A 228870-nucleotide genomic window follows, 5' to 3' on the forward strand; every position below is an offset into this window, starting at 1 on the left:
TGTCGAAGATGGTGCTGTCGATCCAGCGCGCCAGCTGGAACCAGAAGTCCACGAAGATCATCGCGAACTGTATGACCGATACTGTGATGGCCGCCTTCAGGTCATAGCTGCCGATGACCAGCACCAGCGGAATGCAGATTATCAGCGCCATCTTCAGGGCCGCCATCACCATCGGCAGCGCCTGGCGCACAACATCCATCGCCGGAAGGTTCGCCAGGGACCCCATGGTCGTGCCCACTGCCCCGGTCACACGAATCGCGGCATCCGGTATTGAAGCCCCGACCCGCCCACCATAATCGGTGTAGACATTGCCCTGGGTCATGCGCTGGCTGCCGGGTGAAACGATCTGCCGAATGATCGAGTCATTCACTTCATCCTGGCTGGCAAAGCTGGCCCATTGTGTGAATCGCTCCAACAAGCTGCTGTCCACCTCGGCAAGCAGCCGCTTGCGCAGTCCCTTGTCGCCATCGTTCCACCACTGATTGCACGTCGGGTAGCCACCACCGTTACTCACCTGCGCCAGGCCCATATCCCGATTCGGATCATAGGGCCACTCGGCACGCGGGTTCTTGGAGTGATAGGTGTCGTAATACCCTGACTGCTCCAGGAAGTACCGGGAGCCGATCCAGTTGATGTCATTGGTCATCTCTTCGCCAAGGGTGGGGCGGTTCATGAACAGCTTCGCCCGGGCGTAGCCGTAGCAGTCATTGGTGAAGTCGGCGACCTCCTGGCCCAGCAGCGGATCGTTCAGTCGTGTGTTGTTCACCTGCATGCGCATTTGTCGCAGATCCGTCCCGCAAGGTATGGCAGCGACTGCCGCACCGCTCACCGCCTTGGACATCGAATGGACGAAGAACCACCAGACCGGCACCTTGGCGCTCTGGCCGTTCAGGGTGGTGAAGGAGCGTCCCCAGCCGGTGTCCTGAGGATCGGGCTGCAGGTACTGGCATTGCTCCGAACGGCTCTTGTCGAATTGCAGGGTGCTGAGGTCCAGCTGAATAAAGGGTATCCCGGCAAACAGGATCACCGCCGTGGCTAACCACAAGCGATGTTCGATGCTGGCACTGGCAGCCAGCGCCTTATCCCCGTCACCGCCTTCCTGACGAGCCTTGAACCACTCCTGGAGCATGATCACCACGAAGGGCAAGGCGAACAGGCCTGACTCCATCAACACGTCCCAGATCCCGTTACCGACCAGCCAGCCCACCAGGGTCAGGTAGTACTCCAGATAATCGTTGGTATAGAGCGTCATGTCAGGCTCCCCACCGGGCGTACGCCCGCAACATCTCCACTAATAGCACTGCCAGGGCAACGGCCTTTTCGGAGCGCTTCAACCCCTTGAGAAAGGCCGGCTGGGCACTGAGCAGCTTTGTGCGAAACCGTATCCAGCCCATTACGCCAAGGCTGTACAGCACGATGCGTGCAGCCAGGAAGTGCCAGTAGGCATCCATCTGCCAGCCTTGCCAGGCGGTGAGGTGCATCAGGGAAAGGCCGCCCACGTTCATGAGACTTGCGACGAGGAGGGTCAGCAAGGCAAACACCATCGGCCCGAAAAGAATCAATCCGAGCAATTGCAGGTATTGGCGTGTGCTCATGATTTCACCGCCGGCTTGCGCGCAATTGAGATATGGCAAAAGTCGACGACCAGAAGGCGCTGATCATCGATCTGAAATGGCGAGCCGAATGCAGCAGCAACGGTGTGTAGGAGGGCGGTGCAAAAGGACCTGATGACGCTGGCCGGTGACCAGTTCCGATTCAACGACGCAGCAGCAGAGATCAGGTATTGAAGGTAGGGTAAAGACATTGCGTGGCTCCTGAAAGAGAAGCCTTCAATCCTCCTCAATGTCTCACAAGACCACAGCCATAAAACTGATATGCGAGTGGAGCCTTTGCTTATAGCGATTACCTGAGCGTTGGTTCAGTTTCTGCACTGCCCCAGCATGCCGGCCGAGCGACGACCCTCACCGACGCTGTCCTCATCCTGCTGCTAGCCACCCGTATCCATGGTAAGGACGACGCCGTGCGGGCTTCTGCCAAGAGCTGCGTGAAGAAGCCGCCCCGGAGCAAGCGCGACCCGATCTACAACGTGATCAACAGCCGTAGCCCCATGGAACTGGTTGCCTTCCTGGCTGAAAACCTCCGGGACTGAAAGCGCTCGCTGTTTGACCCAGGGATATTTTTGAATGAGCAATAGCGGCAGTCCTGGGGCACGTCTCGGATGTCGACCCGGCGTGCCACCCGGTAGCTATCGACCGGCCCAGGCTAGTTGGCAAGGCAGGCCGTCACCGTATCTTCAAGCATCTCCACCAACTCCGGATCCATGTAGCGGTAATCATCCGCAATATCCAGACAGTGAACCTGCTTGTGCGCAAGCAGACGGGCGTACTCTGCCTGGAGACGCTGCAGATGCTTGCACTCCATCCGCACCACACGGGTGCGCTGCACCATGGGGGCGCGTAAACATCAGGAGCGACATTGAGTTTCGCTGTCGTGACTGTACTGCCGTCCAGTGCGCGATGACTCAGCGAATCAAAAAGTGAATCAGGTCAATCGAATTTGGGTGGCAGGCGACTGAGTACCTTCTGTCTGCCTAAAAACACGGGCTCTCAATGCTGGTTCATTTGATTCACTCGTTTTTTTTCTGGCACAGCTGTTGCAATTTCACCTGCATCTTCCGCACTCATTCGTGGTTATGCCGATGGACCGTGACTGTCTTTGTGCACAACTGAAACAGCAGTTCGACTCCTTCCCCCGGCAGGAACGCGCTGCAGCCAGTTTCATTCTGGACAACCCGCATGAGGTCGCCGTGATGTCCATGCGCGATCTGGCGCGCCTGGCCAATGTGCCGCCTTCGACCATGACGCGCCTCGCCAAGCGAGTGGGCATGGCCGGGTACGACGAGCTGCGCGAAGTGTTCATCGATTCATTGCGCGGGCATAACAGCGCCTATGGTTCCCGGGCCCACGATCTGGTGGAACTCAAGCAACGTGTCGGCGCGCACCGGGTGATTGAGGACATGGCCAACAACGCCATCGAACAGATCCAGTTGATGTGCAGCCAGGACAATCTCGAATCGATTTCCCGCGCGGTGGCTCTGCTGGCGGGTGCCCGCCAGGTCTATTGCCTGGGCATGCGCTCATCGTTCGGCGTGGCGTTTCAGTTCTCTCACGTGGCCTCGTATTTCGCGAAGAACGTGCGCCTGGTCGAAGGGGCCGGTGAAAGCGGCGTTATGTCGATCATCAACCAGACCAGCCCGAAGGATGTGGCGCTGGTGTGCAGTTTGCCGCGCTATTCACGGCGCCTGATCACCTTGACCAATTACCTGCACCAGCAGGGCGTGCGCGTCATCGCCATCACCGACAGCGTCACTTCGCCCACCGCCCGATTGGCGGCTGAAACCATCATCGTGAAAAACCAGACCCCGTCCTTCTACGACACCATCGTGCCGGCCATGTTGGTCAGTGAAATCCTGGTGGCGTTGATGTCGGCCAGCTCCAGTCAGAACACCGAAGCCTCGGTCACTCACACCGAAGAGCAACTGTTGAGCCTCGGCGAATGGTGGGACCTGGGGTGAGCGCTTGGTCACCTCAATCTGTACCTGTTTTCGAATCCTGAGCCGTTTAACCCTTGGAGTACCCGCATGAACGTGAACCCGTGCCAGCCTTTTAAAACAACCCTCATCGTGACAGCCCTCTGCGCAATGTTTTCCAGCACGTTCGCCCAGGCAGGCGATGCGCTGAGTCACATTCTGGAAAGCAAGGAACTGCGTGTCGCCGTGCCGGTGGACTACCCACCTTATGGTTACGTGGGGCCCGACATGGTGCCCCAGGGCCTGGATATCGACGTGGCGAACCTGATGGCGAACAAGCTGGGCGTGAAGCTTGAGTTGGTGCCTGTGACTGCACCTAACCGGGTTGCCTACATTCAGTCGGGCAAGGCCGATTTCACCATCTCTTCGTTGGGCAAGACACCCGAGCGCGAGAAAGTGATTGATTACAGCATCGCCTATTCGCCGTTCTTCGACGCGGTGTTTGGTGCTGCTGCGTTACCGGTCAAATCCCTGGCTGACATGACCGGAAAATCGGTGTCGGTTACCCGTGGATCGATGCAGGACCGCGAGTTGACCGACACCGCACCACAGGCGGTGGCCAAGCGTTTCGAGGACAACAACAGCACCATTTCCGCCTTCATGTCGGGACAGACTCAAATGGTCGCAATCGGCACCACGGTCGCGGCCTCCCTCAAGCAGAAAAATCCGGACCTGGACATCGCGCTTAAGGTCGTGCTGTCCAACTCGCCGAACTACATCGGGATGAACAAGGATCAGCCTGAACTGCGTGCCAAGGTGAACGAGATCATTAGGGCCGCCAAGGCTGACGGGACGCTGGACGCGATTTCGCAAAAATGGCTGGGAGCCCCGGCTGGTGAGCTTCCAGAGTAACCATGAACGACCTTATCCCAACCCTCGTTGCGCTATCGCGCTGGAGCTCGACCGTGCGCCTGGAACAGGTTCCGTCCGCGGTCCGGCACGCGGCTAAACGTTGCCTGATCGATACGCTCGGGGTCACGCTGGCCGGCAGTCACAGCGACGTCGCCACTCAGGCGCGAACGATCGGCCTCGCCGTCAGCGCCACCGGGCATGCAGAATTGCTGGGGCATGCCCAGCGACTCAGCGCACCGGCAGCGGCCTTCGTCAACGCGACGGCGGGACACGCGCTGGACTTCGACGATAACTGCTACCCAGGCGTCGTCCATGGCTCGGTGGTGATCATGCCAGCGGCCCTGGCCGTGGCGCAGATGCGTGACCTGGATGGTGCGGCGTTGCTGATGGCGTTTGTAGTGGGGGCCGAGTGTGAATACGCACTGGCCAAGGCGTTGACTCGCCAGCTCTATGAGCGCCGCTGGTGGACCACCGGGTTGTTGGGCGTCGTCGGGGCCTGCGCGGCGGCGTGCCACGCCCTTGGGCTGGATGCCGAACGTACCGCCTCGGCGCTGGGGATTGCACTGTCCGGCACGGCGGCCATGAAGGCCTGTTTTGGCACCGATGCCAAGGCCCTGATGGCCGGGCGCACCAGCGAGGCGGGCGTGATGGCCGCGCTGTTGGCCGAGCAGGGCAGCCGCGGGCCAGTGGACATCGTCGAACATGCCAATGGCCTGGCGGTAATGTTCAACGCGGGTGTGCTCAAGACGTTGCCATCTCTGGGGGAGTCCTGGAGCCTGCTTGACCCGGGCGTCGACATAAAGCGCATCCCGCTTTGCCTGTCATCCCATGCCGCCGTGGATGCGCTGAAGGACATGCTCGGGAGCGGTGGGGTAGCGGTCACGGATATCGCCGAAATTGTCTGCGACGTTCCCCCCATTGTGATCCAGAACCTGACCCATGACTTGCCCGTACAGCGCCAGCAAGCGCAATTCAGCATGCCCTTCGCCATGGCCGGCACCTGCCTGTTGGGCGACATCACCCTCGCGGCGCTGACGCCGGAAACGATCAACCGCCCGGATATGCAACGGCTGATGAAGCGGGTGCGCATGTACAGCAGCGAGCGCTGGAACACCGAGCGGCTGGATCAGGCGCCAGAAGGTGCATGGGTCAAGGTGGTACGCAATGACGGCGGCAGCGTCGAACGGTTTTGCGCAAGGCCGCTAGGGGCGGCGCTCAACCCTCTGTCCCGGGCGCAACTGCACGACAAGTTCATGGGCTGCGCCACACCGGGAATGCCCACCGCTCAAGCGCAAGCACTGTTTGAGCATCTGGAACAGTTGGAGCGTATCCCTCGGGTTCGCCGCCTCCTGCCTTATTCACATGCGGTGGAGCAGACCGACTCATGACATTGGATTTTTCTGTGGTACTGACGCAATGGCCACTGTTGCTGAAGGGGTTGCTGTTGACGGTGTTCCTCACGCTGTTCTCGGCGATTTTCGGCACGGCATTGGGTATCGCCTGCGGTCTGGTGCGCAGCAAAGGCCCTGGTTGGGCGCGTTGGACAGTGGGGCTGTACGTCGAGCTGATCCGCAATACACCGTTCATCATCCAGTTGTTCTTCATCTTCTTCGGGCTGCCGGCCCTGGGGCTGAAAATGACCGCACTGGCCGCTGCGATCCTGGCCAACGTGATCAACCTGGCAGCCTATGTCAGCGAGATTGCCCGTTCGGGGATCGAGGCGACACCTGATGGGCAAATCGAGGCGGCGCAAAGCCTGGCGCTGGACCGCTGGCAGATTTTCTCCAGGGTGATCCTGCCTCCGGCGCTCAAGCGGGTGTGGCCGGCGCTGGTTGGCCAGATGGTGATCATCATGCTCGGGTCGGCCGTGTGCAGCCAGATCTCCACCGAAGAACTGACCTACGCCGCCAATCAGATCGCCAGCAACTCGTTCCGTAATTTCGAAACCTACATCGTGGTAGCGGGCCTGTACCTGCTGCTGGCCATCGCCTTGCGCCGCCTGCTGAACTGGGTCGGTCCGCGTTTTATCTTCGGTCGCTGAGGGAAAACACCATGTTCGAATTCTCCGCCTGGGATATCGCCCGCAACCTGTTGCTGGCCATGCGCTGGACCATTGGCCTGTCGCTGATCGCGTTTATCGGCGGTGGCCTGGTGGGCGCGCTGTTGGTGGTCATGCGCCTGACCGGCAGCCGCCTGGTGCGCGGGCTGGTGATGTTGTACGTCCAGTTGTTCCAGGGCACGCCGCTGCTGTTGCAATTGTTTCTGGTGTATTTCGGCCTAGCCATGTTCGGTGTCAGAACGACCCCGTTGATGGCCGCGTCGGTGTGTCTGACCCTTTACGCCAGTGCCTACCTCACCGAGATCTGGCGGGGCAGCATCGAGTCTGTCGACCACGGCCAGTGGGAAGCTTCCGCCAGCCTGGCGCTGAGCTTCAGCGAACAGATGCGTTACGTGATTCTGCCCCAGGCGATGCGCGCCGGCATCGCGCCCACCGTTGGCTTCATGGTGCAGGTGGTCAAGGCTACGGCGCTGACCTCGGTCATCGGTTTCGTCGAAATGACCCGCGCCGGGCAGATCATCACCAATGCCACCTTCCAACCGTTCCTCATCTATGGCTCGGTCGCGCTGATGTACTTCGCGCTGTGCTTTCCGCTGTCGTGGTACAGCCGCGTACTTGAACAGAAACTTCGCCGATAGGGGCTTGCCGATATGAATCCCTCCCACACCCATGACCCCAGGGCTGACTTTGCCCTGGTCGATATTCGCGGCCTGCGCAAACGCTTTGGTAGCAACGAGGTCCTCAAGGGCATCAACCTGCAGATCGCCCGCAAGGAAGTGGTCTGCATCATCGGCAAGAGCGGTTCCGGCAAGAGCACGCTGCTGCGCTGCCTGAACGGGCTGGAAACCTTCCAGGAAGGCAGCGTTGTGGTCGATGGCCAATCGATCCGTCACGATGACCGCCAGGCCATGCGCGAGTTGCGGCAGAACGTCGGGATGATTTTCCAGGGCTTCAATCTGTTCCCGCACCTGAGCGCCGGGCAGAACGTGATGCTCGCTCCGCGCCTGGTGCAGAAAGCATCCCGTGCCGGCGCCGAACAACAGGCCCGCAAATTACTCGATCGTGTAGGGCTGGGTGAACGTTTTGATGCCTTCCCCGACCAGCTTTCCGGCGGCCAGCAGCAACGTGTTGCGATCGCCCGCTCCCTGGCGATGAACCCCCACGTATTGCTCTGCGACGAGATCACTTCAGCCCTGGACCCCGAACTGGTCGGCGAGGTGCTGAGCGTCGTCGAAGGGCTCGCCAAAGAGGGCATGACGCTGATCATGGTCACCCACGAAATGGCCTTTGCGCGCCGGGTCAGCGACCGGGTGATTTTCATGCATCAAGGCCTGGTTCATGAGGCCGGCGACCCCGAGACCCTGTTCACCACCCCGAAAACCGCTGAGTTGCGACGTTTCCTGTCCATGGAAAGTTGATCGCCCAGCCCGTGATTTCACGTATTCGCCCTGCCTTCCCACTGCCCGTTCAGGAGACACCCATGGATTTTCCATTGACCGTACCGCCGTCCAAAAAACACCAGAGCTTTCTGTGGTCGCCGATCTGCACCGACCTCGATCAGCTCGACGCTCACGTCGCGATTATCGGCATGCCTTTCGGCAAGGCCTACGTGGCAGAACACATCACCAATGATCAAAGCCGGGCACCGGACGCCATTCGTGCCATGAGCGACCGAATCTGCCGTGCGCTGCACCATTACGACTTCGACGTAGGAGGCCCGATCTACGACAACCGTGCGTTGAAAGTCGTCGACTGCGGCAACGTGCCCGCCGACCCGGGCGACCTGAGCAGCCATGGCGTGCGGGCCGAGCAGGCGGTACGCAAGATCCTCGAGGCGGGCGCCATGCCGATTGTACTGGGCGGTGATCATAGTATCCCGATCCCGATTCTGCGGGCCTATGAGGGCCGGGGGCCGATCACCCTCATTCACATCGACGCGCACCTCGATTGGCGTGATGAAATCAACGGCGTGCGCGACGGCCTGTCCAGTCCGATCCGCCGTGCCTCGGAGATGGAGCATATCGGCGAAATCTTCCAGATCGGCCTGCGTGCCCAAGGCAGCGGCCGGCAGACGGATTTCCAGGCGGCGGTGGACTATGGCGCACACCTGATCACCGCCTATGAGGTGCATGACAACGGTATGCAGTCGGTGCTGGATCGGATTCCCGACAACGGCAACTACTACCTGACCATTGATGCCGACGGCCTCGACCCGTCGATCATGCCCGGTGTCGCCGGTCCTGCGCTAGGAGGCGTCACCTACGTGCAAATGCGCAAGCTGATTCATGGCCTGGTCAACAAAGGTAAGGTCGTCGGCATGGACATCGTCGAAATCACGCCCACGACCGACGTCAACAACATCAGTTGCATCACCGCAGGCCGCCTGATCGTGAACCTGATCGGTGCCGCTGTTCGCGCGGATTATTTCGACGCGCCGACGCTGTAATTTCAAGCCGTTTCCGGATCCAGCCCACGGTCGGAAGCGGTGCTTCCCCATTACTTTTCTTGTCGATAAAGCCAGGTCCATCATGCCGACTCACACACGTATCCGAATGTTCAACACCAAGGACACCTACCCCAATCAGTCTCTGGACAATGACCTCTGCCAGGCCGTTCGCGCCGGTAACACGGTTTACGTCAGGGGCCAATTGGGCACCGACTTCGACGGCAATTTAATCGGCCTGGGTGATGCCGGGGCGCAGGCCGAGCAGGCCATGAAAAACGTCAAGCAACTGCTTGAAGAAGCCGGCAGTCAACTGCAGGATATTGTGAAAATCACCATTTACCTGATCGACCCACGCTACCGGGAAGAGGTTTACCTGATCGTCGGAAAATGGCTCAAGGGTGTGTTCCCTATCTCCACCGGGTTGGTGGTCTCTGCATTGGGCCAGCCGCAATGGTTGATGGAAATCGACGTGATTGCGGTGATCCCTGGCTGAGAAACTTCAGGTTCCCGCCCAGACACTGCCGGTGGGCATCGTGCGATGGGCGGGAGTCGATCTCTTCACCCGCATGATGGTTTGCCTGACTCGATAAGCACTCGCTAGCCCGGTGCATTTTTTCCATTGATGGGTTTGTCCAGACCCTCCGTCCGAGGGGCTGGCGGCATGAATAGAACCCTCAACGTTCAGCCTGGACCAGGGCGGTGCGCATAAAGTCGCGGTCCTTGAGCACAATACAGCTGATTGCGTTTGGCGGCTTCGCGGTGATCAGATGCGGATGAAATAATCATGTCAGTCATTCCTCGTGATTCAAGTGGACTCGGCGACCGCGTTATGTCGCTGAGGCAGGTTCACAACAGGGAAAACTCTGGCATGATAAAAACAACTTTTACGCCTTCAATTAAGTTGTAAATGGAATACATATGAACCTGAGAACGTTGCGAGCCTTTGTCGAAGTTGTGCGTCAAGGAGGGTTCTCTCAGGCGGCGGAAGTGGTGTCCTTGACTCAGTCAACTGTCAGTAAAGCGGTGAAAACGCTTGAGGATGAATTGGGCACTCCGCTGTTTAACCGCATCGGCCACAAGAGTGAATTGACGGCGGCCGGAGAGATTGCCTATCGCCGCGCCCTGGTGCTGCTGGCCGAGCGCAGAGACTTGATTGCCGAGATCAACGATTTGCGCGGCTTGAAGCGTGGGATGTTGCGCCTGGGTTTGCCGCCGGTGGGTTGCGGTGTGTTGTTTGCGGAAATGTTTGCCACCTATCGCAGCCGCTATCCGGATATCGACATCGAACTGGTCGAGCACGGCAGTAAAAAACTGCGCGAGTGCCTGGAGGCGGGAGAGGTGGACCTTGCCGCCCTGTTGATACCGGTGGACGAGGCGTTCGACTATCAGGAAGTACGTAGCGAACCGCTGGTGGTGGTGTTGCCCGTCGACCATCCGCTCGCACGATGCCAACATGTCGACTTCTCCGCACTGGCAGACTCACCGTTTATCTTGTTCGAGGCGGGATTTGCGTTGAACGCATTGATCATGGCTGCTTGTGAACGCAAGGGGGTGGTGCCGCGTGTTACAGCGCGTAGTGGGCAAATCGACTTTATCGTCGATCTGGTAGCGGCAGGCTTGGGTGTCGCGTTTTTACCGCGCATGCTTGCACACAAACATGAGCATGCAGGTATTGCCCTGGTCCCCCTGGATGAGCCGCAGACCGATTGGCATATTGCCTTGGCCTGGCGTGCCAGTGCGCATTTGCCACCGGCGGCCAGGGCTTGGCTGGACTTGGCGAAAGAGATGAATAGAGCGGTGCACCCTGGGTAAAGACTTATCCTGGGTGCAAGGTGCGGGCCTTAGTGAGTGCGCATGCCCGCAGCGTACATCAACAGATGCAACCCGGTGGCGATCGCCCCAGGACCAGCACGCTGCCGCCCCATGGCACTCAGATTTATATGCTCGATAAAACGACTTTTATAACTTCTTGCAAGTCATGATTGGAATGCTGCGGAAGGCTGAAGCAGCGCAACACCGTGGGTGAGTGTTTTTTTTCGGCTTGTGAAGCGTGAGCGGACCCAGTGAAGACGGTGTGAGGAGCCCGGAGAGGCGGCCGTTCTCGAAACGTGTAGCTAGCGTCTCGCATCGGCCTGATCTGTTCCGCCTGACGGGTCAAATTCGGTCACCAGGTATTCAATCACCTTGCTCACTCGCGCGGTGTGGCGCAGGTCTTTGTGGGTTACCAACCAGACATCGTAGGTATGTGATCGGGTTCGCTCCGGCCAGACCTGAAGCAGTCCGGCGCGCTCGCCCATATACAAGGGGATCTCCCCCAACCCAAGCCCTGCCGACAGTGCCGTACGCACCAGCAAACTGCTATTGGCGCTGGCAACCATGCGCGCACCTGGAACTGCTTCCTGCGCCAAGTTGTAGCGCTCACCAGTGTCCACATGGGCCTGAAACGCAACGATATCATGGCCGGCGAATCCGGTACCCGCTTTCGGCGTGCCGTTACGCTCCAGATATTGGCGTGAGGCGAATAGTCCGATCGGCCAACTGGCCAGACGACGTACCAGAAGATCGGGATTGTCAGGCTTGATTGTACGGATGGCGATGTCCGCTTCACGTTTGGCCAGATTAAGTGCCTCGACCCCGGATTTGATCTCCACCCGAACATCCGGGTATGCAGCATGGAGTCGGGCAATGGCAGGGATCACGAAGTCCACGGCAAGGGAGTCTGTTGAAGCAATACGCACCAGGCCCGTGGCGCGCTCGTCCAGCCCTTCGATACGGCGCTGTAGTTCGTTGCCAGCCTGCTCCATTTTCTCTGCGGCATCCAATGCGGCTTCCCCGGCGGGGGTCAGCGTGTACCCGTCTGAAGCTCGCAAAAACAGGGTGGCCTTCAACGCACGTTCCAGTGCAACGATTCGTCTTCCTACTGTCGCCTGATCGACATTCAATACGCGCGCGGCGCCTCGCAGTGTCGATACGCGTGCCAGCGTGAGGAAAAACCGTGCGTCATCCCAATTCATAGGGTTCTCCAGGTGCTGCATTTATGCATCGTTGGTGTGCTTAATGGCTGCATTATTTCACGTGTGAAAGACCGTATGCTGAATGCCTTCAACGGGTCGATGTCACAGCCTGTACATACTTTCTCAATGAGGTGTATCCATGAATTTGCCCAGTCGCATGAACTACGTCGAGATTACCCAACCCGGTGGGCCGCAAGTGCTGAAGTTGGCGCAGGCCGCCGTTCCAGAGCCCGCTGGGCATGAGTTGCTGATCAAGGTTCATGCCGCTGGCATCAACCGTCCCGATGTCATCCAGCGCGCTGGCAAGTACCCGATGAAACCAGGGATGAGTCCGGTGCCCGGGCTGGAAGTGGCAGGAGAGGTCGTTGGGGTCGGTTCCGCTGTTTCAGGCTTCAAGCTGGGCGACAAGGTATGTGCGTTGACCAACGGTGGCGGATACGCCGAGTATTGCATCGTATCTGCAACTCAGGCACTGCCGATTCCCGACGGTGTGGATATGATCCATGCGGCTGCTATCCCGGAAACATTCTTCACCGTGTGGGTCAATCTGTTCGAACTGGGCCAGGCTCGTGAAGGCGCAACCGTGCTGATCCACGGCGGGACCAGTGGCATCGGTACCACTGCGCTGATGTTGTGCAAGGCGCTGGGTATCAAGGCTTTTGCAACAGCGGGCAGTGAGGAAAAATGCGAGCAGATCCGTGCTCTGGGAGGGGAGGCGATCAACTATCGTGAGGCCGATTTTTCACAGGTCATCGCCAGGCAAACTGACGGCAGGGGCGTAGACGTCATTCTCGACATCATGGGCGGTAGTTATTTCGATGGCAATGTGGCGTCTCTCGCCCGCCGTGGGCGCCTGGTAATCATCGGCTTTATGGGGGGGAGTTCTGTGAAGGACTTCAGTCTGCCGGCGTTGATAGATAAGCAGGCCTCGGTGACGGGCTCGATGATGCGTTCACGCACTACCGAGGAAAAAGCCGAGATTGCCCGGGCGGTGAAAACCCATATCTGGCCGTTGCTCATTCAGGGACGGTGCCTGCCCATCATTGATCGCACTTTTTCGCTCAGTGAGGCCGCCCTCGCTCACCAACGAATGGAGGAGGGTGAGCACATTGGTAAGATTGTGCTGAAGGTGGTTTGAAGGTGGAACATGGTGTTGGCCGTTTCTACGCCGACGCTAGCTTGTTTCAAAGCGCCCGCGCAAGACGTGAATATGCTGCGCCAGATGATCCATGAACGCTTTTATCCGGCCTGAGCCTCGCAGATGCGGATGCGTCAGCAGCCACAGGCCGGGTGAGAGTGCCCGGGGCGGAAACTCGAGCAATTCCAGTTCCGTGCCGTGCGCCATGAAGCAGGGCAGTACGGTGGCTCCGGTTCCGATTTCGGCAAGCCGGCGCAGTGCCAAAAATGAATCGGCAGTGGCGGCAATGGTTGCGCCGCCGATGCGTTCGCGCAGCCATGGATTGATCGGTCCTTCCGCGAGTTGGCCGTCGGGCAGCAGCCAGGTTTGTACGGCAGGTCCATGACGGCCTGCTTTCAGGCAAGAAGGTCCGGCGTACACTCCCCAGTCCATTCGCGCCAAGGATTTGCCGACCCAGGCGGGGGGCGGTTCGTGCGTGGGGCGTAAGGCTACATCCGCCTCGCGCCGATCCAGGTCCAGCCGGGCATTTGTGATGCGCATTTCCACGGTGATTGCCGGGAACCGTTCGTGAAAGGTATGCAGGATGTTCGGCAGGATGCAGTCGGCAAGCGAATCCGTCGTGGTGAAACGTACCGGGCCTGCGAGGCCCTTGGCCTGACCTTCCATTTCGCGCCGGGCTCCAGTCAGGGCGCGTTCGAGTGCCTCGCCGATTTCAATAAGGCGCTGTCCCGCATCGGTGGGGATATAGCCGGTTTGCAGGCGGTCGAAGAGCGCCGTACCGACCTCTTGTTCGAGCGCTTGCAAGCGCCTCAGCACGGTGGCGTGCGAAACCCCCAGCGCGCGCGCGGCGCCCGCTGCCGATCCGCCACGCGCCATTGCTAGCAGGTAGCGCAAATCATTCCAATCGAGGTCTTTCATGGGAGAACCGTCGTGCCCGGTAGGATTTACCAAGTATCTGTTTATTTTTGCAGGGTTGATGTCTGTTTATAGCTATTTTCGAACAGGTGGGGCGCAGTTCATCATCAGGCACCAACTTTATCAAGGTGCTATCCATCATGTTCGACAACAAAACGGCCCCGTATGGGGTGTTATTGCTGCGTGCGCTGCTCGGCTTTTCTTTTCTGGCCCATGTCAGCGTGAAGCTGTTTGTCTATACGGTACCGGGGTTCGTTAGCTATTTTGGTTCATTGGGACTGCCGCCCGTCCTGGCCTATCTGACCATCATGCTTGAGTTGCTGGGCAGCCTGGCGTTGATCCTCGGCATCTACGCGCGCTGGGTGGCTGTGCCATTGGTTTTCGAACTGCTGGGTACGATTGCTGTGGTGCATAGCAAGCTTGGGTGGGAGTTCAACAACAGCGGGGGCGGTTGGGAATATCCTGCTTTCTGGGCGATTGCCCTGGTCGTGTTCATCTTGCTGGGCGATGGTCCCTACGCCCTGCTTCCGTCACGCCGGGTAGAGTGAACGCAAGGTACACCTGGCCCGCGTCGACCTGGGAGATTTCAATGGGGCGGACGCCAGATGTGAGTCTCGTTCTCTGCTCTCAATACACAAAAACGCCACTCTATTTGGGTGGCGTTTTTGTTGGTGTGTGTTCATGTCGCAACTATCGTACCTGCCGATCACAGGGCTCAGGGACGCGAAGGCACGTCTGACCTGTCAAGCAAGGCGTCTAGCACCGCTCGGACAGAATCGTGGAGTCAATCAGATCCGTCAGAAAACCCGCTTGTGCTCAAGCAGCCGGGCGTACCTTGCAGGCTGATAATGATGTCTATGTGCTATCATTTTCACGCCAATGAAGGCATGTCCACATTATCGTCGGTGTCAGCCTTTTCTTTCGATGTGGCGACCGTTGCCGAGTCAGGTCTGATGACCGGCTCAAGTCGCCTGCTTCGTTCATTGAGAAGAGCTAAAGGCTGCCCCTTAGTCAACAGTCAGGTTTGTGCATGATAAAAATATTCAAGTTTTCACTGATCGTTTCATGCGTAGTTATTTCGGCTTGCTCAGGGGTTCCCTATGCACCCAAAGGCTCGACAATGTACAAAGGTGGTTATAACGAAGTAAAAACAGGTGCCAATACCTACACGGTTACTTTTGAAGGCAATGCTTACAATAAAGAAGATCAAGTTGTAGGGTTTGTCAAAAGAAGGGCGGATGAACTATGTCACCCATTGAAGGCACAAGCAGAGGTTCGCCCTTTTCTTAAAGGGGCAACCAGTTATGCTGCCTTCAATGGACAGCTCTATGTATCAGAGCATAAATTCCCTAGTGCAGAAGCATCTGTTGTTTGTGTCGAGTAAGACATAAAAATGCTCGAAATCATTCGCTGAGCTACCTGGGGCGGGCAGGGCCCTGCTCCCTTATCAGGATTGCATGAGCGAAGCACTGGATTCTGACTGAGCGTTGCCAGACATCGGCCGCCTTGGCTCAATCCATCACGGTTAACGTGGAGCATGAGCCTACACACACACGGTTCCACGCCGTGCAACAGAGGCTCATATCAGATGAAACGGGTGCTTATGTTACTGGCCTGTCCCGTCCTGAGTAAGGTCAAGGTTCCCGCCGCGCTGGTGCACGCAGCGTTCATGGCCGGGCTGCAATTTGGTTACGCGAAAGTGGTGAGCACGGATGAGTATCTGGCATGACGATGAATTCAATCACCCCTACGCTTTGTGCAACGAAATGGAACCGGGAGCCGCTTCAGCCTGCTGCAAATGCGGCGGCGCCAACCGCAAGGTATTGCGGCCTGAACCCTTGGCCTCGTAAAGCGCCGCATCGGCCCTGGCGAGCAGGCTGGCGGTAGTATCGCCTTCATCAGGCACCACGCAGCAAACACCAATACTGATGCGCAGTGGGATGGTTGACTCACCATAGTGCGCCGGCGACTCGGCCAACGAGGCTCGCAGTTCATCAAGCACGGCCACGGCACCTTCGGGACCGGTGCTTGGCAGCAACAGCAGAAACTCTTCGCCACCATAACGACCAATACTGTCGGAATGACGGATTCGCTGGGTGATATGGTTGACGCAGTGACAAATCACTTCATCCCCCGCCAGGTGGCCATGCTTGTCATTGATCTGTTTGAAGTGATCGATATCGACCATGGCCACTGCCAGATAGGAGCCGTCCCGGCGCGAGCGCTCCAGCTCTATGGAAAACTGCTCAAGGATCGCTCGACGGTTGAGAATGCCGGTCAGCACATCACGCAGGGCCAGGTGTTGCAGCAAGGTCTCGCTGCGTTCTTTGGACAACAGCACCAGGCCCAGGGAAATCATCATCGCGGTGAACGTGCCAATGCTGACCGAGATGGTTTGCTTGAGGTTGCTGACGTCGTAACGCATTTCGGCAGCACTTCCGCCCAGCACGGCCACCACCCGCATCCCCAGCCCGATCAGGCTGATACTGGAACCGATGATCAACAGCATGCGCGCGCGACCCTGGGCGGGGATGTGGCGGCGAGTCCAGTAGATGATCAGTGCACACTGCACCATCAATACGAGCGTGGCGGCGAGCATCCTGGGTTCCAGGGTGTCGATCAGGCTGACCATCAATACCAGCATCAATGCCGCTGGTGCGAACACTCGCCACCAACTGACGGGTAGCTGAACGATCCGAAACACGCTGGCCCCATAAAAGGCCAGGGCCACCGCCAGCAATGTATTGGCGGCGCCGTAGGTCAACCACAACGGCGCATGGCCGTAAAAGGTGTAGCCAATGTAGGCCAAGGCGTGCGCCAACAGGCCAAAGCCTGTCGTGAGCAGTCCGTCACGCTGGTTGAACTGACCGACCAGGATCAGGCAGAACGCCATGATCGTCGCGACCAGAGCGACACAGGCGAAAAGCGTAGGAGTGTGAGCAATCATGACGTTTCATCTGGCGCTGGCAGTCGCAGCTCTGGGCGTCAGTCTAGTTGATATCAAAGGCTGGGATCACAAGGGGACTTACAACTATTAACGTCTTGAGCGGGACATTCGATATAGGCTTTGCGCTGCGAGGACTGGATCACCCGACCTCAAGTCTCCGATGAGCCCTCCACATGAACCGACACGCTATCGCCGCCACGTTTCTTGCGTTCATGACGCCGCTGCCATCCCTGGCGCAGGCCGGTACGCCGGTCACGCACGTGGCGATCTACCGTGGTCCGGCGGGTTGCGATGACTGTTCGGAAAGCGTGAAACAAGCCCTGCAACGTCTCGCCCCCGGTTACCAGATCGACTTTGTCGGCGCCGACGAACCGATCGACATCACGGCACAGACCCTTGCCCGCTACGACCTGTACGCTGATACGCAGTTTTGAAGAATAGGCCAGGGTCTTCCACCAGACTTCGAGCCAACGACATGAGAGTCTGTCACCGATGCCTTCTTTCGGTGATGGCTGGACGAGCCTTTTCATCGAATATTTCTTGAATAGGGATAGGGGGTATACCTATCATGGGGCTCATATAGGCAGGGGGGGTATCCCATGGGTCATGTCGCAGCCAACAAAGATAATCTTCTCAAGCGCGTCAAACGCATCGCCGGACAAATCCAGGCTGTTGAACGAGCGCTGGAATCAGATCTCGACTGCGCCAAAACACTGCACCTTGTCGCCGCTACCCGTGGAGCCATCAACGGCTTGATGGAGGAGATCATTGAGGACCACGCCCGGGAGCACGTTGCAAACCCGGCACTCAGCGAAGAAGAGCGCAACAAGGGCGTCGAAGAGCTGCTTGAAGCCATTCGCCGTTATTCCAGGTAAAGCGCGCAGGTACGGACTCATGAGCAACACTTCTCTCAACATCAACCACGTACACGACCACATGTTCCTGGGCTCCGCGCACGATGAAAATGCCAGGCGCACGCTTTGGGTCGTGGCGCTGACGTTAGTGATGATGGTTGGCGAGATCGCCGCCGGCTATATCACCGGCTCGATGGCGTTGCTTGCCGATGGCTTTCACATGGCGACCCATGCCGGGGCATTGGGCATCGCGGCGGCGGCTTACGGGTACGCAAAGCGCCACGCCTCCAGCCGGCGCTACAGCTTCGGTACCGGAAAGGTTGGAGACTTGGGCGGGTTCGCCTCGGCGCTGATTCTCGGCATGGTTTCCCTGGCGATTGGCGTTGAATCCGTCATGCGCCTCTTGCAGCCAACGGACGTCCAGTTCGGCACCGCGACGCTCATCGCGATTGCCGGTTTGATCGTCAATATCATCAGTGCCTTGCTGCTGGGCCACGGGCACAGTCATGATCATGCCCATGACGGGAACGACAACAACCTGAAATCGGCCTATGTCCATGTCATTGCCGACGCGCTGACTTCGGTGCTGGCCATTGCAGCTCTGCTCGCCGGTCGGTACCTCGGCTGGGTGTGGCTGGACCCGGTCATGGGCATTGTCGGTGCCCTCGTTATCGCACGTTGGGCATGGACCTTGATGAAGGTCACCGCCGCTACCTTGCTGGATCAGACGGATACCCATGTCGCCGAGGAAATTCGTGAACGGGTGGAGAAACCGGGGGATGCTACCATCACGGACTTGCACGTCTGGCGGGTTGGGCCACAGGCTCACGCGGCCATTGTCAGCGTTCTTGGTGAGGTCACCGCGAACGCCGACAGCATTCGTGAACGTCTCAAGCCGGTTCACGAAATCAGCCATCTGACAGTCGAGTTCCGCCCGACCTGATTCAGCGCCTCTCGCCCAGTTCCGAAGATGTCCGCGTGCCGCTTGTCCTACGCCAGTCCACCTGCCACTTGTGGAGGCAGATGCCTTCTTTCGGTTGATATGGAATACCGGACCCACGCCGCGGGAGGGTATCAGGATGGGAGAGTCACACCCGCGCTCCGGATCAAATGGAGAAAAAAACGGCTCCATGCTATGACTTATTCGTAATTTGAGGGCTTCCAGATGACCAAAACAGCTACTGTCAGTGTTGCTAGTCAAGTTCGCAGCCTTGCTGAAACCTACAAAGTCAGTGCAGAACGTGATGGCATGAGCCGTTTGGCGGTGACCTTTACCCATTTGTCTGGCGATGCCGTCGAGTTGGATAATATCGAGCAGTTGCTCGTCAACCTCAAGAAGAAAGGTATTCTGAGCAAGTCTGAGACTTTGGCGTTTCAGGGGCGCTACCTTGAGGAAAAGAGGTCCTCGAAGACGACTCAAGAGGCATCTGGATAGCTATCTCAAACCGTTTGTGATCGGTATATCCAGTCGTGACCAGTGGCCGGAGATCATCGGTGGCATTAAGGGCCTGGATGGTCTGGACAAGGAAGATATCACCTACGAGAGCCTGGACAACCCGGAAGTCCAGCAGATCTACAAGGCGTACCAGGTACAATTGCTTCGCGCTCCGGTACCTCCTGAATCTGACTCCTGAACCCCGGTCTTTGAAACGACGTTTTTTACCCGCGGTGCTTGCCTGGATGGCACCCGGCTAGAGGTGCTCGGCACGAACTCGATACCTGATACACCGATCAAACTCGTCCTTTGTCCTCTGTCGGTGCTGTGGAAGATCATGCGTTATCATCGGCGCGACCTTCAACGGTCCCCATGATATGCGCCGGGATGTGCGAATCACTCATCGCCGATAGGCCGCCGCCGGATGGTCGGCACGAACCCTTGACTGGCCAGGCTCGTAGAGTCGCTCGCGCAAGGTGTCGGAGTCATCGTAGTCCAGCCAGTAGCGTCCACGGCATTGCAGCTCGGGCACCACCAGGTCGACAAACTCTTCAAAGGTGCCCGGGGTCACCGCATAGGCCAGGTTGAAACCATCGATATCGGCCTCGTCCATCCAGCGCTCAAGCTCATCGGCGACGGTACTGGGTGAACCGACGATAACCGGTCCCATGGCACCGATACCGACATACCTGACCACTTCGTCAGGCGTCCAGGTACGCTCGGGGTCAGCCTTGGAAAAGATCTCCAGGGCAAAGCGGGCCGAGTCGGTGTCGACGTACTTGAGCGGTTCGTGAGGATCAAGCTGCGAGAGATCGATGCCGGTGATCCCGGCGTAGAAGGCCAGCCCGCTTTCCAGGTCGATCCATTTCAACAACTCTTCATAACGCGCCTGGGCTTCGCTGTCGGTCGGTGCAACGATGGTCGTTATCTCGGTGAAAATCTTCACGCTGCCCGGATCACGTCCGTGCTCGCCGGCGACTTTACGGATGTCGTCCACATAACCGCGCAAGGTCTTCGCGGTGGGGGCAACCGTGAACACGGCTTCGGCATGGCGGGCGGCAAATGCCCGGCCCTTGCCGGATGTGCCTGCCTGCCAGATAACCGGAGTCCGCTGGGGGGAGGGCTCGGACAGGTGCACGCCGGGTACGGAGAAAAAGCGGCCCTTGTGCGCAATGCCATGAACCTTGGCCGGGTCGGCGTAGACCTGGGTGGCCGTGTCGTTCAGCACCGCATCCGACTCCCAGGAGCCTTCCCAGAGCTTGTAGCAGACCTCCATGAACTCTTCTGCCCGGTCATAGCGCTCGTCGTGGGGCATCTGTTGCTCCAGGCCCAGGTTACGGGCGGCACCGTCCAGGTAGGAGGTCACGACATTCCAGGCGATCCGTCCCTTGGTGAAATGATCCAGGGTACTGAAACGGCGGGCCAGCGCGTAGGGTTGTTCGTAGGTAGAGGATACGGTGATCCCGAATCCCAGTTTGCTCGTCGCCGCGGCCATGGCCGAGACCTGCATCATCGGGTCGTGTACCGGAATCTGCATGGCTCGGCGGATCGAGGCGTCCGCCGACCCCTGGTAGGTGTCGTAGACCCCGAGTACGTCGGCGATGAACAGGCTGTCGAATTTTCCGCGCTCCAGCAGCTTTGCGAGCTCAACCCAGTAATCGAGTTCCTTGTAGCGTGTCGACTGATCCTCGGGATGCGCCCACAGTCCGGGGGACTGGTGGGTGATACACGACATATCGAAGGCGTTGATGCGAATACGTTTGCTCATGCTAATCCTGACTAGATCTAAGCGGGGAGTTCATGAGCACTAGGCAAACACCATGCCGGGGCGCCAGGGCAATGGCTACGCGGTTTTCAGCTCATCCCGCGGCCTGCTTCTGTCGATGGGAAAACACTCTGTTGATCCCCTGTCCGTGGAGTGACAGTTGCGCCCGGCAAGCCTGATGAAGCCGGTACCTCCCATCGAGGCGTTGTGACGGGCCAGGCACAGGATGCCCACCCGGTAGGGGCATCTCGTTGTCACGACGCATGGGGCACCCAGGAGGCTTGAGGCGGGAGGGGCAGCACCGCGGCGGTGTTTTTCCGGGGGCCCTGCACGGCTGTAATTCGGGCCACCTCAAGGCCGTAGCGAGTAATGATGACCTCCGAGCCGCAGATGACTTGCTCGAGGATGAACTCGAGGCTGGTCTGGGCGTCGGGCATGTCATATTTCACTGGGCACATGGCGTTTCCTCATGGGACGGCGGCCTTCTCGGCGGGGCTCTGGTGGATCGCACCGGCAGTCCCGCTGCGACCCGGTATAGTCGCGAAGGTATAGATAGATTCTGATCTGTTGATTGCGGAATGTGCTTCTGTAATTCCGGTACTTGGCGCTAGGATGAGAAAAATCCTTTCGCAGAACTGAGAAAATGCAGAAAAACAATCTTGATGATATGGATCGACGGATTCTCCGCGTGCTCAGCAAGGATGGCCGTGCGAGCTTGCAGGAGGTGGGAAAGCAGGTAGGGCTGTCGCCCAGTCCGTGCTGGCAGCGGATCAAGCGCATGGAGGAGTCGGGCGTCATCCAGGGCTACGAGGCCCGTATCGACCTCAATGAACTGGGCTACAACGACGGGCTGATCGTGATGCTCACCCTTGAGCACCATAGTGACGAAATCCTGGAGAAATTCGAGCAGGCCCTGGCCGGGATTCCCGAGGTGATCGAGGCGTACCTGGTGTCCGGCGAGTACGACTATTTCATCCGCATCGCCGTGAAGAACACGCGCGACTATGAGCGGCTACTGCGGGAAAAGCTCTACCATATCCCCGGATTGCGACACTCGGTCTCCAGCTTCGTCCTGCGCCAGCTCAAAGCGGCCAGTGTGCCGCTCTGAAAACTGTATATTGATTACCCGTTTCGCGGGCATGGCCCGCTTCTACAGGCATCCCCGATGCAACTGGAATGGCTCGAAGACTTTATCGAATTGGCGCGCACGCGCAGCCTGTCGCGGGCGGCGCAAAACCGTTGCGTGACTCACCCGGCATTCGGGCGCCGTATCCGGGCGCTGGAGGACTGGGTGGGTGCACCGCTGATCGAACGCAAGCAGCCTTTGTCATTGACGCCGGCGGGCGTGCTGTTCCTCGACGCCGCCACGCAGTCGATGGCGTTGCTGCTGGCAGCCCGCGCGCAGTTCCAGAACATCGGCATGAACCGCGACGAACCCTTGCGCATCGCCACCGGCCGCACGCTGGCGAGCATGTTCTTCCCCGACTGGTACCAATCGTTGCACGAGCGCTTCGGGGCGTTCCCGATTTCGCTGGTCACCGGTGGCGCGCAGGAGGCCATCATGAAACTGTCGGCGGGCGAGGTGGATCTGCAGTTGATCTTCTCCAGCCCCTTGACGCGGATTCTCATCGACAACGAGCGTTTCGACTCACTGGTGCTGGCCCAGGAGGTGTTGCTGCCGGTCAGTGCACCCGATGCCCAGGGGCGGCCGTTGTTTTCCATCGGTGTCGACAGTGATGCGTCGAGCATTGCGTGGCTGGGTTTTTCGCCGACCTTGTCGTTGCGTGGTGTGCTGGCTCAGCACTTGGCCAAGCTGCCGCACCGCTTGGCGCTGCGCATGATTTATCAGGCCGACTCCTATGAGGCGATCCTGGAAATGGCCAAGCGCGGCAGCGGGTTGGCCTGGTTGCCAAAAATGGTGATCAGGGACGCCCTGGCAGCGGGGCAGTTGGTGATTGCCGGCGGCCCGGACCTGCACATCAATTTTGATATCTCGCTGCATCGCCTGCGCTCCAATCGCAGCGAGCAGGTCATGCGGATCTGGCAGGGGCTGCACCCTTAACGGGCACACCGAAAAAAAACCACACCCTGGAGGTTGTTCAAACCCCCAGGGCAAAGGCCGCGTGCCGAACAGGCTCAAGCTTGTGCCCAAACAGCAATTGCCGGACACGGGTTGCTGATTCAACTTGGCGTCGGGCCGGGCAGTCACGAAGGCACGGAACCTCGATCACTGCCCGGTTGTTTTCACCCATAACAATGACGACCGTCGGGTCCGTCGGGCGGCCAATGCCCACGGGCAGATGGCCAACTGTGAAACAGACCCCGGAAGCCTTCTTCATGACCACCCATTCTTCAACCGTGAGCGCAGTATCGGCCAGCCCCCGGCGGGGACCGTGGCGAGAGATCGTCGCCGCCAGTTTCGGCAACGCGCTGGAGTTCTATGACCTGCTGATCTATGGCTATTTCGCCGTGGTCATCGGCAAGCTGTTTTTCCCTTCGGATAACGAAACCACATCGCTGCTGCTCGCGGTCGGTTCGTTCGGCATCTCGTTCCTGATGCGTCCGCTGGGCGCCATCGTGCTGGGCTCGTATGCCGACCGGGCAGGGCGCAAGGCCTCGCTGACGCTGTCGATCCTGATCATGCTGCTCGGCACCGCCTTGATCACCTTCACGCCGTCGTACCAGCAGATCGGCCTGGCAGCGCCCTTGCTGATCGTCGTCGCCCGCATGCTGCAGGGCTTCTCCACGGGAGGCGAGTTCGGCGCGGCCACGGCCTTCATGGTCGAGCATGCCGATGCCCGTCATCGGGGGTTCTTTGCCAGCTGGCAGTTGTCGACCCAGGGCCTGGCCACGGTACTGGCGGCCGGTGTCAGTGCCTTGCTGAGCTACCTGCTGAGCGACGTGCAACTCAACGACTGGGGCTGGCGCGTGGCGTTCGGCGTCGGCCTGTTGATCGGCCCGGTGGGCTTCTACATTCGCAGCCAGATCGACGAGACGCCGGACTTCCAGAAACTGGCGGCCAGGGTCGAGCAAAATACGCCATTGCGTGACGTACTGATCAAGGGCCATATCAGCCTGTTGCTCGCCATTGGCGTGGTGGCGGGGGCGACGGCGTTCAACTACGTACACAAGTTGTACATGCCGACTTACGCACTGAAACAGTTGCAGATTGCAGCCACGTCTTCATTTCTCGGCGCCCTGGCCACAGGCATCACCCTGACGATCATGGCGCCGGTGTTTGGCAGCCTGTCCGACCATTACGGTCGATTCCGCGTGCTGACCATCGCCTTGCTGGTCACCGGCCTGTCGTCCTACCCGATGTTCGCCTGGCTCAATCATTTCCCCAGCTTCACCACTCTACTGGTGGTCCAGGCGGTGGTGGGCGTTCTGATCGCGGCGTGCCTTGGCCCGATCCCGGCGATGCTGGCCGATATCTTTCCCACGCGTATTCGCGGGACCGGCCTTGCCCTGAGCTACAACTTTTCCGTTACCTTGTTCGGCGGTTTCGCCCCACTGATCGTGACCTGGATGATCGATGCCACCGGTAGCAAGCTGGCACCGAGTTTCTACGTAATGGCGACCTCATTGGTCAGCGTCATCGCCGTGATCATTCTGGGACGGCGCATGCGTCACAGCAAGCCGGCCTGATCCATTCCCGACTTTTCTATCAACTGTCCACGTAGTTTCGCCGCGCCCTGAACGACCGCGGCCAGCGTATGTCATTGTCTGTTGGAGACTGAAATGAAGACCCTTGAACAAGTTCGCGCCGCCCTGAAACCTTACCCGATCGAAGTCGAATTCCCTGATATCCGGTGCTGGAAGGAAGGCACCGACGGTGTGGAGTACGTGCACAGTTTCGACAGCGGCGTGGCTGGCCCGCACGTGATGATCATGGCGTTGACCCACGGCAATGAAGTCAGCGGCGCGATCACGGTGGATGCGTTTCTCAAGCGCGAGCTGCGCCCCCGGCGTGGACGCCTGACCCTGGCGTTCGGCAACGTCGAGGCGTATCGGTGCTTCGACCCACGGGACATCGATGCGACCCGCTATCTGGAAGAAGACATGAACCGGGTCTGGTCGCCAGACAAGCTGGCGGGCGCATCGGACTCCGTCGAGCTACGCCGTGCCCGTCAGTTACAGCCGGTGATCGACACCGTCGATCTGCTCCTGGATATCCATTCGATGCACGAAGAAGCACCACCGGTGATGATGTGCGGCGCCCGGCAAAAAGGCCTGGATTTTGCGGCGACGCTGGGCGTACCGCAGACGGTCGTGGTGGACGCCGGTCATCCCAATGGTCGGCGCCTGCGTGATTACGAAGGTTTCAATGATCCGGCGAGTACAAGAAATGCCTTGCTGATCGAAACCGGCCAGCACTTTTCAGCACGCAGTCGCGCCGTGGCGCTGGATACCGCTGCACGCTTTGTGGTGACGACCGGCACGGTGCTCAAGGAGGACGTCGCCGAGTTCATGCAGCCGGAAAATCCGCTGCCGCAGCGGTTCCTCGAAGTCACCTGCCCTGTGGTTGCCAGCAGTATGGATTTCACCTTTGCCGAGGAGTTCCGTGGGTTGGAGGTGATCGAAAAGGCCGGTACGCCAATTGCCCACGATGGCGACACTCCGATCGTGACGCCGCATGACAACTGCGTGCTGATCCAGCCTTCGTTGCGCCACCTCGGGATCGGGGTGACGGTAGTGCGCCTGGCGAGGATTCTGGATGTCGTGCCTGAGTGTCTCGCGTTCTGACAAGATGCGCGGCATCGGCTGACGGCGCCTATGTGAGTGCCAGACGAATCACAAGCAGGTGACGGTCGACGGGTCTGGTTTCCAGGGCAGGGGCTCTCATTGAGTCCCATTGCCGACAGAGCTGCCCTCAATCATTGTCGCGATGGACTCCCAGCGCAGCGAGCAATTGGCCGAGGTGCTGATTGAACGTCACGGTAGGGTCTTGCTGAAGCAGGGCAAAGGGCATCATGCCTTCGGCGGCACCAAAAATAATCGGTGCGGCAACGGTGCCCGTCAGGACTGAATCAATGCTCCCGTCCTGGCGACCCCGATCCCAGGTGTCGGCGATCCATTGGGTGTTCTGCCGGGCAAATATCCGCACTTGCTCCATGATCTCTGCCGACAGCGCATTGCGTTCCACGGCCAGCATCAAGCCCAGGCACAGGCGACTGTCGTTCTCCAGGGTGTGGATGAACAGCTGCACATAATCCTGAAGGCGGATATTGGCGGTGGCCCGGTGATCGAGCGCGGCCAGATTGTCGCGATTGTGCCGGTTGTAGAGCTGCATCGCTTGCAGGACCAGGGCATTTTTCGATTCGAAGTGGCTGTACAGGCTGGCAGCCTTGATACAGGCGGCTTCGGCCAGGTCGCGCAAGCCCAGGGCGGTAAAGCCGCGATCTTGCAGAAGGTCGACGGCCAGGCTGGTCAAGGCTTCCTTGCGGGAGCCGGGAGCTGGTTCGGGCTTTTTCATTATGGGGGGCTCGCGAGTGGGGCAGGGGGCATGGGTCAAGACTTCAGTTTACAGTTCCTGCGACGTGCGGGCCCACACGTCGCGGGGCACATGACATCACGCGACGATCGTGATGCCGCCGTGATGGGCGACGAAAAACTTCGCGTCACTCAGGGCCAGGGCATCGTGCTGGTCATTGGCGTCCAGCAGCAGGCTGTCGCCAGCGTTGAGCACCACCTCGCCAAAGCGAATCGTGCCTTCGAGCATCAGGATCTGTTCCCAGCCATCGTGCTCATGCAGCGGGAAGCACGTGCCTTTGTCGAATTTCAGGAAAAAGCTGCCGTCGCCGTGCTCACCGCCGATATTCCATACGGTTGAAATCTGCATGCCTTCGTAGCCGGCACTTTCCCATTGACGCGTTTCTTGTCTGTTCAGAATCATGATCTTGCCCTCGAGATTAGTGTTTGTCAGCATATGCTAACGAACGTTAGGTTGCCTTGTCGTGGATGGACCGTCAACAGGCTTCGAGAAATATTTTCAGCGGGCCAGTCCCTTGCTCTACTGGTGGGTTTGCCGTGAAGTGGGGCTCGCCCACGTGTCGCCGGCGCAATGATCAATTCTCGGGCAGGGCCGCAGAAATTGCTGTTTACACCGGCGTGATGACTGATATGTTTCGCGCTCGCCTGATCGCGGCCAAGCAATGTCGGCGCGCCGATTCCAGGTACTGATGACCCGTCCCGTTCAAGGAAGATAAAAACATTGAAAACAGCTCTCGGCGCGCTGCTCCTGATCTGCCTCGCTACTCACGTATTCGCTGACGATCACCCCATCGGTTTCCAGACTTCCACGTTGCCGGACGCACACAATGAGCGCCCGCTGGAGATGGCCGTCTGGTACCCCGGTGCAACCACTGCCACGCCGCAATTGGTCCGTGACGATGCAGTGTTTGTCGGTGCCCTGGCCGTACCCGACGCCCCTCCGGCTGCCGGCGAGCATCCTCTGGTGGTGCTCTCCCATGGTTTTGGGGGTAACTGGGGCAACCAGGTGTGGCTCGCCAGCGCACTGGCTCATCAGGGCTACATCGTGGCGGCGGTCAACCACCCCGGCACCACCAGCAAGGACCGCAGCGCCAAAGCCGCGGCACAGCTATGGCAGCGGCCTGCTGACCTCAGCCGTGCCATCGATGCGGTCCTTGCCAAGCCGGAACAGTTTGGTGTGGTAGCGAAGGGGCGAATTGCCGTGGTGGGGCATTCGCTCGGTGGCTGGACCGCCCTGGAAATTGCCGGTGCTCGTTTCGACCCCGAGCATTTTGCCCAGGACTGCCAGGTTCACTCGCAATTGGGCGGTTGCTCCGCTTACCTGAAGATGAACCCCGCGAGCACTCCGGCATCGAAGGCCCAACTGGCCGCCGATTTGCGCGATAAACGGGTCACCGCGGTTGTATCATTGGACCTGGGCCTGTCACGGGGGATGACCGATGCCAGCCTGGCGGCGCTGCCTGTGCCGGTGTTGGTGATTGCGGGGGGCGTGCCGTCTGAAGATATGTCCCCTCAGTTGGAGTCCGCCGACCTGGTCAAACGCCTGCCCCTGGCGACGACGCGCTACGTCGAGATCAGTGACGCCACTCACTTCAGCTTTATGTCGGTGTGCAAACCTGGCGCGATAGAGTTGATCGAAAAGGCCTCGCCGGGCGATGGCATTATTTGCCGGGATGGTGACGGCGCTCGCCCGCGTGAGGTGATCCAGCAGCAGACGGTGTCGCTGATCACAGGGTTTCTGGAGGGGTGAATTCGTAACTTGAAGAGGGCGATCTTATTGCCTGCTGGTACTTGGGGTCGCCACTGCTCAGGTCTGTTGCGTGCCGATTGAGGCGAACGAAGATAGTGGGCCTGGAGTGAGGCGGATAAGAGCCAGAGACCATAGCCTCAAGACTCCGATTCCTCATCATCCAGCCTTTCATCCAACTGCGTGCTGATCATACGCATTCCCTCCAGAAACTCTTTGCTGAAACCCACGTTGGGCACGAACCTGGGAACGACCACGTCCAGTTCCTTGAACTGGTCGTGCTGTTGGAGCAGGTGCAGGTAATGCCGAAGCCGTTCAGGGGCTGCCGTCGGGCGTGTCAGCTGTTTTTTCAGGCGCTCGGCAAACAGGTCGACGTCCTTTTTCGGCGGGCAATCGTCGTCGTAATCAAGTGCCCAGAGTTCGCCTGCCAGTGTTTTCTGAGACCAGCCCAGGCGTGCGATCAGAGCCTTGATTTCTTCTTGCAGCCGCTGTGTTTCTGTCCCCATTTGTCTCCGGGCTCCTTGCTAATGTTTGAGTCGTCCCACTGAGGACACATCACTTTAAAAGGGAATTCAGCATGACCCAGAAAATGACTCAAACCGACGCTTCGCGTATCGCAGCCGCTACTGCCAAGCAGACAGGAGGGCAGGTCCCCAAGGGCTCTTTTGCCGCCCGGGCGCAAGCGGCAGCCAGTGGTGAAGGTGCCGGTTGGCCGAGTAAAAACAACGACATGCCTTCGGGTGGTGGTCGTCAAAACAATCCGCCGGCGCCACGTCGTTAATACTTATCGCGTGTGAGCCAGCGACAGTCGAGAGTTCTGGCACTGCCTGGCCGCATTTTCGAATGCGGCCAGGTACTTGTTGGTTTCGGCATTGAAGTCCTTGACCTTGTATTTCTTTTGCACCTCCCTGAGCGCGCAGGTGCAATCGTCTTTCTTTCCGGCGTAGGCAGAGGTCGCCAGCGGACGCTGAGAGGTGTTTACGCACATGTCGATGATCGCGTACTCACTCTCGATGGAGTAGCGATCGTTCAGTCCCGCATAACCACCCAGTTTCGCGGTAGCGAAGGCTCCCACGCTCAGAGCGACCACCGCGGTACCCACCGACTTCTTGATTTTGCCGTACGTGAACCCGGAGAGCGTCGCTTTGCAGCTGCCGCAGTTGATGTTGTCCAAATTCAGGTCATTGGTTTTTGAGCAGCCGGGGCACTTGATATACATAGCATTCCTTGCACATTTGAATCCCCGCGCTCGTTTATCGGGAGGCGGGCAGGTAATGCATAGGATACTGGCATTTGGCCTTTGGGCGGTGAAAAGTCCTTCGGCAACAATGACGCGATCGTGATGCGCAATGCCGTGGACAATCTGATGCAAGTGGTGATTCCGGAGGAGGGCATTGGTTGATGGAGCAAGCACCGGCGCAAATCATCAAGGCGGTTCGGGATTTTATTTCGTTGTGAGGGGAGCGCAATTGAAAGCAGCCCCTGGAAGGGCTGCATTTTTTAACCCGCTGATCAGGTGAGAGGTGCCGATAGCGTCGGGTTTGAATTGAGCGGAGGCTGCGGGGCGAGCCCAAGTCAGGAGTCAACCGCGCCTCCTTGAGCGAGAGGCGCGTTGTGCTTTCAGCTCAACGCCTGCCGCTCCGGGTGCTCACATCCACCCATACGGCCAGCACCAGGATGCTGCCTTTGACAATCATCTGCCAGTAGCTGTCGACATCGAGCATGGACATGCCGTTGTCCAGGCTGGTGATGACCAGTGCGCCGAGGAGGGCGCCGTAAACGGTGCCGGAACCACCGCGCATGGAGGTGCCGCCGATGAAGCAGGCGGCGATGGCGTCGAGTTCGCCCATGTTGCCGGCAGAAGGCGAGCCCGCGGCCAGGCGTGCGGTGTTGACCACGCCGGCAAGGGCGCACATGACGCCCATGATGCCGAAGATCCACAGCTTCACCGCCTGCACGTTGATGCCGGACAGGCGTGTGGCTTCCATGTTGCTGCCCACGGAATAGATGCGTCGCCCGAACACGGTCTGGCTGGTCACATAGCTGAACACCCCCAGCAGAATCAGCAGGAGTAGCACCGGCACCGGGATACCGTCGTAGTTGTTCAGGGTCTGGACGAAACCGGCCAGCACCACGCCGATCAGCACCACCCGAGAGATGTCACGGCCCCATGAGTGGGCGGCCAGACCATGGAGGGCACGGTTGCGGCGCTGCCTCCAGGTCAGGAACAGGGTCAGGGCGAACAGCAGCACGCCGAGTCCGGTCCCGACCGCGTGCGACAGATAACCCTGGCCGATGTAGACCAGCGACGGCGAGACCGGGGCAATGGTGGTTCCGCCGGTAATCCCCAGCAGAATGCCACGGAACGCCAGCATACCCCCCAGGCCCACGATGAACGACGGGATGCGCAGGTAGGCGGTCATACAGCCGTTTGCCAGGCCGATCACCCATCCGCACAGGACTACCAGGCCCAGGTTCGCCCAGAGCGGTACGTGGAAGATCACGTCGAGAATCGCTGCCAGGCCTCCGAGCAGGCCCAGCAACGAACCCACCGACAGATCGATCTCGCCACTGATGATCACCAGGACCATGCCGCAGGCGAGAATCCCGGTGATGGACATCTGTCGCAGCAGGTTGGAGAGGTTGCGTGGGGTCAGGAACCCGCCGTCGGTCTGCCAGCTGAAGAATAACCAGATGATCGCCACGGCGATCACCAGCGCGAGCATCTTGTAGCGGGTGAAGAGTTGTTTGAGCTGATTCATCTACGCGGTTTTCCGATCATTATTGTTATGGTCATCGGGATGGCCGAGGGCGGCGGTGAGCACCTGTTCCTGGGTGAGGTCGTGATTGATGAAGTCGCCGCGCAACTGGCCTTCGCCGATCACCAGTACACGGTTGGAAACCCCCAGCACTTCGGCCAGTTCCGAAGAAACCATGATGATCGACACGCCTTCGGCCGCCAGCGCGCCCATCAATTTGTAGATCTCATACTTGGCACCGACATCGACCCCGCGGGTGGGCTCATCGAGAATCAGCACGCGCGGTTGGGTCAGCAGCATCTTCGCCAGCACGGCTTTTTGCTGGTTGCCGCCGGAGAGGCTGGTGATCGGCAGGAATGGACTCGCGGTCTTGAGGTGCATGCGCGAGATTTCCCGGTCGATGCTGCCCAGTTCGGCCTCGGCGTCGATGCGGGTCATCTTCGCGTAGTTGTCCAGGACGGCCAGGGTGATGTTGTGGCCGACACCCAGGTCCGGAATGATGCCCTGGCGCTTGCGGTCTTCAGGGACCATGCACAGGCCGGCGCGGATGGATTTGAGGGGCGTGCGGGTGTCTATCGGTTGGCCGTCCAGCCAGACTTCGCCTTCGTGACGGCCGGGGTAGGCGCCGAACAGTGCCGACACCAGTTCCGTGCGACCGGCGCCGACCAACCCGGCGATGCCGAGGATTTCCCCGCGCCTGAGGACAAACGAGACATCGTCGACGCGCTTGCGCCCGGGATTGTCGACGTCATGGCAGGTGATATGGCGCGCCTCGAAAATCACCTCGCCGATGTCATGGGGGACGGTGGGGTAGAGGGTGTTCATTTCCCGTCCGACCATCTGGGTGATGATCTTCGGGATGTCCATGTCGGCCATGGCGGTGGTGGCGATGTGTTTGCCATCGCGGATCACCGCGATGGTATCGCACACGGCCGCCACCTCATCCAGCTTGTGAGAGATGTAGACGCACGCGACGCCCTTGCGCTTGAGGTCGCGGATGATGTCCAGCAGCACCTCGATTTCCGATCGGGTCAGCGCCGACGAGGGCTCATCGAGGATCAGCAGGCGCGCCTGCTTGTTCAGCGCCTTGGCGATTTCCACCAGTTGCTGGTGACCGCCGCCATATTGCGAAACCGGCAGCGAGACGTTCATGTCAGGCACCTTGAGCTCACGCATCAGCGCTTCGGCACGATGGATCATCGCCGGGTAGTTCATGCGCCCGCCACGCAGCGTCAGCTCGTGCCCCATGAAGATGTTTTCGGCCACCGACAGGTCGGGGACCAGGGTCAGTTCCTGGTGAATGATGACGATCCCGGCGGCTTCGGTCTCGCGGATGGAGTGGGCCTTGAGCGGCTGTCCGTCCCAGAGGATCTCACCCTCCCAGGTATCATGGGGATAGACCGCCGAGAGGACTTTCATCAACGTCGACTTGCCGGCACCGTTCTCGCCGCACAGGCCGACGCATTCCCCCGGCCTGACCTTGAGGTCGATGCCGTTCAGGGCTTTGACACCGCCAAAGGTCTTGACGATGCCATTCATTTGCAGCAGGTAGTCGGACATGGCGCGATACTCACACTGGACAGCTGGATGGGTCACTGTCCGGCAATCTGCGCCTTGGTGTAGAAGCCGTCCTTTTCCAGCAGGTCAATGTTGTCCCTGGTCAACGGGGTCGGGGTGAGCAGGATGGTATCGACCTTCTTGCTGCCGTTGTCGTATTGCGAGCTGTAGGTGGGTTTCTCGTTGCGCGCCAGTTGCACCGAGAGCTTGGCGGCCTCGGAGGCGATCAGCTTCAGCGGCTTGTAGACGGTCATGGTCTGGGTGCCATCGATCACCCGCTTGATCGCTGCCAGGTCGGCGTCCTGGCCGGAGATTGGCACCTTGCCGGCCAGTTTCTGCGCGGCCAGGGCCTGGATCGCGCCGCCGGCGGTGGCATCGTTGGAGGCAACGATGGCATCGATCTTGTTGTCGTTGCGGGTCAGGGCATTCTCGACAATGCTCAGGGCTTCGGTGGGGTTCCATTCCTTGACCCACTGTTGGCCGACAACCTTGATATCACCCTTGTCGATGGCCGGTTGCAGGACTTTCATCTGGCCTTCACGCAGGACCTTGGCGTTGTTGTCCGTGGGGGCGCCACCGAGCAGGAAGTAGTTGCCCTTGGGTGCGGCTTGCAGCACGCCCTTGGCCTGCATCTCGCCGACCTTTTCGTTGTCGAAGGAAATATAGGCGTCGATATCGGCGTTGAGGATCAGCCGGTCATAGGACACCACCTTGATCCCGGCCTTCTTGGCTTCGGCGACGGCGTTGGTCAGCACGGTGGCGTTGAACGGCACGATGACGATCACATCGACGCCACGGGAGATCAGGTTTTCGATCTGTGAAATCTGCTTCTGCTCGTTGGCATCGGCCGACTGCACGAAGACTTTGGCGTCCATTTTCTCCGCCGCCGCGACGAAGTAATCGCGATCTCGCGACCAGCGTTCCAGGCGCAGGTCATCGATGGAGAAACCGATCTTCGGGTGGGCGGCATCGGCCATGACCGGCAGCGAGAGCAGGGCGAGGGCGCTGGCGAGCAGCGTGCGTTTCAGGGTGTTCATGATGGTGCGTCCTTTTATTGTTGTTGGAAAGACACTGCCTGACGATGAATCAATCGCCGGTGGAACTGTAGAGGGTTGCCGGGCGCGGCGGGCATGGATTTGTCGTGAGAATGTCACCGCGACGCCAGGACTGGCCTGCCGTCAGGGGTAGATAAACCGGTTCACCACACCTTCGAGCATTTCCTGCCGGCCGCTGACGGCCTGCGGGTTCAGTTCATGGGCGAAGGCATGTTCGGCCAGCGCTGCGAGGCTGAAGTCACCCGCCAGCACGGCCTGCCCGAACGGCTGTCGCCAGCCGGCGTAGCGTTGTTCCTTGAAGTGCTCGAGCGGATCGTTCTGCAGCATGGCCGCCGCGCGCTCCAGGGACAGGGCGAGCACATCCATGGCGGCGACGTGGCCGTGGAACAGATCGACTTCGTCCAGACTCTGGCGCCGGACCTTGGAGTCGAAGTTGAACCCGCCATGGGTGAAGCCACCGGCCTTGAGAATTTCGTAGGTGGCGAGGGTCATCTCCTCGACGCTGTTGGGGAACTGATCGGTGTCCCAGCCGTTCTGCGGATCGCCGCGGTTGGCGTCGATGCTGCCGAAGATTCCCAGCGACACGGCCGTGGCGATCTCGTGATGGAAGCTGTGCCCGGCCAGGGTCGCGTGGTTGGCCTCGATATTGACCTTGATCTCGTTTTCCAGGCCGAACTGCTGCAGGAAGCCGAACACCGTGGCGCTGTCGTAATCGTATTGGTGCTTGGTCGGCTCCTGCGGCTTGGGTTCGATCAGCAGGTCGCCCTTGAAACCGATCTTGTGCTTGTGCTCGACCACCATGCGCATGAAGCGGCCCAGTTGTTCGCGCTCGCGTTTCAGGTCGGTATTGAGCAGCGTCTCGTAACCCTCGCGACCACCCCACAGGACGTAGTTGGCCCCTTTGAGACGCTGGGTGGCATTCATGGCGCTGAACACCTGGGCGGCGGCACAGGCGAATACTTCCGGGTCCGGGTTGCTGGCGGCGCCCGCGGCAAAGCGCGGGTTGCTGAAGCAGTTGGCGGTGCCCCACAGCAGCTTGATCCCGGTCTGTTCCTGGTGGCGTTCCAGGTGGTCGACCATCTGCGCGAAGTGGTTGCGGTATTCCTTCAGCGAGCCGCTTTCCGGGGCGACATCGGTGTCGTGGAAACTGTAGTAGTCGATACCCAGCTTGGAGAAGAACTCGAAGGCCGCTTGCGCCTTGCCGATGGCCAGTTCCATCGGATCCCCACTGCGCTGCCAGGGGCGCTGGAAGGTGCCGACACCGAACATATCGGCGCCAGGCCAGACGAAGGTGTGCCAGTAGCAGGCCGCCATGCGCAAGTGCTCACGCATGGGTTTGCCGAGGACCAGCCGGTCGGCCTCGTAGTGGCGGAATGCAAGGGGAGAGTCGCTGGCGGGGCCTTCGTAGCGAATCTTGTCGACAGTCGGGAAGTACGGCATTAGCGATTTCCTTGTTGTTCTTGGCGTGTCTCGATACTAGCAACGGCCCTGTGGTCGCTGATTATGAAAATCACCAACACGCGGTGCGATTTTGTATATTGAGATTCGTCGTTCCGGCGCCTAGTCTGTGTCGATCGCTTCTGCGTTTACCGGCTCGATAAAACAATGAAAACCGTCCCGCCCGTTCACCGCATCGCGCTGTTGTTCAACGGCAGCAAGATTTACGATCGCGGCATCATCAGTGGTATCGGCAACTACCTGAGCAGCACCCGCGCGTCCTGGGACCTGTTCCTGGAGGAGGACTTCCTCTGTCGCCTGAAAGGGATCGAACGCTGGCAGGGCGATGGGATCATTGCCGACTTCGACGATCCGCTGATCGGCGAGGCGTTGGCCGGGATCAAGCTGCCGGTCGTGGCGGTGGGCGGGTCCTATCAGGATAAGCGCGCCTATCCCAAGGGCATTCCCTATGTCGCCACAGATAATCATGCCTTGATGAAGCTGGCGTATGAGCACCTGATCGAAGCCGGGTTGACACGCTTTGCCTGCTTCAGCCTGCCGGAAGCACAAGCCAATCGCTGGGCGCAGGAACGGGAAAAAGCCTTCAGCCGGCTGCTGCGGCGCGATGGCTTGCAGGGCGAGGTCTTTCGCGGCATGGGCACCAGCGCGCCGCTCTGGGACAGCGCCGTCGAACAGCAGGTCGCCTGGTTGCAAAGCCTGCCCAAACCCATCGGCATCATCGCCGTCAGTGACGCGCGTGCCCGGCAGTTGCTGCAAGCCTGCCTGACCGCCGGGATCGCCGTGCCCGAGCAGGTGGCCTTGATCGGCATTGACAACGACCCGCTGACCCGCAGCCTGACCCGGGTGCCGTTGAGCTCGGTCATTCAAGGCACCGAAACCATGGGCCGGACCGCCGCGCATCTGTTGCACCAGATGCTGCATGGTGTGCCGTCCACGGGCACGCAGACGCTGATTGCCCCGGAAGCGATCAACGTGCAGGCTTCGAGCCTGCATCAACCGCTGGGCAATCCCTATGTCATGCAGGCACTGCTCTTTATCCGCCAGTACGCCTGCCAGGGCATCAAGACCGCGCAGGTGGCGGGGTATGTCGGGGTGTCGCGCTCATCGTTGGAATCGCACTTTCGCAAGGTGCGGGGCTGCAGCGTGCACGACGAGATACTGCGCTTCAAACTGGCGGCCGCGGCCAACGGACTGGAAAACACCGATTTGGCGATTGCCGACATCGCCCAGAGTTGTGGCTTCAAGTCGGCGCAATACCTGCACACGGTGTTCCGTCGCGAGTTCGGCTGTACACCCCGGCAGTATCAGCAGGGCGCCCAGGCCTCGGTCCATTGAGCGCCGCCCTGCATATTCAATCGACGGAGAACTTCAGCACGGTCTTCTGCGTGTAAGTCTGGCCCGGGTCCAGGCGCGTCGAAGCGAAGCCCGGCTGGTTGGGCGCATCGGGGAAGTGCTGGGTCTCCAGGGTAAACGCACCCCAATGGTGGTAGGTCTTGCCGGCCTTGCCCTTGACCGAGCCATCGAGGAGGTTGCTGGTGTAGAACTGCACACCGGGTTCGGTGGTGTAGAGCTGCAAGCGGCGTCCGGACTGCGGGTCGTGCACGTCGGCGGCCAGCTTGCTGATGTCACCCCGGGTATCCAGGGCCCAGTTGAAGTCAAAGCCACCCTGTTTCGGTTCGGCGAATCTGAGCTGGGCGTGATTATCCTTGATGTGCTCGCCGATGGCCGTGGGTTTCAGGAAATCCATGGGCGTGCCGGCCACGGGGGCCAGTTCGCCGGTGGGAATCAGGGTGCTGTTGACTGGCGTGTAGTGGCTGGCGTGCAAGGTGGCGAGCTGTTTGAGCACATCACCGTTTCCGGCACCGGCAAGGTTGAAGTAACTGTGGTTGGTGAGGTTCAGCACCGTGGGCTTGTCGGTGGTGGCCTTGTAATCGATGTGCAGTTCGTTCTTGTCGTTGAGGCTGTAGGTGACCTCGGTTGTCAGGTTGCCGGGAAAGCCCATTTCACCGTCTTTGGACAGGTAGCTCAGGGTGACACCGACCGAATCCTCGCCCTTGACCGGCCTGGCTTTCCATACGCGGTTGTCGAAGCCCTGGGCACCGCCGTGCAGCGCGTTCGGGTCATCGTTGAGCGGCACCTGGTAACGTTTGCCGTCCAGTTCGAAGGCGCCGCCGGCCAGGCGATTGCCAAAGCGGCCGATGGTGGCACCGAAGAACGCCGTACCGCCCTGATAGCCCTGGATGTCGTCAAAACCCAGTACCACGTCGTCCAGCTTGCCGTGTTTGTCAGGCACTTTCAGCGACTGCAACACCGCTCCGTAGGTGATGACCGTGGCTTGCACGCCATGGCTGTTGCGCAATATGTATTGCTCGACGGCGGTGCCGTCGCTGGTTTTGCCAAAGGGTTTGTGTTCGCTGGATAGGCCGTTCGCCTGGATGCAGGGGCAGGCCATCGCCAATGAGGGACCAACGTCGGAAAGCAGGTGCCGGGATTGCCGCATGACTGAGCTACCTTATTTATTGTTCTGATTAAATGGTTGGACTTTTCTTCATCGTTGATGGGGGCTGGGTCCAGGGAGTGGCCGACGCCTTGATGAAGTCGACGAAGGCTCGGAGCGGCGAGGGCAGGTAGCGGCGGCCGGGATAGTAGAGAAAGGGGCCGGAGAAGTCCTGCCACCAGGGTTCGAGTACCGGCTCCAATGCGCCGCTTTCCAGATGTGGACGCAGCCAGTCTTCAAACAGGTGAATGATTCCCAGGCCATCGATCGCCGCTTGCACCGCCAGGTCGACCGCCCCACCGATACGCACGACCAACGGCCCGGTGGGATCGAGGCTGATGGTTTCGCCGTTGCGTTCATAGTCCCACAAGGGCATCGCGCCGCTGGGGAACTTGCCGCGCAGGCAGGCATGTTGCAGCAGATCCCGCGGGTGTTCCGGGCGACCGCGGGCGTTGAGGTAGGCTGGTGACGCCGCGGTGGCGCAGCGTTGCCAGCGTGGTCCGATGGGGATAGCGATCATGTCCTGTTCCAGGCGCTCGTCGTAGCGAATGCCGGCATCGCAACCGGCCGCCAGCACATCAACGAAGCTTTCTTCGGCGATGACTTCGAGACGGATGTCAGGGTAGGTTTGCAGGAACGGGACGATGATCGATGGCAGCACCAGCCGTGCCGCGCTCAAGGGCACATTGAGTTTCAGCGTGCCGGAGGGGCGGTCCCGGTAATCGTTGACGACATCCAGTGCCGACTCCACTTCGCCCAGTGCCGGGACGATGCGCTCCATCAGCCGCGCGCCGGCCTCGGTGGGTTTTACACTGCGGGTGGTGCGGTTGAGCAGGCGCACCCCCAGCCCGGCCTCCATGCGCCGCACCGCGTCACTGAGGCTGGAGGCGGATTTCCCGCTCAGCCGCGCCCCTTCGCGAAACCCGCCGGCATTGACCACGGCGATAAAGGCCTGCACATCTTGAATGTCGGTTGGCATTGTTCGTATTCCCGTACAGCCCGTGCCGATTGCAACGCATTATCAGCGAAGTGGTCAACCCATATAGTGAATGTCACCCCCACTGTACAAGGTCGATGACATGAGCAACGCCAACCAGGCAGGAACCTTTTCACTCGGTGATCACACCGTCAACCGCATGGGCTATGGCGCCATGCAGCTCGCCGGCCCACAGGTATTCGGCCCACCCAGGGATCGCGCGGCGGCACTCTCGGTATTGCGTGCCGCTCGGGCGGCAGGGGTCAATCATATCGATACCTCGGATTTCTACGGTCCCCATGTCACCAACCAGTTGATACGCGAAGCCCTGTATCCCTATGACGAGGCCATGGTTATCGTCACCAAGGTCGGCGCCTCAAGGGGGGCAGACGCTTCCTGGAACCCGGCGCACAGTCCCGCCGAGCTGACCCGCGCGGTGCATGACAACTTGCGCAACCTGAATGTCGATGTCCTGGACGTAGTCAATTATCGCGCCTGGGGGACGATGCACGCCCCTGACGATGCCTCGATCGAAGAAGGTTTCAGCACGTTGGCCGAGTTGCAACGCCAAGGCCTGATTCGTCATCTCGGCCTGAGCAACGTGTCGGCCGCCCAGGTGAAGCAGGCACAGGACATAGCGCCGGTGGTGTGTGTGCAGAACCACTACAATCTAACCCACCGCGCCGACGAAGCCCTCATCGCCGAGCTGGCACGACAGGGCATCGCCTACGTGCCGTTCTTCCCCCTGGGTGGTTTCAACCCGTTGCAATCGGAGACCCTGTCCGGGGTGGCGCAACGCCTGGATGCCTCGCCTTTGCGTGTGGCACTGGCCTGGCTGCTGCAACGCTCGCCCAATATCCTGCTGATTCCGGGGACCTCGTCGGTGGCGCACCTGCAGGAAAACCTCAGCGCCAGTGAACTGCTGATTACGCCAGAACTGCTGGTGGAGTTGGATAGGCTGGCGTAGCGCTCGAGGAAGCACCGACGCGAACCATCAAGGTGGCTCGGGACTTCATTGGTGGCCGTTGAAGGCGAATCGCCGACAACCATGCTCGAATCACAACTGCTTACATTGATAGATCCAGGCGGAGAGGCCACGCCGCCGCCTGCTGTGAAGCAATGTTATTCGCCGTAACATATCTACTTTTGAAATAACTTTCGAAACGGCCTATTTCATCTCCTGGCACTATTGCCCGCTGCCGAGATAGATACGACGAATGAATGATTTTCCAATCAGAAATAAAACCCCTTGTTTGATATTGGTCGGCGCCTTATATGCCATCAGTGCCATGCCTTCCCTCGCCCATGCGAAAAACCAACCGGCTTATGGCACTGAACTTGAGGGGTTTACCTACACTTATCCGGTAAAGCACTACAGTTTCAGTTCGCAAGGTAAAAGCGTCCGGATGGCTTATGTCGATGTGCCTGCAGCCAAGGGCAGCACAGCAAAAAACCGCACCGTGGTGTTGATGCACGGAAAGTTGTTTTGTGCCGATACCTGGAGCGATACCATCAAGACCCTGAGCCGGGAGGGATTTCGTGTCATCGCCCCCGACCAGATAGGCTTCTGTAAATCAACCAAACCCGAGGGTTATCAATACAGCTTTCAACAATTGGCCAGTAACACCCACGCGTTACTGCAAAGCCTGGGCGTCACCCGCAGCACGGTAATCGGCCACTCCATGGGCGGGATGCTGGCTACTCGCTATGCGCTGATGTACCCCGACGCGACAGAACACCTGGCGCTGGTCAATCCACTGGGCCTTGAAGACTGGAAAGCCCTTGGCGTGCCTTACCTGGGCGTCGATGGTTACTACGCGGAGGAACTCGAAACCTCCGCCCAGGAGCTCAAGGCCTATCAGCAACGGGTACATTACAACGGGGAATGGCGGCCAGAGTTTGATCGGTGGGTCGAGATGCAGGCGGGGATGTTCAGCGGACCAGGTCTGCCTCTGATTGCGCATCACGCGGCGCTGACCTATGACATGATTTTCAATCAGCCAGTATTCTACGAATTCGAGAACTTGAAAGTTCCTGCAACACTGTTTATCGGCCTGACTGACAAGACCGCTATTACCCATGGTGCATCGCCGGTGGCCATTGCTCGATTGGCCAACTATGCCGAACTGGGCAAGTCCGTGGCAAAACGTATTCCCCAGTCGACACTGGTGGAGTTTGATGACCTTGGGCATTCACCGCACTTGCAAGCCCCTCAACGGTTCTACCCGGAATTGCTCAAGGTAATAAACAAGTAAGTCGAAATAATCTTCTTTTTTATCCATGGAGTTCAATATGAAAAAGCCACTGTGGTTGTTGCCTCTTTTCGCCTCGCTGATGGCCTTCGAAGCCGTTGCCCAATCGCAACAAAATGTCGAAATCCTCGATTTTGGCAACAATGGCAGTTACCCCTTCTCGGATGCCTCCCGCGTGGGCAACCTGCTGTTTCTTTCCGGTGCGCTTGGTATCGTTCCCGGCCAGCACGAGCTTGTTCCGGGCGGTATTCGCGCAGAAACCAGGCAGGTCATGGAAAACATCAAGGCAGACACCAAAGCCAGTGGCTACCAGATGAACAACATTATCAAATGCACGGTGTTCCTGGCCGATATGTCCGAGTGGGCAGCGTTCAATGAGGTCTACGCCACTTACTTCAGCAAACCTTACCCTGCCCGTAGTGCCGTAGCGGTGCGTGGGTTGGCCGCTGACGCGCGGGTAGAGGTTGAATGCATTGCCGCAAAATAACTCGTCAGACTGCCTGAGCCGTCAGTGCGCCTGGGGCGCAAACGCACACATCGCCTCTTCGACGAAGCAGCGGATTTTCGCCGTGCGCTGGCGGTCGGCGGAATAGATCAGGCTCATCGGCCTGGACGGTCCTTCATAGTCGGGCAGTACCCGCACCAGGTTGCCCGATTCGAGATCGGCCCGTACCAGGTCCTCGGTCGCGAGGAAAATGCCGAGTCCCTGCACGGCGGCCTTCAACTGTGCGTGGCCGTTGTTGGCCTGGAAGCGCCCATCCACCCTAACGGCAAAGACTTGCTCATCTCGGGTGAAGGTCCATTCGTTGAAGACCTTCTGGTTCCAGAACACAAAGCCGATGCACTGGTGCGTGCCCAGGTCTGTCGGGTGTTGCGGGGTGCCCGCCTGTGCCAGGTAGCCTGGCGAGGCGCAGGCGATCATCCGGTAACGACGCAGGGGCCGGACGATCAGGCTGGTGCTTTCGCCGACATTCGGTTCACCGATGCGAAAGGCCACTTCCACGCCATTATCCAGCAGGTTGACCAACTGGTCGGAAAGACGCAGGTCCATTTCGATCCGTGGATAACGGGCCATGAAACCGGTGGCGAAATCCATGAAGGACTGCGCCCCGAACTGGTTGGGCGCGCTGATCCGCAGTTGCCCATGGGGTTCGCTGGTGGCCTCGAAGGCCAGGGCATCGGCGATGGCGGTTTCTTTCAACACCACCACGCAACGTTCGTAGTATTGCCGGCCGAGTTCGGTGAGGTGCTGCCGGCGCGTGGTACGGTTGATCAGCGTGGCCTGCAGCCGCTGCTCCAGAGCCTGGACGTAACGCGCCACCATCTGCGCGGTCATGCCCAGTTGGGCGGAAGCCGCCGCGAACGAACCGGTGTCGGCGGCTGCCACGAACACTTCCATCGAACGAAAACGATCCAGCATTCGAAACTACCAGTACCTAAAGAAAGCAATAGTAGGTGATTTATCTGAGTCGGTGGTGAAACTAATCTGCGGGCATTCCTTGTTCCGGAGAAAAAAGATGTCAGAAGTCAGCGTTTTCGAGCACGTCGTGCGTACCCGCCGTGTCACCCGTCAGTTCCTGCCCGATCCCGTTGCCCTGGCCGATATCGAGGCGGTCCTGCGTGATGCCCGACAGGCGCCGTCGAACTGCAATACCCAGCCCTGGCTGGTGCATATCGTCAGCGGGCGCAAGCGTGAGGAATTGGCGGCAGCGTTGCTGGCGGCGGAAAGGCAGGAGCAGTTTTCCCCGGATTTCTTCTTCGACATGGCGGCCTTTCCCGGTGTTTATGCCGAACGTGCGCAAGCCAGCGGCAAGGCGCATTACGAGACCCGCCAGGTTGCCTGGGACGACAAGGCCGGTCGACGCGAGGCCTCCAGCAGGAACCTCGATTTTTTCGGCGCGCCCCATGTGGCGTTGCTGTTCATGCCGGTGATCGGCGACAGCGTGCGTACGGCCGGCGACCTCGGCATGTATGGCCAGACGTTCCTGCTGTCCCTGGCGGCTCGCGGATTGGCGGGCGTCCCGCAGACCTACGTGGCGATGTTCGCGCAGACCCTGCGTTCGGTGCTGAGGATTTCCGACGACTTCAAGCTGCTGTTCGGCATTTCCTTTGGGTATGGTGATCCGACTGCCGTGGTCAACGGGCTGGATGTGGGCCGGGCCGATCTGTCACAGAACGTGGTGTTCCATCAGTGAGTTACGCTGGAGATTCGGTAGCCTGTCCGGATGAAGGCCTGAGGTCCTGGCGCCTGTCGACCAAGGCTGGGGTAAGATATCGGCCATTCCAATCACCGCGTCCCCATCAGCAATCGACGGTAACAGCATGATCGAAGTAACCGAGGTTTCCATTGCGCAATTGCGCGCGGCGCTCGAGTCCGGCCAGACAACGGCGGTCGAGCTGGTCCAGGCCTATCTTGCCCGTATCGATGCCTATGACGGCGCCGATACGCCCACCGCCCTCAACGCCGTGGTGGTGCGCAATCCCGCCGCGCTCGAAGAGGCCCGGGCGTCCGATGCCCGTCGGGCCAGAGGCGAGACCCTGGGGCCGCTCGACGGCATTCCCTATACCGCCAAGGACAGTTACCTGGTCAAGGGCCTGACCGCCGCGTCCGGCAGCCCGGCCTTCGCCAATCTGGTCGCCTATCGCGATGCCTTCACCATCGAGCGGTTGCGCGCCGCCGGGGCGATCTGCCTGGGCAAGACCAATATGCCGCCCATGGCCAATGGCGGCATGCAGCGCGGGGTCTATGGCCGGGCGGAAAGCCCGTACAACGCCGACTACCTCACCGCACCCTTTGCCTCCGGTTCGTCGAACGGTGCCGGGACGGCGACCGCCGCCAGCTTCGCCGCCTTTGGCCTGGCCGAAGAAACCTGGTCGAGCGGTCGCGGGCCGGCCTCGAACAATGGACTGTGTGCCTACACCCCATCGCGTGGGGTGATTTCGGTACGCGGCAACTGGCCGCTGACGCCAACCATGGATGTGGTCGTGCCCTATGCCCGGACCATGGCCGACCTGCTCGAAGTTCTCGATGTGGTGGTGGCAGAAGACAGCGACACCCGTGGCGACCTGTGGCGCCTGCAACCCTGGGTGCCGATCCCGAGCGTGGCCTCGGTACGGCCCGAATCCTATGGCTCGCTCGCTGTCGGTGCCGAAGCCCTGGCCGGCAAACGCCTGGGCGTGCCGCGCATGTTTATCAACGCCGACCCCGAGGCGGGCACCAGCGAAGCTCCCGGTATCGGTGGCCCGACCGGGCAGCGGATCAACACCCGTGCCTCGGTGATCGATCTCTGGCAGGCGGCGCGCCAGGCACTCGAAGCGGCTGGTGCCGAAGTGATCGAAGTCGACTTTCCGCTGGTGTCCAATTGCGAGGGTGATCGCCCCGGCGCGCCGACCGTGTTCAACCGCGGCCTGGTGTCCAAGGAGTTCCTGCATCATGAATTGTGGGACCTGACCGCCTGGGCCTTCGACGATTTCCTCCAGGCCAACGGCGACCCCAAGCTGAACCGCCTGGTGGATGTCGACGGTCCGCTGATTTTCCCCCACGACCCTGGCACCCTGCCCAATCGCGAGGGGGACCTGGCCGCCGGCATGGACGAGTATGTACGGATGGCCGAGCGCGGCATCACGCCATGGAACGAGATCAGCACCGTGCCGGACGGCCTGCGCGGTCTGGAAGAGACGCGGCGCATCGACCTGGAAGAGTGGATGGAGCACCTGGGCCTCGATGCGGTGTTGTTCCCGACAGTGGCGGATGTCGGCCCGGCCAATGCCGATGTCGATCCGGTGTCGGCGGACATCGCCTGGAGCAACGGCATCTGGGTCGCCAACGGCAACCTGGCGATTCGGCACCTGGGTGTTCCGACCGTCACCGTGCCGATGGGCGTCATGGCGGATATCGGCATGCCGGTCGGCCTGACCTTCGCCGGCCGTGCCTATGACGATTCGACGCTGCTGCGCCTCGCGTCGGCGTTCGAGTCCACCGGCAACAAGCGCCTGATCCCGCCGCGTACTCCAGCACTGGCAACCGCCCGCTAGTCGCCATGACGGGACTGGAGTCGTTCAGGCTCCGGTCCCTGTGTCATCGCTTGTCCGTTGCCCCTTAAAGTTGGCTTTTGTCGACCGCTTTGCCTTGCGCCTTGTACTGCTTCACATCGCCCAGCTTCAGGTCCTCGGGGAGGTCGCTGCGACGTTTGCTGTGGCCGACGCGCTGGGCGTTGTAAATGCCGGTGTGCCCAGACACCAGGTAGCTGGCGATGCAGGCGATGGCGGCGAATGGTGCGATCTCGGGACCGAACAGTTCCATGGCCATCACGATGGTTGCCAGCGGGGTGTTGGCGGCACCGGCAAACACCGCGACGAAACCGACTCCGGCAAGCATGGCAAAGGGCAGGTGCAGCAGCGGTGCCAGGGCATTGCCCAGGGTCGCGCCGATATAGAACAGCGGGGTGACTTCGCCACCCTTGAACCCCGAACCCAGCGATGCCACGGTGAACACCAGCTTGCCGAACCAGTCCCAGGGCGCGACAGGCGCCTGGAATGACTGATCGATGCCGGCAGTGCCGAGGCCGATGTACTGATGGGCATCCAATACCCAGACGGCGATGGCAATCACGATGCCGCCCGCCAGGGGCCGCAGCGGCGGGTAGCCGATCAGCCGTTTCATCCAGGCACCGAGGCGGTGAGTGGCGGTAGCGAACAGCAGCCCGGCAAGGCCGAAGACGATCCCGGCGAGGACCATCGCCATGACGCTCCAGAATTGCACCGGGACCACTTCGCCAATCGCGTAATGACTGTGCGCTACGCCCCAGGCCAGGCCCACCTGGTCGGCGACAATGGCCGCGACCATGCAGGGGAACAGCGCGTCATAGCGCATCCGGCCGATGGCGAGCACTTCCAGGCCGAAGAGGGCGCCGGCCAGCGGTGTACCGAATACCGAGGCGAAGCCCGCGCTGATTCCGGCCATGAGGATGATGCGCCGGTCTTCGCGGCGCAGGCGCAGCAGGTGGGTCAGTTGGTCGGCCAATGCACCGCCCATTTGCACGGCGGTGCCTTCGCGGCCCACCGAGGCGCCGAACAGATGGGAAATCAGGGTGCCACCCAGGACCAGGGGCACCATGCGCAGGGGCACGGTTTTCTTCGGGTCGTGGATTTCATCGATCAGCAGGTTGTTGCCCGCATCCACCGGCTTGCCCAGCAGGTGATAGACCAGGCCGACGGTAAAGCCCGCCAGCGGCAGCAGCCAGATGATCCAGGGATGGGTTTCGCGCCAGTGGGTCGCCTGGTCCAGGGAAAACAGGAAAAACGCCGAAGCGGTGCCGGCCAGCAGCGCCACGATGCTGGACAACAGCAGCCATTTGCCGAGGTAGGGCACAAGATCGAGTTGTTCGGGTCGGGAGAGTCTTGACATAAGGTCGGCCGCGTGGAGCGAGTGGGCCTGACCAGGAGGGGGTCTGTACGCGAAGGTCTACAGACCCGAGCTGATCAGGTGTCTGCAGGCATCATCAGCTGCGCGAATGCAGCGGTTGATACGGAGGAATGCCATCTCCGGAGCGCCCATCATAGCCAGCGCCGGAGGCGCTGTAAAATCTTGTTACGAAAATCTTGGGTGCGCCACAGCCCTTATGAGAGCCGGCTGGCCGGCTCTCATAAGGTGTGTATTTCAGTCCCGAAAGGTCTGCGAACGGCTGGGTGGATTACCCGGCCACTCCCGTCGTCATGACATCACAGGGTGAACTTGCCCACCAGCATCTGCAGGTGGTTGCCCAGGCGGGCGAGTTCGATGCTCGACGAGGCGGTTTCTTCACTGGCCGCCGAGGTCTGTTCGGAGATGTCGCGGACGTTGATCACGCTGCGATTGATTTCCTCGGCCACCGCACTCTGCTGTTCGGCCGCCGTGGCGATCTGGTGGTTCATCGATTCGATCGCCAGGACCGACTGGGTGATGCCGTTCAGTGAGTTGCCGGCGCGACGGGTCAGCTCGACGCTGCTGTCGGTCAGCGTGCGGCTGCTTTCCAGGCTGATGGCGACCTTGTCGGTGCCGCCTTGCAGGCCAGTGATCAGTTGCTCGATTTCCTCGGTCGAGGTCTGGGTGCGTTGCGCCAGGCTGCGCACTTCATCGGCCACCACGGCGAAGCCGCGACCCGCTTCGCCGGCGCGCGCGGCCTCGATGGCGGCGTTGAGCGCCAGCAGGTTGGTCTGTTGCGCCACGGACTTGATCACGTCGAGGACGCTGCCGATCTTGTCGCTTTCCTGCTTGAGGTCGTTCATTGCCGCGGTGGAGTTGTTCACTTCGCCGGCGAGCTTTTCGATCTGCGCCATGGCCTGGGCCAGCACCTGGTCACCTTCACGCGCTTCGTGAGTGGCGTTGACCGCTGCACTGGAAGCCTGTTCGGCGTTGCGCGCGACTTCCTGGACGGTCGCGGCCATTTCGTTCATGGCGGTGGCGACCTGGTCGGTTTCCAGTTTCTGGCTGTTGACCCCGGCGCGGGTCTGCTCGGTGACCGCCGACAGTTCTTCGGCGGCACTGGCGATCTGCACCACGCCATCGCGCAGGCCACCGATCAGCTCGCGCAGGTTCAGGGTCATGCGCTGCATGCTCAGTTGCAGCATGCCCAGTTCGTCCCGGCGCGAGACCACGGCATCGTCCGTCAGGTTGCCGCCGGCCACGCGTTCGGCGCGGCGCAGGGTTTCCATCAGGGGGCCGACGATCAGCCGGGTGATGACCCAAGCGGCGATGATCCCCAGCAGCAGCGCGGCGAGGACGGCGCCGCCGAGCAGGTTGCGGGCACTCAGGACGTCGTCCAGGCGCTGGTCGATCTGGTCCTGCGACAGCTCCTGGGTCGTCGCGAGCAGGTTCTTGATATCGCCATTGAGCTGCACCTGGGCGCTGTCGGCCTTGGTCTGGGCATCACTGAACAGACCGACGGTGGCGCGATAGTCGACCATCGCCTGTTGCAGGCGCTGTACGCCGTCAGCTTCGGAGGCGGGCAGCAGGGTGCCGAGGGTCTTGATATAGGCGATGGCCTGGTCGATCGCGTCCTTGGCCGGTTGTTGCAACTCGGCCTTGAGGCTGTAGCTGTAGCCGCGCAACTGGAAACGCGCCTGCTGGACCACGGTCTGCGCTTTTACCAGGTCGTCGATCTGGGCCTGGTCGCCGATAGGCGAGGTAGCGATTTCCATGAGCTTTTTCAGTTCGGCCACGGCGTCGTCGGCGTGACCGCCAAATACCGAGCGCGTGGCATCGCGGGCCTGGACCGCCTGGGTGAAATCGCTGAAGTGGCTGCGGTAGGTCTTGACCGTGGTGATCGCCGTTTCCAGGTAGGGAATGCTCACCGGCGAAACGAATACCGAACGACTGTGGGCGAGGTGACTGTCGAGACTGTCCAGCAGCTTGACCACCGCCGCGGCGCGTTCGGCATCCGGATTGAGGCTGTAGTACAGATGTCCGTTGCGCATGTCCCGGGCCAGGTCGTTGAGCTTGGCGATATCGAGGATCCGGTCGCTGCGTTCACTCAGCGACTTGATACCCAACCAACCGGTTGTCGCAATCAACAGGGTCAGCACCATGACGATGCCAAAGCCCAGGGCGAGCTTGGCTCTGACGCTTATGTTCTCCAGCATCCTGTTAATGGGGGCAAGCATTGAACAATCTCCGCCGGTACGAACCGCTGATAGGAGGGCGCCTGGCCCTCGATTGATTAGGTCACAGCAGGGGTATCGGTCAGGGAAATTGAAACTTTATGTTTCAGGATGAGTGGTCGCGTGTTTGTTTGCATCGGGGCAACGGGGATCAACCTGCAGATCGTGACCATTCCTCCTGGCGCCAAGAACAATGGCGACGAACCCGCGGTGGCGTTGATTGCCCGCTCCGATCCCAGTGAGCAGGAAAGCGTGCTGCTGTTGCCGCATCTGGATGACGTGCACCGCGATTAAGCGGTGGGCGTGACACCGGCTGGACGGTGGTTCAGGAAGTGCCGCGCCACGATCTGTTGCGTTTTTTCCCGTCGCAGATCCAGGGCAGCCGGGTGCTGGGCCGTGCCCTCGACACTGAAGAACGTCACGTCGAGCAGGCCGACGGTTGCCAGTACGGCTTTCAGGTAGGGCCGCAGGAAGTCCGGCTGTTGGGCATGCTCGCCGGAGAAAAGTCCTCCCGAGGCAATGGCGACCAGCACCGGACGGTCGCGCAGGGTGCCGATCTTGCCGGTGGGGGTGATACGAAAGGTCCGGTCGACCTGGATCACATGGTCGAGCCAGGCCTTCAGCGCCGAGGGCACCGTCAGGTTATGCATGGGCGTGGCGATCACCACATAGTCGGCACTTTCCAGTTCGCGGATCAGTTGTTCGGATTGCAGCAGGGTGCCACTGGCGACAAGCGTACTGTCAGGCTCCCGGCGTTTGCTCGACGCCTGTGCATGTGCGCCATCGATATGCGCCAGTGCGCCTACACCCCGTTCGGTAATGACGATATCGTCACCGCGATGACGCTCGATCAGTTGACTGATCAGAGCCTGCGACAGTCGCTGGCTTTCCGAGGCACGGCCCTTGGGGCTGCAAGTCACGTGCAGTACTCTCATGGATGAATCCTTTGATGGCTGGCTGGCAGGATTTCCATGATGGCGGCTCCCGGACCGGTGAAGAAGGTCCAAGAACCGCCTGTTCGAGTAGGCCATGGCGCAAGGCTGGCGCTTGATCACTGCATCAGCGCGAGGATGCGTTTACCCAGTTGCTCCGCGTGCGCTTGTGAATCGATATTGGCGAATCCGAGCAGCAGGGCCGGCCCGGTTTGTACCTCGATGCTCCACTCGCTCAGGGCTTCGGCGTAGATGCCGGCCTGTTGCAGGCGGGCGACCAGCGCTTGGTCGGATTGCTCTGGCGGCAGCCGCAGGATCAGGTGCATGCCGCCCGGCTGGGTATCGATCCGGACCCGTGGGCCCAGGGCTTTGTTCAAGCCCCGGACGGTCGCTTCCCGGCGTTCGGCGTAGAGTTTGCGCATGCGCTGGATATGCCGGGCGAAATGGCCTTCGGTGAGAAACGTGGCGACAATGGCCTGGGTGAGTTCCGGGCAGTTGCCGAGAAACATCTGGCCGACCTGTTCGAAGCGTTCCACTTGTGCCTGTGGCACCACCAGATAGGCGATCCGGATGCCGGGGAACAGCACTTTGCTGAAGGTCCCGGCGTACAACACCCGACCCTCGCGATCCAGGCTCTTGAGTGCGGGCAGCGGGCGGCTGACATAGCGGTACTCGCCGTCGTAATCGTCTTCGACAATCCAGGCTTGCTCGCGGCTGGCCCACTCCAGCAGCTCCAGGCGCCGCGGCAGGGATAGCGATACGGACAACGGGCTCTGGTGGGCCGGCGTGACCACCGCCGCGCGGGCATCGGGCGAGCGTTCGATGCCGTCGCCGACCCGCATGCCGTCCTGGTCGACCGGGACCGCGACCGTTGCCATGCGCAGGCACTCCAGCAATTGCCGGGTGGGCACATAGCCCGGGTCTTCGACCAGCACGCGATCCCCCGGCTCCAGCAGGGCATGGGCGATCAGCGCCAGGGTATTGCGATAGCCCGAGGTGACGAACACCTGGGAGGGCAGGCAGGCGATGCCCCGCGCCACTTGCAGATAGCTGGCGATGGCCGTGCGCAGGGACTCCAGGCCGAGCACCGAGGGGTTGGCCATGTCGGCGATCTGCGTGGCACGCACGCAGCGTGCGCCCAACTGCGCCCAGATTTTCCGGGGAAAGGCGTCCAGGGCCGGCAGGGCCATCTGAAACGGCAGGACCGGTGCCTTGTGCCGGATCGACAGGCCTTCGACCGGGTTGGGTCCCTGGTCCGGATGGCGCTTGAGTACCGGGCTCCTGATGTCCGGTGATACCACCGTGCCGGCCTGGCCCCGGGACTGGATGTAGCCCTCGGCACTGAGCAGGGAATACGCGGTGTCGATGGTGCCACGGGCCAGGCCCAGCTCCTTGGCCAGCGCCCGCGCGGCGGGAATCCGTTCGCCGGGGCTGAGCAGGCCGTCACTGATCGCCCCGCGAAAACGCCAATAGAGCTGACGGTAGACGGGCTCCTTCGAATCGGGATCGAGGGGGGAGAAACGCGGAGTTGGTCGGGTCATGGTCGCTATGGTTCTGGAAGAGAATGGCTCATGGCCTATAACTAAAGGCTAATCATGGATCTTTTTCAATGGGCCAAGTCGTCGCAGGATAGAACCCTTCAAACAGCCAATACAAGGATTCATCATGACTCAACGTCTCGACTACGCTACCGCTTCGCCCGAAGGCTACAAGGCTTTTGGAGGCGTCTATGTGTACCTGCAGAAGTGTGGTTTTTCCGCCGAACTGATCGATCTGGTCTATCTGCGGGTGTCTCAGCTCAATGGTTGTGCCTACTGCATCGACATGCACACCCGTGACCTGCTCAAGCTCGGCGTGGCCGTCGAGAAACTGGTGCTGGTGCCGGTATGGCGCGATGCCGGGGCGCTGTTCAGCAACCGCGAGCAGGTGGCCCTGGCGTGGGCAGAAACCGTGACCCGGGTCGCCGAAAGCGGCGTGCCGGATGCCGACTATGCCGCGGCGGCGGCCGAGTTCAGCGACAAGGAACTCGCCGACCTGACCTATGCCATCGGGTTGATGAACGCCTTCAACCGCTTTGGCGTGACCTTCCGTTCGACTCCCGTGGCCGCCGGCAAGGCCTGATACCCACCCCGTGGCGCCCGGCCCCTGGCCTGGCGCCCACCACTTCGAAGGAATTGGCATTTATGGCATGGGCACTGTTGGGCATCGCCGGCATTCTTGAAATCGCTTTCGCCTTCTTCATGAAAGGCTCCGAAGGGTTTACCCGCTTCACCCCCGCACTGCTGACGGTCGCCTGCGGCCTGTCGAGCGTCGTCCTGCTCTCGCTGGCGCTGCGTACGCTGCCGGTGGGGACCGCCTACGCGGTGTGGACCGGCATCGGCGCGGCCGGCACCGCGATTCTTGGCATGGCGCTGCTGGGCGACTCGACAGCACCGCTGAGAATGCTCTGTATCGGGGTGATCCTGGCGGGGGTTATCGGACTCAAGCTGGTCTCGGCAAACTGAGACGAAGGCATGACGGGGTCCACGCCTTGAGCGATACTGGGAGGCTTTCGTCCCAGGGCGATATCGAAACCCGGACCGTGCCGGAGCGCAGGGGCCGCAAGGAGCTGGATCAGGATGTTGGCGGTACTCAGGCGTTACCCGACTTCGGTCAATCTGCTGTTGGCTTCTTCACTGATTCTGACCCTGGGGCGGGCCATCACGCTGCCCTACCTGGTGATCTTCCTCTCCTCGCAGTTTTCCCTGGGGATCAGCGAGATCGGCCTGGTGGTCGGTATTGCGCTGGTGGCGGGGTCGCTGCTCAGCGTGTATGGCGGCTACCTGACGGACAAGGGCTCCAGCTTCCGCCTGATCCTGTCATTCACCGCGTTGTTCGTGCTCGGTTTTATCGGCATGTGCATGACACAGCGGCTCTGGCTGTTCTTCGTGTTCCTGGTGTTGTTCAACTTCGCCTATTCGGTGATCGACGTGGTGGTCAAGGCCACCCTGGGCCGCGTGCTGCCGGAAGCCGAACAGGCCAGTGTGTTTTCGGTGCGCTACACGCTGATCAATATCGGCTATGCGGTCGGGCCGTTTATCGGCGCGGGCCTGGCGCACCTCGATATGCGCCTGCCCTTTGTCGTTTCCGCCTTGCTGGGCGTGGTGTCGTTCCTGACCTACTACAACTTCGGTGACCGGCAACTCAGTCCGGTTGATCGTGCCAGGGCCCCGGTGTCCTTTGTCGGCGTGGGGCGGATCCTGCTGCGGGACAAGCGCCTGGTCTGCTTCACCCTCGGTGGCCTGCTCAGCGCCGTGGTGTTCGGCCAGTTCACCGCTTACCTGTCGCAGTACCTGGTGACCACCGGTACGCCCGAGTTTGCCTACAGCATTATCAGTTCGGTGGTGGCGGTGAATGCGGTGGTGGTCATCTGTCTGCAGTTCATCGTGGGCAAGCGCATTACCAACCAGCACCTGAACCTGTGGCTGACGGCGGGCTTCAGCCTGTTCCTGCTCGGGGTGACGGGGTTTGCACTGTCGAGCACGGTATTGCACTGGTCGTTGGCCATGGCGGTGTTCACCCTGGGGGAAATCATCGTGTTTCCAGCCGAGTACATGTTTATCGACCGTATCGCTCCCCAGCACCTGCGCGGCATGTATTACGGTGCGCAGAACCTGTCGACCCTGGGCGGGGCGCTGGGCCCGGTGCTCTGCGGTTTTGCCCTGGCCTGGTGGGCACCGCATTTCATGTTCTACATGCTGGCGGGCTTCATCATTGCCGGCGGTTGCTTCTATCTGATCGGTGCCGCTTATGCGCGGCAGCAGGATGCCCGAGAGGCCAGTGGTTGCTGAGTCATCGGGCCATGCAGCGCGGATCTGTCATAGCCGACAAGGCTTCAACCGCCCTGGGTGGTGGTGGCACTGGCCATCTGCTGAGGCTTGCAGTTGAGGTAGGGCGAGGATTTCAGCCAGCGCCGGTCGGGGTACCAGGAGAACATGAACTGGCCGTCCTTGAGTTTGTCGACCACCTGTCGCGCCACTTGCGGGCGCACCGCGGGGCAGCCCTGGCTGCGGCCGATGCGGCCTTCACGCTGGCTCCACAGGGGGCTGACGTAGTCGGCGGCATGAATCACGATGTCACGGTCGCGGGCGCGGTCGTTGAAGCCCGGCTCCAGGCCGTCCATGCGCAGCGAGTAGCCATGTGTGCCTTCGTAGCTTTCCTGCGTACGGAACAGCCCCAGGCTGGATTGATAACTGCCCATCCGGTTGGAGAACTGGGTGGCGAAGTTCTCCCCGGATTTCTGCCCGTGGGCGACCAGGTCGCGCAGCACCAGGGTTTTCTTGCGCAGGTCGAAGATCCACAGGCGCCGTGCCGTCGAGGGCTGCGAGTAGTCGATCACGGCCAGGCGTTCGGATTGTCCATGGCCCTGATTGATCGCGCATTGCATGGCGTTCAGGGCGTTTTTCAGCACCAGGGGGTTGAGTTCCGGCGCGGCGTGGGCGAGGCTGCCATACAGCGTCGGTTTCGCCGCACTGGCGGCCAGGGCAGAACTGCCGGGCGCGGCCAGGGTCATAATGTACAAGCCCAGGATGCTCAGGCAGAGTCGGTAGCAGGATGTCAGCATGGTTGGGAGCGTCTCCGCCGTTGGTGCAGGCCTGCGCATCCCATCGGTCCTGGAACAGCACGATCACGCGCTGCCTTGAGGGTTTGTCGCCTCTGTCGTAACTATAGACCGTAACTACAGAAGACCGTAACTACAGACCGCCCGTGGGATGACCGTGGATTGGAGCCAAGCCTTTGTTCAAAAAACACGCATGTTACTTGAGCATTTGCCTGCTCGTTGCACCGCTGGTCGCGAGGGCGGAGGATCTGCCCGTCGAGCCGCCCACGCCCTTGCAGTCGGCACTGGCGCAGTTGCCCACCGACTGCCCCGCGCTGGCCGTGCAACTGGATGCGCCGGTACGCTTGCGCCTGCAGGCGTTCTACCTGCAACACGACAATGTTCCGCTGTGGTCCGGTAACGATCGGCTGCCGGCGTTGCAGGCGCAGTTGCCGCTGCTGGCCGATGACGGCCTGGACCCGGCGCGTTATCCGCTGCCCCGGGATGCCGATGCGGGTAACGCGCTGTGTACCGATATCGAGATCAGCCGGCAGTACCTGCAAGCCTTGCAGGACCTGCATTTCGGCCGCCTGTCCCAGGCCCGTTTCGAGCCAGTCTGGCACTCCCAGCCGGCCGCGCAAGACGCGGACGCCCGGTTGCTGATGCTGGCAGCGACCGGGTTGCAGGATATGGCCCGGGGGTTCGCTCAGGCGCGGCCGAATGCCGAGCTGTACCTCAGCCTGCGGCGCATCTACGCGCAACAACGCCTGCAGCCGCTGGGGCACTGGCCGACGGTGGCCGGCGGGCCCTTGCTGCGGCCGGGCATGGAGGACCCACGGGTGCCGGTATTGGCCGAGCGGCTGTTGGCCGAGGGCTATCTGGAGAGCCTGCCCGGCGGTCCGGAAAAGGCCTACGGCGGAGAACTGGCCGATGCGGTCAAGCACTTCCAGTCGCGGCATTCGCTGCAATCCGATGGGGTGATCGGGCCCGGTACCCTGACCGAGCTGAATGTCAGCCCGGCGCTGCGTCGCGAGCAGTTGCGCATCAACCTCGAACGCTTTCGCTGGCTGGCGCCGGACCTGGAGCCCGAGGGCGTGCTGGTGAATGTCGCGGCGGCGCAGTTGAGCGTCTACCACCAAGGCGCGCCCATCTGGCAGACACGCCTGCAGGTCGGTCGCGCCGAGCGACAGACGCCGCTGTTGAAGTCGCGGGTTACCCGCCTGACCTTGAATCCGACCTGGACCGTGCCGCCGACGATCCTGCGTGAGGACAAGCTGCCGGCCATCCGTCTGGACCCGGCGGCGTACCTGAGCCAGCAGAACCTGCAAGTGCTGGACAGCGAAGGCCATCCGCTGGCGGCGGACAGCATCGATTGGGAGCGTCCGGGCAATATCCTCCTGCGTCAGGAGGCCGGCCCGCGCAACCCGCTGGGCAAGATCGTCCTGCGTTTCCCCAATCCGTTCTCGGTGTACCTGCACGACACCCCCAGCCAGCCGCTGTTCGCCAAGGGGCCCCGGGCCTTCAGCTCGGGCTGCGTACGGGTCGAGCAACCTCTGCACCTGCGCGACCTGCTGCTGACCCCGGCCGAGCGGGCCAAGACCGATGAGCTGCTCGCCAGCGGCACCACCCATGAATTCCGCCTGACGGCACCGGTGCCGATCCTGCTCGGTTACTGGACGGTTCAGGTCGACAGCGACGGGGCCTTGCTCTATGCGCCGGATATCTACGCCCGCGATCCGCTGCTGTTGAAGGCGTTGGGAAGTTCGTCTTGAGGGCGTCTCCGGTCGTACCCATGCTCTGCGTGGGGATGCAGCCCTTGACGCTGCGCGTCACAAAGCGGACGCAGAGCGTCCAGTGAGGCATTCCCACGCTGGAGCGTGGGAACGATCATCACGTGGCTACTTCAACGCGGGATCGCCCGGATTGAGTAGCTTCCAGGCCTGGAGCAAGGCCTGGGCCTTGGGTTCGTGGCCGTTTTCCAAGTAGTACTGGATCAACGAGAGCCGCGCATTGCGCTGGGTCGGCTGGTGCTTGAGCAGTGTTTCCAGTTCGGCGCAGGCGGCTTCGACCTGGCCGCTGTCGTGCAGTGCCACCGCCAGCACGTAGCCATATTGAGGGTTCTGCGGTTCCAGGCGTGCCGCCTTGCGCAGGGCGACCATGGCCTGCGCGGTGTCGCCCGCGCGGATCAGCGTCAGGCCCCGGGCATGTTGCAGCAGCGCGGCATCGGGGTGTTCGTGCAGGGCCTGGTCCAACAGTTGCCCGGCCTCGCTGCCGCGTCCGTTGGCTTCCAGCCACTGCATCAGGGTGACCAGCGCGGGCAGGAAGTCCGGATCGCGCAGCCGCGCCGTCCTTAACAGTGCCTCGACCTGATTGCCGCGGCCGGTGGCCTGATACAGCATCGCCAGGTTGAGGTTGGCTTCGGCGCGTTCCCCGAGGTTCGACTGTACCTGCTCGTATTCGCCGATGGCCTTGTTCCAGGCCGGCTGGGCACTGCCCAGGCCGGCTGCCGAAGCGCCCAGCAGTTCGCGGGCGGCGCTGATGCGCACGGCCTTTACCGGGTCCGCGAGCAGCGGTGCCAGCAGGGCCGCGCGCTCGGCCGGCGGGACAAAGGCGCTGACGGCGCGCAGGGCACTTTCGCGCACCTGCGGTTCGCCATGGGTGAGGTCCCTGGCGGCGAGTTTCAGGGCCTGTTCGCTGGGGTAGGACGGCAACTCGGCCAGCAGGGTGGCGCGCTGGATCGCCGGCAGATTGCTGCGTTGCAACTGCTGGTAGAGGGCTTCGGCCGCGCCGGGCCGACCGCCACGGATCAGCAGCAGGCTTTCGCCGTAGCGCGGCGCTTGTGGGATAGAACGGTCGTTCCAGCGTTTGAACTGCGCGGTGATCTTGTCGCCGGCCGAACCCTGGTGGCAACTCAGGCAGGCGTCCGGCGTGCCGAGGGCCCTGGCCCGTTCGGGGTTGGGAATACTGAAACTATGGTCATGGCGAAAGTCATTGCCCATATAGAATTTGCCCGGCATATGACAATCGATGCATTGCGTTCCGGACTGGCCGGGTTGATGCCGATGGTGCTCGGGCGAGTCGTAGTCTTTTGCCTGCAGGCCACGGCCATCGACACCGGCGACGGCACTCTTGCCCGATGGGTTGTGGCATTGCAGGCAGACGCCATTGCCCGCCGCCTTGAGTTCGCCGCTGTGGGGGTTGTGGCAATCGCTGCAACGCACGCCCTTGCCGAACATCTTGCTCTGTAGGAACGAGCCGTGTTCGAACACCTCGTCCTTGATCGTGCCGTCCAGGGCATAGAGTTCGCGGGTCAGCACGCTGGGCAGGTAGTCGTCCATCAGTCGCTTGCCGACGGTGTAGCCATCGCCCAGCGGGGCACGCCGGGCATGGCAGCGGGCGCAGGTCTCGATCTCGACGGTGGTGTCCTTGCTGGCCAGGTCGACGGCGAAACCCTTGTGGATCAGGTCGGTCTTGCCGGCCGTCCATTGCAAGTGATTCGATGCCGGACCGTGGCAGGCCTGGCAGCCGACGCCGAGGCTGTTCCACTGGCTGGCGAACGTGTTGCTGGCGGTATCGAAGTTGCGCTGGTAGCCGGTGGTGTGGCACTCGACGCACATGAAGTTGGCGTTCTGGCTCGGTTTGCTCCAGTGCAGCGGATTCTTGAAGTCCACGCCCTGGCCGGGGTAGAGGTGGAACCAGCGCCGCTTTTCGGTATCCCAGGCGACGCCCAGGGCCTGCAGGCGACCGCCGGGAACTTCCAGCAGGTATTGCTGCAAGGGGGCGACGCCAAAGGTGTAGGCGACCTTGAAGTCGGCGGCGGCCCCGTCGGTGCCCTGGGTGTTGACCCAGAAGCCCTGGTCGCGGCGAAAGAAACGGGTCTTCTGCTGTTCGAGGTCCACGCTGACATCGGCGAAGTCACCCAGTACCGTCTCCGTCGTCGCGGCCTGCATCGCCAGTTGATGGTGGGAGCCTTGCCAGTCCTTGACCTGGGCGCTGTGGCAGCCCTGGCACTGTTGTTCATCGACCATCCGTGCGTCAGGGAGCGCGGTCGCTGGCGCCATGGGCGGCTGACTCGACGTGAGCGGGGCGGGTGTTGGTCGAACAGGCGGGCCGCCTTGCAGGGACAACCAGATGCCCACGGTGACCAGCAGCAGGAGCGCGGCGGTGACAGGTAGCAGGTAGCGGGACAGACGCGAGGGGGAAGCAGCGGGAACTGGTGCGTTTTTGTTTTTTTGCTTGGGCATTGAGACATCCGTTGTCCAACTGCATTGGGCGAGCATCGAAGCTGGCTCCAGCTTTGACGGCACAGCCGCTCCTGTCAAACAGGCTTTGAGAAATGGCCCACATTGCGTGCGCAATAATCAACATTTTCGAGCCGGCGCGGCGTTCCTTGGCTATACCTACCTTTCCTGTACCGGCGGCGGTACCGGCTAGCCAAAAGGAGTTTCGGCATGAAATCAGGTTTCATGATCAGTGCGCTGTGTATCGCCTCCCTTGCCGTGGTCGGCTGTTCGAGCCAGTCCACCCAACCCGATCACTACTCGGGATTTCTCAAGGACTACAGTCGGCTCAAGGAAGAGAAAACTCCGTCGGGTGTCGAGGTGATGCGCTGGATCGATCCCAAGCTCGACGTGCGCAAATACACCAGTGCCTATATCGAACCCACCCAGTTCTATCCCGCTCCGCAGCCCACCGTGAAAATCCCCCAGGCGACCCTGCACGGCATTACCCAGTACTACGACCAGGCACTCAAGCGTGAGCTGAGCAAATCCCTGCCCCTGGCCAACGGCCCGGGCCCTGGCGTGGTGGTGGTGCGGGCGGCGATCACGGCGGTGAGCAGCAAGACCGAGGGACTCAAGGCCTATGAACTGATTCCGGTGGCGCTGGTGGCGGCGGCGGTCAGCACCGCGTCGGGGATTCGTGACCAGGAAACCACCCTGGGCACCGAAGCCGCGTTCCTCGATGGCCAGACCCAGGCGGTGCTCGCCGAAGTGGTCCGTCAGGGCACCGGCAAGCCGCTGGAAAACGACAGCCAGGTGATGCAGCCTTCCGATGTGAAAAACGTGATCGACGGCTGGGCTTCGGATATGCACCAGTCGTATCTCAAGCTGAAGAGCCGGTAGGAACGAAAGGTCGGTGCAAGACCATCTGGCCTCATCGCTGGCAAGTCAGCTCTTGCACAGGTTGCGGCACGGTCCCCGGTAGGAGCCGGCTTGCCGGCGATGGCGCCCGTATGGGCAACGGATGATTACCGGGCCTGCCCTCCGAACCAGCGGTAGTACGGATTGCCCGGCTCGTCGCGCATCACTTCGCTCATCTCCCGGGCCCAGGCCTGGCGGTCACCCTCGTAGGCGTACAGGCTGGCGCGGTAGAAGCGCATCAGGTTCTGCTGGTAGCCCTGCAGGTAGTCGGTAAACAACTTGTCCGCGTTCAGCAGGGGAATCGGTTGTCGCAGGTCGAGCAGGGCCGGCAGCACCCGGCTGATTTCCCCGGCACGGACCCAGGGCGCGTACTCGATCGAAGGACGGTCGTCAGTCACCGCGGGCACGTTGCCGGCGAAGCGTTCCAGACCGTTGCGGTCGGTGATCCAGGTGGCCAGCAGCGCGCTGGCGGAACCGATGCCCACGTCCTGCAGGGCACTGCGCACCGAAGGGCGGTCGAAGCGTTCGGCGATCCGCGCCGCATCCAGCTCGATCGGTTCCTGGGAGCCCACCAGGAGCATTTCGTGGAACTCGCTGGTCCACAGCGTGGCATGGGGAAACACATCGAGGAAACTGCGTACCAGCGCCCGTGAGTCATCGATGTTCTGCGTCGGCAGCGGCAGCCACTGGGCCAGCAGGCCATTCTTTTCCAGGCGGCTGGCGGCCAGTTGGTAGAAATCCCGCGAGTAGAGGTTGACCACGCCGACGGCGGAAGGCGGTGGTGGCTCCAGGGTGATCAGGTCGTAGCGCTGCGGGTTGCGCAGCAGCTCCTGGCGGCCGTCGCGCAGGCGCATCTGCAGGTTCGGGTCGGTGGCGGCCTGGAAGTTGCCCTTGAACAGCGGGGCGGCGGCGACCACCGTCGGCAGCAGCTCGGCGACGACGCGCTGGTGCAGCGACGGGTACTGCAACAGGGCTCCGGCGGTGATCCCGGTGCCGAAACCGATGACCAGGGCCGAGTCGGGTTCGCCGCGATGGATCAGCAGCGGCAGCAGGGCCTGGATACGCATGTAGCGCAGCGACGGCATGGCATCACCGGTATTCGACACGCCCTGGATGTACAGGCGCTGGAACTGCCGTTGGCCGCTGCCCTGGGTGACCACGGCGACGGTGCCGCCACGGCCTTCCTGATAGAACGCCAGGTGACCGTTGCGCGCCCCCGGCAGCAGATCGGCCAGGCGATCCACGGGCGTCAGCCAGGCCACGGCCAGGGACAACAGGCCGAGGATCACCACACCCTGGCGGTTGCCTTGGCGCAGGGCCCGGCCCCGGCTGACCGCGAGGCCACCGACAGCGGCGGCGATCAGTGCCAGCACACCGAGGGTGCGCACCAGCCCCAACCAGGGAATCAGCACAAAGCCGCAAAGCATGACCCCGGCGATGCCGCCCAGGGTATTGAACGCCACCACCTTGCCGACATCGCGGCCGACCTGGCGTTGTTGCACGCTCAGGCGCAGGGCCAGGGGAAAGGCGGCGCCCAGCAGCAGGGTCGGGATGAACACAATGCTCAACGCGGCGACGGCGAAGCGACTGCTCATACCCACCAGGGGCGTGCCACCGAGGGCCAGCACCAGGGCTTCGACCTGGGTCTGCAGCAGCACCAGCCAGCGCCCGAGCACGGCGATTTCCAGCACGGCAATCAGGCCGGCGGCGCTGATCAACCAGCCGAACACACCCCAGGGATCGCGCAGGCGGTCGACCCGTCGGGCCATCAGGCTGCTGCCCAGCACCAGCCCGGCGAGGTAGGTCGCCAGCACCACGGCGAAGGCATAGGTGCGCGTGCTCATGAACTGCACGATGGACTGCGACCACACCACTTCATAACCCAGTGCCACGCCACCGGCGACGGCGTACAGCAGCATGGCCAGGCGTGCGGACGGCTGCTCGGCCCGGGCTTGTTCCGGCACCACGGGCAGCACCGGCCGCTTATCACGCAACAGCCACAACGCGCCGCCGGCGGCCAGCAGGTTGAGCAGGGCCGCGGCCATGGCGCTGCCGCGTACGCCGAGGCTGGCGACCAGCACAAAGGCGGTGAGCAGAGTGCCGACAATCGCCCCGGCGGTATTGGCCGCGTACAGGCGTGCACCGGCCTGGCCCAATTGTTGCGGATCGGCGGCCAGGGCGCGCATCAGCACCGGCAGCGTGCCACCCATCAGGAACGCCGGAATCCCCACCAGGCTGAAGGGCAACAACCAGGCGGCCAGCCCCAGTTGCTGTTCGAGCCAGGCGAACGGCGTGGCGGCCTGGGCCAGGCTGAGGGTGGCGCCGACGCCAAGCGCGGCGACCAGCAACTCCAGGGCGGCGTACAGCAGCAGCGGTTGCGCCATGCGGTCGGCCCAGCGCCCGAACAGCAGGCCGCCCAGGGCCAGCCCGGCGAAAAAGCCGCTGATGCCGGTGGTGATCGCATACACCTCGACCCCGACCACCAGCGACAGTTGCTTGATCCACAGCACCTGGTAGACCAGCGCCGCCGCGCCGGAAATGAACAGCAGCAGGGCGGGCAGGCGCCAGGTGGTCGCGACAGGGACGGACGTGGCCGATGACAGGGTGGCGCTGCGAGATGAGGACATAATGCGTTGGCCTTGTGCGGTAATCACAGGTTTCGGGGTCGCTACGCGCCCCAGCGTGGGCAAGCCCACTCGCCACGGGGGCGCCTGACCTTCAATCAGGGCCGCCCACCGGGGTGGTGGGCGGCGGTCTTGCCGTCACTCTTTAGGTTGGTTCTTCATCTTCTCGGCGATCTTGGCATCCACCGCCGCGCGGATCTGGTCGACGCTGAAGCTCGCCGGTTTCTGGCTGGGCGGGTACTCGACAAAGGTTTCGAGGAACTTCGCCGACTTGGTCACCGCGACAGCGACCAGATAGACGTTCTTGGTACTCCAATCGTAGTACTGGTCTGATACCACATCCGCTCGCTCATACGGGTCCATCCGCAGATTGAGGATCTTCGGTACCCGCAGGCACACGAACGGTTCGCTCCAGACCCGGAAGCCGCCCGGCTCGCGCTGTTCGCAGAACACCGCCTTCCAGTTGTCGAAACGCATCGATACCAGCACCCCGTCGTCGTTGAAGTAGTAGAACTCCTTGCGCTCGCCTTTGGGTTGCTGTCCGGTCAGGTAGGGCAGTTGGTTGTAGCCGTCCAGGTGTACCTTGAAGTTGGCCCCGCCGCTGACCGGTGCCCAGCCCTTGAGCAGCTTGTCCTTGACTCCGCTATCGCCGGCGGCGGCCAGCAACGTCGGGAACCAGTCCATGCCGGAGAACATTTCGTTGGAGACTTCGCCGCCCTTGATCTTGCCCGGCCAGCGGATCATCGCCGGCACCCGGTAGGCGCCTTCCCAGTTGGAGTTCTTCTCGTTGCGGAACGGCGTGGTCGCCGCGTCCGGCCAGGAGAACTGGTTCGGCCCGTTGTCGGTGGTGTAGACCACGATGGTGTTGTCGGCGATCTTCAGGTCGTCGAGGGTCTTCAGCAGTTTGCCGACATCGCCGTCATGCTCGAGCATGCCATCCGCATATTCGTTACCGGGCATGCCGCTCTGGCCCTTCATCGAGTCGCGCACATGGGTGAACACGTGCATGCGCGTGGTGTTCATCCAGACGAAGAACGGTTTGTCCGCCTTGGCCTGTTTTTCGATAAACGCCTGGGCGGCGGCGGTGGTTTCGTCGTCGATGGTTTCCATGCGCTTGGTGGTCAGGGCGCCGGTGTCTTCGATCTTGCCATCGGCGAAACTGTGGATCACCCCGCGCGGGGAGTTGGCCTTGACGAACTCCGCGTCATCCTTGGGCCAGTAGGGGCGTTCCGGTTCTTCTTCGGCGTTGAGGTGGTAGAGGTTGCCGAAGAACTCGTCGAAACCGTGATTGGTCGGCAGGTATTCATCGCGGTCGCCGAGGTGGTTCTTGCCGAACTGGCCGGTGGCATAGCCCTGCGACTTGAGGGCCTGGGCGATGGTGATGTCGCGCTTCTGCAGGCCCACGGTGGCACCGGGGGCGCCGACCTTGGACAGCCCGGTACGCAGCGGCGTCTGTCCGGTAATGAAGGACGAGCGTCCCGCCGTGCAGCTGTTCTCCGCGTAGTAGTCGGTGAACAGCATGCCTTCCTTGGCGATGCGGTCGATATTCGGCGTCTTGTAGCCGACCACGCCCATGGAGTAGGCGCTGATATTGGTCTGCCCGATGTCGTCGCCGAAGATCACCAGGATATTGGGTTTTTCGGCGGCCCCGGCGCCTGCCGAGAGCCCCATCACTGAAGCCGCCACCAGGGCGAGCTGGGGAAGCCATTTGCGTATGCCAGTCATATGACTTGCTCCTTTTGCGCTAGCTTGAGCCGTCCTGCGACGGCCAACGTTTCTTGCTGTCCTGCATCACGTTTTGTGCTTACTGCACTTGCTCGGTGGGGGCGGCCTCGAACGGGTAGACCTTGCGCCAGGCGCTCGCCATGTCGACGACGGTCCAGCCCCGTTTGTTGGCCTCATCCAGGGCCTTGTCCAGGCGCCCTATGTTCGATTGCCGGTCATAGGCCCATTCGCGTTTGGCATCGGTGTGATGCACCAGGCCCATGAAGCGCTTGCCGCCGCCGGCGGCGGTCCATTGCAGCATCTGCAAGTCGCCGTCGGAGTTGCCGAAGGCCAGCAGCGGGCGGCGGCCGATGATCGCGTCGATGCTTTCCGGCTTGCCGGGACCGTCGTCGTTATGGGCCAGCTTGGCGGTGCGCAGGATCGACGGCGTGCCGTTGTCCAATTGATAGCGGGTGACGAAACTGGAGCCGATGACCTGCTCCGGCGGAATGCCGTACACGGTCTCGGCGAAGGCGCGCATGAACGCCGTATCGCCGCCGGAAACGAGGTAGGTCTTGAAGTCTTCGCGGCGCAGGTAGTCGAGCATTTCCAGCATCGGCTGGTAGATCATCTCGGTGTAGGGCTTGCCGGTCTTCGGATGGCGAGCCTGGGCCAGCCAGGTCCGGGCATGGTCGATAAAGGCCTCGGTGGTGATGCCGGTGTGGGTGGCGCCGATGATCGTCAGCAGGCCGTCCATGCCGCTGGCGGCCAGGGCCTTCTGGTCGTTTTCCAGCACCGCCTTGAACGGTTGCCGGGTCTTCCATTCGGGATGCTGCGGGGCCAGGCGCCTGACTTCATCGAAGGCGAACAGCATCTGGAAATAGGCCGGTTGTTCGGTCCAGAGGGTGCCGTCGTTGTCGAATACGGCAATGCGTTCGGCGGGTTTGACGAAGTCTTTCGAGTCTTGTTCGGTGACGGCCTGGACAAAGTCGATGATGGCCGCCTTGGCCGGGCCTTCCTGCCATGACGGCAACGGGTCGGCGGCTTGTGCGGGCAAGGCGAGGACTGACAAGGTGAGGACCAGCAGCGACAGCCAGCCACGACGATAGAGCGGCGATGGACGGGTCATGGGAACTCCTTCTCCAGACGAGGGTTGAGCGGGCGCAGGCCCGTTGAGCGATGGGCCCGCCACCAGCGTTGCCAGGTCCGGACGCCGCGGCGGGCCACGGGCAGGATCAGGTGCGGAACCAGGCGCACCAGCAACCCCAGCGCCAGGACGGCCAGGCCCCAGGCCAGCCAGTGTCGGGACAGATGAATGCGACCCTGGTGGGCGAGGGCCTGGACGTCCTCGGTCACCGAAAACACCGGGCGATAGTGTGCATTGGCGACGGCATCGAAGCTCACCGCCGCTACTTCGAGGGTGCGAGCCTGTCGACTGCCGCTGTCCCACCACTTGAGCTGCACCACCGGTAACTGGAAGTGCCCCGGACGGTCGATGCGGTAGTTGGCCTGGTCGATCCGTTGCCCGCCGTCGAGGTTGCCGCGGCCATCGTCGAGGTTGCTGATCCGCGGCGTCTTCAGGTAGCGGCTCAGGCCCGGTACATCCTTCAGGACCGGCGCGGGCAAGGCCATGCCCGGTGTGCCGTCGGCTTGCAGGGTCAATTCGCGGGTGACGCTGTCACCGACCGTGGGCGGGTCGGATGAATAAGCGATTTTTTGCGACAGTCGCAGTCCGCTGGCCACCAGCACCGTTTCGCCCGGAGCGAACCCTGGCGGCAGGCGAGCGCTGAAATGCCGCGTCGGAATCTGCGCGCTGAGTTCGTGGCTGGCCTGGCCGGGTGTGGCATGTATCGTCAGTGTCGGGATGACGAATTCTCCAGCCTGCTGCGGGGTGATCCGGTAGCGGTAGCGCAGGCCGAAGAAGGGCTTTCCTTCCAGGGTCAGGTTCAGGTGCTCGGCTTCGCTGCCCGGCGGTTCGACCTGGGCGCCGTCGAGTGTCAGCGCGGGCAGGTTCGCCGCGCTGGTAAACCAGCTGTCGGTCAGCACATCGACCTGCAGGCTCAGGGTTTCACCGACCACCACCGTGGTATCGGGCAGCAGCCGGGCCTGCACCCGCAGTTGCGGTTCGTCGGCCAGCACGGGCCAGGCCAGCAGGCAGGACAGGGCGCAGATCGCCGGTCGCCGGGTCTTCATCGGGCGGCCTCCCGCTGGTCCTGCAGGCTGAATTTCTGGCGCAGGAAGCGCGCCGGCGAGGTGCTGAGGTTCCGCAGCCAGAGTTCGTCGCTGGCGGCCTGAGGGGTTTGCACCTGTTGGGTCTTGCCCTTGCCGGCCGGTTTGTCGAACTGCACTTGGTCGGGTTTGACCTCGGGGGCGTTCTGCGCGGCGCTGTCGGTGTCTTTTTGCAGGGCGATGGCCAGGGCCAGGTTGGCGCTGGCTTCGGGGAACCGTGGTTGCAGCTTCAGGGCCTGGGTATAGGCGGCGATGGCCTGGTCGAACTTGAAGCGTCGGGTGTAGATATTGCCCAGGTAGAAGTACGCCGGTGCGCTGTCCAGACGGGCAAAACTGGCCAGGGCCAGGTCGTAGTCGGCGGCCAGGTAGGCGGCAATGCCTTTCCAGTAAGGGTCTGTAAAGTGCGCGGCGGCGGCCGGGTAGTGCTGGTGCTCGAAGGCCAGGCGACCCTGTTGGTCCGGAGTGAGGAAAGCATCGGCCAGCACACCGGCGCGCACCGGGGCTGGTGCCAGCCCGCTCGCCAGGCATAGCAGTACGGCAGCACTCCAGTTCAGGCTCCAGCCCTTGCGCAGGGTGAAGAACGCCAGCAGTACCAGCGGCCAACTCAACCAGTAGCCGGCGTCCTTCCAGCGTAGTTGCTGCTGTTCGGCACTGGCGGCCTGGAAGTGTTGCTGGGCGTGCAACTCGATCCATTCCAGGTCCTTGTCGTCGAGGGTCAGGCTGCCCAGGGGGGCGTCGAGGGCCTTGGCCAGTCGTTGCAACCCGGCGCGGTCGAAGCGTCCCAGTTGCGGGCGACCGCTGCTGTCGGTGCGCGGCTGGCCGGAAGCATCGCGCAGGATGCCGCCGTCTTCGCTGCCGACCGCCAGGACCAGCACCTGCAGCAGGCTGCCGCTCAGTTGTTGGTCGAGCCCCGGCAGTTGCGTGGTATCGGCGCCATCGGTGATCAGCAGCAGGCTGCCCGGCACCTGTTCGGCGGCCAACAGGCGCTTGGCCTCATCGATCACCGCGGCGACATTTTTTCCCGGACGGCCGATCAGGTCAGTGCCCAGGGCCTGGACAAAGCTGTCGAACAACGCCGGATCGTCCGTCGGTGGCAGCACCAGATGGGCGCTGCCGGCATAGGCCAGCAGGGCCGTCTTGGCGCCCTGGCGACGCTGGATCAGTTCATGCAGCTTGTGCTTGACCGCTTCCAGGCGACTGGGCCGGATATCGCTCGCATCCATCGAGGGCGACAGGTCGACGGCGATCAGCAGGGGTGCACGGTTTTCCAGGAAATCCGGCCGGTCCTGTTCCCAGGTCGGTCCGGCGGCGGCGATGGCCCCGAGCACCAGTAGGGCGCTGGCCAGGTGCACCGGGCGCAGGCGATGCGGGTCGCTCGGGGTCAGCAACAGGTGCGGCAGCAGGTGTGGCGCGATGGTGCCGCGCAGGCGTCGTTCCAGGCCCTGGCTGCGTCGCCAGAGCAGCGGCAACAGCAGGCCGAACAGCGCCGGTAGCAACCACGCGGGACGGAGGAAATGCAGCGCCTGGAGATCGATATCCATCAGGCCTCCCGCCGTTGCTGCTTCTGTGACAGGTGCAGGCGTGGCCGCAGCCAGGCGCCCAGATGATAGACCGCGAGCAGGGCAATGGCGGTGGCCACCGGTAGCCAGAACAGCTCGCGCTTGGGTTGGTGGCTGAGGATCTTGACCTGATGCGGGGTCAACTGGTCCAGGGTGCTGTAGACCTGGTCCAGCGCCGTGCGGTCCTCGGCGCGGAAGAAGCGTCCGCCAGTGGCCTTGGCGATCTGCTGCAGGCCGGCGAGATTGACCTTGGCTTCGCCGTCGGCATTGGGATCGCCAATGCCGATGGTGTGGATGACCACGTCCTTGGCGGCGGCCATGGCTGCCGCGTGCTCGGGGGTGATGGCGCTGCTGGTGTCGTTGCCGTCGGTCAGCAGGATCAGCACCTTTTCCGTTTCGTGGGCCTGCTCCAGCAGCTTGACGCTCAGGCCGATGGCATCGCCGATAGCGGTGTTGGGCCCGGCCATGCCGATGCCGGTGTCCGCCAGAAGGATCGCCAGGCTGGCGTGGTCCAGGGTCAGGGGGGCCTGGGGATAGGCGCCGCTGCCGAACACGATCAGCCCGAGGCGGTCGTCCTTGCGTCGCTGAATAAAGTCTTGTACCACCTGCTTGACGGCGCTCAGGCGATCGACCTGGTTGCCTCCGGCATCGGTGAAGTCGCGGGTTTCCATGGACTGGGAAATATCGATGGCGAGCATCAGGTCGCGCATCGGTTGCTGGTGTTCGATGGGCGGCTCGATCCATACCGGCCGTGCGAGGGCCAGCACCAGCAGCACCCAGACCAGCGCATTGAGCAGCAGTTGCCCGCGGTCACGGGTACCGCCGGCCAGATCGGGGACCTGGCCGGCGGCCTGGCTCATTGCGGCGAAAAACGGTACCCGCACGGCACTGCGCGCTTCTCGGTAGGCGGGCAGGTAGCGATAGCCGATCCCCGGCAGCACCACCAGCAGCAACAGCCAGGGGTAATCAAGCTGCCACATGGTGATGCTCCACCCAGTGCCGACACTGGTCGAACAACTGCCGCCGCTGTTCCGGCGCCAGTGCTTGCAGGCGACTGTCCGGGGCGTAGGCCAACTCGGCCAGTGCCTGGCTGAAGTCGATGGGCAGGCGGTTGTCGCCGTGTTCGACGAGAAAGCGCTGCCAGCTTTCACCGCTGAGCAGCGTGACCGTCGACGCGGGTATTCCGGGCATCGACAGGGCGACTCGCTTGAGCACCTCGGGCAGTTCGCGCAACGCCGCCGGCTGTTCGAGGCGGCGGGACAGTTGTTCGAGTCGCGCCAGGGCCTCGCGCCGATAACGGTTCTGCCGCCAGCACCAGTAGCGGCGCACGCCCCACGCCAGCAGGCCGACTATCAGCAGCCCGAGCAACACCGCCCAGCCCCAGGTCTGCGGCCAGTAGCTGACCGGTGCGGGCAGGGGCATTTCCTGCAATTGCGCAAGGCTCGGCGGCGCGTTCATGGTTTGCGGCTCCCCTGGCGACCCAGTTCGTTGCGCAACTGGGTCGCGGCGGCTTCGGCGGTGCTGAACATCATCAGTGGTACCTGGCTGCGGCGCAGCAACTGCGCGACGTCCCGCAGCCGGCCGCCGAGAAACTCGCCCAGGGGTTGATGCACCTGGCGCTGTTCCACCGCCAGTTCGACCTGCAACTGCCCCTGGGTCACCCGCAGCCGGCCCTGGTCGGGGACATTGAGGGCCAGCGGGTCATACACCTGCATGGCGATCACGTCGTTGTGCGCCGCCAGTTGCCGCAGCCATTGCAGGGTGCGCGGCCCGGCACCGGCGAAGTCGCTGATCAGGCAGACCAGGTGATCATGACCGGCCAGCGCCACGCACTGCTGCAGGACCTTGTCCAGTTGGTCCTGGCCCTCGCTGTCGGGGTTGCCGGCGTGCAGCGCCTGGTTGTGCTCGACGATCCGGCTGCACAGCGCTTCGACCCGCTGACGGCTGCGCAGTGGGGCGACGCTGTCGATACGTTGATCATTGAACACCAGGCCGCCGACCCGGTCACCGGCGTTGAACACCATCCACGCGGCGAGGGCTGCCAGTTCGGCAGCAGTGGCCGATTTGAAACTGCGACGCGAACCGAAGAACATCGACATGCGCTGGTCGAGCACGATCAACGCCGGGCGGTCGCGTTCCTCGGTAAAGGTGCGTACCACCGGCTTGCCGGTACGCAGCGAGGCACGCCAGTCGAGGTGGCGCAGGTCATCGCCGGGTTGATAGCGGCGCAGTTCGTCGAAGTTCAGCCCACGTCCGCGCAGGCGCGACGCATGGTTACCGGCCAGCAGGCTGGACCGCGGCTGCCGGGCGAGAAAACTCAGGTCGCGGGCCTGCGCCTGCAACGCCATCAACTGCGCCAGCGAGACATACACCTGGCCGTCTGCTTCGCGGCGTGGACTGGACATGGGCGGCACCTGCTCAGGCCGCAATCGCGACAGTGGCCAGCAGCCGGTCCAGCACCTGGTCGGCACTGACCCCGTCGGCGACTGCGTCGTAGCTCAGTTGCAGGCGATGGCGCAGCACCGGATGGACCACGGCCTGGACATTTTCCGGGGTGACGAAGTCCTGTCCCCGCAACCAGGCATCGGCCCGCGCGCAGCGGTCCAGGCCGATACCGCCGCGCGGGCTGGCACCGATATTGATCCAGCGGGCGAGGTCGGCGTCGTAGTCTGCCGGGTGGCGGGTGGCGTTGATCAGGTCGATCAGGTAGCGGTCGATGGCCGGTGCCACCTGGACCGCGCTGACTTCGCGGCGGGCGGCAAAGATCACCTCCTGGGCCAGGGTAAAGCGGGCAGTCGTGTCGGCGCTGGCCTGTTGCTGCTCCTCGTTGCGCAGCAGGCGCAGCACCTGGCTTTCGTTTTCCGCGCTGGGGTAGTCCAACAGCACTTTCATCAGGAAACGGTCCATCTGCGCCTCGGGCAGCGGGTAGGTGCCTTCCTGTTCGATGGGGTTCTGCGTGGCAACCACGATAAACAGTGCCGGCAGTGGGTGGCTGGCGCCGGCCACGGTGATCTGGCGTTCTTCCATGGCTTCGAGCAGAGCCGCCTGGACCTTGGCCGGGGCGCGGTTGATTTCATCGGCGAGGATCAGGTTGCCGAACAACGGGCCGGGCTGGAAGCGGATCTGGTTTTGTCCGTCGACCTGATGCAGGACCTCGGCGCCGGTGATGTCCGAGGGCAGCAGGTCGGGCGTGAACTGGATGCGTCGCATGCTGGCGTCCAGATGCCGGGCCAGGGCCTTGACCGTGCGGGTCTTGGCCAGCCCCGGCAAGCTTTCCAGCAGCAGGTGCCCGTTGGCCAGCAGGCCGAGCAGGATCTGTCGGATCACTGCGTCCTGGCCCAATACCGCCTCGGCGATGCTGGCCTGCAGGGCGTTGATATCGTCGCGTATTGTCATGGGGTTCTCCCTGAATTCACCATGGCGCCCGGACCACCACGAGTTGCACCGAGCTGCCGATGTACTGCGGCCATGGCCGGTTACCAGGCGTACTGCAGGCGCAGGGTCCAGGTGTTCACATCCGGCGAACCCTTGCGCTCCGAGATCGTGTCGGTGTAGGCAACCATCCCGCCGAACTGTGGCGACAACATGAAACCGAAGCTGGCTCCGAGCAGGGCGTTTTCCTGCTTGTTGTCCTGCCAGTCGCCGTCGATCTTCGTCTCGCCACCACGGCTGTAGGTGGCGTCCAGCGAAGCCCAGAGCGCGCGGTTGATGGTGTAGCTGTAGTGGCCTTCGATGGCGTAGAGCGGCTTCTGTTCCAGCTTGCTGTCGCCGTGATAGTCCTTGTTGTCGCCGAACAGCGAGATCCAGGTATTGATCTCCAGCCAGGTCGGGCCGATCGGTGTGCCGAAACCCAGCTCCGGCTTGAAGGCCCAGCGGTTGGAGCCGATGTTGATGACCCGGTTCTTGTCGTAGTCACCGGTCGGCGTGGTGATCCACAGCGCGCCGGTGAGAAAGGTTTCCGGGGTCCAGTTGGCGAACTCCTGCTGGGTCAGCGCCGGGCCGCCGAAGAGGTTGTGTGCCAGCACGATCTGCGTGTCGCCCATGCCGCCGTTGCGCTTGGTGCCGGTGAAGAATTGTGCGTTGTCGAAGGACGCCGAGACATCGGCATAGGGCTGCACGAGCTGGATCGCACTGTTGCGTCCGTCCACCGAGAACGAGCGGGCCAGGCGCAGGATGTACAGATCGGCATTCAGCGACAGGCCATCCAGCGGCAGCGAAGTGTCGATGGGGGTATTGGTGTCGATGCGGTTGTAGTAGCCGAAGACCATGTTCAGGTCGATCGGTATGTTCTGCCAGTCGCGGGCGTTGTCGGCGTGAGCGACGGCCGGAGCCAGCGCCAGCGCGGCAGCGCCCCATACACTCAGTCGAAAAGCTGATCCCATGGCATGGCTCCTTCAATGGCGGTTAAGGCTTGGCCTTGGTCAGCAGCGGCAACTTCCACTGGCCGTTGGCGACTTCGGGCTTGGGCAGGTAGAGGCGCAATACCCCGTAGAAGGGGCCGTCCGGTGCCGGCAGCCAGTTGCTCTGGTGCTCCTTGGCGGGGGCCTGGTGCTGCACGTAGAGGGTCAGGCCACCGTCGGCATCGCGCTGGAGTTGGTCCAGCATCCGCGAGTTGATCAGGTAGCGGTCGAGGGGGTTGGCCACCAGCAGCTTGGATCTGCCGTCGTACATCGTCAGTGACCAGAAGGCCTTGGCCGGGGGCAGGGCATCCTTGGCGAAATGCAGGGTGTAGGCGTGCTTCGAGGCATCGACGGGCTGGCCTTCGCTGTCGACGAAGTAACCGTTGTAGCTGGCTTCTTGCGCCGAATTGCCGAAAATGCCCATGTTGGCTCCGGCATAGCGGTACAGGTAATTGTTCTTCAGGTGTTCGCGATTGCCGAACAGGTCGCCGCTGCTGATCTGATGGCTGTCGACCTGGTCTTTCTTGAACCTGGCGAATTCGGCCTTGCCATCGGCGATCCCGGCTTCCAGTGCCTGGCGCTGTCCGGCACCCAGGCTGGCGAGGTCGAACGGCTTTCCGGCGGCTACGCCGATACGAGCAAAGCGCGCCAAAAGGGCCTTCTCCGACGCGTGGGGCGGGGCGAAGGCGAGCATGAAGTTGAGGTAGCGAAACAGCTCCAGGCTGTCGCTCATGGTTGCCGTCGGTGTTGGCCAGTCAATCTTCGGTGCGGCCTTGGGCGCGGGTTGCCCGAGGTAGTGGCTGAGGGACTCGACGACGTAGCCTTTCTGGATCTGCCTGACATTGTCCAGGTCCTTGTCGTCGAACAATTGGGTGCGGTACAGCGCATAGGCGATGTTGCTTTCACTGTGGATCACCCGGTCGATGCCAACGGGTTTCTGGCCTGTCCAGTCGGGGCCGGTAATCAGGTAATGCCCGCCCTTGTTGCCCGTGGTGCGGGTACCGAGGTAGGCGAAGTTCTGGGTGTAGAGGTCGATCATCTGTACCGAGTAATAAAGACTGTCTTCGATGGCGGGCAGGGTGAGGACCATGGGTTCGGCGCGCAGGTCGAGCCAGGCGAACGAGTAGGGTGTGTCCGAGTTGGGTGTGACGAAGGCTGTATCCTTGGGTGTGAAGAGCATTGCGGTGTTGCCGATGGCATTGAACGGCGCCTTGAAATTCGCTCCGTCCTTGTCCACGGCCTGGGTGTAGAGCGTCTTGTACATTTCGACCACCGGAAAACCGTAAAGATAGGCTTCCTTGGCGATCGCCCTGGCATCACCCGGGCTGGCGTCGATCTGAGCCGAGGCGATGTTGCACACGAGCAGCAGCATGCCGCCCGGCAGCCAGCGTTGCACATCTCTGAAGAGCATGGCGCGGTCCTCCGTTGATCCAGCGTGGGTGGGTTATTCCACCAGGCTGATGTCGTCGAGCTTCCAGCTTTTGTCGAAATAGGTTTCGGTCGGCGCGTAGAGCCGGAAGTAGCTGAACCAGTGCCGGCCTGGCAGGGTCTGCACCCAGTTGTTCTCGAAGCCCTTGGGCGGTTTCGGGCCGAAGTAGAGGTCTACAGAACCGTCGGGGTTTTTCTTCAGATCCTGGCGTGAGGACAGGTCGGCCTTGCGCTGGGGGTTGTCGATCAGGCAACGGCTGTCGCTGTCGTAGACGGTCATCGACCAGAACTGTTTGGCCGGTGGGTTGGTGGCGACCTTGAGGCGATAGGTGCGGGCGCCGTCGAGCCAGTTACCGTGCTGGTCGGTGTAGGCGCCGAGGTAGGTCTGGCCGAGACCGGGGGTTTTCGAAACCATGCCCTTGGTGTTGGTCACCGCTTCATAGAACCAGGCGCTGCGCTCCCACAACTGGTCGTAATACTTCACGCGCTGGGACGGCTCGGCGATGTTCAGCACGGTGTCCCAATGCCGGTCTTTCCAGTACTGCGCCTGAGGGAAACGCTTGGCGAAGGTGTTGGCCTTGGCCATCAGTTCGCCGATCTGGGCGCCTTGTTCCAGGGCCTTGCGTTGCAGGTCGGAGGGATGGAAGGGCTGGTCCTTTTCGATACCGAGGCTGGCGAGCATCGCCATGTAGAAGCGGTCTCGTTCGTTCACCGGTTCCTTCTGGATGATCTGGTGCAGCCGCTCCCAGTAGGCCATGCCCCGTGGCTGGGTGCCGGACCAGCGCTTGCCGCCCGGGGTCAGCAGGCGGGTCTTGCCCGGCGTCGCCCGCTGCGCGTAAGGGTACATGTGGAACTGCTCGACCAGCGCCTTGCCCTTGGCCGGGTCCGGATCTAGCACGCGGAAACCCACCAGCACATTCATGGTCTGCGATTGCGCCAGGTGATACTGGTCGGCATCCGCCGGTGGCTGGCTGCCTGGCGGCAGCACCAGGTATTTGCCGCCCTGGCCCTGGTCCGGGCCGGTCTGGCCCATGTCGATGATTGCCCGCTGCCAGAAATCGCCAATGCCACCCGCCGTGGGGCCGGCCGGCAATTCGATCAACAGTGGCCCGGTCTCGTTGAGGTCGACAAAACCGAGGATATAGGGCGTGGTGGCGTTGGCGGTGATGACGCCGAGCTTGTCTTCGTAGCTGTTGAGTACCATCAGGTCGCCGCTGCGAGCGCCCAGCTTGTCGCGGAATTCTTCCTGCCACTGGGCATACGACACCAGGGGCAGGGCCCACAGATAGGCCTGGCTGGCCTGCTGGAAATCCAGTTCGGCATAGAGCTTGGCAATCGCGTCCGGTGCCGGCAACTCGCCTTGCATGTTGATCGGGCCGATACGGGTTTCGAGGGCCTGCGCGCCGACGCCACAACTGACCGCCATAACACTGATTGCCAGGCCGGTAACGCTGCTGCGAATCCATTCGTTCACGGGCATTCCTTATTTTCCGAGGGTGACATTGATTCCGGCGAACAGGGTGAATTGCGGCAGGTCGTCACCCCTGCGCGCCACTGTCCATTGCGGCTCGACGAACCAGTTGTAGATGTTGTGACCGACCTTGCTGGCCTTGCCCACGCCGAAGCCGATGGGGATGTAGTGGGTGTCGTTCTTCAGGTCGAAGGTCCAGGTGCCGGTGGAGCGCAGGTACCAGCCCCTGGGCAGGTTATGGATGAGAAAAGGCTGGAAGGTCGCGGTTTCCACCCGTTGCCGGTCGCTGTCGCCGGCGAACGAACTCTGGTACTGCACCAGGGCGCCGAGCAGGCCACGGGGCGAGGCGTCGATGGCTACCGCGGCGAGCCCGGCCTGCCACTTGCCGGTGCCGAGTTCGTCACGGGCGGCGGTGGGTGCGGTGATCTGCGGGCCGATGCCCAACTGCACGCCTTCGGTCTTGAGCAGGAAGATATCGAACAGGTTCAGGTCGCCGATGCCGGTGCTATAGCCTCCGTGGGGATCGGGGCGGGTACTGACGGGCAGGGTGGCCCGCAGCAGTTGCGGGACCGGGATCAACTCTCCAGGCGCCATCGGCAGGGTGCCGCGCAATAGCAGATCATTGGTGTGGACGTTGCTGTCGTAGACCCTGGGCGTGTAGTAGTCCTGCAGATTGACGCCCGGTGCGAGGTTCAGCGGGTTGTTGCTCTTGTTGGCCGTGTCGGCGTTGTCGGCCAGCGCCCAATGTGCGGGTGCTGCGGTGAGCAAGAAAAAGGATGCAAGAACAATTCTCGACATCATGGACCCCCATCCCTGGTGGCTCAACCCCACGAAATACGGGGGCTGCAAGGCCAGCTGCGCGCTTGGCGAGCTACAAGTGAACCTAGCAGTTAACTTTTCGTTAGCCAGTCGAATGGATTAATTCGTTGGTTTTTGTGGGATGGATCACTTGATGGCCAATAGCTACAAATCCCGGCCATGCACGGTCGCGGAGGGGGACGAAAGTTTGTATCAAAAGTTTTCCAGGAACGCCGTGACGGCCGATGACTGGAGGCTGACGCTGTTCGTATTGCCTTTGGAGCCTGGGGTGCCCAGCCGAAAGGTGCCGAAGGCGAGGGCGCTGGCAAGCCGTTCCCGCGTCAGGCTGAACAGTTCCGTCAGGCAGGGCAGTTCGAAATGCGCCTGCATGGTTGCCAGCGCGCTCCAGTAGCCGGTCATGATCCACGCGTCGGGGTGTGAAGAGCAGGGGGCCAGGTGGTAGGCGAGGCAACCGGAGTCGCCCTGCAAGGTTTCAACCAACGCGTTCAGTCGAGCCTGCAAGTCGGTTGAGTGACCTTCCGCGGCCTGGATTTCAACGGTGCTGATGGCAACGATGGGCATGAGCGTGTGCATGGGGTTGTCGCTCCAAATAGGATCAACCCCACGATACTCAGCGTCCGGCTGGACGTCATTGCACAATATCGCCACACTATTGTTCAAATCGGCCAAAGACCCGTTCAGTCTCCGAGGTGTACTTTCCGTGATTCACACGTCAACCGAAGACCCGGCGGGCTCGCGCGAGGTCGATGAGATACCGCGTGCCGTGTACGCCTTGAATGCCTCCCTGGTGTCCGATGGCTGGGAGCATGCCAAGCATCACCATCGCAAGGCGCAACTGCTGTATTCGGTGCGTGGCATCCTCAATTGCGAAATCGATGACGGGGTCTGGATCGTCCCGCCGCAATGCGCGGTGTGGATACCGGGTGACATGCCCCATGTGGCGCGCAGTTCCGGCGAAACCGAGTGCTATTGTCTGTTCGTCGAGCCCGATGCCGTGCCCGGCCTGCCTACCACCTGTTGCACCCTCGCGGTATCGCCGCTGCTGCGCGAGTTGTTGTTGCGGGCGGCGAGCTTTCCCCAGTTGTATGCCGAGCAGGGCCGCGAAGCCCGGTTGATCGCGACCTTGCTCGACGAGCTGTGCCAGGCCCCGGTGGAGGACCTGCACCTGCCCATGCCACGGGAGCGACGGCTGCGGCTGTTGGCGCAGAAGCTGTTGGCCGATCCCTCGGCGAAGATCCCGATGAGTGAATGGGCCACCCGCATCGGCATGAGCGAGCGGAGCATGAGCCGGCTGCTGATGCAGGAAATCGGCGTGAGTTTCGGACGCTGGCGCCGACAGTTGCATATCATCCTGTCCCTGCGTCGCCTGAGTCGGGGCGAAAGCGTGCAGACGGTGGCCCTGGACCTCGGCTACGAAAGTGCCAGTGGTTTTGTCACCATGTTCCGCAAGGCGGTCGGCAAGCCTCCGGCGCGTTACCTGCTGGAGCGCACGGCGAGCTCGCTGCGGGACGGCGATTTTGCCAATGTTCCGGGTATCGTGCTGGGCGCGCAGACCTCCCATCACCAGACGGATAGCCGACAGTGAATCAACTCCTGGCCATGCGGGCCTTTGTGCGGGTTGTCGAAACCGCCTCTTTCAGCCGGGCCGCGGACCAGCTGGCGCTGCCGCGTTCGACGGTCAGCAAGCTGGTCACCGACCTGGAAAGGCACCTGGGCATCAAGCTGATGCACCGCACCACCCGGGCGGTCGCCACGACCTCGGACGGCCTGGAATACTACAATCATGCCCTGCGCCTGATTGCCGACGTGGATGCCGTGGACACCGCTGCCCGTGGCCGCACGCTCAAGCCGGGCGGGCACCTGCGCATCGATGCGCCGGCCTCGTTCGCCCATTGCCTGCTGATCCCGGCACTGGCGGATTTTCATCAGGAATATCCGGATATCAGCATTGCCCTGGGCATCAGCGACAGGACCGTGAACATCGTGGGCGAGGGCGTGGATTGCGTGATTCGTGCCGGTCAGCTGGATGACATGACGATGATCGGGCGTGCGCTGTTCGAGCTGCAGTACGTCACCTGCGCCGCGCCTGCCTACCTGGCACGCCGAGGCATACCGGCGATACCCGACGATCTGCGCGAGCAGCATGTCCAGGCCGGTTATTTCTTTGCCGCGACGGGCAGGCCGGAGCCGCTGATTTTCACCCGTGGCGGCGAGCGTCATGAGGTAGGGCAGTGCGCGTTTTCGACCAACGACGGCCATGGCCTGATGGAAATGATGCTGGCGGGCCTGGGTGTCGGCCAGCATTTCCGGCGGATCGTGCAGCCCTGGCTGGACACGGGCGAACTGGTGCCCGTCCTCGAGGACTGGTCCCGGCCCGCCATGCCCTTTCACCTGGTCTACCCGCCCAACCGCCATCAGAATGCCCGGTTGCGGGTATTTATCGACTGGGTGATCCAGACCTTCAGCGAAGGGCGTCCGGCTATCGGCTGATGCTCAGGCTCAGGGCAGTATCGCGGTGACGCGGATTTCGATGCGCATGTTCGGCAACCCCAGGGCCTCGACGCCCAACTGCGTCCAGATCGGTGCGTGGTCGGGCATGTACTGGCGGTACAACTGGCTCATCAATTGGTTGACCTGCGGTGGGAAGCCGCCGACATGGTAGGAGTTGACGTGGACCACATGCTCCCAGCCCGCGCCGGCGGTCGCCAGGGTGCGGTCCAGGTTCTTGAAGGCCAGGACGATCTCCTCGGCCAGTGACTCGGGGATCTGTAGTTCGTCATTCCAGCCACCCTGGCCGGAAGTCTCCACGCGATTGCCGATCCTTACCGCCTGCGAGTAATGCAGGGCGTCCAGCAGGCGTTCGCCATAGCCGGGGGTGACAAAAAACTCGGGCTTGCTCATGGTGTTCCTCGGTTCGTGCGATTGAGGGCAGCCATGCTAATGGACTGGATTTGTGAACAAAATCCCGTTTTTTTGTCAAGACTGTCCATATGTATGGATAATCAGGGAGGGTGGAAACCGGCAGGTTTTTTCTCCATCGGGTGATCAGGGGGCGAGTGAAATTCTATATATTGAGTGCAGTCGGGTTTCCCCAACGAACCGTGACAAGCGTCGTTCCAGAGCGTTCCCGATCAACCCTGACAACGAACCGAATCTGACAGGAAGACAATCATGTCACCGCTTCTCGGCTTGCCATCGTTGCGTGATATCGCGCAACGCTCGGCCGCCATCAGCAAGACTTGCCAGTGCATCGCCAAGTCCCTGGCCGGCTGGGAGGGATGGCCGGTTTCCCTGCGCGAGGCGCAGTTGCGGCAGATCGGCTCGCTGGCCGAACTGGCGGAAGAGGAGGCCACCCTCGATGAATACCATCCCGAAGGCACCTCCTACTGGTCGGTCAACGCACCGATCGCACCGCTCTACTATCCCTATAACCAGTGCGGTGTGTGGGAATGCCTGGAGTGCGGACGCGCCTATCTGCGTTACAACGACGACGGCGCCTATCACTCCGAAAGCCGTATCCGCAGCCTTGATCCGCTGCTGATTGTCGACGCACCTTAGTCGGGTCCAGTCATCGTGATTTCTGCCGGCAACTGATATTCAGGACGGCATGCCTTCCGTGCCAAAGGCCAGGCGCATCACGTAGTCCCGGATCGCTTCGGGCCAGGCCGCGATCCGTTGTTCCAGTGCGGTGCGGTCGTCGGCGAACAAGGCCCGTGTCGCGTCCTCGTAGTCGGGAAAATCGCCAGCGATTCCCAGCATGAACTGGTAGGCGGCCTCCTGGGCGGCGCGCCGTTGCTGGCGCGATCCCGTGCTTTTCCGGGCGTCGTCCACCAGGCGTCGCAGCACTGCCGAAGCACCGCCAGGCTGGGTGGCCAGCCATTCCCATTGCCTGGGCAGCAGCGTCACTTCCCTGGCGACCACCCCCAGTTTCGGCCGTCCGCGACCCTTCGGTTCGGTGGGTTCTTCCTTGACCGGCTCGGCGGATTCGCTCGGGCGCGGGCGGTAGCGTCCGCCGGCGGGACGGGGAGGCTGGGACAGCCGCTCGATGATATCGGCCTGGGTGCCACGCAGATCCAGGTCGACGACGCGCCCGGTGGCGTCGTCGAAGACCAGGAGCGAATTCGCCGGGTCATTTTCGCCGGCCGCCTTGACGGCGAGGGCCACTTCCACCAACGGGCCTGCACGCAGCAGGCGGTGGGCGATAAAGGCCGTGACAGGTTTTGAGAGCAGGTCGGACACGTGTTTCTCCCTCGGTGTGTGAGGGGGGGTATTAATACCCGGATAAAATTGTGTCGTCAATATTGTCCGGGTAATATTGGATATGCCCGCATTCAGATGGAGCGCTGATTGACCCGACTGGAGAGCGCTTCGGCGCTTTCCTTGCGTTCGGAGTAGCGGTCCACCAGATACTGCTCGCGGCCGCGTAGCAGGAGGGTGAACTTCATCAGTTCTTCCATCACGTCGATCACGCGATCGTAGTAGGCGGAGGGTTTCATCCGCCCGGCCTCGTCGAATTCGAGGAAGGCTTTCGGTACGGACGATTGATTGGGGAGGGTGACCATGCGCATCCAGCGTCCGAGCACGCGCAACTGGTTTACCGTGTTGAAAGACTGCGATCCGCCGCATACCTGCATCACCGCCAGGGTCTTGCCCTGGGTCGGACGGACTGCGCCGAGTGCCAGTGGAATCCAGTCGATCTGCGCCTTGAACACTGCCGACATGGCGCCGTGGCGTTCCGGCGAGCACCAGACCTGGCCTTCGGACCATAGCACCAGATCACGCAGTTCCTGCACCTTCGGGTGGTCGCTGGGGACGGCGTCGGGCAGGGGCAGGCCGTTGGGGTCGAAGATTGCCGTTTCGGCGCCCATGTGTTCGAGCAGGCGTGCCGCTTCCTCGGTCAGCAGTCGGCTGAAGGAGCGTTCGCGGGTCGAGCCATACAGCAGCAGGATGCGTGGTTTGTGTCCTGGAACCTCGCGCCGGGCGAGTTTTTCCGGTGTCGGCAGGTCGAGCAGGGACAGGTCCAGGCTCGGCAGATCGACGGGGGAATCCATGCTCAAGTCGTTCATCAGAGGGCTCCGATACGGTCCAGTGCCTGCTTCAGTGCGGCCGGATCGAGGGCCGACAGGTCGAGGCTGAAGAAGGCGGCAAAGCGCAGTTGGATCTGCGCCACGGTGGCGTCGAACGCGGCCTGGACCTCGGCATCGGTGCCTACTGCTTCGGACGGATCGACCAATCCCCAGTGGCTCTTGATGGCGGGTCCGAAGTACACCGGGCAGGGCTCGCCTGCGGCCTTGTCGCAGACGGTGATGACCAGTTCCGGCGGTGTGTCGGCGAAGCTCTCCGAGCCTTTGCTGTAGAGCGCCGAGGTATCTACCCCGAGCGCCTGCAGGGTGCTGACCGCGCGCGGATTGAGGCGTCCGCTGGGGAAGCTGCCGGAACTGACCGCGCTCATGCCCATGGGGGCGCTGTGATTGAACAGGCCTTCGCAGAGCACGCTGCGGCAGCTGTTGGCCGTGCACATGAACAGGACTTTCATGGTTTTCTCCTCGGAGTGAATGGCTCACCGTTCTCGATGGGATCAATATATATGAATATCCGAATATTCGTATATTCATATGTTAAGACTTTGTCGAAAGCGACGAAAAGAATCAGCCGGGGCGATCAATCGGTCAGTCAGGGTGAGTTGGGACGAATCAAGACGAGGGGGGCAAAGACAGATATCCCGGACTCGTGGCAAGGGCTGCCGGCTGGGTCATGGGGGGATAAATATAAGGAAAATGGCAGGGGCGGCTGGATTCGAACCAACGCATGGCAGGATCAAAACCTGCTGCCTTACCGCTTGGCGACGCCCCTGTAGCTGTTGCGAAGAGTGGCTGGCACTCGGCTCCTGTTGTTGCCAGCCCCGTAAGGGCCATCGCAGGAGTGGGCGGAAATTTATCAACTTTCGCCGCGCCTGGGAAGCCCTTCTGTAAATAAATTTGTTTGAAAACAGCTAGTTAATTCCTGGTTGTTGGTGGGTGACGCAATGAATGCCGCCGCCACCCGCCGCGATCGCGTCGATATCGAGCTGGACCACCTTGTGCCGCGGGTACAGCGCGGACAGCAGGTCGAAGGCGGCGGCATCGGCTTTGCTGTCGCCGAACTGTGGCGCGATGATCGCGCCCTTGGCGACGAAGTAGTTGATATAGCCGGCGGCAAAGTCCGGATTGTGCTTGCTGAAGTGGCTGTTGCGCGGTTTCAGCGGTGGCGACAGGGTATGCACCTGCAGCGTGCGCCCGTCGGCGTCGGTAGCCTTTCGCAAGATATCCAGGTGGGCCAGCGTCACTCGGTGATCGTAGGACTGCGGGTCGGTGTCGAGGTTGGCGACCACCACCCCGGGGCTGACGAAGCGCGCGTAAAAGTCGACATGGGCATCGGTGATGTCCTTGCCCTTGATACCCGGCAGCCAGATGATCTTGCGCAGCCCCAGGCGTGCCTTCAGTTCTTCTTCGACCTCGGCCTTGCTCCAGCCCGGATTGCGGTTGCGGTTGATCCAGCTGCTTTCGGTCATGATGCCGGTGCCGTGCCCGTCGACTTCGATCCCGCCGTCTTCGCCCACCAGCGCGCTGCGCAGGTAGGTGGCGCCGCTGTCCTGCGCCACCAGGGTCGCGATCCGCGCATCGGCGGCGTGCTGCTGCTTGTTGCCCCAGCCATTGAAGTTGAAGTCCACCGCGCCCAATTGACCTTGTCCCGTGATGACAAAGTTGGCGCTGATATCGCGCATCCAGATGTCGTCCAGTTCGGTGATGAGGAAAGTGGTGTTGTCGCTGCCGCACAGCTTTTCGGCCAGGTTCCGTTCGCTGGCGCGGCACAGCACCGTGACCGGTTCGTAGCGGGCGATGGTCCGGGCGATCCGCCCGATCGCCTGTTGTACATCGGCGGTGAAGTCTTCCCAGATGGCTTCCTGCGCACCGAAGGCAACGAATGCCCGCCGATGCTGGTCGCCCTCGTCGGACATGAACCAACGCTGCTTGGTGGCGGCCATGGCCGTGGGTGTGGCAAGCCCCAGGCCCATGGCGGTGACGGCTCCCAGGCCGGCGGCCACGCCAACCTGCTGGATAAATTCGCGACGCGTCGGCATCTGCTGTTCTCTCGTTCGAATCATCTGGGGGGGGCAGGCGCCGCGCCATGCCGCGCCTGAGGTTTGGCTTTTGCAGTGACAGGCGCCGGCCTACTTGACGGCGGCGGTCTTGAACCTGGTCCAGGTACGCATCCGGGCACGCATGTCGGCCTGGGGAATATCCTTGCCGGGAATCAGTCGCTCGAAGGTGGCGTCGTCCGGGTAGATCTGCGGGTTGTTGCGCATGACCGGGTCGACACTCGGCCGGGCCTTGGCGTTGGAGGTCGGGTAGCCGGTGAAATTGCTGATGGCCGCCATGTTCCGCGGGCGCATGACGAAGTTGATAAAGGCATAGGCGTACTCCGGGTGCCGGGCGTCGACGGGAATTGCCATGGTGTCCATCCACACCGTCGTGCCTTCGCGGGGAATGTGATAACCGAACGTGGTTTGTTTGCCGGCGGCATCGGCGGCCCGCTGTGCCTGGGTCATATCACCACTGTAGCCAAGGGACAGGCACAGGTTGCCGTTGACCAGGTCGGTCACCGGTTGCGACTGGAACTTGCGGATGTACGGTCGCAGCTTGAGCAGCAACTCGCTGGCGGCGGCGAGGTCCTGTGGCTTGGCGCTGCGCGGATCGCGACCGAGGTAGTTGAGTACCACCGCCAGTACTTCGTCCGGCGAGTCGATCATGGAAATGCCGCAGTCGGCGAACTTTGCCGCCAGCTCCGGCTTGAACAGCAGGTCGAGGCTGTTCACCGGTGCGTCAGGCAGGCGCTTGGCGATCTGTTCGGTGTTGTAGGTCAGGCCGATGGTGCCCCAGGTGTAGGGCACGGTGGCCTTGCTCGAATAGAGGTAATGCGTGCGCAGCTTCTGCAGGCCGGGCTCGATGTCATTCAGGGCGGTGAGTTTCGACGGGTCCAGCGGCTGCAGGCTGCCGGCATGCATCAGGCGCTCGCCCACGGTGTCGCCGGGGAAGATCAGGTCATAACCGCTGCCGCCGGCCATCAGCTTGGCTTCCAGGGTCTCGCTGCCATCCATGACATCGTAGATCACCTGGATCCCGGTTTCGGCGGTGAACGCGGCGAGGGTGTCCTCGGCGAAGTAATCGGACCAGTTGTACAGCCGCAGGATCTTTTCCTCGGCCTGCGCCGACGGCAGGACGGCACTCAGCGCCAGTCCCAGGGAGCACAGCAACCGCTTGTGGCTCAGGTTCATGTCATACCCCTTGAGTGTTCCAGCGTGCATTGATGTGTCGACCGTCCAGCCCCAGCAGGGCGCCGTACATTTCCGGGCGGCGGTCGCGGTAGATGCCCCAGGTCAGCCGTTCTTCGCGCATCGCGCACAGGTCGAGGCCGTGCACCAGCACGCCGCTGCTGTCGCGGTCGGCTTCGGCGAGCAGCTTGCCCTTGTGGTCGCAGATAAACGACGAGCCATAGAAGCTCATCTGCAGCGCCGTGTCGGTGGTCGCCACCTCGCGACCGACCCGGTTGGCCGCCACCACCGGCAGGAGATTGGCCGCCGCGTGGCCGCGCATGGTCATCTGCCAGTGATCTCGGGAGTCCAGGGCGGCGGCACCCGGTTCCGAACCTATGGCGGTGGGGAACAGCAGCACTTCGGCCCCGAGCAGCGCCAGGCAGCGCGCGGTCTCGGGGAACCACTGGTCCCAGCAGATGCCCACGCCGAGGCGGCCGAAGGCGGTGTCCCAGACGCGGAAACCGGTATCGCCAGGGCTGAAATACTCCTTCTCCTGATAACCGATGGCGTTGGGGATATGGGTCTTGCGATACACCCCCAGCAGGCGTCCGTCGGCATCGGCGACGCTGAGGGAATTGAAGAAGGCGTTGCCGGCTTTTTCGAACCAGCTCAACGGCAGCACCACGCCGAGTTCCCCGGCCAGCGCGGCGAAGCGCTTGAGCACCTTGCTGTCGCGATATTCCTCGGCCAACGCCAGGTGCTTGTGATCCTGCTCGATACAGAAGTACGGCGTGGCGAACAGCTCCTGCAGCAGGATCACCTGGGCACCACGGGACGCGGCATCGCGCACCAGTTGTTCGGCCTGATCGAGGTTGTGCCCCAGGTTCCAGGTGCAGGGCATCTGGGTCGTGGCAATCTTCAGTGGGCTCATGGCATCACTCCTTGGTCGGCCAGGCCGGCTGTTGCTGGGTGATGCAATGCACACCGCCGCCGCCGTGGGCCAGGTGGTTGATCCGCACCGATACCACTTCACGGTCGGGGAAGACCTCTGCCAGCACGGCGGCGGCCGTCTGGTCGGCCTCGATGCCATAGGCCGGCATGATGACCGCGCCGTTGGCAAGGTAGAAGTTGGTGTAGGAGGCGCAGAACACTTCGGCATCGGTGTCGACGGCTTCGCTGGCCTCGAACAGCTCGATCAGTTCGAAACGCCGTCCCTGGGCATCGCCGGCCAGTTCCAGGGCGCGACGGTTTTCCCGTACCACTTCGGCGTACACGGAGTTGTGCTCGTGGGTGGCATCCACCAGCAGCACACCCGGACGGGCGAAGGCACAGACGCCATCGACATGGCCGTCGGTCATGTCGCCGGTGACATGGTCCGGATCGCCCGGCAGCCAGATGGTTTTCTTCACCCCCAACAGGCGAGTGAAGATCTCCTCCATCTCGGCCTTGCTCATGCCCGGGTTGCGGTTCGGGTTGAGCAACACCGACTCGGTGGTGATCAGGGTGCCTTCGCCGTCGACATGAATCGCCCCGCCTTCGTTGGCCAAGGGCGTGGTGAAGCCTTCCAGGCCGAGGTGATCGAGTACGCGGCGGCCCAGGCCGGCATCCAGGTCGTGGGCCGACTTGCCGCCCCAGGCATTGAAGCGCCAACTGACCCCGGCCAGCCCCCGTTGCGGATGGCCGATAAAGCTGGGTCCGGAGTCACGGCACCAGCTGTCGTCGACCGCCAGCTCGATCAGTTCGATGTTCGCCCGGCACAGGGCGGCGGCGCTGGCTCGCGCAGAAGGATCGACCACCATCTTCACCGGTTCGAAGCGGGCAATGGCGTTGGCGACTCGGGCAAAGTCGACCTGCACCTGGGCCAGGGTCACGCCCCAGGCGGACTCCCACAAGGCCTGGTTGTGGGGCCAGACCATCCAGGTCGCCGCATGGGCTGCCCACTCCGCGGGCATCGACCACCCCGTGCTCTGAACGTCATTGCGCTGCATGTTTCTCACCTTTCAGTTAAGTATTATTTATGACTGAAAACCGCTCTTGCGGAGTGAGGTCCATGCTATGGCTTCATAAAAGGCGCAACAAACGATAGATTTAGCGCACAACTGATCAGTAGGGCTTATCGATATGTTGAAGCACTGGCCTCCCTTGAATGCGCTGCGCGGCTTTGAAGCCGCTGCCCGGCTGGGCAGTTTTCACAAGGCGGCCGAGGAGTTGCACCTGACCCAGTCCGCCATCAGCCAGCAGATCCGCAGCCTGGAAACCTTTCTCGAACAGCCGCTGTTTTTCCGCAGCGGCCGCAGCGTCAGCCTGACCGATGCCGGGCATGACCTGCACAGCACGACCCAGTCGATGCTGTTGCAGTTGTCCGTTGGCATCCGGCGCCTGGAGCAGTACCGCAAGCCCAATCAACTGGTGGTCAACACCACCCCGGCATTCGCCCGACACTGGCTGCTGCCGCGCCTGAACGATTTCCATCGGCAGTATCCCGATGTCGATCTCTGGTTGTTCACCAGCTTCGAGGCACCGGACATGGCGACCCAGACCATCGACCTGACGATCCGCGACGACCTCGGCCCGCAGGCCGAGTGCAGCTATCGGGAACTGTGCAACGATCGCTTCTATCCGGCTTGCCACCCTGATGTGCTCGCGTTGCCCGTGACGCAGCGCACCACCTTGCATGGCGAGCGGGAAATGGACTGGAGCCATTGGGTGGTGCAGGGCGGCGAGCACGTCGGCCAGCGCAGCAGCGGGTTGAACTTTTCCGATCCGGGGCTGCTGCTCGATGCGGCGTGCGCGGGCAATGGCATTGCCCTGGTCAGTCAGTTGCTGGCGGCCAATGCGCGGGCCAATGGCCTGCTGACGCCGCTGAGCCAGCAGACTGTTGCGGGGCCCAGCTGGGTCTGCCTGATTCATCGCGACAGTGAGAAGAGTTCGTTGACCCGAGGCTTCAGTGAGTGGCTGCAGGCGGCTTTTTGAGCCTCGGGTACAGTGCCGGACTACATGAGGGCGGACGAGGCGACAAAATGGCCGGGCGCTACTTCCCGGTAGTCCATGCCCGGCGCCTGGTAATCGACAGCATAGATCCTGCTGGGCACCGTTTCCTCCATCAGGTTGAACGGTTTCCTGGGCACATCCAGGTCAGCCGAGGGCACTGCGCTCAACAACCTCTGGGTGTAGGCGTGGTGCGGATTCTCGAAGACCGAACGACGCGGGCCGATCTCGACGATGCGGCCGTGGTACATCACCCCCACCCTGTGACTGACGCGCTCGACCACCGCCAGATCATGGGAGATGAACAGGAACGAAATCCCCATGTCCCGCTGCAGATCCTGCAGCAGGTTGATGACCTGGGCCTGGATCGAGACATCCAGCGCCGATACCGCTTCATCGGCGATGATCAGCTTGGGCGAGAGTGTCAGGGCGCGGGCGATACAGATCCGCTGGCGCTGCCCTCCGGAAAACTCGTGGGGATAGCGCTCGGCATACTCAGCCGGCAGCCCGACCCGTTCGAGCAGGTTGCGAACCTGCCGGCGGGCCTCCGCGCCCCGGGCAATGCCATGGACATGCAGCGGCTCCAGCAGGCTCTTTTCGATTGTCAGGCGCGGATTCAGGGAGGCATAGGGGTCTTGAAAGACCATTTGAATGTCCCGGCGCAGGGTTTTCAGGCCGTTGCTGTTCAACGAGGCCAGGTGCTTGCCGCCGAAGACGATGTCGCCGCCCTGGATCGGCATGAGGCCGGCAATCGCCCGGGCGCTGGTCGATTTGCCGCAGCCGGATTCACCGACCAGCGCCAGTGTTTCGCCTGCATAGATGTCGAAGTCAATGGCTTCGACGGCATGCACGCGACGCCTGACTTTTCCGAGCAGGCCGCCCTTGAGGTCATAGCGGATGGACAACGACTTGACGCTGAGCAGGGGCGGGCTTTCGTAGTCTGGCGCAATGTCACGGGTTGGCTCGGATGCCGAGGGGCGCGCGCCGGCCTGATCATCGATAAGCGGGAATTTCGCCGGCAACTGCGTGCCGTTCATGGCGCCGATTCTCGGCACGGCGGCCAGCAGCGCTCGTGTATAGGCTTGCCGGGGCGCCTGCAGAACCGCCCTGGCCGGACCGTGTTCGACGGTTTCGCCTTTTTTCATCACCATCACCTGGTCGGCGACCTCTGCCACGACCCCCATGTCGTGGGTGATAAAGATCACGCCCATGGCCAGGCTGCCTTGCAGCTCCTTGATGATGCGCAGAATCTGCGCCTGGACGGTGACGTCCAGCGCGGTGGTCGGCTCATCGGCAATAAGCAACGTCGGCTCACAGACCAGCGACATGGCAATCATGATCCGCTGTCGCATCCCGCCGGAAAGCTCGTGGGGATAGCGATTCATGATCTGCTTCGCATCGGGAATACGTACCAGGTCCAGCATGCGCAGTGCCTGGGCTTCAGCTTCCGAGCGATTGCAGTGCCTGTGCAGGACGATGGTTTCGATGAGCTGCGAGCTGATCTTGAACACCGGATTCAGCGAGGTCATGGGTTCCTGGAAGATCATCGACATGGACGATCCCCTGTGTTGGCGCATGACGGACTCGGGGGCGGTGACCAGGTCGATCACTTCGTTGCCGCGGGTCTGCAGGTGCATCGAGCCGGAGACAATCCTGCCTCCGGCCCGCCTGATCAGACCCATCATGGCCATCGAGGTCACGGATTTGCCGGAGCCGGACTCGCCGACGATCGCCAGCGTCTGGCCGCGCAGCACCTCGAAGGACACGTCCCGTACCACGGGCGATGCGCTTGCGCTGGGGCCGAACGCGACGCTGAGGTTTTCGACACGGGCTACCAGATTCTCGTTCATGGGACGCTCCTTCAATCGACGATCCGCGCGATGGCGGCATCCAGGTCCGCGCGGGAGCTGGCGAGCTTCAGCTTGTTCCCGGTCACCCACTCGCGGTCCTGCTCGAGTTCATCCCTGGCGATCGCCAGCAGGCGCTTGACCTCGTCCGGACCGACCCCGCCCGCGGAAACACGGGTTTCAACGAAACGGCGTGGGTTCAAGGCGTCGCGAACCTGGGCATCGGTGTACTGCAGCGGTGAACCGATGGTTTCCATCGCGGCCTGGTTCAGCGCCGCACTCGTTACCATGGCGGGCGATACACCGGCGAGCAGGCAGTTACGGACCAGGCGCGCCACGACATGGTGGACCTGGCGGAAGGATATGCCTCGCTCTCGAACGATCACATCGGCGAGGTTGCTGGCCGTGCACCAGCTCCCGGAGAGCAGGGTTGCCATCCGGTCCTCATGCACCACCAGGGTTTCGATGATGCCGGTAAACAGATCCAGCATGCCTTCGGTGATTTCCAGGGCGTCATGAATCAACGGCAGGTCACGCATGGCCTGGTCGCCGGTTCCTTCGGACCTGAACGTGGCCAGTGCCGTGCTGAGCCAGGTCACCGAACCACCCGCGGCCTTCTTGATGGTTTCCAGGCCACTGGGGTTTTTCTTCTGCGGGAAAATGCTGCTGGTCCCACAGTAGCCGTCATCGCTCTCGACAGTGGCGAACTCGACGCTCGACCAGATATGCAGGTCGGTGGCGAGGTCGTTGAGATCGGCCATGACAAATGACAAGGCCCCGATGGTCTCCGCCGCGTACCAGGCTTCCCGGCCCAGTTTGGAGTTCTCGACCAGGCTGTCGAAACCCAGCAGGTGCGTGGTGCGGGCACGGTCCAGGGGCCAGGAGGTACCGGCCAGGCCCACGGCGCCAAGCGGGTTGCGATTGACCCGGCCGTAGGCATTGCTCAGGCGGCTGAAGCTGTCGTGCAGTCTTGAGGTGAAGCTCAGCAGGTAGTGGCCGAAGACCCAGGGCTGGGCATGCTGCATATGGGTGTAGCCGGGCATGATCGTGTCGCAATGCTGCGCGGCCTTCTGGATCAGTGCCACCTGGAACTCATTGATACGATCCAGCACGGCCAGAATGCGCTTGCGATCGTACAGGCGTCGTACCGTCGCCCCCTGGTCGATACGGCTGCGGCCGGTGTGCATCTGTCCGGCCGAGTCTTCGCCGATCCTGGAGAACAGGTAGGATTCGACTTGAAGCAGAAAGCTGCCTTTCTTCACATCGAATGGAAAGTCCGCCGGTGACAGGTCCCGTATCTGGCGCAGCTCTGCCAGGATGGCCTGGCCCACCGGCTTGGTGAGAATCTCCCGCTCTACCAGCATCACGGTGTGCGCCAGGTCGACCTCGACAAACTCATGGTATTGGCGCTTCTCGGTTTCCAGCGCCGGAATATCGTGATGCTTGACCATGCGTTCGGCCGCGGGTGCGCTCAGACGGGCGTCGGTCAATAAACTTTCGTTGTCATGTGCAATGGACATTTCAAATCACCGTTCAATAAGTTCTACACGCTTGAAGTCAATGGTCCCTTCGTAATCAACATCCAGGCCACTCAAGTCTTTACGCACGCCGATAATCTGCTCCTGGTCAAAGAGCGGCAGATTGTCCGGATCCTGTTCCCAGAGAATCTGTTGTATCTGGCCGTAATAGGACATGCGTTTGTTCGGATCCAGCTCGCGGGAAGCCAGTTGGAGAAGTTTGTCTACATGGGGGTCGCTGTAGCCCGTAAGGTTTTGTGGGTCACCGCTGGACAACTTGCGCCGCAGGCGGATATCGGCATCGGAAATACCGGTGCCCAGTAACCACATGTTTGCCTCATTGCTACCTTTGCCGGTGCCTTTGCCCGTGTTTTTGTCTAAGTCGGGCCGATACAGGTTCTTTTGATACGTGGCCCATTCCCACACCTTGAACTCGGTCTTGAGCCCGACTGCATTGAGATAGCCTTGAACAACTTCGGCGACCTGACGGTCCTTGGTATAACGGCCCGCCGGAGTCCACATGACAATGGTGCCCGGATAACCACCGGGATAGACTTCATTGATAATCTTCCTGGCAGCCTCCGGGTCGTATTTCACCGGCGCAAAGGCACGTCGTGCCTGCGTACCTTCTGGAAAGGGACCGGTAGGAACCTTGCCATATCCAAGCAGCACTTTATCGACCAGCGCCTGACGATCAATGGCCATGCTGACAGCGCGGCGGATACGCGGATCATCGAATGGCGGCTTCGTCAGGTTCATTTCAAAGAATACCTGGAAGGTGCTGGGTATTCGCAGCAATGTCGACTTGTTGAGCTCCTTGAGTTCGATAGCGGCTTCCGGTGACAAATTTGCCGCGATATCGGCATTTCGGGTCCGCAACTCAATGACGCGTGAGGAGTCTTCCCGCACCGGACGGAATACTATTTTCGATGGTTTTGCGCTTTCGCCATAAAAGGCGATGTTCTTTTCAATAACTGCCTGGTCATTGGGTATCCAACTGTCGAAAACATAAGGGCCAGTACCGACTGGATGATGCCCATAGGCCCGCCCGTATTTTGCAACTGCTGCCGGGCTATTGATCGACGATGATTGTTTCGCCAGCAGTTCCAGCATGGTTGGCGAAGGGCTTTTTGTGGTGATCCTTACCTGGTACGGCGATACCGCCTCTACCGACAGAATGTCCGCATAGTAGGAGCGATGCGGAGAACCCAGCTTGGGGTCGCGAATCCTGTCCAGGTTGAATTTCACGGCATCCGCATTGAAGTCCGTGCCGTCGTGAAACTTCACGCCCTGTTTCAGCACGAATGTCCATTGTTTACCATCTTCGGACCTGGACCATGACTCTGCCAGATCAGGTATGAAGCGGGTACGGTCCTGGCCGTTCCAGGCGATCAAGCGATTAAACAGATGATCAATCACATTGAGCGACGGCACGCTACGGGAAATAGCGGGGTCCAGGGTGTCGATATCCGATCCCTGCACGAAGGTCAGCTGTCCTATTTCCTTGGCGCTGGCAACGGACGGCAAACCTGTCGACAATCCGATGAAGCCCAGAACAGCAAAACCGCGTATGAATACTGTCAGGCGATTCAAGCGACGCATAATCTTTCTCGCTGGATAATTCTTGTGGAAATTCATGACGGCCATGCCATGCCATGCCGTGCCGATCTCGTTTAAGCGTTACGCGATTTCGGGTCTATGTAGTCGCGCAGTGCATCGCCAACAATGTTGAAACTCAGTATTGTCAGGACCAGGGCGAGCCCGGGGGCGAACAGCACATAGGGATGTGTTGTCAGCAAAGGCCGTGACTCGGCGATCATCGAACCCCATTCCGGCGTTGGCGGGGGCGGGCCAAGGCCCAGGAAGCTGAGCCCGGAACCAATGAGGATGGCTTCTGCCAGCGATACGGTGGCCTGGATGATGACCAGCGAACCGATGTTTGGCAGGATATGCACCCGCAGCAGGCGCAGATCGCCGACACCGATGGATTTCGAGGCCAGTACAAACTCGCGGTTTCTCAAGGCCATCACCGGTCCGGCAAAAAAGCGCACGTAGATGGGAATGCTGGAAATGGCAATGGCCAGGGTCAGGCTCAATATGCTGTTGCCCGCCACGGTAATGACCAGGATTGCAACCAGTGTCCTGGGGAATGCGATCATGGAGTCCATGATCCGCATGACGAGGCTGGCGACAGCGTTGTTGTAATACCCACAAAATGCGCCTGCCGCGATGCCGATAACCATCGCAATGCCAACACTTGAAACCGCTACCGTCAGAGTGATGCGTGCCCCCCACAAGACTCGCCCGAGCAAGTCCCGGCCGAGTTGATCGGTGCCGAGAAAAGAGTCGGTTCCAGGACTGATAAGTGATCTGGACAGATTGATCCTGGTTACCGAATCCCAGTCAAAAAACAAAGGTGCGCCTATTGCGGCGATCACCATTGCCAGGATGACAATAAATGCTCCCAGTGCGAACCAGCGTTTATTGGAAACAAGGAAGCTGACAAAGTCCGGCCGGCGTTTTTTCGCTACTGACATATCAGCCTCAGTTGTAGGTGATGCGAGGGTCGAGGATGCCATATACAAGGTCCACAATCAGGTTGATGATAACTACCGCGGCCGCAAAGACGATGACCGTGCCTTGGACAACATAGATATCCCGGGCCATGATTGCATCAATAAGAAGTCGCCCCATGCCAGGCCAGGCAAATACGGTTTCGACAATAACGGCGCCCCCTAGCAAGCGACCGAAGTCCATGCCGAAGACTGTTACAAGAGGGATGGCGGCATTGGAAAGTGCATGTTTGAGAATGACTTTGTAGCCGGGCACGCCTTTGGCGTAAGCCGTACGAATATAGTCCTCCTTCAATACATCCATCATTGTCGATCGTGCCAGTCTCGAAAATGTTGCAACGTAAGGCAGGCCAAGAGTGAAGGCGGGCAGTATCAGGTGCTGTAGTCCACCTCTGCCGGTGGGCGGGAGCCAGCCCAGGTTTGCCGAAAATATCAGCATCAATATGAGCCCGAGGAAGAAGCCGGGTATTGAGATGCCAAGGACTGCAACCGTGGTCAGTGAGCTGTCAAGGAAGCTCCTGGGCTTGAGGGCGGCGACAATGCCCAGCGGGATGCCGATGAGCACGGCAAGCAGCATGCCCGCCGCGGTAAGTTCGATAGTGGCGGGTAGCGTCCGGGCAATACTTTCCAGTACCGGGGTAAATGTCTGGAATGATTCTCCGAAGTCACCACTGGCAATTTTCTTTACATAAATGATGTATTGAACGGCGAGTGGTTGATCGAGTCCGTAGTTCTTCCGTATCTGTGCTATATCTGCTTCCGTTGCGTCAGGTCCGGCGGCAAGTTGCGCCGGATCGCCCGGAATGAAGTGCATCACCAGGAATATCACGATGGATACTCCCAATAGCATCGGTAGCAGGAGTAATAACCTGCGTAGGGTGTAGTTCAGCACGAGTGATCCTCTTTTTATTTTACGTCAGTGTTGCCCTGAAGTTATATTGCGGGGCGCTACTGTCAGGTAAAACTACGCAACTGAATCATCGCCCTGTCATACAATTATGGCAAACCGGTAGCATGTTGGACGCACATAACAAAATGTTATACGCTGGTTGAATAGCGACTTCCTACATTCGGACGAGAGCTGCAATGAAATTGAATCCCCGCCAATTGGAAGCCTTTCGAACAGTTATGCTCACCGGTAGCATGACCATCGCGGCGGAAGCACTACAGATAACTCAGCCGGCTGTCAGCAGGCTTATCCGCGATCTTGAGTCGGCACTTTCTCTTCGACTGTTTCGTCGCGAAGGCAATCGCCTCATTCCCGGCGCGGAAGCGCAGGTCCTGTATGGTGAAGTCGACAAGTTCTATCAAGGTATCGAGCGAATCGAGCGTGTTGCCGAGGACCTGGCAACGCTGCGTACCGGCACGTTGAGAATCGCTTCGATGAGCACCCTGGGCCTGAGTGTCGTGGCCGAAGGTGTGTGCCGTTTTACTCGCAGGCACCCCGAGGTCAGAACCTCCCTGGATGTGCGCAATTCTCCGGGCATCCTGGAGCTGACATCGGCGAACCAGATCGATATCGGTTTCGTGCAGATCCTTTCGGGAGAGTATCCCGGGATCCAGGTGGTGCCCCTGCCTCCCATCAGCGCGGTGTGTGTGATGCCGGTCGACGATGCACTGGCCGCTAAAGAGGTCGTCACCCTTGATGACTTGCACGAGCGGCGGCTGATTACGCTCAATACCAACAATCCGTTGCAGCGGCGCATTACCTCGGCATTGGAGGCTCGGGGCGTTACAGGTATTTCCTCGGTGGAAACCACGGCGGCCCACGCGGCGTGCGGCATGGTTTCGGGAGGGCTCGGGCTGACGATCTGCGATCCGTTTACGGCGTCCTACTCGAAGTACCCGGGCATTACCTTCAGAAAGCTCGATCAGGACATTCCCTTCGAGATTTCCATGGTGTTCCCCAGCCACCAGCAACGCTCGCAGTTGACGGCGGACTTCATGCGAGTCATGGAAGGCATCTTCAAGTCGGAATTCATTTCCATGATTCCCCGTGAGGCCTATTAGACGGGCACCGCCGGAATCGGGCGCGTGGGATGCGCTGGCAATCAGGAGTCCTGTCCGACTTGGAACAGCTGCTCGAATCCTTGCAGCGTGCTGTCGACAAAACGCTCGTCGGTAGTACCGGCGGGGAAGTGCAGGACGTTGTGGATGACCAGCGAGGCCAGGCCATGGATGTATGACCAACTGGAGAGAGATGCCCGACGGACCTCGGCGCTGTCGATCTCGCAACCGAGCAGTTCGGCGATGATGCGCTTGAGTTCACCGAAGGCCTCCTCGCGCGCGCTGCGCAGTTGCGGGATCATCCCGCCGTCGGCGAACTCAGGACCGAACATCAGTTGGTAGAGCGCCGGATTTTTCCGGGCGAAACCGAAGTAGGCCAGGGTAGCGTTGCGCAGCCGTTGCTTGCCGGCGCTCTGCGCATCCTTGATGACCAATGTACGGCCCAGTTCGTGGAAGCCCTGGGCCGCCAGGTGACCGATCAGTTCGCCGCGATTGGCGTAGTGGTGATAAGCCGCGGTGGCGCTCACGCCGACCCTTTCCGATACCGCCCTGAGCGACAGCCTGGTCGGTCCCACTTCTTCGAGCATCTCCCGCGCAGTGGCCAGCAACTGCGGAGCCAGATTGCCCACATGGTAGGTTTCGCGTGTACGGGGAGGTGTCTTGGTCATCGGTGCGGGTGCGTCATCAGGGCATGGAACAGGCTGAAATCCTAACATGGGGAAGCATCTTGACAGTGTAAAGATATGTCCTTAACTTTCGCTCCATGGAAAGGCCGGAGGGGGAAGCTCTCGGGTAGTCGCCTGAAAAGGGCGGCATACGGGCAGGGAGCCTGGGCTACAGGCCGGTTTTTCTGACTGAATCTTATCGGTGATAAGTTAGAGGTGAATCATGAAGCACTATGACGCCGTGGTAATCGGCGCCGGCAATGCCGGATTGACGGCGGCGACGGCCTTGCAGCGTGGCGGTTGCCGGACGCTGTTGCTCGAACGCCACAACATTCCCGGTGGCTGCGCGACGTCCTTTGTGCGCGGTGACTTCGAGTTCGAGGTGGCCTTGCACCAGCTCAGTGGCCTGGGTACCGAAGACAAGCCGTTCATCATGCGCCAGCTGTTCGAGAAGCTGGGGGTGATGGACAAGGTGGCATTCGTGCAGGAGCACGCGCTATACCGGCTGGTGGTTCCCGGGGAAATCGATATCACCCTGCCGGCGAGCTGGTCCGGTATACGGCGCACGCTGCAGCAGTTGTTCCCGGCCGAGAGCGAGGCCATCGAGCGGTTCCTGGTGGTTTGCGAAAAGGTCACCCTGGAAAGCTTCACCACCTTGCCCCAGGCACGCCGCTCCAACAGTGAGGCGGCGCTCAAGTCGATGTGCCCGTACTTCGTCGAGTACGGCTTCCGGCCGCTGAAGGAGGTGCTCGACGAGTTCTTCGACGACGCCAGGCTCAAGAGCGTTCTGGCGACCTACTGGCTCTACCTCGGCGTACCGCCGAGCATGCTGCCGTTTTCCGATGTGGCGGCGATGATCTACGCCTATGCGGTGTTCAAGCCCTGGCATATCAAGGGCGGCTCCCAGGCGATGTCCAGCGCGCTGGTGGAGTCGTTCCTCGAAGCGGGCGGGGAAGTGCGCTTCAACTGCGCCGTGGAACGGATCATCACCGCTGAGGGGCGGGTCCGGGGTGTGCGCCTGGAGGGTGGCGAAACCGTCACCTGCGCTGCCGTGGTGTCCAACGCCAGCCCGCTGGTGACCTTCCACGAACTGCTGGATCTCGACGAGCCACCACCGAGCGTCCAGCAGGATTTCCGCTCCCGGCGCATGGGTACTTCCGCCTTCGTGATCTATCTGGGGCTTGACTGCACGCCCGAGGAACTGGGTGTGCAGACCGCCTCCAGCTTTATCTACGAAACGCTGGACGAGGAGGCGATCCACCAGCGCATGGGCAGCCTGGAACCGCCGTTGGGCGGCATGCTCACGTGCTACAACTTCGAAGACCCCGACGCCGCGCCCGCCGGAAAAAGCCAGGTGGTGCTGGTGTGCCTGCAATACGGCGAGGTGTGGAAGTCGGTACCGCCGGAGCGTTATGCGCAGACCAAGTTTGAATTTGCCGAGAAGCTGATCGGCGTGATCGAGAAGGTCTACCCGAAGGTGCGCCAGTACATCGAGGAAGTAGAAGTGGCCACGCCGCTGACCATGATGCGTTACCTGAACACTCCTGGCGGCGCCATCTACGGCTTCCAGCAGAGCATCCAGGATTCGCCGCTGCTGCGCGAGCGCCTGGATGCGGTGCCTGGGCTCTATATCGCCGGATCGTGGACCTCCATGGGCGGTTTCCAACCGACTTACCTGGCGGGCGAGTCCACCGCCAGGGCGGTGCTCAAACAGTTGAAAGTCAAGGAGGTGCAGCATGCCTGAGCAGAACCTGATGGACCTGGTCGCCGGCTACCGCGAGGCCCGGCAGGCCAAGCAGACCCTGGAGCAGACCGGGACCGACTTTCACGAAGTCAGGGGCGAGGTCGGCGGCATGGTCGTCCAGCTGCATCCGAAACGCCTGCAACTGGAAGTCGCCGAGATCATCGAGGAAACCGCCAGCACCCGCACGCTGCGGGTGGTCGCCGCCGATCGCAAGGCGTTGCCGCCGTTCCTGGCCGGGCAGTACATCAACCTGTTCGTGGACATCGACGGCGTCGCGACGGCCCGGCCCTACGCGATTTCCTCGTCACCTTCGCAGCCGGGTTACTACGACCTGACGGTGAAGCGTGCGCGGGATGGCTATGTCTCCCATTACCTGTTGGACCGGGTGGTGGTGGGCCAGCGGTTGCTCAGCTCCGGCCCCATGGGGACTTTCCATCACAACCCGCTTTACCATGGCGACGATCTGGTATTCCTCGCCGGCGGTTCCGGCTCCGCACCCGCCCGCAGCATCCTGGAGGATCTGCTCGATCGTGGTCTGGCGTACCGCTTCCATCTCATCTACGTAAACAGCCATCTCGACGACGTGATTTTCGACGAGGCGTTTCGCGCTCTGGCCCGGAAGCACGGAAACTTCACGCTCACGCACGTGATCTCCCGCCCGCCTGCCGATTATCAGGGGCATAGGGGTCGATTGAGTCAGGCGCTGCTACAGGACCTGCTGGGTGACGTCGGCGACAAGATGTTCTACATCTGTGGTCCGACACCGTTCAACGACCACTGCATCGCGCTGCTCACGGCGCTGGACGTCAAGCGTCGACGCATCCGGGTCGAGGCCAACGGTGCGCCGAATGCCCCGGAGGAGCAGCCCGGCTGGCCGCAAGGCGTTGCCCTGGACGATGAAGTGACGGTGACCGTACAAGGCCGTGGCGCTTTCAAGAGCCGGGTGGGGGAGCCGTTGCTCAATGCCCTGGAGCGCAACGGCTATTTCGCCGAGAACGCCTGCCGTTCCGGTGAGTGCAGCCTGTGCCGGATCAAGCTGGTTTCCGGGTCGGTGTTCAACCCCCGGGAGGCGCACCTGCGCAAGTCCGACCGGGATTTCGACTGGTTCTATTCCTGCGTGGCGTTTGCCACCGCGGATATCGAGATCCTGCTCTAGCAACGCTACGAGTCTGTTGGGTTGTCAGGCCTGCTCAGGCGCCACGCCATAACGCGGAGCAGGCCGGGCGTTGGCGAACCTTGGCGCGAGCGCGCGGCGACGTGTGCAAATGGCGCTAGCCTACGCGAGGGAAAACCTCGGCGGCGTCCTGTCCGTCGAGACCCTGGCCGAAGCGGCGCGACTGAGCCCGCGTCAATTCAGTCGGGTGTTTCGCGAGGAGACCGGCCAGTCGCCGGCCAAGGCCATCGAGCGTCTGCGCGTCGAGGCTGCACGACTGTTGATGGAGACAACGTTGCACCCGATAGAAGTCATTGCCCGCGAAACCGGGTTAGGTGACCGGGAACGCATGCGCCAGGCATTTCTCGGGCATTCGGGCAACCGCCGCAAGCGATACAGCGAACCTCGGCGAGGGTTGCGTCGGCGTTGTGAGGGGTTGTTGCGTCCCGGTTGCTGCATAGCACGCCGTCGACGCAGGCACGGGCGTTTCTGTGACTCCAGGGTTCAACGCCCGGGCACGTCTTCACGCGTCAACTCAAAGGGCCGGGGGGAGAAACCGAGTCGGTCACGGGCATCCGAATGGTCGAAGACCAGATCCTGGTTCATGCGCTCCACCAAGGCACTTGAAAGATGCCGGTAGCGTGGCAGGCAGCGCATGAGCGAAACCAGTGTGGCCAATGTCCTGGTAGATAGCGCCAGCGTATGTTCCGGGCGCCCCAGGGCCTGGAACAGGCGGCTCACCATCGTGTGATAAGGCAAGGTTTCTGCCCCGGACAGGTTGTAGGCACCACTGTTCAGGTCGGGAAGGGTCATGGCTGACAGACACGCCCGGACAACATCCTCGGCATGTACCGGCTGGCGTAATCCGGTGCTGCCACCGATCAACGGGAAGAATCCGAAACGTCGAATGAAGCGGGCAATCTCGGTAATGTTCTGGTCGCGAGCAAATCCGTAGATCATTGTCGGTCGCAGGATCACCCACTGGATTTTCCGTTCGAGCGCCCACTTCACGAACTGTTCTTCCGCATCTTTCAGGCGCAACGCCAATTGTCTTTCCCCGGCGTCTGGCGATGCTTCCTTGGTAAAGCGGCTGGTGGAAGACAAGACGACCACACGCTGGACGCCGGTGTTGGCGATACGATCCAGATACTCCGGTACAACCCAGATGGGTGCCAGTGATAGGAAGGTATCCAGTGCGAGTCCATGCCAGTCGCCGATATTTTGCCAGCTGACACCTGGGCGGGAGGCATTGGCGCTGCGCCGGGTGAATGCGGTTGTCTGATGGCCCGCCTGCATCAGAGACGGTAGCAGGTGCTCGCCCAGGAAGCTGGAACCGCCCAATATGCCTATGCGCAATTCAGGTCTCTTTTCGCAGGGTCAATGTATTCGACAACCGGATAACGGCGTGACGCAGGACCATCAGGCTGAATCGAAACCAGACCCCAATGACCACGACGATCCACAGGAAGACGGAATATCGCTGACGGAAAAATTTCCGGTAGAAATGCAGGATCCCACGGTGTTTGTGCCACTCGACGAAATAGGGACGGTCACGACTGCAGCCACCGAACACATGGGTTATCCGTGCATCCGGCACGAATAGAATACTCCAGCCCGCCTGGCGAAAGCGCATGCACCAGTCCAGATCTTCGCAATGCAGAAAGTAGTCCTCATCCCAGAGCCCGACGTTCTCGATAGCTTCGCGCTTGACCAGCATGCAAGCCCCGGAAATGGCTTCGACGACAATCGGCGCGGTCGGTAAAGGTTCCTTGTGCAGTAAAAAGTCGGCAAACACCGCTGGGAAAAAACGCGTGAACCGTGAAAGTCCGAAGGCTCGCATGAAAGCCCGTTTGGGTGTCGGAAACACTCGGCGTCCACCGGCTTGTTCGGTACCGTCCGGATTGCACAGGAAACCTCCAACCACACCGATCTCCGGTGAGCGGTGCAGCGCCAGTAGCAGGCGGCCCATGGCATCAACGGCCAGTACGGCGTCCGGATTCAGGAACAATAAATTGGGCGCAGTTGACAGTCTGGCCCCCTGGTTGCACGCCACGGCGAAGCCGAGATTGGCTGTGTTACGCAGGATCTGCAGCGCGTTGCCAGAGGCGCGAGAGCTCTCCAGCGTCATCAAGCTATCATCGTGGGAGCCGTTATCCACCACGATGACTCTGCAAGCGCCGGCGGCAAATGCCGAATCGACACATGCAGCCAATAGTCCACCTGCGTTGTAATTGACGATGATCACGTCACACTCGCCAGGTAACGGAGACTGGGACCGTTCATCAGCGGTGGGTCGTTCCATTGCATTCAATATCGTTACTCCATTGGTCGCGCTTGTCTTCAGACAAGGGCGTGACCACCAGCTGGCAGTGCCTTGCAACGCGGGCCCCGGCGATCCATGAGCCCGATCACTCATGGTATGGCCACGGAGAAACGTGCTCTCCATGAGTTGTCGCAGCGAAAACGCCGGGTGTGTTCTTCCGGTTCATCGAAGCTCAGGGCCTGATCCATGGCATGGCGTATGTCTTCCGGTCCGCCCAGCAGAAAGGTGCCTGGATAAGCGTCCCTGCCAACCATCTCTCCGAAAGCCGTACTGATTACCGGCAAGCCCAGTGCGCGGTACTCGTAGTACTTGATAGGGTCTACGAACCGCGTCAGGGCATCGCACTTGAATGGGATCAGGCCGATGTCGAAGTCGGCCATGGCCTTCATCGCTTCCTCATGGGAGACCTCGCCACTGACATGGATATTGCTGGGCAGGTGCGCAGGTAGGCGGGTGTGCAACGGGCCGATCAGGCGTATTTCGGCGTGGGGGTAGGCCTTGGCCAATGCCACCACTATTTCCCAGGCAAACCACTTGGCGATGGTGCCTACATAGCCGAGGACCGGGTTGTCCAGGCGGGTACTGCGTTTCTCCCGTCTCTGCGGAAGACGTTCGGTAGCGCAAGCGTTGCCGAGGAGTTTGACGTTGCCTGACAGCGCCGACATCTGCGCCTGTAGCGCCGACGAAGAGGTCAGTACCATCGAGACTGCCCGGGCCGTCGACTGCTGGCGGCGCTCCATGGCCTTGCGCGAAAGACCCTGGTAGAACTCGGAAAAATTATCCATGGCGTCATAGAAGCTTGCTTCGAAGATCGGTTCCCGCAGCAGCCTGGATGCCAGGCTCGAAGGCTTTCCGATACCCAGTAACGTGGGGTGTCGAGCGAAGCGGCGAGCCTGGACAATAATGGGCTGCCACAGGGGACGATTGATCCATCCCGAACCGGGAATGGGTTCTATCGGCAGGGCGCGAGGCTGGAGAACGGTCAGCCAGGAAGGCGTCTCGGGATAGGTCGGGCGTGGGTGTGTTGCGCCTGCCGATGCCAGGCGCAACTGGCGCAGGTCACCGAGTGCCGGAAAACGGGTGGGATAAGGCTCTATCCAGAGCACCGGCTCGTCGGTTTTTTCATGGAAGCAGCGCACCAGCTCATGGGAACGTTGGCTGAAGCTGTGCCAGGGCATCGGTGAGAGATAGATCAGGCGCATGTCGAAAAGTACTCCGCCAGTATCTGGACTATCCGCTCTGCGGCGTTGCCATCGCCATAAGGCGACTCCTGCCTGATCATTCCGGCATAGTGGTTGGCGTCATCCAGCAACTGCTGCACCGCCTGCACGATGTCGTCGCTGCCCGTACCGACCAGCTTCACCATGCCGTGTTCGATCGCTTCCTGGCGTTCTGTCTCATTGCGCAGCACGAGGACGGGAATACCCAGCGCGGGCGCTTCCTCCTGGATCCCGCCGGAATCGCTCAACACCAGATAGGCACTTTTCATCATTCGTATGAACCGGTGATAACCCCGCGGGGGGCAAAGCTCAATACGCGGATGCCCGCCCAACGCAGCCTCCACCGGTCCTTTCACGTTGGGGTTGGGATGCACGGGGAAAATCACCCGGATATCGTCGTTACGCTCCACCAGGCTGCGAATGGCCGTGCAGATGCTGAGCAGCGGCACGCCGAAGCTTTCCCGGCGGTGCAGGGTCACCAGCAGCACACGCTGGCCGTCGCCGCTTGCCTCGTCGGCTTCATGGGGCCGTTCGAGGCTGTGCAGCAGGGCATCTATCACGGTATTGCCGGTGACATGAATGGCTTGCTCGGCAATACCTTCGCGCAGCAGGTTGTGGCGGGCTTTCTGGGTGGGCGCGAAGTGCCATTTGGCGATTCTGCTGGCCACTGTCCGGTTCAGTTCCTCTGGAAACGGATTGGCGATGTCGCCCGTGCGCAAGCCTGCCTCTACATGGCCGAAGGGTATCTGCTGGTAGAAGCACGACAGCGCGACAGCGAGCACGGTAGTGGTATCGCCCTGCGCCAGTACTGCATCTGGACGCGATTCGAGAAGGGTCTGTTCAAAGGCGGTGAGCAGACGGCTGGTCAATTCGGAAAGTGACTGGTTCGCCCGCATCATGTCCAGATCCAGATCCGGTTCTATGTCGAACTCCCACAGTGCCTGATCCATGAGCTCGCGGTGCTGGGCCGTGGCGACCACCTGGCAGGCGAACTGCTTCGAGCGCCTGAGGGCATGGATGACCGGCGCCATCTTGATCGCTTCCGGCCGTGTGCCCACCACGACGACTATCTTGCGTTGACTCATCTGATGTCATCCATGGCTATGGGGGATCCACTTTCCCCACTTGCTTTCGTAAATAGCCTTGTTTCGTTCGAACAGGGCCGTGCGCTCCTTCGCGTCCATCAGGTTGAAGCTGGCCGACAGGTGATGGTGAACGAAGACATCGCGGGCACAGGCATTGAACAGGCCGATTTGCTCAACGCGACGGCAGTAGTCGTCGTCCTCGAAGAAACCACAGCCGAAGGCTTCATCCAGAGGGCCGACCTGAGCATAGGTGCTGCGTCGCAGCATGACGCAGAAGAATGCCACTGTCGGCAGGCGGAACCATTCACCGAGGTGCTTGTAGGTATGCAGGCAGGCCTGTCGGGCCATGTCCGGCAGCGAGTACTCGATGTCGATCCTGGCCTGGTTACCGATGTTGTTGGTCACGGGACCGATCAGGCCGATACCGGGGTTGCGGTCCAGGTGCTTGCGCAGCGTATCCGCCCAGCCGGGCGTGACCTGGGTATCGTTGTTGAGCAGTACCAGGTAGTCCCCCGTCGCGGCGGCGAGGCCCTGGTTATTGGCCGCGGAGAAACCGAGGTTGGTTGCGTTGAGAATGACCCGCTGCCCGTTGTCCTTGGCCCATTGCCGGAGAAACTCCGGCGTCCCGTCGTGGGAGCCGTTGTCGACCACGATGATTTCCAGTTCGCTACCTCGCCCATCGACGATCAGGCTGGCCAGGCATTCCCGGGTGAGGGCCAGATTGTTGTAGGTCACGACAATCACGCTGATCTCGTTCGCCGTCCTTTGGCCCTCGGTCGCACCAAGCAAGGTGTCAATGCGCTGTGCCCAGGATTGTTCGGCCGCGAACGCCCGGCGTTGGCGGCCTTGCTCGCCGGGTTGCTCCGCCAGCCCCAGGGCGATGCTGGCAATGAACTCATCTTCGTTTCGTGCACGATGGACCAGGGAGCCGAACTGCTCGATCTCGGGCAGGTCGACGGCGACCACTGGTTTGCCGGCACTGAGGTATTCGTAGACTTTCACCGGGTTGGTGGCGAGTGTCAGCGGTGTTATCCGGAAGGGCAGGAGACAGACGTCCATGGCATGCAGGTAGCCGGGAAGTACGCCGTAGGGTACCTCGCCGGTGAAACTGACGTTGGGGTACTGGCGCAGCTCACGCCGGGCATTGGCGGTATCGGCACCGATCAGTAGTATCAGGTGCTGGGGAAAGGCCTTGGCGACCGCCGCAACCAGTCCGGTATCGAACCAGTCGGCAATCGCGCCGTAGTAGCCGATGATCCTGCGGCCTGCCGGATCCTGATAGACCGAGGTCGGGCGGATGGAAAAGAACCCGTAGTCCGCGGCATTTCTGACCACCACGCTGTGCTTCGATGGGGTGTGATCCCATTGTCGGGCAAGCCAGTCTGAGGTGTAGACGGTCAGTTGTGCTTCGCGGATCAATTGCTGTTCGAGCTTGAGAATCCCTGGATGGGTGTTGCTGAAACCCTCGTGATGATCGATGCAATCGTAGACCAGGCGACTGTTGGGTGTTGCCTTGGCCACTTCAAGCCAGAACGGATGATGGATCAGTGCGACAACGGCGGATGGCCGGGTGCAGAGCAGCAGCTTGCCGAGGCCTTTTCGTAATTGGGTGATCTGTTCCGCGCTGGGTACGGTCGAATAGATGGACGGAGCTCTGCTGACGTGCAGTTGGATTTCGAACAGATTCCCGTGCTCGTTCAGGGGGGAAATGGAGAATCCGGCCTGTCTTGAGTCTTTCAAGGTGCTGGAGACATAAAACACGCGGCGCCCCCTGGCACTCAGCATCTTCGCCAGTTGTTGCGGCCGCTGATGGCGAAAGTTCCAGTCGATGACGCCCCAGATCATGTAGTCGGGATACCGGGATTCCCCCAGCAGGGATTTGAGGTTGATGTGCGCGAGTGTGTCGCGTTGCTGCAGTCGATGACGCAGTCGATGCAGCGGCCTGAGCAATGCGCCCCGGTAGATTGCCGACAGATACCTGCGCAACGGGCCGGGCAACGGCAACTGGCGATAGTGCGCGAGCAGGCGTTTCGCCGGGCTTATCGTCGGCTTGGGCTGGATATCGTGCTCAGCCATATGCGCCGGTCCTGCTTTCTGAGGCTGCAGACTGTTGTTGCGGGTAGTCATGCAGTGGTGTGTTGTCGCCCTCGGGCCACATGGAGCTGGTCGAGCCAGGGCGATAGAACGTCACGGTGACACTGCGACGGGAGACATGGCAGTTGTCGATCACCCGTGATACGGCATGCCATGAGGTGTCGGAGCGGACCAGCACCGCCGAGTTGCCGACGAGGGGGGAAATCTCCTTGACGACGCTGTCGGGGTCTCGCGAATTGAGGATCTGCAGGCAGCCACCGTACCTGGGGTCCCAGGTTTCGTTGAAGTAGAGGATATGGGTGACCACCTTGTCGGACAGGTCGGGATGGGGGCCCAGGTTGGCGCCGGGCCCGTAATGGAACAGGTTGACTTCCATGGGCGCCTGGCTCAGGTCCACCCCGGTCAACGTTCCTAGCGCCTGCCGGTATGCCGGTGAGCGCAGGTCCCGGGCGAAGTGCAGCCACTGTGGGCTCAAAGCCTGTGGGTTGACCACTTCGCCATCGGTCATGGCGATCAGTTGCCTGGCTTCGTACTCATAGTTTTTCTCGCCGCCGTAACCCTGCACGATCTTGAAGTGATCGTGGGGGTAGGTTTCGGCCAGTGCGGCGGCATCTTCAGGGCTGTAAAGACCACCGATTTCTGCCCAGTGATACGGATGGCGTTGCAGTTGTTGCCTGGCGATCCTTTCCAGGTTGATCATTGTGCGCTCCTTGCAATGAGTCTCTTGAACAGATGATAGATTCGCCGCAGGTCTGACATCGGGGCCTGCGCCAGCTGTTGTCTGGCTTGATCCAGCTCAATCCGCTGTGCCTGCAGACTTTCGGTCTGTCGCGCCTGCAAATTCTCGAGTTGTATCGGCAGGGCTTGCCAGAAGCGGTTCAGTTCCTCGGGCTTGCTGGTCTGGCCGGCGACAACAAGTTCGGCTACCCGGTCCCAGTGTTCGTGCAACTGCTCTGCTGCCTGTCGAGTGGCTGCGGAGAGTGGGCGCCTGCCGATCTGTTGGGCAAACCAGTGTGGTTCCAGCTCCAGGTCACGACTCACCTGGAAGACGCGCTCGTAGACCGGTAACGCCGTGTATTTGCCGTTTTTCAGATCTGCCGAGCAGAACACCGGCAGGCCGAAGGCGATTGCGCTGATTGCCAGGTGATAGCTGTGCCCGATCACGCCGACAGAGTGGGCAATCAGTTCGGCCAGCAGCAGCGGCGAGGGCCAGAACGGCAACGTCACCGAGCGGTCGAGCGGCTCTCCCAGCGCAGACTCATGGTCGCCGAGAGCCGGTCCGATCGGTAACACCAGAAGGTGCAGATCAACGAGTTCAGCGCTGTGGTTGCGCCAGAGATCGAGGAAGCTCTCCAGGCCGCCGATGGCGTGGACCACCAGATAAGGCTTGTCCAGGCCATATTGGTTACGAAGGTTGCTCAACTCGGCGGACGGGGTTTGCAGATCAAGCAGTCGCGGCAAGCCGAACGCCGTATCGGGCAGCACCTCGACACGCCCGTGTTCTGTCAATTGCTGCAGGGTGGCTTGCGACAGTTCGTCACGAACCTTGACGTGAGGACTCTGCTCTATGACCCGTTTCAACAACGGCCTGGCCCACTCCGGCACGTCGTTGCAATGCATGCCGGGCGCATTCCAGATCAGTGGAACGCCATGTTGCACTGCCATCAGGGCCGGGGTGAGCCAGTAACCGGTCGGGTGATGAATGGAGGCGGCAGGGGGCAGGTAGTTTTCGGCAACGAATTTATCGAAGCGAATGATAAAACCACCGCCAATCAGCGTCGCATCCAGGCGATGGGCGATCGCTGGCAGCTCTGTCAACGAGGTCACGACATAGGGCCATTGCGCGGCGTTCTTTGCGTGGTAGGAGAACCGGTGCATCTGTACTGCGCCCAAGCGACGGGACAATTCCGCTTCGGCAATGATAGGGAACAGCAGGTCGCCGTAGTTCTCTACATCGAATGTGCCGTGAATCGCTATTTGCCAGACTTTGCTCATTACTTTCTCCACGCTGGGCTTCATCTCCGTTCTGCTTCGGGTTCTGGCGTTGACGCGTTGCTGTTGGCTGCCATGGGGGGCAGCGGTTCGATTCCAAGGTCGACAAGGCCGAGGAAGGCGTTGTTTGCCACCAACGTATCGAACGTCAGCAGCGCGACCTGCTTTTCAATCAGGTGCGCAGTTTCCTCGGTATGGCCATTCATCAGCTTCAATGTGATGTAGTACCGGCCGGCGGCGAAGCGCGACGGGAAGCGCGCTGTGATGGACGCCTTGCGCCAACCCTCACGGGATGCCTGAGGCTCGAGTGCCAGGTTGGCGCCACCGATCACCAGCAGTCGCGCTTCCTGAATGGTCAGGCTGATGCTCGGCAGCGTGATGGATTCATGAATCAGCGCTTCAATGCGCACTTCGATCATCTCGTCATGAATGAAGGTCGAGTGCAGGCCTTCGGTATTGATGAAGCACGCCGAAAGAATGCGGCCTTCATTCGTGCCGAAGGCGATACCGCCCGTGTTTGCCAGATGCTCCTTGGGTGACACTATCACCGTGTCCCCGCTGGCCCAGCGGCGCTGCTCATCGCGCATATCCAGCAAGTAGAGCTCAGCGACATCCTCTGGAGGGCCATTGGCCCGGACCAGGCCATTGCGTAGGTAGAGCGCGCGTTTGCAGAAGCGCTTGACCATGCTCATGTCGTGGGAAACGAACAGTAGCGTGGTGCCGCGCTGAGTAAGCGCCTCGAGACGCTGAAGGCACTTGAACTGGAATGACGCATCGCCCACCGCGAGTGCTTCATCGACGATCAGGATATCGGGCTCCACCCATACGGAAACGGCGAAGGCCAGGCGCATGAGCATGCCGCTGGAGTAGGTCCTGGTCGGTTGGTCGATGAAGTCGCCGATGCCGGCGAAGTCGGCGATGTCGTCGAAACGCTTTGCGATCTCGGCACGACTCAGCCCCAGTATGGCGCCGTTGAGGAACACGTTTTCACGGCCCGTGAAGTCGGGATTGAAGCCCGAACCCAGCTCCAGCAATGCCGCGATGCGACCATTGCAGGTAACCGTGCCGCTGCTGGCACCGAGTGTGCCGCAGATCAACTGCAGGAGTGTCGATTTTCCGCTGCCGTTGCGGCCAATGATGCCGATGGTCTCGCCCTTCTCGATGGTAAGCGAGACGTCCTTGACCGCCCACAGTTCGCGGTAGCGCTGTTTCTTGCGGGCGGAAAGCATTTGCCACAACCTGTCCTGGGGCCTGTCGTAGATGTGAAAACACTTGCCCAGACCTGCCACTTGCACTGCGAACTCAGAGGACATCGGCAAATCCCTTGCGCATTCGCTGGAAACACCGGAAGCCCAGCCAGGCTACCGCACAGGCCAGTACCATGCCTGCAGCCCAGTCCAACGGTTTGATTGGCACCCCCCAGAACAGCACACCACGAACCTGTTCGATGATCAGTGCCAGCGGATTGAGCAACAGCAACGGACGATACGCCTCGGGTAATGCGTTGATCGGATAGAACACCGCCGAAACAAACAACAACGCGGTGGTGAAGGCGCCGACCACCTGGCTGATATCGCGCAGATAAACGCCCACGGCGGCCAGCAGCCAGGACACGCCCATGGAAAAGAGCACCAATGGCATCAGTGCGAAGGGCAGCAGCAGGGCTGTGAGAGGAGGGAGGCCGATGAACAACAGATGGAAAACCAGCCAGATCGACAAGCTTGCCATGGCATGCAACAGCACTGAGCCAAGGGTCACCCAGGGAAGTATCTCCAGCGGGAAAATGACCTTCTTGACGTAGTTCGCGTTGGCAGCAATCAGGGTCGGAGCGCGCTGTACGCATTCCGAGAAGATGTTGAACACCAGCAGGCCGGCAAATACCAGCAGGGCGAATTCGCTCCGCGATTCGCTTCCTCCCTGCCATTTCTGCTTGAACATCACGCTGAACACCAGCGTATAGACCGCCAGCATCAATAGCGGGTTGAGAAAGGACCACAAGAGTCCCATCATCGAGCCTCTGTAGCGTCCCAGCATTTCCCGCTTGATCATCGACAGCAGCAGTTCACGATGCTGCCACGGGCTGGAAAAGATTCCGCCCGATGTCCTTGTCACGATCATCGATCGGCTCCGGATGGCTGTTTTAATTAGAATGATGCGAAAGCTTCGCATTCTTGCCGGCGAGTATTGTATCTATTACTCGAAGTCCTTTTCCTCCAAGGCGGCAATAATATCTCGATAAGCTAAAGAAGAGTGATTTAGTGAGTTTCTGTTTCGATACAAACCGCTTTGCCCTGGCAGGGTATAGGCGGACGGTTTTCAGGAAGGTTCATTTTATCTGTCCGCCCCTGTGACAGTATATACAGCAAAGGGACTTGGCATTCCGGGAAGGGTTTTCATTCGGCGAAACTGATTTTTTGATATTTATCAATTAGTTGTATGTTTTTCATTATGGTGGTCGATGGGCGGTCAAAAGTGATATGAAGTATTTTGAAACATTGAGCTTTTGATAAGTTGACGCCATTGAATTGGCATATCAGCAGAGTATTCAGGGACAAGTAGTCTTTAGGCATGTTCAGGGGCGGCACACGATTTTGTCTTTTATCGTGGTCTGTCCCCTATTTCGTGGTCTGTCCCCTATTTCCCTCAAAGCGCCTTATCTGAACAGGGTATGGGCGGGCAGGTCATGCCCTCCGGCTTCAGCGCAGACGAGGCTCCTGCCGGACACACTCCACCAGGAAGTCCAGCACCGCTTTCACCGAGGGCGAGCGGCGCAGATCCGGATAGACCGTCAGCCAGAGATCGCGAACCGGCCCGTCACTGTCCACCGGCAGACGCTGCAGCCCGGGGTCGTTATCGCCCACGGTGGTCGGTAGGACAACCGCGCCCGCACCGTAGCGCGCAGCCATTTGTTGCGACGCCAGGTCGCTGGCCGAGAACACCACGGGACGATGCCGGTGAATCTGGTGCAGCCATTGTTGCTGGTGCAGATGGCCCGGCGTCTGGGAGCAACGGTTTTTGCCACGGGCAGTACGGCGCAGAAATGTGCGATTGCCATCGAGCGCGGGGCGCATCAGGCGATGCTCTACGACGAGGGTCGTTTCGCCGAGCGTATCCGCGAGGCGATCCTGGAAGGCTCCCTGAGCATCGCCATCGAAGGGCATTACACCCTGGACGACGTGCAGGAGGTTCATGCCCGTATCGAAGCGCGTGAGCAGATTGGCAAGTCGGTGATGTGCATCGACAATGCCTGCTGACTTCACAAATCCATAACACCAGCGGTATGGCTGACAGCGGTGATCGCTACGCGAGTTCCGGTCTGTTCAATCAGGACTGATTGAGCATTCTCGCTGAAACTGTCGGCGTTTGGTGAACAGAGTCAGGGAGGGTGGGTATCGGCACCCGGGACAAGTGACTGGCCTGCAACAATTCCCGTGTATAGGGCGAGCGCGGGGCTTTGAACAGCGCCTGTGCATCGCCCTGTTCAACGATGCGGCCATGTTGCATGACGATCAATTGGTCGGCTAGGTCTTCCATCACGGCGAGGTCATGACCGATAAAGATCAGCGTCAGGTTGCGCCTTTTCCTGATATCCATGATCAGGTCGAGAATCTGGTTTCGAACCGTGGCATCCAGTGCCGACACGGGCTCATCGCAGACCAGGACTTTCGGTTGCATGGCCAGGGCCCTGGCAATGACCACCCGTTGACGCTGGCCGCCTGACAACTGATGGGGAAAACGTTGCAGCAGCCCCCTATCGAGGCCGACATCTTCCAGCAAGCCGGCACAGTACGCCGGCAAGTCGGCAATCTGCAGCAGTGCGCTGCGCTGATGAATCTGCACGGCTTCGAGCAAGGCCCGCAGGATGTTGTGGCGAGGGTTCAGGCTGCCGGCCGTGTCCTGGAAAATGTATTGGCAGGTGCGGGCGAACTCCTCGCGGTTGGGCGGGTTGACCGGGTCCATTCGGCAGACTTCGATGCTGCCGGTGGTGGGTTTGATCAGGCCCATGATGGCCTTGGCCAGGGTACTTTTGCCGGACCCCGACTCGCCGGCGATACCCAGCGTACTGCCCGCCATCACTTGCAGGTTGATGTCGTGCAGCACTTGCTTGCGCTTGCGCCCCGTGCCGTATTCGGCGCTGACGCCGACCAGGCGCACCAGTGGTACTGGCAGGCTGTTTGCCTGGTATTTCGGGCGACCTGCGGACAGCCGGCGCTTGTACGCGGTGGTCAGGGCGCGGGTGTAGTCATGCTGCGGGTTGTTGAGAATCACCTCGGCCGTACCTTGCTCCAGCAGGTCGCCGTTGCACATCACCGCGACTCGATCAGCCATGGCCAGCACGGCATCCAGGTCGTGGGAAATGAACAGCATCGCCATGCCGCGGCGCTGCTGGATATCACGCAACAGGGCCAGGACCTGGGCCTGGGTGGTGACGTCCAGGGCGGTGGTGGGCTCGTCGGCAATCAGCAACTGCGGGTCACAGGCCAGTGCCATGGCAATCATCGCCCGTTGCTGCTGGCCGCCGGACAGCTCGAACGGAAATCGTGTGAGTTGCCGTGCAGGCTCGGGCAGGCCGACCTCGCGCAACAGTTGGATGGCATGCAGTTCGCGTTCCTGGCGACTGCGCGTCGTGTCGGTCGGCATGGCTTCGATGATTTGCGCACCGAGGCTCATCAAGGGGTTCAGGGAGGTCATGGGATCCTGGAAGATGATCGCGATTTCACGACCGCGAACCCTGCGCCAGCCCTTGCTGTCCAGTTGCATCAGGTCGGTGTCGCGATAACGCAGTTCACCCGACAGGTGGGGTGAGTCCGGCAACAGGCCCAATGCCGCCAGGGCGGTCAGCGATTTGCCGCTGCCGGACTCGCCGATCACCCCAAGCACTTCGCCGGGGTGGATCGCGAAAGAGATGTTGTTGACCACCGTTTTGTCGCCGTAGCGAATACTCAGGTCACGGATGGACAGCAGGGGACCGGACATGGCGGGTTCCTTATTCATGATGGCGCGCCAGGCGCGGATCGATCCACACATGCAGTGCCGCGGTGGCGATATTGATCAGTACCACGAAGGTGGCGAGCAGCATCACGGCCGCCTGAATCAGTGTGTAATCGCGGCCGTGGATGGCCTCCAGGGTGAGGCTGCCCAGGCCCGGCAGGGAAAACAGGGCCTCCATGGTCAGCGTGCCGCCGATCAGTCCCCCGAGAATGACCCCGGACATCGCCACCACCACCGACAGCGAGTTGGGCAGGATATGGCGCCAGGCAATGCGCCAGTTGGACAAGCCCTTGGCTCTTGCGGTGCGGATAAAGGGCGCACGGGTGGTCGCACACAATTCCTCGTACAGCGGCTTGACCACTTGCCCGGCAATATCGATGCCGAGAATGACCACGGGCAACAGCATCTGCCCACGGATCGGTAACCAGCGTAGCCAGACCGAAAACACCAGGATCACGATGACACCCGTGCAGAAGGTCGGCACGGCAATGGACCAGACGTTCAGGCTTTCCAGCAGTTTGCCCAGCCGCCAGCCTGGAAAAGCCAGCGCCAGTACGGCGATGCCCATGCCGGTGACCAGGCCGAACAGCAGCGCGGCACCGGACAGGACGAGTGAGTTGGGCAGTGCGTCGCGCAGCATGCCGGCAACCGGGGTGCCAAAGCGCATCGACTCACCCAGGTCGCCATGCAGCGCGGCCTTGAGCCAGAGGGTGAACTGCACGGGCAGGCTCTCGTCCAGTCCGAGCTGCTGGCGCAAGGCGAGCAGGGCGTTGGCGTCATAGTCGCCACGTGCCGAGTAGTAATCGGTGATATCGCCAGGCACCGCGCGCACCAGCAGGAAAATGATGAAGCTGATGGCCGCGATGCTCAGCAATCTGCGCAACAGGTAGGGCACGGCCTTGAACAGGGTTTGCATGTCAGGCTCCGGCAGCACGATGCTTGCTCAAGGGATCGAGGTTTTCCCGCAGGCGGTTGCCGACCAGTGACAACGACAGCGTGGTCAGTGCCAGGGCCAGTACCGGGAACAACAGCGAAAAAGGCGCCTGCTCGGCGAAGCCCGTGGCGGTCGCGATGATTCGTCCCCATGTCGGGACATCAGGGGCTACGCCCATGCCGAAAAAGCTCAGGACCGATTCGGTGGTAATGGCTCGGGGCATGACGATGGCGATCTGCGTGAGCAGCGTGCCAACGGCGTTCGGCAAGACGTGGCGCCAGGCGATCGCCAGTGGTGAAACCCCGATCACCCGTGCTGCCGTGACGTAGCCGGCGGCCGACTCACGCTCGTGGATGGCCCGTGCGACATAGGCGAACAACGGCATGTAGGCGATGCCGACGGCGATGATCACCGAGCCCGTGCCCACTCCCAGTGCGACCATCAAGGCCAGCGACAGCAGGATGGCGGGCATGGTCAGGATCATGTCGAAGCCGCCGTAAATGACCGCCCGGGTCACCCCACCGGCCAGGCAGCCGACAAGGCCCAATCCGACACCACCGAAGAACGCGATGCAGGTGGCGGCGATGGCGACGATCAGGGTCAGGCGTGTTCCCGTGACCAGGCGCGCGAGGATGTCGCGGCCAAAGCTGTCGGCGCCCAGCCAGTGCTGCATGGAGGGCGCCAGGTTGCGGGCCAGCAGGTTCTGATAGTACGGGTCCTGGATCGGCAGCAGCGGGGCCAGGATGGCGACCAGCACGGCAATGCCAAGCACCAGCCACGGCCATTGCCGGATAACCCGGCTCATGCGCTCAACCAGGTGCGGGCCAGGCCGCCATCGACTCTGTTCTGGCTCCAGGTGTAACCGGTCTGGTAACCGTGCACGTTGGCCGCGACACCGATCGCATCGGCGCTATGGCCGATGCCCAAGGTGTAGAACTTGTCCATCACCCGTTGCCACGCCGCCAGGTAGCGTTCGCGGGCCAGGCCCAGCGATGGCGAGTCCACCGCCTGGGCGATCAGGCGATCCAGCTCCGGGTCCTGGATGCCGCCCCACAACATCGGGCTGGGCCCCTGGGATTGCAGTCGCGCATAACGCAGGTAGACGTCGGCCCGAGGGCCGGAGTGGAAGGGCGCCAGGTCCCAGTCATATTGCCCCAGGAGGCGCTGTGCACCGATGTCGTCCAGCGCCTGGTGATCGATCTTGAACCCCAGTTCGCGGACCATCTGCACGGCCACCTGCGCATAGTCGGATTGCCAGGACACCACTTTCAGGGTGTGTTGTCCGGCCTCCACCCCGGCGCTCTGCAGCAGTTTGCGCGCGCGGTCCGGATCCGGCCTGGCAAAGGCGTCCTGCTGTTCCAGTGCCTGGTCCCAGTAGAACGTGTTGGGGCGGGTCGGCTGATTGCTGGTCAGCGCATCCTTGCCGCCGATGAAACCCATGTAGGCCGACTTGTCGATGCTCAGGGCAATGGCCTGGCGCACGCGCATGTCCTGCAGGAGGGGATTGGGTTTGCGGTTGTTGAACGACAGGAAGTACCACGAGGTATCCCCCAGGAACTGCACCTCGACATTGTCGCTGCGCAGCGATGGCAGGCGGTCGTTGTTGACGTAGGCCACATGCAGGTCGCCGGAGCGTAGCGACAGGCTGTTGTCGCGGTCGCCGCGCAGGTCGAAATCGATCGCGTCCAGGTAGGGCAGGCCCGGTTGCCAGTACTGTTTGAACGCCGGAGCGAAGAACCGCTGGTTCGCCTGCCAGGTGCCGAAGGTAAACGGTCCCGTGCCGATAGGCTGGCGAATGGTGTCGTGCCAGCCTTCCGACTCCGGCGCGACGATCCACAACTCGGACAGCAGATTGAGCAGGGGCGCGAAGGTTTCCTTCAGCTCGACGCGCAGGACCAGTGGCGAGGGGACGCTGATGTCATTGACCAGCTTCATCGCGTTGCTCAGCCAGCCGCCGCTGATCTTGTCCCTGACCCGTTCCAGGTTGGCCTTCACGTCCTGCCCGACCAGGGTACGTCCGTTGTGAAACTTCACGTTGTCGCGCAAGTAGAAGGTGTAGCTCTTGCCGTCATCCGAGAGCTCGAAACGTTCGGCGAGGAAGGGTTTGACCGTGCCGTCATTGGCCACGCTGGTCAGGGCTTCGACATACACCTGCTGGACCGAAATGGAACCGGCATGCCGATGTGGGTCGGAAGTATCCAGCCCCATCAGGGCGATCTTCAAGGTGCCGCCCGACTTGGGTGCCACCCCCGTCTCCGCGCGGAGCAAGGGTGGAAACAGGCCGGCACAGGAGGCCGCGGCGAACAGTTGGATCAGGGTACGTCGATGCATGAAATACAGCTCCTCGGAGAGGTTTGGGCGCCAGCGGGAATTCGCAGTTGAAGAGGGCTGCCATCCATGTCGTTGCAAGGCAGTCCCAGGTGATGCAACAGGGTCGGCGCGAAGTCCACCAGGCTGACCGGGGCATGGAACGTGCTGCCCGCGGCAAAGTCCTTGCCCTGTACGATCAGGAACGGTGCCTGCTCATAGGTGCCGAGGCCGCCGTGCTGGCCGAATCCGCCGTAGGCTTTCGGATCCTGGGCATCGGCCACGATGCAGGTGCTGCCCGGTATGCCGAATTCATTGGCTTGCCGGTAGTGCTGCATGATCACGGCGAGGGTGGTGCCGGGATCGTCGGGTGACAGGCCGAGCTCTGCCAGGGCCTGGCCCTCGTAGACCGTGGAGCACCAGGGTTGTCGGCTCAGGAAGTCGACGATTGCGCTCTGCAGGAACTGGAAACGGGGCGCGATGGCAACCATGCAGGAACTGCCATTGGGGGCAATCACCACGTCATCGCTGTCCAGGCTGGATTTGAGTCCGGCCTCCACCAGCGCCTGGCCGACGTCGATCTCGTTGATCACGGTTTCCATGCCGTGATCGGAAGCGACCATCAGCAGGACGTCATCGCCCCGTGCACGCAGTTGTTCGACGGCTTCCAGTACTTGCGCCACGCAGGCATTGGCATGACCGATGGCGGCAAAGTGGGCAGGTGATCCCAGGGGATGGCCGTGCCCGCTGTAATCCGGCTCCGAGAGCCACAGCGTGGCGATGACGGGGGCCTGGGGGCGCAGCAGTTTCTGGCAGAAGCGCGTGGTCATCTCCTGGTCGCCGGAGCTGCCGGGCTTGATCAGCAAGACCCGCTCATCGAGATAGGGCTCGCGACCCGGGCCATAGGAACCGGCGCTGTGGAATACCTCGCCATAGCCATCCGGATCGTTGAAGTAGGCCGCCCCTGGCGATACGTTGGACATGATGCACGCGCCGCCGTGGGCCGCCACGCGTTGCGCCAGTGTCGGTACGTGCAGCGTTCGGCCCGTGACGTGCTCCAGGTGGTCGCGAAAGATCGGCTCGCCGACGTTATGGCAACGCAGGCCCCGGGCTTCGTCGATGATCATCTTGTTACCGAGCAGGCCATGCCGGCCGGGGTGGCAACCGGTTGCTATGGAGGCCGAACTGACACGGGTGGTGGAAGGGAACACGGCGTTGGCATTGGCAAACCAGACAGCGCTCTTGGTCAGTGCGGTCAGTGTTGGACTGCTGTCGGGAAGTATCAAGTCCCGACGCAGGCTGTCACACATTATGAGGATGCAGCGTTTAATGTTTTTCATATTAAAAATCATCACCTTTTAATATTTCAGGGGTGTGACATTTAATTATTTTTATTTGTTGTTAAAGTTGTCTGGAATGCAAAAAAGCGAAGCCCGTTCTGTTTGCGGCTTCGCAATTTTCCGCGCTCGGAAAGTTATCTTTTGTCGAGCTTTTTTCAAGTTTTTAACAGGGTTTTATTTGCCTGTGTTGTGTACGCCGTTAAGTGCAAAATCGAAGATGTCAAAGTTGCGCAGCCGGGTTGAGGCAGCACGTTGCAGGTACGTTTCATTCAGTGGATGAGACAGCAGGAACGGCACCGGCTGCTCGGAGTATCCGCCATGGGAGCGCAGGGGGCGGTCGCCCACCGTGGACAGGTCGTGCTCGCCGGCGCTGGAGCCGAGTACGCAGGACTCGCTGGAAATCACCACGATATCGGCCTCGCGGTCTTCCGGAAGGCCGAGTTTCACGGCCGCCTGCCGGCGACTCAAGGTCTCTTCGATACCGGACAGTCCACTGATGTAATCGATCATCGGTTCGATGTCGGCGGGATCCTTGGCATACACCCGAACAAAAGAACCCAGTGCGCCATGGTGACGAACGAAGGGGTCGGTAATCGGGCAGATGACCCGGGCACTTGCAGTTCCAAAGCGCTCTTCGAGTTTGTCTTGCAGGAAGATTATATTGGGTATGCCGTTTGTATTGTTCTTGTCCGACATGCCATGGTCCGCAACACAACCGACAATGGCGCCTTCATCAATAAAGGCTTGCAGGCGATCATCGATGGCCTTGAGGAATTCGTTGGACTCTTGAGTGCCGGGCGCGAACTTGTGCTGGATATAATCGGATAACGACAGGTACAACACCCGGGCCCGTTTCTGCTTCAACAATGCCAGGCCCGCGTCCAGTACGAAGAGTGACAGATCGCCTGAATACATGTCGGGCAGCGGCCGCCCGACCAGGGCCTGGACGTCGTCGATACCGTGTTCCTCAAGGGTACAGGTGCCGGCTTTTTCCGAGGAAAAACAGATGCCTTTCAAATGGTGCCCGAGTACCTTGCGCAGTTTGTCCTTGGCGGTGATCGCCGCCACTGCGATGCCAGCCTGGGACAGCAGCGCGAGCAAGGTCTCGCCGCGCAGCAGGCTGGCGTCGGTCATCATGATTTCCTTGCCGGTTTCCCGGTCCAGGTAATAGTTGCCGGCGATACCATGCACTTCAGGGGGGGCGCCGGTGACGATGGAGACGTTGTTGGGGTTGGTAAACGACGGCATCACGCAATCGGCGGTGCTGGCAAAACCCTGGGCATGAAAGCGGGCGATGGTCGGGCAGACGCCATCGGCGATGCCCTGGACGATGTATTGCGGGTCACAGCCATCAATGCAAACGACCACCACCGGCTGGGTCGGAAGGGCGTACTGGCGTTGGTGCAGCGTTATCGAATTGTTCATCACAGGCTTCACTAGAGGGGCAGTGCTGAGTACATTAACGTGCCGATAAGGATGAAGCTGTGCCGGTTTTTCCCCTGTTTGTGAGTTTTATTCACAGTTATTTGCCAGGAATCCCATGACCCGCATCCCCCCGTTGCCTGCCCTCAAGGCGTTTCTCGCAGCTTGCCGGGCGGGGAGCTACAGCGCTGCCGCCGAGGAACTGAATGTCACTCATGGCGCGGTGAGCCGACAGATCCAGAGCCTGGAAGAGTGGCTGGGACAGAAGCTGTTCGAGCGTTCCGGACAGCGCATGGCGCCGACTTCACATGCGCTGGCGTTTGCCCTGGAGGTCAGTGAGGCGTTCGAGCGAATCAACGATGCCGCGCAACGCTACGGCAAGGGCAGCGCCAGCATGTTGCTGCGGGTCAGTGCGCCCGCGACCTTTGCCATGCGCTGGCTGATCCCGCGTCTGGGCGACTTCCACCAGCAGCATCCGGGCATGTTGATCCAGGTGCAGACCGCGACCACCCAGCAGATCTCCCTGGCGGGCAGCTTCGACCTGGCGATCCGGCGGGGTTCGCCGCAAACCGATCACTTCAGTGCCCAGCCCTTCCTCGATGAGTGGCTGACCGTGGTCGCGGCGCCGAGCCTGCTGGCCCGGGTGCCGCTCGACTCGTTGCTGGACTTGCCGCGTCATGTGTTGCTGGAAACCGAGACCCGGCCCGGAGATTGGCAGCAGTGGCTGAACTCGGCCGGCTCAACCGCGCATGGCACACCCGCGCGGCTGCGTTTCGATCATTTCTATGTGACCTACACCGCGCTGATCGACGGCCTTGGCTTGGGGATCGGCCCGGTTCCCACCCTTGAGCACGACGTCAATGTCGGCAGGCTGGTGTTGCCGTTCGCCGATATCCGCACCCCCAGCCGTCGTTACTACAGCCTGACTCCGGCAGGGGTGCCCAAGACGCTCATTCATCGCAAGTTCGAAAGCTGGTTGCTTGAGCAGGGGAACATCCAGGGCGCCCGCCAGGAGGCGCCGGCCGGGATCTAGTCCTGTCGTGTTTCCCGCCTGAGCCGGTCACTGGCTCGCTCCATCAGCGCGCGGTCCCGCCAGGCGACCCGCTCTTCCCAGTTCTCCAGCGGCACCAGGGCCCGGCGCTGGCCTTCGACCATGGCCACCAGTTCGGCGGTCCACGGATCATGCTGCCCGCGTTCGGCACCCATGCGTGCATAGGCCGGGCCCATTTTCAGGGCGTGGGAACCGATGCCGCCACGGGTGTTGAGGTCGACGGTTTCGAAGGGGCCCATGAATGCCCAGCGCAGACCGAGGCCCTGGCTGACGACTTTATCGATGTCGGCGACCGAGGTGATGCCATCGCGCACCAGGCAATAGGCTTCACGCAGCAAGGCACCTTGCAGACGATTGAACACAAAGCCTTCTATCTCCTTTTGCAGGCGCACAGGTGTCAGTCCTGCTTCGGTATAGAGTTCCAGGGCCCGGTCGACCTGCTGTGCGGCGGTGAACGGGGCCGGGACGATTTCGATCACCGGCAGCAGGTACGGCGGGTTGCCGGGATGCGCGACCAGGCAACGGCCGCGGCCGGGCAGGGTGTCGGCGAAGCTTGAAGCCGTCAGCGCCGAGGATGAGCTGGCGAGGATCGCGTCGGCAGGGGCCAGGCTGTCGAGTTGACGAAACAGTTCGATCTTCAGGTCGAGCCGTTCCGGCGCGCATTCCTGGATCAGGTTGGCGCCGGCGACCGCGCTGGCCAGATCGCCGCACAGGCTGACCCGGGAGAGCAGGGTCTCGGGTGTTTCCTGCAGCAGGCCGTAGTGAACCAGTTCCGCACAGCGGCTGGCGATTTCCTGGCCGGCCAGTTGCAGACGTTGGCCGTCCGGGTCTTGCAGGCGCACGCTCCAGCCGGCGCGGGCAAAGACGATGGCGAAGGCCACGCCGATACTGCCGGCGCCAATCACGGCGACCACGTGGGGGGATGGGTTCATGGGCTCTCCTGTTGTTGTTGAAGGATGAACAAGTCAGTGCACGACGCGCACCATGGCGCTGCGTCCCGGTGCCGTATGCACGCGGATAAAGCCGCTGAGACGGGCATCGAGTGCCGGGTCGCCGCTGTCGACGAACAATTGCCCCTGGGGCAGGGCGGCGATTTTTGCGCTGCTGGCCAGGACATGCAGATGTGTCGGGGCGATCAACGCGAGGACGGCGGCGCTGATTTGCTGGTTGCCGCGACCGAACAGGCAACCCTGGCCACCGGTGAGGCTGACGACCACGTGGGCGGGATAACGCGTGGCGAGTGTCAGCAGATCGCTTTCATTGGCATCGCGACAAATCAAGGTCTGGCCGAGATAGGCGTCGACGCCGAGTAGCGTTGGCTCTCCGTTCAGATGCCTGGCCAGCGCCTGGATGGTTCGGCCGGGGCCCAGGAAGTAGACGTGTTCCGCGTGCATTCGGGCGGCGAACAAGGTCGCTTCGGCCTCCACGGCCCGGTCCGGGTTGGCGCTGCCGGACTTGGCGCCCTGCATATGTCGTGGGTCGGCGGGTACCCGTGCGTAACCGTAGAGGCGGGTGCTGACGCGATCTTCGCGGGAGGCGTTTTCATCGATATCCAGCAGCTCGGCTTCGCGGCTGCCGACACTGCCACGGGCACACTGGCGAGCGACTTCGCCGGCGTGTTCCGGCGAGCGGGCAAACACCCCGGAATACATTTTCACCCCGCAGGGAATACCGAGCAGGAGCGTCGGCGTGGCCGCGGTGGCTGCGGCCACATCGCGAGCGGTGCCATCGCCGCCGGCGAACAGCAGCAGGTCGACGGATGCGGCAAGCAGTGCACGGCAGGCCTCGACGGTATCGCGCGCCGAGTGCTCGGTGGCCGGAGTGGCGATGACACGTGCCGGCAAGCCGGCCTCATGACAGGCGCGCTCGCCCATCTCGCCAGCCACCGTCATGACCTGGGCATCGCTGTCGAGCAGTCGGCGCAATGTTCGCACGCAACGCTCATGAGCTTTGGGCCGGGCGCCAAGCTTTAGCGCCAGGGCCACCGTATCGGCGCCATCGCTGCCCTTCAGGCCGATCGTTCCGCCGAGTCCGGCGAAGGGATTGATGAGCAGGCCGATCTTGAACGCCATCGATACTCGCCTTCGGGTGATTGAGCAGTTGCGAGTGTCAGCATTGCCACGTAGATTGTGCGCAATACAAACTTAAGTTCGCGTTTGTCCCCATATTGCGTCCGGAGGTAAGATGAGTCAACCCAGATCAGCCCATCCGTTTATGGCCAACGCTCTGCCTGATATCAAGCAGGAAATGCTGAATATCCTTGGCATTGAATCTGTTGAAGCGCTTTTCGAGCAGATTCCCGAAGCTCACCGATTGCAGGAAAAGCCCGAACTTATGGGCGCTATGCGTTCAGAGGCGACCCTGAGCCGTCATTTGCGCGAAATCCTCGGTCGCAACCGTAACTGTGCCGAGACACTGAGCTTTCTCGGTGGCGGTTGCTGGCAGCATCACGTGCCGGCCATCTGCAATGAGATCGCCGGTCGCAGCGAGTTTCTGACGTCGGTGTGGGGTACGCCTTCATCCGACCAGGGGCGTTGCCAGGCATGGTTCGAGTTCAGCAGCCAGTTGGGTGAACTGGTGGGCTGCGAGTACGTCGGCCTGCCGGTCTATAGCTGGGGGTGCGCCGCCGGGCATGCCTTGCGCATGGCCTCGCGACTGAACGGTCGTCACACTTTGCTGCTGCCAAGGATCATTGATCCGGAGCGGCTGGCGGTGATTCGCAACTACTGCGAACCCGACATGGCCAACGAGCTGCAACTTGAGTTTGTCGACGCCGATCCGGTGACCGGCGCCATGGACCTGGAGGATCTCAAGGACAAACTGGGCAGCCATGTCGCGGCGGTGTACCTGGAGGCGCCGAACTACTTCGGCCTGATCGATGGCGGCGCGGCAACCATTGCCGAGTTGACCCATGCCCAGGGGGCGGAGTTCGTGGTCGGTGTCGACCCGATCTCCCTTGGCGTCCTGGCGGCTCCGCCGGATTACGGTGCCGACATTGTGGTGGGCACCATCCAGACCCTGGGCATTCCGATGTATGGCGGAGGTGGCCTGGGCGGCTTTATCGCCACCCGCGATGAAGAGCGTTACGCCCGCGAATACCCGACGCTGCTGATCAGCATCACCACCACCGCGCATCCGGGGGAGGTCGGTTTCGGCCTGTCCCTGGCCGAGCAGTCGTCTTATGGCCTGCGCGAAAACGGCAAGGACTGGACCGGTAACTCGGTGTACCTGTGGGCCATTGCCAATGCGGTATACATGTCACTGATGGGGCCGCAGGGATTTGTCGACGTCGGTGAGCTGATCGTTGCCCAGGCCCATCAGGCGGCGCGACGCCTGAATGAACTGCCGGGCGTTGCGATCCGCTATGGCGACGGTTTCTTCAAGGAGTTCGTGGTGGATTTCAACGCCAGCGGCCTTTCGGTGGCGGCCATCAACCAGGGCTTGCTGGAACGGGGAATCTTTGGCGGGCATGACCTGAGCCGGGAGTTCCCGGAACTCGGGCAAAGCGCGCTGTATTGCGTGACCGAATTGCACCAGGACGCGGACATCGACCAGTTGATCGACGCCCTTCGCGAGGTACTGAACCATGAGTGAATCCGTCAAGTTACGCCGATACCAGGCCGCCGTGTGGGATGAGCCGGTGGTGATGACCCTGTCTCGTCCCGGTCGGCGTGGCGTGGTGTTTCCCACGGCGGCTGAGCCCTGCGACCTGAGCGTGATTCCGGCGACGATGCGTCGCAAGACCCTGCCGAAACTGCCGGAAATGTCCGAGCCCGATGTCTTGCGGCATTACCTGCACCTGTCGCAACAGACCTTGGGAATGATGGGTATCTCGCTGTTTGGCACCTGCACGATGAAGTACAACGCGCGGGTCAACGAAGCGATCACCGCACGCGATGATGTGGCGCAACTGCATCCGCGCCAGCCCGATTCGACCTTGCAGGGCTCGCTGCAGGTCATGCATAACCTGGACCTCAATCTGCGGGCGCTGTCGGGCATGGACCGTTTTGTGTTCCAGGCGGCGGGTGGCGCCGATGCGGCCTTTCTGCACGTCTGCGTGACCCGCGCCTATCACGCCGCCCGCGGCGAGCTGGAAACCCGCGATGAGATCATCACCTCGATCCAGTCGCACCCGTGCAATCCGGCGACGGCAGCCACGGCGGGATTCAAGATCATCACCTTGTCGCTGGAAGAGAACGGTTATCCGTCGCTGGAGGCCCTCAAGGCGGCGGTGTCGCCGCGCACGGCGGCCTTGATGATCAATAACCCCGACGACATGGGGATCTACAATCCGGATATCGCCGAGTGGGTGCGGGTGGTCAAGGAAGCGGGTGGCCTGTGCTTCTACGATCATGCCAATTTCAACGGTGTGATGAGCAAGGTGCGGGCGCGGGACCTGGGTTTCGATGCCTGCATGTTCATGCTGCACAAGACCTTCGGCGCGCCGAAGGGCGGTGGCGGGCCGGCGGTGGGCGCCTATGGTTGCAGCGAGGAACTGATTCCCTATTTGCCGGGCCCCTTGCTGGTCGAGGAGCCGGGCGGCTTTCGCCTGGAGGCGGGCAGTGAACTGGGCATTGGTCGGGTGCGCGAGTTTCTTGGCAATCTGCCGCAGATCATCAAGGCCTATGCGTGGGTACGGGCCATGGGTATCGAAGGAATTGCCGAGGCCTCGGATCTTTCGGTACTGGCCAACAATTACATGGGCAAGCAGCTCGCCGGTATCCGTGGGGTGACCTGTTCGCATCCGCACATCAAGGCGTGGCGGCTGGAGATGACTCGCTACAGCCTCGAAACCCTGGAGCGCGAGACGGGCATCAGTGCCTATGACGTGCAGAATCGCATGGTCGATTACGGTGTCGATGCGTTCTGGCTGGCCCATGAACCCTGGGTGATTGCACAGCCGTTCACACCCGAGGCCGGCGAGATGTGGTCGAAGGAAGATATCGATTACTGGATCGCGGTGCTGGCGCAGGTATGCCAGGAAGCCTATGACAATCCGGACCTGGTGCGCACCGCGCCGCACAACCATCCCATCGGCCGCCTCGACAGCGGCCCCCTCGAAGACCCGGATCGCTGGGCGACGACCTGGCGCGCGTATCAGCGCAAGTACCCCGACGCGCTTTGATTTGTAACGCGTGACCTTCAGCCACTGGCGCGACCCGCGCCAGTGGCTGAACCTTGTCTCAGCCCTTCCAGTGACCTTCGGCGTGCAGCTGGGCGAACACCTTGTCCACGGCGCGGCGCGCGCGGGCGACCATTTCAACGACTTCGTCTTCGCTGATCACGAACGGTGGCGAGAACGAAATCGAGTCACCCTGGGGCAGGGCGCGGGTGATCAGGCCTTCTTCCAGGGCGGCGCGGGCGATGCGTGGGGCAACTTTCAGCGCCGGGTCAAAGGCGGTGGCCGGATCCCGACGGGCGACAAACTCGACGGCTCCCATCAGGCCCACGCCACGTATCTCACCCACGGCCGGATGATCGGCGAAGGTTTCACGCAGCAGGCGGTGCATCAGCTCGCCCCGCGCACCTGCCTGGGCGACCAGCCCTTCCTCCTCGATGATCTGCAGGTTGGTCAGGGCAACCGCCGCGGCCAGCGGGTGGGCGCTATAGGTGTAGCCGTGGGCGAAGGCGCCGTATCTTTCGCCGCCAAGCAGCAGGCCTTGCCAGATTTTTTCGGAAACGATGCAGGCCGACAACGGTACGTAAGCCGAGGTAATGCCCTTGGCGACGGTCATCAGGTCGGGGCGCATGCCCATTTTTTCGCTGCCGAACTGAGTGCCCAGGCGGCCGAAGCCACAGATCACTTCATCGGCGATCAGCAACACATCGTATTTATCCAGCACCGCCTGCATCGCGGCGTAATAGCCGGCGGGCGGCACGATCACGCCACCCGCGCCCATCACCGGTTCCATGATCATCGCCGCCACGGTGTCCGGGCCCTCGGCGAGGATCAGGTTTTCCAGGTCGGCGGCCAGGCGTGCGACAAAGGCGGCATCGCTCTGGCCGGGTTCGGCCTGCCACAAGCGGTGCGGTGCCGTGGTGTGGCGGATGAACGGCAGGGGCAAGTCGAAGCCCGCGTGCATGCCGGGCAGTCCGGTCAGGCCTGCCGCGACCACGGTCACCCCGTGGTAACCACGATTGCGCGCGATGATCTTCTTTTTCTGCGGCAAGCCGCGAGCATTGTTGTAGTACCAGACCAGCTTGACCTGGGTGTCGTTGGCGTCGGAGCCGGAGTTGCCGAAGAACACCTTGGACATCGGCACCGGCGACAGCTGGATCAGCTTCTCGGCGAGCAGGATCGGCGTGTCGGTGGCCATCGACGAGAACGAATGGTAGTAGGGCAGGCGCATCGCCTGGGCGTGCAGGGTGTCGGCGATCTCCTTGCGCCCGTAACCGACATTGACGCACCAGAGTCCCGCCATCGAGTCGATGTAGCGGCGCCCGTTGGTGTCCTCCAGCCAGACGCCTTCACCCTTGACCATGACCAGCGGCCCGTTGCGTTCGTGCTCGGCCAGGGCGGTGAAAGGGTGCAGGAAATAACGCCGATCCAAGTCATGCAGATCGGTCGATGGGGTACGTGGATCCATGATCTCTCCAGTTGCTAACCAAGTTTTCGGATGATTATTTGTGCGCATTGCGGTGTTGTGGGCGTTGTGCGAACATAAATGTAGCACCTTAATCCTGCAACGAGGAAACAAATCATGCTGAACTTGAAAGACCCTTCACTGCTCAAGCAAGCGATCTTCGTCAATGGCGCCTGGTCGGTTCCCGAGGGCTGCGGCTGGATTGAGGTGACCAACCCGAGTACCGGCGAGCTGGTCGGGCGGGTGCCCAAGGCGGGGCGCGCCGAGACCATTGAGGCTATCGAAGGGGCGGAGCGGGCTTTCCGTCCCTGGGCGGCGCGCCCCGCTGGCGAGCGGGCGAAGGTGGTCAAGCGCTGGTATGACCTGATTGTCGAGCATGTCGACGACCTGGCCTTGATTCTCACGGCCGAGCAAGGCAAGCCGCTGGCCGAGGCTCGGGGAGAGATCCTCTACGGCGCGGCCTTTTTCGAGTGGTTCGCCGAAGAAGCCAAGCGCGTCTACGGCGAGATCCTCCCCGCGCCGCAACAGGGCCAGCGCATGCTGGTCCTGCGTCAGCCGATCGGTGTGTGTGCGGCGATCACGCCGTGGAATTTTCCGATGGCGATGATTCCGCGCAAGGCCGGTCCGGCGATTGCCGCCGGCTGCAGCATGGTGCTCAAGCCCGCCAGCGCGACGCCATTTTCAGCCCTGGCGCTGGCCGAACTCGGCCGCCGTGCCGGGCTGCCGGAGGGCGTGTTCAGCGTGGTGACCGGGGCTGCCGGTGAAGTGGGCGACGAATTGTCGACGCATCCCCTGGTGCGCAAGGTGACCTTCACCGGCTCGACCGAAGTTGGCCGTTCACTGATGGCCAAGGCCGCAGGCACCATCAAGAAAGTCGCGCTGGAACTGGGTGGCAATGCCCCGTTGATCATCTTCGACGATGCCGATATCGACGTGGCTGTCGCCGGCGCCATCGCTTCGAAATTCCGCAACATGGGCCAGACCTGTGTCTGCGCCAACCGCATCTATGTACAGCGTGGTATCCATGATCGTTTCGTCGAGCGTTTCGCCGAGGCCGTGGCGGCACTGCGGGTTGGCGACGGGCGGGCGGAAGGCGTGCAGCAGGGACCGTTGATTGACGAGGCGGCGGTACGCAAGGTTCAGGAGCATATAGATGACGCCCTGGCACAGGGGGCGCGGATTGTCACCGGCGGTCATCGGCATGCCCTGGGGCAGACCTTCTTCGAGCCCACCGTGCTCGCCGACGTGACCGCCAGCATGCGCATTGCCGTGGAAGAGACCTTCGGTCCGGTGGCCCCGGTGTTCCGCTTCGAAACCGAAGCCGAGGTGATTGCGGCAGCCAATGACACCGAATTCGGCCTGGCGGCGTACTTCTTCACCCGTGACAACGGACGGGTCTGGCGTGTCAGCGAAGCGCTTGAAGTCGGCATTGTCGGGGTCAATACCGGCGCCACCTCCTATGAGGGCGCACCGTTTGGCGGAGTGAAGTCTTCAGGTATCGGCCGCGAAGGTTCGCACCACGCCATCGAGGAGTTCACCGAGCTCAAATATGTATGCGTTGCCCAGGTGAGCTGATATATTCCGGTCTAAACTTCTGTGCGCACGTCGCACAGGCTTTTAATAGGGAATGGTGTCAAAAATGCTCGAATCAGAATCATCGATCGACGACCTTGAGAACCGTGATCGCGATTATGTCGGTTCTTTCGCTCGCGGCCTCGAAGTGATCAAGACGTTCACCCGGCATACGCCGCGGCGGACCCTCAGTGAGGTCGCCGAGGCCAGCGGCATGAGCCGGGCCACTGCGCGCCGGTTCCTGCTGACCCTGGTGCGCGAAGGGTATGCCGACAGTGACGGCAAGTACTTCAGCCTCAAGCCGAAGATCCTCGAGATCGGTTTTTCGGCCTTGTCCTCGATGAATATCTGGGACGTGGCGCAGCCGATCATGAGTGCCTTGTCCGATCGTCTGCAGGAGTCCTGTTTCGCCGCCGTGCTGGATGGCGACTCGGTGATCTACGTGGCGCGGGCCAACTCGACGCGGGTGGTCAACATCAGCATATCGATCGGCAGTCGCTCGCCGGCACACAGCGTTTCCACCGGGCGGGTACTGCTGGCGGCGCTGCCCGAGGCGCAGCTCCAGGAATACCTGGACAAGACCACGCTGACCAAATTCACCGAGCACACCGTGACCTCCAAGGTGAAGCTGCGCGAACTGGTCAACGAAACCCGCTTGCGCGGCTGGTCGATTGTCGACCAGGAGCTGGAAATCAGCCTGCGCTCGATCTCGGTGCCGATTCGCGACCGCGATGGCAAGGTGGTCGCGGCCCTCAACGTGCCGTGTCCGACCGAGCGCGTGACCTTGCAGGACATGAGCACGCGGATACTCACCGAACTGCTGGAAGCTTCGAAAAACATCACGCAGGCCCTCCAGGGATAAGCCCTTGGCCACCGTCGATAGCGCGCTCTGATCCCTGATCGAGCGCGTTTTTTTTTGCCCGGGATTTACCTTGGTCGGCTGTTACAAATCCCTGGGCGAATTGTGCGAACACTAGTTTGCAATGCGCACAATTGTGCGATAAGTTAACGCTCACATCGACAACAAAAACATTAAGCGATGGAGTGATTGTTATGCACCTGACACCTGCGCGAACCTTTGCGTTCGCGCCTTCACCAGCCCCCTGGGCCCTGTCTCGACGCCAGTCCGCCAACACCGGCTGCGCGTTATTTCACCTTTGCATCGGCGGTCGGTAACCCGGCCAGACAACCTGTTTGCCCGCGCATTGGCATTGTCGATGCACGGGCCATTGCATGGAGTCTCCAATGTTTGACCTGAAGGGCAAGACGTTGCTTGTCACCGGCGCATCCAAAGGCATCGGCGCGGCTATCGCGACGGCGCTGGGCGAGGCCGGTGCACGGGTGATCGCGCATTACGGTGGTGATCGGGCAGGTGCGGAACAGGCACTGGCCAATGTCCCGGCGGCGGACAAACTGTTCCTGCAGGCCGACCTGCATGACCTGGCCTGTGTAGAAAGCTTGTGGGACCAGGCGCAAGCCTGGCAGGGCCGTATTGATGGCTTCGTCAACAACGCGGCGATCATGCGCTGGCACGGCGGAATGGCGGCGGATGATGAAACCTGGGACAGCGTCTGGGCGGAAACCCTGGACGTGAATGTGCTGGCCCCGGCGCGCCTGATCCGTCGTGCGGTGAAGCATTTCCATGGCAATGGTGGCGGCATCCTGATCACCATTTCCAGTTGGGCGGCGCAGCGCGGGGTGACCAATCCGGACACCATCGCCTATGCCGCGTCGAAAGCCGCTGTACGGTCGATGACCCAGACCGTCGCCCGGGCTTATGCCAAGGACGGAATCCTCGCCTATATCGTTGCGCCGGGCGTGGTGCGCACGCAGATGTCCGAGTCGTTTGCCCGTACTCAGGGCGGCGAGGAGGGTGTCACCGCGCAACTGGCGATGGGTGAGTGGGTGCCGCCAAGCGATATCGCGGCGCTGGTGGCGTTTCTGGCCAGCGGTCGTTCGCGCCATCTCAGTGGTGCCACGCTCGATGTAAACGGTGCCAGCTACGTTCGTTGAGCTGACTTAAAGTGCGCATTGACAACTTTTGTTCGTATTGCGCATTAAATTATTGACATAGATGCGGCGAAGTCAGACATTGAGATTCCAGTCAGCGCTGGCGTCGCCTGTAACCCCCAATCAGGAGTTTCACATGCTTAAATTCAAAGCTGTCATTCTCTCGCTGGCCGTTGTTGCCGCGGCCGTGTCTGGCGTCGTGCAAGCACGCAGCCTCGACTCGATCATCCAGAGCGGCACCCTGCGGGTCGGCGTCAACCCGAACTTTCCACCGATGAGTTCCTACAACGACAAGAACGAACTGGTGGGCTTCGACATCGACGCGGCCAACGAAATCGCCCGCAACCTCAACGTCAAGGCAGAGTTCGTGCCAACCGAGAGTGCCCAGCGTGTGCCGTTCCTGCAATCGGATCGGATCGACATCTCCCTCGGCGCCCTGACGCGCAACTCCGAACGCGCCAAGCTGATCGATTTCACCGTGCCGCTGCACACCGAGTCCATGGCGGTGCTGACCACCGACAAGCTCAAGGTCGATAACTGGAAGGATCTCAACAGTCCGGATATCAAGCTGGTCAACATGCGCGGCAACTGGTCGGTCGACTACCTGAAAAAAGAGCTGCCCAAGTCCAACGTCCTGCTGGTGGAAACCATCGCCGATACCGTGCGTGCCGTGGCCCAGGGGCGGGGCGACGCGATTGTCGAGAACATCGACTTCTTCATGAGCTTCACCAAGAACTATCCTGACGTGAAGTGGCGCGTGCTCAAGGACCCGATTTCCGTCGGATACGACTGCATCGGCGTGGCGAAGAACAGCACCGGCCTGCGGGACTACCTGAACGTCGTGCTGTTCGAGATGCATAGCAGCGGCTTCATCAATACCACCTGGCAGAAGGCATACGGCGCGCCGATGCTCAAGCCCGTGGATGCAAACCCGTACTTCTAACCCCCGCGCCGACCCGTACCCCGGTACGGGTCGGCGAAAAGGACGGATAGCCTCGTGGACTACACCTTTCAGTTCTCCAACGTCATCCAGAACCTCCCTTATCTGTTGAAAGGGGCAGGGCTGACACTGGAAATCGCGTTTGTCTCGTTCTGGCTCGGGTCCGCCATCGGTCTGGCGGGCGCCATGGCCAAGCTGCACGGCGGGCGCCTGTTGCGTGGCCTGGTCAGTGTCTACATCACGCTGTTCACCAACACCCCGGCACTGGTGCAGATCTTCTTTCTGTTCTACGCCTTGCCGGATGTCGGCATCGTGCTGGAGCCGATGACCGCCGTGCTGATCGGCCTGACACTCAACTCCGGCGCCTACCTGACCGACATCCTGCGTTCGGGCGTCGAGTCGGTGCGCAAGGCCGAGATCGAAACCGCCGTGACCCTGGGCATGTCCGGGCTGCAGACCGTGCGTTACGTGATCTTGCCGCACATCGCCAAGACCATTTACGCGCCGCTGTGCAACTTCTTTGTCTGGCTGGTGCTGGGCAGCTCCATCGGTGCCATTTTTGGTGTCGAGGAGTTGACCGGCCGGGCCATCAACATTTCGACCGCCAACCTGCGAACGATTGAAACCTTCTCGGTGGTGGCGGCGATTTACGTGGCATTGACCTTCGTTGCGTCGATTGCCTTGGGGCTGGTAGGCCGTCACCTGTTCCGCGCAAAAATCAAGGTGTTCTGATGTTCGATCTGATCATTTCCCAGGCCCCGCGATTCTTCACCTGGTACACCCTGGTCTTCGTTCTCGAAGCCATGGGCCGCACGTTGATGATGACGGTGATCGGTTGCTCGGTGGGGGCCGTGGCCGGCTTTGCCATTACGGTGATCCGCAGCACCACCAGCAACTGGATGATGTTGTTCCGGCTGGCGGTGACGGTCTACGTCGAGGTGTTCCGGCGCATCCCGTTCCTGGTGATCCTGTTCATCGTGATGTATGCCTCGCAAGGGCTTGGCTCGAACATTTCGCTGTCGGCGATTGCGACGGTCTCGATCTGCCTGGTTGCCACCGCGTTTCTGTCGGAGATCATCCGCGCCGGACTCGAGTCGGTGCCACGCCAGCAGTTGGAAGCGGCTCAGGTGATGAACTTCGGCTTCAGCCGCACGCTGTTCATGGTGCTCCTGCCGCAATCATGGAAAGTCATCCTGCCGCCGGCCTTCGCCTTCATGGTGATGTTCATCAAGGATACCTCGCTGGCGTCGCAGATGGGCGTCGTCGAGCTGACGTTCACCGGCAAGGTGCTGATGAACCGAGGTTATTCGCCGTTCCTGGTGTACGGCGTCGTACTTGCTGCTTATTTCGTCCTGTCTTACCCACTCAGCCGATTGGGCGCTTACCTGGAGAATCGTCTTGCCTCACCTCAACGTCGTAAATCTGTCCAGCGCGTACGCGCAAATTCCGGTCCTGCAAAACGTGAGTTTGTCGGTCGATCGCGGTGAAGTGATCAGCCTGATCGGGCCGTCCGGGTCGGGCAAAAGCACCTTGTTGCGGGTACTGATGGGTTTGTTGCCGCCCACGGCCGGGCGGGTGCTGATCGATGACGAGCCGCTCGACTACGTGTCGAAAAGCAGCCTGCGTGCCGCGCGGGACAAAATGGCCATTGTCTTTCAACAGTACAACCTGTTCCAGAACATGGACGTGCTGCGCAACGTCACGATTGCGCCGACCAAGATCAAGAAGCGTCCGCGTGCCGAAGTCGAACTCGAGGCCAAGGCGTTGCTGAAGAAGGTCGGGCTCGGGGAGAAATATCACGCTTACCCGGACGAGTTGTCCGGTGGTCAGCAACAGCGTGTAGCGATAGCCCGGGCTCTGGCATTGCGGCCGCAGATCCTGCTGCTGGACGAAGTCACGGCGGCCCTCGATCCGGAACTGGTCAACGAGGTGCTCGACACGGTCCGCGCGCTGGCGAAGGAGGGGATCACCATGTTGCTGGTCTCTCATGAGATGTCTTTCGTGCGTGAGGTGTCGACGCGCATCGTGATGATGGACAAGGGCCAGGTCGTCGAGATCGGTACGCCGCAGCAGATTTTCGAGGCGCCTGTCGAGGCGCGCACTCGCGAGTTCGTCGGCAAGATCCTGCGCCACTGAGGCGCGACCCCGACTCATCCCCGTGTTGCCACGCCCCGGCGGTTTCGGGGCGTGCGGACCGACCGCTGTTGGAGAGGCTTGATGAAAGGCATTGCTATCACTTTCGAAGGCACCGTGTACACGGCCCGCCCCGGCGAGTCGTTGGCGGCGGCCCTGATCGCTGGCGGTGTGCGGCATTTTCGGGAAACCCGGGGCGGCGCCTGTCGCGGGATTTTCTGCGGGATGGGCGTGTGCCAGGAGTGCCTGGTCGACATCGACGGTCGGCCGAACCAGCGTGCGTGCATGACCAAGGTCGTGGCGCCGATCAGTGTCAGGCGCAGCATCGCCAATACACCGCTGCCGCTGGATGTGACACAGAACGTGGTGATCGAACCGATACCGGTGCGCACGCCGGATGTCCTGGTGATCGGTGCCGGGCCGGGCGGCCTGTCTGCAGCGTTGGCGGCACGACAGGCGGGTGCCAGCGTGGTCGTGGTGGATGAGCGAAGCATTGCCGGAGGGCAGTATTACAAGCAGGTCAGTGTCGAAGGGCCGGACATAGCGCCGCCCGACCGCCAGCATCGACAAGGTGCCAGGCTGATCGCCGAGGTGCGGGCCGCGGGTGTCGAATTGATTGGCGACGCGCTGGTCTGGGGGGCATTCGAGCCTGGCGAATACGGTGTCGTTATCAACGGTCATACCCAACGCTGGAAACCGCGCAGCACGGTGATTGCAACCGGTGCCTATGAACGTGGCTGGCAGGTGCCGGGCTGGACCTTGCCGGGGGTGATGACCACGGGTGCGGCACAGACATTGTGGCGTACCGCCCGGCGTCTGCCGGGGCGGCGGGTGTTGATCGCCGGCAATGGCCCCCTGAACCTGCAACTGGCGGCAGAGTTGCGGGCGGGCGGTGCGACGGTGGTGGCGGTGGTCGAGGCCGCTGCCGCACCAGGCATGGCGACGCTGGCCAGTCTGGCGCGCATGGCCGTCGCCGCGCCGGGATTGATACTGCAAGGCCTGGCGTATCGCCTGGCATTGCTGCGCGGCAAGGGCCGGATGATTCACCAGGCATTGGTCGCCGGTATCCAGGCCCAGGACGAGAAACTGAGGGTCAGCCTGTGTGATATCGACGGCCTGCCGCTGCCGGATACTTTCGAGGTCGACTGTGTGTGCCTCGGCTACGGCTTCGAACCGGCCAATGAGCTGCTGCGGGCCCTGGGCTGCGCTCACGATTACGACGCGCAGCGCCGGCAACTGGTGACCCGCCGCGATACGCGCGGCCAGACCGATATCGACGGCGTATTTGCCCTGGGCGATTGCACGGGGCTGGGTGGTGCCAGGGCCGCATTGGCCGAAGGACGCATGGTCGGCCTGGAAGCCGCCGTCTCCAGTGGTTTCAAACTGTCCGGCGAGTTGCACGAAAGCAGCCGCGAAGCCGAAGCCGAGCTCAAGCGGCAGCGGGCATTCCAGAAGGCGTTGTGGACGCTGTACAAGGCCGATGCAAAACCGCCGGCGATGACTGCGACAGCCAAGGGTGGATGCCTGGTTTGTCGCTGTGAAGAAGTCAGTTTTGCCACGCTGCAGCAGGCGCTGGACGATGGCATCAGTACGGTCGGCGCCATCAAGCGGCACACACGGATCGGCATGGGGCGCTGCCAGGGACGCTATTGCGCGGCCACGCTCGACGAGAAGGTCTGTGAACTCAACGGGTCGACCCGCTCGGAGTGGTCCGGCTTTGCTCCGCGCTTGCCGGTCAAGCCGGTGACCATCGCCGAACTGGCGGGTTCGTTGGAAAAAAATCACGCCCCATAAAGCGAACTAATGTTCGCCATGGTAACATCCATTTCAGGATGTGCAGGATTCTGTCGCTTCGAATAAGGCTTTTCGAGTTGGTTTGGCAGTAAGAACGTCATTGATTGACATAAATGCGCGAACGTTGATCTTTTCCGCGCACAAACGTACGAAAATCGGAGTCAAGCATGAGCAAAGAATTTCGCGGCAGCTACGGCGTGACAGTGACGCCATTTACCGCTGACGGCAGCCAGATCGATTACAAGGCGCTCGCCGCGTTTATCGAATGGCAAATCGCCTCGGGTTCGCCGGGCATCATCATTCTCGGTACCACGGGCGAGTTCCTGACCATCTCCGACGATGAGCGCACCCAGTACATCGAAACCACGGTGAAACTGGTCAATGGCCGTATCGACGTGCTGGTGGGCACCATGGACGCCTACACCCCCAACGCCGTGCGTTACACCCGTGAAGCCGAAGCGCTGGGTGCCGACGGTTTCATGATTGCGCCGCCGTATTACTACACCCCGACCGAAGACGAAATCTTCAAGTACTACCGGGCGATTTCCGAGTCGACCTCGCTGCCGATCATGCTCTACAACAACCCGGTGACCACCAACGTCGATATGTCCGCCGCGCTCGTCGCGCGCATGACCAAGGCCTTTGACAACGTGCGCTACATCAAGGAAGCGAGCATGGATGTCGGGCGCATCTATGACATCGTCGAAGGCACCGAAGGGGTGATGAACGTGTTTGCCGGCGAGCGTCCGGTCGAGAGCTTTCTGCTCGGTGCGGTGGGTTACGTGAACCCTTACGCCAACTACATTCCGCGGGCGTCGACGCGCCTCTGGGAAGCTCTGGTCGAAGGCAAGCTGCAGGAAGCGGGCAAGATCCAGGCGATGATCAGCAGCTTCGATCACATCATTGCCGAAGGTCACCCCACCTATGGTCATCAGTGCTATTCGAAAGCCCTGGCGGCATCGCAGGGTTACCCGGTCGGCGATGTACGCGCGCCGTTGACGCAGTTCGCAGAACTCGGTCAGGAAGGCCTGGACCGTCGCGCGCGGATCGTCAGCATCATCGATGACATCAATAGCTACGTTGCTGCCCAAGCGGCGAAGTGATCAGGGGGCAGGGATGAGCCGTCCACCATTGTTCACGCCTTTCGACTCCCGCGGCGTGCGTTTTCGCAATCGCCTGGTGGTGTCGCCGATGTGTCAGTACCAGGCTGTCGAAGGCCTGATCAATGATTGGCACTACGCCCATCACGCCCGGTTCGCCCTGGGCGGGATCGGCGGTGCGTTGCTCGAAGCCACCGCGGTGACACGCGAGGGTCGCATCAGCCCCGGTTGCCTGGGGATCTGGAGCGACCAGCAGATCCCCGGCCTGCGGCGCATCGCCGAACTCTATCATCAGCATGACGTGCCGCTGGGCGTGCAACTGGCCCATGCCGGACGCAAGGCCAGTTCGGCGGTACCCTGGCTCGGCAGCGGTCCGTTGGGCGCAGGCACGGCAACCCCGGCCTGGCCGACACTGGCGCCTTCGGCACTGGCCCATGCCGCTGATTGGCCGACGCCGCAGGCGGCCAGTCTCGATGACATCCGGCAGGTCATCCAGGCGTTCGCCGACGGCGCTCGTCGGGCGGTTGAAGCGGGGCTGGATTTTGTCGAAATCCATGGGGCGCATGGCTATCTGATCCATGAATTTTTTTCGCCGTTGGCCAACCGTCGTGACGATGCCTACGGTGGCGATTTTGCCAACCGCGCACGGCTCGCGCTGGAGGTCGTGCGCGCTGTACGCGCCGTGGTCCCTGCGAGCATGCCGGTGTGGTACCGGGCCTCTTGCGTGGACGACGGCGAGGGCGGTATCGGCCTGGATGACAGCGTGCGCCTGGCCGCGCTGCTGGCGGCCGAAGGCGTTGATCTGGTGGATTGCTCGGCGGGCGGGATCCTGGGTCCGGTCGCGCGTTCCGCCACGGTGGCCTTGCCGGGGCACCAGGTGCCGTACGCCACGCGAATCCGTGCCGAAGCCCAGGTGGCAACCATGGCGGTCGGGTTGATTACCGAGGCACGGCAGGCCAACCAGGTGATTGTCGACGGTGCCGCCGACCTGGTGGCATTGGGGCGGGCATTGCTGGATGATCCGAGCTTCGCCTATCACGCGGCGCTGGAACTGCAGATCCCTGACGCCCATGATCTGTTGCCGAGATCCCACGGTTTTTTTCTCGCCCGCCGTCAGGCACACACGCAGGTGAAAGCCACATGAGTGATGAAGCGGAGTTGTTTCCATGGCCGATGTGATTGTCATCGGCGGCGGCCTGGTCGGCTGTGCCACGGCCTATTACCTGGCGAAGGACGGCGTTGATGTGCTGGTGCTGGAGCGCACCGAACTCAATACCCAGGCGTCGGGTTCGAATGCCGGCAGCCTGCATGCACAGATTCCCCACGACCCGTTCGTCAACAAGGGCCCCGAGTGGGCGCGGCGGTTCGCCCCGAGCATCGGTTTGATGGCGCGTTCCATCGCCATGTGGCACGAACTGCCCAAGGAGCTTGGTGTCGACCTCGAAGTCTCGACCAAGGGCGGCCTGCTGGTGGCGACCAGTGAGCAGCAGTTGCGTGAAATCGAGGCCAAGGCGGCGCTCGAACGCGAGCATGGGCTGGAGGTCAACCTGCTCGATCAGGCGGCCGTGCGCGAACTGGCGCCGTATCTCTCGGACCGGGTACTCGGCGGCGCGTTCTGTCCGATCGAAGGCAAGGCGAGTCCGTTGATTGCAACGCTGGCGTACGCCGACGCGGCGAAGCGCCTGGGGGCGAAATTCCGCCGGCACAGCGAGGTCATCGGTATCGAGCAGGGCCAGCAGAACTTCCGCGTGCGGCTGGCCGGCGAGGACCTGGTGGCGCGTCGCGTGGTCAATGCGGCGGGCGCCGATGCCGGGCGGATTGCCGCCATGCTGGGCATCCATACGGACGTGCAGGGTTTTGCGATTCAGGTCGCGGTGACCGAGCAGACCGGACCGTTGATTGCGCATCTGGTGTACTCGGCGGGGGAGAAGCTCACGCTCAAGCAGAACGCCATCGGCTCGGTGTTGATCGGCGGTGGCTGGCCGGCGCGCTGGCACGGTCGCGGGCATCCGGTGACCGATCCCGACTCGCTGGCGCAGAACATGGCCCTGGCCCTGCAGACCGTGCCGGCGCTGGGTCCGCTGCGGGTAATCCGCACCTGGGCGGCGGTGGTCAACGGCACTGACGACTGGCGCCCTATTCTCGGTGAAGCTCCCGGCGTCCCGGGATTCTTCATGGGTTTCTTTCCCTGGATGGGCTTCACCGCCGGGCCGATCGTCGCCCGCATTATCGCCAGCCTGGTGCAAGACAAACCGGTGCCCCTGGACATCGATTATCGGCCGTTCCTGTATCAGTGAAGGGCGAGCTGACGAAGAGCAGAACTGGGGTGTCGTTTCCCTGATGTCGTAAAGGACAACACCGCCCACAACTTTCTTTCAGCGACCGAGGGACGCTCTTCAATTGTTGATGTCTCTTCTACAGGTCTTGCATCACTCTGCATTTTGGAAACAGCGAACACCCCCGGAATTGTTACCCCGCCTTTGGCCCTGATTTCACGACGCGGATCACCAGCGCATTGCCGCACTTCGGGCATTGCCGTTCGGCGTGGGGATCTTCACGGCGCTTCAGGTTCTGCACATGCTCGCGATGAGTCGCCAGGGACGGTGCACGGCGGCCGGTTTGCAGGGCGTGCACCAGCGCGTTGACTTCGGCTTCGCTGAATACCTGTTGGCGGAATGACTTGATGTAGGAAATAAAGCCGATGCCCTGGGTGACGTTGTGCAGGCGGCGGTAGACTTGCTTGTCCAGCCGCCACAAGGGGCAATGGACGATATGGATGTGTGTTTGGCCCGGGTTACCTTCAGGTGCTCAGTCGATCAACCCATTGCCATCGTAAAACGGATACGGCCCCGGATACTCGCCGAACACTCCGTTATGGGTTACCAACCCGCGCTGCGGATGCCAGGCGTGCAGCAGATACCCCGCCGGTTCCAGGTTGAAATGCGCGGGGGCGGTGTCCTGCAGGTCGAGCACGATCTGATGGGATGTCCCTGGGCAAACGCTGCTGATACTGCCGCCGAACCGTCGCTGCATGGGGCGATGCATATGTCCGCACAGCAGCCGTTCTACCTGCGGATGCCGGGCGATCACGGCCTCCAGCGCCGCGGCGTTTTGAAAGGACTCGCGGTCCATATGGCCGATCCCGGTGATAAATGGCGGGTGATGCAGGATCACTAGCGTCGGTACTTCGGGACGGCGTGCCAATTGCTCATCCAGCCACTCGAGCTGGCTGTCTCGCACACACCCGCCATGGGCACCAGGCGTGGTCGAGTCCAGGCCGATCAAGCGTACCGGATGTTTGTCCACCACCCAGTCCAGAGGTCCCGACGCCGAGCGGGGCAGGTAGTCGTGCTCTGGCAAGCCCGCCAGCAGGTGTTCACGCACGTCGTGGTTACCGGGCACGACGTAGCAGGGCATCTGCAAGCGGGCGAGTTCGGGGCGCAGTACGGCGTATTCATCCGGCCGGCCGAAGTCCACCAGGTCGCCGCTGATCACCACGATGTCGGCACGCGGGACGCTGGTGTTCAGTTGGTCGACGGCGCGGCGCAGGGCGCCGAGGGTATCGACCACTCCGTACGTCAGGCGCTGGCCGGCCTTGAGGTGCAGGTCGCTGATCTGGGCGATAAGAAACGAAGAATTCACAAAAGCCTCTTGTCCGGAGAAATCATCACGAGTGCAGGGTGAACAGCGTCTGCGGTTCGATGGCCAGGGCGATAGACGCCCCGGTGGCATGGATCTGCGGGTCGGTGCTGTCCACCAGCAGCGGTTGTGCGCCGCCGATATCCACCAGCAGGCGGCTCTGCGCGCCCTGGAAAAACTGCCCCAACAAACGACCGCGCAGATGACCGTCGCCTTCCATCACCCGCAGGTGTTCCGGGCGGCAATAGACCGTGACGGGCAGGTGCGAGCCGCTCCAGGGCAGTTCGCCGCCGCTGACTTTCAGGCCATCGCGGGTACGCTCGAGCACCGCGAAGGCATTGAGGTTGCCGACGAAACCGGCGACAAACGGGTTGGCCGGTTTCTGGTAGATCTCCCGTGGACTGCCCAGTTGCGCGATGCGGCCCTGTTCCATGACCAGGATGCGGTCGCCCAGGGCCATGGCTTCGCCCTGGTCGTGGGTGACGAATACCGAGGTGATGCCGAGGCTGCGCAGCAACTGGTCCAGCTCGCTGCGCAGGCGTTCGCGCAGTTGTGCATCCAGGGCCGCCAACGGCTCGTCCAGCAGCAGGACCCTGGGACGTGGCGCCAGCGCACGGGCCAGGGCGACCCGCTGGCGCTGGCCGCCGGACAGTTCGTGAATACCGCGCTGGCCGTGCTCGCCCAGGCCCACCAGTTCCAGCAGTTCGGCGCAGCGCTTATGGCGTTCAGCCGGGGGCATGCCCCGGACCTTGAGCCCATAGGCCACGTTGTCGGCGACGTTGAGGTTGGGAAACAGCGCGTAGTTCTGGAATACCATGCCGACGTCGCGCCGCTCGATGGGCACGCGGGTGACATCCTCGTCGCCGAACCAGATCTGCCCGCTGTCGGGGCGCTCCAGCCCGGCGATCAGGCGCAGGGTGGTGGTCTTGCCGCAGCCGGACGGGCCGAGGATCGCCAGGGTTTCCCCCGGTTCGATGGTCAGGTTCAGGTCGTGCACGGCGACGGTGCCGTCGGAAAAGGCCTTGCGGCAGCCTTGCAGGCGAATGGTGGTGCCGGTCATCGACGTTCTCCACGGGACAGACGGGCGCTGATGGCCTGCAATGCAATCAGCAGCGGCACGATCAGCAACAGGAAAATCAGGGTGTAGGCACTGGCGACTTCCAGCCGCGCCGAGGCGTAGCTGTCGGCCAGGCCCACCGGCAAGGTCTTGGTCATCGGGGTGTGCAGCATCCAGGTCAGGTTGAATTCACCCAGGGACAGGGTGACCACCATCAGCACCCCGGCGAGAATGCCGGCACGGCTGTTGGGTACCACCACGGTAAAGAACCGCCGCAGCGGACCGGCACCCAGGCTCGCCGCGGCTTCTTCGAGCACCGGCAAGTGCTGGCGCTGCATCACCGCCATCACCGGGCGCACCAGGAAAGGCAGGGTGAACAGCACATGACCCACCAGGATAAACAGCCAACTGCCCCGAAAGGCGCCGAACTGACCGTAGGTCAGCAGCAGTGCCAGGGCACTGGCCAGGCCCGGCATGGCCACCGGCAGTACCATCAGTTCCTCGAAGGCGCGACTGAAACGGTTGTTCATCCGCACCAGGGCGTAGGCCGCCGGCACGCCAACGATGCACACGCACAGGGCGCAGGCCAGGGCCAGTTGCAGGGACAGCCAGACGGTGCCGGAGTAGGCCTGCCAGACCTGCAGCAGCCAGTCGAAGGTCAGGCCGCTGGAAGGCCCCTGGAAATAGTTGCGGGTCACCCCGGCGAGCAACGACAGCAGCACCGGCACCAACATGAAGGCGCAGACCAGCAGGGTGAACAGCAGTTGCGCGAAAAACAGGCCTGAACGTTTCAAAGGACGGTCCTCGCCTGTTTGACCAGGCGCCGCGCCAGCAGCAGTACCGCCCAGGTCACGCCCCCCAGCACCACGGACAGCGCCGCGGCGACGGCGAAGTTGGCGTAGTTGGTGAACACGTTGTAGATCGCCACCGGAGTGACATTGAGCCGGGTACCGAGGGTGAAGGCGGTGCCGAACGCCCCCATCGAGGTGGCGAAGCAGATCGCCCCGCAGGACACCAGCGCCGGCGCCAGGCCCGGTACGATCACGTCGCAGACCACCCGCCAATGCCCGGCGCCGAGGGAATGGGCGGCTTCTTCCAGGCTGCGGTCGAGGCTTTCGCAGGCGGCCATCACCGTCAGGATCACCCGGGGAATGGAGAAATACAGGTAGCCGATAAACAGCCCGGTCAATGAGTAGGCGAAGATCCAGCGCTCGCCGGCCAGTTGCAGGCCGAACTGGGCGAACAGACCCTGGCGCCCGGCCAGGAGGATTACCAGGAAACCCACGACCACGCCGGGAAAGGCTAGGGGAAAGGTCAGCAGGGCCACCAGCGCCGAGCGGCCGAAGAACCGTTGCCGGGCCAGGAACACGCCACTGACGCCGCCGATCAGCAGGGCGACCAGGGTGGTCAGCGCCGCCAGCAGGCCGGTCTGCACCAGGCTGCCCAGGTACTGTGCGCTGCTCAGCACCTGCCAGTAGCCGCTGCCGGCGGCGTCACGGCTTTGCGTGCCGAGCAGGATCAGGTGGGCCAGTGGTAGCAGCCAGAACGCCAGCAGCAGCGCCATGGCCGGGGCCAGCGCCCAGATTACCGCCGGCGGCAGGCGCAGTCGTGGCCAGCTGCCGGGGTGCATGGCGAGGGCCTTGTCGACCGATGTCGCCACTTACTTCACCTCGTTAAGGTAGCGGGCGGCGAAGGCTTCCTGGACGGCGGCCATATGCTCGTAGTCGACCACGCCGGCACGGGCGTAATCACTGTCCGGAAGGAAGCGTGCGGCGACGTCGGCGGGCATTTTCATCTGCCGTACCGGACGCAGGTAGGCGTTGGCCCACAAGGCCTGGCCCTGGTCGGAAAGGACGAAGTCGAGGACCTTCTCGGCGTTGGCTCGATGCGGGGCATTGCCGACCGGACTCATCACGTACGGCACGCTGAGGCTGCCCTCCTTGGGGATCACGAAGGCCACGTTGGCCTGGTCCTTGTAGCGGGCGCGGTAGGCGTTGAAGTCGTAGTCCACCAGGATCGGCAATTCACCGGAGAGCACCCGCGCATAGGCGGTCTGCTTGGGCACGATGGGAGCGTTTTTCGCCAGTTTGCGAAAGTAGTCGATGGCCGGGGCGAAGTTGTCCAGGGTGCCACCCATGGCCTGATTGATCGCGACCGCCGAGACATAACCGACAAAGGCGCTGGACGGATCGAGGTAGCCGACCATGCCCTTGTATTCGGGTTTCAGCAGGTCGGCCCAGCTTTGCGGCACGGGCAGGCCGCCGAGGGCGTCGACGTTGACCATCAGGCCGAGGGTGCCGGAGTGGATCGCGAACCAGTGTCCCGCCGGGTCTTTCAGGCCGGCGGGGATCTCGTCCCAGTGCTTGGGCTTGTAGTCGCCCAGGACCCCGGCTTTCTGCGCCTGCAGGCCGAAGGTCACGCCGTAGTAGACGACGTCGGCCACCGGTGCGGCCTGTTCGGCCACCAGTTGCGCCAGGGCCTGGCCGGAGTTCTTGTTGTCCAGCGGCACCTGGACGCCGGTGCTGTCGGCGATCGCCTTGAGCTGGGTGCCCCAGTCCGCCCATTCCGGCGGGCAGTTGTAGCAGATGGCGGTTTCGGCGGCGTGGGCCAGGCTGGCGATGCCGCCGAGCAACAGGGCCGCCAGGGTCTTACTGAGCAGGGTCATGAGGCGTTTCCTCGTAGGGCCGGGTACTTTCGCCCGGCCGGATATGGCAGGGCAGGCATTGGGATGTAGGGTTGGCGCCGTTGATGCGCGCCAGCAGGTGTTCGATGGCGGTATTCGCCAGGGCGGTGATCGGCTGGACCACGCTGCACAGCGTCGGGTGCATCTGGGTGCCGATGGCGATGCCGTCGAAACCGATGACCGACAAGCGCTCGGGCACGCCCCAGCCGTTGCGGCGCAACTCGGCGATCAGGCTGATGGCCAGCAGGTCGTTGGAACAGACCAGCGCGCTTGGCGGCTGCGGACCGCGCAGCAAAGGCTCGATAGCGGTGAAGTCGGCGCGGGTATGCGCCGGCATTTCAATCACTGGCAGCGGCGCCAGGCCGCGTTCCTGCATGGCATCGCAGTAGCCGGCGTAACGCAGGCGCGCACGGTCGGACTGCAGGGCCGGGCCGGCGACCATGCCGATCCGCGTATGCCCGGCGTCCAGCAGGTAGCGCGTGGCCAGGGCCATGCCGGCGCGGTTGTCGACCGATACCGCACAGTAGTCGGTGTTGTCCGGCTGGTGATAGGCCAGCACGAAGGGGGTGTCTTCCTGGGCCAGGCTTTCCAGCAGCGGGTTCTGCTCGGCATCGGTCACGGTCAGGATCAGGCCGTCGACCCGCTGGCGCAGCAACTCCTCGACCACCGCGCTTTCGCGGTCGGCGGCGTAGTCGGTGGTCGCCAGCAGCAGGTTGTAGCCCCAGGCCCGGGCCGCGCGTTCCATGGCCTGGAACTGCTCGGCGAACACCGGATTGAGCAGGTTGGGGACCATCACGCCGATCAGGTTGGTCTGTTGCAGGCGCAACTGGCGGCCCAGGTGATTGGGGCGGAAACCCAGTTCGCGGGCAGCGGCGAAGACCTGCTCGCGGGTGGTCGGACGCACCACTTCGGGGCTGGCGAAGGTACGGGCGGCGGTCGCCCGGGAGACGCCGGCCAGGCGTGCTACATCTTTCAAATCGGTCATTGTCGCTTCCTTGAGATCGATCTCATTGGCCTGCGACAGTACGGATCGAAGATGGCGATCCGATAAAGGAGCTATGACAGTTTGATGTCAGGTGTCGGCTGCATGTGCTGATCGTTGCTGATCGTTCCTACGCTCCAGCGTGGGAATGCCTCAATGGACGCTCCGCGTCCGCTCTGCAGGTGACGCGGAGCGTCACGGGCTGCATTCCCACGCAGAGCGTGGGAACGATCAATAACGATCACTATGATCAGGTTCAGCTACCCTGTTTTACAAGAAATCAACGTCAGGCTTTTGTCAAAAAAAGGTAGGAGCAAGACGCTTTTTTTGACGGATTTGCGCGTCCCGTGGACAATGGCATTTCCGCCACCATTGATGCTGGCCAGTCTCTTCGCTTTTCCCTGCGCGAGATTGCAGCCGAGGCTGGGCATTTCGCGACCCTGCGGTCGTCAAATGGCCTGTTCGTCCGATGGTGCCGGAGTCTGATGGCAGCGATGCCGACAATGTGTGCGACCACGCACCAACAGAATTCATGTCACTCAAGTCAGCTGAAGCCAACAACGATAAGAAGTCAGCGCAGGAGCGACATAAAAAGTGAGGCCGATGCCAGTGATGGCGGCCTTGTGTGCCCATTCTCCAGTTCTTTCGAGTGCGGGAATCCAGGTGTTCCGTGTGCCTGGTATGTCTCATGAGCAAGGCTGGAGGAGCGGATGGCGATCTATCGTAGGTATGACTATATGTTGAAAAAAGTGAACAAGGCGCTGTTGGGCCTGGCCTTGTCGATAGGGGTCACGTCCTCGTTCGCGGCCGAGGCCAAGAAGGTCGATGTGCTGCTGATCGGCGGCGGGATCATGAGTTCGACCCTGGGCATCTGGCTCAACGAGCTGCAGCCTGACTGGTCGATGGAAATGGTCGAGCGCCTCGATGGCGTTGCCGAAGAAAGCTCCAATGGCTGGAACAACGCCGGTACCGGTCACTCGGCCCTGGCCGAGTCGAACTACACGCCGTACGGCAAAGACGGCAAGATCGACATCTCCAAGGCGATCGAGATCAACGAATCGTTCCAGATCACCCGTCAGTTCCTGTCCTGGCAGGTCCGTCAGGGCGTGCTGAAGAACCCGCACTCGTTCATCAACTCGACACCGCACATGAGCTTCATGTGGGGCGATGACAACGTCAAGTTCCTCAAGGATCGCTACACGGCCCTGCAGACCAGCCCGCTGTTCAGCGGCATGCAGTACACCGAAGATCAGGAGCAGATCAAGAAGTGGGTCCCGCTGATGATGGAAGGGCGTGATCCGAAGCAGAAGATCGCCGCCACCTGGACGCCGATCGGCACCGACGTGAACTTCGGCGAGATCACCCGCCAGTACGTCGCCCACCTGCAACAGCAACCGAACTTCAAGCTCAAGCTGTCCAGCGAAGTACAGGACATCAAGCGCAACGAAGACGGCAGCTGGCGTGTGGTCTACAAGAACCTGAAAGACGGTACTGAAACCCAGACCGACGCCAAGTTCGTGTTCATCGGTGCCGGTGGCGGTGCGCTGCACCTGCTGCAGAAGTCCGGTATTCCCGAGGCCAACGACTACGCGGCCTTCCCGGTCGGCGGTTCGTTCCTGGTCACCGATAACCAGGACATCGCCCTCAAGCACATGGCCAAGGCCTACGGTATCGCTTCGACCGGCGCGCCACCCATGTCGGTTCCGCACCTGGACACCCGCGTGCTGGATGGCAAGCGCGTGATCCTGTTCGGACCATTCGCGACCTTCTCCACCAAGTTCCTGAAGAACGGTTCGTACTTTGACCTGCTGACCAGCACCACCACCCACAACGTCTGGCCGATGACCCGCGTGGGTATCGATCAGTTCGACCTGGTCCAGTACCTGGGCGGTCAACTGATGATGTCCGATGACGATCGCTTCAACGCCCTGAAGGAGTACTTCCCCGAGGCGAAGAAAGAAGACTGGCGCCTGTGGCAGGCCGGTCAGCGCGTGCAGATCATCAAGCGTGACGAAGAGAAGGGCGGCGTCCTGAAGCTCGGTACCGAAGTGGTCAGCGCCAAGGACAACAGCATCGCCGGCCTGCTGGGTGCATCGCCAGGTGCTTCCACCGCCGCGCCGATCATGCTGACCATCCTGGAAAAGGTCTTCAAGGACAAGGTGGCCACCCCTGCCTGGCAGGAAAAGCTGCACCAGATCGTGCCTAGCTACGGCACCAAGCTGAACAGCAGTCCCGAGGCTGTGCAGAAAGAGTGGAACTACACCGCTGAAGTCCTGCAACTGACCACCCCTCCGGTGATCAGCCAGACCGCAGTGGCACCGGCCGCTCCTGCCGCTGCCGACAAGCCGAAGGCCGAGGACAATCCGAAGGCTGACATGGCGCTGTAAGTAACGCCCGCGTCAACGCAACAGGCTGCACAAAAACGCCACTCGCCCGAGTGGCGTTTTTGCATCTCCTCCGATCATTGACTGAGCGTTCCCACGCCCCTGAAGTTGATCGCTCCCACGCTCCCGAGTGGGAATGCCTCTCTGGACGCTCCGCGTCCGCTCTTGTGACGCGGAGCGTCACGGGCTGCATGCCCAAGGGGACCGTGGGAACGATCAACGATCATGTTGGGGTTGTGCCGAATTCGTCATGCCGGGCGGTCAAACTGATCAAGCCTCAGGCTTGTCCATGGGCAACTCTGGAACCCTTCTTTCTGGAGTGACCTATGACTCGACTGACGCTGGACCAGGCCCATGCCCTGGCCAAACTGATCCTGCTGCACAACGGTTTCAGCCTTGCCCATGCCGATGCCGTGGCCGATACCGTGGCGGCCGGCGAGCGCGATGGTTGCGCCTCCCATGGCCTGTACCGGGTGCTCGGCTGCGTCGCTTCGCTGAAGGCCGGTAAGGTCGAGGCCAATGCCCGGCCCGAGGTGATCGACCAGGCGCCGTCGATCGTACGGGTTGATGCGGCCGGCGGGTTTTCCCAACTGGCATTCCAGGCCGGCTTGCCCTTGCTCAAGGACAAGGCCCGGGCCAATGGCATTGCCGCCATGGCGATCAATCGTTGCGTGCATTTTTCCGCGCTCTGGGTCGAGATCGAGCAACTGACCGAGGCCGGCCTGGTGGCGCTGGCCTGTACGCCGAGCCATGCCTGGGTCGCTCCGGCGGGCGGCAACCAGCCGGTGTTCGGTACCAACCCGATTGCCTTTGGCTGGCCCCGTGCGGGGCACGATCCGTTTGTCTTCGACTTCGCCACCAGCGCCATTGCTCGGGGCGAGATCGAACTGCACCGGCGTGCCGGCAAGACGATTCCCGAAGGCTGGGGCGTGGATGCCCAAGGGCAGCCCAGCACAGACCCGAACGTGGTGCTCGACCTGGGCGCGATGCTGACTTTCGGCGGGCACAAGGGCTCGGCGCTGGCAGCGATGGTGGAGTTGATCGCCGGGCCGCTGATCGGCGACCTGACCAGCGCCGAATCCCTGGCTTATGACGGTGGCAGCAAGTCGTCGCCGTACCATGGCGAACTGATCATTGCCCTCGATCCCCGGCGCTTTCTTGGCGACGCCACCGAGCAGCACCTGGCCCGTGCCGAAAGCCTGTTCGAGAGTATCCAGGGGCAGGGGGCACGGTTGCCGTCGCAACGGCGTTATGAAGCGCGGGCGCGCAGCCTGGTGGACGGCGTGGAGATTCCCACGGCGTTGTACAACGATCTCAAGGTGCTGCTGGCCTGATAGGGGACACTCCAGGGGCAGGCTGGAAACCCTGACCCTGTGGGAGGGGGGCTTGTGTGGGAAGGGGCTTGCCCCCGAAGCTTTTAGTGGTTTTGCGGGCCTCATCGCTGGCAAGTCAGGCTCCTACAGGTTTCGCATCCGGCATTTACCAGGCTTCGCGGCTGCTCTGGCCGTCCACCAGGCGGGCAATCCCCAGGGGGTTGGCGTTCTTCAACGCATCCGGCAGCAATTCATCCGGGCAGTTCTGGTAGCACACCGGCCGCAGGAAACGGTCGATGGCCAGGGTGCCGACCGAGGTGCCACGGGCATCGGACGTCGCCGGATACGGTCCGCCATGGACCATCGCCTCGCACACCTCGACCCCGGTCGGATAACCGTTGAACAACACCCGGCCAACCTTCTGTTCGAGTAGCGGCAGCACCTCGGCATGTGTCTGCAGATCGCCGGATTCGGCAATCAACGTCGCCGTCAGCTGACCGTGCAGCCCTTGCAAGGCGCGATGCAACTCGTCCCGGTCAGCGACTTCGACCAGCACGGTCGTCGGGCCGAAGACTTCCTCCTGCAGCAGCGGATCGCCATTGAGCAACAGGCCGGCATCGGCCTGGAACAACTGCGGCAAGGCCTGCTTGCCCTGTTGCGGCTGACCGGCCAGATGGGTGATCCGCGGATGCGCGAGCAGCGCCTGGAGGCCTTTTTCATAGCTGCCGAGGGTGCCGCTGTTGAGCATGGTCTGCGCCGGTTGCTGGCCCATCAAGGCCGTCAGGCTTTCGGTAAAGGCGCTGAACGCCGGCGAGCGCAAGCCGATCACCAGCCCGGGATTGGTACAGAACTGCCCGCAACCGAGCACCACCGAGGCGGCCAGTTCCCGGGCGATGCTCTCGCCGCGCATGGCCAGTGCCTCGGGCAGGACCAGCACCGGATTGATGCTGCTCATCTCGGCGAATACCGGGATCGGTTGCGGGCGCGCCGCGGCCATGTCGCACAGGGCCCGGCCACCCTTGAGCGAACCGGTAAAGCCGACGGCCTGGATCGCCGGGTGCTTGACCAGCGCCTCGCCGACCCCGCCACCGTAGATCATGTTGAACACGCCCGGGGGCATGCCGGTCTGCTCGGCGGCGCGGATGATCGCGTCGGCGACCCGCTCGGCGGTTGCCATATGGCCGCTGTGGGCCTTGAACACCACCGGGCAGCCGGCGGCGAGGGCGGCAGCGGTGTCGCCGCCGGCGGTGGAGAAGGCCAGCGGGAAGTTGCTGGCACCGAACACCGCCACCGGGCCGAGGCCGATGCGGTATTGACGCAGGTCGGCGCGCGGCAGCGGCTGGCGCTCGGGTTGCGCGCGGTCGATGCGCGCGCCGTGGAAGTCGCCACGACGCAGGACCTTGGCGAACAGGCGCATCTGCCCGCTGGTACGTCCGCGTTCACCCTGGATACGTGCGTTGGGCAGGGCGGTTTCACGGGTGACCAGGGCAATGAAGTCGTCGCCCAGGGCATCCAAATGGCTGGCGATGGCTTCGAGGAATTCGGCGCGGCGGCTGGCCGGTAGGGAGCGATATATCGGATAGGCGGTCGCGGCGGCCCTGGCGGCGGCGTCCACTTCTTCCGGGGTGGCCTGGATAAAACGGTAGGGCAGGGCTTCGTCGCTGCTGGCGTCGTGGCTGTGCAGGACGACAGTGCCGGCGGCGCTGCGGGCACCACCGATATAGTTATGACCGAGGATCTCGGGCATGGGTAACTCCGATTGATCAGGGGCTCGTGTCGAGCTCTTTGGATTTCCTGTGGCGGGCAGGGCCTATTCGCGGGCAAGCCCGGCGCCTACAGAGCCTCGGTCGAATTCAAAGTTTGTAAACGACGCAAAACTGTAGGAGCCGGGCTTGCCCGCGAAAGCGTCGGGACAGCCACTGCCGCTCTGGCAGGCTGTTCCCGGCTTTTCATTCAGAGGCCTACATCCGGCAATGCCGGCCGATTGGCCATGGCCTTGGCCATGATCTGTTCGACGAACACCCGGTCCGCTTCCGGCAATGCCAGGCGCGGTGGGCGGGTCAGCGCGCTGCCGCGACCGGCAATGGCTTCGCACAGCTTGATGCACTGCACCAGGTCGGCGCGGGCATCGAGGTGCAGGATCGGCATCAGCCACTCATAGATCGGCATGGCTTCGGCGAAGCGACCGGCCTTGGCCAGGCGGAAGATGGTTTCACCTTCCTTGGGGAACACGTTGGACATGCCCGAGACCCAGCCTTCGGCGCCCACGGCAATGCTTTCCAGGACCACGTCATCGAGACCGGCGAACAGCACGAAACGATCGCCGACTTCATTGCGCACGTCGATAAAGCGCCGGGTATCACCGGAGGAGTCCTTGAAGCACACCACGTTGTCGCAGTCGGCCAGGGAAATCAGGATGTCCGGGGTCACGTCGTTTTTGTAGATCGGCGGGTTGTTATAGACCATCAGCGGCACGTCGGCGTGCTTGGCCACGTAGCGGTAGTGCTCGGCGGTCTCGAACGGCTTGGAGCCGTAGACCAGCGCCGGCATCAGCATCACGCCGTCGACACCGACCTTGCGCACGGCATTGGCCACCTTGGCCGCCTGCACACTGGTGAACTCGGCAACGCCGCAGATCACCGGCACGCGGCCCTTGGAGGCGTCCACCGCGACTTCGGTCACGGCGATCTTTTCCTCGGCGGTCAGCGAGGTGTTTTCCCCCACCGAACCACAGACCACCAGACCCGAGACGCCGTCACGGATCACGTTGGAGATCACTTGGTGGGTCTTTTCCAGGTTGATGGAAAAGTCGTCGTTGAATTGAGTGGTGACCGCCGGGAAGACGCCGCTCCAGTTGATGCGCTTGCTCATGATTAACTCCAGTGGTTAAAAGTATTTCGTATACGATGTTTTAAGTGAAAAAATTCAGCCAGTGTTTTTTCGCCGGGCGCCGTGCTGGCGCCACCGCTTTGTTGCAATCAGCCGTCAGGCAGTGGGTTGTTACTCAGGCGCCGGGCCAGGTGTCCGACAGCCGGTAGCCCTGTGGCCACGGATCGGCGGGGTCGAGCAGCAACTGGTGGGTCCCGGTGATCCAGGCGCGACCGGACAGGCACGGATAGATCGCTGTGCGACCGGCCAGTTCGGTCATGGAATCGATACGGCAATGGAACTCCGAACCGATGATCGAGCGGCCGATAAAACGCTCGCCGACCTTCAGCACGCCCTTGGCCTGCAACACCGACATGCGCGCCGAGCAGCCGGTGCCACAGGGCGAGCGGTCGATCTTGCCGGGGCGGATCACCACGGCGTTGGCACCGGTGGCGACACCGTTCTCGTAGACCACGGGCGCGGCGATCTGGCAGAAGGAGATGTGCGACCAGTCGGGGTTCAGCGGATGGACGAACCCCAACTGTTCGTTGGCGGCGCGGGTGATCTTCAAGCCGATCTCGACCATGTCCTTGGCTTCGTCGGGGCGAATCTGGAAGCCCAGGGTCTGGGCATCGACGATGGCGAAGCTGTCGCCGCCATAGGCGGTGTCGATCTGGATCGAACCCAGGCCTTCGACTTCGATCCAGGCGTCGAGGCGATCGGCGAACGACGGAACGTTCTTGATTTCCACCCGCTGGACCTTGCCGTCCTTGCACTCGGCCACGGCTTCGATCAGCCCGCCGGGGGCTTCGAGCACCAGCCGGGTCTGCGGTTCGGTCATCGGCAGGATGCCGCTGTCGAGCAGCACGGTGGACACGCACAGCGAGTTGGAACCGGACATCGGCGGGGTATCGGCCGGCTCCATGATGATCCAGGCCATCTGCGCCCGTGGGTCCTTGGCCGGCACCAGCAGGTTGACGTGGCGGAACACCCCGCCGCGCGGTTCGTTGAGCACGAAATTGCGCAGGGTTTCATCCTGGGCGATCCAGCGCGACTGTTCCCATACCGTGGCGCCCGGCGGCGGGGCGACGCCGCCGACAATCACATCGCCGACTTCGCCTTCGGCGTGGCAGCTGACCACATGAACGATTTTCGATGAACGCATTGATACACCTCCTGTCTGTTCACTCTGTAGGAGCCGGCTCCTACGGGGGAGCGGTTATTTCACGGATTTGAGGAACGCCGCCGTTTCCGGCTGCACGGGATTGCCGATGACCTGGTCGGGCGAGCCGATCTCGTGCACCAGGCCGTTGCGAAAGAACGCCACGCGGTCGGAGACATCCCGGGCGAAGCGGATTTCATGGGTGACCAGGACCATGGTCATGCCGTCTTCGGCGAGCATGCGCATGGTGTCCAGCACCTCGCCCACCAGTTGCGGATCGAGGGCCGAGGTGGCTTCGTCGAACAGCATGTAGTCCGGCGACATGGCCAGGGCGCGGGCGATGGCCATGCGTTGCTGCTGGCCGCCGGAGAGCTTGCCGGGGAAGGTCTTGAGCTTGTCACCCAGACCCACGTGGGTCAGCTGCCGTACCGCCAGTTCCTCGGCCTCCTGCTTGCTCCTGCCGAGTACCTTGCGCGGCGCCAGCATGACGTTTTCCAGCACGGTCAGATGCGGGAAGGCGTTCCACTGCTGGAACACGATGCCGATCTTCTGTCGCAGGCGGTTGAGGTCGGTGGCCTTGTCGTGGACCTCGATACCGTCGACGCGGATATTGCCCTTGTGGATCGATTCCAGGCCGTTGATGCACATCAGCAGGGTCGACTTGCCGGAGCCGGAGCCGCCGATGATCGACACCACCTCACCCTTGTTCACTGTCAGGCTGACGCCCTTGACCACTTCCAGGTCGCCGAAGGATTTGTGTACGTTGTCGATCTCAATCATTTTCTTGCCACCTTCTTTCCAGACGAGCGCCCAGGCGTGCGACCACCAGGCTCATGACGTAGTAGATAAGGCCCGCGATGCACAGCACCAGCAGCGGTTCCTGGATGCGGGTGACGATGGTTTGCGAGGCGCGCAGCAGTTCGACGATGCCGATCCACATCACCAGCGCGGTGTCTTTCATGACGCTGAGCACCAGGTTCAGCCAGCCGGGGAATGCCACCCGCGAAGCCATCGGCAGGACGATCCAGCGCAGGTCCTGCAGGTAGCTCAGGCCCAGCGAACGGCTGGCCCGGCGCACGCTCAGCGGCACCGAGAGCACGCCGCCGCGGACGATCTCGGTGAAGTACGCGGCGGCGTAGATCCCGAGCACGATGCAGCCGACGGTGAAGGCGCTGATGTTCAGGCCGACGATGCTCTTGAGCGAGTTGAACAGCACGAACTGGATCAGCAGCGGCACGCTGCGGAACACGTCCAGGACCCAGGCCAGCGGCAGGCTGACCCTTGGCAGCAGGGCGCGCAGCAGGCCGAACGCGAGGCCGGCGACCGTGCCGAGCAGGATCGACCAGACCGTCAGTTGCAGGGTGACCCAGGCCCCGCTGAGCAGGAACAACAGGTCATTCCAGGTAAGACTGGTGGAAAACATTAAGCAGACCCCTCAGTAACGGAACAGCCGCCAGGACAAGAGCCGGGCTACCGCGACGATCGCCTTGGCGATCAGGTAATACAGCACCGCCGCGATGGCGAAGTATTCGAAGGTACGGAACGTCTTGACGTTGTAGTCCTGGGTCACCCCGGTCAGGTCGTTGTTGAGGCCGACGATCACCCCCAGCGAGGTCATCAGCACCGCCCAGACCATCTGATTGGTCAGCGGATAGAACACCACGCGCAACAGTTGCGGGACGATGATCATCCGGTAGGCCTGGAAGGCGCTCATACCCAGCGAACGTGCCGCGCGCATCTGGGTGTCGGGCACCGCCTTGAGGCCGCCGCGGAAGTTCTCCGCCAGGTAGCCGGCGTTGTTGAAGGTGATCCCGGCCAGCAACGCCAGCCAGGAGCTGACATGCAGTCCCAGGGAGCCGAGGCCGAAGTAGAGGATGTAGATCTGGAACAGCGACGGCGTGTTGCGGGCGATGGACACCCAGCCGTTGCCGATGCCGCGCAGCACCGGGTGTTTCGCCTCGCGCATCACCGTCAGGGTCAGGGCGATCAGCACCCCGAAGACCATCGACAGGGCGGCGGTCTCGAAGGTTACCCAGGCGCCGTTGAGCATGTCGGGCAGGGCCCGGAATGCCGAGCGCCACTGGAACGTATAATCAAACATGCGCCGCTTCCTCCTGTGGCAGCCAGGTCGGCAGATGCCCGCTGGCCTCGGCGCTGCAGGCGCTGTCGACGCACTCGGCCAGGCTGGCGAAATGCACCGTGCGCCCGACCAGGCCGGGTGCGTAGTGGGCGTATTTGCCGGAGTTGGTCATCAGCGTCCGCGCGGCCGGTGGGATCACCGGTTCACCGACCATGCACCAGCAGGTATCGGTGATCAGGGTCGCGCCGAAGGCTTCGATCACGGCGATATGCCCGGCGGCACGGGCCTGCTCCAGCACGGCACGACCACAGGTGATCGCCAGCACCACGCCTGGGTGTTTGTGGCGGCCACGGCACAGGCGAGCCAGGTGGGCGAACTCGGTCAGGGAGAAGTGCGGGTTGCCCAGCGAGACCACATCCACCCGCGGCTCGCGGGCGCTGTTGAGTTCACGCCAACTGCCCAGCAGGTCGTCCAGGCTGATGCGGTGCAGTGGCAACGACAGGCCCGGTTCCAGCACCTGCAACGGATCGAGGGCTTCCGGGGTGACTCCGGCGATATGGAACAGCGGTGCCGCCGAGGTGGTGGCGAACGCCGCGCCGAAGGCCTTCAGGTCGTCGAGGCTGGGATTGGCCAGCTCCAGGCCGCGCACCAGCGGGATGCGGCTGCCGGACAGGGCACCGATGTGGTAGCCGAGCAGCGGATAGAAGGCATCGTCCAGTTCGCCCATGGGCGGTACTTCGATCTCCAGGCGCGCCTTGCGCTGTTCGGCCAGGTGGCAGCCAGTCAGCGGTGCACGGCCGGTCAGGGCGATGCAGATATCCAGGTAGTCGGGGTATTTCTGGGTCCAGGCCCCGAGCACGCTGTTGGCATAGACCACGGCGTTGGATTCGGCCCAGACGATCTGTTCGCCGGCTTTCGGCGCGCTGTCGAGCAGGTAGGGCGCGCAGGTGTAGCTGAGTTGCGCGCCCATCGCCATATAGGCCGTGCCCAGGGCACTGGCGGGTTCGCCGAGAGCCGGGTCGACCCCCAGTTCACGCCAGCGGCGCTGGTCCACGGAAATGGAATTGAGGGTGGTCGGGACGCGCACGCGCGCGCCCCATTGCACCAGTTGTTCGGCAAAGCGCAGGCTCGCCGGCCCGGTATAGATGCAGCCGTCGATATGCGCCTGGGTCACGTCCAGCAGGCTGGACGCACCTTGCAGCTCGGCCATCTGCAGGACGATCTGCATGGCCACCTGGGCCGCTTTGCCGTACTGGCCCTCAAGCAGGGCCAGGTCATGCTCGCTGAGTTCGACGCTGCTCGTCGTCGCCCCGGCCTGCGCCGGCGTGACCGGTGCCTGCCAGTGCTCGGCGGGTGTTGCGTCGAACAGGGTCAGGCTGTTGCCCTCGACCCGGGCAAAGGCCTGGCCGCGCAGGGCGGCAAAGGCCTCCCGGCCGATGCACAGCACCGGCAGGGAACGTTCGAAAATCACCTTGGCCACCAGCACGCCGAGGGTCAGGATCTCATCGGCTTCGGCCAGTACCAGCGCGGCCGGTGCGTGACCATTGCTGATCAGCTCCATCATCACGCTGCTGCCGGTACAGGAACCGCGGCCGCTGGGCAGCGCCAGCACGCGGCCGGCCAAATGCTCGCCGCTCAAGGGGTGATGGCGGTCGATCACCTCGCCGCTGAACGGATCGACACCGCCCCAGAAACTCAGGCCGATATCGGCGAACAGCAAGGGGCCTTGGGCGGCTCCCTCGACCAGACTGCGTCCGGTGAGGGAAGTGGGCGTGCTGGGCATGCAGGTTTCCTCAGTAGTAGACGTGTGGCACGGTCAGGTCAGCCGGTGGAATCTCGGTCCCGACCCACTTGGTGAACAGCTCGTTGTAACGTCCGGTACGGACCTGCTGGTTGATGAACAGGTTGAGGTAGTTGATCAGGCCATACTCGTTGCGCTTGGCGCCCAGCGAGACATAGTCGATCACGTAGGGGGCATTGCCGGCGACCTTCAGGCCCTTGTACTTGCCTGATTTAAGCGTAGCCGCGGCCACGGTGTTGGTGACGACGGTGGCATCGATATGGCCCTGGGCGACGGCCAGGATGGTGTCGTTCTGCGACTGGTAGGCACGGAAGCTGCCGGTGCCCCAGCTTTTCTGGTCTTTTTCCAGGGCGATGGCTTCATAGGTGCCGCTGGTGTTGCCGACAGGGCGACCCTTGAGGTCCTCGTATTTGCTGATGCCGGTGTCTTCGCGGGTCAGGACCACCATCTGGAAGGCGAAGTAGGGGAGGGTCAGGCCGACGGTCTTGGCCCGTTCGAGGGTGTCGGAAGTGGACGCGACGATGACGTCGGCACGGCCCGAGACCAGTGCGGGAATACGGTCCGGGAACGGTGTCTCGACGATCTCGGCATCGACGCCGAGGACCTTGGCCAGGTCGTTGCAATAGTCGACGTCGAAGCCCACCGGTTTGTTGCTGGCATCACGCGAGCCCATCGGCGGAAAGTCCAGGGTCACGGCACAACGCAGCTTGCCGGAGCCGATGATGTCATCGAGCTTGTCGGCCTGGGCCGTGGCGATAAAGGACGAACTGAGAACCACACTGAGCGCTACGGCAAAAACGGGATTTTTCATGGATGCCTCGTTATCGGTAAGTGGTGTTGGCTTTCGTATTATGAATTTCGTATACGATATTATATTAGCAATGACTGTGCCTGTTTCTACGTTAGAACATGAATTCTTCATCGGCCCACGGGTTAGAGGGTTTGTCGGGCAATAAGGGCGTAGATGCCCGCTTTTATTGGGCTGCAGGGTGTTACAGAAGGGAGCACGTTTCGCCGTGCACGCCCCTTAAAGGAACACACAGGCTTTGCGAGGGACTCATTGTGGCAAGCCCGTTGCCACAAGGTCTTGCCAGATTCGGAGCACGTTGGAGGCTCAGCGATGGGTTTCGCGGTAATGGCTTGGCGACAGGCCGGTGAGGGCGCGGAACTGGCGGCTGAAGGCGCTGTGGTCGGTGTAACCGCAACGCAGGGCGATCTCGGTGATCGGCAAGTCGGCGTGCAGCAGGAGTTGCGAGGCTTCCTCCAGGCGGGCCTTGTGGATCATCTGCCGCGGGGTGAGCTGGAAGATCCGCTTGCAGTGACGTTCCAGTTGGGCCACCGACAAGCCGGCGATCCGCGTCAGTTCGGCAAGGCTGATGGGCTGGGCGAAATGCTCGCGGATATGGGCGTCCACCGCGGCGACCTTCTGGAAGGAGGGGTGGTTCGATTGCGGCAGTTGCAGGTCGCGGGAAATGCCCGCCAGGCCGACGATCCGCCCCTGCGGGTCGCGCAGCGGAACCTTGTGGGTCAGGCACCAGATCGGCTGATTGCCGTAATAAAGGTGCAGCTCCAGCTGGTCGGCCAGTTCGCGCCCGCTGCTCAGGACCCGGCGGTCCTGCGCGGTATAGGAGGCGCCGAAACGTTCCGGGAAGACCCGGTCGGCGGTCAGTCCCAGCAGTTCGTCGGGCAGCTTGAAGCCGCAGCGCCGGGCCAGGGTCTGGTTGACGAAGGCGTAGCGCGCCTCGCTGTCCTTGATGAAGAACACCACGTCCGCCAGGGTATCGAGCAAGGGGGCGATGGTACTCAGGCTGCCCAGCAGGATCGGCAGGTCGCAGGGCTTGAATCTGTTGAGCGAGGCATACATGGCGTCGGGCGTCTGGCGGCAACTCTCGGGATCATAGAGATCCGTCGAGGTTGCCGAAACCCCCGCGCCGCTATTCATGCCGGCGGGGTGTCGTCGAGGCACAGCAGGGTGTCGATCCGCGCCGGACTGAACGGCGGGCGTGGTGCCGGGAGCTGCCAGCCGAACAGATGCCGGGCCGCGCCGCCGCACACCCGGCCCTGGCAGGCGCCCATGCCGCAGCGGCTGGCCAGCTTTGCTTCGCGCCAGTCGCGATGACCTTGCAGGGCGGTATAGGTGACATCCTCGCAACGGCACACCAGGGTGTCGGGCTCGGCCAGGGCCTTGAGTCGCGGGTCCAGGGCAAAGGCTTTGTTCAGGGTATCGGCGAAACCCTGCCAGCGTGCCCGGACCGGCCACAGGCGCCGGGCCGCGTCACGCTCGCCGACCGCCGCATGGCCGGCAATCGAGCCTTCCACCAGGGCCAGTTCGCTACCACCGAAACCGGTGCATTCACCGGCCGCGTAATGATCGGCGAGGCTGCTGGCCTGCCAATCGTCGGCGGCCAGGCCCTGGCCGTCGAGCGCGCAACCCAGGGCTTCGCCGAGCTGGGTGTTGGGGATCAGGCCGAAGCCGCAGGCCAGGCGGTCACAGGCCACCTCGACGACCTTGCCGCGCTGTTGCAGGCGCACCGCTTCCAGGCGCTCGCTGCCGAGGGCGGCGATCACATGGCTGCCGGTGCGGTAATGCGTGTCGAACAGGCCGAAGGCTTGCAGCCACTTGTGCGGCCAGCGTGGCAACTGCGCGGCGAACGCGGCGACGGCGGTCCGCGAAGCCTGTTCGGCGATTCGCAGGACCTGTGCCCCGGCGTGTCGGGCGGTGGCGGCGCTGGCCAGCAGCAACGGTCCGCTGCCGGCGATCACCAGGCGTTCGCCGTTGACCGGCAGGCCGCCCTTGATCAGTGCTTGCAGGCCGCCGGCACCGGTAACACCCGGCAGCGTCCAGCCGGGGAAGGGCAGCAACAGTTCGCGGGCGCCGGTACAGAGGATCAGCTTGTCGTAGCCGATCTGCCAGCCCCGTCGCGGGTCTTCGAGCAGCAGTTGTTTCGGGCCGGTGCTGGCGATCACCCGGGTGCCGGGATAATACCGGACGTTGTCGCAGGCCCGCAGGCGCTGGCGCAGCTCACGTGCCTGGGGTGGCAGCTTGGCCTGCGGGCCGTCACGCCAGATCTGCCCTCCGGCCAGCGGGTTGTCGTCGATGATGACGATACGTGCGCCGCTGGGCGCGGCGGCCAGGGCGGCGGCGATGCCCGAGGGACCGGCGCCGATGATCAACAGGTCGGCGAATTCGCTCATGGCCGGGTCTCCACCTGCATGCCGTCCTGGCACAGGGTCTGGCAGGCCAGACGGCGATAGCCGTCGATGCTGACCCGGCATTCCTGGCAAATGCCCATGCCGCACAGCGGCGCACGGCGGCGGCCGCTGACCGAGGTGCGGCTGCAACCGTCGCCGCCGAGGGCCAGGGCCGCGGCCACGGTGGTGCCTTCGGCGACGCGCAGGGCGCGACCGTCCAGTGTCAGTTCAGGCATGGGTGTGCGCTCCGAGAAAGCGTTGCGGCAGATAGGCGGCGGCAGCCAGGGGTGGCGTTTCGTTGAACAGCTGGGCGACCAGCAGGTCGGCGGTGCCGGGAGCGGTGGTCACGCCCAGGCCTTCATGACCGACGGCCAGCCACAGACCCTCGCGCTGCGGATGCTGGCCCACCAGCGGCAGGCCGTCCGGGCTGGCCGCGCGCAGGCCGGTCCAGGCACGGATCGCATTCAGCCGGGCCAGCCCCGGCAGGTATTCGACGGCACGTTTGAGCATCTTCGCCAGCATCCAGCCTTCGACCTGCAGGTCGCGGGTGCCGAACTGCCGCGAGGCGCCGATAAACAACTGGCCGGTGGGCCGTGGCTGGATATTGCAGGCGGCGGAAGGGCCCTTGGCGTTGTGGGTGCTGGTGACATAACCCAGCTCCACCAGGGTATGGGTGACGCTGCCGGGGTAACGGTCGGTGATCAGCAGGTGGCCTTTCTTCGGTTCGATGGGCAGTTCCGGGCACAGCTCGTTGGCCTGCACGCCGTTGGCCAGGACCACCGCCCCGGCGCTGAGCCAGTGGCCGTTGTCGAGTCGTACGCGGTTACCATCGATTTCGCTGACCCTGGCCCGACGCTGGCGAATACCAGCGGTTTCGAGCATCCAGCGGGCCGTGGCCGGGGCATAGAGAATGCCGTCGCCGTGGATCAGCAGGCCGCCTTCGAGGCCTTCGCGCAGTTGCGGTTCGCGTTCGCGCAGGGCCTGGCTGCCGAGCAGTTCGCAGGCGATGCCATGGGCCTGCAGGTTGGCATGCTTGGCCTGGGCCACGGCCATTTCCTCGGCATTGGCGGCGATCCACAGCGTGCCGTTGTTGCGATAGGCACAGCCCTCGGGCAGATCGGCAGACACCTCGCGCCAGCGCTGCACGGAGTATTGGCACAGCGCCAACTCCGCCGGGTTGTCGTCGAGCACCAACAGGTGGCCCATGCCCGCCGCCGTGGCATTGGGCAGGCCGGCGTCCAGCACCAGCACGCTCAGCCCCCGGTTGGCCAGCGCCTGGGCACAGGCGGCGCCGACGATCCCCGCGCCGATCACGATGATGTCGGCCACCGTGCCTTCGTTCACAGACGGATGCCCCAGGCGAACGGGTCGTCCTGTTCGAGGATCAGTGTCGTTTCGGCGCTGATATGCGCGCGCCCGCGAATGGTCGGCACGATGCGTTCGCCGTCGGCCTCGTAGGCGCCTTCGAATTCGCTGCCGATCACACTGGCCTGGCGCCAGACCTGTCCCGGCTGCAGCTTGCCGTCGGCCGCCAGGCACGCCAGCTTGGCGCTGGTACCGGTGCCGCAGGGTGAGCGGTCGTAGGCCTTGCCGGGGCAGAGCACGAAGTTGCGGCTGTCGGCCCGGGCGTCGTCGGCGAACAGCTCGACATGGTCGATCAGGCCGCCGTCTTCGCCACGGATGCCTTGCTGCTCCAGGGCTTGCTGCACGGCGAAGGTATAGGCGGTCAGCGCTTCGAGGTTGTCGCTGGTGACGTCCAGGCCGTGGTCGGCGACCAGGAAGAACCAGTTGCCGCCCCAGGCGACATCGCCGATCACCTCGCCGATGCCCGGCACGTGCAGGGCCAGTGCCCGCAGGTAACGATAGGACGGGACATTGCGCACACTGACAGAACGGTCTTCGTGCAGGGTGGCGTGCACCGTGCCCACCGGGGTTTCGATGGCGTGGATGCCCGGTTCGATCCGCCCCAGATGCGCCAGCGAGGCCACCAGGCCGATGGTGCCGTGGCCGCACATGCCGAGGTAGCCGGTATTGTTGAAGAAGATCACCCCGGCCGTGGCCGCCGGGTTCACCGGTTCGCACAGCAGCGCGCCGACCAGCACATCGCTGCCGCGGGGTTCGAGAACACAGGCGGCGCGCCAGGCATCATGTTCTTCGGCCAGGCGCTGGCGGCGTTCGGCCATGCTGCCACGGCCCAGGTCGGGGAAACCGGCGGTCACCAGGCGGGTCGGTTCGCCGCCGGTATGAGAGTCGATCACGCTGATACGTTGCATGGCAGGTCACTGTCGAATAAAGGAGTTCGCAGAGTGGCCTGTGGGAGGGTGATCCGGCTTGATGCTTTTATCGGGCGCTCATGACGAAATCAGCACAGTGCTGCCTGGATCAATGGGCGCGTGGCAGGTGCTCCAGCAACGTCGCGCAAACCCCGGCAATGTGCTCGTCGAGCAGTTTCACCGCCTGTTCCACATCACGGGCACGGCAGGCCTCGATGATGTCGCGGTGTTCATGGTCGGCGCGTTCCTTGCCGGCCGAAAGGCTCATCTGCAGGCGCAGGTAGCGTTCCAGCTTGTCGTTGACCGAGCGGATCAGGCTGACCAGGAACGGCCGCTGCGCCGGCTCGTAGAGGCAGGCATGGAGTTCCCAGTTGAGTTCGGCCCAGCGCCCGACGTCATTCTCGCCGACGAACTCCTGGCAGATACGTTCGGCCCGGGCGAAAGTGGTTTCGGTCATGTTCGGGATGGCCAGGCGCAGCACCTTGTCTTCAAGCAGCATGCGCACTTCGAACATCTGCGCCAGTTCCGGCTCGGAGAGGCGCGTGACCATCGCCCCGCGGTTGCGCTGGAACATCACCAGGCCCTCGGCTTCCAGGCGCTTGAGTGCCTCGCGCACGGGAATCTTGCTGACGTTGAACTGGCGGGCGATTTCGTCCTGGCGAATCGGTTCGTCCTCGGCGAAATTGCCGGCGACGATGGCATCGCGCAAGTGCCGGGTAATGATCTCCGAGGTCGAAGGAGCATTGCCCAGGTCCGGGAGATTGAGCTTGGGTAGGGTCACGGCGCGGTCATTCGAAAGAGAAGAAAGGGATATGGTATACAAAAAACGTTTTGTTTTCCTGCCTTCGATGGAAAAGGACGTGCTGATGTCGCAAATGGGCCGGGCCATGACGCGATGGTGGGGCGCCTGTGCAAGGCGCCCGCTCTGAATCACAGAGGCGAGGTTTTCCGCGGGCGCCCACCCAGCTTGCCGTTTTCCCGGGCGGCTCGGGATTTGGCTTGCGTCGATTTCGAGCCGCCTTTCTTGCCCAACTGGCTGGCCATCCACGAGGCACTGCCGAGCACGCCCTGGATCAGCGAGGGCAGGTGGATATCGACATCCAGGGCCGGAAAGTGCAGACCCTGGCCGGTCGGACTGATTTCTATCCGGTCCAGGTCCTCAGGCTTGGCATTGGCCAGGCCTTCGACCAGTCGCGGAGGAAACGACAGGCTGACCCCGGAATCGAACCCGACGACCACGCAGGCGCTTTCGGCGTCGTAAGCGGCTTTTTCCGCACGGGGGGCGTTGGCCTGGAACGCTTTGGCGGAGCGCTTCGCTTGCTGGAACTCAAGTTCAGTCAAAGTCACCATGGATCTCCTTCCACTGCTTGCATTGATAGGCCAGGTCGGCGGCCAGTTGGGCGCTCAACAGCTTCAGTCGCTTGTACGAAAAACCGTGATTTTCTCTCAACTCCGGCGGACCTTCCGGGCATCCGAGGTAGAACACCGCCTCGTCTTCGCGGGTCATGACATGCACGTGGCAGGGCCGGTGGTCGTTGGAATAAATCACTATCCGTATGTCATCGAATCGAGCTGTCGTTACCATGATCCAAGATTAACCTATACGCTTGGGTTTTTGAAAATTACCGACGTATGGCAGCGTTCGGCTGACATTCCTTGTCGGCACCCTTGAGGGTAGAAGCAGTGCGCAGGGCCGCGTCGTCACAGGTATTTCCTGATATTTGCAAGTACGACGTCCTGGATGCCGGACGTTGTGAGGCGGCAATCGGAGCGTGATTTTTCCGCTCGATAAATGAGTAACCATTGATTACATCAAGGAATGACTCAAAATCCATCATGGCCGTTTATCCGAGTTGGAGGAGGCAATACAGTGGTTTGCCAGCGCTGTCTGGCACCCGCTGGAGGTGTGGGACTCGCCTCGAGTCGCGGCCTTTGGCCCGACTCCCGGAGCCGCGAATCCTTGCCATGAACCGATCTGAAAACAGCGTTCGACCCGCCGCCGCACTTCCTTCCCCGTCTTCCTCCTATGCACAACGAAATGCGCCGTACTGGCGGCGCAACCTGGCCGTCTGTGTGTTCGGCTCGTTCACCACCCTGGTCAGCCTGAGCATGCTGCTGCCGTTTCTACCGCTGTATGTGCAGCAACTCGGGGCAGAGTCGCCTGCGGCGGTGGTGCAATGGTCGGGGATCGCCTTCAGCGCGACCTTTCTCGGTACGGCGGTGACCGCGCCGCTCTGGGGGCGCCTGGCCGACCGTTACGGACGCAAGGCGATGCTGGTGCGGGCGGCAATCGGCATGGCGATCGTCATGTCGCTGATCGGTGTGGCCCACAGCGTCGTCGAACTGGTGGTGCTGCGCCTGATCGCCGGCCTGATCGGTGGATTTGCCTCGGCGTCCATCGTGATGGTCGGCACCCAGGCTCCTCGCGAACGCGCCGGCTGGGCCCTGGGCATCCTGTCCACCGGGGCCCTGGCCGGGAATCTGGTCGGGCCGCTGGTGGGTGGTTTCCTGCCGATCTGGGTCGGTATCCGCGGGACCTTCTTTGTCGGTGGCGGGTTGATCGCCCTGACGGCACTGCTGGTGATCCTGCTGGTACGCGAGGACTTCCGGCGCGGCGTCGATGGCAAGCAGCTTCAAGCGAACGGCGACGGTATCTCGACGACCCCGCGTTCAGTCATCGTGGCCCTGTTGCTGACGGCGATGATGGTGCTGCTGGCGAACATGTCCATCGAGCCGATCATTACGGTATTTATCGCACAACTGGATGTGCCGGCCGATCAACTGACCCGGGTCGCCGGTGTGGTGATGGCGTCCTCGGCCCTGGGTAGCGTGCTCACCGCCGCACGGCTGGGCGCCCTGGCGGATCGGGTCGGCGCCTGGCGCGTGATCATCGGTTGCCTGCTGGCCACTGGCCTGGTGATGGTGCCGCAGGCCTTCGTCACCCAGTGGTGGCAACTGGCGCTGCTGCGCGGATTGATGGGCATGACCCTTGCCGGATTGTTGCCGGCGATTGCCAAGCTGGTGCGTCAGTCCGTCGACGAGCGCGAGTCCGGGAAAATGCTTGGCTACCTGCAATCGGCGCAATTCACCGGGCAGGTGGTCGGGCCCTTGCTGGGCGGCCAGGTGGGCGCGCATATCGGCTTGCACGCGGTGTTTTTCGTCACCGGTTCACTGCTGGTGGTCTGTGCCGCGCTCAATCAGTGGGTGCGTCTCGCCGGCGGGCGAGGGGCCGGGCGCGAAGCGGCCAACTGACGAGGGCCTAGATGGCCCTTAGCACCACGATCCCCGGGGTCTTCTTCACATAGGCCAGGAACGGCGAGTCCACCACCTTGTAGCTGCTCGACCGGGCGGAGGCATTGCGCAGCACCGGGCCCTTGTCGGTCATGATGAAGATCCCGGTATGGGTCACGTCCAGGCCGTCGGCCGGGGTGTAGATGCCGATGTAGTCACCGGTCTTCAACCGGCTGATCACCGCGTCGTCGACGAATTCGCTGGGAATGTAGCTGATCGCCCGTGTCACCTGCGCCACCGACTGGCCGGGTTGCCCACCGTCCAGTGGGGTCTTGAGGACCTTGGTGATGGTGGTGGCATCCGGGCTGATCCCGGTGGTCACGTCGCGGGCATTGAGGGGCGTGGCGTGGGCCCAGTCGGTAAAGAAGTGCTTGCGGTTGAGGTAGCTGATATCGCCGTGTTCATAACGGGTACGGACCACGTTTTCGATAAAGCGCGGCACGCTGTCGGACTTGCGTAGCGCTTCGACGTAATCCAGGTAGGTAAAGCAGTCCAGGCCTCGGAAGTCGATCACCAGCTGTTCCGCCGAGGTCGCCGAGCCGACCAGCATGTGCGGTACATAGGGCGTGCCGAGGAAACTGGCGGAGATCTCGTTGATTCTCTCGCCGGGATCGTCGCGGGTGTCCCGGCCCAACCGCGACTCGATCAGCTTGATCTTGCCCAGGGTATAGTCGTCCAGCTTGAGCGGGGCATCGAGGGGCGTACGGGTGAAGCCGGTCAGCATCAGGCCGAGCACAAGGCCCGACAACACTGACATCATCTTGCTCATACAGTCTCCGGAGAACACGAGGGTGAGCGTGCCGACGGCCATTGTTTTCTGCGCGACGGCGGCTGTCAAAAAAAACTGCGGGCGAGCAGGGCGAGCACTTCGCGGACGGCTTTCATACCACGGTCCGAACGCGATATTCTGCCGGATGCCCGTTTTCCCGGTCTTCCCTGAGCGCCCTCATTCATGTCCGAATCACCCCCCACGGGGCATCGTCAGTTCAGTCGCAGCCTCAAGACGCTGAATCTCGCCTACCTGAACGAGGCGGGCGAGAAGAAAGTTGTGCCGGTTCTCGGGCGGCGGATTGCCTTTGTGCTGCTGGACAATTTCTCGATGATGGCCTTCACCGGTGCACTCGACGGCCTGGTCACCGCCAACCTGCTGGGGCGGGCAGCGTTGTATGAAGTGAAGACCTTCGGTATCGATCATCCGCAGATCACCTGCGACCTGGGCATCACCATCGCCGCCGATGGCTGCATTGCCGACCTGCGTGCCGATGGCGCGGACCTGCTGATCGTCTGTGGCGGCCTGCGCAGCCCGTTGCAGCCGGCGGGCCGGCTGGTGGAGAAACTGCGCCAGTGCGCCCAGCGTTCCATGCAATTGGGCAGCCTGTGGAACGGCTGCTTTCAACTGGCCCATGCCGGCCTGCTGGACGACCGGGCCTGCACCGTGCACCCCGAGAACCGCGCGGGACTGATGGAAATCTGCCCTACCGTGCGGCTGTTGCCGCAACCCTATGTCGTCGAGGATGGGCTGATCAGCTGTGCCGGCGCCAACAGTGCCCTGGGCCTGATCCTCAATGTGATTCGTGCGCAGCAGGGCGACGAACTGGTGCGCGGTATCGAGGCCATTCTCAGCTGCGACCGCAGCGAACAGACCGACAATATGCCGCTGGCCAGGGTATCCCGCGATCCGCGCCTGCCGGTGGCCCTGCAAGGGCTGCTGGACCTGATGGAGAACAATATCGAGGACCCGCTGGAACTCGACCAGTTGGCCACCTACGTCAACCTGTCGCGGCGCCAGGTGGACCGGTTGTTCCAGCAGTTCATGCAAAGTTCGCCCAAGCGCTATTACCTGGAACTGCGCCTGACCCGGGGCCGGCAGCTGTTGCTGCAGACCAACGAATCGGTGATAACCATCGCCACGGCGTGCGGCTTTGTCAGCTCGGCGCACTTCAGCCGCTGTTTCCGTGACTTCTTCGGCCACACCGCCAGCGAGGCCCGTGCCCGCCATCGCTGAGCCCCTGACCTCGCCAAGAAGTGCCGCCACTTGTTCTCAAGCGCGAGGTCCGCGGCCCCCGAGCGCCTGGTTGCGCCCTGGGCCCGGCCCGCCAGGGCGACGAGCGGGGTGCTGATCTGCTAACCGGGGCTTGATACACAGGGGCCTAGCACATGGGCATGCCCCAGGGTCGACACCCACACCTGGCTACCGACCCTGGGCGCCTGCATGCCCGTGCTGCGTACCAGCAGCGCCCGCTTGTGCGGATTCTGCAGTTGCACCGTCAAGGTACAGGTGTTGCCGCCGAAATCGCAGTCGCTCACCACCGCGGCACAGGCATCACCCTCGACCTGATCCGGGCCGGGCGCGCTCAGTTGCAGTTGCTCGGGGCGCAGCATGATCTGCGCCGCGCCGTGGTTGCCTTCGTCATTCACCGCGATCCGTCCCAGGTCGCAGTACGCCCAGCCATTCTCGACCCGCGCGGGCAGGATCACCGCATCGCCGAGGAACAGCGCGGTGTCCGCATCGTCGGGGCGCAGGTAGAGCTCCATCGGCGGTCCGGCCTGCACCAGTCGGCCCTTGCGCATCACCGCCAACTGGTCGGCAAACGACAGCGCTTCGGCCTGGTCGTGGGTGACCAGGATGGTGGTCACGCCGGCGTCCGACAGCAGCCGCGCGACCATCTTGCGCATCGCGGCGCGCAGGCCGGTATCCAGGGCGGAGAAGGGCTCGTCCAGCAGCATCAGCCGTGGCCGTTGCGCCAGCGCCCGGGCCAGGGCGACCCGTTGCTGCTGGCCGCCGGACAGTTCGTGGGGCCAGCGCCCGGCCATCTGTGTATCCAGCGCCACCTGCTCCATCAGTTCGGCGATACGCGGCTGTCTCGCGGCCGGCTTGCCGCTGAGTCCGAAGCCGATATTGTCGGCGACCGTCATGTGCGGGAACAGTGCGCCGTCCTGCGGGACATAACCGATCAGGCGCTGGTGGGCCGGGACCTGGGTCCTGCTGTCCACCAGCGGCTGGCCGTCCAGCAGGATGCTGCCGGCGTCGGGGAATTCGAAGCCGGCGATCATCCGCAGCAGGGTGGTCTTGCCCGAGCCGGAAGGCCCGACAATAGCCGTGCGGCTGCCGGTGGCGATCGACAGGTTGATATCTTCCAGGGCCGCCTGTGCTCCGAAGGACTTGTACAGCGAATGGAGTTCCAGAGCGTTCATCGGCCCGCCGTGCGTTTGGATTGGTAGTAGAGAAGCCCGGTCAGCGGCAGTGACAGCAGGATCATGATCAGTGCGTAGGGTGCGGCCCCGGCGTAGTCGATCTCGCTGGTCAGGGCCCAGAAACCGGTGGCCAGGGTGCGCGTGCCGTTGGGTGCGAGCAGCAGGGTGGCGGTCAGTTCGTTGGTGATCGCCAGGAACACCAGTGCCGCGCCCGCGGCGGCCCCCGGTGCGGCGAGGCGCAGGGTGATCGACCAGAGGGCGCGGGCAGGCGAGCGTCCCAGGCTGCGTGCGATGTTTTCCAGTTCCACCGGGGCCTGGGCGATACCCGCGCGCAGGCTGACCAGAGCGCGTGGCATGAACATCAGCAGGTAGGCCAGCAGCACCGTGAGCGAAGTCTGGTAGATCGGCCGGGCGAAGCTGATGGTCACCGTGACCAGGGCCAGCGCGACGACGATGCCGGGCAGCGAACTGGTGATGTAGTTACAACTCTCCAGCAGGCGGTGCAGGCGCCCGGGCGAGCGGATCGACAACCACGCCACGGGCACCGCGGAACAGGTGGTCAGCAGCGCTCCGGCGGCGCCGAGCAGCAGCGTCTGTTCCAGGGCCGGGAGCAATTCGTCCAGTTGCCAGACCTCGCTGCCCCCGGCGATCAGCCAGTTGCCGAGGGTGATCAATGGCACGCCGAGGGCGAGCACGCTGCTGATCAGCGCAATGCTCAGTGACAGCAGGGTCGTGGTGCGGCCGAGGCGTACCGTGCGTTGTTGCCGCGCGCTGCCGGAGCCGACCCGGGCATAACGCGCCTTGCCGCGGGCGGCGGATTCGACGGTCAGCAGCAGCAGGCAGCACAGTGCCAGGATACCGGCCAGGGTATGGGCGGCCGGGCCGCTGAAGGTCGACTTGAACTGGTCGAAGATCGCTGTGGTGAAGGTGTCGAAGCGGATCATCGCATAAAGGCCGTATTCGGCCAGCAGGTGCAGGCCCACCAGCAGCGCACCGCCACAGATCGCCAGGCGCAATTGCGGCAGGACGATACGGAAAAACACCGCCCAGGGTTTGAGCCCGAGGGACTCGCCGACATCCTCTATGGCCGGGTCGAGACGGCGCAGGGTGGCGGCAATCGGCAGGTAGAGAAACGGAAAATAGGCGATCACCGAGACCAGCACCCCGGCGAACAAGCCGTGGATCGGTGGCACCAGGCTGACCCAGGCGTAGCTGTGGACGAACGCCGGCACCGCCAGCGGCGCGGTTGCCAGCAATGACCAGATACGGCGGCCGGGCAGGTCGGTGCGTTCGGTCAGCCAGGCCAGCGTCAGGCCCAGCGCCACGCACAGGGGAATGGTGATGACCATCAGCAATAGGGTGTTGACCAGCAGTTCCGCCACCCGTGGGCGCCAGACCAGCGCTTCGAGGGTGGCCCAGCCGGTTTGCCAGGTGGAGAGGATCACGAAGGCGATGGGCAGCAACGCCAGCAAGGACACCAGCAGCGACAGCCCGATGATCCAGGGATTGCCCTGGTGCCCGAAGAATTTTCTGCTGCGTGGACGCAAAAGCGCCGCAGGCGCGTGAGCGACTGCGGCGGGGTCCAGAGGCGGAATGGACTCTGGAAGCAATTACAGGATTCCGGCTTGGGTCATCAGTTCCACAGCCTTCTTGCTGTCGAGTTTCGAGGCATCGACCTTCGGTGCATCGAGATCCTTGAGCGGCACCAGTTTCGCGTTGGACTCGGCGCCCGCGCCCACCGCGTATTCGAACGAGTTGCCGTTCTTGAGGACGGCCTGGCCACCTTTGCCGGTGACCCACTTGAGGAACGCCTGGGCTTCTTCCGGATGTTTGCTGGACTTGAGCACGCCGCCACCGGAGGTGCTGACAAAGGCGCCGGGGTCCTGGTGCTTGAAGTAGTGCAGGGAGGTGTTCTTGCTGTTCTCGCCGGTCTTGGCCTGGTCGCCGAAGCTGTAGTAGTGATAGATCACGCCGCTTTCGACCTGGCCGGCATTGACTGCCTTGAGCACGGCGCTGTTGCCGCGATAGATCGAGGCATTGGTCTTCATTGCCTTGAGCCAGTCCAGGGTCGCGGCTTCGCCCTTGAGTTCCAGCACGGCGGCGACGATGGCCTGGAAGTCGGCACCGGCCGGCGAAGCGGCCCAGCGGCCTTTCCACTCGGGCGAGGCGAGGTCGAGCAGGGACTTGGGCAGTTGTGCCTCGGTCAGCTTGCTCTTGTTGTAGACGAACACGGTGGAGCGGGCGGCGATGCCGACCCAGTTGCCGTGGGCCGGACGGTAGGCCGCACCGACCTGTTCCAGGGTGGTCGGCGCGACCGGGGCGAACAGCTTGGCACTGTCCACCAGGACCATGGCCGGGGAGTTCTCGGTGAGGAACACGTCCGCCGGCGACTTGTCGCCTTCCTGCACCAGTTGGTTGCCCATCTCGGTGTCATCGCCGTTGCGCAGGGTCACCTTGATCCCGGTTTCCTGGGTGAAGCCATCGATCCAGGCCTTGGTCAGGCTTTCGTGCTGGGCGTTGTAGACCACGATGCCATCGGCACTGGGCGCCGCGTAGACGTGACCGGCGTTGAGCAACGCGGTGGCCACCAGGGCGGTCTTGAGAAACGAGGGGAGACGGGAAATCATTGGGAGGAAGCTCCTGCGGTCTTGTTGAATGTGTGGCAGGCGTTGGCAGGTGCGTTTGCGCCCGATTCGCCGATCCAGTTAAACAATAGGAATCATTCGCATGTTTGTCCGGGCGGGAATGTAGAGCGCGAGATGAGAAAAAAACGTCAAATAAACCGTTAATCGATGTCGTTTGTATTTTGATTGAGACTCAGAGCTTGGCCAGCAGCTGGCTCAACTGGTTTTTCGCGGCGTCACCGCTGTGGGCGCGCTTGAGCAGGCCCTGAGTCATGTTCTTGTACATCGCCACAGCTTCTGGGGAAGAGGTGACGCTGGCGATTCCGGTATGAATATTGGGCAGTTCGCCCAGCCGATAGGGGCTGACGGCGACATAGCTGGTGTGTGCCTGCTGGAAAATCTGGAAGGTCGCACTGGGCAGGGTTTCATCGATCAGGTAGATATTCACGCGGCCGCCGTCGCTGCCGATCTTCTCGATCAGGTGCTCTATCTCCCGACGGGCCAGCAGGGCTCTTTCCATTCTCACACTGGTGGGCAGGTCCAGCCGGCCCACCAGGCCGATGTGCAGGTAGCGTTCTATCTGGCGCAGGCTGATGATCGAGTGGACCTCGAAATTCTGTTTGGAGAAGGTTGCCTTGCGCTCGTTGAGAATGTCGAGGATCTGCGTCTGCATGGCGTCCTGGCGGGCATCGAAGTCGTTGGGGCGTGCTTCATCGAGCATGGTCCTGAACAGCTCGGAGTACTCGGGTGTGGTCAGCAGATAGGAGAAGGGGTCGAAGTAGGACTGGATGCGGGTGGAGCGAGCTTCGAGCTGGCGCATCCGTTCGAAGTAGCCCAGGGCGTTGTCGAAGTACTCGGTATCCGAACCCAGCAGGCTGTTGAACGAGACGTTCAGCAGTTCGGCCAACCGCTCCAGGGTTTCGAGCTTGACGATCTTGCCCAGTTCCAGGCGATACACCGCCGCCCTGGAAATATCCAGTTTTTCCGCCACTTGGTCGGCATTCATCTGGCGTCCGATCCGGTAGGCCCTGAGGCGCTCGCCGATGGCTTGGTAGTCGATTTGGCTCACTGTGGCTCCGAAAGTCTGAACGCGTCCGTGGGTGGCAGCCAATAGCTCCATCTGTTGCGGTGGCGACCGTCAAGGAAAAGGTCGCGGCACGCACAAGGAAATTTCTTGACCTGTATCGGGCTTGCCTGTATCAATATTTAGACGAGATAAATTTACTCGTCTAAAAAATACAAAAAAGGCTTGGCCATGTCTATCTGATTGGCTCGTCGCGCTGTGCCCATAACTATAAGAAATCGGAGCTCACCTCATGCGTCATGTATTCGCAGTGCCTTCGTTCGTCTCGATTTTGTCCCTTGTCCCCTCGATTTACCTGCTGACTCCGCTGGCCTGGGGCGATACGTTGGTCGGCTATCGCTACAGCGCCCATTACACAGAGCCGGGCAATGGCGGAGATGTCGCCAAGCAGATTCTGCAGGTGTCCCATGTGAGCGGTTATTCGCTGGGGCAGAATTTCGTCAACCTGGATGTGTTCAAGTCCGATCGCAGCGATCCGGCAAAGGGTGGCGGCAGCGGTGCCACCGAGGTCTACGTGACTTACCGTAACCAGATGCAGTATGGAAAGGTCTTCGGCACGCCACTGGCGTTCGGTCCGGTGCGGGACCTGGCCCTGACGGCCGGCTTTGACTACAACGACAAGGACAACGCCTTCGGCCCCAACAAGCGCATGCTGGTGTTCGGTCCGACCGTCAAGTTCGCCCTGTCGGCCGGGTTTGTCGACGCCAGCCTCTACTACGCCAGGGAATGGAATCATTGCGGCCTGGATGCGTGCGACAGGCCGGGGAATCACAACGAGATCCTGTTCGCCCCGTATTACCAGTTCAATGTGAACTGGGGCGTGCCCTTTGCAGTGGCCGGGTTACCGCTCAAGTTCCAGGGTTATTACCTGCTCAACGGCAGCAAGGGAGACGATTACCAGCAGCAGTCCACGGCGCCCGAGCAACTGATGCGCGCCTCGCTGATGCTGGATGTCGGCCGACTTGGCTGGGGCGCCAGCAATGTGCTGTGGATCGGTCCGGGCTACGAATACTGGCGAAACAAATTCGGTAATCATGACCGGCCTGGTGTGGATACCGATGCGCTCTCGGTCAATATCGAGTGGCACTTGTGATTTTTTTTGATGAACTAGTATCAAAAATTAGACAGCTCGTCTCATTTGTTCGTAGACTGCGGCACGGCGCTTGCTTCATGAAGCGTGCGTGATGCCAGTAAGGATGAGTCGGGGTAACGGCAAGCTCGCCTCTATCGGCGTACTGCCAACAACATCCAGAAAAACAAGAGGTTATGATCGTGACGGCGCAAAACGATTCGACTGCCGCAAACGCGGCTGCATCACCACGCAAGGCCCTGGTTGCCAGTGTAACGAGATACGCGATGGATGGTTTCGACCTGCTGATCCTCGGTTTCATGTTGCCGACCATCACCCTGGCCCTGGGCCTGAGCAGTTCCGAAGCCGGTTCGCTGGTGACCTGGACCCTGCTTGGCGCGGTGATCGGTGGTCTGGTCTTCGGTCAATTGAGTGACCGTTATGGACGGGTCAAGATGCTCAGTGCCTGCATCCTGGTGTTCTCCGTGTTTACCGGACTGTGCGCATTGGCCCAGGGTTACTGGGATCTGCTGGCGTATCGCACGCTGGCCGGTTTCGGCCTGGGCGGCGAGTTCGGTATCGGCATGGCTCTGATCGCCGAGACCTGGCCGACCAGCCAGCGCAACCGGGCTTCGTCCTATGTCGGCATGGGGTGGCAGGCCGGGGTCCTGGCCGCGGCGTTGCTGACGCCGTTGCTGCTGCCGCACATTGGCTGGCGTGGCATGTTCCTGGTGGGGCTGGTGCCGGCGCTGTTGTCGTTCTGCATCCGCCATACCATGGGCGAGCCGCAGGCGTTTCTCAAGGCGGCAAGCAATCCGATTTCCTTTACCCGTCGCTTTGCCGAACTGTTCAAGGACGTTCAGACCACCAAGGCCAGCCTCGGGGTCATCGTGCTGACCTCGGTACAGAACTTCGGCTACTACGGCATCATGATCTGGATGCCCAGTTATCTGTCCCGGCAGTTCGGTTTTTCCCTGACGGCCTCGGGGACCTGGACCGCCGCGACGGTAGTGGGCATGGCCTTCGGTATCTGGTTGTTCGGCCAGCTGGCCGACCGTTTCGGGCGCTGGAAGATCTTTCTGCTCTACCAGGGCAGCGCCGCCTTGATGGTGCTGCTGTACGCCAACCTCACCGATCCGCTGACGATGCTGTTCGCCGGGGTGGTGATGGGCATCTTCGTCAACGGCATGATTGGCGGCTACGGCGCCCTGATCTCCGACCTGTACCCGGCCCAGGTGCGTGCCACCGCGCAGAATGTGCTGTTCAATGTCGGACGCGGTGTCGGTGGTTTCGGGCCGCTGGTGGTCGGCGCGATTGCCCTGGCGTATTCGTTCTCGGCGGCGATCATGCTGCTGGCCTCGATCTATCTGCTGGCGATGGCGGCGACCCTGTTCCTGTTGCCACGCAGTCAGGGGGATGAGGGGCAGGCGCCGGCCGCGCCGCTCTCGCCGCAGGAGCAATAGCCGGTAAGGGCAAGGACGCCTGGATATTTGCAAAAGTTCCGTATCAAAAATTAGACATGCATGACGAGCTGGCGTAAAGTCAGCTCAGAAGAACAGTGGAAAACAGCGGATACCGCCTTGGTCAGAGGAGGTATCGCATTCTTTTGATTGTTGTGTATCAAAAATTAGACAAGAAGAGGTCCTTCCAATGACTGTGGTCTCCAGCTGCTGCCAGGCTATCGCCGTCACACCGCCCAACGACACGCTGGCGGTGGTGCTGTCCAACGAATGGGTCAATGACGAGTACAAGCGCCTGGTGCTCCAGGCCGGCGGTGCCGCCAGTGAATCCCGGCCCGGACAGTTCTTCAATCTGCTGTGTCCGAGCGACGGCGAGTACAAGCCGTTCTTCCGTCGTCCCATGAGCACCTACAAGGCCGATCCGCTGAGTGGCGAGGTGGAGTTTCTCTACAAGGTGACCGGCAAGGGCACCTATGGCCTGGATACGCTGCGGCCGCAACAGACCCTGGAGATCCTCGGGCCCCTGGGCAAAGGCTTCGACCTCGACCCGGACTGGCGTCACATGATCATCGTCGCCCGTGGCGTGGGCCTGGCGACGCTCGCACCGCTGGCGGAAGCAGCCCATGCCCTGGGCATCAGCCTGACGGCGGTGCTCAGTGCCCGCAGCGAAAAAAGCCTGCTGTCCCGCGAGCGTTTCGCTTCGCTGGGAGCCGAGGTCATCAGCGTCCTCGATGAGGATGGCAGTAGCGGGCTGGAGCACATCGAAGCGTTGCTGCGCCGCGTCATCGCTCGCGAGGGCAGCAATGCCCTGTTCACCTGTGGCTCCAGACGCCTGACGCGTCTGCTCAAGCGCCTGTGCGGCGAGTTGCACCTGAGCGGCCAGGTGGCCCTGGAGCAGCAGATGGTCTGCGGCCTGGGCATGTGCCAGTGCTGCGTCGATGTATTTGAAGTCGCAGGGTTGAAGATCGGTAAGCGCGTTTGCCTGGAAGGGCCGGTGTTCGACCTGGCGGAGGTGGTGGAATGATTGATTTGAGCGTGAAGATCGGCGGTTTGCACCTGCGCAATCCGGTGATGCCGGCCTCGGGCACCTTCGCCGAGGAACTCAGCCACCTGCTGGATTTCAACGCCCTGGGGGCGCTGGTGACGAAGACCATCACCACTGAAAAACGCAGTGGAAACCCGATGCCGCGGGTCTGCGAACTGGCCGACGGGATGATGAATGCCATCGGTATTCCCAGCAAAGGCGCCGACAGTTTTATCGACAAGGTGGTGCCGTTCTATCGCGACTACGACACGCCGTTGATTGTCAGCATTTCCGCGCCCACCGCCCAAGGCTTCGCCAACCTCGCCGCGCGCCTGGGCGATGTGCCGGGCATCGCCGGGATCGAAGCGAATATTTCCTGTCCGAACCTGGAGGCCCACGGCCAGTCATTTGGCATGCAGGCCGACAGCACGCGGCAGGTGGTCCGGTTGATGCGCAAGGCAACGGCATTGCCACTGTGGGTCAAGTTGACCCCCAACAGCGGCGAGATCGTCGAGATCGCCCTGGCGGCCGAAGAGGAGGGTGCCGATGCAGTGGTGGTCGGCAATACCCTGCTGGGCCTGTCCATCGATATCGAGAAAGGTCGTGCCCGCCTGGGCAATTTCATGGGCGGGATTTCCGGCGCCATGATCAAGCCGCTGATGGTCCGCCTGACCTATCAGTGTGCGCAGGCCCTGCGCATCCCGGTGATCGGTTGCGGCGGTATTTCCACCGCCGACGATGCCCTGGAGTTCATCCTTGCCGGCGCCACTGCAGTGCAGGTCGGCACCGCGACTTTCATCCATCCCCGGACCATGAACCTGATGGTCGACGAACTGGACGTGTATTGCCGGCGCAAGGGGGTCAGTCGCCTGAGCAGCTTGATCGGCAGTCTCGACGATGCGCCGGCCGAGCCGTTTGGAGCACTGCCATGAACTCACTGTGGCAGGCCCAGGCCAGCAGGATATTCGCCGATATCGCCGAGTTGTCACGCGATCCCAAGGAGGGTATTACCCGGGAAAGCTACGGCCCCGGCGAAAGCGCGGCGATTGCCTACCTGTGCGACTACGCCCTGGCGCGCGGGCTTGAGGTCAATCGCGACCGCGCCGGCAATGTGATCTTTCAGCGTCGTGACGATTCCGGCTTGCCGGCCATCTGGTATGGGTCGCACTTGGACTCGGTCCCCCAAGGTGGTAACTACGATGGTCTGGCCGGGGTAGTGGCTGGTCTGTTGTGCCTGTGTCGGCTGGACCAGGAGCAGGTGCGCACCGCATGGCCTTTTCGCGTCCTCGGCTTGCGGGGCGAGGAGAGTGCCTGGTATGGCAAGTCCTATATCGGTTCGCGGGCGGTGATGGGCGGACTCACCGGGGAAGACTTGCAGCGGGTTAACCGCTTCAGCCAAAAAAGCCTGGGCGATGCCCTGCAGTCGGTCGGCGCTGACCTCGACGCGATCCGCCGCCAGCAATGGTTGATCGAGCGCGAGCAGTTCGCCGGCTACCTGGAAGTGCATATCGAACAGGCCGAGTCCCTGGAGAAAGCCGGCCAGGCCATCGGCATTGTCCCCGGCATTCGCGGCAACCTGCGCCACAACCGGGTCCGTTGCCTGGGCGAAGACGGCCATTCCGGGGCGGTGTCCCGCGAGGATCGTCACGATTCGGTGTTCGCCGTCAGCGAGCTGGTGGCACGGATCGATGAATGCTGGGAGCAATGGCTGGCCGCCGGACAGGACCTGGTGGTGACGGTCGGTACCTTGGGCACCAACAGCGCTCATCATGCGGTGTCGCGAATCCCCGGCGAAGTCAGTTTCAGTCTGGAGATCCGCAGCCTGCAACAGCCGACGCTGGAGCGTTTCCATGCATTGATCCTGCATGAGGTGCGGTTGATCGAAGCGCGGCGCCGGGTGATCTTCGAGTTCGACGAGCGTGTCGACACCGCGCCGGCCGCCATGCATCAACCTTGGGTCGAACTGTTCAGCCGCCTGACCCGCGAGCAGGGCTGGGCCGGTATGCAGACGCCCAGTGGCGCGGGACACGACGCGGCGGTGTTCGCCAACGCAGGGATTCCCAGCGCGATGTTGTTTATCCGGAACCAGCATGGCTCCCATAACCCCCATGAAGCGATGGACGTCGACGATTTCGTCAGGGCGACCGAAGTACTTTATCTCGCCAGCCAGGAGTTGAATCCATGACACAGCAAGGCAATTCGTGGTTGATCCGCAACGCCACCTTGATCAATGAAGGGCAGCGTTTTATCAGCGACCTGTGGGTCCGCGACGGCCGCATCGCACGGATCGCTCCGGTCATCGAGGTGCCTGCCGATACCCCGGTGATCGAGGCAGGCGGCCTGTGGTTGCTGCCCGGGATGATTGACGACCAGGTGCATTTTCGCGAGCCGGGACTGACCCACAAGGCGGATATCGCCAGCGAGTCGCGAGCCTGCGCCGCGGGCGGCATCACCAGCTTCATGGAAATGCCCAACACCCGGCCGCCGGCGCTGGACCAGGCGTCCCTGGAAGCGAAGTACGCGATCGCCGCCGAGTCCTCGGTGGTCAACTACGCCTTTTATCTGGGGGCCAGCAACGACAACCTGGAGGCCATTCGCCGCATCGACCCGCGCAGCACGCCGGGGGTGAAGGTGTTCATGGGGGCCTCGACCGGCAATATGCTGGTGGACGATCCGCAGGTGCTGGACGGGATTTTCCGCGACACGCCGGTGATGATCATCACCCATTGCGAAGACACACCGATGATCGACGCCAACCTGGCCCGGGCCACGCTCGAATATGGCGAGGCCATCCCGGCCCGCGAGCATCCGCTGATCCGTTCTCGCGAGGCGTGCATCCAGTCCACCCGGCTGGCCATCGACCTGGCTCGCAAGCATGGCAGCCGCTTGCATGTGCTGCATATCTCCACTGCCGAAGAGCTGGAGCTGTTCGAACCGGGGCCATTGGCGAGCAAGCGCATCACCGCCGAAACCTGCGTGCATTTCCTCCATTTCAATGACCTGGACTACGAGCGGCTGGGGTTCCTGCTCAAGTGCAACCCGGCGGTGAAGAGCGAGACGGACCGCCAGGCCATTGTCCGGGCGCTGGCCGATGGGCGTATCGACGTGCTGGCCACCGACCATGCACCGCACCTGCTGGAAGAAAAGCAGGCGCTCTACACCAAGGCACCCTCGGGTCTGCCGCTGGTGCAGTTTGCACTTCAGGCAGCGCTGGAGCGGGTGTTCGCCGGGGAGTTGAGCTTGGAACGGGTGGTCGAGGCCACCAGCCATGCGCCAGCCCGGTTGTTCGACGTGGTCGGACGCGGTTTTCTGCGCGAGGGCTACGCGGCGGACCTGGTCCTGGTGGACCCGCATTCGCCGCATCGGGTCGAGCGCTCCCAGGTCTTGTCCAAATGCGGCTGGAGCCCGTTCGAGGGCACGACCTTTTCGTCGCGGATTGTCGGCACCTTCGTCAACGGCCAGCGGGTCTGGGACGGTAGCGCCATTGTTCCTGACATTCACGGACAGCGCCTGGCATTCGATCGCTGAAGCCTGCCCTGTATTCAATGACCATAAGGAACGAACCATGAATTTTTCAGCTGTTGTCCAGGAGTTCCGCAATGCCTTGCCGGGCACCGATTCCTTCAAGCGCGTACGGGTGCAATGCGAACAGATCATCCGCACGCTGCCCGAGCAGGCGGCCATCTGTTTTGTCATCGGCGAGTTCTGCCGGGCCTATGTGCTGTTCTATGAAGATCAGGAAGTTCGTCCGGAGTTTGCCCAGCAGATCCAGGCGCAGTTGCTGGGTTACATGGACAGTCTTGACGAAGCCTTGCGCACCGCCGACAGCGGCCTGATCGCCGCTGCCCTGAATGAGGTGGTGGTGGCCTATGCCGGCAGTCGCGGCTTGGTCTGAGCGTCTTGCCCGGCGAAACGGATCACCAGCCGGGCGAAGAAGGCGCCGGTGAAGATCACCGCCAGCAGACGCAGGGTCTGCATCGCCAGGACCAGGCCGACATCTGAGTGGGTGTCGACCGCGATGATCGCCATGGTGTCCAGACCGCCGGGGCTGGTGGCCAGGTAGACCGAGAGGAAATCCAGGCCGAGCCACTTCGCCAGGACCCAGGCCGAGGCGGCGCACAGGGCGATCAGGCTGATGGCGCCGAGGATCATCGTCGGCAGGCGTTTCCACACGTACAGCACGGTGGGCCGATCAAAGCGCAGACCGACGAAGCAGCCGATGGCGCCATAGGCGACGGCCAGCAGCCCGGCGGGCAGGGTGATATGCAGCAGCCCCGACAGTTGCAGAACCCCGCCGATCAGCAGTGGCACCAACAGGGCGCCGGCCGGGATACGCGCGCCGAGCACCACGCCGAGTGCCACGGTGGCCAGGGTCAGCCCCAGGTTGACCAGGCTGAAACCGTGCAGAGCGGCTTGCGTGGCATGCAGTTCGCTGCCGTTGGCGGGGGCTTCCAGCACATGGCTGACCAGCGCCCCGATCACTACCACGCAGACCACGCGCACGTATTGCATGGTTGCCACGACCCGGCCATCGGCACCGAAGTCATCGGCCATCAGGACCATGGCCGACGCCGCGCCCGGTGAGGTGCCCCAGGCGGCGGTGCTGGCCTGGATCCCGCCGAAACGCACCATCGCCAGGCCCACCAGGGAGCTCAGGCACACCGTCAGCACCGTGGCGAACAGCATCAGGTGCCAGGATTCGGCCATCGACGTCAGTACCGCCAGGGTCATGGAGTGGGCGGCGAGCAGGCCGATGCAGCCCTGGCCGAAGCGAAACGCCTGCCGGTGAATGCGGATGTTGGCGCCACTGACGCCAAAGCCGATGGCCACCAGCATTGGCCCGATAAATTGCCCGGCCGGCAGGCTGGCGTGCTTGAGCAGTTGTCCGGCGGTGCCGGCGAGGATGATCAGGGCCAGCCATTGCAATGGGCGGGGCCAGGTGGTCAGGGAAAACCGTGATGACGAGGATGATGATGCAGGCAAGAAACACACTCCAGAGCGCTGGACGCGCCTGTTGCAGGGCGTTGGGATCGGCGCGGCAGATAAATTATTGATAACGCAATCGATCAAGTCCAGACTCTAATTGTGATGAAACGATAACTTTGGTTGATCAATTATGGATCTGCGAGATCTCACCTATTTCGAAACGATTGCCGAACTGGGGCACCTGGGGCGGGCAGCCGAAAAGCTCAATCGCAGCCAGCCGGCACTGACCAAGAGCATCCAGCGCCTTGAGGAGTCGTTCGGTACCAAACTGTTCGAGCGCGAGGGGCGGCGGATCAAGCTGACACCGGTCGGCATGCTGTTGCAGCAGCGCGGCCGGCAGTTGCAGCAGAGCATTGCCGAGACCCATCGGGAGGTACGCGACTTCGCCAGTGGCGTGCTGGGCAATATCCGCCTGGGCTGTGCGGCGAGCATGGCCGAATACCTGCTGCCGCAACTGACTGCGGCCTTGCTCGAACGGGCCCCGGAGATCACCCTGAACCTGGCGATCGGCCAGGACGACATGCTGCGCGAATCCCTGCGTTCCGGGCGCCTGGACATGGTGATCTGCCCGCTGTTCGACGACTCGCAGTTGCTGTCCCACCCGTTGTTCGACGACGAGGCGGTAGTGGTCGCCAGTCGCAATCATCCGATCTTCGACGGGCCGATTCGTCTGAGCGAACTGGGGCGCTATCGCTGGGTGCTGCCGGCGGCCGGCGTGTCATCGCGACGCTGGATCGACAATGTGTTCCTTGCCCATGACCTACCGCTGCCTTCGGTGCAGATCGAGACCAACACGATTTCCCTGCTGCCGCGCCTGATCGGCCAGACCCGGCTGCTGAGCTTCCTCGCACGCGAGACCCTGGAGGACGTACGGGGCGCGATGCACCTGCGTGAAGTACGCCTCAAGGAAACCACCATGAAGCGCACCCTGGTGGTTTCCGTGCGGGCCGGCGGCTATCTGTCGCCGGCCGCGCAGACCATGCTCGACCTGCTCAAGCGCGATGGCCGGGCGTTTTTCAGCGAGCGTTGACAGCGGGAATTCCTGCGCGTTGTGTGCTTGTCTGACCACTTGATCGCCGAATCCGCCTACGGTCCAGAATATTGTGTTCCGTGAATCATCGGTTCACGCTATAGTCATGATCAAGACTTTCCGACACAAGGGCCTGAAGGCCTATTTTGAATCCGGGACCACCCGGGGGATTCAGGCTGGTCATGCCAGGCGACTGGGGCTCATCCTCGCTGCTCTTGATATGGCCGCGAGTCCAGGCGAGCTCGATCTTCCGGGTTATCGCCTGCATTTGCTCAAGGGGCGGTTGGCCGGGTATTGGTCAATGACCGTCAGCGGTAACTGGCGTGTGATTTTCCAGTTTGTCGGGGTGGACGTCGAGTTGGTCGATTACCTCGACTATCACTGAAAGGAGGCCATTCATGGCCATGCATAATCCTCCGCATCCTGGCTTCATGATTCAGGAGATGCTGCCGGAACTGAACATAACGATCGCTGAGATGGCTCGGCGCCTGCATTTTTCCCGTGAAATGCTTTCACGGGTGATCAATGGTCGGGCACCCATCAGCCCTGATCTGGCTGTGCGCCTGGAGCGCTCCGGTTTGAGCACTGCTCGTTTCTGGCTGGGCCTGCAAATGAACTATGACCTGTGGCAAGCCGAACACCGCGAGCAGCCAGCGGTTGGTCGGTTGGTCGCGGCCTGAAAGGGCGCGGTCAACGCTGCTCCACCCGATTGAGAAAACGCCGGGTACGTTCGTTGTCCGGTTCGATCAGTATCTGCCGTGGCGTGCCGTCGGCGACGATCCGTCCGGCTTCCATGAACAGCACGCGGTCGGCGATGTCCTGGGCGAACTTCATTTCGTGGGTCACCAGCAACATGGTCATCTGCTGCTCATGGGCAATCGAACGGATCACCGCCAGCACTTCGCCCACCAGTTCCGGGTCCAGGGCCGAGGTCACTTCGTCGAACAGCATCACCTTCGGCCGCATCGCCAGGGCCCGTGCGATGGCCACCCGTTGCTGTTGGCCGCCGGACAGTTGGGCGGGGTAGGCGTCGGCCTTGTGGCCCAGGCCGACCATCGCCAGATAGGCATGGGCACGTTCCAGGGCTTCCTCACGACTGACCTTGAGCACCTGCAACGGCGCTTCGGTGATGTTCTCCTGCACGGTCAGGTGCGGGAACAGGTTGAACTGCTGGAACACCATGCCGACCCGATGCTCCACCGCCGGCTTCTTTGCGCCGGGCCAGCGCCAGCCCGAGGCCTTGGCCGTGACGGGCACGCCGTCGACTTCGATACGGCCCCGCTGGTAGGGCTCCAGCCCCTTGATCAGGCGCAGCACGGTGGATTTGCCCGAGCCGCTGGGGCCGATCAACGCGACTTTCTGGCCTTGGGGAATGCTCAGGTCGAGGTGGTCGATCACCCGGGTCGCACCGAAATGCTTGACCACCTGGGTGAGACGAATCTGGGCCGGCGCGGTACTCGCCAGGTGTGCAATATCAGACATGGCTGCGCCTTTCCAGGTACTTGAACAGCAGGGAAGTCGGGACGCTGATGATCAGGAACAGCACGGCCATCAGCGTATAGGGTTCGGTGTAGCGATAGGTCATGCCGGCCACTTGCTTGGCGGCCTGGAACAGTTCCGGAATGGTGATCACCGCCAGTAGCGGGGTTTCCTTGAACATGCCGATCAGGTAGTTGCCCAGCACCGGCAGCATCGGTTTCAGGGCCTGGGGCAGGATGATCCGGCGCCAGGTGGTGGCCGTCTCGAAGTCCAGCGCGCGGGCCGCCTCCCACTGGCCGGCCGGCACGCCGTCGATGGCGCCACGATAGGCTTCGGCGATATAGGCGCTGTAGTAGAGCCCGAGGCCGATCACACCGGTGGAGATCGCCGGCAGGGTGATGCCCGCCGAGGGCAGGGCGAAAAACAGCACATAGAGCTGAACCATAAGCGGCGTGTTGCGAAAGAAGCTCAGATAGCCCTGGCAGAAGCGCCGTAGCGCGACGACGGGCGAGCGCTGGGCAATGGCCAGGATCAACCCGAGCAGCACCGCCAGCAGGAAGCCCAGCACCACCACCTGCACGGTGACCAGCAGGCCGCGCAGCAGGTCGGGCAGGATCGACCAGGCAAATTCGACATCGAATTCCATGTTATTCCCGCGTTATCTATTTCGAGAGCCGGCGCCAGGCCGAGCTGTGTTGTTCGTAGCGGCGCACCAGCCAGGTCAGCGGCCAGGCCATGACGAAATAGCAGACCAGCACAATGCTCCAGATCAGCGTCTGCTGGCCCAGGGTGGTGACCAGTTGGTTGCCGGCAAAGGTCAGGTCGCTGAGGGTGATCAGCGACACCAGCGAGGTGGTCTTCATCAGTTCCACCAACTGGTTACCCAGCGGCGGCAGCATGAAGGGCAGGGCCTGGGGCAGGATGATCCGTCGAAACGCCGCCAGCGCGCCGAAGTCCAGTGCCCGCAGGGCATCGCGTTGCCCGGGGCTGACATTGACCAGCGCTGCCCGGACGATCTCCGAACCGTAGGCCGAGAACGTCAGGCCGAGGCCGATCACCCCGGTGGTCATCGGCGACAGGCTGATGCCGAACAGCGGCAGGATAAAGAACAGATAGAACAGCAGCACCAATGCCGAGATGCCGCGCAGCAACTCGACATAGGCGGTGGCGAACCAGCGCAGCGCGCGCCAGGGCGACAGGCGCATCAGCGCGATCACCAGGGACAGCGCCAGCACCAGCACTTCGGCGAGGAAGGTGATCTGCAGGGTCACCCACGCGCCATGGGCCAGCTGGCGCGCGATGAACAGGGCCGTATCCACGGCCGGGGTATCGATTGGCATGGCCTGTACTCGTGTGGGTTTGAGGCCGTTTCAGCGAAAGCGTCGGTCTTGCTTACTGGCTGCAACGTTGCGTGGCGGTGACGTCCGCGTCAGGCAGCTCGTTTTCGGTGTAGTCGTATTTCTGCAGGATCTTCAGCAGTTCGCCGGAAGCCCGCAGCCTGGCCAGTTGCTCGTTGAACGCCTGGGTGAAGGCCGGGTCGTTTTTCGGCAGGCCATAGGCCTGGTAGTTCCAGCTCGGCTTGCCTTGGGCATCGGGGATCTGGGCGAAGGGCAGGGCGCGTTCGATGGCCGGGTTGGCGGCTTTCTTCAGCAGGCCGATGATCTCGGCATCGGGGAAATACACCACGTCGATGCGTCCGGCTTCCAGGGCCGAAAGGGCCTCGGTGTCCTTGTCGAACAGCACCACGTTGGTCGTGGCGATGCCGCTGTCCTTGGCTTCCTGGACCTGGTTGGTGCCGGCCTGGGTGGCCAGGCGCGCCTTGCCGTTGCTGGCGACGTCCTTGAGGCTGTGCAGGTTCAGCGGGTTGCCGGCCTTGACGATAAAGGCGCCGCCGGAACGGGTGATCGGGTTGGAGAAGCCGATGACCTTGCAGCGGTTGGTGTTGATGAACAGGCCTTCGCCGATCAGGTCGAAACGCTTGGCGGTGACGCCCGGTACCAGTGAGCCGAAGTCGGTGATCGGGGTTTCGAGCTTGTGGATGCCCAGGGGTTCGAGAATCGCCTTGAGTACATCGACGTAGGCGCCGGTGACTTTGCCGTCGGTGCCGATATAGGCGTATGGCTGTTCATTGGCGATCCCGGCGCTGAGGCCCTCGGTACGACCTTTTTCCAGCAGGCCGGCAGCCATGGCGCTGGAGGACAGGGCGACGTTCAACAAGGCGGCAGAGCACAGCACGGCCGGAAGCGACAGCGATTTGAGGACGTTCATCAAGTAAGCCTGGGTTCAAGGAGGGTATGGGGTCGGCGGCTGCATCGGGGTGACGCAAGCACGCACGACAGGCGCGATCCCGACGGGGAGCCTGCCTGCCATGGCGTGTCTGGAATGTGTTTATAACTTTATCGTTGCGAATGGAAAGTTATAAATATCATTAAGTCATATACATATATTTTTTACAGGCCACGGATTCAGCCCGGGACACCGAAATCCAGCAGTACTTTCATGGCCTGGCTTTTGTCCGCCGCCAGTTCGAACGCCTCGATGGCCCGCGTGAACGGCACGGTATGGGAAATCACCGGGCGCACATCGATCACCTTGCGATTGAGCAGGTCCACTGCCTGGGCGAATTCGCCGTGGAAACGGAAGGTGCCGCGCAGGTCGATTTCCTTGCTCACCAGCAGGTTCAGCGGCAGCGATACATCGCCGCCGAGTCCCACGGTGACCACCACGCCCCGTGGAGCGACCCGTTCCAGGCCGTCGCGCAGGGCCTGGGCGCTGCCGGAGACTTCGAACATCACATCGAAGTAGCCTTTCTGCGCGGCATAGGCCTGCAGCGCCGTCGGTTCCTCGGCGAGGTTGTGGGTACGGCTGGCGCCCATGCGTCGGGCGCATTCCAGCGGACCGGCGGCCAGGTCGACGGCAACGATTTCCGCTGCGCCGGCGGCCCGCAGGCTGGCGATCAACAGGTTGCCGATGGGGCCGCAACCGGTGACCAGTATCCGCTTGCCGAACACCGCGCCGGCCCGCTGGATCGCATGCAGGCCAACCGACAGCGGCTCGGCCATGGCACCCTCGGCCAGGCTCAGGTCATCGGCCAGCCGATGGGCCTGGCTGACATCGATCACCAGGCTTTCGCGAAACGCGCCCTGGATATGGGGGAAGGGCATGGCGCTGCCGTAGAAGCGCATGTTCAGGCAATGATTGGGCAGGCCCTGATGACAGAAGCGGCAACCGCCGCAGGGCCGCGAAGGCGACACCGCGATCCGTTGGCCGGGGGCGAAGTCCGTGGTGTCGCCGCCCACCGCGTCGATCACCGCCGACACTTCATGGCCGAGCACCATCGGCTCGCGCAGGCGCACGGTGCCGAAGCCACCGTGCTGGTAGTAATGCAGGTCCGAGCCGCAGATGCCGCCACGGGCGATGCGCACCCGCAATTGACCGGGCAACAGCGGTTCGGACTCGGCCTGGGGTTCGACCCGCAGGTCCTTCGAAGCATGGCAAACGATAGCGTGCATGGGTGTCTCCCGGATCACAACGAGGCGGTGATGCCGCCGTCGACATAAAGGATATGGCCGTTGACGAAGCTGGCCGCGTCACTGGCGAGAAAAACCGCGGCACCGGCCAGTTCCGCGACTTCGCCCCAGCGCCGGCTTGGGGTGCGCTGGACCAGCCAGTCGCTGAACTGCGGATTGGCCACCAGCGCGGCATTCAGTTCGGTCTTGAAATAACCGGGGCCGATGCCGTTGACGGTCAGGCCATGGGGGCCCCAGTCGACGGCCATGCCCTTGGTCAGCATTTTCAGTGCGCCCTTGCTGGCGGCATAGGGGGCGATGCCGGGGCGACCGAGTTCGCTTTGCACCGAGCAGATATTGATGATCCGTCCGCGTTGGCGCGTGATCATATGCCGGGCCACGGCCTGGCCGACCAGGAACGCGCTGTCGAGATTGGTGCGCATCAGCTCATGCCAGTGGCTTTCGGTAAACTCTTCCAGCGGCCCACGCCGCTGCATGCCGGCATTGTTGACCAGGACCTCTATCGGGCCGAGACGGCTTTCGATCTGCGCCACGGCCTCGCGCACGGCCTCGCCGTCGGTGACATCGAAGGCCTGCATATGCACCTCCAGGCCTTCCTCCGCAAGGATCCGGGCACTGTCTTCCAGGGTTTGCCGATTACGCCCGTTGAGCACCACCCGCGCGCCGGCCTGGGCCAGGCCCCGGGCGATGGCGAGGCCGATGCCGCTGCTGGAACCGGTGATCAGCGCGAGCCGACCGTTGAGACGAAAACGCTCTAGTACCGCTTGCATGGGTTGACGCTCCTCTTGCGGTGGGGATTCAGACAACCAGGGACAACAGCAGGATGAAACCCAGTGCCGAGAACGACAGCACGGTTTCCATCAGGGTCCAGGTCTTGAAGGTTTCCACCACGGTCATGTTGAAATACTGCTTCACCAGCCAGAAGCCGGCGTCGTTGACATGGGACAGGACCAGGGAACCGGCGCCGGTGGCGAGCACCAGCAGTTCGCGGTTGACCCCCGGCATCAGACCGATCACCGGGGCGACGATGCCGGCACCGGTGATGGTCGCCACCGTGGCCGAGCCGGTCGCCACACGGATCACCGCGGCCACCAGCCAGGCCAGGAGGATCGGCGAGATCTCGGCGCGCACCGCCATATGCCCGATCACGTCACCGACGCCACTGGCCACCAGCATCTGCTTGAAGCCGCCGCCGGCACCGACGATCAGCACGATGGCGGCGGTGGGGGCGAGACTGGAGTCGAGCAGCTTGCCGATCCGCTCCCGGGAAAAACCACGGGCCATGCCAAAGGTGTAGAACGCCAGCAGCAGGGCGGCGAGCAGGGCGGTGATCGGATGGCCGATGAAGTCCATCCATAGTCGGAACGGATGCTCGGCGGCGAAGGCCACATCGGCGAAGGTCTTGAGCATCATCAGGAACACCGGCAGCAGGATGGTCAACACGGTGATGCCGAAACCCGGCAGGTTTTCCCCGCTGGACTCCTTGGCGATCTGCTCCATCAACTCCTCGGACGGCGTGACCGGCACATAACGGGAAATCAGGTTGCCGAACAGCGGGCCGGCGATCACCGCAGTGGGCAGGCCGACGATCAGGCCATAGAAAATCGTCTTGCCGATGTCCGCGCCGAACACGCCAATCGCCAGCAGCGGACCCGGATGGGGTGGCACCAGGCCGTGCACCACCGACAAGCCGGCGAGCAGCGGCATGCCGACCTTGATCAAGGGCAGTCCGGTCCGTCGTGCAACGATGAATACCAGCGGGATCAGCAGCACGAAACCGATTTCGAAGAACAGCGGGATGCCCACCAGGAAGGCGGAAAACATCATCGCCCAGTGCACGCGTTGTTTGCCGAAAGCACGGATCAGGGTGCGGGCGATCTGGTCGGCGCCGCCGGAGTCGGCCATCAGCTTGCCGAGCATGGTGCCCAGGCCGAGGATGATGCCGACAAAGCCGAGCACGCCGCCGAAGCCGTCCTGGAAGGATTTCATCACCTTGTCCACCGGCATGCCGGAGGTCAGGCCGAGGAAGCCGGCGGCGAGGGTGAGGGCGACGAAGGGGTGGACCTTGAGGTGGGTGATCAGCAGGATCAAGCCGATGATGGTGACCAGGGCATCGAGCAGCAGATAAGTGTCGTGGGCCAGTGGGAACATGGAGCCTCCTGTTATCGTTCTTATAAGGCATTGCTATGTCACCTCGTTGGGTGACCGCTGTACTTCAGCGTAGTAAGGCACAAGCGTCCAATGTTCATTGCTGATATGGTGATCGAAATCAGTGATAACCAATTCCGGGCATGGGGCGATGCGTGATGGAACTCAAGCATTTGCGGGCGTTTGTGGTGCTGGCCGAGGAGCTGCATTTCAGTCGGGCGGCGCAGCGCCTGTCGATCGTGCAGCCGGCCCTGAGCATGCAGATCAAGCTGCTGGAGGAGGAACTCGGGGTACGCTTGCTGGACCGCAACCGGCATTCGGTGGCACTGACCGAGGTCGGGCGGATCTTCCTCCCGGAAGCCCGCGCGACCCTGCACCAGTCAGCCCACGCCATCGATATGGCGCGAGCGTCCGGACGCGGCGAAATCGGCCGGGTGCGCCTGGCCTTTGTCTCGTCGGTACTGCCGGAGATCCTGCCGACGCTGGTGCGTACGCTGCACCAGCGCTTTCCACGTATCGAACTGGAACTCAAGGACCTGCCGGGACCGGACCAGGCCCAGGCCCTGCAAAATGGTCAGCTGGACTTCGGCCTGATGCGTCTGCCGGTGGCCTACAGCGGCGTGCAGACCCGCGAAGTGCTGCGCGAGTCGTTCATGCTCGCCCTGCCGGCCGATCATCCGTTGGCACAACACCAGAGGTTGCAGGCGAAGGATCTGGAACGGGTGCCGGTATTTGTCCTCGCCCGGCGTTACGCCCCCGGATTCCACGATGGCCTGATGCAGGCCCTGGCGAACCTTGACGTGCAACTACAGATCGCCTCGGAACTCGGCGAATTCACTACCATGCTGGCGCTGGTTTCCGCCGGGCTGGGTGTCGGGCTGCTACCGTCCCATGCCGGTCGCGCACTGCCGGTGAATGTCGTGTCGCGACCGCTGGACCTCGGCGGCTACCGCGCCACCACCGGGCTGGCCTGGATCGAATTGGACACGGCGATCAAGTGCACGGTGTTCAACCTGATGGATGAATTGTTTTTCTGATTTCACTAAAGCTAATTGACTGCTTTAAGCCAACTGGTCATATTGAAGCCGACATTCAACCCTGCCCCCGTTCGGAACCCAGCCATGACCTCAGCGTCCATTGGAACACCCGGCTATTCCTCCCTGTTCTGGTTGGCGCTTGGCACCTTTGCCATCGGCACCGAAGGTTTCATGATCGCCGGCCTGCTGCCGGGGATCGCCAGCGATGTTTCGGTGAGCATCGAGCAGGCCGGGCAACTGGTGACTTTTTTTGCTTTGGCCTATGCCATCAGCTCTCCGATCATGACTACGCTGACCGGTCACTTTGATAAGCGAAAAGTACTGATCTGCTCGATGCTGGGATTCGTTTTCGCCAATCTCCTGGCTTTCGAGGCCCAGGGTTACTGGACGCTGTTGGGCGCGCGGCTGCTGCTGGCCTTCGCGGCCGGGCTGTATGCGCCCAATGCCAATGCCCTGGCCGCCGCGCTGGTGCCGCCGGAAAAACGTGGTTCGGCGCTGGCGGTGGTCAATGGCGGGACCACCCTGGCCCTGGTGATCGGTGTGCCCCTGGGCACCCTGATCGGCAACCAGTTGGGCTGGCGCATGACCTTTGCCGGTGTCGCGGTCCTGGCGTTGATTGCCCTTGGCGGATTATTGCTGGGGCTGCATCAGCATGTCGGGCGGGGCATGCCCACTGCCAGCCTGTCGGAGCGGCTCGCGGTGGCGAAGAATCCGGCGGTGCTGCGCATCATCCTGGTCACCACCCTGTGGACCACCGGCGCATTCTGCAACTACACCTACCTGGCGTCCTACCTGACCACGACCACCGGGATTTCCGGTTCGAGCATCAGCGAGGTGTTGTTTGTCTGGGGGATCTCGGCGGCAATCGGCATGTTCGGCGGCGGTTACCTGAGCGATCGGCTGGGCCATCGCAAGGTCGGCGTGGCGGCCCTGCTGGTGTTGATCGCCAGCTTCGCCAGCCTGTCGCTGATCGCTCATTGGCTGCCACCGAGCCAGGCCCTGGTGCCGGTGTTGCTGGTGCTCATGTGCTGGGGGCTGGCCGGTTGGTCGTTCTTCCCGTCGCAGTTGTCGCGCCTGGTGGAAACAGCCGGTCCACGGGTGGCACCGGTGGCGCTGTCGCTGAATGCTTCGTTTCTCAACCTGGGGATTTCCCTGGGGGCCGCACTGGGCTCCTTTACCCTGGTGGCCGGGACCTCGGCTGACCTGGGTTGGGTAGCGGCCTGCTGTGAGGTGGCGGCGGTCAGCCTGCTGCTGTATGTCGTGCGGCGGCCAGTGGTGCGTCCGGTCACCGTCTAAGATGAAATTTGTCGAAGGGCAGTAACAGAATCGAATGCGGCAGGTCCCAGGTCAGGGTCTGAATACCTTCAGGTCCATCCGTCCGGGAGATGTCCGCGTGTTTCGCTCATTCGATTGTCCTGCCTTTACCTGCGGTCTGCGCCGATCCCTGCTTGCCTGTGCCCTGACGGTTGCCTGCGTCGGCGGCACGCAGGCGGCAACAGCGACCGACAATGCCCCGCCGATTGGTGTGCGCGCCATAGAAGGCAGCTTGCGTGACCTCGCCCATGTGCTGGGGCAAAGCCGTGGCGCGCCTCTGGACAACGCCACCCGGCAGCGCATCGTTGCTGCCGCCCAGGCGTTCCAGGCCGCGCTGAAAATCGATGGCGGTGCCCGGGCGAACCTCGATACCGATGCGAAGAACATCATTGCCTCGCTGTCGGACGGCTCGTTCAGTGCCGACGGTAGCCTCAATGCCTTGCACCGCGATGCCAAGGGCAGTGTGCTGTTTGTCGGCAAATGGAATCCTGGCACCTTGCAGGGCACACCGATCCCGGGGCCTGTCGGCACCCACCTGAACCAGACCAGCGAGGGCGACTGCGTGGGCATCTCGGTGGTCAAGACGTTTTCCAATACCCGTGTCGGCGAGGCGATCCTGCACAAGACGGTCACCGGCAACCCGGACGGTTCGTTCACGATCAGCCTGCCCGGCGATCCGACAACGGTCTATCACCTGAGCGGCAGCGACCTCGATCAGTACGGCACCGGCGATCCTTCCGCCGCGGCGCTGGTGGGGGCGATGTTCCAGTATTTCCATATGGATCCGAAGAAGGGCGCCCTGCCGACCAACAAGGTCATGGAGTTGCTGGCCGGTCACTTCGGTGAGCACCAGCGTCTGGCGGATCGCGACACCAGCGCCCAGGGCATCGTCGACTTCCTCACGCGCCATGCCGCCGATGTCGGCAGCCGCACGGCCATGGTCTTCGGCGGCAAGCCGAGCCGCGGCGGTGACTGGACCCAGGGCGACGGCCATGCCTTCGCAGTGATCCGTATCGATCCGGCGGCGGGCCTGGTGACCTACACCAATCCGTGGAACGAAGGCACCACGCGCACGTTGGCGATTGCCGAACTGGCGCGGCAGGCGGCGGGTACTTCAGCGGATTTCGAGACGATAACGTTCCGCTGAGCGACTTGAATCCATGAACGGAACAGGCGGTTTCGTTCTCGGGTTCGAGGTTCGCGCCGTTGCGAAACAGTCGAAGGGTGTGAAGCGGGTGACCAGACGATCCTGGGGCGTGACGTCCGTGTCAGGAGATCGAGGTATTGCCGGGGTGACCGAATTGCGGCTGCGGTACAGGGCGTGCCCGCAGTGGCGGAGTGCTGCGTTTGGCCGCGACGGATTTTTCCGCGCCGAAGAGGGCGCCAATGGCCTGGCGGGCCCGTGACAGGCGACTCATCACCGTGCCGATGGGCAGGTCGAGAATCTCCGCGGCTTCCTTGTAGCTGAAGCGTTCCACACCCACCAGCAGCATCACTTCACGCTGGGTGTCGGGTAACTGCTCGACCGCCGTAAGGATCTGATGGTGCAGCAGGTCGGTTTCCGGCGTCTGTGCGTTCGGGTCGCTGACGGTCTCGAGGAATTCGTCGTTCCAGTCCTGGCGCGAGCGACTGCGCACATTGCGCGAACGCAGCTCGTTGATCCAGGTGGAATGGACAATGGAGAACATCCAGCTCAGCACCGACGTATCCGGCTGCAACTGATGCGCTCGCTCCAGGGCGCGCACGCAGGCCAGTTGCACCAGGTCCTCGGCGTCGTGCTTGTCGCCCGAAATCCGCAGCGCAAACGCCCACAGGCGCGGTAGCAGCCCAGGAAGCAGTGCGGGTAAATCTGCACCGGTGATCGACATATTTCCTCTTTTTATTAACATGCCAGCCTGAAGTACAGCGTCGAGTTGCGAGGTCATCCCGTGACCGGTGCCAATCCCTGGGATGGTATTGCGTGTTTCATATTCCGTTGTAGCAGAATTGATACAATCGCAGCGGCAAGTATTGTGCCACTCGATTCGATAAAAACCTACCGTGATACTGCACTGCAAAAAAGACTTATAATGTATCGGAATTGATTTCGGTATTGCTTCAGCGTCAGTATGTTATGACTGTTTTAATGAATACGATGATGGCAATATAGTGGCAACTTTCCTACCCACTTAAGTCGCCCCTGCGGCCCACAAGGCCTGTTCCCTAAAGTGCAACGATGAATCTTTAAAGGAGACTCGATCCCATGGTAGCGGATGATGCCCTGCTGATGGCCTATGTTGACGGTGAGCTGTCACCGCAGCAGTGCCAGGAACTGGAGCGGCTCATGGACGCATCGCCGGACCTGGCCGAGCGCGTCTCGCGCTTGATGGCTTCCTGCCTTCCCTACGATCAGGCCTTTGCCCGTCAAAGCCTGCCGCCGGTGCCCGAGAGTCTCGTGCACAAGATTGAGGCGTTGACCGGACAGCGTGCCACTACTGGTGCAGAGAACCCTTCTCAAACACTCAAGGCTCAGCCGGTGCCTAGAGCAGACAGCTTTTTTGCCCGTTTGTTCGGTCAGGGGCGACCAAAGTTTGCCTGGATGATAACAACATTTGCCGCCGGTGCAGTGTGTTATGGATTGGTTGTAGAGAGTGGAATTGTCACCACCCTGTTACATGGTGAAACCGAGCTGCGAGGCCCGACAGTTGTACAGGCATCCCCCTGGGTTCGGCAGGCGGCCAATTATCAACAGTTGTATACCCGCGATACTGTGAGTTACGTCACACCGGACTCGGAAGTCGTGCAAAAGACCCTCGCCGATATACGTTCGGAAGATGGCCTGGCCTTGCGTATTCCCGACCTGACATCCGTCGGCTTGACGTTCAAAAGAGTGCAGCGCCTGCGTTTCAATGACAAAGCGCTGATCCAGTTGGTCTACCTGCCCGCAAACGGTGCGCCCATCGCCCTTTGCGTAATGAAGGAGCTGATGCCCGATCAATCGACCGCGCAACAACAGGTGTCCGGGATGAACGTTGTGACCTGGCGACAGTCTGAGCTGGGCTATGCGCTGATCGGCGAGCCCCAGGGCGTGGACTTGAACGCCGTGGCGCGGATGGTCGCCAACCGTAGCACCGGTCAGTTGTTCGCCGGATCTCCCGCGCCGCTGTGGATCGCCGCTCTCCAGCAATAACCAGGCTGGAGCGGGGAGGCATTGCGAAACCGATGCCTCGTCTTCCGGGTAGGCTCAATGAATAACCACCATCACTGGCGTCTTGCTCCCCTTGTCTTCGCAATCGTTTGCGTCGGCGCCGTGCTCTTTCAAGCCCGTAACTTCGCCTCGACACCGTCGTCGTCCGCGCCGCCGCCGACGGCTGCGCAGATGGTCGACGAGTTCGAGGCATCCGCCGGCCCGCATCCGGGATTTCGTCGCAACCACGCCAAGGGCACCTGCATCAGCGGTTATTTCCAGGGCAGTGGCAACGCCAGTGCGCTGTCGGTGGCCAACGCTTTCAAGCCAGGGGTGGTGCCGGTGATCGGGCGCCTGTCGATTGCCGGTGGCAACCCGACGATGAACGATGCGCGGGGCGATGTACGCAGCCTGTCCCTGAGCCTGCTCACCGATGACGGTGAACTCTGGCGCCTGGCGATGAACTCGACACCGGTGTTTCCAGTGCGTACGCCGCGGGCCCTGTTCGAACAGATGCAGGCCTTCATGCCGGACAAGGCCACGGGACATTCCGATCCGCAAAAGGTCGAGGCGTTCCGCCGGGCCCATCCGGAAGACCGTGCCTTTGCCCGCTGGCTGGAGAACAATCCTCCATCCTCGGGGTTTGATAACAGCACGTTCTATAGCGTCAATGCCTTTCACTTCATCGACCGCCACCAGCAGGTTCGCGCGGTGCGTTGGGCCATGGTCCCGGAATCGCCCTACCAGCCTGTCAGTGCCGAGCAGGGCAGCGGCGATGACCCCGACTTTCTTGCCTACGGCCTGTCTACCCGGTTGGTCCAGGGACCGGTGCGCTGGCACCTGATCATCACCCTGGCCGAACACGGTGATCCGACCGACGACGCCACCCGTCAATGGCCGGCCCAGCGTACGCATATCGACGCCGGCGTGCTGGTGATCGACAAGGTCGAGTCGCAGATCGACGGTGCCTGTCGTGACGTCGATTTCAACCCGCTGATGCTGCCACCGGGCATCGAACCTTCCAACGATCCGCTGCTGCTGGCGCGGGGCGCGGCCTACGCCGAGTCCCATCGGCGGCGCCTGCTGGAGGGCGGACGTGTTCCCGCCACCTCCGATCCCGCCGGCGCCCGCGCGGTAGAGCATTGCGAGAACTGCGCGGTAAATATTTACGGTTCTTCGGAATAAAGTTCGAAGGTCGATTGTTCTCTCCCTGAGTACGCGTAATGCGACGTTATCCGGGAGAGAGATTCGATGGGCCTGTCCACCGACCTGCAATACCGCCACCCGAGCGAGTCCGCGCCACGCCCGGCCGTTGATGGCCGCGTGGTCGAGGAGGGCGCCCGTGGCTGATTCCCTGAACGCCGATTTCCTCGCCCTGGCCGCGCCGCTGAGCGACGCCGAGCCCTGCGGCGTCAGCCTCGAATACGACGCCGATTTCCTCTTGCTGGAAGAAGAAGCCCAGGGCAAGCCCGAGGTCGAGTACGGCGACAGTCTGACCCAGGCCACGCCGGCGAACTGGCAGCAGGTGATGGCCATGGTCCTGCCCCTGATGGCGCGCAGCCGCGACCTGCGCCTGGCCCTGTACCTTACCCGCGCCCAGCTCAATCTCCAGGGCGTTGAAGGTTTCGCCGGCGGCCTCCAACTGATCGAAGCGCTGCTGTCCGGACAATGGGACGCGGTACACCCGCAACTGGACCCGGATGACGACAACGATCCACTGCTACGGGTCAATATCCTCGCGTCGTTGTGCGAGGCCGGTGGCATCCTCCAGGAACTGCGCGATGCGCCGCTGGCCCGGGCGCGCAGCCTGGGGGCCGTCAGCCTGCGTGACCTCGACCTCGCCAGTGGCGAACTGCCCGCTGGCGAAGGCCAGGAAAAGCCTTCCCTCGCGGTGATCGAGGCGACGTTCCAGGAAGCCGGACAGGACGCGCTGGCCGCGACCGAGGCGGCGCTGCGCAGCGCCTTCGACCGCAGCGTGAATATCGAGCGGGTGCTGACGGAAAAGGTCGGCGTGGCCCACTCCATCGACCTGAGTGCCTTGTCCACGATGCTGCGCCGGGCGGCCGAAGCCGTACGGCAACGACTGTCGGATAGCGTGGTGGAGGCACCGGTCGTGTTGTCGCCGGCCGAAGCCGCATCGTTCGCCACGCCAGCCCAGGTTCGTGGCGAAATCAGCAACCGCGACGATGTGCGGCTGATGCTCGACAAGCTTTGCACCTACTTTGCCCTTCACGAACCCACCAGCCCGGTGCCCTTGCTGCTGCAGCGCGCACGCAAGCTGGTGGACAAGAGTTTTATCGAGCTGCTGGAAGACCTGGCGCCCGATGGCCTGGCGCAACTGGCCTTGGTCAGCGGTCTCCGCAACGACAATCACGATGACTAGGCAGGCGCCGGCAAGCCCGTTCCTCCGGGCTTGATGCAGGCAACTGCGTTCCTTCACACCGCACCGGAGAATTCCCGTGGCAAAAGAAAACAGTCAGAAGTTCATCGCCCGCAACCGTGCACCGCGCGTCCAGATCGAATACGACGTGGAGATCTACGGTGCCGAGAAAACCGTGCAACTGCCGTTTGTCATGGGCGTGTTCTCGGATCTCTCGGGCAAGCCGGCCGAGCCGTTGCCGCCGGTGGCCGAGCGCAAGTTCCTGGAGATCGATATCGACAACTTCGACGAGCGCCTCAAGTCGATGAAGCCGCGTGTCGCGTTCCAGGTGCCGAACACCCTGACGGGCGAGGGCAACCTGCCGGTGGAGATCACCTTCGAGAACATGGACGACTTCAGTCCCGGCGCCGTGGCGCGCAAGGTGCCGTCGCTCAATGAGCTGCTCACCGCCCGCAACCAGTTGTCCAACCTGCTGACCTACATGGACGGCAAGGTCGGTGCCGAAGAACTGATCGCCAAATTGCTCAACCAGCCGGCGGTCATGCAGGCACTCAGCGCGGCGCCGAAACCCGCCGAGTAAGTTTCCGCTTTTCCGATAGACAGTGACTCCCGCCGGTCCCCAGCGCCACAGGCCCTGGAAACCGGTGCAGGACGACTTCGCCCAAAATTTGAGGGAACCGTTATGTCCACCACCCCATTGGAAGGCCTGCAACCGGCCGCCACCAGCAACGAATTCGACCCGGGAGACTTCGCCAGCCTCCTGCAGAAAGAGTTCAGGCCCAAGACCGACAAGGCCAAGGAAGCGGTCGAAAGCGCCGTGCGCACCCTGGCCGAACAGGCCCTGCAAGGTACCCACCTGGTGTCCAACGATGTACTGGGCACCATCGAGGGCCTGATCGCCGCGCTGGACCAGAAGCTGTCCGAGCAGGTCAACCATATCCTCCACAACCCCGAATTCCAGTCGGTGGAAAGCGCCTGGCGCGGCCTGCATTACCTGGTCACCAACACCGAGTCCGACGAGTCGCTGAAGATCCGGGTGATGAACATTTCCAAGAACGAAGTGCACAAGACCCTGCGCAAGTTCAAGGGCGTGGCCTGGGACCAGAGCCCGCTGTTCAAGAAGCTCTATGAAGAGGAATACGGCCAGTTCGGCGGCGAGCCCTATGGCACCTTTGTCGCCGACTACTACTTCAACAACAGCGCGCCGGATGTCGAGTTGCTGAGCCAGATGGCCAAGGTCAGCGCGGCGGCCCACTGCCCACTGATCACCGCCGCCGATCCCAGCGTGATGCTCATGGATTCCTGGCAGGAACTGGCCAACCCGCGGGACCTGACCAAAATCTTCCAGACCCCCGAGCACGCGGCCTGGCGTGGCTTCCGTGCCTCCGAGGACTCGCGCTACGTCGGCCTGGCGATGCCGCGCTTCCTCGCGCGCGCGCCTTATGGTGCCAAGACCAACCCGGTCGAGGAGTTCGATTTCGAGGAAAGCGTCGACGGCATCGGCAGCAAGGACTTCACCTGGGCCAACGCCGCCTATGCCATGGCGGTGAACATCAACCGTTCGTTCAAGCACTACGGCTGGTGCTCGCAGATCCGCGGCATCGAATCCGGCGGCGCGGTGGAGGGGTTGCCGGTGCATACCTTCCCGACCGATGACGGCGGCGTCGACATGACCTGCCCGACCGAGATCGCCATCAGCGACCGCCGCGAAGCGGAGCTGGCGAAGAACGGCTTCATGCCCCTGGTGCACAAGAAGAACAGCGACCTGGCGGCCTTTATCGGCGCCCAGTCGATGCACAAGCCGGCCGAGTACGACGACCCGGATGCCACCGCCAACGCCAACCTGGCCGCGCGGCTGCCGTACCTGTTCGCCACCTGCCGGTTCGCCCATTACCTCAAGTGCATCGTGCGCGACAAGATCGGTTCGTTCAAGGAACGCTCCGACATGCAGACCTGGCTCAACAACTGGATCGGCAAGTACGTCGAGCACAACCCGGCGACCGCTTCCGAAGCCGACAAGGCGCGCAAGCCGCTGGCCGGCGCCGAAGTGGTGGTCGAGGAAATCGAAGGCAATCCCGGCTACTACAGCTCCAAGTTCTACCTGCGTCCGCACTACCAGCTCGAAGGCCTGACCGTGTCCCTGCGCCTGGTTTCCAAGCTGCCGTCGGCCAAGACCTGAGTCGGGGCGGGCGTTGTGCGCAACGTCCGCCGCCTTTTTACCTCCGAGCTTCTGTTCACCGCAGCACCGGCAAATCCCTTATTTCACCTGAAAGGTAATCACCATGATCCTGCTTAATTTCGCCACCAAAATCAAAGGCACCTCGACGGTCTCGGCTCACACCGACTGGATCACCATCGACGCGATCCAGATGGGTGTTGGCCGGGCGATCTCCACCAGCGGCGGCGGTGCCGACCGTGACACCAGCAACCCGTCGTTCTCGGAAATCTCCCTGAGCAAGGCCACCGATATCGCCTCGGCCGACCTGTTCATGGAGGCCGTCTGCGGCAAGAGCCTGGGCAAGGCCGAGATCCACTTCATCCAGACCGGCGGCCCGGACAAGAAGCAGCAGGTGTTCCTGACCATCGAACTGGAAGAGGCGATCATCAGTTCCTATTCGGTCAGCAGCAGCGGCGAACGTCCGAGCGAGAGCTTCTCCATCAACTTCACCAAGATCAGCTACAAGTACGACTCCTTCAGTGGCGACAAGATCACCACCGGCACCGCGAAGAAGTGGGACCTGGAAGCCAACGCGAAAATCTGATGCCGACCTGGCTGCAGGTTTTGCCGAGCCGGCGCCAGGGTGCCGGCCGGTTGTCTTTTCCGGAGGTGTCGCTGCATGGCTGAACTGACCAGCAAAGAGCGCCTGCAACCCTCGTTGCTCGATCGCCTGACCGACGAGGATACCCAGGCCACCCAGGAGTCGCGGGACAAGCGCGTGCTGTCGATGCGCGGCTTGCGCAAGGCGGTGCTGCGCGACCTCGGCTGGCTGCTCAACAGTACCAGCCTCGGCAGCTTCCGGGACCTGGCGGGCCACCCGCTGACCGCGCAATCGGCACTCAACTTCGGCCTGCCGGACCTCTCCGGCAAGACCGCGGCGGGGCTCGATCGCGAGGAGCTGGGGCGACGCATCCGCCAGGCGATCTGGGATTTCGAACCGCGCATCCTGCGCGACAGCGTGCGGGTCGAGGCTATTGCCTCGGCGGGTGCGGCGGCCAGCCCCAACCAGGTGACCTTCGAGATCCACGGCGAACTCTGGGGCCAACCGCTGCCGGAGCGCCTGTACCTCAAGACCGAACTGGACCTGGAAGCGGGCGAGGTGAAGGTCTTCGACATTGAATCAAGGGATTTGCGGTGAACTCGAAACTGCTGCATTACTACGAGCGTGAACTCCAGCACCTGCGGGAAATGGGCGGCGAGTTCGCCCATGACTTCCCGAAGATCGCCGGTCGGCTGGGGCTGGAAAACCATGCCTGCGCCGATCCCTATGTGGAGCGCCTGCTGGAGGGCTTCAGCTTTCTCGCGGCGCGGGTGCAACTGAAGATCGACGCCGAGTTTCCGCGCTTCACCAACCATCTGCTGGAACTGGTCTATCCCCAGTACCTGGCACCCACACCGTCGATGACGGTGGTGCAACTGCAACCGGACATGAACGAGGGCAACCTCGCCCGTGGCGTCAGCGTACCCCGTGGCACGGCCCTGAACAGCCTGCTCGGCAAGGGCGACCAGACCACCTGCGAGTTCCGTACGGCCCATGAGGTCACGCTGTGGCCGATGGAACTGGTGGAGGCGCGCTACTTCGCCTGCTCCGGGCAGGTCAGCGGCGTCGACCTGTCGCGCCTGGGCGGCGTCAAGGGGGCCTTGCGCCTGCGTCTGCGAGTCGGCGCGGGGCTGAACTTCAGCGAGCTTGAACTGGATCGCCTGCCGCTGCATATCCGTGGCGCCGAAGCGCTGCCTTCGCGGATTCTCGAGCACCTGCTCGGCCAGTCCGTCGGCATGCTGGTCCTGCCGGTGCAGGAGCATATCGACTGGCACGAAATCGTACCCAGGTCGGCCATTCGCGGCCTCGGCTACAGCGATGAGGAAGCATTGCTGCCGGTGGGCCCGAGGACGTTCCAGGGCTACCGCCTGTTGCAGGAATACTTCGCCCTGCCGCAGCGTTTCATGTTCGCCGAACTCGGTGGCCTGGAGCGCGCCACCCGCCGTTGCCTGGCAACGGAAATCGATGTGGTGGTGCTGTTCAAGAAGTTCGAGCCGCTGCTGGAGCAGAGCCTCAGTGCGACCAACTTCGCCCTGTATTGCACCCCGGCGATCAACCTGTTTGCCCGGCGTACCGACCGGGTCCATCTGTCCGACCTGCAATCGGATTACCACGTGGTTCCCGATCGCACCCGGCCGATGGACTACGAGATCTATCAGATCCTCAATGTCACCGGCTACGGCAGCGGGGCCGAGGCGGCGCAGACCTTTCATTCGTTCTACACCGCCAACGACCTGCACTCGGCCCGCGAGCGTAGCGCCTATTACCAGGTACGCCGCGACACTCGCCGTCTGTCCGAGCAACAGCGCCGCCAGGGCCCGCGTTCCAGCTATATCGGCAGTGAACTGTTCCTGTCCCTGGTGGATGCCCATGAAGCGCCGTATCGCAGCGGCCTGCGCCAGTTGGGTATCGACACCCTGTGCACCAACCGCGACCTGGTCCTGAGCATGCCGGTGGGCAGCGGCAAGACCGACTTCACCATCGAGTCCGGGGCGCCGGTGCAATCGGTGCGCTGTGTCGTCGGGCCGACCAGGCCGGCGGCGTCCCATGCCGAAGGGGAAACCGCCTGGCGCCTGGTCAGCCACCTGTCCCTGAACTACCTGTCGTTGCTCGACCAGGACCCGCAACAAGGCGCGACGGCCCTGCGCGAACTGTTGCGGCTGTACTGCGCCAGCGAAGATTCGGCGGCCCACAAGCAGATCGAAGGACTGCGCTCGGTCACCGCCGAAACCATCGTGCGGCGCCTGCCGGTGCCCGGGCCGATCACCTATGGCCGTGGCCTGCAGATCAGTGTCAGCCTCGATGAAAGTGCCTTCGAAGGCAGCGGGGTGTTTGTCCTGGGGGCGGTGCTGGAACGGTTCTTCGCCAAATACGTGTCGCTCAACTCGTTCACCGAAACCGTGATCAAGAGCACGACGCGCGGCACGATCATGCACTGGCCGGCGCAGGTGGGACGATGCGAGATCCTCTAGCGCTGCTGGAGCAGTTGCGGCAGCGACCGGCGTCTTTCGATTTCTACGCGGCCTTGCGCCTGGTGGAGTGCGCCTATCCCGAATTGCCCAGGATCGGCCAGGCCCAGCGCCCGGCCGACGAAGCTCTGCGCTTGGGCCAGCAACCGTCGCTGGCCTTCGAGCCGGCAATGCTGGCGGGCCTGGAGTCCCGTGGCGAGGGCAGGGCACCGCAGCTGTTGATGAACTTCTTCGGCTTGCTGGGTGCCAACGGCCCGCTGCCCACGCACCTGACCGAATACATCCGCGACCGCCAGCGCAATATGGGCGACCCGACCCTGGCGCGCTTCTGCGACCTGTTCCATCACCGCCTGATCAGCCTGTTCTATCGCGCTTGGGCCAGCGCCCAGCCGGCCCTGAGCCTGGACCGGCCGCAGGCGGACCACTTTGCCCGTTATCTCGGCTCGCTGATCGGCATCGGCCTGCCATCCCTGCGCGCCCGTGATGCCGTGCCGGATGTGGCCAAGCTGCATTACGCCGGTCGTCTCGGCCCGCAGGCGCGCAATGCCGCCGGGCTGGCGGCGGTGCTCAGTGATTTTTTCCAGGTGCCGGTCAAGGTCCAGGAGTTCGTCGGCCACTGGATGAGCCTGCCCGCCGACGGTCTCGGCGGCCTGCGCAGCGGCCCCGACGCGCCGGTGCTCGGCGTGACCACGGTGCTCGGCAAGAAGGTCTGGAACACCCAGCACAAGTTTCGCCTGGTAATGGGCCCGCTGGACCTCGAACAGACCCGCCGCCTGCTGCCCGGTGGCGAGAGTATGCGGCGCCTCACCGACTGGGTGCGCCAATACGCCGGGCTCGGCCTGGACTGGGACGTCAACCTGATCGTCAAGAAAGAACAATTACCGGGCCTGCGCCTGGGACGCGATGCGCCCCTGGGCTGGACCAGCTGGCTCAGCAGCAAGGCCCCCGAGCGCGATGATCGCCAACTGGTGGTCAGTCCACGGCGTGCCCCGCGCCCCGAATCCACCTCCCATGAAGGACCAGTCCATGGCTGATATCAGTCGCGTCGCCCTGTTCGGCAAGCTCAACAGCCTCTGCTACCGGGCCATCGAAAGCAGCACGGTGTTCTGCAAACTGCGCGGTAATCCCTATGTGGAACTGGTGCACTGGCTGCATCAACTCCTGCAACTGGCCGATTCCGACCTGGCGCGGCTGGTCCGCCATTACCAACTGGATGCGGCGCTGTTGGCGCGGGAACTGACGGCGGCCCTGGATCGCCTGCCCCGGGGTTCCACGGCGGTCACCGATCTGTCTTCGCAAGTGGAGGAAGCGGTGGAGCGGGGCTGGGTCTACGGCACGCTGATGTGCGGCGAATCCCAGGTGCGTTCCGGGCACCTGCTGCTCGGCCTGCTGAAAACCCCAGGCCTGCGCAATGTCTTGTATGGCGTGTCGAGCGCCTTCAAGCAGATCCGTGTCGACGATCTCGGCGAGCATTTCGCCGAGCTGCTCAAGGATTCCCCCGAAGCCCTGATGCAAGCCAGCGATGGTTTCCACACCGCGCCCGGAGAGGACCTCGGCGCCACGGCGCCGGCGGCCATGGGTCGTCAGGAAGCCCTGAAGAAGTTCACCGTCGACCTCACCGAACAGGCCCGCAGCGGCAAGATGGATCCCATCGTCGGCCGTGACGACGAGATTCGCCAGGTGGTCGATATCCTCATGCGTCGCCGCCAGAACAACCCGATCCTGGTGGGCGAGGCGGGGGTCGGCAAGACCGCCGTGGTCGAGGGATTTGCTCAGCGCATCGCTCGTGGCGACGTGCCACCGAGCCTCAAGGACGTGCAACTGCTGGTCCTCGATGTCGGCCTGTTGCAGGCCGGCGCCAGCATGAAGGGCGAGTTCGAACAGCGCCTGCGTTCGGTGATCGACGAGGTGCAGGCCAGCGTCAGGCCGGTGATCCTGTTTATCGACGAAACCCATACCCTGGTGGGCGCCGGTGGTGCTGCCGGTACCGGCGACGCGGCCAACCTGCTCAAGCCGGCCCTGGCCCGCGGCACCCTGCGCACTGTCGGCGCCACCACCTTTGCCGAGTACAAGAAGCATATCGAGAAGGACCCGGCGCTGACCCGGCGTTTCCAGACCGTGCAGGTCGACGAACCGGACGAGGCCAAGGCGTTGCTGATGATGCGTGGCATCAGCGCGACCATGGAACAGCATCACCAGGTGCAGATTCTCGACTCGGCCCTGGAAGCGGCGGTGCGCCTGTCCCATCGCTATATCCCGGCGCGGCAACTGCCGGACAAGGCGGTCAGCCTGCTGGACACTGCCTGTGCGCGGGTTGCCATCAGCCTGCATGCGGTGCCCGCTGAAGTCGACGACAGCCGTCGGCGCATCGAGGCCCTGGAGGTCGAGCTGGCGATCATCGCCCGCGAACGGGCGATTGGTGTCGACACGGCGACGCGCCTGGCAGCGGCCAGTGAACAATTGGCGATTGAGCATCGGCGCCTGGATCAACTGGAAGCCCGCTGGGCCGCCGAGCAGGCGCTGGTGCGGCAGATCATGGCCCTGCGCAGCCAACTGCGCGAGCCGCAAGCGGTTGTCGATGAAACCCGGCGCGAGCAATGGCTGGGGGAACTGCGCGGCCTGCAGGAAGAACTGGCCCGACAGCAGGGCGAGACACCGCTGTTGCTGCTGGGCGTGGACGAACAGGCGGTGGCCGCGGTGGTGCAGGACTGGACCGGAATTCCGGTCGGGCGCATGGTCCGTGACGAGATCGACAACGTGCTCAATCTGGCCGAGCGCCTGTCCCGGCGGATCATCGGTCAGCGTCATGCCCTGGAGATGATCGCCCGACGTATCCAGACCTCCCGCGCCGGCCTCGACAACCCCGGCAAGCCGGTGGGGGTATTTATGCTCGCCGGTACCTCGGGGGTGGGCAAGACCGAGACCGCCCTGGCCCTGGCCGAAGCCCTGTATGGCGGTGAACAGAACGTCATCACCATCAATATGAGCGAGTACCAGGAAGCCCACAGCGTCTCCAGCCTCAAGGGCGCGCCGCCGGGTTATGTCGGTTACGGCGAAGGCGGCGTGCTCACCGAGGCGGTACGCCGCAAGCCTTACAGCGTGGTGCTGCTGGACGAGGTGGAGAAGGCGCATCCGGATGTCCACGAACTGTTTTTCCAGGTTTTCGACAAGGGCTGGATGGAAGACGGCGAGGGCCGGGTGATCGACTTCAAGAACACCCTGATCCTGCTCACCACCAACGCCGGCACCGAGCTGATCAGCCGCCTGTGCAACGGCCAGGCCCAGCCCGAACCCGAGCAGATCGCCAAGGACCTGCGCGGACCGCTGCTCGAGGTATTCCCGCCGGCATTACTCGGGCGGTTGGTGGTGATTCCGTACTACCCGCTCAACGACGAGATGCTCGGTTCGATCATTCGCCTGCAACTGCAGCGTATCGGCAAGCGCCTGGCGAGCAGCCACCGGATTCCGTTCAGCTACAGCGACGACGTCGTGCGCCTGATCGCCAGCCGCTGCACGGAACTGGAAAGCGGCGGGCGGATGATCGACGCGATCCTGACCAATGCGCTACTGCCCACCATCAGTACCGAATTCCTCAAGCGGCTGATGGCCGGGACGCCGGCCTCGCGGGTGCACCTGGAGGTCCGCGACGCCGAGTTCGCCTATGCCTTCGAAGGGGAGCCTGGTCCGCCGCCGCTGGCCGATCTCTGAACCCGTATTGTCCCCACAAGCGACCCGATCGTCTTCGACCGGGCCCGGGTCGCGGTTTATTCAAGTCATGAAATCCAGGTAGCCGAAATGCCCTATGTAGCGTGGAAAACACCAATTGCAATGAAGTGGCACCGTGTCGCCAAGTTCAAGCAGCGCGCGCAACTGTCCAAGAATCCCTACCTGCAAGCCATGCCCAGCCTGGCTGGCGGCGCCTGTGTCGGCGCGACCTTCGCCTGGCTGAACCGGCACTTGCAGGTACCGGCGCAATCCCCGGCCAATCGCTGTGCCTTCCTCAGCCGCGACGATACCTGGTGCCGGATCGAAAGCTACTGCAGTGCGTTCAATAACACGCTGATCCTCGACACCACCCAACGCATCAAGGCCAACCTGCCGAACATCTGCGGACTGGTGGACAGTTCCTCCATCGAGGCCCAGGGCCTCGATGGGCTGGCGACCCTCGCGCAGCATATCGACAGCACGCAGCCGGGCTATTACGTCTGGCTCTTCACCTTCGAGTGCGGCGGGCCTTCCCATGTGTGCGGAATCTACGCCGACCGCAATGGCATGAGCTTCTTCGATCCCAATTCGGGCGAATACCGTATCAGCGCCAGGGGCAAGCTCGATTTCTTCAAGCAGCTCTACAAACACTACCTCAACTATCTGTCGGGTGCGGGCGTGAAGAAGGAACTCAAGTTCGATGACCACTACCTGGTCCAGTTGGGCTCCTGAGCTGGCTGCCGTCGGCGACTTTCGATTTGTCTTTCAAGCAGGCGACCCCGCCTGACCTGGCACAGGAGCAAGTGAAATGGCCTTTCCCGTCATTGCAGGTGGATTTACCCTGGCACCGGTGGCGAACGTGGCGTATGACGCCTCATGCCCGGCCGATCTGGTGCAGATCGCGCCCTATGTCATGAGCGCTTTCAGTCCGTTGATGCAGCGCAACTTCTCGACCATCACCCTGTACGCGATCAATCCCGTCGCCGCCGGCGAAGAGGAGTGCCACGGCTACACGGCGATGCAGCCCCAGGGCGTGCAGATCGCGATCACGCGGATCACCGATAACGTATCGTCGGTGGAGAAGCAGGGGCGCTACGCCAATACCCTGGCCCATGAAGTGTTTCTGCATGCGGCCAACTTTCTCTACAACGGCAAGTACGGCGGCTCGGTCGCCCCCCTCAGTTCGGAGGACGCGGCGCACAAGCGGATTTTCTATCCGGCCGACCAGCACAACGACTACTTGAACGTGATGCGCCATGTCCTCGGCTACCTGCCGCCTGGCCAGGCCCTGCGGCGGGCCTTTCTGGCGGAATATGCGCGGGACGTGGACATCAACATCCTTCATCACTGCGACGATGAGAGCCACACCGAAATCGCCTATCAATGGCAGGCACAACTGGAGGGCGCCGCATCGAATCCGAACGATCCGCTCTGGGCGCCGCGTGGCGGTCCGGGTGACCTGATCGCCAGCGCATCGACCGACTTCATGAAGAACCTGATCGGTTTGAGCTGACCCGCGGGTTGCTGCCTGGCGAGATAAATACGCGCAGCGACGGAATAAATCCCTCCGCCCGATTGTTCTATCCAGGTGAGCAGAGTGACGCGTCTTGTCGCGTCGCAGGTGTTATCCGTGCATTCAGGCAGGAGGGGACAGATGGCGACCGCCGCGGAAATCAAGAGCGCCCGGCAACGGGAAGCGATAGAGGTACGTCGCAATCGCGGTAAAACCGGCCTGATGTCGTTCGTGCACAAAACCTATCCCGGCCCCGGTGGCGCCACGGTGTCCATCGGCACCGAGGCGGGGGACAGCAAGTCCGACCTGAAACTCAAGGCCATCGACACCGCCCTGGAACTGCTGGCGGCCAAGGGTTTTACCTTGCCGACGCTGGAGTTCCAGTCCACCGCCGCCGCCGGCGTGCCTTGCGTGGCCTATATGGGCGATGCCGGCGGCAACAGCCAGTACACCATCTTCATGGGCCCCAAGACCGGCGAGCACAATCCGCAGATTCTGCAGAACGGCGTGCCGGGCGGGCTCGGCAAGGACGGTCCGCGAGGTCTCGCCGACCAGGTCTATGACGGCACGCAACGCTGGTTCGGCAACCCGCGCATGCACAACCACGCCGCCACGGTGGTGATCCACGAAATCGGCCATGTGCTCCATGAGATAGCGGCGGGCCCGCTGTTCTGGGATTTCAAGCTCGGACGCCAGGACACCGCGACCACCTCCGGCGTGGTCAGCAAGGGCTGCGATGTGAGCCTGTACGCCACCAACAACGCCCTCGAATTTGTCGCGGAAACCTTTGCCGGCTGCATGTCGGGCAAATCCTATAGCGAGTCGGTCATGGCGTTCTATCGCTCCGTCGGCGGCCCGTTTCCACCCTCGGGCAGTTTTTCATGAGCACCACTCAAGCCAATCGCGACATATCGGTCACCAGCGTGCTGGGCGCCGATACCTTGCTGTTCCGCCGCATGCGTGCCACCGAAGCGCTGTCCGAGCTCAGCGAGTACAACCTCGACCTCTACAGCGAGCGAGCCGACCTGCGGATCGACGATGTGCTGGCAACGCCGATGACTGTCGCGGTGGGCCTGCCCAAGGGCGGCAAGCGCTACTTCAATGGCATTGTCTCGCGCTTCGCCATGACCGGGCGCCAGGGGCGTTTCGCCACGTACCAGGTGACCCTGCGCCCCTGGCTGTGGTTCCTGACCCTGGCCTCCGATTGCCGGATCTTCCAGGACCAGAGTGTGCCGGACATCCTCAAGGCGGTGTTCGCCCCGTACACCATTGCCGATGTCGACACCTCGGGCCTGAGCGCCAGCTACCCGACGCTGACCTATTGCGTGCAGTACCGCGAGACCGACTTCAATTTCGTCAGCCGGCTGATGGAGCAGGAGGGCATCTACTACTTCTTCAAGAGCGCCAACGGCCGCCACACCCTGATCCTCGCCGACTCCTACGGCGCCCACGAACCGGCGCCCGGTTACGCCCAGGTGCGTTATATGCCCGGCGAAGACCAGACCATGCGCGAGAGCGAAGTGATCTATGACTGGCGCATGAGCGGCGAGGTCGAGCCCGGCGCCTATTCGCTGCAGGACTTCGACTTCGAGAAACCCTCGGCCAACCTGCTGGTCAAGTCGACCCAGGTGCGCAACTACGCCCAATCCAGGCATGAGCGCTATGACTATCCGGGGCGCTACACCGAGCGCAAGCAGGGCGAGACCTACGCCCGCAGCCTGATCGAGTCCTTTCACACCAGCTACCAGCGGGTGCATGGCGAGACCCGCGCGCGGGGCCTGTTTCCGGGGGCGCTGCTGACCCTCACCGAACATCCGCGCAGCGACCAGAACGGCCAGGTGCTGATCCTTGATGCCACCTATGTGCTGTCCTCGGACACCTATGAACCGACCCGGCCCACCGATCCCGAGCCGATCCTCACCTGTGTGTTCACCGCGCTGTCCAGGCAGCAGGAGTTCCGCCCGGCCTGTCGCGCACGCAAGCCGCTGGTCCAGGGCCCGCAGACGGCCATGGTGGTGGGCAAGAAGGGCGAGGAAATCTGGACCGACCAGTACGGCCGGATCAAGGTGCAGTTCCACTGGGATCGCCTCGGCCAGGACGACGAAAGCAGTTCCTGCTGGGTCCGCGTGGCCCAGGGTTGGGCCGGCAAACGCTGGGGCAGCCTGTTCACGCCACGGATCGGCCAGGAGGTGATCGTCAGTTTCCTCGAAGGCGATCCCGACCAGCCGCTGGTCACCGGCAGTGTCTACAACGCCGAGACCATGCCGCCCTACGGGTTGCCGGAACACGCCACGCGCTCGACGATCAAGAGCAATTCGTCGAAGGGCGGGGGCGGTTACAACGAGCTGCGCTTCGAAGACAGGAAGGGCGCCGAGCAGGTGTTCCTGCATGCCCAGAAAGACCTCGACCAGCGCATCGAAAAGGACTCGCTGGCGTGGGTCGGCGCCGACAGCCACAGCATCGTCAACAAGCACCTGCGCGAGCATGTCGGCGGCGACCGGCATTCGTCGGTGGGCGGCGATCGCAACGAGAAGGCCGGCGGCAGCCTGTCGATGGCCGCGACGCAGAACATGATTCTTGAAAGCGGCCTCAAGTGCGGCCTGAGCGGCGGTGTCGATGTGCTGATCAAGGCCGGGATGAACGTGGTCATCGAGGCCGGGGCGAGCATCACCCTCAAGGCCGGGGCGGCTTTTCTCACCGTCGGCCCGGCGATGATCGTCGCCTCGACCATTCCCATTCCCTTGCCCCAGGCCTCGACGGCGGCGAATGCCATGGCGATTGCCGCCACCACCGGCCCGGCCGGCATGCCGCTGCCGCCCAAGGAGGCCGACGATGGCTCGCAATAACCCTTTCAAGGCCCTCGCCAGGAGTCGCACATGCCTTTGATCCTTCAGGTCACCCGCTACCGTAACCAGCCGCCGGCGGTCGATCTTTCCTGTGTCTTCAGCGCCGAGGGCGGGGTGATCGGCCGTGCGGTCGGCAGCGATCTGGAACTCGAGGATCCGGGCAAGTACATCTCCCGCGCCCATGCCCGGATCCATCAGCGGTCGGGGCTCTACTACCTTACCGACACCGGCAGCAACCCGAGCATCGTCAACGACCGGCCCCTGGGCAACGGGCGTGAGGCGGCGCTGGAGAATGGCGACCGGATCGTTATCGGCGACTACCAGATCGTGGTGGCGGTGTACCCGGATGTCGAAGCCCAGGTCGAGGACCCGAGCGAGACCCTGAACATGCCGCCGCCGTTCGTACCGCCACCCGTGGCGGTCCCGGCGCCATTGCCGCCGCTGGAAGTCTCGCCGCCACTGCCGCGCCAGTCCGAGGCGCCGCCAGCGACGGTGCACGATGCCCTGGCGGATCCGCGTGTCCTGGGTTCACTGCTCGATGTCGGCGTGCCGTTTGCCGACCCGCTGGGCCTGAGCCTGTTCGACGATGGTCAGATGGCCTTGCCGAGCCTTGGCGGTCCGCGCCGGGAGGCCTTGATGCCGGCTTTCCGGGGTGCCGAGAGCGATCATCTGGCGCCGCAGTTCCAGGCCTTTACGCTGCCGCCGCGCGTGGTGCCGGTCGAGCCTGTGCTGCCGCCGGCCGATGAACCGGTCGCCACCGTGCAGATGATCCCGGCCGGTTACGATCCGCTGACTGACCTGCTGCAGCCGCTGGTCAGCCCGGCACCGGCACCGACACCGCGGCCGATGCCGTTGTCGGCGGTGCTGGTGCCTCCCGCCGAGCCGCAGCAGGCGCCGGAAGATATCTGGCGAGTCGCGGAGCCGGAGGTCGTCGCGCCGCTGGTCGAGCCGCTGGGAGCAGCGCAACCGGCGCTGAAACCGACAGCACCGACGACCACCGATGATGCCGTGCTGCAGGCCCTGCTCAATGGCCTCGGCCTGCCCAACCTGCGTTCCGACCGCGCTCCGGCGGAGCTGGCGCAACTGGTCGGGGCAATGCTGCGCGAGGCCATCGGCGGGACCATGGACGTGCTCATGGCACGGGCCCTGACCAAGCGCGAAAGCCATATCGACATGACCATGATCGGCGCGCACTCGAACAACCCGCTGAAGTTCTTTCCCGATCCCGACAGCGCCCTGACCCAGATGCTCAGCGCCGATGCACCGGCCTACCTGAAACCGGTGAAGGCCCTCGACGGCGCCTTCGACGACCTCAAGGCCCACGAACTGGCGGTGATCGCGGGCATGCGCGCGGCACTGGGCGCGGTGGTCAAGCGCTTCGCCCCGCATCGTATCGAACAACGCCTGGCCACCCCCGGACGCCTCGACCGGTTGCTGCCGGGCAGCCGCAAGGCGCGGCTATGGGACCGCCTGGTGGAGTCCTATGGCGACCTGGCACGGGATGCCGACGAAGACCTGCAACGGCTGTTCGGCGAGATGTTCTCGGTGGCCTATGAAGAACAGGTCGCGCGGTTGCGGGACAAGCCTTGATGACACTCGCTGGCAGTTGTGTCGTCCATGAGGGCCTCTTTGCGGGCAAGCCCGCTCCCACAATGGTCCGAGTTGCTCATCGCTTGATGACATGACGCAGTTCCTGTGGGAGCCGGCTTGCCCGCGAAGACGGCATGACAGGCACCGCAGTATTAACAGATCGCCCTACTTAATTTGCCTCAGCGAGACCCCCTTTATGTCCTGGAACAACAAAGTCGTCTGGTCGGAAGGCATGCTGCTGCAACCCCAGCACCTGCAACAGCACGATCGTTTCCTGCAGACCCAGCTCGAAGCCAGGGTACGCGCCTTGCGTCCTTACTCCTGGGGCTTCTCGCGGCTGGAGATCGACCAGCAGCAACTGGCCCTGGGCAAGCTCTCGCTGCTGTCCTACAGCGCTGTGCTGCCCGATGGTACGCCCGCCGGCCTGCCGTTCGAGGACGAGGCGCCGTTGCCGCTGGATATCCCCGCCGACGCCCGCGACCTGACGGTGGTGCTGGCCTTGCCGGCGGCCCGTCCCGGCGTCCCCGAGGTCGATGACCGGCCCGGCTTCGAAAACTTCGCCCGCCATCGCAGCAGCGAATATGAAGCCTGGGACAGCAACGGCCTGGACAACAGCGCACTGATGAGTATCGGCAAGCTGCGCCTGCGCCTGGCCTTCGAGCACGATGTCGCCGATGCCTATAGCTGCATCGGCGTGGCGCGGATCGTCGAGCGCCGGGCCGACAACCGGGTGGTGCTCGACCGTGACTATTGCCCGCCGTGCCTGGACGTCCGGGTCGCGCCGCTGCTGGGCAGTTTCCTCGACGAATTGCTCGGCCTGCTGCAACAGCGCAGCGATGCCCTGGCTTCGCGCCTGACCCAGCCGGACGGCAGCGGCGCAGCCGAGATCGCCGACTTCCTCCTGTTGCAGGTGCTCAACCGCAGCCTGCCGCTGGTGCGCCACCTGGCGAGCATGACCGGGCTGCACCCGCAAACCCTGTATCGCGACCTGGCGGCACTGGCCGGCGAACTGGCGACCTTTACCCAGGAAGACAAGCGCGCAGTGGCCTACCCGGTGTATCGCCACGATGCGCTGGCCGAGACTTTCAGCCCGCTGATGGTCGACCTGCGGCGTTCACTGTCGGCGGTGCTCGATGCGCGGGCGATTGCCATTGCCCTGGAAGAGCGTCAGTACGGCATCCGCGTGGCGGTGCTGCCGGACCAGGAACTGCTGCGCTCGGCGACCTTCGTGCTCGCGGTGCGTGCGCAGATGTCCGCCGAAGCGGTGCGCAATGGCTTTCCGCCACAGGTCAAGATCGGCTCGGTGGAGAAGATCCGCGACCTGGTCAACCTGCAACTGCCGGGCATCGGCCTGCGCCCGCTGCCGGTGGCGCCACGGCAGTTGCCGTTCCATGCCGGCTTCACCTATTTCGAACTCGACCGCGCCAGCGACTACTGGCAGCAATTGAGCAACTCCGCGGGCTTCGCGATGCATGTGGCCGGCGTGTTCCCCGGACTGGACATGCAGTTCTGGGCTATCCGACTCTAAGCGCAGGTAAGTGAACGTGAACCACAACGACACCTTCGATGCGGAACAGGACCCGGACCGCACGCTGTTGATCCCGACGCCGGGCGGTCGTCGCCCGGCGCCTGCGCCGGCTGCCGTCCAGCCGCCGCTTGCCGCGCAACCGGCGCCGAGGACGGCCACGACCGTGGTGGTCAACGGCAAGGGCCTCAACCCGCTGGTACGGGCGGCGAACCCGTTGCTCGACCTGGTGGTGCCGCTACGGTTGATGACCTCGGCGCCGGATATGGAGAGTTTGCGCCAGCGCCTGATCCAGGCGATCCAGGCCTTCGAGGGCCAGGCGCGGACCAGCCAGATTCCCGCCGAAACCGTGGCTGCTTCGCGTTATGCGCTGTGCACCCTGGTGGACGAGACGATTTCCAGCACGCCCTGGGGGGCGGGCGTGTGGAACAGCCGCAGCCTGCTGGTGACCTTCCATAACGAGGCCTGGGGCGGCGAGAAATTCTTCCTGATCCTGCAACGGCTCAGCCAGGACCCGCGCACCCATATCGACGTGCTGGAGTTGTTGTACCTGTGCATGGCATTAGGCCTGGAAGGACGTTATCGGGTGCTCGACCGTGGTCTGGACCAGTTGACCACCTTGCGTGAACGCCTGTTGCGATTGATCCAGCAGCAGCGCGGTGCCCAGGAGCAGGACCTGTCGCTGCGCTGGCGCGGCGCCGAAACGGTGCAACCGTCGATGTTGCGGCTGGTGCCCTGGTGGGTGCTGGCTGCGGTGGCGGCAGTGTTGCTGCTGACCTTGCAGATGACCTACAGCTGGCTGCTCAACCGCGCCTCCGATCCGGTGTTCGCGCAGATGGGCGCGATTCGCGTGGCCTCGCCCTTGCGCGCGCCGGCAGCGCCGACACCGGCGCCGGTGCGTTTGTCCGGGTTCCTCGCCGCCGAGGTGGCCCAGGGGTTGGTCAGCGTCAAGGACAGCGCCGATCGGTCGGTGGTCACCCTGCGTGGCGATGGCGTGTTTGCTTCCGGCAGCGCCGAAGTGTCGAGCAACTTCGACGACCTGCTGGCGCGCATCGGCGATGCGCTGAAAACCGTGCCGGGGGATGTGGTGGTGGTCGGGCATACCGACAACCTGCGGCCATCGCTGTCTTCGCGCTTCGCCTCGAACTTCGACCTGTCCACGGCACGGGCCAAGACCGTGGCACGGCTGCTGGCCGAGCGCACCGGTGCGCCGGAGCGTTATCGCAGCGAGGGCCGTGGCGAAACCGAGCCGCTGGTGGCCAACGACTCGGCGGCCAACCGCGCACGTAACCGGCGGGTGGATATCACCGTGCTGATTCCGGCCCAGGGGCAGTAACAAGCCAGCCCTTTCTTTTTCAAGTATGCGGATATTTATGAAGCGATATTTTCTCTGGCTGGTGAAACCGTGGTTTCTGTCCCTGCTCGGGGTGCTGCTGCTGTCGCTGCTGGTCTGGTACGAAGGCCCGCTGCTGGCGTTCAACGGCCATGAGCCGCTGGCCCCCGAAGCCTGGCGCTGGCGGCTGATCCTGTTGTTGCTGCTGCTCTGGGCCGGTTACTTCGCCTGGAAGCTGTTCCAGGCCTGGCAGGCCAACCGGGTGTTGATGGCCGGTGTCGGCGGGCAGGACCAGACCCAGGCCATTGCCAGCACGGGGGCGCGCGAATCCGAAGCCGAGGTGGCCGTGCTGGGCGAACGCATGCGTGCGGCGATGGCGGTGCTGCGCAAGGCCAATCCCGGCTGGAAAATGAGCGGTCAATATCTCTACCAGTTGCCCTGGTACATGTTTGTCGGCGCACCGGGCAGTGGCAAGACCACCGCACTGACCCATTCCGGCCTGCAGTTTCCCCTCAGCGACGCCCTCGGTGCCGGGGCCATCGGCGGGGTCGGCGGTACCCGACACTGCGACTGGTGGTTTACCGATGAGGCAGTGCTGCTCGACACCGCCGGGCGCTTCACCACCCAGGACAGCCATGGCGAAGTCGACAAGGCGGCCTGGCTCGGCTTCCTCGACCTGCTGAAAAAACACCGGCGACGGCGCCCGGTCAATGGCGTGATCGTCGCCCTGAGTGTCAGTGACCTGCTGCAACAGGGCGAGGCCCAGCGTCAGGTCCAGGCCCTGGCGATCCGCGCGCGGATCAACGAATTGCACGAACGTCTCGGCCTGCGTTTTCCGGTCTACGTGATCATCACCAAATGCGACCTGATGGCCGGCTTCTCCGAGTTCTTCGAAAGCTTCGGGCGCGAGGAACGTTCCCAGGTCTGGGGCGTGACCTTCCCCCTGGCCCAAGCCGGCCAGGGCGGTCAGCCCGATACCGCGCTGGCGGCGTTTCCGGCGGAGTTCGATGTCCTTGAGCGACAACTGCATGTGCGCCTGCTGGAGCGGGTGCAGCAGGAGCGCGATCTGTCGCGACGGGCGCTGCTCTACAGCTTTCCGCAGCAGTTCGCCGGAATCGGCGAGGGCCTGACGCGGTTTCTCAATACCGTGTTCGAGTCCAATCGCTACCAGGAACCGGCACTGCTGCGCGGGGTGTACTTCACCAGCGGCACCCAGGAAGGCAGTCCCATCGACCGAGTGCTGGCGTCCCTCGCGGCGTCGTTCGGCCTCAGCCGCAAGGTCCTGCCGCCGAATGCCGCCAGCGGCCGCAGCTACTTCATCACCCGCCTGATGCGCGAGGTGATCTTCAAGGAAGCCGGCCTGGCCGGGGTCAATCCACGGGAAGAACGCCGTCGACGCTTGTTCGAACGGGGCGGCCTGGCGCTGGCCGGGGTGCTGGTGGTGTTGCTGGGCATGTGCATGACCATCAGCTACAACCGCAACCAGGACTTTATCGACACCTCATTGCTGCGTACCCATGAGGTCGGGCAACTGGCCCATGATCTGCCCGGCGAGGGCAATGTGTTGGTGACCCTGGCGTTGCTGAATGCCGCCCGTGACCTGCCGGCGGGATTCGCTGCCCGCGACCAGGGCGTGCCGTTGCTCAATCGCATGGGCCTGTACCAGGGCGACAAGCTTGGCGTGGGCGCGGTCAACCTGTACCGGCGCCTGCTGCGCGGCACGCTGTTGCCGCAGATCGTCGCCAATATGGAAAGCGCGCTGCGCCGGGGCGATACCAGCAACCAGGATTTTCTCTACGAGACCTTGCGTGCCTACCTGATGCTCGGCGAGCGGCAGTATTTCGATGCCGCCTCGGTGCAGGCCTGGGTTGATCTCGATTGGCGCCGTGACCTGCCCCAGGCCACGGAAGAGCAGCGCCAGCAACTGTCGGCTCATGTCAGCGCCTTGCTCGATGCCAACGACGAGGAGGCCGAGCCGGTGCAACTGGACACCGCGCTGGTGGCCAAGGTGCGCCTGGCGCTGGCGAGCATGCCGCTGTCCCAACGGATCTATAACCGTCTCAAGCGCCAGGTGGCCGAGGGCAATCTGCCGGAGCCGAGTGTCAGCGGCGCGGTGGGGCGCGATGTCTCGCCGGTGTTCAAGCGCCAGAGCGGGGCGCCGCTGTCCCGCGGTGTCAGCGGGGTCTACAGCATCGCCGGCTACCGGCTGCTGGCGAGCAAAAGTGCGGCGGCGGTGGCCGACATGGCCAAGGACAGCTGGGTGCTGGATCGCCAGGAATCGCTGACGACCCAGGGCGACAGCCCATCGATGAATGCGGCGGTACTGCAACTCTACTACGCCGACTATATCCGCCAGTGGGATGCCTACCTGGACGATGTGCGGCTGGTGCCGCTGACCAGCCTCGACCAGGCGGCGCGGGTGACCAATGCCCTTGGCGCCGGCGATTCGCCGCTGCGCCAGTGGCTGCAGGCGGTGGCCCGGGAAACCACCCTTGATGGCGTGTTGAATGCGCCGCTCAAGGACCGCCTCGGTGCGGCGTTGCCCAGCGGCCGGCTGGCGGACGCGAAGAAAAAGCTCGAGTCGGTGCTTGGTCAGGGAGATGCCCCGGCCGCAGCCGATCCGGGCGGCAATCCGGTGGACCTGCATTTCGCCGCGCTGCACAAGCTGGTGGGCGATGGCGGCAGCGGGCCGATAGACGAGGTGGTGGCCTCGATGAAGGACGCCGCGCAGTATTTCGACAGCGCCGACAGCGCCCGTCGCAGCGGTGCACCGGCGCCTTCGGGGGAAGTGCTGACCCGTCTCAAGCGCGCCGGCGATGTACAGCCTGCGCCGGTTTCGGCGTTGCTGCGGGATGTCGAGTCGGGGGGCAATGCGCTGACCTTGGGTAACGAGCGGGCCCGTCTGAATGCCCTGTGGGAAGCCTCCGGCGCGCCATTCTGCCGTGATGCGATTGCCGGTCGTTATCCGCTGGTGCGCGGTTCGAGCCGGGATGCCACCGCCGACGACTTCGGCAAGTTCTTCGCTCCTGGCGGCATCATGGACGACTTCTTCAGCAAGAACCTGCAGGCCTATGTCGACATGAGCGGCAGCCAGTGGCGCTGGCGTGCCACCAGCGCGGCGACCCTGAGCATTCCCCAGGACGTGCTCAACCAGTTCCAGCGCGGCGCGCGCCTGCGCGACATGTTCTTTGTCGCCGGGGCCCACCAGCCCTCGCTGCATTTCGACCTGAAGGCGGTGAGTGCCGACCCGGCGCTGAGCAAGGTCACCCTCGATATCGACGGTCAGCCGGTGGTGTTCGACGTGACCACGCCGTCCAACTTCACCCCGATTGTCCTGCCCAGCGGCAAGGGCGGCGATCTGGTGCGCTTTGACGCGATACCACCGCTCAACAGCCTGCTGCGCGCCGACGGCCCCTGGGCCTGGCTGCATCTGGTGGACAAGGGGGTGCTGGAGAGCGAGCAGGGCGAGAACTACCGCCTGACCTTCAGTCTGGATGGGCGCAAGGTGGTCTATGAGTTGCGCGCCAGCAGCGTGATCAATCCGTTCCGTCGCGATGCGCTGGAGCAGTTCCGCTGCCCGGCCAGCTTGTAGGGGCGAGGGCATGGAGCAGAACACCCATGTCGCCGGATTCTTCGGCAAGGTCATGAGCCATGGCGATTTTGTGATGCGGCGCTTGCCCGCCGGCTTCCTGCGTGAATGGGACAACTGGTTGCAGGCGGGCTTGCAACACAGCCGCGAGCGCCTCGGCGAGCAGTGGCTGGCGGTGTACCTGTGCAGCCCGGTGTGGCGCTTTGCGCTGTCCGCCGGGGTCTGTGGCGAGCAGGCCTGGTGCGGGGTGATGATTCCCAGCCTGGATCGGGTGGGGCGTTATTTCCCGTTGACCCTGGCCGCCAGTGCGCCGCCGGCGCCGTTGTTGCAACGCCTGGAGTTCGACGGTGACTGGTATGGGCAACTGGAACGGTTGGCGCTGTCGTCGCTGGCCGACGGCTTTTCCCTGGAGCGCTTCGATGCCCAGGTCGATTGCCTGGCGCCGTTGTCTCCCGCGATGGGCGTGCTGCCGCAGGAGGGCGGCTTTGCCTCACCGGCGGCGGCCTCCTGGCTGGATATCCCCGGACTGGATCGACTGGCCGAGGCGCTGCCCTGGTTACGGATCCAGATCGATGACGAGCGGCTGGCGGGGCATTGCCTGTTCTGGACCGAAGGCTCGCCGCAGCTGCCGCCGTCGCTTCTGGTCAGCGCCGGGTTGCCCTCGGCGATGACCTTTGCCGATATGCTCGATGGGCGGCACTACCGGGAGTAGGGTGGTTGGCTGTGCCGGCCTCTTCGCGGGCTTGCCCGCGAAGAGGCCCGAACAATCACCGCCACGCTTCAATGTGCACACAGCGCCAGGAGCACTGTCACATTGTCCCGTCCGCCATAATCCCCGGCCAAAGTCACCAGGTACTGGCACACCGCATCCAGGGTCTGCGCCGTGGCCACCGCCAGCACATTGGCGATCTCCTGGTGCGGCACGCAACCATGCAGGCCATCGCTGCACAGCATCAGCAGGTCACCTGCCAGCACTTGCTGCGCACGGATCTGCGGTTCCACCCTGGGTGACGGCCCGATGGCCTGCAGCAACAGGTTGCGCGCCGGCAGACGATCGACCTTGCCCGCTTCCAGTGCCTGCTGATACCAGGTCTGGTCACGGGTCAGCAGCGCCAGTTCGCCTTCACGCCAGCGATACAACCGGCTGTCGCCAACATGAAAGACAATCATCGGCCCTTCGTCTTGCGGGCGCCAGAAGCCGGTGAGGGTGGTGCCCATGCCACTACCTTCGCTGCGCTGGCGGGCGACATTCTGCGCGTAGAGCCGGGCGTTGACGCACTCGATGGCGTCATGCAGCACGCCCACCGCGCGCATGTCCGGGTCGGACCAGGTGGCATCGGGGTCGACCGAAGTGGCTACTGTCGCCAGGGCATGGTCGTCGAGAAAGTCACGCAGGCTGTTGAGCGCACAGGCACTGGCCTGGGCACCGGCTTCATGGCCGCCCATGCCATCGGCCACCGCCAGCAGGCCGAGGCCGGTGTCGATGAGGAAATTGTCTTCGTTGCTGTCACGCACCGGGCCGACGTCGCTGACGCCATAGGCCACGGCGTTGGCCAGGCGATGCGGGCCACAGGTACCCAAGGGGGAATGTTGTGTCATGCCGGGGTCTCGAAGCTGCGCAGGAATTCACTGCGGTCGGATTCACGCTCGATGTGCTCTGCCAGCAGCACCAGGAAGGGTTGTCTGAGAAGGGTCACGCGACTGGCCCGGGTCACCACGATCCGGGCGATGGGGCCGATCAGCACCGCCAGCCGTTGCTGGGCGAGGGTGGCGAACGCCGGGTCGATCTCGACCTCGGGGCCGCTTTCAACGCTGACTTCAACGTTGATGTCGGCGCTGGCCTCGGAGACGGTCTGATGAGGGCTGGTCGGCTCGACCTGGTCGATGGGGGCGGGCACTGCGGTTGCCAGCGTGCCGGCTGTCGTGCCGATGCTGCCGATAGTGGTCACCGCCGAGGTCATGACGCTGTCCTCGACGACGGTGGCGGACAGGCGCTTGAACAACAATTCGGTGGCCGCGACAAACTGCTCGCGCCCACGTTCTGACGGGATATGCGGCAGCAACGCGCTGCGTACTGCCTCGAAGTCGTCAGCCTGGCTGATGCTCTTGCGCACCAGGAAACGTGCCAGTGGCCCGATCTGATGAGACAGCAGCGATTCCAGCTCGGGAATGGCCTCGCGTTTCCACGGCGTCAAGGTGTCCTGGCTTTCTTTGATCTGGCTCTCGCTGAGCGCCGACTGAGTGGCGCGAGCTTGGCTCACCGCAGGCGCGGCAGGCGGGATGTCGCTCAGGCTGGTCAGGCTTGGCCGGATCAACAGCGTGCGGTCGTCATCGATCAGCACCGGCGCCAGGCTGGAATTGGCCGACAGCGATTCCAGGTCGTCGAGAAATGCCTGGGCCGAGGCATAACGCTCGCTGGGGCGCTTCGCCAGGGCCTTGGCGATCACCCCGTCGAGGGCCGGGTCGAGGGCCAGGTTCAGGCTCGACGGTGCCACCGGCGTCTGGTTGAGGATCTGTTGCATGACCATGGTCGCCGAGCCGGAGAATGGCCGTTCGCCGGTCAGCAACTGATAGAGCAGGATGCCTGCGGAAAACACATCGGAACGGCCGTCGACCACATCACCGCAGAACTGCTCCGGCGACATGTAGCTCGGGGTGCCGATCATCGAGCCGGTCTGGGTCAGGGTCGAGGAGTCCAGGCGGGCGACGCCGAAATCGGTGACCTTGACCTGGGCATCGACGGTGATCAGCAGGTTGGCCGGCTTGATATCGCGATGCACCACGCCACGGGAGTGGGCGTAGTCCAGGGCCCGCAACAGCTGGCGCATCCAGCCCAGGGCATGGTTCAGCTCGCGCGGTTGCTGCGCCGCCAGCAGGGTGTTGAGCGGCGTGCCGTCGACAAACTCCATGGCGATATAGGCCGAGCCGTCGTCCTCGCCGTAGTCGTAGACCGCGACGATGTTGGGGTGCATCAGCCGGCCGGCGGCCTGGGCCTCGTTCTTGAAACGGCTGATCAGCTCGTGGTGATGGCTGTCGCCGAACAGTTCCTTGCGGATCGTCTTCAGGGCCACGGTCCGCGCGATATGCGGGTCGTAGGCCTTGTACACGGTACCCATGGCACCTTTGCCGAGGACACTGTCGATCCGGTACTTGCCGAGTTGTTCGATCATCGCAGCCTCCTGGCTATTCTTCGAGCATCTTCATCGCGCTGACCAGGCTGGTGCGCATCCGTCCGAAGGACTGGCCCAGGCGGGCCAGTTCGTCGTTGCCGCTGACATCGATTTCCGGCACATCGGTGTCGCCGAGGCTGACCCGGTCGGCCAGCGCCGACATCTGCCGCAGGCGGCGGGTGACGAACAGGTGGACCATCAGGTTGAGGGCGGCGAACAGCACGGCGAAGATCACCAGCATCGACAGCATGTAGCTGTGCAGCATCATGTTGGCGCGCTGGAAGGGCAGGGCCAGGGGTACGGTGACCACCTGGGCGCCGATGATATCGTTGAGTTTCCAGCCGAAACCGTTGACCGGACCATAGAGGTCGACCATGGTTTTCGGCGCTGCCTCGGGGGTGCTGTGGCAGGCCAGGCAGGCGCCGTCCTTGATCTGGATCGGCCGCGCGATATACAGCGACGGGCCCTTGGCGTCGGCCCGCTCGCCGACCAGTTCATCGGTCTGTGGTTCGCTGCGCAGCTTGTTGACCAGCTCGGTTTCCCAGGCGTTGGCCTGGTCGCGCTTGTTGGTCGGGTTGAGCGTGGCCTCCTTGTAGGAGTAGTCCGGGTAGGACTTGAGCAGGCTCTGCAGGTGCGTGATGGCGGCGAAGTCCGGCACCGATTGCGGCAGGAACTGGAACTTCAGGCGGTTCTCCAGCAACGGCACGATCTGTTCGGCGGTGTAGGTCGAGGCGGCGGTCGCCGATCCCATCAGCAGGCGCGCGGTCTCCAGGGTTTCCTTGCGCGCGCTCTGTTGCAACAGGTTGTTGGTGAAGACGCTGGTGGCGATAAAGCCGACCACGAAAACCGCAAGGAACACGACGTTGAATTTTACCGCGAGCGACAGTTTCATAGTGACCTTCGGGTGCTTTGAGCCATTGAGCGGGTGAAGCGGTTAGTGCAGGCGTTTGCGTTGTTCGAAACGGAACAGCTCCAGCTCCCAGTCCAGGCGGCCGCCGAGATGGGTCTTGATGTCCTGGCGGAAGGTCGCGTCGTTCAGGCGCGGGCCGAAGCGGTTGGCGAGCTGGTTCTGGTTGAGATTGAGGGGGCCGCTGAGCCAGGGCGCGATATCGTCGAAGGTCACTTCCCGTTCCTTTTTCAGGGCCGGTGAATTGCCGGATTTTTTCGCCTGCGGTACCAGCGGGTCGAGGAACGGCCGCGGCAGCGCATTGACGAAGGTCTCGGGCGGGCGTCCCACGGATTTCAGCGCGTCGTCGGTGTTCTGCACCGCGTAGGTCTCGCGGCTCAGGCTGAGGCTGTTGCCGGTGTGTCCGTGGCCGTCGCGTTCGCTGACCGACTGGGTACCGTCTTCGACAAACAGCTCGATCCTGCGGTTGCCGGCATGGATCACGCTGGCACTGTTGGTGACGGTGAACACCACGGTCCCGGCGTTGATCGCCAGGCCGTTGTGGCTCGGGTCGGCGGCCGGTTGCAGTTTCAGCCAGCCGCTGAGCAGGCTGATTTCGGTACGGTTACCGTCCCGGGCGAGCAACACCCGGGTGTCCGGACCGAGGGCGACGGTGGCGGCGGGCAGGCCTTCGATCTGCAGCACCGATGCCCCCGACTGGAGGATATCGCCGGCCTGCAGGCGGGTGCCGGCGGTAACGCTGTAGAGGGCCGTGGCGCGGATGATCCGCGCGGGTTTTTCCGCGAAGGAAATCACCCCGAGGGTCGGGGCCGCGGCCGTGGCGGCCCAGGACTGGGAGATCTGCAACAAGCCTGCAATCAACAAGACTACCGAGAGTTTCTTCACGTTCGTGCCATCTATGAAAGGATGAAAGCGCCTGCCGTTTGCGGCTTCGGGAGGGGATTTTTCGATATTTTTCGGCACTGTTCCAATTGAACAATCTCATGGAATAAAGCGTCGGGGCGGGGTGTTATCCCTGTGGTTCGCCGTCTCAAACCAGGCCGCGATCAATCCGTAAGGCCCGACTTTCCAGGAGACGTCATGTCCGGTGAGTGCAACAGGCAGTTCGACTACACGCGCAACTTCATCCGTCAGAATTTCATGACCACGGTGCGTTTTCCGGGAGCGGTTTCAGGCCTGACCACCTTCGACCTGAACAACAACCGCTTCGGCGGCAGCCTGTTCAAGCGCTCCAGCGGCATTCACGTGGTCACGCTGGATCGCGCCGGCGCCCACAGCAAGGGCACGCCGCTGATGGGCTACTGGGTGCCCCAGGGCGGTTACTGCGATATTCCGATTCGGCCCCGGGGCGCGGGCCTGGTCTTCACCCCGGACTTCAGCGGCTGCTCGATCCTGGTGGACCAGATCAGCCACGACCATTACCGGGTCTACCACGTGGAGGGCGGCGGTAATTATCTACAGACCCAGTACCTGAGCCAACCGCGCCACGGCCTGGGGCTGGCGGCGACCATGACCTTTCATGACTATGGCGATGCGGCCTATCCCCGTGGTTTCGCTTTTCTCAAGCATGAGGACGGGCGCTGGTGGATCTACTTCCAGCGTCAGAACGGCGTCGGCCTGAGTTTTGTCCGCAACAAGAAATTCCAGGCCGCCGGTGCCCAGACGGTGCGGGGTGGCGGCCGCATCCCGGTGGCCGACCTGATGCGCGAAGTGCCACGCCACGGCGCCAGTCACAGCGGCCAGGAACTGGCGGTGACACGCAATATCAAGGCGCAGAAGCGCATGTTGCCCAATGATGAGTTGTGGTGAGGCTCGGGGTCGGCGGGCATTGCTGTCGATTGCGCGCCACAGTTCGGGCCAGTGCGGTGGTGACTGTGCGCCAGCCCATTGGCCATGGCATTGCGCGACTCGGGTGAAGGTCCCGAGGCGCTCCCACAGGAGAAGCTGTTTCATTCAGCAATTCAACTGCCGCCTTCGGTACGGCCGCTGCTGACTTCCGCGGGCACGTCGTCGCCGGCCATGCGTTTGCGGAACAGGCCGGTACGAGCCAGCAGCAAGGTGGTCACCGGCACCGTGATCGACAGCAGGATCGGAATCAGCCAGGCATGAATCACCGGCTCCGACTTGAGCGCCGAAAAATACAGGATCGAGGCCAGCGCCACGCACCAGGCGCCGATGGTCGAGGCCAGAGCCGGCGGGTGCATGCGCTGGAAGAAGTCCTTCATGCGCAGCAGGCCGATGGCGCCGCACAGGCTGAACAGGCTGCTGAGTACCAGCAGCACGGCCACTGGAATCTCGATCCACAGGGACAGTTCGTTCATTCGATCACCTCGCCGCGCAGGAGGAATTTCGCCAGGGCAAAGGAGCCGACAAAGCCGAACAGGGCAATCAGCAGCGCCGCTTCGAAGTAGGTGTCGCTGGCGTAGCGGATGCCCAATACCAGCATCATCAGCATGGCGATGATGTACAGGTAGTCCAGGGCCAGGACCCGGTCCTGCGCCGAGGGACCCTTGAACAGGCGGACCACGGTCAGGACCAGGGCCACGCTGAAGATGAACAGGCTGAACAGGATCGCGTTGGCGAGCAGGGCGCTCATTCGAAGATCTCCATCAGGGGGCGTTCGTAGGTGGTCTTGAAGTGCCGGATAAACGCCACGTCTTCGTCCAGGTCGAACACATGCAACAGCAGGACGCTGCGGTCCAGTGCCAGCTCGGACCAGACCGTGCCGGGAATCACCGTGCAGATCATCGACAGTGCGGCCAGGCCGTTGGCATCGCGCAGGTCCAGCGGCACCTTGATAAAGGCCGAGCGTGGCGCACGCCGCCCGGCATTCAGCACACCCCAGCCCACGGCCAGGTTGGAGAGGATCACATCGAGGCCCACCCGCAGGAACAGGCGCAGGATCACCCACGGCCGGCGAATGCGGATCGGTAGCGGTCGCAGCGGCGCCATCATCAGCGGCGCACAGAAACCCAGGGCGGCGCCGAGCAACAGGTTGCCGGGACTGATCGACAGGTTCAGCACCAGCCACAACAGCCACAACGCCAGGGACAGCCAGGGGGCGGGGAACAGGCGTTTCATGGCTGCACCTCCAGCGCCGCGGCCTTGACTGGCGGGCTGGGAACGCTACGCGTCGCCAGCACCGCCATGACATAGTGCTCGGGGTTGTTGAGGCTGTCGGCGGCGGCCTGGGTGTAGCGCAACAGCGGTTCGGCCTTGACCGTCAGCAGGATGCACAGGCCGAGCAGGGCGACGATGGGCAGGCACTCGAAGCGCCGCAGCTTCGGCGACGGGCGATCCGCCGGGGTCCAGAAACGCTGCACGCCCATGCGCGAGAAGGCCACCAGCGAGGCCAGGCCGGACAGCACCAGCAGCGCCAGCAAGCCCCAGGCCGCCGGCGAGATCGGCGCCGCATGGCCCAACCCCAACGGGTTGAGCAGGGCGCTGAGCAGGCTCAGCTTGGCGATGAAGCCGGACAGCGGCGGCATCCCGATGATCAGCAGGGCGCAGGCGATAAAGCTCAGGCCGAGGAAGGCCATGGTCCAGGGGATCACCTGGCCGACCACGACGTTCTGTTCGTCGTCGAGGTTGGTACCGGGGCGCGGATGCAGGGATTCCAGCGGACGCGGCAGTGGGTCGATGTCCTCGTCCAGCGGCAGTTCATTGGCCGAACGCGAGCGTTCGATCAGCTCGGCCAGGAGGAACAGCGCACTCAATGCCAGGGTCGAGCTGACCAGGTAGAACAGCGCGCCCGCCGTCAGGTTCGGCTGGGCGAAGCCGACCGCCGACAGCAGGATGCCCGCCGACACCAGGATACTCAGACTGGCCATGCGCTCCAGGCGCTGGGCGGCGAGGATCGCCACGGCGGCGCAGGCGATGGTCGCCATACCGCCGTAGATCAGCCAGTCACCGCCGAAATACGCCGAGGCCCCGGCCTGGCCGGAGAACAGCAGGGTCCACAGCCGCAGCAGGGTATAGACGCCGACCTTGGTCATGATCGCGAACATTGCCGCCACCGGCGCACTGGCCGAGGAGTAGGCGGGCACCAGCCAGAAGTTCAGCGGCCACATCCCGGCCTTGGCCAGGAACGCCACGGCGAGAATCGCCGCGCCGGCATGCAGCAGGCCGCGATCGGCTTCGGGCACCAGAGGAATTTTCAGGGCCAGATCGGCCATGTTCAGGGTGCCGGTGACGCCATAGACCATCGCCGCGCCGATCAGGAACAGCGACGAGGCCAGCAGGTTGATCGCGATGTAGTGCAGGCCCGAGGATACCCGCGCGCGGCCGGAACCGTGCAGCATCAAGCCGTAGGAGGCCGCCAGCAGCACCTCGAAGAACACGAACAGGTTGAACAGGTCGGCGGTCAGGAAGGCGCCGTAGAGGCCCATCAGCTGGATCTGGAACAGCGCATGGAAGCTCGCGCCGGCGCGGTCCCAGCGGGCCATGGCGAACAGCAGGGCGCTGACGCCGATGATCCCGGTGAGCACCAGCATCAGCGCCGACAACCGGTCGGCCACCAGCACGATGCCGAACGGCGCCTGCCAGTTGCCCGGCAGGTACACGCCGATGGACGCCGGCTCCGAGGACTGCTGGGCGCCGATCAGCAACAGCACGGAAATGCCCAGGCCGAGCAGGCTCGATACCAGGTTGATGCGAGCCTTGAGCGGGCGGTGTTTCTCGCCGAGCATCAACATCACCGCCGCCGTCAGCAACGGCAGCAGGATGGGGGCGACGATCAGGTGCGGCATCAGGTTCATTCCTTGGGCTCCCGGCCGTCGACATGGTCAGTGCCGGTCAAGCCACGCGAGGCCAGCAGCACCACGAGGAACAGCGCGGTCATGGCGAAGCTGATGACAATCGCCGTCAACACCAGGGCCTGGGGCAGCGGGTCGGTGTAGTTGAGCAGGTCCTGGGGCACGCCGTCCTTGATGATCGGCTCCTTGCCGATAAACAGGCTGCCCATGCTGAAGATGAACAGGTTGACCCCATAGGACAGCAGGCACAGCCCCATCACCACCTGGAAGGTCCGCGGCCGCAGGATCAGCCAGACACCGGAGGCGGCGAGCACGCCGATGGCAATTGCAATGACTTCTTCCATCAGGCGGCTCCTGGCTCGGGTTGCGGCTGTGGCCTGGCTTGCGGCAGGGCCAGTTGACTTGGCCGATGGGCGCGGACCGACTGGTGCGCCAGGGCCGTGAGGATCAGCAGGGTCGAACCGACTACCACCGCGTACACGCCGATATCGAAGAACAGTGCGCTGGCGACGTGGATATCGCCCAGCAGCGGTAGGTGCAGGTGCGCGGTGTGGGTGGTCAGGAACGGGTAACCGAAGGCCATGGCCCCCAGTCCCGTGACCGTGGCGAACAGCAGGCCGGTGCCCATCCAGCGTAGCGGCCGCAGGCTCATCTGGGCCTCGACCCACTGGGTACCGGCGACCATGTATTGCAGAATGAACGCCACCGACATCACCAGGCCGGCGACAAAGCCGCCGCCGGGCTGGTTATGGCCGCGCATGAACAGGTACATCGAGACCATGAAGGCGATCGGCAGCAGCAGTCGCACCAGCACCGCCGGGACCATCATGAAGCCCAGTGCGGTGTCGCTGGCGCTGCGCGGGTTTACCAGGTCGGTGACCACGTCGCTGGCCAACTGGCGCTGCTGGTTGGGCAACTGCAGGCTTTCCTTGGGCGGACGGAAGCGGCGCAGCAGGGCGAAGATCGCCAGCGCCGTGGCCACCAATACGGTGATTTCGCCGAGGGTATCGAAGCCTCGGAAGTCCACCAGCATCACGTTGACCACGTTGCTGCCACCGCCTTCTGGCAGGGCGCGGCTGAGGTAGAACGAAGAGATATCGTTGGGTGTCTGGCGCGTCAGCATGGCGTAGGACAGCAACGCCATGCCGCCACCGACCAGGACCGACAGCAGCAAGTCGCGCAGGCGACGGATGCGCGCCTTGCGCAGGCTGTTGGGCAGCGGCGAGACTTCTTCGATCCGCCGTGGCAGCCAGCGCAGGCCGAGCAGGATCAGCACGGTGGTCACCACCTCGACCACCAGTTGGGTCAGGGCCAAGTCCGGCGCGGAGAACCAGACAAAGGTGATGCAGGTCATCAGGCCGCAGACACTGACCATGGTCAGGGCTGCCAGCCGGTGGTACTTGGCTTGCCAGGCGGCGCCCAGGGCGCAGGCGATCGCCAGCAGCCAGAGGGTGACGAAGACAATGGAGCCGGGGATCTTCGGCCGGTCGCCCCAGCTCAGGCTGCTGTGCAGCATCGGGATCATGCCGGCGACCACGGCGGCCAGCACCAGCACGAACAACTGCGGTTGCAGGCGCTGGGTGCTGATGCGGCGTTCCAGACGCCGGGCACAGCGCATCATGATCACCAGGCTGCGTTCGAACAGGCGCTTGCCGTTGAGACGGCCGACCAGCGGCGGCCGGCTGAAGCGGCCGCGCTTGAGCTGATTGCGCAGCAGCAGGTAGAGCAGCACACCGCCGGACATGGCGATCAGGCTCATGATCATCGGTGCGTTCAGGCCGTGCCAGATCGCCAGGCTGTACTCCGGCAGGGTCCCGCCCACCACCGGCAGGGCGGCGCTGGCGAGGATCGAGCCGACCACCTGGGCCGGGAAGATCCCCACCAGCAGGCAGGTGAACACCAGCAGTTCCACCGGCGCGCGCATCCAGCGCGGCGGCTCGTGGGGCGTGTGGGGCAGGTCGGTGGCTGGCGGGCCGAAGAACACATCGACGGTGAACCGCAGGGAATAGGCGACGCTGAAGGTCCCGGCAAGGGTGGCGATGACTGGCAGGGCCATCTCGACCCAGGCGGTGGAATTGATGAACACGGTTTCGGCGAAGAACATTTCCTTGGAGAGGAAACCGTTGAGCAGCGGTACGCCGGCCATCGAGGCGCTGGCGACCATGGCCAGGGTGGCGGTGAACGGGATCAGCTTGATCAGGCCGCTGAGCTTGCGGATATCGCGGGTGCCGCTTTCATGGTCGATGATGCCGGCGGCCATGAACAGCGAGGCCTTGAACGTCGCGTGGTTGAGGATATGGAACACCGCGGCTACGGCGGCCAGCGGGCTGTTCAGGCCCAGCAGCAGGGTGATCAGGCCCAGGTGGCTGATGGTCGAATAGGCCAGCAGGCCCTTGAGGTCGTTCTGGAACATGGCGCAGTAGGCGCCCAGCAGCAGGGTCGCGGCACCGGCGCCGCCGACGATCCAGAACCATTCCTCGCTGCCGGACAGTGACGGCCACAGCCTGGCGAGGAGAAACACTCCGGCCTTGACCATGGTCGCCGAGTGCAGGTAGGCCGAGACCGGGGTGGGCGCCGCCATCGCATGGGGCAGCCAGAAGTGGAAGGGAAACTGCGCGCTCTTGCTCAGGGCGCCGATCAGGATCAGGGGCAGCAAGACCGGGTACAGGGTGTGGGCACGGATCTGGTCGCCGGCTGCCAGCACGGCGTCCAGGTCATAGCTGCCGACCACATGGCCGAGGATCAGTACCCCCGCCAGCAGGCATAAGCCGCCGGCACCGGTGACCGTCAACGCCATGTAGGCGCCGCGGCGGGCGTCGGAGCGGTGGTGCCAGTAGCCGATCAGCAGGAACGAGAACAGGCTGGTCAGTTCCCAGAAAAACACGATCTGGATCAGGTTGCCCGACAGCACCAGGCCGAGCATCGCGCCCATGAACGCCAGGAAAAACGCGAAGAAACGCGGCACCGGGTCTTCCGGCGACATGTAGTAACGGGCGTACAGCGACACCAGCGTGCCGATGCCGAGCACCAGCATGGAGAACAGCCAGGCGAAGCCGTCCAGGCGCAGGACCAGGTTCAGGCCCAGGCTGGGCAGCCAGGTGATGGTCTCGTGGATCACGCCGCCATGGGCGATCTGCGGGTAGTACAAGGCCATCTGAATCGTGCCGACCAGGGCAACCACACCGGCCAGGATCGATTCACTGTTACGTGCGTTATGCGGCAGCAAGGCCGCCAGACAGCTGCCGACAAAAGGCAGAAGCAGTAGAACTATCAGGGACATAGGCTTCTAATCTGCAGGAGTTTGCGAAGGATCATACGTGGCCGGCCCTGGATCACCAACCCACAAGCTGTCGCAGAATCCTACAAGGTAGGTGGTAAATGCCTGATATGCATGGTCGAAATTGTCGACAGATGACTGATCGTTCCCACGCTCCGCGTGGGAATGCCT

General features: G+C 62.6%; 212 protein-coding genes, 1 tRNA gene, 6 pseudogenes and 1 riboswitch (1 of these 220 cut by a window edge). Of the genes and pseudogenes, 97 read left to right on the top strand and 122 right to left on the bottom strand.

The features are described from left to right. The 3 genes in view from HX851_RS14205 to HX851_RS14215 are tightly spaced (at most 1 nt apart) and all read right to left on the bottom strand, a layout consistent with a single transcriptional unit that may run on beyond the window. Positions 1–1252, bottom strand: the 5' portion of a protein-coding gene (locus tag HX851_RS14205) for a conjugal transfer protein TraG N-terminal domain-containing protein (RefSeq protein WP_177065824.1). Its footprint begins 272 nt before the window's first position; the window shows 1252 of its 1524 coding nt (coding positions 1–1252); it begins with the start codon at positions 1250–1252; its stop codon lies beyond the left edge, outside the window. 1 nt (position 1253) lies between these two features. Beyond that, on the bottom strand, positions 1254–1595 hold the full coding sequence (locus HX851_RS14210) for a hypothetical protein (RefSeq protein ID WP_177065826.1): 342 nt from the start codon (positions 1593–1595) through the stop codon (positions 1254–1256). Beyond that, positions 1592–1804: a hypothetical protein gene (locus HX851_RS14215; protein WP_177065827.1), complete on the bottom strand. Its 213-nt coding sequence runs from the start codon at positions 1802–1804 to the stop codon at positions 1592–1594. Before HX851_RS14215 ends, HX851_RS14210 begins: the two co-directional genes overlap by 4 nt. 126 nt (positions 1805–1930) lie before the next feature. Here HX851_RS14215 and HX851_RS14220 point away from each other — a divergent pair, with 126 nt between their 5' ends. After that, positions 1931–2149 carry a DUF7740 domain-containing protein gene (locus tag HX851_RS14220; RefSeq protein WP_177065947.1) on the top strand — a complete coding sequence of 73 codons (219 nt, stop codon included), beginning with the start codon at positions 1931–1933 and terminating at the stop codon, positions 2147–2149. A gap of 113 nt (positions 2150–2262) precedes the next feature. On the opposite strand, the gene HX851_RS14225 is transcribed toward HX851_RS14220, so the two are convergent. After that, on the bottom strand, positions 2263–2448 hold the full coding sequence (locus HX851_RS14225) for a cellular communication/signal transduction (RefSeq protein WP_256262705.1): 186 nt from the start codon (positions 2446–2448) through the stop codon (positions 2263–2265). Between the two features lie 250 nt (positions 2449–2698). Between HX851_RS14225 and HX851_RS14230 the strand changes: the two genes are divergently transcribed. The 9 genes from HX851_RS14230 to HX851_RS14270 all read left to right on the top strand — a co-directional run bounded on the left by HX851_RS14230 (position 2699) and on the right by HX851_RS14270 (position 10758). Then, positions 2699–3574 (top strand): MurR/RpiR family transcriptional regulator, encoded by an 876-nt coding sequence (locus tag HX851_RS14230; protein WP_177057994.1) that lies wholly within the window; start codon positions 2699–2701, stop codon positions 3572–3574. A gap of 66 nt (positions 3575–3640) precedes the next feature. Further along, complete coding sequence (locus HX851_RS14235) at positions 3641–4441, top strand: transporter substrate-binding domain-containing protein (RefSeq protein ID WP_218170565.1); 801 nt, start codon at positions 3641–3643, stop codon at positions 4439–4441. Between the two features lie 2 nt (positions 4442–4443). After that, positions 4444–5829, top strand: a complete 1386-nt coding sequence (locus HX851_RS14240) for an MmgE/PrpD family protein (protein WP_177065829.1) — start codon at positions 4444–4446, stop codon at positions 5827–5829. Continuing rightward, positions 5826–6482: an amino acid ABC transporter permease gene (locus tag HX851_RS14245; protein ID WP_177065832.1), complete on the top strand. Its 657-nt coding sequence runs from the start codon at positions 5826–5828 to the stop codon at positions 6480–6482. Before HX851_RS14240 ends, HX851_RS14245 begins: the two co-directional genes overlap by 4 nt. A gap of 11 nt (positions 6483–6493) precedes the next feature. Beyond that, positions 6494–7138 (top strand): amino acid ABC transporter permease, encoded by a 645-nt coding sequence (locus tag HX851_RS14250; protein ID WP_177057997.1) that lies wholly within the window; start codon positions 6494–6496, stop codon positions 7136–7138. Positions 7139–7150: 12 nt separating this feature from the next. Beyond that, a complete protein-coding gene (locus HX851_RS14255; protein WP_256262706.1) occupies positions 7151–7918 on the top strand; it encodes an amino acid ABC transporter ATP-binding protein in 768 nt (255 codons plus the stop codon). Between the two features lie 62 nt (positions 7919–7980). Continuing rightward, positions 7981–8946: an agmatinase gene (locus HX851_RS14260; protein WP_177057998.1), complete on the top strand. Its 966-nt coding sequence runs from the start codon at positions 7981–7983 to the stop codon at positions 8944–8946. An 82-nt stretch (positions 8947–9028) separates the two neighbouring features. Further along, positions 9029–9439: a RidA family protein gene (locus HX851_RS14265; protein WP_177065834.1), complete on the top strand. Its 411-nt coding sequence runs from the start codon at positions 9029–9031 to the stop codon at positions 9437–9439. A 425-nt stretch (positions 9440–9864) separates the two neighbouring features. Continuing rightward, a complete protein-coding gene (locus HX851_RS14270; protein WP_177058000.1) occupies positions 9865–10758 on the top strand; it encodes a LysR family transcriptional regulator in 894 nt (297 codons plus the stop codon). A gap of 302 nt (positions 10759–11060) precedes the next feature. Here HX851_RS14270 and HX851_RS14275 read toward each other — a convergent pair whose 3' ends face one another. Then, a complete protein-coding gene (locus HX851_RS14275; protein WP_177058001.1) occupies positions 11061–11960 on the bottom strand; it encodes a LysR family transcriptional regulator in 900 nt (299 codons plus the stop codon). Between the two features lie 139 nt (positions 11961–12099). On the opposite strand from HX851_RS14275, the gene HX851_RS14280 reads away from it, so the two are divergent. Next, positions 12100–13098: an NAD(P)H-quinone oxidoreductase gene (locus HX851_RS14280; protein ID WP_177065836.1), complete on the top strand. Its 999-nt coding sequence runs from the start codon at positions 12100–12102 to the stop codon at positions 13096–13098. A gap of 36 nt (positions 13099–13134) precedes the next feature. On the opposite strand, the gene HX851_RS14285 is transcribed toward HX851_RS14280, so the two are convergent. Continuing rightward, a complete protein-coding gene (locus HX851_RS14285) occupies positions 13135–14016 on the bottom strand; it encodes a LysR family transcriptional regulator (protein ID WP_177065838.1) in 882 nt (293 codons plus the stop codon). A gap of 137 nt (positions 14017–14153) precedes the next feature. Between HX851_RS14285 and HX851_RS14290 the strand changes: the two genes are divergently transcribed. The 3 genes and pseudogenes from HX851_RS14290 to HX851_RS45345 form a co-directional block, all read left to right on the top strand. Continuing rightward, entirely contained in the window at positions 14154–14561 is a 408-nt protein-coding gene (locus HX851_RS14290) for a DoxX family protein (protein ID WP_177058004.1), read from the top strand. Between the two features lie 482 nt (positions 14562–15043). Continuing rightward, positions 15044–15397, top strand: coding sequence for a hypothetical protein (locus tag HX851_RS14295; protein ID WP_177058005.1), 354 nt, complete (start codon positions 15044–15046; stop codon positions 15395–15397). Positions 15398–15646: 249 nt separating this feature from the next. Next, a pseudogene (locus HX851_RS45345) lies at positions 15647–15742 on the top strand (cysteine hydrolase); the annotation flags it as partial. Positions 15743–15760: 18 nt separating this feature from the next. Here HX851_RS45345 and HX851_RS14300 read toward each other — a convergent pair. Further along, the gene (locus HX851_RS14300; RefSeq protein WP_177058006.1) at positions 15761–16960 is read right to left on the bottom strand and encodes a GGDEF domain-containing protein; all 1200 of its coding nucleotides are present in this window, start codon (positions 16958–16960) and stop codon (positions 15761–15763) included. Positions 16961–17133: 173 nt separating this feature from the next. Here HX851_RS14300 and HX851_RS14305 point away from each other — a divergent pair. The 5 genes and pseudogenes from HX851_RS14305 to HX851_RS14325 form a co-directional block, all read left to right on the top strand. Beyond that, a pseudogene (locus tag HX851_RS14305) lies at positions 17134–17376 on the top strand (BPL-N domain-containing protein); the annotation flags it as partial. Positions 17377–17559: 183 nt separating this feature from the next. Next, the gene (locus HX851_RS14310) at positions 17560–17835 is read left to right on the top strand and encodes a metal/formaldehyde-sensitive transcriptional repressor (protein WP_177058007.1); all 276 of its coding nucleotides are present in this window, start codon (positions 17560–17562) and stop codon (positions 17833–17835) included. A gap of 19 nt (positions 17836–17854) precedes the next feature. Further along, positions 17855–18757, top strand: a complete 903-nt coding sequence (dmeF, locus tag HX851_RS14315) for a CDF family Co(II)/Ni(II) efflux transporter DmeF (RefSeq protein WP_177065840.1) — start codon at positions 17855–17857, stop codon at positions 18755–18757. Positions 18758–18979: 222 nt separating this feature from the next. Next, entirely contained in the window at positions 18980–19249 is a 270-nt protein-coding gene (locus HX851_RS14320) for a hypothetical protein (RefSeq protein WP_177058009.1), read from the top strand. Continuing rightward, a pseudogene (locus tag HX851_RS14325) lies at positions 19236–19448 on the top strand (cell filamentation protein Fic); the annotation flags it as partial. The gene HX851_RS14320 and the pseudogene HX851_RS14325, both read left to right, overlap by 14 nt. 201 nt (positions 19449–19649) lie before the next feature. On the opposite strand, the gene HX851_RS14330 reads toward HX851_RS14325, so the two are convergent. Together HX851_RS14330 and HX851_RS14335 are read right to left on the bottom strand one after the other, a co-directional pair. Continuing rightward, positions 19650–21017: an LLM class flavin-dependent oxidoreductase gene (locus HX851_RS14330; RefSeq protein ID WP_177058010.1), complete on the bottom strand. Its 1368-nt coding sequence runs from the start codon at positions 21015–21017 to the stop codon at positions 19650–19652. A gap of 251 nt (positions 21018–21268) precedes the next feature. Next, positions 21269–21451, bottom strand: coding sequence for a type II toxin-antitoxin system Phd/YefM family antitoxin (locus HX851_RS14335; RefSeq protein WP_177058011.1), 183 nt, complete (start codon positions 21449–21451; stop codon positions 21269–21271). 230 nt (positions 21452–21681) lie between these two features. Between HX851_RS14335 and HX851_RS14340 the strand changes: the two genes are divergently transcribed. The 4 genes from HX851_RS14340 (at position 21682) to HX851_RS14355 (ending at position 25760) form a co-directional block, all read left to right on the top strand. Then, on the top strand, positions 21682–22122 hold the full coding sequence (locus HX851_RS14340; RefSeq protein ID WP_256262716.1) for an Lrp/AsnC family transcriptional regulator: 441 nt from the start codon (positions 21682–21684) through the stop codon (positions 22120–22122). A gap of 57 nt (positions 22123–22179) precedes the next feature. Next, on the top strand, positions 22180–23076 hold the full coding sequence (locus tag HX851_RS14345) for a LysR family transcriptional regulator (protein ID WP_177058012.1): 897 nt from the start codon (positions 22180–22182) through the stop codon (positions 23074–23076). 275 nt (positions 23077–23351) lie between these two features. Continuing rightward, complete coding sequence (locus HX851_RS14350; protein ID WP_177065842.1) at positions 23352–24662, top strand: MFS transporter; 1311 nt, start codon at positions 23352–23354, stop codon at positions 24660–24662. Positions 24663–24755: 93 nt separating this feature from the next. Then, positions 24756–25760, top strand: a complete 1005-nt coding sequence (locus tag HX851_RS14355; protein ID WP_177058014.1) for a M14 family metallopeptidase — start codon at positions 24756–24758, stop codon at positions 25758–25760. 127 nt (positions 25761–25887) lie between these two features. Here the strand turns inward: HX851_RS14355 and HX851_RS14360 are convergent, their stop codons facing one another. After that, positions 25888–26490: a TetR/AcrR family transcriptional regulator gene (locus HX851_RS14360; protein WP_177058015.1), complete on the bottom strand. Its 603-nt coding sequence runs from the start codon at positions 26488–26490 to the stop codon at positions 25888–25890. A gap of 96 nt (positions 26491–26586) precedes the next feature. Next, positions 26587–26910, bottom strand: a complete 324-nt coding sequence (locus tag HX851_RS14365; protein WP_177065844.1) for a cupin domain-containing protein — start codon at positions 26908–26910, stop codon at positions 26587–26589. A gap of 318 nt (positions 26911–27228) precedes the next feature. Here HX851_RS14365 and HX851_RS14370 point away from each other — a divergent pair, with 318 nt between their 5' ends. Then, positions 27229–28257 carry an alpha/beta hydrolase family protein gene (locus HX851_RS14370; protein ID WP_177065846.1) on the top strand — a complete coding sequence of 343 codons (1029 nt, stop codon included), beginning with the start codon at positions 27229–27231 and terminating at the stop codon, positions 28255–28257. A 137-nt stretch (positions 28258–28394) separates the two neighbouring features. Here HX851_RS14370 and HX851_RS14375 read toward each other — a convergent pair whose 3' ends face one another. Beyond that, positions 28395–28760, bottom strand: a complete 366-nt coding sequence (locus HX851_RS14375; protein WP_177065848.1) for a hypothetical protein — start codon at positions 28758–28760, stop codon at positions 28395–28397. A 71-nt stretch (positions 28761–28831) separates the two neighbouring features. On the opposite strand from HX851_RS14375, the gene HX851_RS14380 reads away from it, so the two are divergent. Further along, positions 28832–29035 carry a hypothetical protein gene (locus HX851_RS14380; RefSeq protein WP_177065849.1) on the top strand — a complete coding sequence of 68 codons (204 nt, stop codon included), beginning with the start codon at positions 28832–28834 and terminating at the stop codon, positions 29033–29035. A gap of 3 nt (positions 29036–29038) precedes the next feature. Here HX851_RS14380 and HX851_RS14385 read toward each other — a convergent pair whose 3' ends face one another. The 5 genes from HX851_RS14385 to xylA form a co-directional block, all read right to left on the bottom strand. Further along, positions 29039–29626: a hypothetical protein gene (locus tag HX851_RS14385; RefSeq protein ID WP_177065851.1), complete on the bottom strand. Its 588-nt coding sequence runs from the start codon at positions 29624–29626 to the stop codon at positions 29039–29041. A gap of 253 nt (positions 29627–29879) precedes the next feature. Next, the gene (locus HX851_RS14390) at positions 29880–31016 is read right to left on the bottom strand and encodes a sugar ABC transporter permease (protein ID WP_177065853.1); all 1137 of its coding nucleotides are present in this window, start codon (positions 31014–31016) and stop codon (positions 29880–29882) included. Continuing rightward, positions 31017–32573, bottom strand: a complete 1557-nt coding sequence (xylG, locus tag HX851_RS14395; protein ID WP_177058022.1) for a D-xylose ABC transporter ATP-binding protein — start codon at positions 32571–32573, stop codon at positions 31017–31019. Between the two features lie 32 nt (positions 32574–32605). Further along, a complete protein-coding gene (gene xylF, locus HX851_RS14400) occupies positions 32606–33607 on the bottom strand; it encodes a D-xylose ABC transporter substrate-binding protein (protein ID WP_177058023.1) in 1002 nt (333 codons plus the stop codon). Between the two features lie 141 nt (positions 33608–33748). Next, positions 33749–35065: a xylose isomerase gene (gene xylA, locus HX851_RS14405; RefSeq protein WP_177065855.1), complete on the bottom strand. Its 1317-nt coding sequence runs from the start codon at positions 35063–35065 to the stop codon at positions 33749–33751. A 165-nt stretch (positions 35066–35230) separates the two neighbouring features. On the opposite strand from xylA, the gene HX851_RS14410 reads away from it, so the two are divergent. Continuing rightward, positions 35231–36418 (top strand): XylR family transcriptional regulator, encoded by a 1188-nt coding sequence (locus HX851_RS14410; RefSeq protein WP_177065858.1) that lies wholly within the window; start codon positions 35231–35233, stop codon positions 36416–36418. Between the two features lie 16 nt (positions 36419–36434). Here the strand turns inward: HX851_RS14410 and HX851_RS14415 are convergent, their stop codons facing one another. Then, the gene (locus tag HX851_RS14415; protein ID WP_177065860.1) at positions 36435–37583 is read right to left on the bottom strand and encodes an aldose epimerase family protein; all 1149 of its coding nucleotides are present in this window, start codon (positions 37581–37583) and stop codon (positions 36435–36437) included. 28 nt (positions 37584–37611) lie between these two features. Continuing rightward, complete coding sequence (locus HX851_RS14420; protein WP_177058027.1) at positions 37612–38559, bottom strand: LysR family transcriptional regulator; 948 nt, start codon at positions 38557–38559, stop codon at positions 37612–37614. Positions 38560–38659: 100 nt separating this feature from the next. Here HX851_RS14420 and HX851_RS14425 point away from each other — a divergent pair, with 100 nt between their 5' ends. The 3 genes from HX851_RS14425 to HX851_RS14435 all read left to right on the top strand — a co-directional run bounded on the left by HX851_RS14425 (position 38660) and on the right by HX851_RS14435 (position 41295). Continuing rightward, positions 38660–39523, top strand: a complete 864-nt coding sequence (locus HX851_RS14425) for an aldo/keto reductase family oxidoreductase (protein WP_177058028.1) — start codon at positions 38660–38662, stop codon at positions 39521–39523. 250 nt (positions 39524–39773) lie between these two features. Beyond that, complete coding sequence (locus HX851_RS14430; RefSeq protein WP_177065862.1) at positions 39774–40811, top strand: alpha/beta fold hydrolase; 1038 nt, start codon at positions 39774–39776, stop codon at positions 40809–40811. Positions 40812–40848: 37 nt separating this feature from the next. Beyond that, entirely contained in the window at positions 40849–41295 is a 447-nt protein-coding gene (locus tag HX851_RS14435) for a Rid family detoxifying hydrolase (protein ID WP_177058029.1), read from the top strand. A gap of 21 nt (positions 41296–41316) precedes the next feature. Here HX851_RS14435 and HX851_RS14440 read toward each other — a convergent pair whose 3' ends face one another. After that, complete coding sequence (locus tag HX851_RS14440) at positions 41317–42228, bottom strand: LysR family transcriptional regulator (protein ID WP_177058030.1); 912 nt, start codon at positions 42226–42228, stop codon at positions 41317–41319. A 97-nt stretch (positions 42229–42325) separates the two neighbouring features. Here HX851_RS14440 and HX851_RS14445 point away from each other — a divergent pair, with 97 nt between their 5' ends. Further along, positions 42326–43003 carry a nitroreductase gene (locus HX851_RS14445; RefSeq protein WP_177065864.1) on the top strand — a complete coding sequence of 226 codons (678 nt, stop codon included), beginning with the start codon at positions 42326–42328 and terminating at the stop codon, positions 43001–43003. Between the two features lie 127 nt (positions 43004–43130). After that, a complete protein-coding gene (locus HX851_RS14450; protein WP_177065866.1) occupies positions 43131–44843 on the top strand; it encodes an amidase in 1713 nt (570 codons plus the stop codon). Positions 44844–44907: 64 nt separating this feature from the next. Here HX851_RS14450 and HX851_RS14455 read toward each other — a convergent pair whose 3' ends face one another. The 3 genes and pseudogenes from HX851_RS14455 to HX851_RS45455 all read right to left on the bottom strand — a co-directional run. Continuing rightward, positions 44908–46215 carry a voltage-gated chloride channel family protein gene (locus HX851_RS14455; RefSeq protein ID WP_177058033.1) on the bottom strand — a complete coding sequence of 436 codons (1308 nt, stop codon included), beginning with the start codon at positions 46213–46215 and terminating at the stop codon, positions 44908–44910. 78 nt (positions 46216–46293) lie between these two features. Beyond that, a riboswitch (Fluoride riboswitch) is annotated at positions 46294–46363 on the bottom strand. 166 nt (positions 46364–46529) lie between these two features. After that, positions 46530–47402: a methyl-accepting chemotaxis protein gene (locus HX851_RS45450; protein WP_420902384.1), complete on the bottom strand. Its 873-nt coding sequence runs from the start codon at positions 47400–47402 to the stop codon at positions 46530–46532. Then, positions 47385–48449: pseudogene (locus HX851_RS45455) on the bottom strand (methyl-accepting chemotaxis protein); the annotation flags it as partial. The gene HX851_RS45450 and the pseudogene HX851_RS45455, both read right to left, overlap by 18 nt. Before the next feature lie 120 nt (positions 48450–48569). On the opposite strand from HX851_RS45455, the gene HX851_RS14465 reads away from it, so the two are divergent. Beyond that, a complete protein-coding gene (locus HX851_RS14465) occupies positions 48570–48740 on the top strand; it encodes a hypothetical protein (RefSeq protein ID WP_177065649.1) in 171 nt (56 codons plus the stop codon). Here HX851_RS14465 and HX851_RS14470 read toward each other — a convergent pair. Continuing rightward, complete coding sequence (locus HX851_RS14470; protein WP_177065867.1) at positions 48737–49381, bottom strand: FMN-dependent NADH-azoreductase; 645 nt, start codon at positions 49379–49381, stop codon at positions 48737–48739. The two genes, HX851_RS14465 and HX851_RS14470, sit on opposite strands and share 4 nt — an antisense overlap. Positions 49382–49497: 116 nt before the next feature. Continuing rightward, positions 49498–50919: a MocR-like pyridoxine biosynthesis transcription factor PdxR gene (pdxR, locus tag HX851_RS14475; protein WP_177065868.1), complete on the bottom strand. Its 1422-nt coding sequence runs from the start codon at positions 50917–50919 to the stop codon at positions 49498–49500. A gap of 124 nt (positions 50920–51043) precedes the next feature. Here pdxR and HX851_RS14480 point away from each other — a divergent pair, with 124 nt between their 5' ends. From HX851_RS14480 to HX851_RS14490, 3 genes are all read left to right on the top strand, one after another. Beyond that, positions 51044–51499 (top strand): carboxymuconolactone decarboxylase family protein, encoded by a 456-nt coding sequence (locus tag HX851_RS14480; protein ID WP_017128973.1) that lies wholly within the window; start codon positions 51044–51046, stop codon positions 51497–51499. 62 nt (positions 51500–51561) lie between these two features. Next, positions 51562–51882, top strand: a complete 321-nt coding sequence (locus tag HX851_RS14485; RefSeq protein ID WP_177065869.1) for a DMT family transporter — start codon at positions 51562–51564, stop codon at positions 51880–51882. 114 nt (positions 51883–51996) lie between these two features. After that, positions 51997–53208: an MFS transporter gene (locus HX851_RS14490; protein WP_177065870.1), complete on the top strand. Its 1212-nt coding sequence runs from the start codon at positions 51997–51999 to the stop codon at positions 53206–53208. Between the two features lie 44 nt (positions 53209–53252). On the opposite strand, the gene HX851_RS14495 is transcribed toward HX851_RS14490, so the two are convergent. After that, positions 53253–53981, bottom strand: coding sequence for a murein L,D-transpeptidase catalytic domain family protein (locus tag HX851_RS14495; protein ID WP_177065871.1), 729 nt, complete (start codon positions 53979–53981; stop codon positions 53253–53255). Between the two features lie 173 nt (positions 53982–54154). On the opposite strand from HX851_RS14495, the gene HX851_RS14500 reads away from it, so the two are divergent. Next, positions 54155–55729, top strand: a complete 1575-nt coding sequence (locus tag HX851_RS14500) for a L,D-transpeptidase family protein (protein WP_177065873.1) — start codon at positions 54155–54157, stop codon at positions 55727–55729. A gap of 126 nt (positions 55730–55855) precedes the next feature. On the opposite strand, the gene HX851_RS14505 is transcribed toward HX851_RS14500, so the two are convergent. Next, positions 55856–58201, bottom strand: a complete 2346-nt coding sequence (locus tag HX851_RS14505; RefSeq protein WP_177065875.1) for a tetratricopeptide repeat protein — start codon at positions 58199–58201, stop codon at positions 55856–55858. A 207-nt stretch (positions 58202–58408) separates the two neighbouring features. Here HX851_RS14505 and HX851_RS14510 point away from each other — a divergent pair, with 207 nt between their 5' ends. After that, positions 58409–59080, top strand: coding sequence for a DUF3313 domain-containing protein (locus tag HX851_RS14510; protein WP_177058039.1), 672 nt, complete (start codon positions 58409–58411; stop codon positions 59078–59080). A 125-nt stretch (positions 59081–59205) separates the two neighbouring features. Here HX851_RS14510 and HX851_RS14515 read toward each other — a convergent pair whose 3' ends face one another. The 14 genes from HX851_RS14515 to HX851_RS14580 form a co-directional block, all read right to left on the bottom strand. After that, positions 59206–61725: a fused MFS/spermidine synthase gene (locus HX851_RS14515; RefSeq protein ID WP_177065877.1), complete on the bottom strand. Its 2520-nt coding sequence runs from the start codon at positions 61723–61725 to the stop codon at positions 59206–59208. A gap of 135 nt (positions 61726–61860) precedes the next feature. Next, on the bottom strand, positions 61861–63447 hold the full coding sequence (locus HX851_RS14520) for an arylsulfatase (RefSeq protein ID WP_177058041.1): 1587 nt from the start codon (positions 63445–63447) through the stop codon (positions 61861–61863). Between the two features lie 79 nt (positions 63448–63526). Next, complete coding sequence (locus HX851_RS14525) at positions 63527–64555, bottom strand: HAD family hydrolase (RefSeq protein WP_177065878.1); 1029 nt, start codon at positions 64553–64555, stop codon at positions 63527–63529. Beyond that, positions 64552–65619: a BatD family protein gene (locus HX851_RS14530; protein ID WP_177065880.1), complete on the bottom strand. Its 1068-nt coding sequence runs from the start codon at positions 65617–65619 to the stop codon at positions 64552–64554. Before HX851_RS14530 ends, HX851_RS14525 begins: the two co-directional genes overlap by 4 nt. Further along, positions 65616–67196, bottom strand: coding sequence for a VWA domain-containing protein (locus HX851_RS14535; protein ID WP_177058044.1), 1581 nt, complete (start codon positions 67194–67196; stop codon positions 65616–65618). The genes HX851_RS14530 and HX851_RS14535 overlap by 4 nt, the downstream gene beginning before the upstream one ends. Continuing rightward, on the bottom strand, positions 67196–68194 hold the full coding sequence (locus HX851_RS14540; RefSeq protein ID WP_177065882.1) for a vWA domain-containing protein: 999 nt from the start codon (positions 68192–68194) through the stop codon (positions 67196–67198). The genes HX851_RS14535 and HX851_RS14540 overlap by 1 nt, the downstream gene beginning before the upstream one ends. Then, positions 68181–68672, bottom strand: a complete 492-nt coding sequence (locus HX851_RS14545) for a DUF4381 domain-containing protein (RefSeq protein ID WP_177065884.1) — start codon at positions 68670–68672, stop codon at positions 68181–68183. The genes HX851_RS14540 and HX851_RS14545 overlap by 14 nt, the downstream gene beginning before the upstream one ends. After that, positions 68669–69619: a DUF58 domain-containing protein gene (locus HX851_RS14550; RefSeq protein WP_177058047.1), complete on the bottom strand. Its 951-nt coding sequence runs from the start codon at positions 69617–69619 to the stop codon at positions 68669–68671. Before HX851_RS14550 ends, HX851_RS14545 begins: the two co-directional genes overlap by 4 nt. A 13-nt stretch (positions 69620–69632) precedes the next feature. Next, on the bottom strand, positions 69633–70610 hold the full coding sequence (locus tag HX851_RS14555) for an AAA family ATPase (RefSeq protein WP_177058048.1): 978 nt from the start codon (positions 70608–70610) through the stop codon (positions 69633–69635). 80 nt (positions 70611–70690) lie between these two features. Then, positions 70691–71596 (bottom strand): transporter, encoded by a 906-nt coding sequence (locus HX851_RS14560; protein WP_177058049.1) that lies wholly within the window; start codon positions 71594–71596, stop codon positions 70691–70693. 22 nt (positions 71597–71618) lie between these two features. After that, entirely contained in the window at positions 71619–72986 is a 1368-nt protein-coding gene (locus HX851_RS14565) for a DUF1254 domain-containing protein (protein WP_256262718.1), read from the bottom strand. Positions 72987–73058: 72 nt separating this feature from the next. Continuing rightward, positions 73059–74468 carry a DUF1254 domain-containing protein gene (locus tag HX851_RS14570; protein ID WP_256262719.1) on the bottom strand — a complete coding sequence of 470 codons (1410 nt, stop codon included), beginning with the start codon at positions 74466–74468 and terminating at the stop codon, positions 73059–73061. A 57-nt stretch (positions 74469–74525) separates the two neighbouring features. Next, positions 74526–75311, bottom strand: a complete 786-nt coding sequence (locus HX851_RS14575; RefSeq protein ID WP_177065950.1) for a hypothetical protein — start codon at positions 75309–75311, stop codon at positions 74526–74528. Between the two features lie 213 nt (positions 75312–75524). After that, entirely contained in the window at positions 75525–75905 is a 381-nt protein-coding gene (locus tag HX851_RS14580) for an antibiotic biosynthesis monooxygenase family protein (RefSeq protein ID WP_177065889.1), read from the bottom strand. Between the two features lie 127 nt (positions 75906–76032). On the opposite strand from HX851_RS14580, the gene HX851_RS14585 reads away from it, so the two are divergent. Next, entirely contained in the window at positions 76033–76917 is an 885-nt protein-coding gene (locus HX851_RS14585; protein WP_369680914.1) for an AraC family transcriptional regulator, read from the top strand. Next, on the top strand, positions 76914–77822 hold the full coding sequence (locus tag HX851_RS14590; RefSeq protein ID WP_177065893.1) for a LysR family transcriptional regulator: 909 nt from the start codon (positions 76914–76916) through the stop codon (positions 77820–77822). The genes HX851_RS14585 and HX851_RS14590 overlap by 4 nt, the downstream gene beginning before the upstream one ends. A gap of 9 nt (positions 77823–77831) precedes the next feature. Here HX851_RS14590 and HX851_RS14595 read toward each other — a convergent pair whose 3' ends face one another. Continuing rightward, entirely contained in the window at positions 77832–78233 is a 402-nt protein-coding gene (locus HX851_RS14595; protein WP_177065895.1) for a RidA family protein, read from the bottom strand. A 270-nt stretch (positions 78234–78503) separates the two neighbouring features. Here HX851_RS14595 and HX851_RS14600 point away from each other — a divergent pair, with 270 nt between their 5' ends. Further along, positions 78504–78890 carry a hypothetical protein gene (locus tag HX851_RS14600; RefSeq protein ID WP_177058055.1) on the top strand — a complete coding sequence of 129 codons (387 nt, stop codon included), beginning with the start codon at positions 78504–78506 and terminating at the stop codon, positions 78888–78890. A gap of 39 nt (positions 78891–78929) precedes the next feature. Here HX851_RS14600 and HX851_RS14605 read toward each other — a convergent pair whose 3' ends face one another. From HX851_RS14605 to HX851_RS14640, 8 genes are all read right to left on the bottom strand, one after another. After that, positions 78930–79571 carry a DUF2239 family protein gene (locus tag HX851_RS14605; protein ID WP_177065897.1) on the bottom strand — a complete coding sequence of 214 codons (642 nt, stop codon included), beginning with the start codon at positions 79569–79571 and terminating at the stop codon, positions 78930–78932. 92 nt (positions 79572–79663) lie between these two features. Continuing rightward, positions 79664–80383, bottom strand: coding sequence for an arsenical resistance protein ArsH (arsH, locus tag HX851_RS14610; RefSeq protein ID WP_370590645.1), 720 nt, complete (start codon positions 80381–80383; stop codon positions 79664–79666). 14 nt (positions 80384–80397) lie between these two features. Beyond that, positions 80398–80868, bottom strand: a complete 471-nt coding sequence (locus tag HX851_RS14615) for an arsenate reductase ArsC (RefSeq protein WP_177058058.1) — start codon at positions 80866–80868, stop codon at positions 80398–80400. Positions 80869–81110: 242 nt separating this feature from the next. Beyond that, positions 81111–81185 (bottom strand) — tRNA-Gln (locus tag HX851_RS14620). A 139-nt stretch (positions 81186–81324) separates the two neighbouring features. Continuing rightward, positions 81325–82452, bottom strand: coding sequence for an agmatine deiminase family protein (locus tag HX851_RS14625; RefSeq protein ID WP_177065899.1), 1128 nt, complete (start codon positions 82450–82452; stop codon positions 81325–81327). A 90-nt stretch (positions 82453–82542) separates the two neighbouring features. After that, positions 82543–83646: an extracellular solute-binding protein gene (locus HX851_RS14630; RefSeq protein WP_177058060.1), complete on the bottom strand. Its 1104-nt coding sequence runs from the start codon at positions 83644–83646 to the stop codon at positions 82543–82545. 1 nt (position 83647) lies between these two features. Continuing rightward, the gene (gene aguB, locus HX851_RS14635; RefSeq protein WP_177058061.1) at positions 83648–84556 is read right to left on the bottom strand and encodes an N-carbamoylputrescine amidase; all 909 of its coding nucleotides are present in this window, start codon (positions 84554–84556) and stop codon (positions 83648–83650) included. A gap of 4 nt (positions 84557–84560) precedes the next feature. Then, complete coding sequence (locus HX851_RS14640; protein WP_177058062.1) at positions 84561–85613, bottom strand: agmatine deiminase family protein; 1053 nt, start codon at positions 85611–85613, stop codon at positions 84561–84563. A 133-nt stretch (positions 85614–85746) separates the two neighbouring features. On the opposite strand from HX851_RS14640, the gene HX851_RS14645 reads away from it, so the two are divergent. Further along, the gene (locus HX851_RS14645; protein ID WP_177065901.1) at positions 85747–86598 is read left to right on the top strand and encodes a LysR substrate-binding domain-containing protein; all 852 of its coding nucleotides are present in this window, start codon (positions 85747–85749) and stop codon (positions 86596–86598) included. A 20-nt stretch (positions 86599–86618) separates the two neighbouring features. Here HX851_RS14645 and HX851_RS14650 read toward each other — a convergent pair whose 3' ends face one another. The 5 genes from HX851_RS14650 to HX851_RS14670 are packed head-to-tail and all read right to left on the bottom strand — an operon-like array spanning position 86619 to position 93442. Beyond that, on the bottom strand, positions 86619–88463 hold the full coding sequence (locus HX851_RS14650) for an ABC transporter ATP-binding protein (RefSeq protein WP_177058064.1): 1845 nt from the start codon (positions 88461–88463) through the stop codon (positions 86619–86621). A gap of 11 nt (positions 88464–88474) precedes the next feature. Then, positions 88475–89980 carry an argininosuccinate lyase gene (gene argH / locus HX851_RS14655; RefSeq protein WP_256262413.1) on the bottom strand — a complete coding sequence of 502 codons (1506 nt, stop codon included), beginning with the start codon at positions 89978–89980 and terminating at the stop codon, positions 88475–88477. 6 nt (positions 89981–89986) lie between these two features. Beyond that, complete coding sequence (locus HX851_RS14660) at positions 89987–91615, bottom strand: ABC transporter substrate-binding protein (protein WP_256262707.1); 1629 nt, start codon at positions 91613–91615, stop codon at positions 89987–89989. Positions 91616–91650: 35 nt separating this feature from the next. Further along, positions 91651–92514: an ABC transporter permease gene (locus HX851_RS14665; protein ID WP_177058065.1), complete on the bottom strand. Its 864-nt coding sequence runs from the start codon at positions 92512–92514 to the stop codon at positions 91651–91653. Positions 92515–92521: 7 nt separating this feature from the next. Further along, positions 92522–93442, bottom strand: a complete 921-nt coding sequence (locus HX851_RS14670; protein ID WP_177065903.1) for an ABC transporter permease — start codon at positions 93440–93442, stop codon at positions 92522–92524. 194 nt (positions 93443–93636) lie between these two features. On the opposite strand from HX851_RS14670, the gene HX851_RS14675 reads away from it, so the two are divergent. After that, a complete protein-coding gene (locus HX851_RS14675; protein WP_177065905.1) occupies positions 93637–94560 on the top strand; it encodes a LysR substrate-binding domain-containing protein in 924 nt (307 codons plus the stop codon). Between the two features lie 41 nt (positions 94561–94601). Here the strand turns inward: HX851_RS14675 and HX851_RS14680 are convergent, their stop codons facing one another. Further along, a complete protein-coding gene (locus HX851_RS14680) occupies positions 94602–95225 on the bottom strand; it encodes a TetR/AcrR family transcriptional regulator (RefSeq protein ID WP_177058068.1) in 624 nt (207 codons plus the stop codon). A 220-nt stretch (positions 95226–95445) separates the two neighbouring features. Between HX851_RS14680 and HX851_RS14685 the strand changes: the two genes are divergently transcribed. From HX851_RS14685 to HX851_RS14695, 3 genes and pseudogenes are all read left to right on the top strand, one after another. Then, positions 95446–96966 (top strand): phytoene desaturase family protein, encoded by a 1521-nt coding sequence (locus HX851_RS14685; protein WP_177065907.1) that lies wholly within the window; start codon positions 95446–95448, stop codon positions 96964–96966. Then, positions 96959–98122 carry an FAD-binding oxidoreductase gene (locus HX851_RS14690; RefSeq protein ID WP_177065909.1) on the top strand — a complete coding sequence of 388 codons (1164 nt, stop codon included), beginning with the start codon at positions 96959–96961 and terminating at the stop codon, positions 98120–98122. The genes HX851_RS14685 and HX851_RS14690 overlap by 8 nt, the downstream gene beginning before the upstream one ends. Before the next feature lie 100 nt (positions 98123–98222). After that, positions 98223–98551, top strand: a pseudogene (locus HX851_RS14695) (helix-turn-helix domain-containing protein); the annotation flags it as partial. 72 nt (positions 98552–98623) lie between these two features. Here HX851_RS14695 and HX851_RS14700 read toward each other — a convergent pair. The 10 genes from HX851_RS14700 to HX851_RS14745 all read right to left on the bottom strand — a co-directional run bounded on the left by HX851_RS14700 (position 98624) and on the right by HX851_RS14745 (position 109904). Next, complete coding sequence (locus tag HX851_RS14700) at positions 98624–99475, bottom strand: NAD-dependent epimerase/dehydratase family protein (protein ID WP_256262415.1); 852 nt, start codon at positions 99473–99475, stop codon at positions 98624–98626. 1 nt (position 99476) lies between these two features. Further along, positions 99477–100364 (bottom strand): glycosyltransferase family 2 protein, encoded by an 888-nt coding sequence (locus HX851_RS14705; protein WP_497563404.1) that lies wholly within the window; start codon positions 100362–100364, stop codon positions 99477–99479. Positions 100365–100531: 167 nt separating this feature from the next. Next, positions 100532–101644, bottom strand: coding sequence for a glycosyltransferase (locus HX851_RS14710; RefSeq protein ID WP_177058072.1), 1113 nt, complete (start codon positions 101642–101644; stop codon positions 100532–100534). After that, complete coding sequence (gene wecB / locus HX851_RS14715; RefSeq protein WP_177058073.1) at positions 101635–102747, bottom strand: non-hydrolyzing UDP-N-acetylglucosamine 2-epimerase; 1113 nt, start codon at positions 102745–102747, stop codon at positions 101635–101637. The genes HX851_RS14710 and wecB overlap by 10 nt, the downstream gene beginning before the upstream one ends. A gap of 6 nt (positions 102748–102753) precedes the next feature. Continuing rightward, complete coding sequence (locus tag HX851_RS14720; RefSeq protein WP_177058074.1) at positions 102754–104823, bottom strand: glycosyltransferase; 2070 nt, start codon at positions 104821–104823, stop codon at positions 102754–102756. Beyond that, positions 104816–105541 carry a 2OG-Fe(II) oxygenase gene (locus HX851_RS14725; protein WP_177058075.1) on the bottom strand — a complete coding sequence of 242 codons (726 nt, stop codon included), beginning with the start codon at positions 105539–105541 and terminating at the stop codon, positions 104816–104818. Before HX851_RS14725 ends, HX851_RS14720 begins: the two co-directional genes overlap by 8 nt. Beyond that, positions 105538–106836 (bottom strand): polysaccharide pyruvyl transferase family protein, encoded by a 1299-nt coding sequence (locus HX851_RS14730; RefSeq protein WP_177065910.1) that lies wholly within the window; start codon positions 106834–106836, stop codon positions 105538–105540. Before HX851_RS14730 ends, HX851_RS14725 begins: the two co-directional genes overlap by 4 nt. A gap of 20 nt (positions 106837–106856) precedes the next feature. Next, positions 106857–108146 (bottom strand): ABC transporter ATP-binding protein, encoded by a 1290-nt coding sequence (locus HX851_RS14735; protein ID WP_177058077.1) that lies wholly within the window; start codon positions 108144–108146, stop codon positions 106857–106859. Further along, entirely contained in the window at positions 108136–108951 is an 816-nt protein-coding gene (locus tag HX851_RS14740) for an ABC transporter permease (protein ID WP_256262721.1), read from the bottom strand. The genes HX851_RS14735 and HX851_RS14740 overlap by 11 nt, the downstream gene beginning before the upstream one ends. 578 nt (positions 108952–109529) lie before the next feature. Further along, complete coding sequence (locus HX851_RS14745; protein ID WP_256262416.1) at positions 109530–109904, bottom strand: LysR substrate-binding domain-containing protein; 375 nt, start codon at positions 109902–109904, stop codon at positions 109530–109532. Positions 109905–109910: 6 nt separating this feature from the next. Here HX851_RS14745 and HX851_RS14750 point away from each other — a divergent pair, with 6 nt between their 5' ends. Continuing rightward, positions 109911–110087, top strand: a complete 177-nt coding sequence (locus tag HX851_RS14750) for a hypothetical protein (RefSeq protein ID WP_369680913.1) — start codon at positions 109911–109913, stop codon at positions 110085–110087. A 70-nt stretch (positions 110088–110157) separates the two neighbouring features. Here HX851_RS14750 and HX851_RS14755 read toward each other — a convergent pair whose 3' ends face one another. The 6 genes from HX851_RS14755 to phnA form a co-directional block, all read right to left on the bottom strand. Continuing rightward, complete coding sequence (locus HX851_RS14755; protein ID WP_177058079.1) at positions 110158–111810, bottom strand: dipeptide ABC transporter ATP-binding protein; 1653 nt, start codon at positions 111808–111810, stop codon at positions 110158–110160. 10 nt (positions 111811–111820) lie between these two features. Next, positions 111821–112741 carry an ABC transporter permease gene (locus tag HX851_RS14760; protein ID WP_177058080.1) on the bottom strand — a complete coding sequence of 307 codons (921 nt, stop codon included), beginning with the start codon at positions 112739–112741 and terminating at the stop codon, positions 111821–111823. A 1-nt stretch (position 112742) separates the two neighbouring features. Continuing rightward, positions 112743–113564: an ABC transporter permease gene (locus tag HX851_RS14765; protein ID WP_177058081.1), complete on the bottom strand. Its 822-nt coding sequence runs from the start codon at positions 113562–113564 to the stop codon at positions 112743–112745. After that, positions 113561–115090 carry an ABC transporter substrate-binding protein gene (locus tag HX851_RS14770; RefSeq protein WP_177058082.1) on the bottom strand — a complete coding sequence of 510 codons (1530 nt, stop codon included), beginning with the start codon at positions 115088–115090 and terminating at the stop codon, positions 113561–113563. Before HX851_RS14770 ends, HX851_RS14765 begins: the two co-directional genes overlap by 4 nt. After that, positions 115072–116406, bottom strand: coding sequence for an alkaline phosphatase family protein (locus HX851_RS14775; RefSeq protein ID WP_177065911.1), 1335 nt, complete (start codon positions 116404–116406; stop codon positions 115072–115074). The genes HX851_RS14770 and HX851_RS14775 overlap by 19 nt, the downstream gene beginning before the upstream one ends. A gap of 174 nt (positions 116407–116580) precedes the next feature. Then, on the bottom strand, positions 116581–117831 hold the full coding sequence (phnA, locus tag HX851_RS14780) for a phosphonoacetate hydrolase (protein WP_177065912.1): 1251 nt from the start codon (positions 117829–117831) through the stop codon (positions 116581–116583). Between the two features lie 115 nt (positions 117832–117946). Here phnA and HX851_RS14785 point away from each other — a divergent pair, with 115 nt between their 5' ends. Further along, entirely contained in the window at positions 117947–118861 is a 915-nt protein-coding gene (locus HX851_RS14785) for a LysR substrate-binding domain-containing protein (RefSeq protein ID WP_177058085.1), read from the top strand. On the opposite strand, the gene HX851_RS14790 is transcribed toward HX851_RS14785, so the two are convergent. Together HX851_RS14790 and HX851_RS14795 are read right to left on the bottom strand one after the other, a co-directional pair. Beyond that, the gene (locus HX851_RS14790) at positions 118858–119811 is read right to left on the bottom strand and encodes a 3-hydroxyacyl-CoA dehydrogenase (RefSeq protein WP_177058086.1); all 954 of its coding nucleotides are present in this window, start codon (positions 119809–119811) and stop codon (positions 118858–118860) included. The two genes, HX851_RS14785 and HX851_RS14790, sit on opposite strands and share 4 nt — an antisense overlap. 33 nt (positions 119812–119844) lie before the next feature. Further along, complete coding sequence (locus tag HX851_RS14795) at positions 119845–120951, bottom strand: ATP-NAD kinase family protein (protein ID WP_177058087.1); 1107 nt, start codon at positions 120949–120951, stop codon at positions 119845–119847. A 142-nt stretch (positions 120952–121093) separates the two neighbouring features. On the opposite strand from HX851_RS14795, the gene gcvPA reads away from it, so the two are divergent. Then, the gene (gene gcvPA / locus HX851_RS14800; RefSeq protein ID WP_256262722.1) at positions 121094–122473 is read left to right on the top strand and encodes an aminomethyl-transferring glycine dehydrogenase subunit GcvPA; all 1380 of its coding nucleotides are present in this window, start codon (positions 121094–121096) and stop codon (positions 122471–122473) included. Continuing rightward, entirely contained in the window at positions 122466–124004 is a 1539-nt protein-coding gene (gene gcvPB, locus HX851_RS14805; protein WP_177065914.1) for an aminomethyl-transferring glycine dehydrogenase subunit GcvPB, read from the top strand. The genes gcvPA and gcvPB overlap by 8 nt, the downstream gene beginning before the upstream one ends. A 58-nt stretch (positions 124005–124062) precedes the next feature. Here the strand turns inward: gcvPB and HX851_RS14810 are convergent, their stop codons facing one another. Next, the gene (locus tag HX851_RS14810; protein WP_177065915.1) at positions 124063–125466 is read right to left on the bottom strand and encodes an aminotransferase; all 1404 of its coding nucleotides are present in this window, start codon (positions 125464–125466) and stop codon (positions 124063–124065) included. Between the two features lie 117 nt (positions 125467–125583). Here HX851_RS14810 and HX851_RS14815 point away from each other — a divergent pair, with 117 nt between their 5' ends. The 11 genes from HX851_RS14815 to HX851_RS14865 all read left to right on the top strand — a co-directional run bounded on the left by HX851_RS14815 (position 125584) and on the right by HX851_RS14865 (position 137309). Further along, positions 125584–127038, top strand: a complete 1455-nt coding sequence (locus tag HX851_RS14815) for an NAD-dependent succinate-semialdehyde dehydrogenase (protein WP_305729184.1) — start codon at positions 125584–125586, stop codon at positions 127036–127038. A 64-nt stretch (positions 127039–127102) separates the two neighbouring features. After that, positions 127103–127897, top strand: coding sequence for an IclR family transcriptional regulator domain-containing protein (locus tag HX851_RS14820; RefSeq protein ID WP_177058092.1), 795 nt, complete (start codon positions 127103–127105; stop codon positions 127895–127897). Positions 127898–128280: 383 nt separating this feature from the next. Continuing rightward, the gene (locus HX851_RS14825; protein ID WP_177058093.1) at positions 128281–129048 is read left to right on the top strand and encodes an SDR family NAD(P)-dependent oxidoreductase; all 768 of its coding nucleotides are present in this window, start codon (positions 128281–128283) and stop codon (positions 129046–129048) included. Positions 129049–129181: 133 nt separating this feature from the next. Continuing rightward, entirely contained in the window at positions 129182–129988 is an 807-nt protein-coding gene (locus HX851_RS14830; protein ID WP_017129039.1) for a transporter substrate-binding domain-containing protein, read from the top strand. 54 nt (positions 129989–130042) lie between these two features. Further along, on the top strand, positions 130043–130717 hold the full coding sequence (locus HX851_RS14835; RefSeq protein WP_103032806.1) for an amino acid ABC transporter permease: 675 nt from the start codon (positions 130043–130045) through the stop codon (positions 130715–130717). Next, positions 130717–131472 carry an amino acid ABC transporter permease gene (locus HX851_RS14840; protein ID WP_017129041.1) on the top strand — a complete coding sequence of 252 codons (756 nt, stop codon included), beginning with the start codon at positions 130717–130719 and terminating at the stop codon, positions 131470–131472. The genes HX851_RS14835 and HX851_RS14840 overlap by 1 nt, the downstream gene beginning before the upstream one ends. Next, the gene (locus tag HX851_RS14845) at positions 131384–132121 is read left to right on the top strand and encodes an amino acid ABC transporter ATP-binding protein (protein WP_042936805.1); all 738 of its coding nucleotides are present in this window, start codon (positions 131384–131386) and stop codon (positions 132119–132121) included. Before HX851_RS14840 ends, HX851_RS14845 begins: the two co-directional genes overlap by 89 nt. Before the next feature lie 81 nt (positions 132122–132202). Continuing rightward, entirely contained in the window at positions 132203–133912 is a 1710-nt protein-coding gene (locus HX851_RS14850; RefSeq protein ID WP_177065918.1) for an FAD-dependent oxidoreductase, read from the top strand. A gap of 167 nt (positions 133913–134079) precedes the next feature. Next, positions 134080–135015 (top strand): dihydrodipicolinate synthase family protein, encoded by a 936-nt coding sequence (locus HX851_RS14855; protein ID WP_017129043.1) that lies wholly within the window; start codon positions 134080–134082, stop codon positions 135013–135015. A 13-nt stretch (positions 135016–135028) separates the two neighbouring features. Beyond that, entirely contained in the window at positions 135029–136156 is a 1128-nt protein-coding gene (locus HX851_RS14860; protein WP_177065919.1) for an NADH:flavin oxidoreductase/NADH oxidase, read from the top strand. 22 nt (positions 136157–136178) lie between these two features. Further along, positions 136179–137309 carry an NAD(P)/FAD-dependent oxidoreductase gene (locus HX851_RS14865; RefSeq protein ID WP_177058098.1) on the top strand — a complete coding sequence of 377 codons (1131 nt, stop codon included), beginning with the start codon at positions 136179–136181 and terminating at the stop codon, positions 137307–137309. Between the two features lie 172 nt (positions 137310–137481). Here HX851_RS14865 and HX851_RS14870 read toward each other — a convergent pair. The 7 genes and pseudogenes from HX851_RS14870 to HX851_RS14900 all read right to left on the bottom strand — a co-directional run. Further along, positions 137482–137730: pseudogene (locus HX851_RS14870) on the bottom strand (nuclease); the annotation flags it as partial. Between the two features lie 90 nt (positions 137731–137820). Next, the gene (locus HX851_RS14875; protein ID WP_177065920.1) at positions 137821–138654 is read right to left on the bottom strand and encodes a phosphodiesterase; all 834 of its coding nucleotides are present in this window, start codon (positions 138652–138654) and stop codon (positions 137821–137823) included. A gap of 25 nt (positions 138655–138679) precedes the next feature. Continuing rightward, on the bottom strand, positions 138680–139711 hold the full coding sequence (locus tag HX851_RS14880) for an ABC transporter ATP-binding protein (RefSeq protein ID WP_177065921.1): 1032 nt from the start codon (positions 139709–139711) through the stop codon (positions 138680–138682). Continuing rightward, a complete protein-coding gene (locus HX851_RS14885) occupies positions 139708–140502 on the bottom strand; it encodes an ABC transporter permease (RefSeq protein ID WP_177065922.1) in 795 nt (264 codons plus the stop codon). The genes HX851_RS14880 and HX851_RS14885 overlap by 4 nt, the downstream gene beginning before the upstream one ends. Then, positions 140499–141338 (bottom strand): ABC transporter permease, encoded by an 840-nt coding sequence (locus tag HX851_RS14890; RefSeq protein ID WP_177065953.1) that lies wholly within the window; start codon positions 141336–141338, stop codon positions 140499–140501. The genes HX851_RS14885 and HX851_RS14890 overlap by 4 nt, the downstream gene beginning before the upstream one ends. A gap of 30 nt (positions 141339–141368) precedes the next feature. Then, complete coding sequence (locus HX851_RS14895) at positions 141369–142373, bottom strand: ABC transporter substrate-binding protein (protein WP_177058102.1); 1005 nt, start codon at positions 142371–142373, stop codon at positions 141369–141371. After that, positions 142357–143376 (bottom strand): LacI family DNA-binding transcriptional regulator, encoded by a 1020-nt coding sequence (locus HX851_RS14900; RefSeq protein ID WP_177058103.1) that lies wholly within the window; start codon positions 143374–143376, stop codon positions 142357–142359. The genes HX851_RS14895 and HX851_RS14900 overlap by 17 nt, the downstream gene beginning before the upstream one ends. Before the next feature lie 734 nt (positions 143377–144110). On the opposite strand from HX851_RS14900, the gene mqo reads away from it, so the two are divergent. After that, positions 144111–145760 (top strand): malate dehydrogenase (quinone), encoded by a 1650-nt coding sequence (gene mqo / locus HX851_RS14905; protein WP_177058126.1) that lies wholly within the window; start codon positions 144111–144113, stop codon positions 145758–145760. Positions 145761–146083: 323 nt separating this feature from the next. Then, on the top strand, positions 146084–147091 hold the full coding sequence (locus HX851_RS14910; protein ID WP_177065923.1) for an Ldh family oxidoreductase: 1008 nt from the start codon (positions 146084–146086) through the stop codon (positions 147089–147091). A 145-nt stretch (positions 147092–147236) separates the two neighbouring features. Here the strand turns inward: HX851_RS14910 and HX851_RS14915 are convergent, their stop codons facing one another. The 16 genes from HX851_RS14915 to HX851_RS14990 form a co-directional block, all read right to left on the bottom strand. Beyond that, entirely contained in the window at positions 147237–148817 is a 1581-nt protein-coding gene (locus tag HX851_RS14915) for an aldehyde dehydrogenase (NADP(+)) (RefSeq protein WP_177061029.1), read from the bottom strand. 206 nt (positions 148818–149023) lie between these two features. Beyond that, positions 149024–149941 (bottom strand): dihydrodipicolinate synthase family protein, encoded by a 918-nt coding sequence (locus HX851_RS14920; protein WP_177061027.1) that lies wholly within the window; start codon positions 149939–149941, stop codon positions 149024–149026. Between the two features lie 133 nt (positions 149942–150074). Beyond that, the gene (locus HX851_RS14925) at positions 150075–151103 is read right to left on the bottom strand and encodes a trans-3-hydroxy-L-proline dehydratase (protein WP_177065924.1); all 1029 of its coding nucleotides are present in this window, start codon (positions 151101–151103) and stop codon (positions 150075–150077) included. Between the two features lie 54 nt (positions 151104–151157). Continuing rightward, the gene (locus HX851_RS14930; RefSeq protein ID WP_177061023.1) at positions 151158–151880 is read right to left on the bottom strand and encodes an amino acid ABC transporter ATP-binding protein; all 723 of its coding nucleotides are present in this window, start codon (positions 151878–151880) and stop codon (positions 151158–151160) included. Next, on the bottom strand, positions 151873–152523 hold the full coding sequence (locus HX851_RS14935) for an amino acid ABC transporter permease (RefSeq protein WP_177065925.1): 651 nt from the start codon (positions 152521–152523) through the stop codon (positions 151873–151875). The genes HX851_RS14930 and HX851_RS14935 overlap by 8 nt, the downstream gene beginning before the upstream one ends. A 12-nt stretch (positions 152524–152535) precedes the next feature. Then, entirely contained in the window at positions 152536–153201 is a 666-nt protein-coding gene (locus HX851_RS14940; RefSeq protein ID WP_177061020.1) for an amino acid ABC transporter permease, read from the bottom strand. Further along, entirely contained in the window at positions 153194–154963 is a 1770-nt protein-coding gene (gene lhpI, locus HX851_RS14945) for a cis-3-hydroxy-L-proline dehydratase (protein ID WP_177061018.1), read from the bottom strand. Before lhpI ends, HX851_RS14940 begins: the two co-directional genes overlap by 8 nt. A gap of 10 nt (positions 154964–154973) precedes the next feature. Continuing rightward, positions 154974–155792: an ABC transporter substrate-binding protein gene (locus HX851_RS14950; protein WP_177061016.1), complete on the bottom strand. Its 819-nt coding sequence runs from the start codon at positions 155790–155792 to the stop codon at positions 154974–154976. Positions 155793–156095: 303 nt separating this feature from the next. Then, entirely contained in the window at positions 156096–156845 is a 750-nt protein-coding gene (locus HX851_RS14955; protein WP_177061056.1) for an AraC family transcriptional regulator, read from the bottom strand. 74 nt (positions 156846–156919) lie between these two features. Then, positions 156920–158176, bottom strand: coding sequence for an NAD(P)/FAD-dependent oxidoreductase (locus tag HX851_RS14960; protein ID WP_177065926.1), 1257 nt, complete (start codon positions 158174–158176; stop codon positions 156920–156922). Continuing rightward, positions 158173–158409: a (2Fe-2S)-binding protein gene (locus HX851_RS14965; RefSeq protein WP_177065927.1), complete on the bottom strand. Its 237-nt coding sequence runs from the start codon at positions 158407–158409 to the stop codon at positions 158173–158175. The genes HX851_RS14960 and HX851_RS14965 overlap by 4 nt, the downstream gene beginning before the upstream one ends. Next, entirely contained in the window at positions 158402–159517 is a 1116-nt protein-coding gene (locus HX851_RS14970) for an NAD(P)/FAD-dependent oxidoreductase (RefSeq protein WP_177065929.1), read from the bottom strand. Before HX851_RS14970 ends, HX851_RS14965 begins: the two co-directional genes overlap by 8 nt. Continuing rightward, complete coding sequence (locus HX851_RS14975) at positions 159514–160446, bottom strand: 4-hydroxyproline epimerase (RefSeq protein WP_177065931.1); 933 nt, start codon at positions 160444–160446, stop codon at positions 159514–159516. Before HX851_RS14975 ends, HX851_RS14970 begins: the two co-directional genes overlap by 4 nt. A gap of 109 nt (positions 160447–160555) precedes the next feature. Continuing rightward, positions 160556–161227 carry a GntR family transcriptional regulator gene (locus tag HX851_RS14980; RefSeq protein ID WP_177061006.1) on the bottom strand — a complete coding sequence of 224 codons (672 nt, stop codon included), beginning with the start codon at positions 161225–161227 and terminating at the stop codon, positions 160556–160558. Positions 161228–161376: 149 nt separating this feature from the next. Next, positions 161377–161796 carry a DUF2442 domain-containing protein gene (locus HX851_RS14985; RefSeq protein ID WP_218173456.1) on the bottom strand — a complete coding sequence of 140 codons (420 nt, stop codon included), beginning with the start codon at positions 161794–161796 and terminating at the stop codon, positions 161377–161379. Then, positions 161780–162031, bottom strand: coding sequence for a DUF4160 domain-containing protein (locus HX851_RS14990; protein WP_177061004.1), 252 nt, complete (start codon positions 162029–162031; stop codon positions 161780–161782). The genes HX851_RS14985 and HX851_RS14990 overlap by 17 nt, the downstream gene beginning before the upstream one ends. 380 nt (positions 162032–162411) lie before the next feature. Here HX851_RS14990 and HX851_RS14995 point away from each other — a divergent pair, with 380 nt between their 5' ends. Next, positions 162412–163698: an MFS transporter gene (locus HX851_RS14995; RefSeq protein WP_177061002.1), complete on the top strand. Its 1287-nt coding sequence runs from the start codon at positions 162412–162414 to the stop codon at positions 163696–163698. 7 nt (positions 163699–163705) lie between these two features. Here the strand turns inward: HX851_RS14995 and HX851_RS15000 are convergent, their stop codons facing one another. After that, positions 163706–164506 carry a DUF1460 domain-containing protein gene (locus HX851_RS15000; RefSeq protein WP_177061000.1) on the bottom strand — a complete coding sequence of 267 codons (801 nt, stop codon included), beginning with the start codon at positions 164504–164506 and terminating at the stop codon, positions 163706–163708. Positions 164507–164689: 183 nt separating this feature from the next. Here HX851_RS15000 and HX851_RS15005 point away from each other — a divergent pair, with 183 nt between their 5' ends. Beyond that, positions 164690–165742, top strand: a complete 1053-nt coding sequence (locus HX851_RS15005; protein WP_177060998.1) for a GlxA family transcriptional regulator — start codon at positions 164690–164692, stop codon at positions 165740–165742. A gap of 119 nt (positions 165743–165861) precedes the next feature. Here HX851_RS15005 and HX851_RS15010 read toward each other — a convergent pair whose 3' ends face one another. The 4 genes from HX851_RS15010 to HX851_RS15025 all read right to left on the bottom strand — a co-directional run bounded on the left by HX851_RS15010 (position 165862) and on the right by HX851_RS15025 (position 170625). Continuing rightward, positions 165862–166932 carry an ABC transporter ATP-binding protein gene (locus tag HX851_RS15010; protein WP_177065932.1) on the bottom strand — a complete coding sequence of 357 codons (1071 nt, stop codon included), beginning with the start codon at positions 166930–166932 and terminating at the stop codon, positions 165862–165864. Further along, on the bottom strand, positions 166929–168479 hold the full coding sequence (locus tag HX851_RS15015) for an ABC transporter permease (RefSeq protein ID WP_177065933.1): 1551 nt from the start codon (positions 168477–168479) through the stop codon (positions 166929–166931). The genes HX851_RS15010 and HX851_RS15015 overlap by 4 nt, the downstream gene beginning before the upstream one ends. 63 nt (positions 168480–168542) lie before the next feature. Then, complete coding sequence (locus HX851_RS15020; RefSeq protein WP_177065934.1) at positions 168543–169559, bottom strand: iron ABC transporter substrate-binding protein; 1017 nt, start codon at positions 169557–169559, stop codon at positions 168543–168545. A gap of 190 nt (positions 169560–169749) precedes the next feature. Continuing rightward, positions 169750–170625: a helix-turn-helix domain-containing protein gene (locus HX851_RS15025; RefSeq protein ID WP_177065935.1), complete on the bottom strand. Its 876-nt coding sequence runs from the start codon at positions 170623–170625 to the stop codon at positions 169750–169752. Between the two features lie 247 nt (positions 170626–170872). Between HX851_RS15025 and HX851_RS15030 the strand changes: the two genes are divergently transcribed. From HX851_RS15030 to HX851_RS15060, 7 genes are all read left to right on the top strand, one after another. Then, the gene (locus HX851_RS15030) at positions 170873–171733 is read left to right on the top strand and encodes a hypothetical protein (protein ID WP_177065936.1); all 861 of its coding nucleotides are present in this window, start codon (positions 170873–170875) and stop codon (positions 171731–171733) included. 173 nt (positions 171734–171906) lie between these two features. Continuing rightward, on the top strand, positions 171907–173172 hold the full coding sequence (locus tag HX851_RS15035) for an MFS transporter (RefSeq protein ID WP_177065937.1): 1266 nt from the start codon (positions 171907–171909) through the stop codon (positions 173170–173172). Positions 173173–173359: 187 nt separating this feature from the next. Further along, positions 173360–174193 carry a dihydroorotate dehydrogenase electron transfer subunit gene (locus tag HX851_RS15040; protein ID WP_017129086.1) on the top strand — a complete coding sequence of 278 codons (834 nt, stop codon included), beginning with the start codon at positions 173360–173362 and terminating at the stop codon, positions 174191–174193. Next, positions 174190–175125, top strand: a complete 936-nt coding sequence (locus tag HX851_RS15045) for a dihydroorotate dehydrogenase (protein ID WP_177065938.1) — start codon at positions 174190–174192, stop codon at positions 175123–175125. Before HX851_RS15040 ends, HX851_RS15045 begins: the two co-directional genes overlap by 4 nt. Further along, on the top strand, positions 175122–176378 hold the full coding sequence (locus HX851_RS15050; protein WP_017129087.1) for a Zn-dependent hydrolase: 1257 nt from the start codon (positions 175122–175124) through the stop codon (positions 176376–176378). The genes HX851_RS15045 and HX851_RS15050 overlap by 4 nt, the downstream gene beginning before the upstream one ends. Further along, complete coding sequence (locus tag HX851_RS15055) at positions 176375–177721, top strand: dihydroorotase (protein WP_177065940.1); 1347 nt, start codon at positions 176375–176377, stop codon at positions 177719–177721. Before HX851_RS15050 ends, HX851_RS15055 begins: the two co-directional genes overlap by 4 nt. Before the next feature lie 37 nt (positions 177722–177758). Beyond that, positions 177759–178088, top strand: a complete 330-nt coding sequence (locus HX851_RS15060; protein WP_017129089.1) for a hypothetical protein — start codon at positions 177759–177761, stop codon at positions 178086–178088. Here HX851_RS15060 and HX851_RS15065 read toward each other — a convergent pair. Then, positions 178061–179176 (bottom strand): AbrB family transcriptional regulator, encoded by a 1116-nt coding sequence (locus HX851_RS15065; RefSeq protein WP_177065941.1) that lies wholly within the window; start codon positions 179174–179176, stop codon positions 178061–178063. The two genes, HX851_RS15060 and HX851_RS15065, sit on opposite strands and share 28 nt — an antisense overlap. 133 nt (positions 179177–179309) lie before the next feature. On the opposite strand from HX851_RS15065, the gene HX851_RS15070 reads away from it, so the two are divergent. From HX851_RS15070 to HX851_RS15080, 3 genes are all read left to right on the top strand, one after another. Beyond that, a complete protein-coding gene (locus HX851_RS15070) occupies positions 179310–180209 on the top strand; it encodes a LysR family transcriptional regulator (protein ID WP_017129091.1) in 900 nt (299 codons plus the stop codon). A 106-nt stretch (positions 180210–180315) separates the two neighbouring features. After that, a complete protein-coding gene (locus tag HX851_RS15075; RefSeq protein WP_017129092.1) occupies positions 180316–180594 on the top strand; it encodes a type II toxin-antitoxin system RelE/ParE family toxin in 279 nt (92 codons plus the stop codon). A 13-nt stretch (positions 180595–180607) separates the two neighbouring features. Then, positions 180608–180889, top strand: coding sequence for a HigA family addiction module antitoxin (locus tag HX851_RS15080; RefSeq protein ID WP_017129093.1), 282 nt, complete (start codon positions 180608–180610; stop codon positions 180887–180889). A gap of 10 nt (positions 180890–180899) precedes the next feature. On the opposite strand, the gene HX851_RS15085 is transcribed toward HX851_RS15080, so the two are convergent. From HX851_RS15085 to HX851_RS15115, 7 genes are all read right to left on the bottom strand, one after another. After that, on the bottom strand, positions 180900–181691 hold the full coding sequence (locus tag HX851_RS15085) for an amino acid ABC transporter ATP-binding protein (RefSeq protein WP_177060988.1): 792 nt from the start codon (positions 181689–181691) through the stop codon (positions 180900–180902). Beyond that, entirely contained in the window at positions 181684–182334 is a 651-nt protein-coding gene (ehuD, locus tag HX851_RS15090) for an ectoine/hydroxyectoine ABC transporter permease subunit EhuD (RefSeq protein ID WP_177065942.1), read from the bottom strand. The genes HX851_RS15085 and ehuD overlap by 8 nt, the downstream gene beginning before the upstream one ends. Before the next feature lie 16 nt (positions 182335–182350). Beyond that, positions 182351–183028 carry an ectoine/hydroxyectoine ABC transporter permease subunit EhuC gene (gene ehuC, locus HX851_RS15095; protein ID WP_177060984.1) on the bottom strand — a complete coding sequence of 226 codons (678 nt, stop codon included), beginning with the start codon at positions 183026–183028 and terminating at the stop codon, positions 182351–182353. Between the two features lie 52 nt (positions 183029–183080). Beyond that, positions 183081–183956, bottom strand: a complete 876-nt coding sequence (gene ehuB / locus HX851_RS15100) for an ectoine/hydroxyectoine ABC transporter substrate-binding protein EhuB (RefSeq protein ID WP_177060982.1) — start codon at positions 183954–183956, stop codon at positions 183081–183083. 197 nt (positions 183957–184153) lie between these two features. Further along, entirely contained in the window at positions 184154–185200 is a 1047-nt protein-coding gene (locus HX851_RS15105) for an L-idonate 5-dehydrogenase (RefSeq protein ID WP_177065943.1), read from the bottom strand. Between the two features lie 14 nt (positions 185201–185214). Further along, complete coding sequence (locus tag HX851_RS15110; protein WP_177060978.1) at positions 185215–185988, bottom strand: glucose 1-dehydrogenase; 774 nt, start codon at positions 185986–185988, stop codon at positions 185215–185217. Between the two features lie 28 nt (positions 185989–186016). Further along, complete coding sequence (locus HX851_RS15115) at positions 186017–187369, bottom strand: GntP family permease (protein WP_177060976.1); 1353 nt, start codon at positions 187367–187369, stop codon at positions 186017–186019. A gap of 155 nt (positions 187370–187524) precedes the next feature. Between HX851_RS15115 and HX851_RS15120 the strand changes: the two genes are divergently transcribed. From HX851_RS15120 to HX851_RS15130, 3 genes are all read left to right on the top strand, one after another. After that, positions 187525–188403, top strand: a complete 879-nt coding sequence (locus HX851_RS15120) for a LysR family transcriptional regulator (RefSeq protein ID WP_177065944.1) — start codon at positions 187525–187527, stop codon at positions 188401–188403. 84 nt (positions 188404–188487) lie between these two features. After that, positions 188488–189699 carry an MFS transporter gene (locus tag HX851_RS15125; protein ID WP_177060972.1) on the top strand — a complete coding sequence of 404 codons (1212 nt, stop codon included), beginning with the start codon at positions 188488–188490 and terminating at the stop codon, positions 189697–189699. Between the two features lie 97 nt (positions 189700–189796). Further along, positions 189797–190864, top strand: coding sequence for a hypothetical protein (locus HX851_RS15130; protein ID WP_369680912.1), 1068 nt, complete (start codon positions 189797–189799; stop codon positions 190862–190864). A 121-nt stretch (positions 190865–190985) separates the two neighbouring features. Here HX851_RS15130 and HX851_RS15135 read toward each other — a convergent pair whose 3' ends face one another. Next, entirely contained in the window at positions 190986–191585 is a 600-nt protein-coding gene (locus HX851_RS15135) for an RNA polymerase sigma factor (protein WP_177060970.1), read from the bottom strand. 374 nt (positions 191586–191959) lie between these two features. Here HX851_RS15135 and HX851_RS15140 point away from each other — a divergent pair, with 374 nt between their 5' ends. The 19 genes from HX851_RS15140 to tagF all read left to right on the top strand — a co-directional run bounded on the left by HX851_RS15140 (position 191960) and on the right by tagF (position 217303). Continuing rightward, positions 191960–192886 carry an anti-sigma factor family protein gene (locus HX851_RS15140; protein ID WP_177060968.1) on the top strand — a complete coding sequence of 309 codons (927 nt, stop codon included), beginning with the start codon at positions 191960–191962 and terminating at the stop codon, positions 192884–192886. Between the two features lie 57 nt (positions 192887–192943). Then, entirely contained in the window at positions 192944–194068 is a 1125-nt protein-coding gene (locus HX851_RS15145) for a catalase family peroxidase (protein ID WP_177065945.1), read from the top strand. A gap of 157 nt (positions 194069–194225) precedes the next feature. Then, entirely contained in the window at positions 194226–195266 is a 1041-nt protein-coding gene (tssA, locus tag HX851_RS15150; protein WP_369680911.1) for a type VI secretion system protein TssA, read from the top strand. A gap of 76 nt (positions 195267–195342) precedes the next feature. After that, positions 195343–195843 carry a type VI secretion system contractile sheath small subunit gene (gene tssB, locus HX851_RS15155; RefSeq protein ID WP_177060956.1) on the top strand — a complete coding sequence of 167 codons (501 nt, stop codon included), beginning with the start codon at positions 195343–195345 and terminating at the stop codon, positions 195841–195843. A gap of 102 nt (positions 195844–195945) precedes the next feature. After that, positions 195946–197442, top strand: coding sequence for a type VI secretion system contractile sheath large subunit (gene tssC / locus HX851_RS15160; protein ID WP_256262708.1), 1497 nt, complete (start codon positions 195946–195948; stop codon positions 197440–197442). A gap of 103 nt (positions 197443–197545) precedes the next feature. Next, positions 197546–198025, top strand: a complete 480-nt coding sequence (locus HX851_RS15165; RefSeq protein ID WP_177060949.1) for an Hcp family type VI secretion system effector — start codon at positions 197546–197548, stop codon at positions 198023–198025. Between the two features lie 75 nt (positions 198026–198100). Continuing rightward, positions 198101–198619 carry a type VI secretion system baseplate subunit TssE gene (gene tssE, locus HX851_RS15170; RefSeq protein WP_177065946.1) on the top strand — a complete coding sequence of 173 codons (519 nt, stop codon included), beginning with the start codon at positions 198101–198103 and terminating at the stop codon, positions 198617–198619. Then, positions 198616–200493, top strand: a complete 1878-nt coding sequence (gene tssF / locus HX851_RS15175; protein WP_177060945.1) for a type VI secretion system baseplate subunit TssF — start codon at positions 198616–198618, stop codon at positions 200491–200493. The genes tssE and tssF overlap by 4 nt, the downstream gene beginning before the upstream one ends. Continuing rightward, positions 200478–201524, top strand: a complete 1047-nt coding sequence (tssG, locus tag HX851_RS15180) for a type VI secretion system baseplate subunit TssG (RefSeq protein ID WP_256262516.1) — start codon at positions 200478–200480, stop codon at positions 201522–201524. Before tssF ends, tssG begins: the two co-directional genes overlap by 16 nt. Continuing rightward, complete coding sequence (gene tssH, locus HX851_RS15185) at positions 201517–204198, top strand: type VI secretion system ATPase TssH (protein WP_177065939.1); 2682 nt, start codon at positions 201517–201519, stop codon at positions 204196–204198. Before tssG ends, tssH begins: the two co-directional genes overlap by 8 nt. Before the next feature lie 120 nt (positions 204199–204318). Further along, a complete protein-coding gene (locus HX851_RS15190) occupies positions 204319–204927 on the top strand; it encodes a hypothetical protein (RefSeq protein WP_177060927.1) in 609 nt (202 codons plus the stop codon). 76 nt (positions 204928–205003) lie between these two features. Continuing rightward, positions 205004–205708, top strand: coding sequence for a hypothetical protein (locus HX851_RS15195; protein WP_177060925.1), 705 nt, complete (start codon positions 205004–205006; stop codon positions 205706–205708). Between the two features lie 141 nt (positions 205709–205849). Beyond that, positions 205850–206593 carry a hypothetical protein gene (locus tag HX851_RS15200; protein ID WP_177060923.1) on the top strand — a complete coding sequence of 248 codons (744 nt, stop codon included), beginning with the start codon at positions 205850–205852 and terminating at the stop codon, positions 206591–206593. Then, on the top strand, positions 206590–208554 hold the full coding sequence (locus HX851_RS15205) for a type VI secretion system Vgr family protein (protein WP_177065930.1): 1965 nt from the start codon (positions 206590–206592) through the stop codon (positions 208552–208554). Before HX851_RS15200 ends, HX851_RS15205 begins: the two co-directional genes overlap by 4 nt. 30 nt (positions 208555–208584) lie before the next feature. Further along, entirely contained in the window at positions 208585–210144 is a 1560-nt protein-coding gene (gene tagH, locus HX851_RS15210) for a type VI secretion system-associated FHA domain protein TagH (RefSeq protein ID WP_177065928.1), read from the top strand. 196 nt (positions 210145–210340) lie between these two features. Then, the gene (gene tssK / locus HX851_RS15215) at positions 210341–211672 is read left to right on the top strand and encodes a type VI secretion system baseplate subunit TssK (protein WP_177060918.1); all 1332 of its coding nucleotides are present in this window, start codon (positions 210341–210343) and stop codon (positions 211670–211672) included. A gap of 16 nt (positions 211673–211688) precedes the next feature. Then, positions 211689–213005 (top strand): DotU family type VI secretion system protein, encoded by a 1317-nt coding sequence (locus HX851_RS15220; RefSeq protein WP_177060916.1) that lies wholly within the window; start codon positions 211689–211691, stop codon positions 213003–213005. Positions 213006–213042: 37 nt separating this feature from the next. Next, a complete protein-coding gene (gene tssM / locus HX851_RS15225) occupies positions 213043–216594 on the top strand; it encodes a type VI secretion system membrane subunit TssM (RefSeq protein ID WP_256262709.1) in 3552 nt (1183 codons plus the stop codon). A 10-nt stretch (positions 216595–216604) separates the two neighbouring features. Continuing rightward, entirely contained in the window at positions 216605–217303 is a 699-nt protein-coding gene (tagF, locus tag HX851_RS15230) for a type VI secretion system-associated protein TagF (RefSeq protein WP_177060911.1), read from the top strand. Positions 217304–217371: 68 nt separating this feature from the next. Here tagF and HX851_RS15235 read toward each other — a convergent pair whose 3' ends face one another. The 4 genes from HX851_RS15235 to HX851_RS15250 are packed head-to-tail and all read right to left on the bottom strand — an operon-like array spanning position 217372 to position 221553. Continuing rightward, positions 217372–218190, bottom strand: a complete 819-nt coding sequence (locus tag HX851_RS15235) for a PP2C family protein-serine/threonine phosphatase (RefSeq protein WP_177060909.1) — start codon at positions 218188–218190, stop codon at positions 217372–217374. After that, positions 218187–219761, bottom strand: coding sequence for a serine/threonine-protein kinase (locus HX851_RS15240; protein ID WP_177065908.1), 1575 nt, complete (start codon positions 219759–219761; stop codon positions 218187–218189). The genes HX851_RS15235 and HX851_RS15240 overlap by 4 nt, the downstream gene beginning before the upstream one ends. A 13-nt stretch (positions 219762–219774) precedes the next feature. Then, positions 219775–220653, bottom strand: a complete 879-nt coding sequence (locus tag HX851_RS15245; RefSeq protein ID WP_177060907.1) for a Tll0287-like and HAMP domain-containing protein — start codon at positions 220651–220653, stop codon at positions 219775–219777. Between the two features lie 42 nt (positions 220654–220695). Continuing rightward, entirely contained in the window at positions 220696–221553 is an 858-nt protein-coding gene (locus HX851_RS15250) for a FecR domain-containing protein (protein ID WP_177065906.1), read from the bottom strand. A 195-nt stretch (positions 221554–221748) separates the two neighbouring features. On the opposite strand from HX851_RS15250, the gene HX851_RS15255 reads away from it, so the two are divergent. Next, complete coding sequence (locus tag HX851_RS15255; RefSeq protein WP_177060905.1) at positions 221749–222477, top strand: hypothetical protein; 729 nt, start codon at positions 221749–221751, stop codon at positions 222475–222477. Between the two features lie 152 nt (positions 222478–222629). On the opposite strand, the gene HX851_RS15260 is transcribed toward HX851_RS15255, so the two are convergent. From HX851_RS15260 to HX851_RS15285, 6 genes are read right to left on the bottom strand one after another with little or no spacing between them, the layout of a single operon-like run. After that, complete coding sequence (locus tag HX851_RS15260) at positions 222630–222989, bottom strand: Na+/H+ antiporter subunit G (RefSeq protein ID WP_177060904.1); 360 nt, start codon at positions 222987–222989, stop codon at positions 222630–222632. Beyond that, positions 222986–223264, bottom strand: coding sequence for a K+/H+ antiporter subunit F (locus tag HX851_RS15265; RefSeq protein ID WP_017906427.1), 279 nt, complete (start codon positions 223262–223264; stop codon positions 222986–222988). Before HX851_RS15265 ends, HX851_RS15260 begins: the two co-directional genes overlap by 4 nt. After that, positions 223261–223749, bottom strand: coding sequence for a Na+/H+ antiporter subunit E (locus tag HX851_RS15270; RefSeq protein WP_177065904.1), 489 nt, complete (start codon positions 223747–223749; stop codon positions 223261–223263). The genes HX851_RS15265 and HX851_RS15270 overlap by 4 nt, the downstream gene beginning before the upstream one ends. Further along, entirely contained in the window at positions 223746–225425 is a 1680-nt protein-coding gene (locus HX851_RS15275; protein WP_177060901.1) for a monovalent cation/H+ antiporter subunit D, read from the bottom strand. Before HX851_RS15275 ends, HX851_RS15270 begins: the two co-directional genes overlap by 4 nt. After that, positions 225422–225766, bottom strand: a complete 345-nt coding sequence (locus tag HX851_RS15280; protein ID WP_003192163.1) for a Na+/H+ antiporter subunit C — start codon at positions 225764–225766, stop codon at positions 225422–225424. Before HX851_RS15280 ends, HX851_RS15275 begins: the two co-directional genes overlap by 4 nt. Further along, positions 225766–228702 carry a monovalent cation/H+ antiporter subunit A gene (locus tag HX851_RS15285; protein ID WP_177065902.1) on the bottom strand — a complete coding sequence of 979 codons (2937 nt, stop codon included), beginning with the start codon at positions 228700–228702 and terminating at the stop codon, positions 225766–225768. The genes HX851_RS15280 and HX851_RS15285 overlap by 1 nt, the downstream gene beginning before the upstream one ends. Positions 228703–228870: the final 168 nt, after the last annotated feature.

Source organism: Pseudomonas gingeri (assembly GCF_013385635.1).
Lineage (GTDB): Bacteria > Pseudomonadota > Gammaproteobacteria > Pseudomonadales > Pseudomonadaceae > Aquipseudomonas > Aquipseudomonas gingeri_A.

Bases quoted from the DNA above. Each gene is read 5' to 3' on its own strand.
- HX851_RS14690 (WP_177065909.1), top strand. From the start codon at position 96,959: ATGCCTGAGCAGAACCTGATGGACCTGGTCGCCGGCTACCGCGAGGCC.
- HX851_RS14350 (WP_177065842.1), top strand. From the start codon at position 23,352: ATGACCACCCATTCTTCAACCGTGAGCGCAGTATCGGCCAGCCCCCGG.
- HX851_RS14965 (WP_177065927.1), bottom strand. From the start codon at position 158,409: ATGCCTGAACTGACACTGGACGGTCGCGCCCTGCGCGTCGCCGAAGGC.
- HX851_RS14920 (WP_177061027.1), bottom strand. From the start codon at position 149,941: ATGAGCAAGCGCATCAACTGGAGCGGCGTCTTCCCGGCGGTCACCACT.
- HX851_RS14450 (WP_177065866.1), top strand. From the start codon at position 43,131: ATGATCGAAGTAACCGAGGTTTCCATTGCGCAATTGCGCGCGGCGCTC.
- HX851_RS14355 (WP_177058014.1), top strand. From the start codon at position 24,756: ATGAAGACCCTTGAACAAGTTCGCGCCGCCCTGAAACCTTACCCGATC.
- HX851_RS14410 (WP_177065858.1), top strand. From the start codon at position 35,231: ATGAAAACCGTCCCGCCCGTTCACCGCATCGCGCTGTTGTTCAACGGC.
- HX851_RS14280 (WP_177065836.1), top strand. From the start codon at position 12,100: ATGAATTTGCCCAGTCGCATGAACTACGTCGAGATTACCCAACCCGGT.
- HX851_RS14770 (WP_177058082.1), bottom strand. From the start codon at position 115,090: ATGCATCGACGTACCCTGATCCAACTGTTCGCCGCGGCCTCCTGTGCC.
- HX851_RS14550 (WP_177058047.1), bottom strand. From the start codon at position 69,619: ATGTCCAGTCCACGCCGCGAAGCAGACGGCCAGGTGTATGTCTCGCTG.
- HX851_RS14435 (WP_177058029.1), top strand. From the start codon at position 40,849: ATGAAAAAGCCACTGTGGTTGTTGCCTCTTTTCGCCTCGCTGATGGCC.
- HX851_RS14615 (WP_177058058.1), bottom strand. From the start codon at position 80,868: ATGAAAGTCCTGTTCATGTGCACGGCCAACAGCTGCCGCAGCGTGCTC.
- HX851_RS14510 (WP_177058039.1), top strand. From the start codon at position 58,409: ATGAAATCAGGTTTCATGATCAGTGCGCTGTGTATCGCCTCCCTTGCC.
- HX851_RS15040 (WP_017129086.1), top strand. From the start codon at position 173,360: ATGACTGTGGTCTCCAGCTGCTGCCAGGCTATCGCCGTCACACCGCCC.
- HX851_RS15165 (WP_177060949.1), top strand. From the start codon at position 197,546: ATGATCCTGCTTAATTTCGCCACCAAAATCAAAGGCACCTCGACGGTC.
- HX851_RS14790 (WP_177058086.1), bottom strand. From the start codon at position 119,811: ATGAACCCATCCCCCCACGTGGTCGCCGTGATTGGCGCCGGCAGTATC.
- HX851_RS14565 (WP_256262718.1), bottom strand. From the start codon at position 72,986: ATGCTGCTGCTCGTGTGCAACATCGCCTCGGCTCAGATCGACGCCAGC.
- HX851_RS14740 (WP_256262721.1), bottom strand. From the start codon at position 108,951: ATGATCGTGACAAGGACATCGGGCGGAATCTTTTCCAGCCCGTGGCAG.
- HX851_RS14560 (WP_177058049.1), bottom strand. From the start codon at position 71,596: ATGGGATCAGCTTTTCGACTGAGTGTATGGGGCGCTGCCGCGCTGGCG.
- phnA (WP_177065912.1), bottom strand. From the start codon at position 117,831: ATGAACAATTCGATAACGCTGCACCAACGCCAGTACGCCCTTCCGACC.
- HX851_RS14455 (WP_177058033.1), bottom strand. From the start codon at position 46,215: ATGTCAAGACTCTCCCGACCCGAACAACTCGATCTTGTGCCCTACCTC.
- lhpI (WP_177061018.1), bottom strand. From the start codon at position 154,963: ATGCCCAGCACGCCCACTTCCCTCACCGGACGCAGTCTGGTCGAGGGA.
- gcvPA (WP_256262722.1), top strand. From the start codon at position 121,094: ATGGCCAACGCTCTGCCTGATATCAAGCAGGAAATGCTGAATATCCTT.
- HX851_RS14485 (WP_177065869.1), top strand. From the start codon at position 51,562: ATGGCATGGGCACTGTTGGGCATCGCCGGCATTCTTGAAATCGCTTTC.
- HX851_RS14810 (WP_177065915.1), bottom strand. From the start codon at position 125,466: ATGGATCCACGTACCCCATCGACCGATCTGCATGACTTGGATCGGCGT.
- HX851_RS14955 (WP_177061056.1), bottom strand. From the start codon at position 156,845: ATGTATGCCTCGCTCAACAGATTCAAGCCCTGCGACCTGCCGATCCTG.
- HX851_RS15080 (WP_017129093.1), top strand. From the start codon at position 180,608: ATGGCCATGCATAATCCTCCGCATCCTGGCTTCATGATTCAGGAGATG.
- HX851_RS15235 (WP_177060909.1), bottom strand. From the start codon at position 218,190: ATGACACAACATTCCCCCTTGGGTACCTGTGGCCCGCATCGCCTGGCC.
- HX851_RS14765 (WP_177058081.1), bottom strand. From the start codon at position 113,564: ATGAGCCGGGTTATCCGGCAATGGCCGTGGCTGGTGCTTGGCATTGCC.
- HX851_RS14210 (WP_177065826.1), bottom strand. From the start codon at position 1,595: ATGAGCACACGCCAATACCTGCAATTGCTCGGATTGATTCTTTTCGGG.
- ehuC (WP_177060984.1), bottom strand. From the start codon at position 183,028: ATGCCAATCGATACCCCGGCCGTGGATACGGCCCTGTTCATCGCGCGC.
- xylG (WP_177058022.1), bottom strand. From the start codon at position 32,573: ATGTCCGACTACCTGCTGCAAATGAATGGCATCGTCAAGACCTTTGGC.
- HX851_RS14720 (WP_177058074.1), bottom strand. From the start codon at position 104,823: ATGGCTGAGCACGATATCCAGCCCAAGCCGACGATAAGCCCGGCGAAA.
- tssM (WP_256262709.1), top strand. From the start codon at position 213,043: ATGAAGCGATATTTTCTCTGGCTGGTGAAACCGTGGTTTCTGTCCCTG.
- HX851_RS14930 (WP_177061023.1), bottom strand. From the start codon at position 151,880: ATGATTGAGATCGACAACGTACACAAATCCTTCGGCGACCTGGAAGTG.
- tssG (WP_256262516.1), top strand. From the start codon at position 200,478: ATGCGAGATCCTCTAGCGCTGCTGGAGCAGTTGCGGCAGCGACCGGCG.
- HX851_RS15105 (WP_177065943.1), bottom strand. From the start codon at position 185,200: ATGCACGCTATCGTTTGCCATGCTTCGAAGGACCTGCGGGTCGAACCC.
- HX851_RS14895 (WP_177058102.1), bottom strand. From the start codon at position 142,373: ATGACCCTGCTCAGTAAGACCCTGGCGGCCCTGTTGCTCGGCGGCATC.
- HX851_RS14745 (WP_256262416.1), bottom strand. From the start codon at position 109,904: ATGCGCCCCGCGCTCGATGGCAATCGCACATTTCTGCGCCGTACTGCC.
- HX851_RS15005 (WP_177060998.1), top strand. From the start codon at position 164,690: ATGTCCGAATCACCCCCCACGGGGCATCGTCAGTTCAGTCGCAGCCTC.
- HX851_RS14785 (WP_177058085.1), top strand. From the start codon at position 117,947: ATGACCCGCATCCCCCCGTTGCCTGCCCTCAAGGCGTTTCTCGCAGCT.
- HX851_RS14360 (WP_177058015.1), bottom strand. From the start codon at position 26,490: ATGAAAAAGCCCGAACCAGCTCCCGGCTCCCGCAAGGAAGCCTTGACC.
- HX851_RS14710 (WP_177058072.1), bottom strand. From the start codon at position 101,644: ATGCGCCTGATCTATCTCTCACCGATGCCCTGGCACAGCTTCAGCCAA.
- HX851_RS14215 (WP_177065827.1), bottom strand. From the start codon at position 1,804: ATGTCTTTACCCTACCTTCAATACCTGATCTCTGCTGCTGCGTCGTTG.
- HX851_RS14295 (WP_177058005.1), top strand. From the start codon at position 15,044: ATGATAAAAATATTCAAGTTTTCACTGATCGTTTCATGCGTAGTTATT.
- HX851_RS14910 (WP_177065923.1), top strand. From the start codon at position 146,084: ATGACTCGACTGACGCTGGACCAGGCCCATGCCCTGGCCAAACTGATC.
- HX851_RS14225 (WP_256262705.1), bottom strand. From the start codon at position 2,448: ATGGTGCAGCGCACCCGTGTGGTGCGGATGGAGTGCAAGCATCTGCAG.
- HX851_RS15075 (WP_017129092.1), top strand. From the start codon at position 180,316: ATGATCAAGACTTTCCGACACAAGGGCCTGAAGGCCTATTTTGAATCC.
- HX851_RS15140 (WP_177060968.1), top strand. From the start codon at position 191,960: ATGGTAGCGGATGATGCCCTGCTGATGGCCTATGTTGACGGTGAGCTG.
- HX851_RS14595 (WP_177065895.1), bottom strand. From the start codon at position 78,233: ATGAGCAAGCCCGAGTTTTTTGTCACCCCCGGCTATGGCGAACGCCTG.
- HX851_RS15255 (WP_177060905.1), top strand. From the start codon at position 221,749: ATGTCCGGTGAGTGCAACAGGCAGTTCGACTACACGCGCAACTTCATC.
- HX851_RS15195 (WP_177060925.1), top strand. From the start codon at position 205,004: ATGGCCTTTCCCGTCATTGCAGGTGGATTTACCCTGGCACCGGTGGCG.
- HX851_RS14425 (WP_177058028.1), top strand. From the start codon at position 38,660: ATGAGCAACGCCAACCAGGCAGGAACCTTTTCACTCGGTGATCACACC.
- HX851_RS14940 (WP_177061020.1), bottom strand. From the start codon at position 153,201: ATGTTTGATTATACGTTCCAGTGGCGCTCGGCATTCCGGGCCCTGCCC.
- HX851_RS14990 (WP_177061004.1), bottom strand. From the start codon at position 162,031: ATGGTAACGACAGCTCGATTCGATGACATACGGATAGTGATTTATTCC.
- HX851_RS14530 (WP_177065880.1), bottom strand. From the start codon at position 65,619: ATGAAGACCCGGCGACCGGCGATCTGCGCCCTGTCCTGCCTGCTGGCC.
- HX851_RS14535 (WP_177058044.1), bottom strand. From the start codon at position 67,196: ATGGATATCGATCTCCAGGCGCTGCATTTCCTCCGTCCCGCGTGGTTG.
- HX851_RS14415 (WP_177065860.1), bottom strand. From the start codon at position 37,583: ATGCGGCAATCCCGGCACCTGCTTTCCGACGTTGGTCCCTCATTGGCG.
- tssC (WP_256262708.1), top strand. From the start codon at position 195,946: ATGTCCACCACCCCATTGGAAGGCCTGCAACCGGCCGCCACCAGCAAC.
- HX851_RS14645 (WP_177065901.1), top strand. From the start codon at position 85,747: ATGTTGAAGCACTGGCCTCCCTTGAATGCGCTGCGCGGCTTTGAAGCC.
- HX851_RS14630 (WP_177058060.1), bottom strand. From the start codon at position 83,646: ATGAACCTGAGCCACAAGCGGTTGCTGTGCTCCCTGGGACTGGCGCTG.
- HX851_RS14865 (WP_177058098.1), top strand. From the start codon at position 136,179: ATGGCCGATGTGATTGTCATCGGCGGCGGCCTGGTCGGCTGTGCCACG.
- HX851_RS14555 (WP_177058048.1), bottom strand. From the start codon at position 70,610: ATGACAATACGCGACGATATCAACGCCCTGCAGGCCAGCATCGCCGAG.
- HX851_RS14825 (WP_177058093.1), top strand. From the start codon at position 128,281: ATGTTTGACCTGAAGGGCAAGACGTTGCTTGTCACCGGCGCATCCAAA.
- HX851_RS15120 (WP_177065944.1), top strand. From the start codon at position 187,525: ATGGAACTCAAGCATTTGCGGGCGTTTGTGGTGCTGGCCGAGGAGCTG.
- HX851_RS14245 (WP_177065832.1), top strand. From the start codon at position 5,826: ATGACATTGGATTTTTCTGTGGTACTGACGCAATGGCCACTGTTGCTG.
- HX851_RS15135 (WP_177060970.1), bottom strand. From the start codon at position 191,585: ATGTCGATCACCGGTGCAGATTTACCCGCACTGCTTCCTGGGCTGCTA.
- HX851_RS14300 (WP_177058006.1), bottom strand. From the start codon at position 16,960: ATGATTGCTCACACTCCTACGCTTTTCGCCTGTGTCGCTCTGGTCGCG.
- tagH (WP_177065928.1), top strand. From the start codon at position 208,585: ATGCCTTTGATCCTTCAGGTCACCCGCTACCGTAACCAGCCGCCGGCG.
- HX851_RS14975 (WP_177065931.1), bottom strand. From the start codon at position 160,446: ATGCAACGTATCAGCGTGATCGACTCTCATACCGGCGGCGAACCGACC.
- HX851_RS14270 (WP_177058000.1), top strand. From the start codon at position 9,865: ATGAACCTGAGAACGTTGCGAGCCTTTGTCGAAGTTGTGCGTCAAGGA.
- HX851_RS14390 (WP_177065853.1), bottom strand. From the start codon at position 31,016: ATGAATCAGCTCAAACAACTCTTCACCCGCTACAAGATGCTCGCGCTG.
- HX851_RS15145 (WP_177065945.1), top strand. From the start codon at position 192,944: ATGAATAACCACCATCACTGGCGTCTTGCTCCCCTTGTCTTCGCAATC.
- gcvPB (WP_177065914.1), top strand. From the start codon at position 122,466: ATGAGTGAATCCGTCAAGTTACGCCGATACCAGGCCGCCGTGTGGGAT.
- HX851_RS14275 (WP_177058001.1), bottom strand. From the start codon at position 11,960: ATGAATTGGGATGACGCACGGTTTTTCCTCACGCTGGCACGCGTATCG.
- HX851_RS15245 (WP_177060907.1), bottom strand. From the start codon at position 220,653: ATGAAACTGTCGCTCGCGGTAAAATTCAACGTCGTGTTCCTTGCGGTT.
- HX851_RS14995 (WP_177061002.1), top strand. From the start codon at position 162,412: ATGAACCGATCTGAAAACAGCGTTCGACCCGCCGCCGCACTTCCTTCC.
- tssE (WP_177065946.1), top strand. From the start codon at position 198,101: ATGGCTGAACTGACCAGCAAAGAGCGCCTGCAACCCTCGTTGCTCGAT.
- HX851_RS14290 (WP_177058004.1), top strand. From the start codon at position 14,154: ATGTTCGACAACAAAACGGCCCCGTATGGGGTGTTATTGCTGCGTGCG.
- HX851_RS15045 (WP_177065938.1), top strand. From the start codon at position 174,190: ATGATTGATTTGAGCGTGAAGATCGGCGGTTTGCACCTGCGCAATCCG.
- HX851_RS14795 (WP_177058087.1), bottom strand. From the start codon at position 120,951: ATGGCGTTCAAGATCGGCCTGCTCATCAATCCCTTCGCCGGACTCGGC.
- HX851_RS14340 (WP_256262716.1), top strand. From the start codon at position 21,682: ATGGATCGACGGATTCTCCGCGTGCTCAGCAAGGATGGCCGTGCGAGC.
- HX851_RS14840 (WP_017129041.1), top strand. From the start codon at position 130,717: ATGTTCGATCTGATCATTTCCCAGGCCCCGCGATTCTTCACCTGGTAC.
- HX851_RS15125 (WP_177060972.1), top strand. From the start codon at position 188,488: ATGACCTCAGCGTCCATTGGAACACCCGGCTATTCCTCCCTGTTCTGG.
- HX851_RS14755 (WP_177058079.1), bottom strand. From the start codon at position 111,810: ATGTCCGGTCCCCTGCTGTCCATCCGTGACCTGAGTATTCGCTACGGC.
- HX851_RS14320 (WP_177058009.1), top strand. From the start codon at position 18,980: ATGACCAAAACAGCTACTGTCAGTGTTGCTAGTCAAGTTCGCAGCCTT.
- HX851_RS15270 (WP_177065904.1), bottom strand. From the start codon at position 223,749: ATGAAACGCCTGTTCCCCGCCCCCTGGCTGTCCCTGGCGTTGTGGCTG.
- HX851_RS14665 (WP_177058065.1), bottom strand. From the start codon at position 92,514: ATGTCAGTAGCGAAAAAACGCCGGCCGGACTTTGTCAGCTTCCTTGTT.
- HX851_RS14230 (WP_177057994.1), top strand. From the start codon at position 2,699: ATGGACCGTGACTGTCTTTGTGCACAACTGAAACAGCAGTTCGACTCC.
- HX851_RS14650 (WP_177058064.1), bottom strand. From the start codon at position 88,463: ATGAACGAGAATCTGGTAGCCCGTGTCGAAAACCTCAGCGTCGCGTTC.
- xylF (WP_177058023.1), bottom strand. From the start codon at position 33,607: ATGAACACCCTGAAACGCACGCTGCTCGCCAGCGCCCTCGCCCTGCTC.
- HX851_RS14260 (WP_177057998.1), top strand. From the start codon at position 7,981: ATGGATTTTCCATTGACCGTACCGCCGTCCAAAAAACACCAGAGCTTT.
- HX851_RS15030 (WP_177065936.1), top strand. From the start codon at position 170,873: ATGCGTCATGTATTCGCAGTGCCTTCGTTCGTCTCGATTTTGTCCCTT.
- HX851_RS15060 (WP_017129089.1), top strand. From the start codon at position 177,759: ATGAATTTTTCAGCTGTTGTCCAGGAGTTCCGCAATGCCTTGCCGGGC.
- HX851_RS15285 (WP_177065902.1), bottom strand. From the start codon at position 228,702: ATGTCCCTGATAGTTCTACTGCTTCTGCCTTTTGTCGGCAGCTGTCTG.
- HX851_RS14545 (WP_177065884.1), bottom strand. From the start codon at position 68,672: ATGAACGCGCCGCCGAGCCTTGCGCAATTGCAGGAAATGCCCCTGCCC.
- HX851_RS15205 (WP_177065930.1), top strand. From the start codon at position 206,590: ATGAGCACCACTCAAGCCAATCGCGACATATCGGTCACCAGCGTGCTG.
- HX851_RS14495 (WP_177065871.1), bottom strand. From the start codon at position 53,981: ATGCTGACATCCTGCTACCGACTCTGCCTGAGCATCCTGGGCTTGTAC.
- HX851_RS14345 (WP_177058012.1), top strand. From the start codon at position 22,180: ATGCAACTGGAATGGCTCGAAGACTTTATCGAATTGGCGCGCACGCGC.
- HX851_RS14440 (WP_177058030.1), bottom strand. From the start codon at position 42,228: ATGCTGGATCGTTTTCGTTCGATGGAAGTGTTCGTGGCAGCCGCCGAC.
- HX851_RS14820 (WP_177058092.1), top strand. From the start codon at position 127,103: ATGCTCGAATCAGAATCATCGATCGACGACCTTGAGAACCGTGATCGC.
- HX851_RS14505 (WP_177065875.1), bottom strand. From the start codon at position 58,201: ATGCCCAAGCAAAAAAACAAAAACGCACCAGTTCCCGCTGCTTCCCCC.
- tssK (WP_177060918.1), top strand. From the start codon at position 210,341: ATGTCCTGGAACAACAAAGTCGTCTGGTCGGAAGGCATGCTGCTGCAA.
- HX851_RS14470 (WP_177065867.1), bottom strand. From the start codon at position 49,381: ATGAGAGTACTGCACGTGACTTGCAGCCCCAAGGGCCGTGCCTCGGAA.
- ehuD (WP_177065942.1), bottom strand. From the start codon at position 182,334: ATGGAATTCGATGTCGAATTTGCCTGGTCGATCCTGCCCGACCTGCTG.
- HX851_RS14380 (WP_177065849.1), top strand. From the start codon at position 28,832: ATGACCCAGAAAATGACTCAAACCGACGCTTCGCGTATCGCAGCCGCT.
- HX851_RS14375 (WP_177065848.1), bottom strand. From the start codon at position 28,760: ATGGGGACAGAAACACAGCGGCTGCAAGAAGAAATCAAGGCTCTGATC.
- HX851_RS14985 (WP_218173456.1), bottom strand. From the start codon at position 161,796: ATGGTGACTTTGACTGAACTTGAGTTCCAGCAAGCGAAGCGCTCCGCC.
- HX851_RS14430 (WP_177065862.1), top strand. From the start codon at position 39,774: ATGAATGATTTTCCAATCAGAAATAAAACCCCTTGTTTGATATTGGTC.
- HX851_RS15265 (WP_017906427.1), bottom strand. From the start codon at position 223,264: ATGAGCGCCCTGCTCGCCAACGCGATCCTGTTCAGCCTGTTCATCTTC.
- HX851_RS14335 (WP_177058011.1), bottom strand. From the start codon at position 21,451: ATGCCCGACGCCCAGACCAGCCTCGAGTTCATCCTCGAGCAAGTCATC.
- HX851_RS14830 (WP_017129039.1), top strand. From the start codon at position 129,182: ATGCTTAAATTCAAAGCTGTCATTCTCTCGCTGGCCGTTGTTGCCGCG.
- dmeF (WP_177065840.1), top strand. From the start codon at position 17,855: ATGAGCAACACTTCTCTCAACATCAACCACGTACACGACCACATGTTC.
- pdxR (WP_177065868.1), bottom strand. From the start codon at position 50,919: ATGACCCGACCAACTCCGCGTTTCTCCCCCCTCGATCCCGATTCGAAG.
- argH (WP_256262413.1), bottom strand. From the start codon at position 89,980: ATGTCCATTGCACATGACAACGAAAGTTTATTGACCGACGCCCGTCTG.
- HX851_RS15020 (WP_177065934.1), bottom strand. From the start codon at position 169,559: ATGATTTCCCGTCTCCCCTCGTTTCTCAAGACCGCCCTGGTGGCCACC.
- HX851_RS45450 (WP_420902384.1), bottom strand. From the start codon at position 47,402: ATGCAGCGCATGACCCTGAACCTGCGCGAGCTGATCGGTGGCCTGCGC.
- HX851_RS15275 (WP_177060901.1), bottom strand. From the start codon at position 225,425: ATGAACCTGATGCCGCACCTGATCGTCGCCCCCATCCTGCTGCCGTTG.
- HX851_RS14490 (WP_177065870.1), top strand. From the start codon at position 51,997: ATGTTGGCGGTACTCAGGCGTTACCCGACTTCGGTCAATCTGCTGTTG.
- HX851_RS14760 (WP_177058080.1), bottom strand. From the start codon at position 112,741: ATGCAAACCCTGTTCAAGGCCGTGCCCTACCTGTTGCGCAGATTGCTG.
- HX851_RS14850 (WP_177065918.1), top strand. From the start codon at position 132,203: ATGAAAGGCATTGCTATCACTTTCGAAGGCACCGTGTACACGGCCCGC.
- wecB (WP_177058073.1), bottom strand. From the start codon at position 102,747: ATGAGTCAACGCAAGATAGTCGTCGTGGTGGGCACACGGCCGGAAGCG.
- HX851_RS14890 (WP_177065953.1), bottom strand. From the start codon at position 141,338: ATGCACCCCGGCAGCTGGCCACGACTGCGCCTGCCGCCGGCGGTAATC.
- HX851_RS14600 (WP_177058055.1), top strand. From the start codon at position 78,504: ATGTCACCGCTTCTCGGCTTGCCATCGTTGCGTGATATCGCGCAACGC.
- HX851_RS14725 (WP_177058075.1), bottom strand. From the start codon at position 105,541: ATGATCAACCTGGAAAGGATCGCCAGGCAACAACTGCAACGCCATCCG.
- HX851_RS14625 (WP_177065899.1), bottom strand. From the start codon at position 82,452: ATGCCGACGCGTCGCGAATTTATCCAGCAGGTTGGCGTGGCCGCCGGC.
- HX851_RS14445 (WP_177065864.1), top strand. From the start codon at position 42,326: ATGTCAGAAGTCAGCGTTTTCGAGCACGTCGTGCGTACCCGCCGTGTC.
- HX851_RS14480 (WP_017128973.1), top strand. From the start codon at position 51,044: ATGACTCAACGTCTCGACTACGCTACCGCTTCGCCCGAAGGCTACAAG.
- HX851_RS14255 (WP_256262706.1), top strand. From the start codon at position 7,151: ATGAATCCCTCCCACACCCATGACCCCAGGGCTGACTTTGCCCTGGTC.
- HX851_RS15240 (WP_177065908.1), bottom strand. From the start codon at position 219,761: ATGATCGAACAACTCGGCAAGTACCGGATCGACAGTGTCCTCGGCAAA.
- arsH (WP_370590645.1), bottom strand. From the start codon at position 80,383: ATGGATTCCCCCGTCGATCTGCCGAGCCTGGACCTGTCCCTGCTCGAC.
- mqo (WP_177058126.1), top strand. From the start codon at position 144,111: ATGTTGAAAAAAGTGAACAAGGCGCTGTTGGGCCTGGCCTTGTCGATA.
- HX851_RS15070 (WP_017129091.1), top strand. From the start codon at position 179,310: ATGGATCTGCGAGATCTCACCTATTTCGAAACGATTGCCGAACTGGGG.
- HX851_RS14575 (WP_177065950.1), bottom strand. From the start codon at position 75,311: ATGTCGAGAATTGTTCTTGCATCCTTTTTCTTGCTCACCGCAGCACCC.
- tagF (WP_177060911.1), top strand. From the start codon at position 216,605: ATGGAGCAGAACACCCATGTCGCCGGATTCTTCGGCAAGGTCATGAGC.
- HX851_RS14925 (WP_177065924.1), bottom strand. From the start codon at position 151,103: ATGCGTTCATCGAAAATCGTTCATGTGGTCAGCTGCCACGCCGAAGGC.
- HX851_RS14775 (WP_177065911.1), bottom strand. From the start codon at position 116,406: ATGAAAAACATTAAACGCTGCATCCTCATAATGTGTGACAGCCTGCGT.
- xylA (WP_177065855.1), bottom strand. From the start codon at position 35,065: ATGCCGTACTTCCCGACTGTCGACAAGATTCGCTACGAAGGCCCCGCC.
- HX851_RS15190 (WP_177060927.1), top strand. From the start codon at position 204,319: ATGAAGTGGCACCGTGTCGCCAAGTTCAAGCAGCGCGCGCAACTGTCC.
- HX851_RS15280 (WP_003192163.1), bottom strand. From the start codon at position 225,766: ATGGAAGAAGTCATTGCAATTGCCATCGGCGTGCTCGCCGCCTCCGGT.
- HX851_RS14685 (WP_177065907.1), top strand. From the start codon at position 95,446: ATGAAGCACTATGACGCCGTGGTAATCGGCGCCGGCAATGCCGGATTG.
- HX851_RS14960 (WP_177065926.1), bottom strand. From the start codon at position 158,176: ATGAGCGAATTCGCCGACCTGTTGATCATCGGCGCCGGTCCCTCGGGC.
- HX851_RS14515 (WP_177065877.1), bottom strand. From the start codon at position 61,725: ATGTCCTCATCTCGCAGCGCCACCCTGTCATCGGCCACGTCCGTCCCT.
- HX851_RS14680 (WP_177058068.1), bottom strand. From the start codon at position 95,225: ATGACCAAGACACCTCCCCGTACACGCGAAACCTACCATGTGGGCAAT.
- HX851_RS14540 (WP_177065882.1), bottom strand. From the start codon at position 68,194: ATGTGGCAGCTTGATTACCCCTGGCTGTTGCTGCTGGTGGTGCTGCCG.
- HX851_RS14570 (WP_256262719.1), bottom strand. From the start codon at position 74,468: ATGGCGGTCAGTTGTGGCGTCGGCGCGCAGGCCCTCGAAACCCGTATC.
- HX851_RS15035 (WP_177065937.1), top strand. From the start codon at position 171,907: ATGATCGTGACGGCGCAAAACGATTCGACTGCCGCAAACGCGGCTGCA.
- HX851_RS14915 (WP_177061029.1), bottom strand. From the start codon at position 148,817: ATGCCCGAGATCCTCGGTCATAACTATATCGGTGGTGCCCGCAGCGCC.
- HX851_RS15260 (WP_177060904.1), bottom strand. From the start codon at position 222,989: ATGAACGAACTGTCCCTGTGGATCGAGATTCCAGTGGCCGTGCTGCTG.
- HX851_RS15010 (WP_177065932.1), bottom strand. From the start codon at position 166,932: ATGAACGCTCTGGAACTCCATTCGCTGTACAAGTCCTTCGGAGCACAG.
- HX851_RS14855 (WP_017129043.1), top strand. From the start codon at position 134,080: ATGAGCAAAGAATTTCGCGGCAGCTACGGCGTGACAGTGACGCCATTT.
- HX851_RS15055 (WP_177065940.1), top strand. From the start codon at position 176,375: ATGACACAGCAAGGCAATTCGTGGTTGATCCGCAACGCCACCTTGATC.
- HX851_RS14235 (WP_218170565.1), top strand. From the start codon at position 3,641: ATGAACGTGAACCCGTGCCAGCCTTTTAAAACAACCCTCATCGTGACA.
- HX851_RS14525 (WP_177065878.1), bottom strand. From the start codon at position 64,555: ATGACCCGTCCATCGCCGCTCTATCGTCGTGGCTGGCTGTCGCTGCTG.
- HX851_RS15085 (WP_177060988.1), bottom strand. From the start codon at position 181,691: ATGTCTGATATTGCACACCTGGCGAGTACCGCGCCGGCCCAGATTCGT.
- HX851_RS15110 (WP_177060978.1), bottom strand. From the start codon at position 185,988: ATGCAAGCGGTACTAGAGCGTTTTCGTCTCAACGGTCGGCTCGCGCTG.
- HX851_RS14250 (WP_177057997.1), top strand. From the start codon at position 6,494: ATGTTCGAATTCTCCGCCTGGGATATCGCCCGCAACCTGTTGCTGGCC.
- HX851_RS14580 (WP_177065889.1), bottom strand. From the start codon at position 75,905: ATGCACACGCTCATGCCCATCGTTGCCATCAGCACCGTTGAAATCCAG.
- HX851_RS14285 (WP_177065838.1), bottom strand. From the start codon at position 14,016: ATGAAAGACCTCGATTGGAATGATTTGCGCTACCTGCTAGCAATGGCG.
- aguB (WP_177058061.1), bottom strand. From the start codon at position 84,556: ATGAGCCCACTGAAGATTGCCACGACCCAGATGCCCTGCACCTGGAAC.
- HX851_RS14365 (WP_177065844.1), bottom strand. From the start codon at position 26,910: ATGATTCTGAACAGACAAGAAACGCGTCAATGGGAAAGTGCCGGCTAC.
- HX851_RS14310 (WP_177058007.1), top strand. From the start codon at position 17,560: ATGGGTCATGTCGCAGCCAACAAAGATAATCTTCTCAAGCGCGTCAAA.
- HX851_RS15200 (WP_177060923.1), top strand. From the start codon at position 205,850: ATGGCGACCGCCGCGGAAATCAAGAGCGCCCGGCAACGGGAAGCGATA.
- HX851_RS14730 (WP_177065910.1), bottom strand. From the start codon at position 106,836: ATGAGCAAAGTCTGGCAAATAGCGATTCACGGCACATTCGATGTAGAG.
- HX851_RS14265 (WP_177065834.1), top strand. From the start codon at position 9,029: ATGCCGACTCACACACGTATCCGAATGTTCAACACCAAGGACACCTAC.
- HX851_RS15050 (WP_017129087.1), top strand. From the start codon at position 175,122: ATGAACTCACTGTGGCAGGCCCAGGCCAGCAGGATATTCGCCGATATC.
- HX851_RS14900 (WP_177058103.1), bottom strand. From the start codon at position 143,376: ATGACCGATTTGAAAGATGTAGCACGCCTGGCCGGCGTCTCCCGGGCG.
- HX851_RS14240 (WP_177065829.1), top strand. From the start codon at position 4,444: ATGAACGACCTTATCCCAACCCTCGTTGCGCTATCGCGCTGGAGCTCG.
- HX851_RS14880 (WP_177065921.1), bottom strand. From the start codon at position 139,711: ATGACCGGCACCACCATTCGCCTGCAAGGCTGCCGCAAGGCCTTTTCC.
- HX851_RS14640 (WP_177058062.1), bottom strand. From the start codon at position 85,613: ATGCAGCGCAATGACGTTCAGAGCACGGGGTGGTCGATGCCCGCGGAG.
- ehuB (WP_177060982.1), bottom strand. From the start codon at position 183,956: ATGAACGTCCTCAAATCGCTGTCGCTTCCGGCCGTGCTGTGCTCTGCC.
- HX851_RS14675 (WP_177065905.1), top strand. From the start codon at position 93,637: ATGAAATTGAATCCCCGCCAATTGGAAGCCTTTCGAACAGTTATGCTC.
- HX851_RS15000 (WP_177061000.1), bottom strand. From the start codon at position 164,506: ATGAGCAAGATGATGTCAGTGTTGTCGGGCCTTGTGCTCGGCCTGATG.
- HX851_RS14330 (WP_177058010.1), bottom strand. From the start codon at position 21,017: ATGAGCAAACGTATTCGCATCAACGCCTTCGATATGTCGTGTATCACC.
- HX851_RS14520 (WP_177058041.1), bottom strand. From the start codon at position 63,447: ATGACTGGCATACGCAAATGGCTTCCCCAGCTCGCCCTGGTGGCGGCT.
- HX851_RS15115 (WP_177060976.1), bottom strand. From the start codon at position 187,369: ATGTTCCCACTGGCCCACGACACTTATCTGCTGCTCGATGCCCTGGTC.
- HX851_RS14860 (WP_177065919.1), top strand. From the start codon at position 135,029: ATGAGCCGTCCACCATTGTTCACGCCTTTCGACTCCCGCGGCGTGCGT.
- HX851_RS14660 (WP_256262707.1), bottom strand. From the start codon at position 91,615: ATGAATTTCCACAAGAATTATCCAGCGAGAAAGATTATGCGTCGCTTG.
- HX851_RS14935 (WP_177065925.1), bottom strand. From the start codon at position 152,523: ATGTTTTCCACCAGTCTTACCTGGAATGACCTGTTGTTCCTGCTCAGC.
- tssH (WP_177065939.1), top strand. From the start codon at position 201,517: ATGGCTGATATCAGTCGCGTCGCCCTGTTCGGCAAGCTCAACAGCCTC.
- HX851_RS14750 (WP_369680913.1), top strand. From the start codon at position 109,911: ATGCTCTACGACGAGGGTCGTTTCGCCGAGCGTATCCGCGAGGCGATC.
- HX851_RS14420 (WP_177058027.1), bottom strand. From the start codon at position 38,559: ATGCCAACCGACATTCAAGATGTGCAGGCCTTTATCGCCGTGGTCAAT.
- HX851_RS14735 (WP_177058077.1), bottom strand. From the start codon at position 108,146: ATGTCCTCTGAGTTCGCAGTGCAAGTGGCAGGTCTGGGCAAGTGTTTT.
- HX851_RS14950 (WP_177061016.1), bottom strand. From the start codon at position 155,792: ATGAAAAATCCCGTTTTTGCCGTAGCGCTCAGTGTGGTTCTCAGTTCG.